The 181,615-nt window shown below is 71.2% G+C and carries 165 protein-coding genes and 5 pseudogenes (1 of these 170 running past the window's edge); 90 read left to right on the forward strand and 80 right to left on the reverse strand.

The window, feature by feature from the left end:
• The 7 genes from ACWC09_RS00840 to ACWC09_RS00870 all read left to right on the forward strand — a co-directional run.
• A protein-coding gene (locus ACWC09_RS00840) for an FAD-dependent monooxygenase (RefSeq protein WP_450847139.1) crosses the window boundary here: on the forward strand, positions 1-680 show its 3' portion. The gene continues 445 nt to the left of window position 1, outside the view; the window shows 680 of its 1,125 coding nt (coding positions 446-1,125); its start codon lies off the left edge, out of view; it ends in the stop codon at positions 678-680.
• On the forward strand, positions 677-1,681 hold the full coding sequence (locus ACWC09_RS00845) for an amidohydrolase family protein (protein ID WP_450847141.1): 1,005 nt from the start codon (positions 677-679) through the stop codon (positions 1,679-1,681). Before ACWC09_RS00840 ends, ACWC09_RS00845 begins: the two co-directional genes overlap by 4 nt.
• On the forward strand, positions 1,678-2,646 hold the full coding sequence (locus ACWC09_RS00850; RefSeq protein WP_450847143.1) for a cyclase family protein: 969 nt from the start codon (positions 1,678-1,680) through the stop codon (positions 2,644-2,646). The genes ACWC09_RS00845 and ACWC09_RS00850 overlap by 4 nt, the downstream gene beginning before the upstream one ends.
• A gap of 8 nt (positions 2,647-2,654) precedes the next feature.
• Positions 2,655-4,061 carry an FAD-binding oxidoreductase gene (locus ACWC09_RS00855; protein WP_450847145.1) on the forward strand — a complete coding sequence of 469 codons (1,407 nt, stop codon included), beginning with the start codon at positions 2,655-2,657 and terminating at the stop codon, positions 4,059-4,061.
• A 3-nt stretch (positions 4,062-4,064) separates the two neighbouring features.
• Positions 4,065-5,021 carry a fumarylacetoacetate hydrolase family protein gene (locus ACWC09_RS00860; protein WP_450847146.1) on the forward strand — a complete coding sequence of 319 codons (957 nt, stop codon included), beginning with the start codon at positions 4,065-4,067 and terminating at the stop codon, positions 5,019-5,021.
• Positions 5,022-5,178: 157 nt separating this feature from the next.
• Positions 5,179-6,171 carry a LysR family transcriptional regulator gene (locus ACWC09_RS00865; protein WP_450847148.1) on the forward strand — a complete coding sequence of 331 codons (993 nt, stop codon included), beginning with the start codon at positions 5,179-5,181 and terminating at the stop codon, positions 6,169-6,171.
• Positions 6,172-6,210: 39 nt separating this feature from the next.
• Complete coding sequence (locus ACWC09_RS00870) at positions 6,211-6,981, forward strand: SDR family NAD(P)-dependent oxidoreductase (protein WP_450847150.1); 771 nt, start codon at positions 6,211-6,213, stop codon at positions 6,979-6,981.
• Here the strand turns inward: ACWC09_RS00870 and ACWC09_RS00875 are convergent.
• The 9 genes from ACWC09_RS00875 to ACWC09_RS00915 all read right to left on the reverse strand — a co-directional run bounded on the left by ACWC09_RS00875 (position 6,956) and on the right by ACWC09_RS00915 (position 13,794).
• Complete coding sequence (locus ACWC09_RS00875) at positions 6,956-7,630, reverse strand: DUF402 domain-containing protein (protein ID WP_450847152.1); 675 nt, start codon at positions 7,628-7,630, stop codon at positions 6,956-6,958. The two genes, ACWC09_RS00870 and ACWC09_RS00875, sit on opposite strands and share 26 nt — an antisense overlap.
• Before the next feature lie 177 nt (positions 7,631-7,807).
• A complete protein-coding gene (locus ACWC09_RS00880; RefSeq protein ID WP_450847153.1) occupies positions 7,808-8,053 on the reverse strand; it encodes a hypothetical protein in 246 nt (81 codons plus the stop codon).
• A 153-nt stretch (positions 8,054-8,206) separates the two neighbouring features.
• Positions 8,207-9,466: an RNA polymerase sigma factor gene (locus ACWC09_RS00885; protein WP_450847155.1), complete on the reverse strand. Its 1,260-nt coding sequence runs from the start codon at positions 9,464-9,466 to the stop codon at positions 8,207-8,209.
• Positions 9,463-9,801, reverse strand: coding sequence for a YciI family protein (locus tag ACWC09_RS00890; protein ID WP_450847157.1), 339 nt, complete (start codon positions 9,799-9,801; stop codon positions 9,463-9,465). Before ACWC09_RS00890 ends, ACWC09_RS00885 begins: the two co-directional genes overlap by 4 nt.
• Positions 9,801-10,502 (reverse strand): YciI family protein, encoded by a 702-nt coding sequence (locus ACWC09_RS00895; RefSeq protein ID WP_450847159.1) that lies wholly within the window; start codon positions 10,500-10,502, stop codon positions 9,801-9,803. The genes ACWC09_RS00890 and ACWC09_RS00895 overlap by 1 nt, the downstream gene beginning before the upstream one ends.
• Before the next feature lie 123 nt (positions 10,503-10,625).
• On the reverse strand, positions 10,626-12,158 hold the full coding sequence (locus ACWC09_RS00900; RefSeq protein ID WP_450847160.1) for an MFS transporter: 1,533 nt from the start codon (positions 12,156-12,158) through the stop codon (positions 10,626-10,628).
• Between the two features lie 11 nt (positions 12,159-12,169).
• Positions 12,170-12,583: a VOC family protein gene (locus ACWC09_RS00905; protein ID WP_450847161.1), complete on the reverse strand. Its 414-nt coding sequence runs from the start codon at positions 12,581-12,583 to the stop codon at positions 12,170-12,172.
• A 6-nt stretch (positions 12,584-12,589) separates the two neighbouring features.
• Positions 12,590-13,360: an SDR family NAD(P)-dependent oxidoreductase gene (locus ACWC09_RS00910; protein ID WP_450847163.1), complete on the reverse strand. Its 771-nt coding sequence runs from the start codon at positions 13,358-13,360 to the stop codon at positions 12,590-12,592.
• 131 nt (positions 13,361-13,491) lie between these two features.
• Complete coding sequence (locus ACWC09_RS00915) at positions 13,492-13,794, reverse strand: zinc-binding dehydrogenase (protein WP_450847165.1); 303 nt, start codon at positions 13,792-13,794, stop codon at positions 13,492-13,494.
• 532 nt (positions 13,795-14,326) lie between these two features.
• Here ACWC09_RS00915 and rho point away from each other — a divergent pair.
• The 4 genes and pseudogenes from rho to ACWC09_RS00935 form a co-directional block, all read left to right on the forward strand.
• Positions 14,327-15,514, forward strand: coding sequence for a transcription termination factor Rho (gene rho, locus ACWC09_RS00920; RefSeq protein ID WP_450847167.1), 1,188 nt, complete (start codon positions 14,327-14,329; stop codon positions 15,512-15,514).
• A 51-nt stretch (positions 15,515-15,565) separates the two neighbouring features.
• Positions 15,566-16,129: a hypothetical protein gene (locus ACWC09_RS00925; protein ID WP_450847169.1), complete on the forward strand. Its 564-nt coding sequence runs from the start codon at positions 15,566-15,568 to the stop codon at positions 16,127-16,129.
• Positions 16,126-19,953 carry a HEAT repeat domain-containing protein gene (locus tag ACWC09_RS00930; protein ID WP_450847171.1) on the forward strand — a complete coding sequence of 1,276 codons (3,828 nt, stop codon included), beginning with the start codon at positions 16,126-16,128 and terminating at the stop codon, positions 19,951-19,953. The genes ACWC09_RS00925 and ACWC09_RS00930 overlap by 4 nt, the downstream gene beginning before the upstream one ends.
• 85 nt (positions 19,954-20,038) lie before the next feature.
• Positions 20,039-20,926: pseudogene (locus ACWC09_RS00935) on the forward strand (serine hydrolase); the annotation flags it as partial.
• 35 nt (positions 20,927-20,961) lie between these two features.
• On the opposite strand, the gene ACWC09_RS00940 reads toward ACWC09_RS00935, so the two are convergent.
• The 12 genes from ACWC09_RS00940 to ACWC09_RS00995 all read right to left on the reverse strand — a co-directional run bounded on the left by ACWC09_RS00940 (position 20,962) and on the right by ACWC09_RS00995 (position 33,132).
• Positions 20,962-22,314, reverse strand: coding sequence for a glycosyltransferase 87 family protein (locus ACWC09_RS00940; protein WP_450847173.1), 1,353 nt, complete (start codon positions 22,312-22,314; stop codon positions 20,962-20,964).
• Positions 22,311-23,705, reverse strand: coding sequence for a polyprenol phosphomannose-dependent alpha 1,6 mannosyltransferase MptB (gene mptB, locus ACWC09_RS00945; protein WP_450847174.1), 1,395 nt, complete (start codon positions 23,703-23,705; stop codon positions 22,311-22,313). The genes ACWC09_RS00940 and mptB overlap by 4 nt, the downstream gene beginning before the upstream one ends.
• Positions 23,706-23,938: 233 nt before the next feature.
• Positions 23,939-24,877, reverse strand: a complete 939-nt coding sequence (locus ACWC09_RS00950; protein WP_450847176.1) for a glutaminase — start codon at positions 24,875-24,877, stop codon at positions 23,939-23,941.
• 47 nt (positions 24,878-24,924) lie between these two features.
• Positions 24,925-26,334, reverse strand: a complete 1,410-nt coding sequence (gene aspA, locus ACWC09_RS00955; RefSeq protein ID WP_450847178.1) for an aspartate ammonia-lyase — start codon at positions 26,332-26,334, stop codon at positions 24,925-24,927.
• A gap of 169 nt (positions 26,335-26,503) precedes the next feature.
• Positions 26,504-27,520 (reverse strand): asparaginase, encoded by a 1,017-nt coding sequence (locus ACWC09_RS00960; protein ID WP_450847180.1) that lies wholly within the window; start codon positions 27,518-27,520, stop codon positions 26,504-26,506.
• A 28-nt stretch (positions 27,521-27,548) separates the two neighbouring features.
• Positions 27,549-29,006 (reverse strand): amino acid permease, encoded by a 1,458-nt coding sequence (locus ACWC09_RS00965; protein WP_450847182.1) that lies wholly within the window; start codon positions 29,004-29,006, stop codon positions 27,549-27,551.
• On the reverse strand, positions 29,003-29,680 hold the full coding sequence (locus ACWC09_RS00970) for a FadR/GntR family transcriptional regulator (RefSeq protein ID WP_450847443.1): 678 nt from the start codon (positions 29,678-29,680) through the stop codon (positions 29,003-29,005). Before ACWC09_RS00970 ends, ACWC09_RS00965 begins: the two co-directional genes overlap by 4 nt.
• A gap of 169 nt (positions 29,681-29,849) precedes the next feature.
• Positions 29,850-30,686 carry an undecaprenyl-diphosphate phosphatase gene (locus ACWC09_RS00975; protein ID WP_450847183.1) on the reverse strand — a complete coding sequence of 279 codons (837 nt, stop codon included), beginning with the start codon at positions 30,684-30,686 and terminating at the stop codon, positions 29,850-29,852.
• 71 nt (positions 30,687-30,757) lie between these two features.
• The gene (gene crcB, locus ACWC09_RS00980; protein WP_450847185.1) at positions 30,758-31,132 is read right to left on the reverse strand and encodes a fluoride efflux transporter CrcB; all 375 of its coding nucleotides are present in this window, start codon (positions 31,130-31,132) and stop codon (positions 30,758-30,760) included.
• Positions 31,129-31,509 carry a DUF190 domain-containing protein gene (locus ACWC09_RS00985; protein ID WP_450847187.1) on the reverse strand — a complete coding sequence of 127 codons (381 nt, stop codon included), beginning with the start codon at positions 31,507-31,509 and terminating at the stop codon, positions 31,129-31,131. The genes crcB (ACWC09_RS00980) and ACWC09_RS00985 overlap by 4 nt, the downstream gene beginning before the upstream one ends.
• Positions 31,506-31,967 (reverse strand): fluoride efflux transporter CrcB, encoded by a 462-nt coding sequence (gene crcB, locus ACWC09_RS00990; RefSeq protein ID WP_450847189.1) that lies wholly within the window; start codon positions 31,965-31,967, stop codon positions 31,506-31,508. The genes ACWC09_RS00985 and crcB (ACWC09_RS00990) overlap by 4 nt, the downstream gene beginning before the upstream one ends.
• 169 nt (positions 31,968-32,136) lie before the next feature.
• A complete protein-coding gene (locus ACWC09_RS00995) occupies positions 32,137-33,132 on the reverse strand; it encodes an SMP-30/gluconolactonase/LRE family protein (protein ID WP_450847191.1) in 996 nt (331 codons plus the stop codon).
• A gap of 135 nt (positions 33,133-33,267) precedes the next feature.
• Between ACWC09_RS00995 and ACWC09_RS01000 the strand changes: the two genes are divergently transcribed.
• The gene (locus ACWC09_RS01000; RefSeq protein WP_450847193.1) at positions 33,268-34,098 is read left to right on the forward strand and encodes a ribonuclease BN; all 831 of its coding nucleotides are present in this window, start codon (positions 33,268-33,270) and stop codon (positions 34,096-34,098) included.
• Positions 34,099-34,127: 29 nt separating this feature from the next.
• On the opposite strand, the gene ACWC09_RS01005 is transcribed toward ACWC09_RS01000, so the two are convergent.
• The 3 genes from ACWC09_RS01005 to ACWC09_RS01015 all read right to left on the reverse strand — a co-directional run bounded on the left by ACWC09_RS01005 (position 34,128) and on the right by ACWC09_RS01015 (position 38,342).
• Positions 34,128-34,415, reverse strand: coding sequence for an ArsR/SmtB family transcription factor (locus ACWC09_RS01005; protein ID WP_450847195.1), 288 nt, complete (start codon positions 34,413-34,415; stop codon positions 34,128-34,130).
• Positions 34,416-34,611: 196 nt separating this feature from the next.
• The gene (locus tag ACWC09_RS01010; protein ID WP_450847197.1) at positions 34,612-36,171 is read right to left on the reverse strand and encodes a glycosyl hydrolase 53 family protein; all 1,560 of its coding nucleotides are present in this window, start codon (positions 36,169-36,171) and stop codon (positions 34,612-34,614) included.
• 149 nt (positions 36,172-36,320) lie between these two features.
• The gene (locus ACWC09_RS01015; RefSeq protein WP_450847199.1) at positions 36,321-38,342 is read right to left on the reverse strand and encodes a beta-galactosidase; all 2,022 of its coding nucleotides are present in this window, start codon (positions 38,340-38,342) and stop codon (positions 36,321-36,323) included.
• Positions 38,343-38,572: 230 nt separating this feature from the next.
• Between ACWC09_RS01015 and ACWC09_RS01020 the strand changes: the two genes are divergently transcribed.
• The 7 genes from ACWC09_RS01020 to ACWC09_RS01050 all read left to right on the forward strand — a co-directional run bounded on the left by ACWC09_RS01020 (position 38,573) and on the right by ACWC09_RS01050 (position 44,511).
• On the forward strand, positions 38,573-39,892 hold the full coding sequence (locus ACWC09_RS01020) for an ABC transporter substrate-binding protein (protein WP_450847201.1): 1,320 nt from the start codon (positions 38,573-38,575) through the stop codon (positions 39,890-39,892).
• Complete coding sequence (locus ACWC09_RS01025; RefSeq protein WP_450847203.1) at positions 39,889-40,812, forward strand: carbohydrate ABC transporter permease; 924 nt, start codon at positions 39,889-39,891, stop codon at positions 40,810-40,812. Before ACWC09_RS01020 ends, ACWC09_RS01025 begins: the two co-directional genes overlap by 4 nt.
• Positions 40,809-41,714, forward strand: a complete 906-nt coding sequence (locus tag ACWC09_RS01030; RefSeq protein ID WP_450847205.1) for a carbohydrate ABC transporter permease — start codon at positions 40,809-40,811, stop codon at positions 41,712-41,714. Before ACWC09_RS01025 ends, ACWC09_RS01030 begins: the two co-directional genes overlap by 4 nt.
• Positions 41,711-42,742, forward strand: coding sequence for a LacI family DNA-binding transcriptional regulator (locus tag ACWC09_RS01035; protein WP_450847207.1), 1,032 nt, complete (start codon positions 41,711-41,713; stop codon positions 42,740-42,742). The genes ACWC09_RS01030 and ACWC09_RS01035 overlap by 4 nt, the downstream gene beginning before the upstream one ends.
• Positions 42,743-42,791: 49 nt before the next feature.
• A complete protein-coding gene (locus tag ACWC09_RS01040; protein ID WP_450847209.1) occupies positions 42,792-43,535 on the forward strand; it encodes a class I SAM-dependent methyltransferase in 744 nt (247 codons plus the stop codon).
• Positions 43,536-43,673: 138 nt separating this feature from the next.
• Positions 43,674-44,024, forward strand: a complete 351-nt coding sequence (locus ACWC09_RS01045) for a VOC family protein (RefSeq protein ID WP_450847210.1) — start codon at positions 43,674-43,676, stop codon at positions 44,022-44,024.
• Positions 44,025-44,097: 73 nt separating this feature from the next.
• Positions 44,098-44,511: a MarR family winged helix-turn-helix transcriptional regulator gene (locus tag ACWC09_RS01050; RefSeq protein ID WP_450847212.1), complete on the forward strand. Its 414-nt coding sequence runs from the start codon at positions 44,098-44,100 to the stop codon at positions 44,509-44,511.
• On the opposite strand, the gene ACWC09_RS01055 is transcribed toward ACWC09_RS01050, so the two are convergent.
• Positions 44,499-45,107 (reverse strand): TetR/AcrR family transcriptional regulator, encoded by a 609-nt coding sequence (locus ACWC09_RS01055; protein ID WP_450847213.1) that lies wholly within the window; start codon positions 45,105-45,107, stop codon positions 44,499-44,501. The genes ACWC09_RS01050 and ACWC09_RS01055 overlap by 13 nt on opposite strands.
• A gap of 99 nt (positions 45,108-45,206) precedes the next feature.
• Here ACWC09_RS01055 and ACWC09_RS01060 point away from each other — a divergent pair, with 99 nt between their 5' ends.
• Positions 45,207-46,124, forward strand: coding sequence for an oxidoreductase (locus tag ACWC09_RS01060; RefSeq protein ID WP_450847214.1), 918 nt, complete (start codon positions 45,207-45,209; stop codon positions 46,122-46,124).
• Between the two features lie 539 nt (positions 46,125-46,663).
• Here the strand turns inward: ACWC09_RS01060 and ACWC09_RS01065 are convergent.
• The 7 genes from ACWC09_RS01065 to ACWC09_RS01095 all read right to left on the reverse strand — a co-directional run bounded on the left by ACWC09_RS01065 (position 46,664) and on the right by ACWC09_RS01095 (position 53,279).
• Positions 46,664-47,785: a hypothetical protein gene (locus ACWC09_RS01065; RefSeq protein ID WP_450847215.1), complete on the reverse strand. Its 1,122-nt coding sequence runs from the start codon at positions 47,783-47,785 to the stop codon at positions 46,664-46,666.
• Between the two features lie 33 nt (positions 47,786-47,818).
• The gene (locus tag ACWC09_RS01070; RefSeq protein WP_450847217.1) at positions 47,819-48,232 is read right to left on the reverse strand and encodes a nitroreductase family deazaflavin-dependent oxidoreductase; all 414 of its coding nucleotides are present in this window, start codon (positions 48,230-48,232) and stop codon (positions 47,819-47,821) included.
• A 407-nt stretch (positions 48,233-48,639) separates the two neighbouring features.
• Positions 48,640-49,041, reverse strand: coding sequence for an SseB family protein (locus ACWC09_RS01075; RefSeq protein WP_450847218.1), 402 nt, complete (start codon positions 49,039-49,041; stop codon positions 48,640-48,642).
• A gap of 155 nt (positions 49,042-49,196) precedes the next feature.
• Positions 49,197-50,438 carry an acyl-CoA dehydrogenase family protein gene (locus ACWC09_RS01080; protein WP_450847220.1) on the reverse strand — a complete coding sequence of 414 codons (1,242 nt, stop codon included), beginning with the start codon at positions 50,436-50,438 and terminating at the stop codon, positions 49,197-49,199.
• 101 nt (positions 50,439-50,539) lie between these two features.
• Entirely contained in the window at positions 50,540-51,247 is a 708-nt protein-coding gene (locus tag ACWC09_RS01085) for a Type 1 glutamine amidotransferase-like domain-containing protein (protein WP_450847222.1), read from the reverse strand.
• Positions 51,244-51,792 carry a cysteine hydrolase family protein gene (locus ACWC09_RS01090; protein ID WP_450847223.1) on the reverse strand — a complete coding sequence of 183 codons (549 nt, stop codon included), beginning with the start codon at positions 51,790-51,792 and terminating at the stop codon, positions 51,244-51,246. Before ACWC09_RS01090 ends, ACWC09_RS01085 begins: the two co-directional genes overlap by 4 nt.
• Positions 51,789-53,279 (reverse strand): purine-cytosine permease family protein, encoded by a 1,491-nt coding sequence (locus tag ACWC09_RS01095; protein WP_450847225.1) that lies wholly within the window; start codon positions 53,277-53,279, stop codon positions 51,789-51,791. The genes ACWC09_RS01090 and ACWC09_RS01095 overlap by 4 nt, the downstream gene beginning before the upstream one ends.
• A gap of 190 nt (positions 53,280-53,469) precedes the next feature.
• On the opposite strand from ACWC09_RS01095, the gene ACWC09_RS01100 reads away from it, so the two are divergent.
• A complete protein-coding gene (locus ACWC09_RS01100) occupies positions 53,470-53,718 on the forward strand; it encodes a PLDc N-terminal domain-containing protein (protein ID WP_450847227.1) in 249 nt (82 codons plus the stop codon).
• A 194-nt stretch (positions 53,719-53,912) separates the two neighbouring features.
• Here ACWC09_RS01100 and gndA read toward each other — a convergent pair whose 3' ends face one another.
• The gene (gndA, locus tag ACWC09_RS01105) at positions 53,913-55,352 is read right to left on the reverse strand and encodes an NADP-dependent phosphogluconate dehydrogenase (RefSeq protein WP_450847229.1); all 1,440 of its coding nucleotides are present in this window, start codon (positions 55,350-55,352) and stop codon (positions 53,913-53,915) included.
• A gap of 182 nt (positions 55,353-55,534) precedes the next feature.
• Here gndA and ACWC09_RS01110 point away from each other — a divergent pair, with 182 nt between their 5' ends.
• The 8 genes from ACWC09_RS01110 (at position 55,535) to ACWC09_RS01145 (ending at position 69,043) form a co-directional block, all read left to right on the forward strand.
• Positions 55,535-56,983: a glyceraldehyde-3-phosphate dehydrogenase gene (locus tag ACWC09_RS01110; RefSeq protein ID WP_450847231.1), complete on the forward strand. Its 1,449-nt coding sequence runs from the start codon at positions 55,535-55,537 to the stop codon at positions 56,981-56,983.
• Between the two features lie 103 nt (positions 56,984-57,086).
• On the forward strand, positions 57,087-58,538 hold the full coding sequence (locus ACWC09_RS01115) for a purine-cytosine permease family protein (protein WP_450847233.1): 1,452 nt from the start codon (positions 57,087-57,089) through the stop codon (positions 58,536-58,538).
• Between the two features lie 174 nt (positions 58,539-58,712).
• On the forward strand, positions 58,713-60,239 hold the full coding sequence (locus ACWC09_RS01120; RefSeq protein ID WP_450847235.1) for an acyl-CoA carboxylase subunit beta: 1,527 nt from the start codon (positions 58,713-58,715) through the stop codon (positions 60,237-60,239).
• Between the two features lie 59 nt (positions 60,240-60,298).
• Entirely contained in the window at positions 60,299-62,014 is a 1,716-nt protein-coding gene (locus ACWC09_RS01125; RefSeq protein ID WP_450847445.1) for a fatty acyl-AMP ligase, read from the forward strand.
• Positions 62,011-65,961 (forward strand): acyltransferase domain-containing protein, encoded by a 3,951-nt coding sequence (locus ACWC09_RS01130; protein WP_450847237.1) that lies wholly within the window; start codon positions 62,011-62,013, stop codon positions 65,959-65,961. Before ACWC09_RS01125 ends, ACWC09_RS01130 begins: the two co-directional genes overlap by 4 nt.
• 21 nt (positions 65,962-65,982) lie before the next feature.
• A complete protein-coding gene (locus tag ACWC09_RS01135; protein WP_450847239.1) occupies positions 65,983-66,948 on the forward strand; it encodes an alpha/beta hydrolase in 966 nt (321 codons plus the stop codon).
• Positions 66,949-67,070: 122 nt separating this feature from the next.
• The gene (locus ACWC09_RS01140) at positions 67,071-68,321 is read left to right on the forward strand and encodes a PucR family transcriptional regulator (RefSeq protein ID WP_450847241.1); all 1,251 of its coding nucleotides are present in this window, start codon (positions 67,071-67,073) and stop codon (positions 68,319-68,321) included.
• Positions 68,322-68,401: 80 nt separating this feature from the next.
• Complete coding sequence (locus ACWC09_RS01145) at positions 68,402-69,043, forward strand: cutinase family protein (RefSeq protein WP_450847243.1); 642 nt, start codon at positions 68,402-68,404, stop codon at positions 69,041-69,043.
• A gap of 62 nt (positions 69,044-69,105) precedes the next feature.
• Here the strand turns inward: ACWC09_RS01145 and ACWC09_RS01150 are convergent, their stop codons facing one another.
• Complete coding sequence (locus ACWC09_RS01150; protein WP_450847245.1) at positions 69,106-70,824, reverse strand: hypothetical protein; 1,719 nt, start codon at positions 70,822-70,824, stop codon at positions 69,106-69,108.
• Between the two features lie 122 nt (positions 70,825-70,946).
• Positions 70,947-72,167: an acyl-CoA dehydrogenase family protein gene (locus ACWC09_RS01155; RefSeq protein ID WP_450847247.1), complete on the reverse strand. Its 1,221-nt coding sequence runs from the start codon at positions 72,165-72,167 to the stop codon at positions 70,947-70,949.
• Between the two features lie 118 nt (positions 72,168-72,285).
• Between ACWC09_RS01155 and ACWC09_RS01160 the strand changes: the two genes are divergently transcribed.
• From ACWC09_RS01160 to ACWC09_RS01190, 7 genes are all read left to right on the forward strand, one after another.
• Positions 72,286-73,122 carry an enoyl-CoA hydratase/isomerase family protein gene (locus ACWC09_RS01160; protein ID WP_450847248.1) on the forward strand — a complete coding sequence of 279 codons (837 nt, stop codon included), beginning with the start codon at positions 72,286-72,288 and terminating at the stop codon, positions 73,120-73,122.
• A gap of 71 nt (positions 73,123-73,193) precedes the next feature.
• Positions 73,194-73,826, forward strand: coding sequence for a hypothetical protein (locus ACWC09_RS01165; protein WP_450847250.1), 633 nt, complete (start codon positions 73,194-73,196; stop codon positions 73,824-73,826).
• Positions 73,823-76,420, forward strand: coding sequence for a putative PEP-binding protein (locus ACWC09_RS01170; RefSeq protein WP_450847252.1), 2,598 nt, complete (start codon positions 73,823-73,825; stop codon positions 76,418-76,420). Before ACWC09_RS01165 ends, ACWC09_RS01170 begins: the two co-directional genes overlap by 4 nt.
• Positions 76,417-77,535, forward strand: a complete 1,119-nt coding sequence (locus ACWC09_RS01175; protein WP_450847254.1) for an acyl-CoA dehydrogenase family protein — start codon at positions 76,417-76,419, stop codon at positions 77,533-77,535. Before ACWC09_RS01170 ends, ACWC09_RS01175 begins: the two co-directional genes overlap by 4 nt.
• A gap of 18 nt (positions 77,536-77,553) precedes the next feature.
• Positions 77,554-77,973 (forward strand): Zn-ribbon domain-containing OB-fold protein, encoded by a 420-nt coding sequence (locus ACWC09_RS01180; RefSeq protein ID WP_450847255.1) that lies wholly within the window; start codon positions 77,554-77,556, stop codon positions 77,971-77,973.
• On the forward strand, positions 77,970-79,124 hold the full coding sequence (locus ACWC09_RS01185) for a thiolase family protein (RefSeq protein WP_450847257.1): 1,155 nt from the start codon (positions 77,970-77,972) through the stop codon (positions 79,122-79,124). The genes ACWC09_RS01180 and ACWC09_RS01185 overlap by 4 nt, the downstream gene beginning before the upstream one ends.
• 44 nt (positions 79,125-79,168) lie before the next feature.
• Positions 79,169-79,846: an SDR family NAD(P)-dependent oxidoreductase gene (locus ACWC09_RS01190; protein WP_450847259.1), complete on the forward strand. Its 678-nt coding sequence runs from the start codon at positions 79,169-79,171 to the stop codon at positions 79,844-79,846.
• 6 nt (positions 79,847-79,852) lie between these two features.
• Here ACWC09_RS01190 and ACWC09_RS01195 read toward each other — a convergent pair whose 3' ends face one another.
• Positions 79,853-80,512: a TetR/AcrR family transcriptional regulator gene (locus ACWC09_RS01195; protein WP_450847261.1), complete on the reverse strand. Its 660-nt coding sequence runs from the start codon at positions 80,510-80,512 to the stop codon at positions 79,853-79,855.
• Between the two features lie 144 nt (positions 80,513-80,656).
• Between ACWC09_RS01195 and ACWC09_RS01200 the strand changes: the two genes are divergently transcribed.
• A complete protein-coding gene (locus ACWC09_RS01200) occupies positions 80,657-81,268 on the forward strand; it encodes a TetR/AcrR family transcriptional regulator (RefSeq protein WP_450847263.1) in 612 nt (203 codons plus the stop codon).
• 140 nt (positions 81,269-81,408) lie between these two features.
• On the opposite strand, the gene ACWC09_RS01205 is transcribed toward ACWC09_RS01200, so the two are convergent.
• The 4 genes from ACWC09_RS01205 to ACWC09_RS01220 form a co-directional block, all read right to left on the reverse strand.
• Positions 81,409-82,818 (reverse strand): 2-oxo acid dehydrogenase subunit E2, encoded by a 1,410-nt coding sequence (locus ACWC09_RS01205; protein WP_450847264.1) that lies wholly within the window; start codon positions 82,816-82,818, stop codon positions 81,409-81,411.
• Positions 82,819-82,821: 3 nt separating this feature from the next.
• Positions 82,822-83,847 (reverse strand): alpha-ketoacid dehydrogenase subunit beta, encoded by a 1,026-nt coding sequence (locus ACWC09_RS01210; protein ID WP_450847266.1) that lies wholly within the window; start codon positions 83,845-83,847, stop codon positions 82,822-82,824.
• A gap of 5 nt (positions 83,848-83,852) precedes the next feature.
• Positions 83,853-84,863, reverse strand: a complete 1,011-nt coding sequence (locus ACWC09_RS01215) for a thiamine pyrophosphate-dependent dehydrogenase E1 component subunit alpha (RefSeq protein ID WP_450847268.1) — start codon at positions 84,861-84,863, stop codon at positions 83,853-83,855.
• A gap of 118 nt (positions 84,864-84,981) precedes the next feature.
• Positions 84,982-85,428: a VOC family protein gene (locus ACWC09_RS01220; RefSeq protein WP_450847270.1), complete on the reverse strand. Its 447-nt coding sequence runs from the start codon at positions 85,426-85,428 to the stop codon at positions 84,982-84,984.
• Positions 85,429-85,720: 292 nt separating this feature from the next.
• On the opposite strand from ACWC09_RS01220, the gene ACWC09_RS01225 reads away from it, so the two are divergent.
• Genes ACWC09_RS01225 through ACWC09_RS01250 form a run of 6 tightly spaced genes read left to right on the forward strand, consistent with a single transcriptional unit; the run spans position 85,721 to position 90,979 of the window.
• Positions 85,721-86,989 carry an aromatic ring-hydroxylating oxygenase subunit alpha gene (locus ACWC09_RS01225; protein ID WP_450847272.1) on the forward strand — a complete coding sequence of 423 codons (1,269 nt, stop codon included), beginning with the start codon at positions 85,721-85,723 and terminating at the stop codon, positions 86,987-86,989.
• Positions 86,986-87,810: an SDR family NAD(P)-dependent oxidoreductase gene (locus tag ACWC09_RS01230; RefSeq protein WP_450847274.1), complete on the forward strand. Its 825-nt coding sequence runs from the start codon at positions 86,986-86,988 to the stop codon at positions 87,808-87,810. The genes ACWC09_RS01225 and ACWC09_RS01230 overlap by 4 nt, the downstream gene beginning before the upstream one ends.
• A gap of 32 nt (positions 87,811-87,842) precedes the next feature.
• Positions 87,843-89,576 (forward strand): PEP-utilizing enzyme, encoded by a 1,734-nt coding sequence (locus tag ACWC09_RS01235; RefSeq protein ID WP_450847276.1) that lies wholly within the window; start codon positions 87,843-87,845, stop codon positions 89,574-89,576.
• A 29-nt stretch (positions 89,577-89,605) separates the two neighbouring features.
• Positions 89,606-90,118, forward strand: coding sequence for a pyridoxamine 5'-phosphate oxidase family protein (locus ACWC09_RS01240; protein WP_450847278.1), 513 nt, complete (start codon positions 89,606-89,608; stop codon positions 90,116-90,118).
• A gap of 57 nt (positions 90,119-90,175) precedes the next feature.
• Positions 90,176-90,628: a nuclear transport factor 2 family protein gene (locus ACWC09_RS01245; RefSeq protein WP_450847280.1), complete on the forward strand. Its 453-nt coding sequence runs from the start codon at positions 90,176-90,178 to the stop codon at positions 90,626-90,628.
• A gap of 36 nt (positions 90,629-90,664) precedes the next feature.
• Positions 90,665-90,979, forward strand: coding sequence for a putative quinol monooxygenase (locus ACWC09_RS01250; RefSeq protein WP_450847282.1), 315 nt, complete (start codon positions 90,665-90,667; stop codon positions 90,977-90,979).
• A gap of 69 nt (positions 90,980-91,048) precedes the next feature.
• Here ACWC09_RS01250 and ACWC09_RS01255 read toward each other — a convergent pair whose 3' ends face one another.
• The 4 genes from ACWC09_RS01255 to ACWC09_RS01270 are packed head-to-tail and all read right to left on the reverse strand — an operon-like array spanning position 91,049 to position 94,043.
• Positions 91,049-92,095, reverse strand: a complete 1,047-nt coding sequence (locus ACWC09_RS01255; RefSeq protein WP_450847284.1) for an NADP-dependent oxidoreductase — start codon at positions 92,093-92,095, stop codon at positions 91,049-91,051.
• A gap of 6 nt (positions 92,096-92,101) precedes the next feature.
• On the reverse strand, positions 92,102-92,317 hold the full coding sequence (locus tag ACWC09_RS01260) for a transposase (protein WP_450847286.1): 216 nt from the start codon (positions 92,315-92,317) through the stop codon (positions 92,102-92,104).
• 8 nt (positions 92,318-92,325) lie between these two features.
• Positions 92,326-92,652: a 2Fe-2S iron-sulfur cluster-binding protein gene (locus ACWC09_RS01265; protein ID WP_450847288.1), complete on the reverse strand. Its 327-nt coding sequence runs from the start codon at positions 92,650-92,652 to the stop codon at positions 92,326-92,328.
• Complete coding sequence (locus ACWC09_RS01270; protein ID WP_450847290.1) at positions 92,637-94,043, reverse strand: aromatic ring-hydroxylating oxygenase subunit alpha; 1,407 nt, start codon at positions 94,041-94,043, stop codon at positions 92,637-92,639. Before ACWC09_RS01270 ends, ACWC09_RS01265 begins: the two co-directional genes overlap by 16 nt.
• A 374-nt stretch (positions 94,044-94,417) precedes the next feature.
• On the opposite strand from ACWC09_RS01270, the gene ACWC09_RS01275 reads away from it, so the two are divergent.
• The 4 genes from ACWC09_RS01275 to ACWC09_RS01290 all read left to right on the forward strand — a co-directional run bounded on the left by ACWC09_RS01275 (position 94,418) and on the right by ACWC09_RS01290 (position 99,399).
• Entirely contained in the window at positions 94,418-95,560 is a 1,143-nt protein-coding gene (locus ACWC09_RS01275; protein ID WP_450847292.1) for a substrate-binding domain-containing protein, read from the forward strand.
• 66 nt (positions 95,561-95,626) lie between these two features.
• Entirely contained in the window at positions 95,627-97,195 is a 1,569-nt protein-coding gene (locus ACWC09_RS01280; protein WP_450847294.1) for a sugar ABC transporter ATP-binding protein, read from the forward strand.
• Positions 97,196-97,222: 27 nt separating this feature from the next.
• Positions 97,223-98,353: an ABC transporter permease gene (locus tag ACWC09_RS01285; protein ID WP_450847296.1), complete on the forward strand. Its 1,131-nt coding sequence runs from the start codon at positions 97,223-97,225 to the stop codon at positions 98,351-98,353.
• A gap of 2 nt (positions 98,354-98,355) precedes the next feature.
• Complete coding sequence (locus ACWC09_RS01290) at positions 98,356-99,399, forward strand: NAD(P)-dependent alcohol dehydrogenase (RefSeq protein WP_450847298.1); 1,044 nt, start codon at positions 98,356-98,358, stop codon at positions 99,397-99,399.
• 36 nt (positions 99,400-99,435) lie between these two features.
• On the opposite strand, the gene ACWC09_RS01295 is transcribed toward ACWC09_RS01290, so the two are convergent.
• The 3 genes from ACWC09_RS01295 to ACWC09_RS01305 all read right to left on the reverse strand — a co-directional run bounded on the left by ACWC09_RS01295 (position 99,436) and on the right by ACWC09_RS01305 (position 102,320).
• A complete protein-coding gene (locus tag ACWC09_RS01295; RefSeq protein WP_450847300.1) occupies positions 99,436-100,233 on the reverse strand; it encodes a ThuA domain-containing protein in 798 nt (265 codons plus the stop codon).
• Positions 100,234-100,236: 3 nt separating this feature from the next.
• Positions 100,237-101,001: an SDR family NAD(P)-dependent oxidoreductase gene (locus tag ACWC09_RS01300; RefSeq protein WP_450847302.1), complete on the reverse strand. Its 765-nt coding sequence runs from the start codon at positions 100,999-101,001 to the stop codon at positions 100,237-100,239.
• Positions 101,002-101,081: 80 nt separating this feature from the next.
• The gene (locus ACWC09_RS01305) at positions 101,082-102,320 is read right to left on the reverse strand and encodes an acyl-CoA dehydrogenase family protein (RefSeq protein ID WP_450847304.1); all 1,239 of its coding nucleotides are present in this window, start codon (positions 102,318-102,320) and stop codon (positions 101,082-101,084) included.
• 193 nt (positions 102,321-102,513) lie between these two features.
• Here ACWC09_RS01305 and ACWC09_RS01310 point away from each other — a divergent pair, with 193 nt between their 5' ends.
• The 7 genes from ACWC09_RS01310 to ACWC09_RS01340 all read left to right on the forward strand — a co-directional run bounded on the left by ACWC09_RS01310 (position 102,514) and on the right by ACWC09_RS01340 (position 109,806).
• Complete coding sequence (locus tag ACWC09_RS01310; RefSeq protein ID WP_450847306.1) at positions 102,514-104,052, forward strand: AMP-binding protein; 1,539 nt, start codon at positions 102,514-102,516, stop codon at positions 104,050-104,052.
• A gap of 39 nt (positions 104,053-104,091) precedes the next feature.
• The gene (locus tag ACWC09_RS01315; RefSeq protein ID WP_450847308.1) at positions 104,092-104,697 is read left to right on the forward strand and encodes a histidine phosphatase family protein; all 606 of its coding nucleotides are present in this window, start codon (positions 104,092-104,094) and stop codon (positions 104,695-104,697) included.
• A gap of 30 nt (positions 104,698-104,727) precedes the next feature.
• Positions 104,728-105,918 carry an acetyl-CoA C-acyltransferase gene (locus ACWC09_RS01320; RefSeq protein WP_450847310.1) on the forward strand — a complete coding sequence of 397 codons (1,191 nt, stop codon included), beginning with the start codon at positions 104,728-104,730 and terminating at the stop codon, positions 105,916-105,918.
• A gap of 19 nt (positions 105,919-105,937) precedes the next feature.
• A complete protein-coding gene (locus ACWC09_RS01325) occupies positions 105,938-106,903 on the forward strand; it encodes a PDR/VanB family oxidoreductase (protein ID WP_450847312.1) in 966 nt (321 codons plus the stop codon).
• Positions 106,904-107,150: 247 nt separating this feature from the next.
• Positions 107,151-107,552 (forward strand): Crp/Fnr family transcriptional regulator, encoded by a 402-nt coding sequence (locus tag ACWC09_RS01330; RefSeq protein ID WP_450847446.1) that lies wholly within the window; start codon positions 107,151-107,153, stop codon positions 107,550-107,552.
• Positions 107,553-107,895: 343 nt separating this feature from the next.
• Positions 107,896-108,771: a universal stress protein gene (locus ACWC09_RS01335; RefSeq protein ID WP_450847313.1), complete on the forward strand. Its 876-nt coding sequence runs from the start codon at positions 107,896-107,898 to the stop codon at positions 108,769-108,771.
• A 363-nt stretch (positions 108,772-109,134) separates the two neighbouring features.
• Positions 109,135-109,806: a CBS domain-containing protein gene (locus tag ACWC09_RS01340; RefSeq protein WP_450847314.1), complete on the forward strand. Its 672-nt coding sequence runs from the start codon at positions 109,135-109,137 to the stop codon at positions 109,804-109,806.
• Between the two features lie 248 nt (positions 109,807-110,054).
• Here ACWC09_RS01340 and ACWC09_RS01345 read toward each other — a convergent pair.
• Positions 110,055-110,138, reverse strand: a pseudogene (locus ACWC09_RS01345) (universal stress protein); the annotation flags it as partial.
• 99 nt (positions 110,139-110,237) lie between these two features.
• Between ACWC09_RS01345 and ACWC09_RS01350 the strand changes: the two are divergent.
• Positions 110,238-111,110 (forward strand): universal stress protein, encoded by an 873-nt coding sequence (locus tag ACWC09_RS01350; RefSeq protein ID WP_450847315.1) that lies wholly within the window; start codon positions 110,238-110,240, stop codon positions 111,108-111,110.
• 424 nt (positions 111,111-111,534) lie between these two features.
• Here ACWC09_RS01350 and ACWC09_RS01355 read toward each other — a convergent pair whose 3' ends face one another.
• The 8 genes from ACWC09_RS01355 to ACWC09_RS01390 form a co-directional block, all read right to left on the reverse strand.
• Complete coding sequence (locus tag ACWC09_RS01355) at positions 111,535-111,786, reverse strand: acyl carrier protein (RefSeq protein ID WP_450847317.1); 252 nt, start codon at positions 111,784-111,786, stop codon at positions 111,535-111,537.
• On the reverse strand, positions 111,783-113,240 hold the full coding sequence (locus ACWC09_RS01360) for a 2-oxo acid dehydrogenase subunit E2 (protein ID WP_450847319.1): 1,458 nt from the start codon (positions 113,238-113,240) through the stop codon (positions 111,783-111,785). Before ACWC09_RS01360 ends, ACWC09_RS01355 begins: the two co-directional genes overlap by 4 nt.
• 2 nt (positions 113,241-113,242) lie before the next feature.
• A complete protein-coding gene (locus ACWC09_RS01365) occupies positions 113,243-114,241 on the reverse strand; it encodes an alpha-ketoacid dehydrogenase subunit beta (RefSeq protein ID WP_450847321.1) in 999 nt (332 codons plus the stop codon).
• Between the two features lie 2 nt (positions 114,242-114,243).
• The gene (gene pdhA, locus ACWC09_RS01370; RefSeq protein WP_450847323.1) at positions 114,244-115,314 is read right to left on the reverse strand and encodes a pyruvate dehydrogenase (acetyl-transferring) E1 component subunit alpha; all 1,071 of its coding nucleotides are present in this window, start codon (positions 115,312-115,314) and stop codon (positions 114,244-114,246) included.
• Positions 115,311-117,101: an acetate--CoA ligase gene (acsA, locus tag ACWC09_RS01375; RefSeq protein WP_450847325.1), complete on the reverse strand. Its 1,791-nt coding sequence runs from the start codon at positions 117,099-117,101 to the stop codon at positions 115,311-115,313. Before acsA ends, pdhA begins: the two co-directional genes overlap by 4 nt.
• Before the next feature lie 85 nt (positions 117,102-117,186).
• The gene (locus ACWC09_RS01380) at positions 117,187-118,215 is read right to left on the reverse strand and encodes an alcohol dehydrogenase catalytic domain-containing protein (RefSeq protein WP_450847447.1); all 1,029 of its coding nucleotides are present in this window, start codon (positions 118,213-118,215) and stop codon (positions 117,187-117,189) included.
• 89 nt (positions 118,216-118,304) lie between these two features.
• Positions 118,305-119,825: a bifunctional aminoglycoside phosphotransferase/ATP-binding protein gene (locus tag ACWC09_RS01385; protein WP_450847327.1), complete on the reverse strand. Its 1,521-nt coding sequence runs from the start codon at positions 119,823-119,825 to the stop codon at positions 118,305-118,307.
• A complete protein-coding gene (locus tag ACWC09_RS01390; protein ID WP_450847329.1) occupies positions 119,818-120,687 on the reverse strand; it encodes a universal stress protein in 870 nt (289 codons plus the stop codon). Before ACWC09_RS01390 ends, ACWC09_RS01385 begins: the two co-directional genes overlap by 8 nt.
• A gap of 221 nt (positions 120,688-120,908) precedes the next feature.
• On the opposite strand from ACWC09_RS01390, the pseudogene ACWC09_RS01395 reads away from it, so the two are divergent.
• From ACWC09_RS01395 to ACWC09_RS01445, 11 genes and pseudogenes are all read left to right on the forward strand, one after another.
• Positions 120,909-120,989 (forward strand): annotated as a pseudogene (locus ACWC09_RS01395) (universal stress protein); the annotation flags it as partial.
• Between the two features lie 195 nt (positions 120,990-121,184).
• Positions 121,185-121,384: pseudogene (locus tag ACWC09_RS01400) on the forward strand (dsRBD fold-containing protein); the annotation flags it as partial.
• 46 nt (positions 121,385-121,430) lie between these two features.
• Positions 121,431-121,889, forward strand: coding sequence for an Hsp20/alpha crystallin family protein (locus ACWC09_RS01405; protein WP_450847331.1), 459 nt, complete (start codon positions 121,431-121,433; stop codon positions 121,887-121,889).
• Between the two features lie 119 nt (positions 121,890-122,008).
• On the forward strand, positions 122,009-122,917 hold the full coding sequence (locus tag ACWC09_RS01410) for a DUF1918 domain-containing protein (RefSeq protein WP_450847333.1): 909 nt from the start codon (positions 122,009-122,011) through the stop codon (positions 122,915-122,917).
• Between the two features lie 314 nt (positions 122,918-123,231).
• Entirely contained in the window at positions 123,232-124,131 is a 900-nt protein-coding gene (locus ACWC09_RS01415; RefSeq protein WP_450847335.1) for a universal stress protein, read from the forward strand.
• Positions 124,132-124,135: 4 nt separating this feature from the next.
• The gene (locus tag ACWC09_RS01420) at positions 124,136-124,288 is read left to right on the forward strand and encodes a hypothetical protein (protein ID WP_450847336.1); all 153 of its coding nucleotides are present in this window, start codon (positions 124,136-124,138) and stop codon (positions 124,286-124,288) included.
• A 95-nt stretch (positions 124,289-124,383) separates the two neighbouring features.
• Complete coding sequence (locus tag ACWC09_RS01425; RefSeq protein WP_450847338.1) at positions 124,384-125,262, forward strand: potassium channel family protein; 879 nt, start codon at positions 124,384-124,386, stop codon at positions 125,260-125,262.
• Between the two features lie 442 nt (positions 125,263-125,704).
• A complete protein-coding gene (locus ACWC09_RS01430; protein ID WP_450847340.1) occupies positions 125,705-126,124 on the forward strand; it encodes a CBS domain-containing protein in 420 nt (139 codons plus the stop codon).
• A 522-nt stretch (positions 126,125-126,646) separates the two neighbouring features.
• Positions 126,647-127,213, forward strand: a complete 567-nt coding sequence (locus tag ACWC09_RS01435) for a hypothetical protein (RefSeq protein WP_450847342.1) — start codon at positions 126,647-126,649, stop codon at positions 127,211-127,213.
• A 3-nt stretch (positions 127,214-127,216) separates the two neighbouring features.
• Positions 127,217-128,797 (forward strand): FAD-dependent monooxygenase, encoded by a 1,581-nt coding sequence (locus ACWC09_RS01440; RefSeq protein ID WP_450847343.1) that lies wholly within the window; start codon positions 127,217-127,219, stop codon positions 128,795-128,797.
• A gap of 347 nt (positions 128,798-129,144) precedes the next feature.
• Positions 129,145-130,530: an MFS transporter gene (locus tag ACWC09_RS01445; RefSeq protein ID WP_450847345.1), complete on the forward strand. Its 1,386-nt coding sequence runs from the start codon at positions 129,145-129,147 to the stop codon at positions 130,528-130,530.
• Between the two features lie 39 nt (positions 130,531-130,569).
• Here ACWC09_RS01445 and ACWC09_RS01450 read toward each other — a convergent pair whose 3' ends face one another.
• From ACWC09_RS01450 to lnt, 4 genes are all read right to left on the reverse strand, one after another.
• A complete protein-coding gene (locus ACWC09_RS01450) occupies positions 130,570-132,513 on the reverse strand; it encodes a helix-turn-helix domain-containing protein (RefSeq protein ID WP_450847346.1) in 1,944 nt (647 codons plus the stop codon).
• 76 nt (positions 132,514-132,589) lie between these two features.
• Positions 132,590-133,390, reverse strand: coding sequence for a 3-hydroxybutyrate dehydrogenase (locus tag ACWC09_RS01455; protein ID WP_450847348.1), 801 nt, complete (start codon positions 133,388-133,390; stop codon positions 132,590-132,592).
• Positions 133,391-133,444: 54 nt separating this feature from the next.
• On the reverse strand, positions 133,445-133,924 hold the full coding sequence (locus ACWC09_RS01460) for an NUDIX hydrolase (RefSeq protein WP_450847350.1): 480 nt from the start codon (positions 133,922-133,924) through the stop codon (positions 133,445-133,447).
• Positions 133,925-133,934: 10 nt separating this feature from the next.
• Positions 133,935-135,557 carry an apolipoprotein N-acyltransferase gene (gene lnt, locus ACWC09_RS01465; protein WP_450847352.1) on the reverse strand — a complete coding sequence of 541 codons (1,623 nt, stop codon included), beginning with the start codon at positions 135,555-135,557 and terminating at the stop codon, positions 133,935-133,937.
• A 246-nt stretch (positions 135,558-135,803) separates the two neighbouring features.
• Between lnt and ACWC09_RS01470 the strand changes: the two genes are divergently transcribed.
• Positions 135,804-136,871: an O-antigen ligase family protein gene (locus ACWC09_RS01470; RefSeq protein WP_450847354.1), complete on the forward strand. Its 1,068-nt coding sequence runs from the start codon at positions 135,804-135,806 to the stop codon at positions 136,869-136,871.
• A gap of 9 nt (positions 136,872-136,880) precedes the next feature.
• Here ACWC09_RS01470 and ACWC09_RS01475 read toward each other — a convergent pair whose 3' ends face one another.
• Together ACWC09_RS01475 and ACWC09_RS01480 are read right to left on the reverse strand one after the other, a co-directional pair.
• Positions 136,881-137,414 carry a hypothetical protein gene (locus ACWC09_RS01475; protein ID WP_450847356.1) on the reverse strand — a complete coding sequence of 178 codons (534 nt, stop codon included), beginning with the start codon at positions 137,412-137,414 and terminating at the stop codon, positions 136,881-136,883.
• An 89-nt stretch (positions 137,415-137,503) separates the two neighbouring features.
• Complete coding sequence (locus tag ACWC09_RS01480) at positions 137,504-138,289, reverse strand: glutamate racemase (RefSeq protein ID WP_450847357.1); 786 nt, start codon at positions 138,287-138,289, stop codon at positions 137,504-137,506.
• Between the two features lie 39 nt (positions 138,290-138,328).
• Between ACWC09_RS01480 and ACWC09_RS01485 the strand changes: the two genes are divergently transcribed.
• Positions 138,329-139,528, forward strand: a complete 1,200-nt coding sequence (locus ACWC09_RS01485; RefSeq protein WP_450847359.1) for a glycosyltransferase — start codon at positions 138,329-138,331, stop codon at positions 139,526-139,528.
• Positions 139,529-139,532: 4 nt separating this feature from the next.
• Here the strand turns inward: ACWC09_RS01485 and ACWC09_RS01490 are convergent, their stop codons facing one another.
• Positions 139,533-140,825, reverse strand: coding sequence for a TerD family protein (locus tag ACWC09_RS01490; RefSeq protein WP_450847361.1), 1,293 nt, complete (start codon positions 140,823-140,825; stop codon positions 139,533-139,535).
• Between the two features lie 302 nt (positions 140,826-141,127).
• Here ACWC09_RS01490 and ACWC09_RS01495 point away from each other — a divergent pair, with 302 nt between their 5' ends.
• The 4 genes from ACWC09_RS01495 to ACWC09_RS01510 all read left to right on the forward strand — a co-directional run bounded on the left by ACWC09_RS01495 (position 141,128) and on the right by ACWC09_RS01510 (position 145,795).
• Positions 141,128-141,562 carry a DUF6643 family protein gene (locus tag ACWC09_RS01495; protein ID WP_450847363.1) on the forward strand — a complete coding sequence of 145 codons (435 nt, stop codon included), beginning with the start codon at positions 141,128-141,130 and terminating at the stop codon, positions 141,560-141,562.
• Between the two features lie 43 nt (positions 141,563-141,605).
• Positions 141,606-142,433 carry an MOSC domain-containing protein gene (locus tag ACWC09_RS01500; RefSeq protein WP_450847365.1) on the forward strand — a complete coding sequence of 276 codons (828 nt, stop codon included), beginning with the start codon at positions 141,606-141,608 and terminating at the stop codon, positions 142,431-142,433.
• A 202-nt stretch (positions 142,434-142,635) separates the two neighbouring features.
• A complete protein-coding gene (locus ACWC09_RS01505; RefSeq protein WP_450847367.1) occupies positions 142,636-143,241 on the forward strand; it encodes an Rv1733c family protein in 606 nt (201 codons plus the stop codon).
• Positions 143,242-143,353: 112 nt separating this feature from the next.
• Entirely contained in the window at positions 143,354-145,795 is a 2,442-nt protein-coding gene (locus tag ACWC09_RS01510) for a right-handed parallel beta-helix repeat-containing protein (RefSeq protein WP_450847369.1), read from the forward strand.
• On the opposite strand, the gene ACWC09_RS01515 is transcribed toward ACWC09_RS01510, so the two are convergent.
• A complete protein-coding gene (locus ACWC09_RS01515; RefSeq protein ID WP_450847370.1) occupies positions 145,765-148,107 on the reverse strand; it encodes a hypothetical protein in 2,343 nt (780 codons plus the stop codon). The genes ACWC09_RS01510 and ACWC09_RS01515 overlap by 31 nt on opposite strands.
• 290 nt (positions 148,108-148,397) lie before the next feature.
• Here ACWC09_RS01515 and ACWC09_RS01520 point away from each other — a divergent pair, with 290 nt between their 5' ends.
• A complete protein-coding gene (locus tag ACWC09_RS01520) occupies positions 148,398-149,216 on the forward strand; it encodes a DeoR/GlpR family DNA-binding transcription regulator (protein ID WP_450847372.1) in 819 nt (272 codons plus the stop codon).
• 98 nt (positions 149,217-149,314) lie between these two features.
• On the forward strand, positions 149,315-149,797 hold the full coding sequence (locus ACWC09_RS01525) for an SRPBCC family protein (RefSeq protein WP_450847373.1): 483 nt from the start codon (positions 149,315-149,317) through the stop codon (positions 149,795-149,797).
• 109 nt (positions 149,798-149,906) lie between these two features.
• Here ACWC09_RS01525 and ACWC09_RS01530 read toward each other — a convergent pair whose 3' ends face one another.
• Positions 149,907-151,031 (reverse strand): PLP-dependent cysteine synthase family protein, encoded by a 1,125-nt coding sequence (locus tag ACWC09_RS01530; RefSeq protein ID WP_450847375.1) that lies wholly within the window; start codon positions 151,029-151,031, stop codon positions 149,907-149,909.
• A 327-nt stretch (positions 151,032-151,358) separates the two neighbouring features.
• Here ACWC09_RS01530 and ACWC09_RS01535 point away from each other — a divergent pair, with 327 nt between their 5' ends.
• Together ACWC09_RS01535 and ACWC09_RS01540 are read left to right on the forward strand one after the other, a co-directional pair.
• The gene (locus ACWC09_RS01535; protein WP_356348449.1) at positions 151,359-151,682 is read left to right on the forward strand and encodes a hypothetical protein; all 324 of its coding nucleotides are present in this window, start codon (positions 151,359-151,361) and stop codon (positions 151,680-151,682) included.
• A 217-nt stretch (positions 151,683-151,899) separates the two neighbouring features.
• A complete protein-coding gene (locus ACWC09_RS01540; RefSeq protein ID WP_450847377.1) occupies positions 151,900-152,430 on the forward strand; it encodes an ATP-binding protein in 531 nt (176 codons plus the stop codon).
• Positions 152,431-152,533: 103 nt separating this feature from the next.
• On the opposite strand, the gene ACWC09_RS01545 is transcribed toward ACWC09_RS01540, so the two are convergent.
• The 3 genes from ACWC09_RS01545 to ACWC09_RS01555 are packed head-to-tail and all read right to left on the reverse strand — an operon-like array spanning position 152,534 to position 156,125.
• Positions 152,534-155,095: an ABC transporter permease gene (locus ACWC09_RS01545; protein ID WP_450847379.1), complete on the reverse strand. Its 2,562-nt coding sequence runs from the start codon at positions 155,093-155,095 to the stop codon at positions 152,534-152,536.
• Positions 155,092-155,841 (reverse strand): ABC transporter ATP-binding protein, encoded by a 750-nt coding sequence (locus ACWC09_RS01550; protein WP_450847381.1) that lies wholly within the window; start codon positions 155,839-155,841, stop codon positions 155,092-155,094. The genes ACWC09_RS01545 and ACWC09_RS01550 overlap by 4 nt, the downstream gene beginning before the upstream one ends.
• A complete protein-coding gene (locus tag ACWC09_RS01555) occupies positions 155,838-156,125 on the reverse strand; it encodes an SHOCT domain-containing protein (protein WP_450847383.1) in 288 nt (95 codons plus the stop codon). The genes ACWC09_RS01550 and ACWC09_RS01555 overlap by 4 nt, the downstream gene beginning before the upstream one ends.
• Before the next feature lie 204 nt (positions 156,126-156,329).
• Here ACWC09_RS01555 and ACWC09_RS01560 point away from each other — a divergent pair, with 204 nt between their 5' ends.
• From ACWC09_RS01560 to ACWC09_RS01575, 4 genes and pseudogenes are all read left to right on the forward strand, one after another.
• Positions 156,330-156,887, forward strand: a complete 558-nt coding sequence (locus ACWC09_RS01560) for a TetR/AcrR family transcriptional regulator (RefSeq protein ID WP_450847384.1) — start codon at positions 156,330-156,332, stop codon at positions 156,885-156,887.
• A 12-nt stretch (positions 156,888-156,899) separates the two neighbouring features.
• Positions 156,900-157,189 (forward strand): annotated as a pseudogene (locus ACWC09_RS01565) ((R)-mandelonitrile lyase).
• Between the two features lie 11 nt (positions 157,190-157,200).
• Positions 157,201-157,785 (forward strand): DUF4865 family protein, encoded by a 585-nt coding sequence (locus tag ACWC09_RS01570; protein WP_450847386.1) that lies wholly within the window; start codon positions 157,201-157,203, stop codon positions 157,783-157,785.
• Positions 157,782-158,690 (forward strand): phosphotriesterase family protein, encoded by a 909-nt coding sequence (locus tag ACWC09_RS01575; RefSeq protein ID WP_450847388.1) that lies wholly within the window; start codon positions 157,782-157,784, stop codon positions 158,688-158,690. Before ACWC09_RS01570 ends, ACWC09_RS01575 begins: the two co-directional genes overlap by 4 nt.
• Positions 158,691-158,763: 73 nt before the next feature.
• On the opposite strand, the gene ACWC09_RS01580 is transcribed toward ACWC09_RS01575, so the two are convergent.
• Positions 158,764-159,291, reverse strand: coding sequence for an SMI1/KNR4 family protein (locus ACWC09_RS01580; RefSeq protein ID WP_450847390.1), 528 nt, complete (start codon positions 159,289-159,291; stop codon positions 158,764-158,766).
• 34 nt (positions 159,292-159,325) lie between these two features.
• Entirely contained in the window at positions 159,326-160,804 is a 1,479-nt protein-coding gene (locus ACWC09_RS01585) for a ketol-acid reductoisomerase (RefSeq protein WP_450847392.1), read from the reverse strand.
• Between the two features lie 88 nt (positions 160,805-160,892).
• Between ACWC09_RS01585 and ilvY the strand changes: the two genes are divergently transcribed.
• Complete coding sequence (gene ilvY, locus ACWC09_RS01590; RefSeq protein WP_450847393.1) at positions 160,893-161,741, forward strand: HTH-type transcriptional activator IlvY; 849 nt, start codon at positions 160,893-160,895, stop codon at positions 161,739-161,741.
• An 18-nt stretch (positions 161,742-161,759) separates the two neighbouring features.
• Here ilvY and ACWC09_RS01595 read toward each other — a convergent pair whose 3' ends face one another.
• From ACWC09_RS01595 to ACWC09_RS01605, 3 genes are all read right to left on the reverse strand, one after another.
• A complete protein-coding gene (locus tag ACWC09_RS01595; protein WP_450847395.1) occupies positions 161,760-162,215 on the reverse strand; it encodes an RpiB/LacA/LacB family sugar-phosphate isomerase in 456 nt (151 codons plus the stop codon).
• Between the two features lie 475 nt (positions 162,216-162,690).
• Positions 162,691-163,932 (reverse strand): ROK family protein, encoded by a 1,242-nt coding sequence (locus ACWC09_RS01600; protein ID WP_450847397.1) that lies wholly within the window; start codon positions 163,930-163,932, stop codon positions 162,691-162,693.
• A 36-nt stretch (positions 163,933-163,968) separates the two neighbouring features.
• On the reverse strand, positions 163,969-164,610 hold the full coding sequence (locus ACWC09_RS01605) for an alpha-ketoglutarate-dependent dioxygenase AlkB family protein (RefSeq protein WP_450847399.1): 642 nt from the start codon (positions 164,608-164,610) through the stop codon (positions 163,969-163,971).
• 138 nt (positions 164,611-164,748) lie between these two features.
• Here ACWC09_RS01605 and ACWC09_RS01610 point away from each other — a divergent pair, with 138 nt between their 5' ends.
• On the forward strand, positions 164,749-165,882 hold the full coding sequence (locus ACWC09_RS01610; protein WP_450847401.1) for a methyltransferase: 1,134 nt from the start codon (positions 164,749-164,751) through the stop codon (positions 165,880-165,882).
• Here the strand turns inward: ACWC09_RS01610 and ACWC09_RS01615 are convergent, their stop codons facing one another.
• Together ACWC09_RS01615 and ACWC09_RS01620 are read right to left on the reverse strand one after the other, a co-directional pair.
• A complete protein-coding gene (locus ACWC09_RS01615; RefSeq protein ID WP_450847403.1) occupies positions 165,883-166,737 on the reverse strand; it encodes a class II fructose-bisphosphate aldolase in 855 nt (284 codons plus the stop codon).
• Between the two features lie 15 nt (positions 166,738-166,752).
• The gene (locus ACWC09_RS01620; protein ID WP_450847405.1) at positions 166,753-167,634 is read right to left on the reverse strand and encodes an SIS domain-containing protein; all 882 of its coding nucleotides are present in this window, start codon (positions 167,632-167,634) and stop codon (positions 166,753-166,755) included.
• A 123-nt stretch (positions 167,635-167,757) separates the two neighbouring features.
• Between ACWC09_RS01620 and ACWC09_RS01625 the strand changes: the two genes are divergently transcribed.
• The 5 genes from ACWC09_RS01625 (at position 167,758) to ACWC09_RS01645 (ending at position 172,934) form a co-directional block, all read left to right on the forward strand.
• Positions 167,758-168,537: a DeoR/GlpR family DNA-binding transcription regulator gene (locus ACWC09_RS01625; protein WP_450847406.1), complete on the forward strand. Its 780-nt coding sequence runs from the start codon at positions 167,758-167,760 to the stop codon at positions 168,535-168,537.
• Positions 168,538-168,622: 85 nt separating this feature from the next.
• The gene (locus ACWC09_RS01630) at positions 168,623-170,461 is read left to right on the forward strand and encodes a glycoside hydrolase family 15 protein (protein WP_450847408.1); all 1,839 of its coding nucleotides are present in this window, start codon (positions 168,623-168,625) and stop codon (positions 170,459-170,461) included.
• Between the two features lie 128 nt (positions 170,462-170,589).
• The gene (locus tag ACWC09_RS01635) at positions 170,590-171,243 is read left to right on the forward strand and encodes a hypothetical protein (protein ID WP_450847410.1); all 654 of its coding nucleotides are present in this window, start codon (positions 170,590-170,592) and stop codon (positions 171,241-171,243) included.
• Positions 171,244-171,533: 290 nt separating this feature from the next.
• A complete protein-coding gene (locus ACWC09_RS01640; protein WP_450847411.1) occupies positions 171,534-172,280 on the forward strand; it encodes a hypothetical protein in 747 nt (248 codons plus the stop codon).
• 87 nt (positions 172,281-172,367) lie between these two features.
• Positions 172,368-172,934, forward strand: a complete 567-nt coding sequence (locus ACWC09_RS01645; RefSeq protein WP_450847413.1) for an AMIN-like domain-containing (lipo)protein — start codon at positions 172,368-172,370, stop codon at positions 172,932-172,934.
• Positions 172,935-172,952: 18 nt separating this feature from the next.
• On the opposite strand, the gene ACWC09_RS01650 is transcribed toward ACWC09_RS01645, so the two are convergent.
• The 4 genes from ACWC09_RS01650 to ACWC09_RS01665 all read right to left on the reverse strand — a co-directional run bounded on the left by ACWC09_RS01650 (position 172,953) and on the right by ACWC09_RS01665 (position 177,081).
• Positions 172,953-173,936 (reverse strand): S1C family serine protease, encoded by a 984-nt coding sequence (locus ACWC09_RS01650; RefSeq protein WP_450847415.1) that lies wholly within the window; start codon positions 173,934-173,936, stop codon positions 172,953-172,955.
• Positions 173,937-174,039: 103 nt separating this feature from the next.
• Positions 174,040-175,143, reverse strand: coding sequence for a GNAT family N-acetyltransferase (locus ACWC09_RS01655; RefSeq protein WP_450847417.1), 1,104 nt, complete (start codon positions 175,141-175,143; stop codon positions 174,040-174,042).
• Positions 175,144-175,457: 314 nt separating this feature from the next.
• Positions 175,458-176,219 carry an ABC transporter permease gene (locus tag ACWC09_RS01660; RefSeq protein WP_450847419.1) on the reverse strand — a complete coding sequence of 254 codons (762 nt, stop codon included), beginning with the start codon at positions 176,217-176,219 and terminating at the stop codon, positions 175,458-175,460.
• A complete protein-coding gene (locus ACWC09_RS01665) occupies positions 176,206-177,081 on the reverse strand; it encodes an ABC transporter ATP-binding protein (protein ID WP_450847421.1) in 876 nt (291 codons plus the stop codon). Before ACWC09_RS01665 ends, ACWC09_RS01660 begins: the two co-directional genes overlap by 14 nt.
• Positions 177,082-177,130: 49 nt before the next feature.
• On the opposite strand from ACWC09_RS01665, the gene ACWC09_RS01670 reads away from it, so the two are divergent.
• Complete coding sequence (locus ACWC09_RS01670) at positions 177,131-177,763, forward strand: TetR/AcrR family transcriptional regulator (protein ID WP_450847423.1); 633 nt, start codon at positions 177,131-177,133, stop codon at positions 177,761-177,763.
• Positions 177,764-177,948: 185 nt separating this feature from the next.
• Positions 177,949-179,478, forward strand: a complete 1,530-nt coding sequence (locus ACWC09_RS01675; protein WP_450847424.1) for a DUF2079 domain-containing protein — start codon at positions 177,949-177,951, stop codon at positions 179,476-179,478.
• Between the two features lie 79 nt (positions 179,479-179,557).
• Here ACWC09_RS01675 and ACWC09_RS01680 read toward each other — a convergent pair whose 3' ends face one another.
• Positions 179,558-179,917, reverse strand: a complete 360-nt coding sequence (locus ACWC09_RS01680; RefSeq protein WP_450847426.1) for an ArsR/SmtB family transcription factor — start codon at positions 179,915-179,917, stop codon at positions 179,558-179,560.
• 144 nt (positions 179,918-180,061) lie between these two features.
• Here ACWC09_RS01680 and ACWC09_RS01685 point away from each other — a divergent pair, with 144 nt between their 5' ends.
• Positions 180,062-181,366, forward strand: a complete 1,305-nt coding sequence (locus ACWC09_RS01685) for an MFS transporter (RefSeq protein WP_450847428.1) — start codon at positions 180,062-180,064, stop codon at positions 181,364-181,366.
• Positions 181,367-181,615: the final 249 nt, after the last annotated feature.

A 181,615-nucleotide genomic window follows, 5' to 3' on the forward strand; every position in this document is an offset into this window, starting at 1 on the left:
GCCGCTACGACCTCGTCGTCGGCGCCGACGGAATCCACTCGGCGATGCGCGGGCTCATCGGTATATCCGCGCGACCGCGCCCCGTCGGCATGTCGATCTTCCGGGTGGTCGCCGAACGCCCCGCCGAGATGGACTGTGCCGAGGTCTACTACGGCGGCCCGCGCTTCAAGGCCGGCTACAGCCCGATCTCCGCCGACCAGTGCTACGCCTACCTCCTCGACGAGAACCTGGACGCCTCCCTGGTCGGCCCGCGCGCTCCGCTGTCGCTGATGCGCGAGCGCGGCGCCGGGTACGGCGGTACCTGGGGCAAGGTCGTCGGGGCGCTGCCCGACGACACGGCGGTCGACTACCGCTGGATCGAGGCGGTCCTGGTCGACGAGCCGTGGCACCGCGGCCGCACGATGGTCATCGGCGACGCGGCGCACGCCTGTCCGCCGCTGATCGCGCAGGGCGCCGCGATGTGCGTGGAGGACGCGGTCCTGCTGGCCGAACTGGTCACCTCCGAAGAGCCGTTGGACCGGGCACTCACCCACTTCATGTCCCGTCGGCTGCCCCGGGTGCGGATGGTCCTGCGGAACTCGCTCCAGCTGGCCGAGTGGGAGATCCACCCCGAGACACCGGGAGCCGACCCCGCCCGCATCATGTCGGAGACCCTCGAGTCGCTGACGGCGGCCGCATGAGCACCCCGGTCGTCGACTTCCACGGCCATATGGCCGTCCCGGCCGCCGACGCCCTGGTCGCCGGCACCCCGGGCTTCGCGGCCGGGCTCGCGGCCGAGCAGCGCGCCCACTCACCCGAGTCGCTGGCCGCCAATCGGCTTCAACTCCAGCGTCTGGCCGGGAAGTTGACGGATGTGAACGAGCGGCTCACCGACCTGGACGCGATGGGCGTCGACCTCCAGGTGGTCGGCCCCATGCCCATGCATCACTACTGGGCCGACCCCGACCTCGCCGTCCGCCTCGCCCACACCGTCAACCAGGCCGTGGCCGAGCACTGCGCCCAGGCGCCCGAGCGGCTGTACGGCCTCGGCACCATCCCGCTCCAGCACCCGGACCTCGCGGTGGCGCTGCTGGACAAGGCGGTCACCGAGTACGGCCTGTACGGGATCAGCGTCTCCACGACCGTCGAGGGCCGTGAGCTGGCCGATCCGCGCCATGACGAAGTCTGGCAGAAGGCCGAGGAGCTGGGCGTGGTCGTCTTCGTCCACCCCTGGGGCTGCTCGCTCGGCGAACGGCTCGCGACGCGCTATCTCGGCAACACGGTCGGCCAGCCGGTCGAGACGACGGTCGCACTCTCCCACCTGATCTTCACCGGGGTCCTGGACCGCTACCCGCGTCTGAAGCTGGTCGCCGCGCACGGCGGCGGTTATCTGCCCACCTACATCGGCCGCTCCGACCATGCCTGGCGGGTGCGCGAGGACGCGCGCGGCTGCGTCGAGCCGCCGAGCGGTTATCTGCGTCGCCTGTGGTTCGACGCGCTCGTCTACACCCCGCGCGCCCTGCGCCACCTGGTCGAGGAGGTGGGCGCCGACCGGGTCGTGCTCGGCACGGACCATCCCTTCGACATGGGCGTCGACGACCCGGTGGCCCGCCTCGACGCCGCCGGCCTCGCCCCGGCCGACCGTGCCGCCGTCGCCGGGGGCAACGCCCTCGACCTGCTGCTGAAAGGACGCACCCGATGACCCTGGGTCCCATTGAGGAAGAACTCGCCAAGGCCCGTGCCGCGTACCGGAACTGGGGCCGCTGGGGCGAGGACGACGTGCTGGGCACGCTGAACTTCATCGACGACGCGATACGGGCCCATGCCGCCGGTCTGGTCCGGCGCGGGCGTTCCTTTTCTCTGGCACTGGAGTTCAACGAGGACGGGCCGCAGCGCGGTTTCCGCGGTCGTATCAACCCCGTCCACTACATGAAGGACACCGGCTCCGACGCAGCGGCCGGCACCCAGGGCTTCCCGCACGGTTTCGGCGGTGCGGACGACCACGTCGTGATGCCGTTGCAGGCCTCCACCCAGTGGGACGGGCTCGGCCACATCTACGACAACAAGCAGGCCTGGAACGGCCGTTCGTGCACCATCGTGGACGGCAACGGCGACTCGGTCACCGGCATCGAGCACATGCGGGAGGCGTTCACCGGACGCGGAGTACTCCTCGACGTCGGCCGCGCGGTCGGCGACGAGCACAGTGAACTCCCGGACGGCTTCCCCATCCTGGAGGAGCACCTGCGCGCCACCATCGAGGCACAGGGCGCGACGTCGACGGTCCGCCGCGGTGACCTGGTCCTGGTGCGGACCGGACAGATCGGCCGGGTACGGCGGTTGGGCGAGTGGGGCACGTATGCGGCCGGTGACGCGCCGGGCCTGTCCTTCACCTCGCTGGGCTGGCTGCACCGCACGGAGATCGCGGCGATCGCCTCCGACACCTGGGGCCTCGAGGTGCGCCCGTACGAGTTCGCCGAGCCCGCGATGTCCCCGCTGCACCAGATCGCCATCCCCAACATGGGCCTCCCGCTGGGCGAGATGTGGGACCTGGAGACGCTGGCCGAGGACTGCGCTGCCGACGGCGTCTACGAGTTCCTGCTGGTCGCGGCACCACTGCCGGTCACCGGCGCGGTGGGCGCCCCCGTCAACCCGATCGCGATCAAGTGAGCACGCCCGTGACTGTCATCCATCGGGGGACGCCCCCCGAACCCCCGCGTGAGAACCGCTTCTCCGGCACCCTCCACCTCCCCTGCGACGGGGACTTCCACGAGGCCTGCTTCGGCCGCGTCTTCAACTCCCGCCGACCGACGGACCGTTCACCCGCCGCCGTACTCAAGGCCCTCACCGAGCAGGACATCGTCGAGGGCGTACGGCTGGCCCTGGAGCGCGGCTGGCAGGTCGCCGTGCGCTCCGGCGGACACAGCTGGGCCGCCTGGTCGGTGCGTTCGGACGCGCTGCTGATCGACCTCGGGGACTTCCGCGAGATGTCGTACGACGCGGAGTCCGGGATCGTGACGGCCACGCCCAGCGTCCAGGGCGGCGACGAACTCAACCCGTATCTCGGCGGGTTCGGGCGCTTCTTCAACGGCGGGCACTGCCCCTCCGTCGGCATCGGCGGCTTCCTCCTCCAGGGCGGGCAGGGCTGGAACGCGCGTGGCTGGGGCTGGGCGGCGGAGAACATCGTGGCGATCGACGTCGTCACCGCCGAGGGCGAGCTGGTGCGGGCGGACGAGACGCGCAACAGCGACCTGTTCTGGGCGGCACGCGGCGCCGGCCCCGGCTTCTTCGGCGTCGTCACCCGCTTCCACCTGCGCACCCGCCCCCTGCCGAAGCATCTCGGGCACACCGTGCACGCGTATCCGCTGGACCTCTTCGACGAGGTCATGACCTGGCTGCACGGCATGCACCACACGGTCTCGGACCTGGTGGAGATCGTCACGCTCACGCAGACACCGCCTGATCTCGACGAGCCGGTCCTGCTGGTCACCGGTGTGTCGATGACCGACACCCCGGAGCAGGCCGCCGAGGCGCTGGCGCCCCTGCACGCCAACCCGTACGCGGACCGGGCACTGTTCCGTGTCGAGGCCCAACCCACCACACTGGCCGCCCAGTTGGCGGGCCAGCGCGCCGCCAACCCCGAGGGCCACCGCTATCTCGTCGACAACGCCTGGCTGACCGGCCCTGCGGAGGAGGTCGTCCCGGCGATCCGCAAGGTGTTCACCGAGCACCCCACCCGGCAGACCTTCACCATCTGGTTCTCCATGGCGCCCCTGCGCCGACTCCCCGACATGGCCTTCTCGTTGCAGTCGGAGATCTACTGCGCCATCTACGTCGTCCACGACGAGCCCGAGCGCGACGCCGAGTTGCGTGCCTGGCTCGACGAGGCGACGGCGGCGATGCAGCCGGTGACCGTCGGGCAGTATCTCGGCGATTCCGACTTCACCGTACGGCAGTTGAGGTTCATGGGCGACGAACAGTGGCGGCGGCTCCAGGAGATCCGCGCCGCCCGCGACCCGAAGGGCCTGTTCGCGGGCTATCTGAGCACGGGGGCCGTCACCAACACCAACCACTGGGAGCAGTGAGTCATGCGTTTCGCGACATACGAGTACCAGGGCGAGGAGCGCGCCGGGGTGGTGCGGGACGGGGTGATCCATCCACTGCCCGAGGGGGTCACGGTCCTCACGCTGATCGAGCAGGAGGTCCTGTACTCCGCCGGCGTCGAAGCGCTGCAGGAAAGCAGTGACTTGACGGTGGATCAGGTGCGACTGCTGCCGCCGCTGAAGCCGCCGTCCATCCGTGACTTCGTCGGCTTCGAGGCGCACATCGAGGGTGTGTCGAAGTCCCTGGACGGGCTGGAGCACGTACCCGAGGAGTGGTACCGGGCGCCCAACTTCTACTTCACCAACCCGCACGCGGCCTACGGCGCCCACGACGACATACCGGTGCCGGCGGGCTGCTCGGTCCTGGACTTCGAGCTGGAGGTCGGCGCCGTCGTCGGGCGGGCCGGCCGCGACCTCACTCCCGAGCGGGCGCGTGAGCACATCGTCGGCTACACGGTCTTCAACGACTGGTCGGCGAGGGACCTCCAGAAGCCGGAGAAGAACCTCGGCCTCGGCTTCTCCAAGGGCAAGGACTTCGCCAACACCCTCGGCCCCTGTCTGGTCACCGCCGACGAGGTGGAGGACCGCCGGGACGGGGACGGCTTCCTCGACCTGGAGATGACGGTGACCCTCAACGGCGAGCTGATCGGCCGCGACACGCTCGCCAACATGTCCTGGACCTTCGAGGAGATGATCGCCTACGCGGCCCGGGACACCTGGGTCCGCCCCGGGGACATCCTCGGCTCGGGCACCTGCGGCTGGGGCGCCCTGGCGGAGTTCTGGGGCCGCCTCGGGGAGCGTTCGCCGGCCCCGCTGACGCCGGGCGACGAGGTGACGCTCGGCGTCGAACGGCTCGGCATTCTGTCCAACCGGATCGTGCCGGGTCGTACGGACGTATACCTTCCGAGGGCCCGCAAGCGGGGCCGCACTCCACGCCCGTAACTCCCTCACCACCCTCTGACCTGCAGGCATCCAGGGATCCGATGGTTGTTATCGGATCCCTGTGAGTTGCCTCCGGGGCCCTTCCTCGGGGCTTTGCCCGTCGTTACGCTCCGGTTTCACCGACCTTCAACGACGCGGCCGGAAGGAAACACCACCCATGGGTCTCGGAGCGATCGACCTGAATCTTCTGGTGGCGCTGGAGGCGCTTCTGGAGGAGAAGAACGTCACCCACGCCGGGGTCCGCCTCTCCACCAGCCAGTCCGCGATGAGCGGCTCGCTGGCCCGGCTGCGCCGGCACTTCAACGACGAGCTGCTGGTCAGAGTCGGCCGCGAGTACGAGCTGACGCCGCTCGCGGAGCGGCTGCTGCCTGTCGTACAGGCCTCGCTGCACAAGGCGGAGGAGGCCCTGTCGCTGACCCGTCACTTCGACCCGGCCCGCAGCAGGCAGCGCTTCTCGGTCGTGATGTCGGACTACGTCATGACGGTTTTCGTGGAGCCGCTGCTGCGGGTCATCGCCGAGGAGGCCCCCGGCGTCCGCATCGACTTCCACCCCATCGTGGAAGGACAGCTGGAGAACGAGACGCATCTGCGCTGTCACGACCTGATGATCGTGCCGCTCGGCTACCAGCTGCCGGGCGTGAGCGAGGCCGTGATGCACGACCGGTTCGTGTGCCTGGTCGACCCGAACAATCCGCGCCTGGTGGACGGACGCCTCGCCCTGCGCGACCTGGCGGAGATGTCGCACGTCGCGTGCGCCATCGGCAAGCTCACGCCCGCCGACCGGCAGCTGGAGACCCTGGGCATCACACCGAGGGTGCAGGTCAGCACGCCGGGCTTCAGCGTGATGCCGTTTCTACTCAGCGGCACCGACATGGTCGCCCTGGTGCCGGAGCGGCTCGCACGGCGCTACGAGGGCTTCGCGCACTGTGCGGTCGTACCGACACCGTTCCCGGACGTACCGCTGGTGGAGGCCATGTACTGGCACCACAACCGGCACTCCGACCCCGCGCACCGGTGGCTGCGCGAGACCGTCCGCAAGGTGGGCGCCTCGCTGGACGAGCCGTCGGGCCCGGCATCGGCCGCCGAGATCGCGAGCGCGGATGCCTGCCATGAAGAACACGCGTTTCCGGAGCTGACCGCGGCTTCCTAGCGTGGACGGGAGACTTCCCGTACCCAGCTTGGAGGAGCCGTGAGCCGTACGCGTCTGGCCGGCCGCACCGTCGTCGTCACCGGAGCCGCACAGGGCCAGGGAGCCGCCGAGGTGACGGCCGCCGCCCGAGAGGGCGCGACGGTGATCGCGACCGACGTCCTGGACGAGGCGGGCGAGAAGCTGGCCGCGTCCCTGCGCGCCGACGGCCTGGACGTCACCTACCGGCACCTGGACGTGTCGTCACCGGAGGACTGGGCGTCGCTCGCGGCCTGCCTGGAGGTGGTGCACGGGCTGGTGAACAACGCGGGCATCCCGATGCGGGCGCGCCTCGGCGACGTGGAACTCGCCGACTGGAACCGGGCGTTCGCGGTGAACACCACCGGCGCCCTGCTCGGCATCCAGGCCCTGACCCCGTTGATGCCGACCGGCTCCGCCATCGTCAACGTCGGCTCGGTGGCCGGCCTGACCGCCCATCACGCGGTGGCGTACACGACCAGCAAGTGGGCGCTGCGAGGCCTGTCGAAGGTGGCGGCGCTGGAGCTGGCGCCGCGGGGCATCCGTACGAACGTGATCCATCCCGGCTACATCGAGACCCCACTGATGGCGTCCGCCAACCCGGTCTTCGTCCAGGCCCATGTGTCGATGACGCCCCAGGGCCGCGGCGGCACGGTCGAGGAGGTGGCACCGCTGGTCGTCTACCTGCTCTCCGACGAGGCGTCCTACGTCAACGGCGCGGAGATCACGGTCGACGGCGGATATGCGGCGCACGGCGGGGTGAAGGCGATCACGAACGCTCTCGACGCCCCGTAGGCACCGCGTCGGCCGGCAGCTCCGGGACCGGCCAGCCCGGCTCGGAGCGCCATTCCCGCCACCCCGCTCCGGCGGCGAAGGGCCCGGCACGCCCCTCGATCATCGCCACGGCTTCCTCGCGGGCCTTCTCGACCGCCCTGTGGTCGGCCTGGCTCACGACGCCGAGCCGGCGCGCCTGGGCGTACTCGTCCTCGTCCTTCCAGGCCCAGTGGGCCAGGTCCGGGTCGATCACCAGGTCCAGGAGGAGGTCGAAGGTGTCGAAGCCGAGGGCCGTACGCCGCATCGGGTGCTGGAAGTTGACGTACCAGTGGGTCAGCGGGTGGTCACCGGACGGCTCGTAGAAGGCGTTCACGCTGAACCAGGTGTCCGGCGGGATCCACTGCAGATGGGCCGTGTCCCGCCAGGACCAGCGGTCGAGCCGCCAGTCGCCACCGGCGAGGTTCGGTATCGCCCGGGACCGAGCGGTCTCGTCGCCGGTCAGCAGCCACTCGATCCACGTCGTGGGGACCAGCAGCTCCGCGCCGGGGCGACAACAGAGGACCAGCGCCTCAGGCCCGTCCTCGACAACGCGGAGGGCGGCGGCGCTCCACACCCTGTCGCGGTACAGGTCACGTCGGACCGCGGTCTCTCCGAGCTCGAACCTTCGCATACGGCACCCCCGGACATCACCACGTCTCGTGCCGGCGGCGAGGTTCCCCGGCCGGCACTGGATTCCGTACGGCCGACGCGGCCTGTCGTCGTGGGCGGCGCGACAGGACGAGTGCGCAGGCGGCGCCGATCGACGCGAGGACGACGCACGCCGTGAACCCGGCCCGGTAGCCCGCCGTCAGGGCCGCGAGGGGTGTCCGACCGACCCGGCGACCGCGCAGGCGCCGAGGCCGGGGCCGAAGAGCAGCAGACCGGGGAGGAGGTCGCCGACGAAGCCGCCGTCGACGCGCACTCGGGCGAGCAGCGCGCTGCCCGCACCCACCAGCGCGAGACCGCCGACGGCGACCGCGTCCAGGATCACCATGAACCCGGCGACGCAGAGCAGTGTGAGGGCGTACCAGCGGCGGGACTCGGTGGCGGGCACGGTCAGCCTCCCAGACGGAGGGCGGCCAGCCAGACGTCCGGTGTGCCGGGGGTCCGGGGCGTGCGCAGGAGTGCGGTGATGGCCTGGCGGAGCTTGGTGGTCATGGGAGCCTCCGATGTCCTGAGGTGGTTTCACCCCACCGACGAACGGCCCCTACGCGGATCGACACTCCGCGAGCCGCTTCTCCAGAAACCTCCGTTCGGCGTCGTTCTCCACCAGCTCCAGGGCCCGCTCGTACGCCGCGGCCGCCTCGCTCGTCCGTCCGCTGCGGCGCAGCAGGTCGGCCCGGGTGGCCGGCAGCAGGTGGTAGTCGGCCAGGTCGCCCTCCTGTTCCAGCTCGCCGACCAGGGCGAGCCCGGCGTCCGGGCCCTCGGACATGCCGACGGCGACCGCACGGTTGAGGCGGACCACGGCCGAGGGCACGAAGCGGGCCAACTCGCCGTAGAGCGCGGCGATGTCTGCCCAGTCGGTGTCGTCCGCCGTGGCGGCGGTGGTGTGGCAGGCGGCGATGGCGGCCTGGATCTGGTACGGGCCGGGGCGGCCTCGGCGCAGGGTCGTCTCCAGCAGTGCGGCGCCCTCGTCGATCTCGGCCCGGTCCCAGGAGGTGCGGTCCTGGTCCTCCAGGGTGACGAGGTCGCCCGCGTCGTCCACGCGCGTGTGCCTGCGGGCGTCGTGCAGCAGCAGAAGGGCGAGCAGACCGAGCGTCTCGGGCTCGTCGGGCATCAGGCGGGCCAGCAGACGCGCGAGACGGATGGCCTCCGCGCAGAGGTCGGTGCGGACCAGGTCGGCGCCCGAGCTGGCGGCGTACCCCTCGTTGAAGAGCAGGTAGAGCACGCCGAGCACGCCCGTGGTGCGTTCGGGGAGGAGATGCGCGGGCGGCACCCGGTACGGGATGCCGGCGTTGCGGATCTTGCGTTTCGCCCGCACCAGGCGCTGCGCCATCGTCGCCTCGGGGACGAGGAAGGCGCGGGCGATCTCCGGTGTGGTCAGGCCGGCGAGGGTGCGCAGCGTCAGGGCGACCCGTGCCTCGATGGGCAGGGCGGGGTGGCAGCAGGTGAAGATCAGGCGGAGCCGGTCGTCCAGGACGCCGCTGTCGTCACCGTCGCACTCCGGGTCGTACGGTCCCTCGTCCCTCGCCGGCACCGCTGCCTCCCGGAGTTTGGCCGCCCCCACCGCCTGCCGGCGCAGTACGTCGAGGGCGCGGTTACGGGCGGTGGTGGTGAGCCAGGCGCCGGGACGGCGCGGGACGCCGTCGCGCCGCCACCGGTCCAGGGCCTGGGCGAAGGCGTCCTGTGCGCACTCCTCGGCGAGGTCCCAGTCGCCGGTCACCCGGATGAGGGTGGCGACGACCTGGCCCCATTCCTCGCGGAAGGCGGCCGCGACGGCCGTCTCGACGTCGTCCGTGGCGTTCACTCCCAGACCGGCCGTACCTCGACCGAGCCGCCGTCGAACGCGCACGGATGCCTGGCGGCAACGGCGATCGCCTCGTCGAGGTCGGCGACGTCGATGAAGGCGAGCCCGGCGAGGTACTCCTTGGTCTCCACGAACGGCCCGTCGCTGAGCAGGACCTCGTCGCCGCGGACCCGGACGGTGGTGGCGTCGGCGACCGGACGGAGGCGGGCACCGCCGGTGACCCGGCCCGCCCGTACCTCCTCGAAGTAGGCGGCGAAGCGTGGGGCGTCCGCGTGCTCCGCCGGGCTCTGCTCCTCCTCCCCGACCGGGGAGGAGAACAGCAGGGCGTACTTCATCACGCCTCCTTCACGGACACGGCGTGCTCGTGCGTGATCAGCCACCGCAGGCCGACGTCGCGGTAGCCGGTGGTCACGCGCAGTGTCCGGGTGAGCCGGGTGCCGGTCAGGCGGACGAGCGCGTGCGCGAAACCGATGCTCTCGTCGACGTGCACACCGAGGTCCAGCACCTCACGGACCACGGGGCCGGCCGTGAACAGGTCGTGCAGTGCCTTGCGGTGGGCGTCCAGGCCCTGCCGTTCGTGGCCGTCGGCCAGGTGGAAGACGTCCGCGTCGGGTGCGTAGCAGGCCAGTACGCGGTCGAGGTCCGCTTCCCGGAACCCTTCGGTCAGTTCCGCGTCGAGGGCGCGCATGGCCGTCTCGGGGTCCTCCGCCTCCCCCATCGGCCAGAAGGGCCGTACCTCCATGGCCCCGATGGTCGCCACCGGGTGCCTGGCAGCGGCCTCGACCGCCTCCTCCAGGCTGTCGCACTCCAGGACGTCGAATCCGGCGACGTACTCCTTGGTCTCCGCGAACGGCCCGTCGGTGCGCAGTACTTCGCCCTCACGCACGCGTACCGTGACCGCCTCGGAGGGCAGGGCGAGCCGGTGGCCGTGCAGCCGTACGCCGCGGTCGCCCAGCTCCTCCACCCAGGGTTCGACGGGTGCCATGCCCGTGGCGTCGGCGGTGTCGTCGCCGCAGACGAGCAGCATGTACTTCATGGGTCCTCCCGGTCGTCATGAGCTTCCTACACCCCACCGACGAACGGGACAGAGCCGAATCGACACCCGGGCGTGCCGAGAGGCCGGGGAGTGTGCCCCGGCCTCTCGGTTCTGCCCTGCTCGCTACGCCGACGCTGTCTGCACCGTCGGTTCGCCCGCGCCCACCGCAGAGCGTGCGGTGTTCTTGCGGACCAGGAGCAGGGTGACCATGGCGCCCAGCAGGGAGGCGCAGCCGCAGATGACCACGCCGACGGCCATGCCGTGGCCGAGGGCGGTCTGGGCGGCGGCCTTGGCGCTGTCGCTGCCGGCGTTGACGACGGCCAGCGGACCCGCCGCTGCCTCCATGCCGGCGTCGGCGCCGCTGAGCTTGCCGACCAGGGCCCCGGACGCGATGCTCATCGCGACGGTGCTGATCACGGCCGGACCGAGGCCCTGTCCGAACTCACGGACCAGGCTGGTGGCACCGCTCGCCATGCCGGTCATGTTGATCGGTACGGCGTTCACGGCGGCGGAGGTCAGCGAGGAGACGACGCAGATGAAGCCGACGCCGAGCAGGAGCACCGGGCCGATGAAGGCCGCGAGGGAGGTGGTGGTGATCGGCAGGGCGGCGATCCAGAACTGGCCGGCGGCCATGGGCAGCAGTCCGCCCATCAGGAGCCAGCGCGGCTCGACCTTGGTGAGCATCTTGCTCAGCACCGGGGCGAGCAGCAGAGGGATCAGCTGGAGGATCACGAACGGCATGCCGGCCCGCAGCGCGCTGAGGTGCATCACGGCGCCGAGGCGGATGGAGACGCAGTAGGCGGTGCCGATGAAGCCGAACATGCCGGCCAGGGCGACGACGGCCGCGGCGGCGAACGACGGGATCTTCAGCAGGTCCAGGTTGAACATGGGGGACGGGGACCGCTTCTCGGCGAGGAAGAAGCAGACCAGGGCGACGGCGGCCAGGGAGAGCGAGCCGACGATCGCCGGGCTGCTCCAGCCGCGGTCGCCGCCCTCGATGATGCCCCACAGCAGTGCGGTCAGACCGACGGCGATGGAGATCTGGCCGGGCCAGTCCAGGATGCGGCCCTCGGGCGCCTTGGAGTCGGTGACCAGGGCCCAGCAGGTGACGCCGACCGCGAGCCCCAGGAGGACCGGCGGCACGAAGGCCCAGCGGAAGTCGGCGATGGTGGCGAGGACGCCGGAGGACAGCGGACCGAGGGCCGAGGCGAGGGAGATGCTCAGCGCCCAGGTGGAGACGGCCTTCGCGCGGTCCTTCTCCCCCGGCGTGGCGGCGGCGATCACCGCGAGGGAGCTGGGGAAGAGCGCGGCGGCGCCGATGCCGGCGAGGGCCTGGCCGATCCAGAGCATGGTGATGTTCTGGGAGGTGGCGTTGAGGAGTTCACCGAGGGCGAGGACGAATCCGCCGAGCACCAGGAGCCGCTTTCGGCCGAACAGGTCGCCTACCACGCCGAAATTCAGCTCGAGAATGGCGGTGGGGAGAATGAAGGCGGACGTCACCCACGCCACCTGGGAACCGGAAGCGCCGAATGCGGCCTGAATGTTGCCGTTGATCGGCGAGGGCACGGTAATGCACAACTGTGCCGCGGCGACCGCGAGGCAACACGCTATGAGCGTCCCCGTGTCGAGCTTCTTCAAGGAAATCGATTGCGTCATCGCGCGTGCCCTCACTCTGTGTTTTTCTCTATGAGTTCGATGAGATTTCCCTCGGGGTCGCTGACCCAGGCCATGCGGATTCCGGGCTCGGGAGAGGGCCCGGGTTTCATGACCTCGCCCGCCCCGTGGGCCACCAGGGCCTCGTAGACGGGGTCGAGTTCGGGGGTGGTGACCGCGAAGTGCCCGTATCCCTCGGTGAGGGCGGCGGTCATCGGGTCGGGCGCCCGGAGGCCGGGCGCGGATCCGGGACGGGCCAGCAACTCGATGCGCCAACCGTGCGGGTGGGCCAGGACGACGCCGCTGAGGCCGGGGCCGTCGAGGTGGAAGTCGAAGACGGGGGTCAGCCCGAAGGCGTCCCGGTACCAGGCGGTCAGGGTGACGAGGTCGCGTACGTTGACGCCCACGTGGTCGAGTCGTCCGTGCACGGCCGCTCAGCCCGCCATCGCGCTGTCGCCGCCGTCGACCATGAGGTTGGCGCCGTTGACGAACGCCGCCTCGTCGGAGCAGAGGAAGGCCGCGGCGCGTGCGATGTCCTCGGGCTCACCGACCCGCCCGACCGGAATCCGCGCCTCCAGCTGGGCCTTCGGCCCGTTCGGGTCGTCGAGGAAGGGGGCGGTGGCCGAGGTGCGGGTCATGCCGGGGGCGATGGTGTTGACGCGGATGCGGTGCGGGGCGCCAGCCGCGCACAGATGCTTGCTCATCGCCAGCACCCCGCCCTTGGCCGCACCGTGCGGCACCATCGGCATGAACGGCGCGCCGCGTACGGCGGCCACGGAGGCGACGTTGAGGACGGCACCGCCGCCGCGGGCGATCAGGTGCGGCCAGGCGGCCTGGGTGCAGAAGTAGGGGATGTCCAGCTCGTTCTTGATGGTGAAGTACCAGTCGTCGGCCGGCATGGTCTCGAACGGGCCGTTCCGCAGCGCGGACGCGTTGTTGTAGAGGATGTCGATCCCGCCGAAGGCCTCGATCCCGGCGTCGATCCAGGCCTGCGCGCCCTCCTGTGTGGACAGGTCGACGGGTGCGAGGGAACGCATCACTCCGCCGGCCTTCTCGACCAGTTCCACGGTTTCGGCGGCACTGCTCTCATCGAGGTCACAGCCGAAAACAGTGGCGCCTTCAGCGGCGAATACCTGGGCCGCGGCCCGGCCTATTCCGGCCCCCGTTCCACTGATGAAAGCGATTTTCCCGGCCAGTCGACCCATGATTGCCCAAGTCCCTTGTTCCGTTCCCGCCCTGGTGCGGTGGTGGCAGCGTAGGTAGCGGGCCTACCCGGAACAAGAAATCGGTCAATCGGGCGTTCGTATGGCTGGTATGCGGAGCGCCTGGACGGCTCTCAGTCCACGTCGAGGACTGCCTTCCCGCGATCGCTGCGGCTTCTCAGTGCCTCCACCGCGTCCGCGATCTTGTCCCAGGGTCCGCGCCAGTCGACCGGGACGCGCAGTTTCCCGGCGGCGACCAGGGCGAGCAGGCGCTCCAACTGGCCCTGACGGTCGGTGAGTCCGCCGCCGTTGCAGACCGACACGATCGCCTTGGGCGCCTTGCTGCCCAGCGTGGAACCGACCGGCAGCACGGCCTCCCGCCCTGCGGTCAGCCGACGCTCTGCCGACAGGCCGACGCCGTCCGGGACCACGGCCACGTCGGCCGTACAGGCCCTGGACGGACGGCAGTTCGACTCGTGTACGGGTGCGCTGGGCGGTCTGCCCGAACCTGGATCGATGGGCGGACGTGGTGTCCCCGAAGCCCGCTCCGGGCGAGGGACCCGAACTGTTGTCGCCACGGACAGTTACCGGTGGACGCGCGGAATACGCGAGGTCCTCAACGCGTTGAAGCAACCAGGACCGACCGTCCGGAGCCTCCGCGAGAGCGAGGAGCTCCCCTGGGCGGGCCGGCCGCGGTGGGGGACCGCGCCGCCTGTGGTACGGTTCTGTCAGCACTCGTGTCAGCCCCGTTGAGGGCACCGGTGCCAGTTCCACTTCAGTTCGCCGACAGCCCGCCGTCTTCCGGCCGGCACACCGGCTTTTCTCTCACCACCTCGCGACCGGCCCGTCCGTGCCGTACCCCGAGGTGCTGTTCCCGCCGCCGAAGGCGCATGTCCGCCTTCCTCTCGCGGCTCCCACCCCTTCCTCCCGCATGTCACATGCCATTCGTCCTCGAAAGGACCGACCACCATGACCACCACTCTCGAACACCCCCCTGTGAAGCAGGAATCCCAGACCCAGGTCGCCCTCGGTGTCCTCGACATCGACGCGGGCGGAAAGGGTCACCTGCGCGCCGCCGACAACCTCCTCGCCACCCCCTCCGACCTGCCGGTCTCCCCCGCGCTGATCCGCCGTCACGGCCTGCGCAAGGGTGACCTCGTCGAAGGGGTGCGGGACGGCCGACGCGCCCTGACCGAGGTCGTACGGATCAATGGGCGCACGCCCGAACAGGCCCGCAACCGACGTCACTTCCGCGACCTCACGCCGCTCCACCCGAACCAGCGGCTCCGCCTGGAGCACCCGGCGGCCGGACTGACGGGGCGGGTCGCCGACCTGATCTCCCCCGTCGGCAAGGGCCAGCGCGGGCTGATCGTGGCCCCGCCCAAGACCGGCAAGACGGTGCTGCTGCAGCAGATCGCGGCGGCCGTCGCCGGAAACCATCCCGAGTGCCGTCTGATCGTGCTGCTCACCGACGAGCGACCCGAGGAGGTCACCGAGATGCGGCGCTCCGTGCGCGGCGAGGTGTACGCCTCCACGTTCGACCGGGCGCCCAAGCAGCACATCGCGCTCGCCGAGCTCGTGATCGAGCGGGCCAAGCGGCTCGTCGAGGCGGGCGAGGACGTCGTGATCCTGCTCGACTCCCTGACCCGGCTGTGCCGGGCCCACAACAACGCGGCCGCCTCGGGTGGCCGCACCCTCAGCGGCGGTGTCGACGCCGCCGCGCTGCTCGGCCCGAAGCGGTTCTTCGGCGCCGCCCGGCTCACCGAGGAGGGCGGCTCTCTCACCATCCTCGCGACCGCCCTGGTGGAGACCGGCTCCCGCGCCGACGACTACTTCTTCGAGGAGCTCAAGAGCACCGGCAACATGGAGCTCCGCCTGAGCCGCGAACTCGCCTCGCGCCGTGTCTTCCCTGCCGTCGACATCAGCCCGTCCGGCACTCGCCGCGAGGAACTCCTCCTCTCCCCCGTCGAGTTGACCGCCGTACACGGCCTGCGGCGCGCCCTGCAGACCCGGGACGGCCAGGCGAGCCTGGAAACCCTCTTGGAGCGCATGCGGGACACGCCCGACAACGCGACGTTCCTGCGGCGCATCCAGCCGACGCTGCCCTCCGAGGGAGACCACTCCCCCAAATCACCCCATTTCTCGGCGGAGTTGTGAGCGGACGGATAACTTGTCTGCGGCATGGCACCAACGCAAGGGGGGATCTCCGTGACCGGACTCGAAATCGCCGTGGGGTATGTCTTCGCCTGGGCCGTCCGCAAGGTGCGCCGAGCGGCACCGAAGGCGGACGCGGAGGTCGACCGGGCGATCGACGCGGGGATGGACCGTTTCCACGACGTCGTCAGCCGGATGCTGGGGGCCGACCCCGCGCTCGACGAGGCCGTCGAAGAAGCCCGCGGCGGGGCTGAGGAGCTCAGCGACCTGACCCGTCAGCGCCTGGTGCTGTCTCTGATGGCGGCGGTCAAACGCAACCCGCCCTTCGAGGACGAGCTCGCCGAAGCGGTCGCCGCGCTCCAGGAGGCCGGCGCCCCGGTGCCGACCCTGACGGTGACGGCGAAGGGTGTGCGCTCGGTCGCCGTGGGCGGCGACGCGAGCGTGATCGTCACCGGTGACCGTGTCACGCTGCCCACCACCACCCCAGCTGCGCCCGCGGTGAACGGCGAACGCGCCCCCCTGAACCGGCAGGTCGACGTCGAGGCCTCCGGAGACCGGGCCGTCGCCGTCGCGGAAGACGCCGGCCTGATCATCACGGGAGACGGCCCGGAGTCATGACCGAGCGGGAGCCGGTCGCCCGCACGGCGGACGAGGTACCCGGTGTCCGAGCGGGGGCGGAACGGGCGGTCGCGGTCGGAGGGAGCGCGGGGGCCGTCATCTCGGGCGACCGCAACACGACCGTGATCCACATCGGCCCGGATCACAGAGCCCCGGCCCCGCCGTCGGAGCAGGACATCACCGCGGCGGTGGCCCACTACGCACGGCAGGTCCAGCGGGCGTACGGGCGTCTGGACCTGGAAGTCCTGACCCCGCTGTCGGAGGAACACCCGACGGTGGAGCTGCGCGAGGTCTTCGTCACGCCGACCGTCCGCGCCGACCCGCCGCCCGTCGAGCTTCCGCGGGAAATCCTCAGGCGACTGGAGGAGTCCGGACAGCTCCAGGACCGGGACGCGATGCTGCCGGGCGTCGACGACCGCGCGGTCGCACGGATCCGGGACAGCTATCTCCGGCAGCCCGCCCAGGATGTGCTGGAGGTCCTGGCCTCACCAGCGAACCGGCTCCTGGTCCTGCTCGGGGATCCGGGAGCCGGTAAGTCGACCCTCGTGCGCTATCTGACACTGGCGTTGACCCACGGGGCGGTCGACGGGACGCTCGCCGCGCTGTCCGGCACGGTTCCGTTCGTGGTGGAGCTGCGACAGTACGCCGAGGAAAGCTGGCGCCACCGCCCCTTCGAGGACTTCCTCGCCCATCTGCACGATGACCTCACGCTGTCCGTACCGCGTGCCGTCATGGAACAACTCCTGCTGTTCGAGCGGGCGTTGGTGGTCTTCGACGGACTCGACGAGCTCTTCGACGCCAAGGTCCGGGACGAGGTCGCCCAACGCATCGCCGCCTTCGCCATGCGCTGGCCGACGGCCCGTGTGGTGGTGACCTCGCGAGTCATCGGCTATCGGCGCCACCCCTTCGACGGGGCGGGCTTCGCCCACTTCATGCTCCAGGAGCTGGACGAGGAACGGATCGGCGAGTTCATCACCAGTTGGTACCGAGCCTCGTGTCCGGGCGAGCCGCTGCTCGCCGAGAGGCTGACCGAGCGAATCGGATCGGCCGTTCGGGGTTCCCATCCCCTGCGGGAAATGGCGGGCAATCCGCTGCTGTTGACCGTCCTGGCCATCGTCGGCCGCCGTCAGCAGCTGCCCAACAAGCGCCATCGCCTGTACGAACACGCGGTCACCGTTCTGATCTCGGAATGGGACAGGACCGCCAAGCATCTCCAGACATCGGTGACACCGGAGGTCTCAGAGGTCCTGGACCTGCTCGGGCCCGACGAACGGCTGGAGGTGCTGCGTCTGCTGGCGCGCACCATGCAGGAGGGACACAGCGGCATCGCCGGCAACCACATCCTCCGCAAGGACCTCATCGGCGTGCTGCGCAGCTACTTGCATCCGCAGTACTCCCCATCCCCTGGGCACGCCGAAGCGGCGGCCAAGGCCATGGTCGCCCAGCTCCGCGAGCGCAATTTCATCCTCTGTCACTACGGGGACGGGGTGTACGGGTTCGTCCATCGCGTCTTCCTGGAATACCTCGCCGCTGCCGATATCGCGTACCGCTACAAGGACGACCGCGAGTGGACACCCGAGGAACTGGTCGAGCAGGTGATCGTTCCACGCGCCCGCGATGCCTCGTGGCACGAGGTTCTCCTGCTGCTGACCGGGCAGGTGGGTACGCCGACTGCGGATGCCGCCATCGGCCGCCTGCTGGAGTTGCACCGACGGTCTCAGGAGCGCGACGCATCCCTTGTGGTGCTCGCCCTGCGGGCGTTGGCCGAGGCCGGGCGGCGTCCCGGGGATCTCTCCGCACGAGGTGCGGCAGCGGTCGACGCGGCCACCCGAAGTCTCGACGCCCGGGGCAGAAAAGGGCCTCTGCTACTGGAGGAGGCGCTGCCCGCGCTGGCTTCGTTCGGCCCGCACTGGGTGGGGCACCAGCGGTACCTGCGGTGGTACGGCCTGAGCGGGCAGTTCTCACTGAGCGACGAACCCTCGGGCGTTGTGGGTACGCTCCGACTGCGCCTCGAGGAACTGGCCGCGCTGGCCCGAGGCTCGTACTACGGCGTCGACCGTATGTACTTCGCCTTTCTGTGGGGGCAACAACATCCGCACGACAACGCGGTCCACGATCTCGTCCTGCACGCCGTGTCACACGACCCCCTCGCCAATGTGCGCTCCACGGCCATGGAAGTGCTGGTGGAGCTCTGGCCCGACCGTCAGGACGTCCGGGCCTGTCTCGTGGCCCGCTCGACCGATGACCCCGACGCCGACACCCGTCGTGCCGCGCTTCGCCTGCTCGCCGCTGTGTGTCTCGACGACGCGGACGTTCGCGCTCTGATCGAGCGTGCCGCGACCGAGGAGTCGTTCGAAGGGGGTCGGGTCACCCTTCTGCAGGCACTGTCCGAGGGGACCAGCGAGCGGGACGACGTCCGCCGGTTCGTGATGCGGCGTGCCATCGACGACGACCATCCCTACGTCCGCCAGGCCGCACTCCGGATCCTGGGCGATCGCTGCTCGGACCGGCCGGACATCCTCGACTTCATGGTCCAGCGCGTCATCGACGACGCCCACCCGCAAGACTGCAGCTCGGCGATGTGGGTCCTCGGCGAACACTGGCCGGGCGACCCACGCGTGCGTGACCTGCTCCTGCGACAGGCTTGCGACGCCCACCGGGTGAGTACCCGCGTCCACGCCGCGACCGTCCTAGGACGGCACTGGCCCCACGACGAGGATGTCCGCCGAGCCCTCGTCCGAGCTGCCGGGGAGCCTCATCCGACGCTTCGAAAAGCCGCCCTCGAACGACTTGGCGAGCACTGGCCCCACGAGGAGGAGACGCACGAGACCGTGCTGCGTCTCGCCGCCGAAGATCCGGACGCCGACGTCCGACGCGCAGCCATCCGGTTGCTGGACCACGAGTCGCTCCGGGCAGACGGCAGCTGTACCGTGCTCATGGCCATCGCCGAGGAAGCGGACGCACGCGTCCGCGAAGATGCCCTGCGACAGTTGGCATGCCACTGGCCCGACTCGGCGGACGTGCGGGACTTGTTGCTCGGGACCGTCACCGCTGACCTGCCGGCGTACACGCGCGCCACGGTCCTCCAAGCACTGCAGACCACTTGGGGCGTCCGCGACGACGTCCGCGAGCTCGTTCTGCGCGCCGCCGATGATCCTGAGGAGTACGACCGAGGTGTCTTCCTGGGTGTTCTGGGAGACGACTGGCCCGATAGGGAGGACGTCCTCGAAGTACTCCTCCGCGTGGCCCAGTGCCCCGAGACCATCCATGGCGGTCGACGTGCCGGCATGCGGCTGCTCACGAGGCGTTGGTTCGATCGGGACGACGTCCGCGCCGTCGTCACCCAGGCGACAGCCGACCCCGAGGCGACCTATTCGGCGTCCGGCATCCTGTACGAGCTCGCCGAGCACTGGTTCTGGCGTGACGACGTGCGAGACATCTTCATCCACGCGGCTTCCCACCACGAAGGAGCGATCACTCGGGAGCACGCGGTGAAGACGCTCGCTCTGCGCCATGCAGATCACCCTGGCGTGCAGGCCCTCTTCCGCCGTCTCGCGACGCACGACCCGGCCCCCGATGTCCGCTTCACCGCATTGACCCGTTGGGCGCTTCAGGCCGAAGACAGCGAGGTGCGCCCGCTCGCCCTCGCCCGCGCCGCCGCGGACCCCGATGCCCAGGTCCGCTGCAAGCTCCTGCACATGCTCGCCCTGACCTGGCCCGCCCACCCCGACACCACAGCCGTGCTCCAGGACCGCGCGCACCACGACCCCGACAAGGAGACCCGCGCCGCGGCCGCGTACCTCCTGGATCAGCTCGCACTCTGACCCCCACTGCGTCATCCGGGTACTCCCACCCCCGCCCCGGCCCGGCCATCGCCCCGAACGCCGGACCGATTCCTACGTTGACAATATGACCATCGGATTCTCATTCCGGACGCCTCGGGCAGCCGTCACGACCTGCGCTCTCTGTGTCGCGGGCGTCCTCGCGCTCACGCCCGTCGCGGCGGCCGTAGGCACCGAACCCACCCCGCCCGGCGGGCCGCGGACGGCGGTGCCGCAGCCCTCGTTCCTGCACCGAGCGGGCACGCAGGTTCGGCCCCACCGCGGGGCGCCCGTTGTTCCGGACGTCTCGGCGCTGTCCTGGCTGGTGGCCGACGCCCACACCGGCGAGGTGCTGGCCGCGCACGACGCGCACCGCAGGCTGCCGCCCGCGAGCACCCTCAAGACCCTCTTCGCCGTCACCGTGCTGCCCGCCCTGCCCGGCGGCGTCCGACACAAGGTCCGGGAGGAGGAGCTGGCGGACATCGGACCCGGCAGCAGCATGGTCGGCGTCGCCGAGGGCCAGACCTACACGGTCGCCGACCTGTGGCGCGGGGTCTTCCTCAACTCCGGGAACGACGCCGTGCACGTCCTCGCCGCGCTCGACGGCGGCTGGAGTACGACGGCCGCCCGGATGCAGGCCAAGGCGCGCGCACTCGGGGCACTGGACACGCAGGTGAAGTCGCCGGACGGCTACGACACGCCGGGACAGGTGTCGTCGGCGTACGACCTCGCGGTGTTCGGCCGGGCCGGGCTGCGCAACGCCGACTTCGCCCGGTACTGCGGGACCGCCTTGGCGAGGTTCCCGGGGGGCGACGGATGGTCGTACGAGATCGTGAACACCAACCGGCTGCTGACCGGTGCGGATGGTGTGGAACCGTATCCCGGGCTGATCGGCGTCAAGAACGGCTACACCACCAACGCGGGCAACACGCTCGTCGCCGCGGCCCGGCGAGGCGGGCGCACGCTCGTCGTCACGGTGATGAACCCGCAGGCCGGTGGTGGGTTCACCGTCTACGAGGAGGCGCGGGAGCTGCTCGACTGGGGGTTCGCGGCCGCAGGGCGGGTGGAGCCGGTGGGGTCGTTGGACGGGCTGCGGATCACGCCCAGCCCGGGCCCGGCCGCCACTCCGGTGGCCGTCGCGGTCGCACCGGAGGGTGAGTCGCGGTGGCCGGAGGCGGGTGCCGTCTCGGGGGCCGCCGTCCTCGGCGCGGGCGCGGTGGCCTTCGCGCTGCGGGTCAGGAGCGCGCGGTCGGCGGGGAGTTGACCGACCGGCAGCCACAGCAGCAGACCGAGGGTGATCCACGTGTACGTGTTGCTGCCGAGGAATCCGTCGATGCCGGAGGCGTCGTGGAACCACAGCCACACCACGCTGGTGCACAGCACGGCGTACAGGGCGCCCGCGATCCGCGGGTGCCCTGCGCGGATCAGCACGGCGAGGGCCGGCAGCAGCCACACCAGATGGTGCACCCAGGTGATCGGGCTGACCAGGCAGGCGGTCAGCCCGGTGAGGGCGAACGCGGCCGGCCAGTTGCCCCGGAGGAGCGCCCCGCGGGCCCGGTGCGCCCAGACGCCGAGGACCAGCAGGACCGCCGCCGCCCAGACCGCGCGGTCCGTCTCCCCGAGGCGGGCGAGGATGCCCTGCAGGGACTGGTTGGAGACGTACTCGAGCCGGCCCACCCGGTTCGTGTCCCACAGGGCCCGGGTCCAGTAGAAGCGTGAGGCGTCCGGGGCGACCAGAGCCGCGAGCCCGGTCGCCGCGATCGTGACGGCCGTCGCCACGGCGGCGGCGCGCCAGCGGCGGGCGAGCAGAAGGAGCCCGATGAAGAGTGCGGGGGTGAGCTTGATCGCCGAGGCCAGACCGATGCCCACGCCCGCCCAGCGGCCCCGCCCGGTGCCGAGCAGCCAGGCGTCGGCGAGCACGAGGGCCAGCAGCAGGAGGTTGACCTGCCCGAAGCTGAAGGTGTCGCGGAGCGGTTCGAAGAGGGCGAGCAGACAGGCGCCCAGGGCACAGCCGTACCAGCCGTAGCGCCGCCAGGCCCCACCCGTCACGATGTGCACGATCAGCGCGAGGGCCGCCAGGTTGAGCAGCAGTGACAGGGCGATCGCGGTGCGCAGGCCGACCAGTGCCATGGGCAGCATGGCGACGGCCGCGAAGGGCGGGTAGGTGAAGCCGTACGTCGTTCCCGGCACCTGGTAGTCGTAGAGGCGCCCGCCGTGGTGGACCCAGGTGTTGACGGCGCCGTAGTAGACGCGCAGGTCGAACCAGTCGCGCAGCAGCGGCACGGTCGCGGTGAAGGCGGCGACGGCGACGGCGAGGGCGAGGACCAGCAGCAGACGGCCGCGGTCGGTGCGGGGCGGGGTCATGCGGTGTGTCCGAGCGCCGGGGCCTGGGCGGTCTGATGGGCCTGCCACAGGACTACGACGGCCAGCACGCCGCCGGATACCGCCAGCACGAGCTGGCCGCTGTCCACCGGTCCGCCGCTCGGCAGGGTGGCGAGCGCGAGGACGCCCGTCACGGCCGCCACCCGGTGTCGTACGGAGGTGGTGGGTGCGGCGGCGGCGATGAGGAACAGGCCCCACAGGGCGTACCAGGGGCGGATCGCGGGACCGAAGGCGGCGACCGTGGCGAGGCTCAGGCCGAGGGCGTACACCGGGCGGGGGCGCAGCCGCCACCAGATGGCCGCGATCACGAGCCCGGTGACCACGAGGCCGAACAGGTGCCACGCCGGCAGGGCGAGCGGGGCGAGGTCGCTGCCGAGGCGTTCGAGGAGGGCGCCGGTGGCACGGCCGAGGAGGCTGGTCAGGGCCCAATTGTGCGAGGAGACGGGGGTGTTGAGGGCCCCTATCCAGCCGTATCCGGTGCCGGCGACGGCCGTGGCCGCGACCGTGGTGGCCGCGGCGGCGAGGACGGTCGTCAGGACGGCCTTCGCGGGCCGCCGCCCGGCTCTCACCTGCAGCACGACGACCGCGGCGAGCCCCAGCACGGCGGGCGCCTTGACCAGCGCGGCGAGCGTGACGAGTACGGCGCCCAGGACCGGCCACCGGCCCAGCGCCGCGACCAGACCGACGCCGAGCAGGCCGAGCATGATGGCGTCGTTGTGGGCGCCGGCGACCAGATGGAGCAGCACCAGCGGATTGAGGGCGCCGAGCCAGAGCGCGGCGGCCGGATCGGCGCCGCTGTGCCGGGCGAGGCGGGGCAGTGCGGCGGCCATCAGCGCCACGCCGAGCAGGGCGACCAGCCGCATGCCGACGAGCCCCGCCGGAAGCTCGCCACGGGTCAGACCCGACAGGTGGGACGCGACGGCGAGGAACACCGGGCCGTACGGCGCTGCGGTGTTCCGCCACAGCGGCGCGACCTCGTCCGCGAGCGGGCCGCCGAGCTGGGCGGGCCCGTGCGCGTACACGTCGATGTGGGCGTCGACCATGGCGCCCTGGGCGAGGTAGCTGTAGACGTCCCGGCTGAACAGCGGCGGGGCCAGCAGCAGCGGAGCCGCCCAGATCGCGAGCACCAGCAGCAGGGTGCGCGGGGTGGGCGGCTCGGCGCCGCGGACCAGCCGCCCGAGCAGCACCCAGGCGGCTATCAGCAGGACGACGCCGAAGTAGACGCCGACCAGGCCCAGGGCCGCGCGGACGTTGGCGGGGGCCAGGAGCTCCTGCACGGGCAGGGCACCGGCCGTCTCACCTCCCAGGGCGAGGAAGGCGGTGCCGGCCAGGCCCAACACCTGGCAGCGGCGGAGATCGACGGGGAAAGCCATGGCCAACACTCGGTCAGCGTGTCAACGCCGGGTGGCCGGAAATTGACGCGCCGCCCTCGCGCCGGGGGCCTGCGTGTGACCGGCGTGTGATCCCGTGATCACACCGATGAGCTCTCCGGCTCCGGCCGGTCTCCCAGATGTGCGACTCGCGGCGTCCGCCGGTACTGCCGCACGGCGGGGTGCTCACCGTCCCTGCCGGTGCCGCTGCTGACCGAGTTCCTGGACTGAACCGCTCAGAACACCGACACCCCGGTCAGCGTCGTGAAGCGGTCCAGTGCCGCCATCCCCGCCACCGAGTTGCCGCGCTCGTCGAGCCCCGGGCTCCATACGCAGAGCGTGCACCGGCCGGGCACGACGGCGATGATGCCGCCGCCGACACCGCTCTTGCCGGGCAGGCCGACGCGATAGGCGAACTCGCCGGCCGCGTCGTACGTCCCGCAGGTCAGCATCACCGCGTTGACCTGTTTGGCCTGGCTGCGGGTGAGCAGCCGGGTGCCGTCGGCGCGGATGCCGTGGCGGGCCAGGAAGGTGGTGGCGAGGGCCAGGTCGGCGCAGGACGCCGTGATCGAGCACTGGCGGAAGTACTGGTCGAGCAGGGCCGGGATCGGGTTCTCGATATTGCCGTAGGACGCCATGAAGTGGGCGAGGGCGGCGTTCCGGTCACCGTGTCCGGCCTCGGAGGCGGCGACGTCCTTGTCGAAGTCCAGCGTGGGGTTGCCGCTCTCGGTGCGCAGGAAGGCCAGCAGCTCGCCGGCCGCGTCTCCGGTACGGGTCTGCAGGCGGTCGGTGACGACGAGCGCGCCCGCGTTGATGAACGGGTTGCGCGGGATGCCGCTCTCGTACTCCAGCTGGATCAGGGAGTTGAAGGGATTGCCGGAGGGCTCGCGGCCCACGTGCTCCCAGAGTTCGTCGCCCTCGCGGGCCAGGTCGAGGGCGAGGGTGAAGACCTTGGTGATGGACTGCGTGGAGAACGGATGCCGCCAGTCCCCCACGCCGTAGACCGTGCCGTCCAGCTCCGCGACCGCCATCCCGAAGCGGCGCGGATCGCAGGCCGCGAGCGCCGGGATGTAGTCGGCGGGGCGGCCTCGGCCGGGGCTGCGTTCGATCTCCTCCGCGATGCGCTCCAGGACCGGCTGGAAAGGGTGGGACGACGTCGTTGTCATGATCACCATTGTGCCTCCGCGCCGATCCTGGCGCGTTGTCGCGGGTCGGAACCGGGTCAGACCAGTGGCGCGCCGCTGCCCGCGAGGACCTCCGGCCGCAGCAGGTCGGCGAGGGTCTCGGCGGGCAACAGGCCCTTCTCCAGGACCAGTTCGGCCACGCCTCGGCCGGTGACGAGTGCCTCCTTGGCGATGTCGGTGGCGGCCGTGTACCCGATGTGCGGGTTGAGCGCCGTGACCAGGCCGATGGAGTTCTCGACACTGGCGCGCAGCGCCTCGGTGTTGGCGGTGATGCCATCCACACACCGCTCGGCCAACGTGACGCAGGCGCTCTGCAGATGCGTGACGGACTCCGACAGGGAGTGCAGGATGATCGGCTCGAAGGCGTTCAGCTGGAGCTGTCCGGCCTCGGCTGCCATGGTGATCGTGACGTCGTTGCCGATCACCTCGAAGGCGACCTGGTTGACGACCTCGGGGATGACCGGGTTCACCTTGCCGGGCATGATGCTCGAACCGGCCTGTACCGGCGGCAGGTTGATCTCACCGAGCCCCGCACGCGGCCCGGACGACAGCAGGCGCAGGTCGTTGCAGCTCTTGCTGAGCTTGACCGCGATCCGCTTGAGCACACCGGACATCTGGACGAACGCCCCGCAGTCCTGTGTGGCCTCGACCAGGTTGGCCGCGGTGACCAGCGGCAGCCCCGTGATGGCGGAGAGGTGACGGCGGGCCGCCTCGGCGTAACCGGCGGGTGCATTGAGTCCGGTGCCGATGGCCGTGGCACCGAGGTTGATCTCATGGATCAACTGGACGGCCTCGTCAAGACGGTTGCGATCCTCGTCAATCATGACGGCATAGGCCGAGAACTCTTGACCGAGCGTCATCGGCACCGCGTCCTGCAACTGTGTACGGCCCATCTTGAGCACGTCACGGAACTCGACGGCCTTCCGGGCGAACGAGTCCTGCAGTACAGACATCGCCTTGAGCAGTCCACGTACCGCGAAGACCGTCGCTACCTTCACGGCGGTCGGGTAGACGTCATTGGTCGACTGCCCCAGGTTGACGTCCTCATTGGGATGCAGGTGCTGGTACTGCCCCTTCGCGAACCCCATCAACTCCAACGCCCGGTTCGCGACGACCTCGTTGGCGTTCATGTTGGTCGAGGTCCCGGCACCACCCTGGATGACGTCGACCACGAACTGGTCGTGCAGCTTGCCGTCCCGAATCTCCCGGCAGGCCGCGACGATGGCAGCAGCCTTCGCCGGCTCCAGCAGCCCGAGCTCCTCATTGGCGAGAGCGGCGGCCTCCTTGACGGCCGCAAGAGCGTCGATCAGATGCGGGTAGGCGGAGATCGGGGTGCCGGTGATGGGGAAGTTCTCGGTGGCCCGAAGGGTGTGAACTCCCCAATAGGCATCGGCAGGAACATCACGGTCGCCGAGCAGATCGTGTTCGCTACGGGTGACGGCGTTCATGAGGAAGAGGGTCTACTTTCTGAGATACAGAGGTGACAGCGCCCCGAGAGGGGCGCGGGGAACTGCGCGACCAACCACAAACCGCCCGCAGCCGCCAATCGACGAGTCGGACCGCCCGATTAGGGCCTGCCGGGCGTCGCGGGGCAGCCGGGACTTTCGCATCAGGCCCCTAGGCGCAGGCCGAAACCACAACGGGCTCCAGCGAACGAACGGGCCGCACGCACCCGACCGCCTGCCCGCCCCCAAGAAGCGGCTCTCCCTGGAACTCGGTGAGCAGAGCAGGATCAACCCCGGCCCAGGCCAAAGCGGCCGCAGCGACCGGCACCCGCGCCCGATTGGCCCCGTCGGCGATCTTCACGGCAACGGCCCGCCCGTCCGGCAGCGCGGCAACCTCAACGCCCTCGAACCCGTCCTTGGCCAGCAGCCCCGGCACGGCCTCCATCAGCGCGGCCACGTCCCGTCCCGCCCCGGAGGCCATCTCCGCGTGCTCCCGCATCGCGTCGGCCACCCGCGCCTCCGGCGTACCGGCGACGGCGGTCGTGATCCGGGCAACAGCCCGCGCAAGCCCATGCAGGGACACGGAGAACAGCGGCGCCCCGCACCCGTCCACGGTCACCTGTGCGATCCGCTGCCCCGTGAGGTCCTCCACGATCTCGGCGATCGCCCGCTGCAGCGGATGCGAGGGGTCGAGGTACCCCTCAAGAGGCCAGTCGTTGAGCACGCACGTGTACAGCATCGCCGCGTGCTTCCCGGAGCAGTTCTGGGCGAGCCGGGAGGGGTGCCGCCCCTCCCGGACCCAGGCGTCCCGGACGGCCGGGTCGTACGGCATGTCCGGCACGTTGCGCAGATGGTCCTCGGTGAGCCCGGCGAGTTCGAGGATGCGCCGGGTCCCGGCGAGGTGGCGTTCCTCGCCGGAGTGGCTCGCCGCGGTGAGCGAGAGGAGCTCGCCGTCGAGCGGCAACCCGGCCCGCACCATGGCGACCGCCTGGACCGGCTTGAGCGCGGAGCGCGGATAGAACGCGGCCTCGATGTCGCCGAGCTGGAATCGGACCTGGCCGTCGGCGTCGAGGACGACGACGGAACCGTAGTGGATGCCCTCCACGATCCCGCCGCGTATGAGGTGGGCGACGGGAGCGTGGAGGGGCTCGCGGATCTGGGGTGCGTCCGCGACGGAACTGCTGAACATCACTGCCTCTTGTCAGGGAGCACGCGGGTCACGCGTCGGCTCCGGTCGTGGGTTTGGTCCCGGTGGACCTGCGGGCGACGCGGCCGCGGATGCCGAACCATCCGCCGACCAGGGCGCCGGCGATCAGCGGCAGGCACAGCACGGTGGTGCGGCCGGCGCCTCCGTCGGCGTACATGAGGACCAGGACGGAGGCGAGGAAGGCCAGCGTCACGAGTTCGGTCCAGGGGGAGCCCGGCAGCCGGTAGCCCGGGCGGGTCAGCTCGCCCTTCTGGGTCTTCTGCCAGAAGAGGAGGTGACAGATCATGATCATGCCCCAGGTGGAGAGGATGCCGATCGCCGCGAAGTTCAGGACGATCTCGAAGGCGTCCGCCGGGACCACGAAGTTGAGGCCGACGCCCAGGACACAGATACCGCTGGTGAGGAGGATTCCGCCGTACGGGACCTGGCTGCGGCTCATCACCGAGGTGAACTTGGGCGCGGAGCCGGACATCGCCATGGAGCGCAGAATGCGGCCGGTGGAGTACAGGCCGGAGTTGAGCGAGGACATGGCCGCGGTGAGGACGACGAGGTTCATCACGCCACCGGCGGCCGGGATGCCTATGTTGGACAGCACGGTCACGAACGGGCTCTGGCCTGCGCTGTACTTGTTCCACGGCAGCAGCATCGAGAGCAGGACGACGGAGCCGACGTAGAAGAGGCCGACGCGCCACATGATCGAGTTGATCGCCTTCGGCATGATCTTCTCGGGGTTCTCGGTCTCGCCGGCGGCGACACCGACCAGCTCGACGGAGGCGTAGGCGAAGACGACGCCCTGGATGATCAGCAGCATCGGCAGCAGGCCGTTGGGGAAGACACCGCCGTTGTCGGTGATCAGGGATGGACCGGGGATGGCGCCGTCGACCGGATGCTGGGTGACCAGCAGATAGATGCCGATACACATGAAGATGACCAGCGCGCTGACCTTGACGATCGCGAACCAGAACTCCATTTCACCGAAGATCTTGACCGAGATCAGATTGACGGTCAGGACGACGGCAAGGGCGATCAATGCGATCAACCATTGAGGGATGTCCGAGAACATGCCCCAGTAGTGCGTGTAGGTGGCCACCGCGGTGATGTCGGCGATGCCGGTGGTCGCCCAGTTGAGGAAGTACATCCAGCCCGCGGTGTACGCGCCCTTCTCGCCCAGGAACTCGCGGGCGTACGAGACGAAGGCGCCGGACGAGGGCCGGTACAGGACGAGTTCACCGAGGGCGCGCACGACCAGGAAGGCGAAGACGCCGCAGACCGCGTAGGCGACGAAGAGGGAGGGGCCGGCGTCGGCCAGTCGGCCGCCGGCGCCGAGGAAGAGGCCGGTGCCGATGGCGCCGCCGATGGCGATCATGTTGACGTGCCGGGACTTCAGGGACTTGCTGTAGCCCGCGTCTCCGGCGTCGACGTGACCGGCCGAGGGGCGTGTCTCGTCTTTGAGGAACTGCTCGCTCACGCCTCGGGTCCACCTTCCGTGGATGGGTCCGTGCGCCCGGGGCGCACGATGTCGGTGAGGGTCGTCTCGACGCGGTCGAGGTGGTGCGCCATGGCGTCCGTCGCGTCGAGTTCGGAACCGTCCATCAGCGCCTCGACGATCGCCCGGTGCTCGCGGTTGGACTGCTCGCGGCGTCCGCCCAGTTCGTTGAGGAAGGCCGACTGACGCGCCAGTGCGTCGCGGATCTCCTCGATGACCCGGCGGAAGACCGGGTTCTGGGCGGCCTGGGCGACGGCGAGGTGGAACAGCGTGTCGAGGGCGACCCAGGAGGTGGTGTCGGTCTCCCGCTCCATGCGCTCCAGCAGGTGCACCAGGTGGTCCAGGTCCTCGGGCGTACGGCGCACGGCCGCGTAGCCCGCCACCGGGATCTCGACGTGGCGGCGCACTTCCAGCAGGTCGCTGGCCGCGTAGTCGCCGAAGGTGGGGTCCTCGACGGCGCTCGCGACGACGAAGGTGCCCTTGCCCGTCTTGGAGACGGTCAGGCCCATCGTCTGCAGCGCCCTGAGGGCCTCGCGCAGCACGGGCCTGCTGACCTCGAGGGTGCGGCAGAGCTCCGCCTCGGAGGGCAGCTTGTCCCCCACCCCGTACTCGCCGTTCTCGATGGCGGCACGCAGATGGGCCAGGACCGCTTCCATGGCGCTGATGCGCCGCGGACCCTGACTGGCTGTCTTGCTGTCTGACAGGTTCACGGGAGCGATCCTCCGGGTGACGTAGGGGAGCTGTCAAGGGATGTGAAAGACGAGATTCCCGGGGTGCGAAGCCCGAAAGCGGACTTCATACCCCGGGACCGGCCGACCGGGCAGGTCAGCTGCTGATCGCGCCCCCGCTGAGCAGGCCCAGCAGCAGCACCCCGACGATGAGCCGGTAGATCACGAAGGCGTTGAAGGAGTGCTTGGCGACGTACTTCAGCAGCCAGGCGATGGAGGCGTAGGCGACGACGAAGGAGATGATCGTGCCGACGGCGAGCGGCGCGGCGCCGACACCCGTGCCCAGGGCGTCCTTCAGCTCGTAGAGACCGGCGCCGGTGAGGGCGGGAATGCCGAGGAAGAACGAGAGGCGGGTGGCGGCGACGCGGTCCAGGTCGAGGATGAGGGCCGTGGACATGGTGGCACCGGAGCGGGAGAAGCCGGGGAAGAGCAGAGCCAGGATCTGCGAACTGCCGACCAGCATCGCGTCCTTGAACGTGGTGTCGTCCTCGCTGCGCTTGTGCCGGCCCATCTGGTCCGCCGCCCACATCACGCCGCTTCCGACGATCAGCGAGGCCGCCACCACCCACAGGGAGGCGAGCGGACCCTCGATCAGCGGCTTGGCGGCGAGCCCCACGGCGACGATCGGGATCGTCGCGTAGATCACCCACCAGGCGAACTTGTAGTCGTGGTGGTACCGCTCCTCCTTGTTGACCAGACCACGGCCCCAGGCGGAGACGATCCGCACGATGTCCTTGAAGAAGTACACCAGCACGGCGGCGATCGCGCCGACCTGGATGACGGCCGAGAACCCGACGACGGCGTCGTCGTCCACAGGGATGCTCATCAGCCCCTCGGCGATCTTCAGATGGCCGGTCGAGGAGACGGGGAGGAACTCGGTCACCCCCTCGACGACTCCGAGGACGGCGGCCTGACCGACGCTAATGACGCTCATGGGATCCAGTTCTGAGGAGTTGGTCGACAGTGTTGTAGACAGTCTTACTACGTGCGGAGGCCGGCGGGTGACTACCCCCAGAGGGTCTGGGCGATCAACACTCCGACAAATGCCGCACCGAGACCCGCCGTCACGCTTCCGACGACATTGGCGGCAGCGTAGAGCCCCGCCCCGGTCTCGGTCAGCCGCAGGGTCTCGTAGGAAAAGGTCGAGTACGTGGTCAGGGCCCCGCACAGGCCGGTGCCGAGCAGCAGTTGGAGATGAGAGCCGGCGGCCCCCTCGGTCACCGCGCCGGTCAGCAGGCCCAGGATCAGGCAGCCGGCGACGTTCACGGCGAAGGTACCCCAGGGGAAGACCGAATCGTGCCGGGACTGGACCGCACGGTCGGTGAGGTACCGCAGCGGTGCGCCGACGGCGGCGCCCGCGACGACCAACAGCCAGTTCACAACGACTTCTTACCCTTCGTGCGCGTTTCGCCGGGTCCCTCTTCACGGCCGACGTACCGGATGACCTCGCAGTCGTCGAGGATCACCAACCCCTCCCCCACCAGCTCGTCGAGCTGCGGCAGGAAGGCACGGACGCGTTCCTCGGTGTCCACGATGACGATCGCGACCGGCAGGTCCTCGCTCATCGACAGCAGCCGTGAGGTGTGGATCAGGGAGGAGGCGCCGAAGCCCTCGATACCGCGGAAGACGCTGGCACCCGCGAGACCGGCGGCGTGGGCACGGTGGACGATCTCGGAGTAGAGGGGCTTGTGGTGCCAGGTGTCGTTCTCGCCGATGAAGACGGTCACGCGCAGGGCGCTGCCGGTCAGCGTGGTCATGGCTGCCTCCACTTCAGGACGCGGCGGGCCGCGGCGACCGCGAGCCACACCGCCGTGAGGGCCGCGAGCAGGGTCGCGGCGAGGTAGGCCAGCCCGGTGCGGGGGTGGCCGGAGTCGACGAGTTTCTGGATGTCGACGGCGTAGGTGGAGAAGGTGGTGAAGCCGCCGAGCACACCGGTGCCGAAGAAGGGGCGGACAAGGCGGTGGGCGGCCCACACGTCGCTGATGACGACCATGAACACGCCGATGACGGCGCAGCCGATGACATTGGTCCAGAAAGTGGCCCACGGGAAGTGGCCGGGCGGGGTGGGCCACCACAGGGAGAGCGCGTAGCGGGCGGTGGCGCCGATGGCGCCGCCGAGCGCGACCACCGCGACGACCGGTGCCTGGGTGCGCCAGGCGGGCCGCCGGGTGGTCTGCGGGCGGGCGCGGAGGCTCTCCGCTTCCGGGGCTGTCATGGTCGTACGTCTCCTACTCGCCGGGGCCCGGGCGTGCGGGCGCCGCTCCTTCGCAAGTAGGGACCGTTGGCGGCACCACTGCCGCGGTTCGGGTACGGCGGGCCCCACCGCCGCGCCGCGAGGGGTGCCCGCGGCCGGGCTACAGGGTAGCGCCCGGCCCGGACCGGGGTCATTTCGGGGCCGGTCGCTCACACACCGCCACGCCCCGCTCCCACAGGCTCCCCAGCACCAGATGGCCGGCGGCCTCGCAGACACTGGTCACCATGCGGAAGCCGGAACGGCGGCGGGCGAGGTGGTGGACGACCGTGCCCTGGTCGTCGACGGCGAGGACGCCGATGGTGCCGGTGGGGCGGTAGGGGGCGTGAACGGCGATACGCGCGGCAGCACCGCGGACGGCGGGGGCGGTGCGGTGCAGCAGGTCGAGCGGGGGGATGCGCGGTCCGGCCAGGGACACCCAGATCGGGCCGTCGGGCGCGCTGCGCCAGATGTTGTCGGGCATGCCCGGCAGGTTCTCGGCGAAGGGCTCGCCGCGGCCGGCCTTCGGTCCGGTGAGCCAGTAGCGGGTGAGGCGGCGGGCGCCGGTCTCGGCGACGACCAGGAACGATTCATCGGAGCTCAGAGCCAGTCCGTTGGCGAACTGCAGGCCCTCGAGGAGAACCTCGGGCCGCTCGCTGCCGGGCTCGAGGCGCAGCAGTCGGCCGGTCCCGGAGTGTTCGACGATGTCGCCGATCCTCCCCCACTGCTTAAAACGGCGTGGGGGGACCCCCAGGTCGAGGGGGTAGCGGCGGCTGGAGACGGTGAAGCAGACACTGCCGTCGGCGAGGGCGACGACATTGCTGCAGAACCTCAGCCGCTCCCCCGCCACCGAGTCGGCGAGGATGCGCACGATGCCCTCGCGCAGATCGACGCGCAGCAGTCCGAGTTCGGCGTCGCACACCAACAGGGCGTCGTCCGGGAGGAGTTCGAGGCCGAGGGGCCGGCCGCCCGTCTCGGCGAGCACCTCGACGCGGGCCGGTGAGGCGCCGGTGAGGCCGTCGATACGCAGGATGCGGCCGTCCTCCACTCCGGTCAGCACCCGGCCGCGAGCGTCGGCGACGACGTCCTCGGGGCCGCGGCCGCCGATGGCGACGTATCGGAGAGGGACGAGTGGGGTGACACGGTCCATGGAAACCTCCTCGTCGAGGTCGGGCAGTTCATGCTGGCATGTGTGTGGAGGTTCAACGGAGACCGCGTCACTCGATCAGGTTTACGTCGAGGCTTTCCTGGCCACTCAGGACAGCGCCCGAGAAGGGATGGTCCCATGTCACGGTCGGCCCTGTGGCACCGATCGGGGCTCGCCGAGCTGTACCGGCGCGGCTCGGAGTTGGAGTTGCTGCACAGGGCTCTCGGGTTCGCGACGCTCGCCCTGGTCACACTGGCGCCGCTGCTGATCGTGGTCGCGGCGGCGGATCCACTGGGGCACGGTGGTTTCGCGCTGTGGCTGGTGGACGGCATGGACCTGTCCGGTCGCTCCGCCCGGGCGCTCACCCGGGTCTTCGGGCCACCCAGCAAGGTGATCAGCACCACCAGCGTCTGGAGCGCCGCCCTGCTCGCGCTGTTCGGGCTGTCCTTCGCGTCGAGCGTGCAGAACGGCTACGAGCGGATCTGGAAGTCGTCCGCCGGCCCCTGGCACCGGATCTGGCGGCAGGCGGTGTGGCTGGTCGTGCTGATGACGTACGTGTACGCGCAGGTGGAGACCCGGAACGTGCTGCAGGGATCGTTCCGCATCCCGCTGAGCATGGTGTTCGGCATCCTGTTCTTCTGGTGGGGCCCGCACTACCTCCTCCACCGCGCGGTGCCGTGGCGTTATCTGCTGCCCGGCGCGGTGGCCACGATGGCGGGCCTGGTGGGGCTGCGCTGGTTCTCGTACCTGGTGTTCACCCCGCTCCTGGTCACCAACGCGATCAGCTACGGCCCGGCCGGCACCATTCTGGTGGTGGAGTCCTGGCTGGTGGGGGTGGGGTTCGTCGTCTACGGCGGGGCGCTGCTCGGGCGTCTGGTGTGCGAGCGGTTCGGGTACACGGACGAGCCCCCGGAGGAGGGCGGCGAGGAGGGGCCCTCGGCGGTGTCGTCTTCGCGGGACATCGTGTAGCACCCCGGTGTGCCGTCCCGTCGCGGCGGCTACCAGCCCTTCTCGAACATCCGCCCCACCTCGGCGATCCGCACCTCGTCCCGCCGGTAGTAGGTGCACCGCCGGACTCTGCGGGTACGCAGCAGGCCGACGGCCGCGAGCAGGTCGAGGTGGGTGTCCGCGACGGCACGGGGTACGCCGAGCTTCGCGGCGACGGCGTCCGCGGTGACGCCGTCCTCCACGAGGTCCTCGTGTGCCTGCGCCGGAAAATGCGCGGCCGGGTCCTTCAGCCACTCCAGGATGTCCAGGCGCTGCGAGCCGACGGGATTCCTCAACATCGCGTCCCCCTCTCCGGACGGACCACCGCAATGCGCGTCTTCCCACTGTCCCGCAGCGCGGGCCGCGTTGTCCGGGAGTCGAGGACCCTTGTCCGGGACCGAACGGCCCGCCCCCACCCGTTCACCCGGCTCCGCCCTTGAAAACACGGGCGAGGGCCCGGCCGCTCCCCTGCGACCGGGCCCCCTCCACACAGGTTCAGCGATGGCTGAACCAGCTCATGGCCGAGGTGGCCTTGTCGTTGTAGTCGAACAGGGCCTGGTTCTCCCAGCCGTTGCCGGAGGTGGAGTCGGTCGGGTCCCAGCCGTTGCCGGTGACCGCGGTCCAGGTCGCCTCCCAGTAGAAGACGCCGAGGCCCTTGTTGCCGGGGACGGCCTCCACGATGTTCGCGACGGCGTTCATCCACGCCAGCTGGCCCGCCTGGGTGGCCGGGTAGCCGGTGACCAGTTCGCCGGTGGTGTCGATCTGGTTCTCCAGGGAGTCGTCCTGGGCGAGGGTGAACGGGTACGCCGTCTCCGCGACGAACACGGGCTTGCCGTAGCGCGAGACCACGTCGTCCAGAGTGGTCTGGGCGGCGGCCAGCGAACCGTGCCAGTAGCCGTAGTACGACAGTCCGATCACGTCGTAGTTGATGCCGTACGTCTTGGCGTTGTCGAACCACCAGCGCACGGTCGAGTCGTCACCGGCGTTGGCCAGGTGCAGGGCGACCGTGGTGCCGGAGGAGACCGCCTTGACCGCGCTGTAGCCGGAGTTGAGCAGACCGGCCAGTTGCGACCAGTTGCTGGTGGAGCCCTCGGACCACAGGATGCCGGCATTGATCTCGTTGCCGACCTGGACCATGTCGGCGGTGGTGCCCTGGGCCTTCAACGCGTTCAACACGTCGTACGTGTGGTTGTACACGTCCGTCTTGAGTTGACTGTATGTGTGGGACGACCAGGCGGTCGGCTTGCTCTGCTTGCCCGGGTCGGCCCAGGTGTCCGAGTAGTGGAAGTCGACCAGCAGCTTCATGCCGGCGGCCTTGATGCGCTTGGCCATGGCCAGCACGCGCGTCTTGTTGTTGTAGCCGTCGGCCGGGTTGACCCAGACCTTCAGGCGCGCGTAGTTCATGCCGGCGTTCTTGAGGATGGTGACCGCGTCACCGGTGGTGCCGGAGCTGGTCTTGTAGACGCCGCCGAGGGCCTCGCTCTTGGCGAGGGACGAGATGTCGGCACCCTTGATCGACAGTCCGGTTGATCCAGATGCGAAGGTCAGATCGTCGACATTGATCCAGTTGCCGGCTTTCGCGTCACTGTTGATGCTGATGGTGCACTGGTTGTTCGTCACATTGATCGACGTGACAATGCGGACCCAACTGCTGGTGGACACCGGCAGATCGGTCTTCTGTTCCGAACTCCCGCAGTTCTTCAGGGATATGTAGGCGGAGTTCTGCCCGCCGCTGGAGCGGGTCCAGGCCGTGAGCGTGTAGGTGCCGTTGGTGAGCCCCGACAGGTACTGGTATGTCTCGACCTTGTAGGCGGAGGACGAGTAGTGGGACAGGCGGTAGCTCCCGCTGTGGCCACCGGATTCGGTGTACGAGGCCCCTGTGTCGCCGTACTCGGACCAGCCGGCCGGGCTGGCCACGCCCGCGCCGTCGGACTCGAAGCCGCCGTTGGTGAGCGTGCTCGCCGCCTGCGCGCCGGGGGCGGGCAGGGCGATCAGGGCGAGCCCGGCCACGAGCGGCAGCAGCAGGGCCCTTAGTGTGCGTCTGGGATGGAACATCGTCGTCCGTCGTCCCTTCGACGTGATGGGGATGGGGCATCCCCCTCCAGTGGGGGTTTCCCCGATGGGGGTGTCCCTCCGGTGGCACCCGGAGGAAGAGCCCCTCCGCCCGCGGCTCTCGTGGCACGCGCGGGCGGAGGGGAGTCGGCTCAGCCGTCGAGTCGTACGACCCGGACGGCGCCCGCGGGGACTTCGAGGCGACCCGCGGCCCGCTCGCCGGTCAGCAGCTCGGTGCCGTGCGCCTCCAGCGGCACCTTGGCGTCCGACGCGGTGTGGTTGACGGCGAACAGGTAGCTGCCCGACTCGCCGGTGCGGCGCACGACCTCGACGTCGCGGGGCAGGTCGGCGCGCGGGGCGACCCGCGCGTCCTCGATGGCCCAGCCCAGCAGCGCGTCCAGGCCCTCGCTGCCGAGGCGGGTGGAGACGTACCAGGCGGTGCCCTCGCCGAGGCGGTGACGGGTGACGGCCGGGTGACCCTCGGTGAGGCCGTCGGCGTACGTCCACACGGTCTCGGCGCCAAGCGGCACCACGAACTCGGTCCAGACGTCGCCGGCCAGCTCGGAGCCGTCCGGCCCGGTGATGCGCACCGACTGGCCCGGCAGCAGCGGCGAGAACTCCTCCACCGTCAGGCCGAGCACGTCCCTGAGGGCGCCCGGGTAGGCACCCGGGTGGACCGCGTCGTGCTCGTCGACGATGCCGGAGAAGTACGAGACGACGAGGGTGCCGCCGTTCTCGACGTACTCCCTGACGTTGTTCCCGGCCGCCTCCGTCATCAGGTACAGGGCGGGCACGACGACAAGGGGATACCTCGACAAATCGCTTTCGGGGTGGGCGAAGTCGACGGTGAGGTGGCGGTCGTAGAGGGCCTCGTAGAAGGCGTCGGCGCGCTCGCGCGGGTCGTGGTCCTCGCTGGGGCGCCACTCCAGGTTCTGCGCCCACCAGGAGTGCCAGTCCCACAGGACGGCCACGTCGGCCCCCGTGCGGGTGCCGCGGACCGTGCTCAAGGAGTCCAGGGACGCGCCGAGTTCCACGACCTCACGCCACACGCGCGTGTCGGTGCCGCCGTGCGGGAGCATCGCCGAGTGGAACTTCTCGGCACCCCGCCGGGACTGGCGCCACTGGAAGAACATCGCGCCGTCGGAGCCGCGCGCCACGTGCGCGAGGGAGTTGCGGGCCATCTGGCCGGGGGCCTTGGCGGGGTTGCGGGGCTGCCAGTTGACACCCGAGGTGGAGTGCTCCAGGAGCAGCCACGGGGCGCCGGCGGCGACCGAGCGGGTCAGGTCGGCGGCCATCGCGAGGTTGACGTGGGTGCGGCGGCCGTCGGTGATCAGGTAGTGGTCGTTGGTGACGAGGTCGACCTCGCGGCCCCAGGCCCAGTAGTCGACGGAGTCGCACTGGCTGAGCGCGGTCATGAAGTTCGTCGTGACCGGGACGCCCGGCGAGAGACGGTGCAGGATGTCCCGCTCCGCCACGAAGTTCTCGCGCATGGTGGCGTCGGCGAAGCGCTTGTAGTCCAGCGCCTGGGCCGGGTTGACGGCCGTCGGAGTCGCGCGCGGCGGGTTGATCTGCTCGAAGTCGGCGTAGCGCTGGCCCCAGAAGGCCGTCCCCCAGGCCTCGTTGACGCCGTCGACCGTCTCGTACGCCGACTGCAGCCAACGGCGGAAGTGGGCGGCGCAGGAGTCGCAGTAGCAGGCCGAGACGGGGACGCCGTACTCGTTGTGCACGTGCCACATCGCCAGCGCCGGGTGGTCGCCGTAGCGCTCGGCGAGCTCGGTCGAGATGGTCGCGGCGGCGGTGCGGTAGTCGGCGTTGCTGTGGCAGATGGCGGCACGGGAGCCGAACTCGTAGCGCACCCCCTCGCGGCTCACCGGGAGCGCCTCGGGGTGGGTGCGGTAGAACCAGGCCGGCGGGCAGACGGTGGGGGTGCCCAGGTCGACGCGTATGCCGTTCTCGTGCAGCAGGTCGATGATCCGGTCGAGCCAGCCGAAGTCGTACACCCCGGGTGAGGGCTCCAGCAGCGCCCAGGAGAAGATACCGACACTCACCATGGTGACGCCGGCCTCCCGCATCAGCCGGACATCGTCCTGCCAGACGCTTTCCGGCCACTGCTCGGGGTTGTAGTCCCCACCGAAGGCGAGCCTGGTGAGGCCCCTGGGACTGGTCTCCGGCATGGATCTCTCCCGTTTTATCGATCATTTGGGAACGTGCACACACTGAGGCAGCGGTGCGAGCCCAACATAACCGCACAGCAACAACCATTGACAAGTGTCCGGGATGTTTCTCTACTGTGAACGCTCACAGAGCAGCATCGCAGGTCCTCGCGACGGGCGGGGACCCGGCTCCTGTGATTCGCATGGCAGGTTTCCGCAAGAGGCGGGGACCCAGGTCAGGGGAGAGATCCATGCCCAACACGACGCGCAGTCGCCTCGTGGCATCCACCATCGCCGTTGCCCTCGGCGCCACCGCACTCGCCGCCTGCGGCTCGTCCGACAGCGACAGCAAGACCGAATCGGGGCCGGTCTCGCTGACGTACTGGACCTGGACGCCCGGTATGGACAAGGTCGTGGACCTGTGGAACAAGGGCCCGGGCAAGAAGGACCAGATCACGGTCACGGTGAAGAAGCAGGCGTCCGGCGACTCGCTGGTCACCAAGATCCTCACCGCCCACAAGGCGAACAAGGCGCCCGACCTGGTGCAGGCCGAGTACCAGGCGCTGCCGACGCTGGTCAGCAATGACGCGCTGGCCGACATATCGAAGGACGTCGGCGACGCCAAGTCCAAGTTCGCGTCCGGCGTCTGGCAGCAGACCTCGCTGGGCACGGACGCCGTCTACGCGGTGCCGCAGGACATCGGCCCGATGATGTTCTACTACCGCCAGGACCTCTTCAAGAAGTACGGCCTGACGGTCCCGACCACGTGGGAGCAGTTCGCCGAGACCGCCCGCGCGCTGAAGAAGAAGGCGCCGGACAAGGACCTGACCACCTTCTCCGCCAACGACTCCGGTCTCTTCGCCGGCCTCGCCCAGCAGGCCGGCGCCAAGTGGTGGACGACCTCCGGCGACAAGTGGAAGGTCGCCATCAACGACTCGGCCACCAAGAAGGTCGCCGACTTCTGGGGCGGCCTCGTCAAGGAGGGCGCCATCGACAACCAGCCGATGTACACGCCGGCCTGGAACAAGGCGCTCAACACCGGCAAGCAGATCGCCTGGGTCTCCGCGGTGTGGGCGCCGGGCACACTGACCACGGCCGCGCCCGAGACCAAGGGCAAGTGGGCCATGGCCCCGCTCCCCCAGTGGTCCTCCGGCGAGAACGTCACCGGCAGCTGGGGCGGCTCCTCCACCGCCGTCACCACGGACTCCGCGCACAAGGCGGCCGCCGCCAAGTTCGCCGCATGGCTGAACACCGACAACACGGCCCTGCAGGCGCTGGCCAAGGACAGCGGCATCTACCCGGCCGCCACCAACGCCCAGACCAGCGGCGCCTTCACCAGCCCGCCGGCGTACTTCTCGAACCAGTCGGACTTCTACACGAAGGCCGCAGCGATCGCGAAGACCACGGCGCCCTCGGCCTGGGGCCCGAACGTGAACGTCGCCTACACGACCTTCAACGACGCCTTCGGCGCCGCCGCGAAGAACAAGTCGGACTTCTCCGCCGCCCTGGACACCATGCAGAACGCCACGGTCGCCGACATGAAGAAGCAGGGCTTCGAGGTCTCCGAGTGACCAGCTCACGCCGGAAGTCGTACGGGGTCAAGGGGGCCCCGTACGCCTTCCTCCTTCCCGCAACCGTCCTGTTCGCGCTGTTCTTCGCGCTGCCCATCGGCTACGCGGTCTACCTGAGCTTCCGCAAGGTGCACGTCTCCGGCCTCGGCCTGGGCTCGGGCGCCCGCAAGGAGGTGTGGGCCGGCCTGGAGAACTACACCGACACCCTCACCGACAGCGAGCTGGGCCACGGCGCGCTGCGCGTCCTCGGCTACGGCTGCATCGTCGTCCCGGTGATGCTCGGCCTCGCCCTGCTGTTCGCGCTGATGCTCGACTCCGACAAGGTGCGCCTCGCCCCCTTCACCCGGCTCGCGATCTTCCTGCCGTACGCCATCCCCGGCGTGGTGGCGGCGCTGCTGTGGGGCTTCCTGTACCTGCCGGACGTCAGCCCCTTCTACTACATCCTCGAGAAGCTGCACATGCCGCAGCCGAACCTCCTGGACGGCGGCCCGCTGTATCTCGCCATGTCGAACATCGCGGTGTGGGGCGGCACCGGCTTCAACATGATCGTCATCTACACCTCGTTGCAGGCGATCCCGGCCGAGGTGTACGAGGCGGCGAAGCTGGACGGCGCCACCCCCCTGCAGGTCGCGCTCAGGATCAAGATCCCGATGGTGGCGCCCTCGCTGGTGTTGACCTTCTTCTTCTCGATCATCGCGACGCTCCAGGTGTTCAACGAACCGACCACCCTCAAACCGCTCACGAACTCCCTGCCGCTGACCTGGAGTCCGCTGATGAACGTGTACCAGGACGCGTTCCGCAAGGGTGACATCTACCAGGCGTCCTCCGAGGCCGTGATCATCGCCCTCGCCACGCTCGTCCTGTCGTTCGGCTTCCTGCGGGCCGCGAACCGTCGTCAGAAGCAGGAGGCGGCCCGATGAGTTCTCTTGCCGTACAGAAGGCGCCTTCGGCGGCCGGCACGGCCGGTACCGCCCAGGGACGGCCACCGCTGCGCCGCCGTATCGCACTGGTCCCGACGATCACCCTGGTGCTCGGCGCGATCTACACGCTGCTGCCGGTGGCGTGGGTGGTCATCGCGTCCACCAAGTCCGGCCGCGAGCTCTTCTCCACCTTCACCTTCCTGCCGGGCACGGGCTTCGCCGACAACATCAAGGAGCTCAACTCCTACCGCGACGGCGTCTACTGGAAGTGGATGGGCAACTCCGCCCTCTACGCCGGTCTCGGCGCCCTGCTGTCGTCGTGCGTGTCGGCGTTCAGCGGCTACGCGCTGGCGACGTACCGCTTCCGCGGCCGCGAGACGATCTTCAACATCCTGCTCGCGGGCGTCCTGATGCCGCCGATCATCCTGGCCATCCCGCAGTACCTGCTGCTGGCGAAGGCGGACCTCACGGACTCCTACCTGTCGGTGCTGCTGCCGCAGATCCTCTCGCCCTACGGCGTCTACCTCGCGCGGATCTACGCGGCCGCCGCCGTGCCCACCGACGTGGTGGAGGCGGGCCGGATGGACGGAGCGAGCGAGTGGCGGATCTTCACCCGGGTCGCACTGCCGATGATGGTCCCGGGACTGGTGACGGTCTTCCTGTTCCAGTTCGTGGCCGTGTGGAACAACTTCCTGCTGCCGTACATCATGCTCAGCGACGACGAGAAGTTCCCGATCACGCTGGGTCTGTACACGCTGCTGGAACAGGGTTCCAACCAGCCCGCGCTCTACACCCTGGTGATCACGGGGGCGTTTCTCGCGGTGATCCCGCTGATCGCGCTCTTCCTGGTCATCCAGCGGTTCTGGAGCCTCGATCTGCTCTCCGGAGCCGTAAAGTCATGACCATGAGCAACACGGGGGGCCGACGCAAGCCGCCGACGATCCACGACGTGGCCCGCGAGGCGGGTGTCTCACGCGGCACCGTCTCGCGGGTGCTCAACGGTGGGCACTACGTCAGCCCGTCCGCCGCCGAAGCGGTCAACGCCGCGATCCGCAAGACGGGTTACGTCGTCAACCGGCACGCGCGTTCACTGATCACCGGGCGTTCCGACTCCGTGGGCTTCCTGCTGACGGAGCCTCAGGAGCGGTTCTTCGAGGATCCCAACTTCAATGTGCTGCTGGGCGCCTGCACCCAGGCGCTGGCGGCGCACGACATCCCGCTGCTGCTGATGCTGGCGGGCAAGAAGGACGAACGGCGGCGCATAACCCGCTACATCACAGCCGGTCACGTCGACGGTGTGCTGCTGGTCTCCAGCCACTCCGGGGACCCGGTCGCCGAGGAGCTGCACAAGGCGGGGGTGCCCCTCGTCCAGTGCGGCAAGCCCATGGGGATCGGTTCCAAGGTGAGTTACGTGGCCGCGGACGACCGGGACGGCGCCCGCGACATGGTGCGCCATCTGCTGTCGCTGGGCCGCCGTCGTATCGGCATGGTGAGCGGACCGCTGGACACGCCCGGCGGTGTCGACCGTCTCGCCGGCTACAAGGAGGTGCTCACCGAGGCGGGCATCGAGATCGACGAGCGGCTCGTCGTCTCCGGCGACTACAGCCGGGCCAGCGGCGAGGCGGGCGCCGAGCGGCTGCTGGCGCAGGCGCCGGACATGGACGCCGTGTTCGTGGCCTCCGACCTGATGGCGCAGGGCGCCCTGACGGCGCTGCACCGGGCGGGCCGCCGGGTGCCCGAGGACGTGTCCGTGGGCGGCTTCGACGACTCCAGCGCGGCGACGGAGGCCACCCCCGCGCTGACGACCATCCGCCAGCCCTACGACCGCATCAGCGCCGAGATGGTGCGGGTGCTGCTGGCCCAGATCGGCGGCGAGGACCCGGCGGCAGTCATCCTGCCGACGGAGCTGGTGAAGCGGGACTCGACGTAAGGCTCACTGCCGGGGTGCCACGGCCATGCCTCTCCGCATACTGGGGGGCATGGCCATCTACGACACGCTCGGCACGACGTACGGCCTCACCCGGCGCCCCGATCCACGGCTCGCGGCACAGATCCACGCCGCGCTCGGGGACGCCGCGGACGTGGTCAACGTAGGGGCGGGGACCGGTTCCTACGAGCCGCCGCACACGGTGCTCGCCGTCGAGCCCAGCCTGGTCATGGTCGGCCAGCGGCCGCCCGGATCGGCGCCCGCCGTGTGCGCGGTCGCCGAGCGCCTTCCGCTGCGCGACGACGCGGCCGACGCCGTGATGGCCCTGCTGACCGTCCATCACTGGACCGATCCGGAGGCCGGAGTGGCCGAACTGCGTCGGGTCGCCCGCCGCCGGATCGTCGTCCTGACCTGGGATCAGCAGGTCTTCCGGGAGCGGTTCTGGCTGGTGCGCGAGTACGTCCCCGAGGCGGCCGTCCTCGACGACGTCCGGGCCGTGCCGATCGACCGGGTGGCCGAACTCCTGGGCGGGGCGCGCCGACAGGTGGTCCGCGTCCCGCACGACTGCACGGATGGCTTCGGCGCCGCGTTCTGGCGTCGGCCCCATGCCTATCTCGACCCGCGGGTGCGCGCCGGGATCTCCATGCTCGCGCAGATCGGCGACGAGGCCCTCGCGCCCGCGCTCGCGGCGCTCACGGACGACCTCGCCACGGGCCGTTGGCACACCCGCCACGCCGATCTGCTCGCCCTCGATGCCATCGACGTCGGCTACCGGCTGCTGGTGGCGGAGGTCTGAACCACCAGCGCTGAGCCACAGCAGGCGGTCGAATGAACCGCAAGCGGTCAGGATTCGAGAAGCCGTCTCCCACTCCCCCGTCCTAGCGTGAAACCACCGACGAAATCCGTCGGTCCACCGCTCCCGGAGGAGTACGTCATGACCGACGGCGTCAACACGATCATCTACCCCGTCAAGGACCTCGCTCGGGCGAAGGCCCTGTTCAGCGCACTGCTGGAGGTGGAGCCGTACGCGGACGAGCCGTACTACGTCGGCTTCAAGGCCGCCGGCCAGGACGTCGGCCTCAACCCCAACGGGCATGCGCAGGGCCTGACCGGGGCGGTGCCCTACTGGCATGTGTCCGACATCCGAGGGCGGCTCGCGGCGCTCGTCGAGGCCGGCGCCGAGGTGCTGGAGGACGTCCGGGACGTCGGCAACGGCAGGCTGATCGCCTCCCTCAAGGACGCGGACGGCAATCTGATCGGGCTGCTCCAGGACCCGGTCGCCTGACGGCCGCACAGCTCCATGCGTCCGCACTAGTTGCACATACAACAAATGGCCGATTCGGTGTTACCGTGCGGGTATGGCAGCGAAGACGGCGGACACCGGGCTCGAGGAGCAGTGGCGGACCATCCTGTCCGTGCACGCTCGCACGATGTGCGAGATCGACCGGGTGCTGCACCCGCACGGCCTGGGCGCGAGCGACTTCGAGGTGCTCGACATCCTCGCCTCCGAGGCCCCCGAGGAGGGCGACCAGTGCCGGGTGCAGAACCTGGTGGGACGGGTGCATCTCAGCCAGAGCGCGCTGTCCCGGCTCATCGGCCGGCTGGAGAAGGACGGCCTGGTGGAGCGCTCCGTCTGCGCGGAGGACCGGCGTGGCGTGTGGGTCACCCTGACACACAAGGGGCGTGACCTGCACGCCGCGGTCCTGCCGCTGCAGCGCGACGCGCTGACGCGCATGCTCGCCGAGAGCCCTTCCGGGGTTCAGGAGGGCTGATCCGGCGCGCAGCCGCGCAGGACGAACGCGATCACCTCGTCCAGGCCGTGCTCGGTGACCTCGGGGGGCAGCATGCCGGCCGCCGCGAGGTCGGCGTAGCCGTGCAGGACCGCGAACACCGGCAGACCGACACGCTCCATCGGGCCCTCCCGCACCTCACCGCGGCGCTGCCCCTCCTCGACCAGCCGCTCGATGATCTCCGACCAGCGCCCGACGGCCTGAACCAGGTCCTCCGAGGCCGTCGGATCGTGCTTGACCGAATACATCAGGTCGAGCAGGGCGGCGTTCTCCAGGGCGAAGCCCACATAGGCTCGGACGATCACGTTCACCCGCTTCGCGAACGTCTCCTCGACGCCGCCCTGTGACGCCTCCAGGGCGTCGGCCATCCGCTCGAAGCCGGTCAGGGCCAGTGCGTCCAACAGCGCCTGCTTGTCCTTGAAGTGGCGACTGGGCGCGGCATGGCTGACGCCGAGGTCGCGGGCGAGCTCGCGCAGGGACAGCGCGGCCGGGCCCTTCTCCCTGAGCGTCTCTTCGGCACGATTCAGCAGCGCGGCGCGCAGGTCTCCGTGGTGGTAGCTGCGAGAGCGGGTGTGCATGGGCACAAGTGTATCCGCCATGTTTGTGACGCCTACATTGTTGTCGCCGTCACCATTGTTGTCATTGACAGCATTGTAGGCAGCGCCTACATTCGGGGCATGAGTACTTCACCCAGCAAGTGGAACGTCACCGACATCCCCGACCAGAGCGGCCGTACGGCCGTCGTCACCGGTGCCAACAGCGGGCTCGGCATCGCCACCGTCGAGGCATTGGCCGGCGCGGGCGCGCATGTCGTGCTCGCCGTCCGGGACCCGAAGCGCGGCGAGACCGCGGCGGCGAGTGTGAGCGGCAGCGTGGAGGTGCGCCGGCTCGACCTGGCGGACCTGGCCTCCGTGCGCGAGTTCGCGGCGAGCTGGCGGGGCGACCTGGATCTGCTCGTCAACAACGCCGGCGTCATGAACATCCCGGAGAGCCGTACGAAGGACGGCTTCGAAACGCAGTTCGGCACCAATCACCTGGGGCACTTCGCCCTGACGAACCTGCTGTTGCCGCACATCACGGACCGGGTGGTGACCGTGTCCTCCGGCGCGCACAGGATGCCGGGCAACCCGTACGTCCACTTCGACAACCTCCACCTCACCGGCGAGTACGCGCCCATCACGGCGTACAGCCAGTCCAAGCTGGCCAACCTGCTGTTCACCCTCGAACTGCAGCGCAGGCTGGCCGAGTCGGGCTCCTCCGTCCGTGCACTGGCCGCGCATCCCGGGTATGCCGCCACCAACCTCCAGAGCCACGACGGCAGTTCACTGCGCCGCGCCCTCATGCGGGTCGGCAACCGCTTCATGGCACAGGACAGCAAGTCGGGCGCCCTGCCCACCCTGTACGCCGCCGTACAGGACCTGCCCGGCGCGAGCTATGTCGGCCCGGACGGCTTCAGCGAGATGCGCGGCGCCCCGACCCTCGTCGGCCGCTCGGCAGCGGCAAGTGACCCGGTGACCGCCCGCCGGCTGTGGACCGTCTCCGAGGAACTGACCGGTGTCTCCTTCCCACAGCCGACCGCGGTCACGGGGGCGTGAGCCGTGACGGCTCTACTGATCGCCGCCGTCCTCGCCTTCGCCGTCGCCTGCCTGGTCGCCGCGGTCGCACCGGGCTGAGCGACGACCGACGCGGATTCGGCTGTCCGCCGCGCCGGAACCGGCTTCCGGCCACGTCCCCGACAGCCCCTGAAGCCGACCGGGCAGGCCCACCACTCCCCGCGCCGGAAACAGCTCCGGCCGCACGCCATACACCCCATCGCCACCCGCGAGCGAGCCCAGCCCCCTCTGCACCGGCTCCAGGCCCGGCCGGTGTGCGGGCGGAATCGGACTACGGCCAGGTGGAATGCGCCCTCCGCCCCCGACACGGGAGGCAGCCAACGCTCCCCTGTACCCGCAGAGCGGGCCGACCGGCCTCCGCGCGAATCAGCCATCGCCCCGAGACCCATGGCCCATGACCCATGACCCATGACCCATGACCCGAGATCCGAGATCCGAGATCCGAGACAGCCAACCCTCCCCGCGCCCTCAATGCAGGGCGGCCGGCCCGCGCGCAGGGATCGACCTCGGCCCTGGATGAATCAGCCCGCCGCCCCCGGCGGCGGAGGCAGCTCCGTCCGGCCCTCGTCCGGCCTGCGGTCCGCCGGTCTGCGGGGTGGGATCGGGGTCGAGGTGAAATCGCGTGGGCCGGTCCACAGGGCGGGTACCGCGTCACAGCGGCGGCACAACTCATAGGCGATCGCCTCGTAGTTGACGCGCCAGCCGTGGAAGTGGGGCCAGGCCTCGGCGGTGGGGCGCTCGGCGCGGAAGCCCGTGGCCTCCAGCATGTCGACCGCGGCGTCGAACTCGGCGTACGCGAGCCGGACGGGGGCGTCCGGGGCGGGGTCGGGGTCGAAGGGAACACGCAGGGCGCGGGCGATGTCGCGCAGGGCCGTGAACCCGGCGCGCAGCACCAGGCGTGCCTGGGGCGGCGCGGTGTGCGGGGTGAGCGCGAGTTGTATGGCCGCCGCGTCCATGACGGCGATCAGGCCGACCAGCCAGTGGCGGTACGGGCGGGGCGAGCGGAAGGCCACCAGGACGGGGTACGTGGAGTGGCTCTCCCCTATGTCGGAGGCCAGCCGTTCCCAGGACGCGTACAGCTCGGGCAGCGCGGTCTCGGTGTCGACCAGCCACTGCCGCGCCAGGATCTCGGGGCCCCAGGCGGGTTCGCCGGCCCGTGACTGGAGCAGGGTGACCTCCAGCTCACGGCGGTTGTAGGCGGCGTAGAGCGTGGGCAGATAGGCGATCTGCAGCGCGATGAGGACGGGCCCGGTGGATGCGGCCAGGAAGTCGAGCGCGGACAGGCGCAACCGGTCGCCGCTGGCGAAGCCGAGGGTGAAGAGGCTGGAGCCGGCCTCCCGGAAGGCGTTGCCCCAGGCCAGCCTGGACAGGGCGTGGAAGAGCAGCCCGAAGCCGACCAGCGCTCCGCCGAGCCAGGTCGCGAGCATGCCGATCAGGATCAGCGGAGCGAGCCAGGTCTGCGCACGGTCGATGGCGCCGTAGCCTCCTCGCGGCGCCGCCAGCCGCAGCAGGCGCCGCAGCAGCCACCACAGCCGGAACACCAACGCCGAGTACAGGCCGCGGGGCACCACCAGGGTGCGCAGGACGTTGGCGCCCAGAATGGCCAGCAGCAGCCCGCCTGCCACACCGGAGATCCATGTCATGCGGTCATTGTGGACCGGGCGGGCGCGGAACGATCAGTTCCGGGCGCGGAGGCGGAAGACCGGATGGTCGGCGGGGTCCGGCAGCGCGGTCAGGACCGCGGAGACCGTCGGCATACCGCCGTACTTCTCCTGGTAGGCCGCCATCAGGGGCGGGCGCTCGGCCTCCGGGACCTCCTCGGCGGTGAGGTCCTCGGTGTGGCCGCGCACGGTGAGCCGGCACTCGGGCACCGCCCGCAGGTTGAGCGCCCAGTCGCTGAGGCCTCGGTAGGAGACGAGGTAGCGCTCGTCCTCGTGCTCCAGCACGGCGACCGGCACGGTGCGCCACTTGCCGCTGGTGCGGCCGCGCACCGAGAGCCGGGAGACGACGGACCGTCCGAACAGTGGCGCCAGACGGTTACCGACATACCGCTGCATCCAGGGCGGTTTGAGGTAGGTGCGCTCTGCCATCGCTGTCCACTCCCCTGGTTCCGGGTTCCTGGTCGGTTCCTCCGGATACTTCACCGTGAACGCGGGGTTCACCAGGCCCCTGCCGGCAAGAGGAGAAGGACGTCTCGCACGGTCCGGGAGGGCGGGAGTACGCCTGGAAATGCCGCGTTCTGCGGACGGTCACCGCGCATCGCGGAGCGACACCGGGCCCCAGCGGTCGTATCGTCGTCCACGACGACCGCAGGCACCCGAGGAGGAGCGGGGTCGGCGCCGCTCGTCCGTGTTGCCGCGGGAGCCGGGGTACGGGAGCGGGAGACCGCCTGTGCCCTGTGAGGGCCCGGCTGCTCCCCTCCGCACGTCGGCGGCCGGGCCCGCCCGGCCGAGGTGCAGGTCCCCGCGACGCCCGGCGGATCCGCGGGGGCAGCTCCCTAGGGCCGGGCCAGCAGGCTGCGTACGCCCTCGGAGGTGAGCGTCAGCGGGTGCTCGGAGCCGGCGTCGATGGTCAGCGACAGATCGTCGGCCGGCCACTGTGAGGCGAGCGCACCCAGCGGCACCAGACGGTAGCGGGAGACGAACGGCAGCAGCTCGGCCAGCTCGACCTCCGAGGTGAAGACGGGCACCACCGGGTCGCCGCCCGGCTGCTCCAGCACGGGCAGGGCGACGGCACCGGGGTCGGCGGCGTCGTCCTGGTTCGCGTCGTCGGGCACCGGGACGAGCACCTCGCTGCCGGCGAGCGTGTCGAGCGCCGCCGTGTCGTCGGTGTTCACGGCCAGCGCGTCCAACGCCTGCCGGGCCGGTGTGGTGGTGGGGTCGTGGGCAGGAGTGTCCATGGCAGATTCCCTGGTAGCGGCGGTCGTACGGTCCACCCGGGACAAGATCGCCCCCGGGCGCGGTCCTGCTCGCGTACCCGGTCCCGAGCAGGCCATTCCTGCGATCGCGCGGGAATCCGTCGCGCTCCCGTCTCAGGGCATCAGAGGATCAGGTATCAGGGGATCAGAGGTATGTGGTCCGAGGGCAGGCCCAGGCGGTCGCAGCCGACCCGGCGGGCCAGCGGCTCGGCCATGCCGGGGCCGACGTGCGTCCAGTACGTGGCCGCGTCCCGGAAGTAGCGCTGCATCCGCTCGCCGTCGCGGGCGTGCCGCGAGCCTGCCGTTCGGAAGAGGGTGCCCTGGAGCACGTCCCAGGCGGCCCGCCCGGCGTTCAGGAACATCTGCGCGAGCCGGTTGTCCTCTACGGCGGTGAACGGGGCCTCGCCGCTCACGTTGCGTCGGCAGGCCTCCATCCAGTCCTCCGCGGTCTGCCGCAGCGCCGCCTCGGCCATGTCGAGCACGCCGAGCGCCTCACCGAGGTGACGCTGGTAATCGTGCAGGTCGGCGCGGGTGCGGCCGGGCTCCAGGACGAGGGGACGGGCGGCGACGATCCTGGCGTACTCGTCGGCGGCGGCGTACGCGGTACCGATGATGATGGCGGCCAGCTCGCCGTGGAAGAAGCTCGGCGCCCGTCCCGCGTACATCGGATTGCCGTGCAGCGCGGAGCCCAGGCTGCCGCCCTCGACGGGCAGGTCCAGCAGGAAGGCCTCGCGGGTGAGGTACTCGGGGATGCGGGCGTGCTCCATGTGGATGCTGTTGGAGCCGCTGCCGCGCAGTCCGAGTACGCCGTGCCAGTCGTCGAGCACCGTCCACACCGACCGCGGCGCCACGAACAGCACGGGCGGTCCCGGCGGGTCGTCGGGGGCGGCGGGGGCGCGCAGGGTCTGGCCGACGTAGTGGGTGGAGTAGGGCGCGCCGGAGGAGTAAGGCCAGGTGCCGTCCAGGACGACATGGCCGTCGCCGTCGGGCCGGGCGACGCCGACGGGTACCACGGTGGAGGCGGCCCGGAACTCGCCGTCGGCGCCGAAGATCTCGTCCTGCGCCCTCTCGTCGAAGAGCGTCGCCACCTGGAGCACATGGGCGGCGGTGAGCGAGAGGGCCCAGCCGGTCGAGGGGCAGCCCCGAGCTGTCTCGGTGACGACACGCAGGAAGACCGGCAGGCCGAACTCGTAGCCGCCGTACCGGCGCGGTTGCAGGATCCGGTAGAAGCCGGCCCTGAGGAAGTCGTCGTGGGTGTCCTTGGGGTAGTGCGTCAACTGCTCGGTCTCCGGCTGCCGTTCGAGCAGTACGGGCCGGAGCGCAACGGCGCGCTCGATGATCTCGCGTTCGGTGAGGGCGGGTTCGGGTGCGGTGAGCACGAAGCCTCCTGACGCGTGGGGACGTCCGTTTCACGACGCGACAGGAGTGATTGAACACGGCAATCGCGCTGCGGTACCGACCGGAAAGCGCCAAGGTGTGCTCAGAGCAGCGGACGGCACTCCAGTGCCCACTCGTGGACTCCGCCCTGCCCGTCCTGTTCCACCCGGTACACACACGCGTCCGGTATCCGCGTCACCGTCTCCGTCAACTCGCCGTCCGTGAACAGGGCTCCGGCCCCGTCGTCCAGCGCCCATCCGGCGGCCAGCGATCCATCGGCGACCGCCGCCCGGTACGAGGGTCGGCGGCCCGGCTCGCTGTCGTAGTGGGGGCAGACCGAGCCGGTCAGCAGGCCCAGCCCGTCCTGGAGGTGGGTCAGCGGGCCGAAGGAGTCCGTGTGCGACCCCCGCGCCCAGCAGGTGGCGCCGGCGCTGATGCCGCAGAGCAGGGTGCCGCGGTCGTAGGCCTCGCGCAGAAGCCGGTCGAGGCCGTGCACACGCCATACGGCCAGCATGTTCGCCGTGTTGCCGCCGCCGACGTAGACGACGTCCTGCGCGAGGAGGTACGCGCGCAGGGCTTCGTCGTCCAACTTCCTCTGGAACAGCGACAGTACCGAGGGATCGCAGTCGTGGCGCGCTGTGAACACCTCGAAGAACCGCTCGCCATACGAGACGGCGTCTCCGCTGGCGGTGGGCAGGAAGCAGACACGTGGTCGAGCGGCACGGACGTGACCCAGCATCCAGTCGTCCAGCAGTCCGTCTTCGTCGTTGCTGAAGCCTCCGCCGAGGAGAGCGATGCGACGCGTGCTCATCCGGCCTCCCCCAACAGCTCGGCGACGGTGGTGACCCGGACGAGGGGCCGGTAGAGGTCCATGATGTGCAGCGCCTTGGCGTGCGAGTCGTCGTCCGCGCCCGCGCAGGCGTCGGCCGCGACCAGCACCTCGACACCGGCGTCGGCGGCGGCGAGCGCGGTGGACAGGACGCAGCAGTCGGTACTGACGCCGGCCAGGACCAAACGGCGCTCGGAGCCTACGAGTTCGGCGAGTTCCGGTGTCCACTTGCCGAAGGTCGCGGCTTCCACGACATGCCGCGCCTGAGCGGCGAACCCTTCGGTCAGGTCCCAGAGTCGGGCGTCCGGCCCCTGGAGGGCGAACGGCCACTGCTCGTAGTAGGCGCGCCAGGCGCCCTCCGGTTCGGCGGGGGCCAGGAAGCGGGTGAAGGCGACCCGGTCGCCGTAGGCCGGCAGCAGACGTCGTACCCCTGCCGCGGCCTCGGCGTAACGCGGGGTTGCCCAGGGGCTGTCGGGTTCGGCGAAGACGCGCTGCATGTCGACGACGGCGAGCAGGCCGGACGTCATACGACCGCCCCTTCGTCCGTCGGGCTGGGTGCCTGTGCCTCCTGGTCGCGGACGCGGGCGCGGCCGAGAGCGAGGGTGCCGAGGAAGCCGAGTGCGAGGGCGGCGAGGACGCCGAGGTTGGCGTAGGCCCAGGCGCCGGACTTGCCGCCGAGGCCGAAGGGGTCGAGCAGATAGCCCTGCCAAGTGAGCCAGCTGGCGGCCGAGTTGGTGACCAGGCCCCAGCCGAGGGCGGTGGCGGCGAGGGTGAGCAGGAGGGGGACGAGGAGGACGTCGCCGTAGCGGCCGTCGGGGCGGTAGAGGTCGCCCTCGTCGTAGTCGCGGCGGCGCAGCAGCAGGTCGGCGAGCATGATGCCGCACCAGGCGGCGATGGGGACGCCCAGGGTGGTGAGGAAGCCCATGAACTGGCCGAGGAAGTCGTCGGCGAAGAAGACGATGTAGATCGAGCCCGCGATCATCAGGACGCCGTCCACGAAGGCGGCCACATAGCGGGGGATGCGGATGCCCGCCGACAGCAGGGCGAGGCCGGAGGAGTAGATGTCGAGGACCGCGCCGCCGACCAGGCCGAGTACGGCGACCACGGCGAACGGGACGAGGAACCAGGTGGGCAGGATGGTCGTGAGCGCGCCGATGGGGTCGGCGGCGACGGCCGTGTTGAGCTTGCTGGAGGAGCCCGCCAGCAGCAGGCCGAAGACCAGCAGGAGCAGCGGGGCCACGGAGGCACCGAAGGTGGTCCAGCCGATCACGCCTCGGCTGGACGAACTGCGGGGCAGATAGCGGGAGTAGTCGGCGGCGGCGTTGACCCAGCCGAGGCCGAAACCGGTCATCATGAACACCAGCGCGCCGATGAACTCCTGGGCGGAGCCCGACGGAATCGCGCTGACGGTGCTCCAGTGGATGTGGTCGGCGACGAGGGCGACGTAGACGACGGTCAGGACGCCCGTGACCACGGTGATCACGGTCTGCAGCCGCATGATCAGGTCGAAGCCCATCACACCGCCGACGACGGTCAGCGCGCCGACCAGGACGAGGGCGACCACCTTGGTCTCGGTGCCGCCGCCCCAGCCGAGCCGTCCGAAGACGGTGGCGGTCGCCATGGTGGCCAGCGCGCACAGCACGGTCTCCCAGCCGACGGTGAGCACCCAGGAGATCACCGAGGGCAGACGGTTGCCCCGCACCCCGTACGCGGCCCGGCTGAGGACCATCGTCGGCGCGGAGCCGCGCTTGCCGGCGACCGCGATGAAGCCGCAGAGCAGGAACGAGAAGACGATGCCGAGGACACCGGAGATCAGCGCCTGCCGGAAGGAGATCCCGAAGCCGAGTGCGAAGGAGCCGTAACTCAGGCCGAGGATGGAGACGTTGGCCCCGAACCAGGGCCAGAACAGGGTCCGCGGAGTGCCCTTGCGCTCGGCGTCGGCGATCACGTCGAGCCCGTGCGTCTCCACCTGGAGCTGCCGGGCCGTCGCTCTGTCGTCGGGGGTGTCTGCCATCGTCGCCCTGCCTGTCCGGGGGTGTTTGCTGGAGGCTAGGTGGGGCCCGGTCGGGCGTCAATGATCACCGGTGCGGAACGTGCCGACATCCGCCGTGAACCGATCGGGCGGCCTCGTTCGATGAAGGGGTGAACAGGCAGGAGCCCGGTGCCCGTTGGAGGCACCGGGCCCGTCAGGAAGGAATCAGCCCATGTCGGCCGTTCTCGTCTGCGCCCTCTACGCCATGGTGGCCGTGCTGTACCTGCACACGCTCGTGGACTGCGTCAGGACCCCGTCCTCGCGGATGCGCTTCCTGCCGAAGACGGTCTGGCTGCTCGCCCTGCTCTGGGCCCCGATCGTGGGCGGCCTCGCCTGGCTCTACCTCGGCAAGCGGTCGGCGGCCGCCGCGTCTCAGCGGGCCCGGACCGGCAGCGGCGGGCAGACGTTGGCGCAGGTGTAGCTGAGTGCTGCCCCACCAGTCGGGCCGGGCGGCAATTTCCGCGCGGCCCGGCGCCCCCCGAATCCGACCACTCAGGCCTCCACCCGGCCCGGCACGACCACACCAGTCCCACCACGCCGGCTCCCACCCGGCCCGGGGGTCCCACCAGTCCGGCCACGTCGGCCCTCCGGCGGTTCTCGGTGCCGCGAGTCGGATCAGGCGGTCGTCTCCGCGCGGTCGGCCGTCCCCCAGAGCGTGTGGAAGTCGCCGGGGCGGTCGGTGCGGCGGTAGGTGTGGGCGCCGAAGTAGTCGCGCTGGCCCTGGAGGAGCGCGGCGGGCAGGCGGTCGGCGCGCAGGGTGTCGTAGTGCGCGAGCGCGGCGGAGAAGGCGGGCACGGGGATGCCGCGCCGGGCGGCCGAGGCGACGGTCTCCCGCCACGGCACCTGCGCGTCCGTGATCTCCATCGCGAACTCCATCTCGCCGAGCAGGCTGACCAGGTCACGGTCGAAGGCGTACGCGGCGCGGATGCGGTCGAGGAACGAGGCACGGATGATGCAGCCGCCGCGCCAGATCCGGGCGACCGTGCCGAGGTCGATCTTCCAGCCGTACTCGGCGGCCGCGTCCTGGATCATCTTCCAGCCCTGGTCGTAGGCGATGACCTTCGACGCGTACAGGGCGTGCTCGACCTGGGAGGTGAAGCGCTCGGCCTCCGTGCGGCTGAGCGGAGGCCGGGTGCCGCCGGGCAGGCCGGCGTAGGCGGCACGCAGTTCGTTCTGGCCGGAGGCGGCGCGCGCGAAGGTGGCCTGGGCGATGGCGGTGACCGGGGAGGCCAGGTCCAGGGCGGTCTGGACGGTCCAGCGTCCTGTGCCCTTCTGACCGGCCGCGTCCGCGACGATGTCGACGAACGGGGCGCCGGTCTCCGCGTCGGTGTGGGCCAGTACCTCGGCGGTGATCTCGACGAGGTAGGAGCCGAGCCGTCCCTCGTTCCAACGGCGGAAGACGTCCGCGATCTCGGCCGGGGTGTAGCCGGCGACCTGGCGCAGCAGGTCGTAGGCCTCGGCGATGAGCTGCATGTCGGCGTACTCGATGCCGTTGTGGACCATCTTCACGAAGTGCCCGGCGCCGTCGCTGCCGATATGCGCGGCGCAGGGCTCCCCGTCGACCTTGGCGCTGATCTTCTCGAACATGGGGCCGAGGACGTCGTACGACTCCGCCGAGCCGCCGACCATGATGGACGGCCCCTCCAGGGCACCCTCCTCGCCGCCGGAGACGCCGGTGCCGACGAAGTGGATGCCGCGCTCGCGCAGGGCGGCCTCGCGGCGGCGGGTGTCGGCGTAGTGGGCGTTGCCGCCGTCGATGATCATGTCGCCGGGCTCCAGGAGCGGCGCGAACTCGTCGATGACGGCGTCGGTGGCGGGGCCCGCCTGCACCATGATCATCAGGCGGCGGGGGCGCTCCAGGGCGGCCACGAACTCCTCGGGCGACTCGGCGGGGACGAACGAGCCCTCGTCGCCGTACACCTCGATCAGCGCGCGCGTGCGGCTCGCGGACCGGTTGTGGACCGCGACGGTGTAGCCGTTCCGGGCGAAGTTGCGCGCCAGGTTGCGGCCCATCACGCCCAGGCCGGTCACGCCGATGGCTGCGGTTGCGTTCATGGTGTTCGTCCTCGATCCGTCCGATGGCGGTGGCGGGGTGGGCGACCCCGTGGCCCTCTCGTACGCATGGGCGGCCGGATCGTCTCGATTCACGGCAGGAACACCACTCGACACCCCCGTTCAAACGATCGAAACACCGGGGGTTTATCATCTGAGCGCTGCCTAGCTCGAAAGATGGATCTGTGACTGCTGTCAACGACGACTCGTTCACCAACTGGAAGACCCGCGAGGAGATCGCGGAGTCGATGATCCCGATCATCGGGAAGCTGCACCGCGAGCGGGACGTGACGGTTCTGCTGCACAGCCGCTCCCTGGTGAACAAGTCGGTGGTCAGCATCCTCAAGACCCACCGGTTCGCCCGGCAGATCGCCGGCGAGGAGCTCTCGGTCACCGAGACCATGCCGTTCCTGCAGGCGCTGACCGCCCTCGACCTGGGCCCGTCCCAGATCGACATCGGCATGCTCGCAGCGACCTACAAGAGCGACGACCACGGTCTGACGGTGGAGGCGTTCACCGCCGAGGCCGTCGCGGGTGCCACGGGCGCCAACAAGATCGAGCGCGGCGAGGGCCGGGACGTGGTCCTGTACGGCTTCGGGCGCATCGGCCGCCTGGTCGCCCGTCTGCTGATCGAGAAGTCCGGCTCCGGCAACGGCCTGCGGCTGCGCGCGATCGTCGTGCGCGGCGGGGGCGAGCAGGACATCGTCAAGCGGGCCTCGCTGCTGCGCCGTGACTCGATCCACGGCCAGTTCCAGGGCACGATCACCGTGGACGAGGAGAGCAGCACGATCTTCGCCAACGGCAACGCGATCAAGGTGATCTACGCGAACGACCCCTCCGAGGTCGACTACACGGCGTACGGCATCAGCAACGCGATCCTGATCGACAACACCGGCAAGTGGCGCGACCGCCAGGGTCTCTCCGAGCACCTGCGCCCCGGCATCGACAAGGTCGTGCTGACCGCGCCGGGCAAGGGCGACGTCCCGAACATCGTGCACGGCGTCAACCACGACACGATCAAGCCGGACGAGCAGATCCTGTCCTGCGCCTCCTGCACCACCAACGCGATCGTGCCGCCGCTGAAGGCGATGGACGACGAGTACGGCGTGCTGCGCGGCCACGTGGAGACCGTCCACTCGTTCACCAACGACCAGAACCTGCTGGACAACTACCACAAGGCCGACCGCCGGGGCCGCTCCGCGCCGCTGAACATGGTCATCACCGAGACCGGCGCCGCCTCCGCCGTCGCCAAGGCGCTGCCCGACCTCAAGGCGCCGATCACCGGCAGCTCGATCCGTGTGCCGGTGCCAGACGTCTCGATCGCGATCCTCAACCTCCAGCTCGCGCGCGAGACGGACCGCGACGAGGTCCTCGACTACCTCCGCGAGGTGTCGCTGACCTCGCCGCTGCGCCGCCAGATCGACTTCACCACCGCCCCCGACGCGGTCTCCAGCGACTTCATCGGCTCGCGGCACGCGTCGATCGTCGACGCCGGTGCCACCAAGGTCGAGGGCGACAACGCGATCCTCTACCTCTGGTACGACAACGAGTTCGGCTACTCCTGCCAGGTCATCCGCGTCGTGCAGCACGTTTCCGGAGTGGAGTACCCCACCTTCCCGAGTCCGGCGGTCTGACCTGGGAGAAGTGTCTGGTCAAGGGTGGGCAATGTGACCTTTGGCCAGACAATTCCGGGGAATGAATCGGGCCACAAGGGTGGAGCGACACTCCGGAGGCGCCGTGACCACAACGTCGGAACCACGGGTGCAGGGCCTGGAGATCCGCTCCATCGACTACGTGCCCCTGGACGAGCGCCACGGCAAGCTGTGGCACCTCGGCCCGCTGTGGTTCATGTCGAACGCCCAGATCGCCACCCTCGCCGTGGGCCTGATCAGCATCACCGAGGGCGGCAACCTCATCTGGTCGCTCATAGCGATCGTCGCGGGCACCGTCCTCGGCACGTTCTTCATGGCCTTCCACTCGGCCCAGGGCCCCCAGTTGGGCCTGCCGCAGATGATCCAGTCGCGGCCGCAGTTCGGCTATGTCGGCGCGCTGCTGGTGTGGCTTTTCGCCTACGTCCAGTACGCGGGCTTCAACGTCTTCAACACCATCCTCGCCGGCGAGGCCATGCACACCACGGTGCACGGCGGCGTCAAGCTGTGGGTGGTCGTGGTCACCGTGATCGCCCTCGTGATCGCACTGGTCGGCTACGACATCATCCACAAGGCCGAGCAGTTCCTGACGTACACCTTCCTGGTCGTCTTCGGCATCTTCACCATCGGCGTCCTGGCCACGCTGCACTACCCGGCGGGCTCCTTCGACCTCGGCGCCTTCAAAGCCACGCCGTTCCTGGCCCAGTTCGGTGTGGTCGCCGGCTACCAGATCAGCTGGGCGATCTACGTCTCCGACTACTCCCGCTATCTCCCGCCGGGCGTGACGGTCCGCAAGACCTTCTACTGGACCTACTTCGGCTCGGCCCTCGGCGGCATCTGGCTGATGGTCCTCGGCGCGCTGCTCGCCGCCTGGGCGGGCAAGGACTTCGACACCATCAAGTCGATCAACGCGGCCGGCGACAAGGTGTTCAGCGGCTTCGGCGCCATCGTGCTGCTGTTCGCCGCGCTCGGCCTGGTGTCGGTCACCGCGCTCAACATGTACGGCGGCTCACTGACGTTGATCAGCGCGATCGACTCGTTCAAACGGGTCCGCCCGACGCTCGGCGTCCGCCTGGTCACCCTCGGCCTCACCGCGGCGCTCTCCCTGATCGGGGCGCTGGCCGCGACCTCCCACTTCCTCGAGAACTTCAACAACTTCCTGCTGCTGGTCCTCTATCTCTTCATCCCGTGGACCGCGGTGAACCTCATGGACTACTACGTCGTGCGCCGCGGCCACTACGCCATCGCCGAGATCTTCAACCCCCGTGGTCTGTACGGCCGTTGGGGCTGGCATGGCATCATCGCCTACTTGGTGGGCTTCGGCGTGATGATCCCGTTCTTCTCGGTGGGCACCCTCTACACCGGCCCCGTCGCCGACGCCCTCGACGGCGCCGACATCTCCCTGTTCATCGGCCTGCCGGTCTCCGCTCTCCTGTACTGGTGGCTGACCCGGTCGATCGACGTGGAGGCCGAGCAGCGCCTGGCCGAGGCGGAGGCCGCGCATCTGGAGCAGGCGGCGCACGAGCATCGGGAGCCGTGAGGCGCCTCGTTGTCACAGCCTGACTAACACCGCTCCCCCAGGACTCAACTCCCGCAAAGAGAACCCCGAACCACTCATTCCGCCGCTCAACCACTGCCATATTCGAAAGCCATTTCGGAGGTGGTTGTGACGCGAGAGGCGACAACATCCCGTCCCGAAGAGACGGTTGCGCAGGTGCCGGACCGTACCGCCGAGCGCCTGGCCGGGCTGGAGAAGCGTCGGGCGCGTGCCGTGGCTCCGGACGGCGCGAGACGACGCGGGCAGTTCGGCGCACGGGAGCGGATCGAACGGCTGCTGGACACGGGCTCGTTCACCGAGACCGGTCTGTTCGTGCGGGCCCGGCCCGTCGGGGACGGTGCCCGGCGCCCGTACGGGGACGGGGTGATCACCGGGCACGGCACCATCGACGGCCGACCGGTCTGCGTCTTCGCGCAGGACCCCACGGTGTTCGGCGGCAGCATGGGCGAGGCCTTCGGGGAGAAGACGGTCGCCCTGATGGACCTCGCCCTGAAGATCGGCTGCCCGGTCGTCGGGCTCAACGACGGCGGCGGGGCCCGCATCCAGGAGGGCGTCGCCTCGCTCGCCCTCTACGCCGAGCTGGTGCGCCGCAACGTGAGGGCGTCCGGGGTGATCCCGCAGATCTCGGTCATCCTGGGGCCGTGCGCGGGAGGCGCCGCCTACTCGCCGGCCGTCACCGACCTCACCGTGATGGTGGAGGGCGCCGCGCACATGTTCGTCACCGGGCCCGACGTCATCGAGGCGGTCACCGGCGAGCGCACCACCGCCGAGGACCTGGGTGGCGCCCGCACCAGCAACACCCTCAACGGCAACGCGCACTTCCTCGCCGTCGACGAGGAGGACGCCCTGGACACCGTGCGGGACCTGCTGTCGTACCTGCCCGCGAACAACCTCGAACGGCCGCCGGAGTACACCCCGGCCCCCGCCCGCGACGGCGCGTGGCTGGACCAGGTCGTGCCGGACCGGCTCGGGCAGGCCTACGACATGCGCGACATCCTGCACACGGTCGTCGACGACGGTGAACTCCTGGAGATCCAGGAGCTGTTCGCACCGAACATCATCTGCGCGCTGGCCCGCGTCGAGGGCCGCTCGGTGGGGGTCGTGGCCAATCAGCCCCTGTACGCGGCCGGTGTGTTGGACATCGACGCCTCCGAGAAGGCCGCGCGTTTCGTACGGTTCTGCGACGCGTTCGGCATCCCGCTGCTGACCTTCGCCGATGTACCGGGCTATCTGTCCGGCGTCCGCCAGGAGCAGGCCGGGATCATCCGGCGGGGCGCCAAACTGCTGTACGCGTACGCCGAGGCGACCGTCCCGAAGGTCACCGTCGTGGTGCGCAAGGCCTACGGCGGCGGATACGCGGTGATGGGCTCCAAGCACCTGGGCGCCGACGTCAACCTCGCCTGGCCCACCGCCCGTATCGCCGTGATGGGCGCCGAGGGGGCGGTGGGCATCCTGCACCGGCGTGAACTCGCCGCCGCCACCGACCCGGAGGCGCTGCGCGCTCAGCTGGTCGCCGCGTACGAGAGCACCCACGGCACCCCGTATCTCGCCGCCGAGCGCGGATACGTCGACGCCGTCATCGCCCCGCGCGAGACCCGTGACCAGATCTGCCGCGCGCTGCGGACGCTGCGCGGCAAGCGCGCCGCGATGCCGGAGCGCCGGCACGGCAACATCCCCCTCTGACCCGCCCCGACGCTCCAACTGCCGTGCCCCGCAAGCCGATCATGTGAGGAGCCATGCCCGTGGAGAGCCGCCGCCCCCCACTCGCGCCCACGCACCGAAGTCTGCCGGAATTCGTTCGGCACTGGGCCGGGACCACCCCCGACCGCCGGGCGTTCACCTTCGTCGACCATCCCGCGCCGGGTTCCCGAGGCGTCCACCGCACGCTGACCTGGCGGCGCCTGGACCTGCGCGTCCGGGCCCTGGCCGCCAGGCTCGCGGAGCACGCCGAACCCGAGTCGCGGGTCGCGCTGCTGTGTCCGCAGGGGACGGAGTACATCACCGGCTTCCTGGCCGCGCTCGCGGCCGGGATGGTCGCCGTACCGCTGTATCCACCGGGTCTGCCCGGACACGGCGACCGGCTCTCGGCGGTGCTGGCCGACGCGAGCCCGGCGGTCGTCGTGACGACGAGCCGGGCCGCCGAGGAGGTACGGGACTTCTGTGCGGGCGGGCCGATGCGGATCGTCGTCGCCGACGAGGTGCCCGACGCGGCCGCGGGCGACTGGCAGCCGGTCGCGCCCGCCGCTGTCGCCTATCTCCAGTACACCTCCGGCTCGACCCGCACCCCGGCGGGAGTGGAGATCAGCCACACCAACGTCGTCGCCAACGCCCGCCAGGCGCTCGCCGCCTATGGTGCCGACGCTCACCCGATCACCTGTGTGGGCTGGCTGCCGCTCTACCACGACATGGGACTGGTGCTGAGCGTCGCCGCCCCGGTGGTGCGCGGGATGCCGTCGGTGCTCATGGACCCGGTGGCGTTCCTGCACGAACCGGTGCGCTGGCTACGGCTGTTGGGGACGCACCCGCGCGCGGTGAGCGCGGCGCCCAACTTCGCCTACGACTACTGTGCCTCCGCCGTCTCCGAGGCGCAGAAGGCCGATCTGCGGCTGGGCGACATCGCCGCGCTGATCAACGGCAGCGAGCCGGTCCGTCCCGGCACGGCCGACCGCTTCCACGCCGCCTTCGCCGACCAGGGGCTCGTGCCGGAGGCGCACTGTCCGTCGTACGGGCTCGCCGAGGCCACCGTCTTCGTCAGCGCCGCCCGCCCCGGTGAGCCGCTGCACCGCTTCGCCCTCGACCGGGACGCCCTCGCCGCCGGAAAGGCGTTGCCGGCCCGCCCCGACGACCCCAGAGCCGTCCTGCTGGCGGGCTGCGGCACGCCGGCGGGCCAGCGGGTCCGCATCGCCGATCCGGTGTCCGGTGCCGTGCTGTCCGAGGGAGAGGTCGGCGAGATCCAGGTGCAGGGCCCGAACGTCGGCCGCGGCTACTGGAACCAGGAGGAGCACACCCGGCGCGTCTTCGGCCCCGACGGCTGGTTGCGGACCGGCGACCTCGGGACCGTGCTGGACGGGCAGTTGATCGTCACCGGCCGGCTGAAGGACCTGATCGTCGTCGACGGCCGCAACCACTACCCGCAGGACGTGGAGGGCACCGCCCAGGACGCGCACCCCGTGATCCGGCCGGACCGGCTGGCGGCCTTCGGGACACCGGGCGGTTCGGGCGAGCGGGTGGTGGTCGTGGCCGAGCACGTCCGCGCCACGTCCCTTGCCGAGATCGACGTACCGGCCCTGGTGCGTGCCGTGCGTGCCGCCGTCTCCGCCCGGCACGGGCTGCGGCTGGCCGACGTCGTCCTCGTGGCGCCGGGCACCGTACCCCGGACCTCCAGCGGCAAGGTGTCGCGCTCGCGGACGCGGGAGCGGTATCTGGCGGGCGCCTACGCGGCGGAGCGTGTGCGGTGAGAGCCGTCGACGAGGGAGCCATCCGCCGGCTGATCGCGGAACGGCTGGCCGACTGGGGCGGCACGGCCGCCGAACTCGCCCCGATGGACCGGCCGTTGGCGGATCTGGGGATGTCCTCGCGGGACGCGGTGGTGCTGGCCGGGGAGCTGTCCCTGCTGATCGGGCGGGAGTTGCCGGCGACGCTGGTGTGGGAGGCGCCCACCGGGGAGGCCCTGGTCACGCGCCTTTGCGGTACGAAGGAGCCGGGCCCCGCGCCGCTGACGATGCAGGTGATCTCCGGCGAGCCCGTGGCGGTCATCGGGGTCGGCTGCCGGCTGCCCGGCGGTGTGCATGACCCCGGCGGCTTCTGGCGGCTGCTGGGCGAGGGCGTCGACGCGATCCGGCGCGTCCCGGAGGACCGCTGGCGCGACTTCACCCCCTTTCCTCCCTCCGACGCGCTCCCCTACGGCGGCTACCTCGACGACATCGCCGGGTTCGACGCGGACTTCTTCCGCATCACTCCGCGCGAGGCCGTCGTGATGGACCCGCAGCAACGGATTCTGCTGGAGGTCGTCCACGAGACACTCGACCACGCCGCCGTCCCGGCCGCGTCCCTGGCCGGCAGCAACACCGGCGTCTTCGTCGGTGTCTCGGCTGCCGACTACGGTCAACTCACCGGCGCCGACGCCGAGTCGGTCGACCCATGGGCGCCTGCTGGAGCGGCCCTGAGCGTCGCCGCGGGGCGCCTGGCGTACGTCCTGGACACCCGCGGGCCGAGCATGGTCGTCGACACGGCATGCTCCTCGTCGCTGGTCGCCGTGCACCACGCGTGCGTGAGCCTGCGCACGGGTGAGAGCGACCTGGCGGTCGCCGCCGGGGTCAACCTGCTCCTCTCCCCCACCGTCACGGTCGCGTTCCGGCGGGCGGGAGCGCTTGCCGCGGACGGCCGCTGCAAGCCGTTCTCGGCAGCGGCCGACGGCATCGGACGCGGCGAAGGCTGTGCGGCCGTCCTCCTGAAGCGGCTGTCCGACGCCGAGCGGGACGGTGACCGGGTGCTGGCCGTCATCCGCTCCACGGCCGTCAACTCCGACGGCCGCTCCAACGGCCTCCTGGCCCCCAACCCCGCCGCCCAGCAAGCCCTGTTGACGACCGCGTACGCACGGGCCGGTGCCATTCCGGCGCAGGTCGACTACGTCGAGGCGCACGGCACCGGCACCCCGCTCGGCGACCCGATCGAGGCAGGCTCGCTCGGCTCGGTCCTCGGTGCGGACCGGGACCCCGACCAGCCGTTGCTGTTGGGCTCGGTCAAGGGCAACCTGGGCCATCTGGAGTCGGCCGCGGGCATCGCCGGGCTCGTCAAGACGGTCCTCGCCCTGCACCACGACCTCATTCCACCGTCCCTGCACTGCGCCGAGGGCAGCGCCCTCGACGACGTACGGCTGCGGGTGGTGACCGAGCCCGAGCCATGGCCCCGCTACGGCGGCACGGCCATGGCGGGCGTCTCCGGATTCGGTTTCGGCGGCACCAACGCCCATGCGGTACTGGAGGAATGGCGGCCCGCTCTGCTCCGGTTGCCTCAGGAGCCGACCGCCCGGCTGCACCTGTTGTCTGACCTCGACGGGGAGCGGCTCCGGGACACCGCATCCCGGCTCGCGGGCTGGCTCCGGACGCCCGAGGGCGCGGGCGCGCCCTTGGCCGACGTGGCGCGCACCCTCGCCGGGCGGGTCGGTCGGGGGACGGTACGGGCAGCGGTGGTCGCCCGCGACCGTGACGAACTCGCGGACGGGCTGGGGGCGTTGGCGGCGGGGCGCGCACATCCCGGGGTGGTGGCCGACGACCGTGATCGCCTCGGACGTGGCCCGGTGTGGGTGTTCTCCGGGTACGGCAGCCAGTGGGTCGGCATGGGACGGCACCTCCTGGCCGAGGAACCCGCCTTCGCCGCCGCCGTGGAGAAGACGGACGCCCAACTCGGCGCGGAGTGCGGGCTGTCCCTGTACGACCACCTCGCCTCCGGCGGTGACCTCGACCGGCTGGAGGTCTCCCAGCCGGTCCTGTTCGGGCTCCAGGTGGCACTCGCCGAGCTGTGGCGCTCCTACGGCGTCGAGCCCGCGGCCGTCATCGGCCACTCCATGGGCGAGGTGGCCGCCGCGGTGTGCGCGGGTGCGCTCGACCTGTCGGACGCGGCACGGATCGTCGCCGTCCGGGCGCGTCTGCTCGGTCGGTTGCGGGGTGGGGCGATGGCCGTCGTCGACGTCGACGACAGTGAACTCGAAGCTCTGGAACGGGACTTCCCCGGCGTCCAGGTCGCCGTGCACTCCTCGCCCGGCCAGAAGGTCGTCACCGGGGAGGAGGAGGCGGTGGCCCGGCTCGTGCGGCGGCTGGAACGGGAGGGGCGGGCGGCTCGGGCCATGCGGGTCGTCGGGGCCGGACACTCCCCTCAAGTCGAGCCGCTGTTGCCGGAACTGGCGGATGCGTTGGCCGATGTCCAGGGCCGCCCGCCCCGCGTCCCGGTGTACTCCACCGTCCTCGACGACCCGCGCGGCGCCTGTGTCTTCGACGCCGCCCACTGGGTCGCGAACCTTCGCCGCCCGGTACGTCTGGACCGGGCCGTCGCGGCAGCGGCGGCCGACGGTCACACCGCGTTCGTCGAGATCTCGCCCCACCCGGTGCTGCTCCGCGCCCTCGCGGACACCGCGCCGGGCGCCCTCGCCATCGGCACACTGCGCCGGGACGGTGACAACTCGGCTGCTTTCCTCGCCCAGTTGGGCGCGCTGTACGCGGCCGGTCAGCAGCTTCCGCTGCCGGCCGGCCGGGTCATCGACCTGCCTCTGCCGCGCTGGCGGCATGTGAGGCACTGGTGGACGGACGGGCGCACGGCGGCCCCGCCCACGCCCAAGGCCGCCGACGTGCCGGAGGACGACTCCGTCAGCGCGCGCCTGTGCCACCACATCGGCGCCGTCACCGGGCACCCGCCGACCCGCCTCACCCCTGCCACCGCCCTCGCCGACCTCGGCCTGGACTCCCTGATGGCCGTCCGTATCCGCACCGCCCTGGAACACGAGTTCCGGATCGAACTGCCCCTGCGCGAACTGCTCGGCGCCGCGGACATCGGCCAGGTGGCCGACCGTCTCCAACAGGAACTACGGACAAGGGAGATACCGCCCCTGCGCACCCTGCGCGCCAGCGGCTCCCGGCCCCCGCTCTTCCTCGTCCACGCCGCCGGCGGAACGACCGACGTCTATCGGGCGCTCGCCGAACGCCTCGGCGACGACCGCCCGGTGTACGGACTGGAGCGGATCGAGGAGGCCGGCTCGGTCACCGGGAAGGCGCGTCGCTACGCCGATGCCATCACCGCCGCGCACCCCAACGGCCCTTGCCTGCTGGGTGGTTGGTCCTTCGGTGGCTTCGTCGCGCAAGAGACGGCACGGCACCTGGTGGCCGCCGGACGGGAGGTGGAGCTGGTGGTACTCGTCGACTCCGTACGGCCGCTCCACGATCACGCCCCCGCCGACCGCGTCCGCGCCCACCTGACCGGCTTCGCCGCGCACGTCGCCGATGCCTACGGAGTCCGGCTGCAGCTGCCGTACGACGAACTCGTCGCGATGGACGACGACGGCGAGCGCATCGACACCGTACTGCGGGTCCTGCGCGAGGCCGCCGCCGTGCCGGTCGCGGCGCTGGAGCATCAGCGCGCCTCCTATCTGGACCTGCGGATCGGCGAGGCGCACCGGCCGCAGCGGTACGACGGGCGGGTGGTGCTGTACCGGGCCTCCGAGCCCGCTCCGCACACCGTGCGCGATCCGGCGTACGAACGGGACGACGAGACGCTCGGCTGGGACGAGGTGTGCCCGTGCCTGACCGTCGTACCGGTCGCGGGGCACCACCTCTCGCTCCTCGACCCTCCGCAGGTCGACGAACTCGCCGCCCTGCTCCGGCGGGAGTTCGCCCGCGCCGACCAGACCAGCTGAACCGGAACCCGAGGAGCCGCCATGTCCCTCCGCCGACACACCGCAGACGCGTCCCGACACTCCGCCGGACCGTCCCGGCGCACCGTCACCAAGGCCGCGGCGACCGCCGGTCTGGCCGCGCTCTTCGGAGCCGCGGCCGGCACCGCACGGGCCGCGACCCAGATCACCGCACGCACCTTCGACGTGTCCGTGACCTCCACCGCCCTGGGCCGCAGCGCGCCCCTACGGCTGATCCTGCCCTCGGACTTCGACGCACAGCCCACCAAGACCTACCCCGTCCTGTATCTCCTGCACGGCGCCCACGACGACTACACCTCCTGGACCCGGGAGACGGACATCGAGGCCTTCACGGCGGGCCGGGACCTGATCGTGGCGATGCCGGACGCGGGTCCGACCGGCATTCCCACCGCCTGGGCCGGTGGCCCGGACTACGAGACCTTCCAGGTCACGGAGGTGCCGGCGCTGCTCGCCCGCAGCTACCGGGCCTCCGGGGCAAGGGCCGTCGCCGGGGTCTCCACCGGCGGCTACGGCGCCATGGCGCACGCGGCCCGTCATCCGGGCGCCTTCGCCGCCGCGGCTTCGTACAGCGGCATCCTGGACACCACGTTCCTCGGTGTGCCGACGATCATCGACGCCATCGTGGCCCGCGAGAACCTGGCGCCCCATTCGCTGTGGGGCAATCCGGTCCTGAACCTGCTCACCTGGCAGAACTTCAACCCGCGGGCCCGTGCCGCGGGGCTGCGCGGCACACCCCTGTATGTGTCCAGCGGCAGCGGGGTGGCCGGTGGCACCGGCGACTGGCTGCCCGAGGCTCTGGAGAGCGCCCTGTGGCCGCAGGCGCACAGCTTCACCGACGCCCTCGACCGGCTCGGCATCGCGGTGACCAAGCACTTCTACTCGGGAGGAGGACACAGCTGGGCGTACTGGAAGCAGGAGTTCACCACGTCCTGGCCGATGCTCGCCGGTGCGCTGGGAGTGCCGGAGTGATGTCGGTGCCGTCGGGGCACGGAACGGAGCGCAGGGGACGAGCGTCCAACGCAGGACGTGCCCCTCGCCCCACGGACAACAGTCCGCGGGTGAGCCCGTTCCGGGTGAAAGGAGTGTCCTCGATGGCCGTCCCCACCCCCCACGGCGGATCGGCCGGCCAGGCGGCGCCGTCCGTGCCGCCCGACCTGGCCGACTTACTGCGCGCGCAGCTGGAAGCGGTCGCCGACCTGGTGGAGGCGGAGGTACGCAGACGGGTCCCCGAGTACGCGGGACCGGCCGACGGGGCCTACGCCCGGAACCTCCGCGCCGGGGTGGTGCAGGCGCTGACCCTGTTCGTCGACCGCATCGCCGACCCGCGCGGCCGGGGCGACGCGATCGCGGCGACGTACCACGCGCTCGGGCGCGGTGTGGCCCTGGAGGGCCGCAGTCTGGAGGTGCTGCAGTCGGCGCTGCGGATCGGCGGTATGCAGGCCTGGCGGCTGATGGGGCTCAAGGCCGAGGAGCTCGGGCTGGACTCGGCGGTGGTGGCTGCGCTGGGCGAGCTGGCGTTCCGGACCGTGCACGAGGTCGCGGAGGCGGCCGCCGAGGGGTACGCGGAGGCGCGGCCGCACAGCACGGAGGAGCTGGAGCGGCGGCGCCGGCGGCTGCTCGGTCTGCTGCTCGGCGAGGCGCCGGTGTCACTGGAGGCGGTGCACGATCTCGCGCACGGTGCCCGCTGGTCGGTGCCGCGTCACGTCGCTGTCGTCGCGCTCGCCGTCGGGTCCGAACAGCGTGAGGAGGAACGGCCGTTGGCGGCCGCCGGGGCGCTGGTGGACATGGAGTCGCGGCCGCCGCGGATGCTGGTGCCCGATCCGGAGGGCTCGGGCCGCTTCGCCGGACGGGCCTTCGCCCTCGCGCTGCGCGGCAGGCCGGCGGCGATCGGGCCGACGGTGCCGCTCGTCGAGGCCGCGCAGTCGCTGCGTTGGGCCTCGCGGGCGCTGGGGCTGATGGGGCGCGGAATCCTGCCCCGGCAAGGGGTCGTACGGTGCGACCAGCATCTGTCGACCCTGCTGCTGTACGGCGACGAACCCCTCCTCGCCCAGCTGGAGACGCACTCCCTGGCCCCGCTCGACCGGGCCTCCGAGGGCCAGCGCGCCCGCCTCGCGGAGACCCTGCTGGCCTGGCTGCTCAGTGGCAGCAACGTCCCCGACGTCGCCGCCCGCCTCCACATCCACCCGCAGACGGTCCGCTACCGGCTGCGTCAATTGGAGAAGCTCTTCGGCGAGGCCCTGCACGACCCCACCACGCGTCTGGAGCTGATCCTGGCGCTGCGCGCGGATGCATTGCGTATGGACGCAACAAAATCCGTGGAGTTTCTGAATTCCCGTCCATAACACCCTTTCACAGAACGCGAATACGTTCGGGACGTCCTTTTCCGTAGGCGCGCAACGCGCCCGACCCGCAAAGGATCCCCATGCGTATCCGCTTGTGCCTCGCCACGCTCTCCCTGGTCGGCGGGGCCGGACTCACCACCCTCTCGGCGCCCGCCGCATCGGCGGCGACCTGCTCGGACATCGACGTCGTCGCGGCGCGCGGCACTTTCGAACCGGGCACCCTCGGCGCGATCGTCGGCGACCCGGTGTATTCCGCGCTGCAGCAGAAACTGACGGGCCGGAATCTCTCCAGCTACAAGGTGAACTATCCGGCCGACCTCTCCCTCACCTCGGCCGCACAGGGAAACGCGGACCTGGTGAACCACGTCAACAGCCAGGCCGCCGCGTGTCCGAACCAGCGTTTCGTTCTCGTCGGCTATTCGCAGGGCGCGAATGTCGTCGACAATTCCATCGGTATCAGCAGCGACGGCGCGGTGGTGGGCAGCCCGATCGTGGCCACCATTCCCGCCGCACTCGCGCCCAGGGTCGCCGCGGTGCTCCTGTTCGGCAACCCGATCCGGGCCCTGGGCAAGAGCGTCACCGGCACCTACCAGAGCCGCACCATCGACTTCTGCGCCCAGGGCGACCCGATCTGCGAGAACGGCGGTGACGACGTCCTGGCCCACCTGAGCTACACCTCGGACGCCGGCGCGGCGGCCGACTTCGCGGCGACCAAGGTCTGACGACCGACGTCAGGGGCCCGGGAGGCGATCCTCCCGGGCCCCTGACTCATGCGCTCTGCCGATTACTGCGGTGTCCGGGCGAAGCGCGCGAGGTTGGTCGAGACGGGTTCGGGCTGCCCGTTGTTCTGCACGGGCGCGGCGGTGAGCACGTCGAGGTGCTGGTAGCCGTCGGCGACCACGGGATGCAGGTCGGCGGGGATACGGCCGGCCAGCAGTCCGTCGCCCGCGAGCACGGTGAGCGTCGGATTCGCGGTCAACCCGTCCGGATGCACGACGAGTTGCTTCACCTGGGGCGAGGTGGCCAGTTCGATGTCGGTGACCAGCTTCGTCGGGAAGTACTGCTCGGTGAAGTCCAACGGCTGCCGGGCCAGGCTGCGGGCCAACTCCTGGATGTCGGTGACCTCTTCACCGGCGTTGGTGAAGGGCGTGCCGTCGGAGGAACGGTGGCCGGGGTCGTCCGAGGCGCCGACACGGTCGTAATCGCGCCATGTGTAGAGCGGGCCGTGGGGCTGGGCCGGGATGGCTTTGTACCGGGTGCCGAACAGCGCCGGTTGCCCTGAACTGCCGTTGGCGGCGGGGAAGTTCTTGTCGATGATCGGCCCGCCGTCGAAGAACCCGACACTGCTCTGCAGGAAGGCGAGGGGTACGGAGTTGTCGTCCAACAGGGCGCCGAGGACTGCCGCGTTGGTCAGCCGGAAGTCCTTCACCGTGGGTGAGCCGGTGAGGAAGGTGGCCGCGTCCTTGGAGAACAGGAAGCGGTTGGTGGCCTCGATGTTGGTGTTGGCCGGCAGATAGCTCGGCAGATCGGACTCGCCGTTCGGATCCTGTACGGCGCCCACCCCGGCGATGGCCAGCAGGGTCATGGTCTCGGGGTTGAGCAGGACCGGTGCGGAGAGCGAACGCGGGAGCACTCCGCTGTCGAGGCCGGCCTGGACGACGCCGTAACCGAGGCCCACGTCGGGCAGGTCGGTGTCGTCCGGGATGCTGCCGCTGAGGTCGGCGAGCGAGGTGGAGACGGTGGTGTCGAGGGCGAAGTAGCCGGCGCACTGGTTGTATCCGGCGTCGGTGGTGGTGGGGTCGCCGTCGAAGTCGGCGGCCGCGAAGTACCCGGTGATCACACCGCCGAGCGAGTGCCCGCCGCACAGCACCTTCCGCTTGCGCAGGCCCTGGTCGGGCAGCTCCGCGGTGAGCAGGTCGTACTGGTCGCGCACGGTCTGCTCGATGCCGAGCTTCGCCATCCAGCCCAGCTGGTCGTTGCCGGCGAAACCGGCGAAGGTGCGGCCGTCCACCGGCTTGCCGCGGTAGTAGTAGTCGACGGCGGTGTGCTCGTCGCCGGAGTCGACGCCGGTGTGGTCCTCCAGGCAGTTGGAGCGCCGGTCCAGGGCCCAGAACTCGATGTGCCGCCCCTGTTCGGCGGCGCGGGCCACGGTGTCGCGGGCGACGCTGTCGAAGGCTCCGGCGCCCTCCAAAATGCCCGGCTGGGCGACCAGGATCCGGTCCGCTTCGGCCGAGGCGGCCGGTCCGTCGGAGGAGCGGTAGCGAAGGTACGACAGCCAGTCGCACGCCGCCGGATGCGCCCCGAAGGACGCCGGCAGCGGCGCCTTCACCCGCACCACCGACTCGGTGACCCCGGCGACCGCACTCACCGGCGTCTCCGTCCGCGCGTTCTCTCCCTGGGCGTCCGGGGCCGCCACGGTGAGCGTCCCGGTGGTCAGCAGCACCGCCAGCGCGACGGTCCGCAGGGCTTTCGGGGTTCGTCCCTTGCTGCGACTCGTGTTCATAGCCGGACGGTAGGGCCGCGTGGGCCGTGCGGTCGGACAGTGCTCACAAAGACTCAGCTCCTGGTGCCGCGTTTGTCACCAGCAGCGGACACCTGCGAGTGAGGCCAGGACAGTCGACGTGGTCAGGAGCCGTCGGCGGCACCCGTGCGCGGCTGTCGGTAGGGCCGCACCGCGCGGCGCGCGATGGCGAAGCGGTGCGTCTCCGACGGGCCGTCGTAGATCCGGAACGGCCGCACCTCCCGGTACAGACGGGCCAGCGGGGCGTCGGCGGCCGAGATGCCGAGCGCTCCGCAGATCTGCACCGCCCGGTCGACCACCCGGTTCACCGCCTCCGCCACGAAGGTCTTGGACACCGAGCTGAACTGCGAGGCGGCGGCGGAGCCGGTGTCCAACTCCCAGGCGGTACGCAGGATCAGCGCGCGGCTCGCCTCGATGTCGATCTCGGAGTCGGCCAGCATCTGCTGGACCATGCCGAGGTCTCCCAGCACCGAGCCGAACGCGGTCCGGCTGCCCGCCCGCTCCAGTGCCACGTCCTGGGCGCGGCGCGCGGCTCCCAGCCAGCGCATGCAGTGGGTCAGCCGGGCGGGACCGAGCCGGACCTGGGCGCCGTCGAAACCGCGGTCCACCGCGCCGAGCACCTGTTCCTCCCCCACCTCGCACCCCTCGAAGACGATCTCGCTGTGCCCGGCGAAGAGCGACTCGTCGAGGGTCTCGATGTTCCGGACGATGCGCATGCCAGGAGTCCCGGCGTCGACCAGGAACATGGTGGCGCCGCCCGGGTCGCCGGGGCTGCCGGAGGTGCGAGCCATGACGATCGCGAAGTCGGCTCCGTCGGCGCCGGTGATGAACCACTTGTGGCCATCGATGCGCCAGCCGCCGGGAACCCGGGTCGCGGTGGTCCGCAGGGAGCGGGGATCGGCGCCCGCTCCCGGGGCCGGTTCGGTCATGGCGAAGCAGGAGCGTGCGTCGCCCGCGGCGAGCGGACGCAGGTACTTCTGCTTCTGCTCTTCCGTGGCCACCTTCTCCAGCAGGTGCATGTTGCCCTCGTCCGGGGCCGCGCAGTTCAGCGCCAGCGGTCCGAGCAGCGAGTAACCCGCGGCTTCGAACACCAACGCCTGTCCGCGCAGGTCGAGCCCGTGGCCGCCCCACCGCGTCGGCACATGGGGAGCGAACACACCCGCCTCACGCGCACCTTTCTGCAGGGCTTCCCGCAGGGCCTCGGGAGCGTCGTGCACGGACCCGCCGCACTCGCGCTCGGCCGGGATCACCACCTCGCGTACGAACTCGGCGGTGGACGCGGCGAGTTGGGCAACAGGTGGATCGACATCGAACTGGATGGGCACGGGACCTCCCGCCGACGGGCGTACGGGCATCGGCGCCCGTCGCGTCCTAGAAACTGTACAGCGTCTTCAGTATCTTGCCGGGAGGCACCCGGTGACGGGAAGACGACAGGAGAAAGTCATGAGCCTCCCCGCGAGCACCGAGCCGGTCCGGATCGTGCGCCACCCCGACGGTGTCGTCGAGGTGAGGCTGGACGATCCCGGGCGGGGCAACGCCCTGGACCTCAGGACCGCGCAGGCACTGCGGGACACGACCGCCGAGGTGGCGGCCGACCCGGGTGGCGCGGTCCTGCTGCGGGCGGCGGGCGGCAGCTTCTGCGTGGGCGGTGACCTGCGCGCCTTCGCCGGTCGCGGCACGGAGACCGGTGCTTATGTGCACGCCGTGGCGACCGCCGCGCACGCCGCGATACAGGCTCTGCACGACCTGCCGGTACCCGTGGTGACCGCCGTGCGCGGCGCGGCCGCGGGCGGTGGGATCGGCCTCGCCCTCGTGGGTGACATCGTCCTGGCGGCCCGGTCCGCGCGCTTCCGACTGGCGTACACGGCGATCGGACTCACGCCGGACTGCGGGGCCTCATGGTTCCTGCCGCGCCTGGCGGGCCCTCGCCTGGCGACGGACCTGATCCTCACCAACCGGGTCCTGACCGGCGACGACGCCGAACGGTTGGGCCTGGTCTCCCGGGCCGTGGACGACGAGGAACTGGACGACGCGGCGCACCGGACCGCCGCCGGTCTGGCCGCCGGCGCCGGTGACGCGCTGCGCGCCGCCAAGGGGCTGCTGCGCACCGGCGCCGGGGAAGAGCTGCGCCGTCACCTCGCCGAAGAGGCGCGGCTGATCGCCTTGCTGGCGGACGGCGGGGAGGCACAGGACCGCATGGCGTCGTTCCTGGCCGCCCGGGGCCGCTCGAAGGCGGGCGACAGCGGGACCGGCGCCAGGGAATCCCAAAGTGTTTCTTGAATCCCTCTTCACTAACACCCTGCCCTGAGCGTAACCTCCGGGCAACACAGAACCGAGGAAAAGGTGTGGCGATGCAATCTGCTGCCGTGGACCTTCCGGACGCTCCCGACGAGACCCTCACCGAAGCCGTCGTCGACCTCGTTCTGCGTGGCATGTGGCGCGGCCGGCCGGAGTCCGAGCACCGCCCCCTGGTCGACGCGGGGCTGGCGATGGTGAAGGGTCCGGTGGTGCTGCCGACCGAGCGTGCCAAGGCCGCCGCCTCGCGGATCCTGCGGGTTGCCGCGGGATCCGAGCAGGAGGAGCGGATCACCGCGGCGTACGAGGCCTTCCTGCCGGTCAACCGGAAGATCCGCGACGTGTGCACGGCATGGCAGTGCCACCCCGACGGCACCGCCAACGACCACTCCGACAGCGGCTACGACGCCGAGGTGCGCGAGTCGCTGGAAGACGTGCACGAGGCCATCCAGCCCGTGCTGCGCAGGCTGGAACGGGTACTCGCGGGCAGCGGACGCTACCTCACGGCCCTCGAGGAAGCCCTCGACCACTTCGACGAGGGCGCGCTGGAGTGGCTGGCCTCGCCGCTGTGCGACTCGTACCACACCGTGTGGATGCGGCTGCACCAGGAACTGCTGCTGGTGCTCGGCATCAGCCGGGCCCAGGACGAGGCCCGCGAAGAAGAGCTGGTCACAAGGAGCCGGGGTTGAGCGTCACCGATCGCGAGGCGGGCCCGCTCGCACAGTCCGAGGCTCCCCACACACCGACCGAGACACCCGGCCGACGCCTGGTGCCCTACGGGCAGGGCCGGATCCGGGGCCTCGACGCCGGCGAACTGGGCGCGCACGGTGCGGCGATGGACCGGCTGGTGGCCCTCGGGCTGCCGGTCGTGCCGGGCCTCACCGTGCCCGCCGGCGCCTCCGCGTCGCTGTGCGAACCCGACACCGCGAGATCCGCCCTGGACCTGGTCGAACAGCTCGCGGGACGGCGCATCGGCGACGCGACCCGGCCGCTGCTGGTGCGTCTGTCGGCGAGCGCTCCGACCGAGATCGCCGGGCTGCCGCCCGACCTGGCCTGTCTCGGCGTGACGCCCGGCAATGCGGGCGACCTGTGCGCCGTCATCGGTCACGCGGAGGCGTTGCACGAGGTGTGGGCCGCCACCGTGCGGATGATCGCCGAGTACGCCCTCGACGTCCCGGGCGCGGTGCTCGACGACGCCCTCCTCGACACGCCCGAGCCGCGGGCACGGGTCGAAGCACTGCTGGCGCTGGTGGCACAGCACGGTTCCGGGCCCTTCCCCGACGACCCGGCACAACAGCTCGCGCTGGCCGCCCGCGCCCTCCTCGGCCGATGGGACTCGCCGCGTGCGAGAAGGTCCCGCCGGGCCCAGCGGCTCCCCGCCGATCTCGCCGTCGCCCTGCACGTGCAGGCACTGCGCATCGGCCCGGCGGACCACTCGGGTCACGGCACGGCGGTCAGCCGCCACCCCGAGACCGGGCGCCTCTCCCCGCAGGGCTCCTTCTTCCGTGGAGTGCGCCGCAGCGCCCCGCCGCCGCCCCACACCGGTGAACCGCTGGAGCGGCTCGCGGGGGGAACCGCGCTGCTGGAGCACTCCCTGCTCACCCTGGAGCGTCATCTGCACGCGCCGGTGTCCGTCGACTTCGAGGTACGCGACGACGAGATCTCCCTGCTCGCCGCCTCGGCGCAACTGCGCCCGCCGCTTCGGGCGTCGGTGTGTCTGGCCGCGGACCTGGCCCGGGACGGGGCGCTCGGCCGCGAGGAGGCCGTACTGCGCATCACCCCCGCGCAGGTGCAGGAACTGCTGCACCCCCAGCTCCGGCTGACCGGCGGGGAGGAACTCCTGGTGAGGGGGCTGCCCGCATCTCCAGGGGCGGCGACCGGAGCGGTCGCGCTGTCCAGCGAGCGTGCCCTCGAACTGGCCGCGGACGGTGCTCGGGTCGTGCTCGTGGCTGCCGAGACGAACCCGGCGGACGTCCCCGGGATGCTGGCCTCCGTCGCTGTGCTGACCGGCAGCGGCGGCATCGCCTCGCACGCGGCCGTGGTCGCGCGGGGCGCCGGCAAACCCGCGGTGTGCGGCGCCGAGGGGCTGCGCGTGGACCGGGCCGCCGGGACGGTGCGGATCGGGGACCGGGTGCTGCGCGAGGGCGACCCCGTCTCTCTGGACGGCCGCACCGGCGCCGTCTACGCGGGGACGCTGAGCGTCAGCGTCGCCGGACCGCCGCCCGAACTGTCCACCCTGCTGGAGTGGGCGGACGGCATGCGCCGACTGGGCGTGCGGGTCAACGCCGACACGGCCGCGGAGGTGAGCACCGCCGTCGCCCTGGGCGCGGAGGGTGTCGGGCTGTGCCGTACGGAGCACCAGTTCCTCGGCGAGCGGCTGCCGCTGATCCGCCGGGTGATCCTGGCCGCCGACCCGACGGCCCGCGACGAGGCCCTGCTGGCGCTGGAGCACGCCCAGCACGAGGACTTCAGGGCTCTGCTGGCAGCGGTCGGAAACCGGCCGGTGACCGTGCGTCTGCTGGACGCCCCGCTGCACGAGTTCCTGCCCGCCCCCGGACAGTCCCTGGACGCGGGCGAGGAGCAGCGGGCCGCCGCGCTGCGCGAGGCGAACCCGATGCTCGGGCTGCGCGGGGTGCGGCTGGCGCTGCTGCACGAGCGGCTCTATCCGGCGCAGGCCGAGGCGCTCTTCACCGCCTGGGCCGATGTCGCCGCGACCGGAGTCCGCCCGGAGCTGGAGGTGATGATCCCGCTCGTCAGCCTGCCGGAGGAACTGGCCGCCGCGGCCGCGTACGTGCGCGGTGCCGCCGACGCGGTCGCGGCCCGCACCGGAGTGGAGGTCCCGTACCGGCTCGGCACGATGATCGAGACGCCGCGGGCCGCACTGCTGGCCGGCGAACTCGCCGAGCACGCCGAGTTCTTCTCCTTCGGCACCAACGACCTCACTCAGCTCACCTACGGATTCTCCCGGGACGACGTCGAGCGCCAGGTGCTCGCCAACTACCAGGAGCGCGGGTTCCTGAGCGCCAGCCCGTTCGCCCGGCTCGACCCGCACGGGGTGGGCGCCCTGATCGACCTGGCGGCACAGCGGGCGCGGAGCGTACGGCCCGCCATCAAGCTGGGCGTGTGCGGTGAGCACGGCGGTGACGCGGAGTCGATCGCGTTCTGCGACGGCCTGGGCCTCGACTACGTCTCGTGTTCCGCGCACCGCGTGCCGGTGGCCCGGATGGCGGCCGCGCACAGTGCCCTGCGGGAGCGGCGCGACGAGAGCGGGAGCACACGATGACGAGCACCATGACGGACGGCGCCGCCCTGTCGGAGACCGAGCTGGACGACCTGCGCGAGACCGTTCGGTCGGTGTGCGCGGACGCCGGCGGGACCGCCGCGGTACGCCGGATGTCCGAGGAGGCCCCAGGCATCGACGCCGCGTTGTGGGACGCCCTCGGCCGGCAGGTCGGCCTCGCGGCCCTCGGGCTGCCCGAGTCGGCCGACGGCATCGGCGGGCTGGCCGAGATCGCCGTGGTCTGCGAGGAGTTGGGCAGGACGCTGGCGCCGGTACCGCTGCTGTCCTCCACCGTGCTGGCCGGCCAGGTGCTGGCCGGCTGCGGCACCGCCGACAGGGCGCTGGCCGAACTGGCCGGGGGCGCGGTGCACGCCCTGGCGGTGGCGGCCCCCGACGGAACGTGGCGTTCCGACGCCGTGCCGGTCGCCGTCTCCTGGCAGGGCAGCGTGCCGCTGCTCGACGGCACCGCGCCGTTCGTCCTCGACGGCGCCGACGCCGAAGCTCTGGTGGTGGCCGCGGCCGGCGCCGACGGCGTGGACCTCTTCCTCGCCGACCCGCGCGAGCCGGGGGTCACGGTGCGCCGGGTGCCGACCCTGGACCTCAGCCGGGGCCAGGCGGTGGTCACCTTCTCCGGTGCCCGGGCCCGGGCGCTGACCGCCGGCGGCGAGGGGGCGGACGTCGTCTCCCGCGCCCTGGACGTGGCCCTGGTGGCTCTGGCCGCCGAGCAGCTGGGCGGAGCACAGGCCGCGTTGGACATGACGGTGGCCCATGTGCGCGACCGTACCCAGTTCGGCAGGGCGATCGGCGGCTTCCAGGCGGTCAAGCACACCTGTGCCGACATGCTGCTCCAAGTCGAGGCCGCTCGGTCGGCCGTGGTGCGCGCGGTGCGGGCGGCCGACTCGCCCGAGGCGCTGGCCGAGGCGGCGGCGGTGGCACAGGCGTGGTGCGGCGAGGCGTTCGTCTCCGTCGCCGCCGAGTGCGTGCAACTCCACGGCGGCATGGGCTTCACCTGGGAGCACGACGCGCATCTGTACTTCCGGCGCGCCCAGTCCGACGCCGTCCTGCTGGGCGGCGCCGCACACCATCGGGAACGGCTGGCCGAGCTGCTGGGCTGGTGACATGGAAGGCGAAAGAGCATGACCACCAGACTCATCGACGAGTCCTTGTTCGACGACGGGGATCCACTGCGTCTCGCGGGGGCCCGCTGTTCCGCGTGCCACACCGTCGTCTTCCCGAGGCAGAACTCGTGCCCCAAGTGTCCGGACGGAGCCATGTCCACGCAGGTGCTGCCGGTGACCGGGCGCGTCTGGTCGTGGACGCTCCAGGCGTTCCCGCCGAAGCCGCCGTACCGACCGCCGACCGGCGGCCACAAGCCGTACCACGTGGGCTATGTGGACCTCGGTGAGGTGCTGGTCGAGGCGCTGCTGGCGGTTCCCCGCGCGGAGATACGGATCGGTCTGCCGGTCCGGCTCACCACGGTGCCCGCGTACCAGGACGAGGACGGAACCGAGGTTGTGACCTTCGCGTTCCGTCCGGACCTGGGCGGGGAGCGATGAGGCGGACCGACGAGGTGTACGTGGTCGGGTGCGGGATGCATCCCTTCGGCCGCGACGAGAGCGTCACCGGCATGGACATGGCCGAGCGTGCGATACGCGAGGCGCTGGCCGACGCCGGTGTCGCCTGGGAGGACATCGGCTACGCGGCCGGCGGCTCCGACGTGTCCGGAAAGCCCGACACGCTGGTGGGCCGTCTTGGCCTGACCGGTGTGCCCTTCGTCAATGTGCAGAACGGCTGCGCGACCGGTGCCTCCACCGTGCTCGCGGTGGCCAGCGCGCTGCGCGCAGGCGAGGCCTCCCTTGGGCTGGCGGTCGGGTTCGACAAGCACGAGCGGGGCGCGTTCCACGTCTCCGCCGCCCGCTACGGTCTGGGCGACTGGTACGCCGAGACCGGCATGATGCTCACCACCCAGTTCTTCGCCCTCAAGACCCGGCGGTATCTGTACGAGCACGGGATCTCGGAGCGGGCGCTGGCGATGGTCGCCGCGCGGGCCTTCCGCAACGGCTCGCACCATCCCCTGGCCTGGCGGCGCAAGCCGCTGACCGAGCAGGAGATCCTCGACTCCGCCGAGGTCAGTCCCCCGCTCACCCAGTACATGTTCTGTTCGCCCGGACAGGGGGCGGCGGCGCTGGTGCTGGCGCGCGGCGACCGCGCCTTCGACCTGTGCGAACGGCCGGTGAAGCTGGCGTCGTTGGCCTTCCGGACGCGGCGGTTCGGTTCGTTCGAGGTGTTCTCGCCCTGGCTGCCTCCGGGACCGCACCACAGCCCCAGCGTCGACGCCGCGGAGGCGGCCTTCCGCGCGGCAGGGGTGCGGCCCGCGGACGTACAGGTCGCCCAGTTGCAGGACACCGACAGCGGCTCGGAGCTGATCCACCTGGCGGAGACCGGGCTGTGCGGTCACGGCGAGCAGGAGGAGCTGCTGTCCGCCGGGGAGACCGATCCGACGGGCCGGATACCGGTCAACACCGACGGCGGCTGTCTGGCCGGCGGAGAGCCCGTCGGCGCCTCGGGTCTTCGGCAGTTCCATGAAGTCGTACGGCAGTTGCAGGGACGGGCGCCCGGTGTGCAGGTGCCGGGTGCCCCCCGGGTGGGCTTCACCCATGTGTACGGGGCGCCCGGGATCAGCGCGTGCTCGGTTCTGACGGTGTGAGAGGCGGCGGGCGAAACATGCGGCACGGCGGGAGAACAGCGCTGGTGACGGGCGGGGCACGCGGCATCGGCCTGGAGATGTGCCGACAACTCGCCGACCAGGGGCTGCGGGTTCTGGTCGGAGCGCGAGGACGGGAGGCAGCCGAGGAGGCGTGCCGCGTCATCGGCCCGGCGGCACTGCCGCTGGCCCTGGACGTGGCGTCCGCGAAGAGCGTCACCGAAGCGGTTCGGGAGGCGACGGGGCTGACCGGCGGGATCGACGTGCTGGTGAACAACGCGGGCGTGTCCCTGGACCGGGAACTGCGGCCCCCGTACGTCGATGAGGACATCCTGCGGGCGACCCTGGACACGAACCTCACCGGCGCCTGGCGGGTGGCGGAGGCCGTCGTCCCGGGCATGGTGGAAGCCGGCTACGGGCGGGTCGTGAACGTCACCAGCTCCTACGGTTCGCTGGCGCTGATGGACTCCGGCAGGCACCCCGCCTACCGGATCTCCAAGGCGGCGCTCAACGCCCTGACCCGTATGCTCGCGGCCGAACTGGCGGGCACGGGCGTCCTGGTCAACGCCGCCGATCCCGGCTGGACCCGCAGCGGTATGGGCGGCCCGTCCGCCCCGCGCGGCCCGGAGGAAGGGGCGGACACCCCGGTCTGGCTGGCGACTCTTCCCGAGGGCGACGAGACGACGGGCGGGCTGTTCGCCGACCGCAAGCCACTGCCCTGGTGAACCGCCTCAGGTCCGGGACGGGGCCGGCTTCTCCGCGTCCGCGGCGCCGACGATGCGCAGCGCCAGCGCCCTGACGGCCTCCAGCACGGACCCGGAGGGCAGCTGGGACAGCGGTCCTCCCTCCGCCCGCAGAGCGGTGACGAGCACGGTCGTACTGATCAGTGTGCGGACGGCGAGCGCCTGCCCGGCGTGCCGGGCCTTCGCCGCGCGGGGGCTGCGGGTGGTGCCTTCGGGCAGATAGTCGTAGCCACGCTGGATGTGCCGCTGTTCGAACTCGTCCCGCAGCACCTTGACACTGCCGTTGGCGGAGGCGACCTGGACCTGGTACAGCCGCGCCTCGTCCGGGTTCTGCTCCACCCAGTCCCACACCGCGTCGATGACGCGGACCAGGCCCTCCGCGTCGCCCGGCTCGGATTCCGGACGCGCCGCCTCCACCACGGCGTTCAGCTGGTCGAAGACCCGTCGCATCGCGAGTTCGAGCAACTCCTCTTTGCCATCGAAGTGGTAGTAGACGGCGGTGGGCACCACCTGTGCCTCGTCCGCGATGTCCTGGATGCTGGTCTCCGTGAATCCGTTGCGGCCGAACACCCGCACGGCGGCGGAGATGATGTGCTGCCGCCGCGAGGGCCGGTGGGCGGGCTGCTTGCCGTTCTTCGTGGTGGCCATCATGCTCCCTGCCGGCTGCCGTGAAGGCGTGTCTGTGGGCCCTGCGTACTGACCATCCTATCCAGTAACTCCGATCGCCCGTCAGCATAATTCCCTGCTGTGTATGTGCCTCTGGAACGTCGAGGTCCCGGCATACTTGACACCATGACGACTTCCGGAACTCGCGCCGCTCACCGTCCGTCGCGCAAGCAGTGGGTGATCGACGCGGCCACGGAACTGTTCGCCACGCAGCCGCCGGACGAGGTGACGGTAGCCGACATCGCCGCTCGTGCGGAGATGACCTCGGCAGCGGTGTACTACCACTTCTCCTCCAAGGACCAGGTCCTGGCGGAAGGTATGCGGATGTTCGCCGCCGCGCTGCGCGAGCAGTTGCAGGCACTCACCGAGGCCTACGAACCCGGCTCGGACATCGGAGCGGCCGTCACCACGCTGCTGGCCTGGCTGGGCGAACACCGGTCCGCCGCCACCGTCTTCTTCGTGTCGTCGGCCGGCATGAGCCAGGACGCGGAGGCACTGCGCCAGGAGAGCCGTGAGGAACTGCTGGACGAACTGGTGCGGCTGATCCACAAGGCCCGCGGATCGGTCTCCGACGCCGAGGCGGTGGTGATCGGCCTGGGCCTGCTGGCGCTGCTGGAGAACGCGGCGATCTCACAGGTCCGGGGCGACGACGTCTACCGGTCGCTGGGGCACCGCGCCTTCGTCCGCGAGGTCGGCAGCCTCGCGGGGCGGATCGCGGAACTGGTGGCGGCCGAATAGGTCCTCCGGCCGGAAGAGTGCCTCCGACCGGAACAGGACCCTCGGCCGGAAGAGTGCCCCCGACCGGAACAGAACCCTCGGCCGGAAGTCGTCCTCCGGCCGGAACAAGCCTTCCGGCCGGACGCGGGCCGGCACCGGGCTCAGACCAGCAGTCTGAGCGGCTTGTGCAGCAGCTCACCGACGGTGCGCAGATACTCGGCGGCGGGTGCCCCGTCGACGGCACGGTGGTCGAAGGTGAGGCTGAGGGTGAGCACCCGCGTCCGCAGCGGCCGGTCGTCCACCCACTCGACGCCGTCCCTGAGCCTGCCCACCCCAAGGATCGCGACGTTGCCGGGGTTGATCACGGGGGTGAAGAAGTCGACGCCGTATCCGCCGAGTGAGGTGACGGTGAACGTGGCCCCTTCCAGCTGTGCGGGGGAGATCCGCCCCTCGCGTGCAGCCTGCGCCAGGGACCTCGACCGGCGGGCGATCTCGGGCAGCGGCAGTGCCACCGCGTCCTCGATCACGGGGACCATCAGGCCGCCCGGAACGGCGACCGCGAAGCCGACGTGGACGTCGGCGAGCAGGTGGATGCCGTTCTCCCGCACCGTCGCGTTGAGCAGCGGGTGCTCGCGCAGGGCCAGCACTGCGGCCTTCATCAGGAAGTCGTTGATGCTGGGCACCGGCAGATCGCTGTCGGCCCACTCCTCCTTGAGCCGGTCCCGCAGGGACACCACGGAGTCCATCCGCACCTCGTAGCCGTGCGTCAGCTGCGCCATCTCCTGGAGGCTGGCGTGCATCCTTCGGGCGATGGTGCCGCGCATCCCGGTGAGCGGGAGGACGTCTCCCGGCCGGGGTGCGGAACCGCCACGGAGGGGCCCCGGCGCGGCGGCCGGGGCGGCAGCGTCGAGGTCGAGGTCGGACCTGCGGATCCGGCCGCCGGGGCCCGTGCCGTTCACCTCGGAGAGATCGATGCCCCGCTCCCTCGCCAGCTTGCGAACCAGCGGTGAGGCAGGAGTGACGGATCCGTTCGCCACGGTCACGGTGGGCGCCGGGGACGCGGCGGCAGCAGCCAGGAACTCCTCCACGTCCTCGGAGACGATCCGACCGCCGGGTCCGGTGCCGTGGACGCCGGTGAGATCGACGTCGGCCCCGGCCGCCACGCGCCGCGCGTTCGGTGAGGCCAGGAGCCGGCCCGAGGCACCGGGTGAGGCAACGGTGCCGTTGCTCGCGGGCATCGGCGGGGCGGCGCCCGCGGCTGCCGGCGACGCGGCGTCGTCACTGGTCCCGGGACCGGCGGCCGTCGGCGCTCCATCCGGCTCCGGTGGCTGCTCGCCCTCGGCCAGCAGCCAGCCGATGAGTGCTCCGGTCGGCACGGTGGTCCCGGCCGGGACCACGGGGTGGAACAGTCCCCCGGCTTCCGCCTCGACGTCCACATCGACCTTGTCGGTGGCCAGCCTCAGCAGCGCTTCGCCCTCCGCGACGGGGGCGCCGGTGGGCACGAGCCATTCGTCGATCGTGCCTTCCTGCATGGTCAGGCCGATCTTCGGCAGCAGAACCTCGACCGCCATCGGTCACGACCTTTCGAGGAGACGCCGGCAGCCCTGGGCGATCCGGGTGCGATCGGGCACGTAGGCCTTCTCAAGGACCGGGGAGAAGGGAACGGGTGAGAACGGGGCGCCGATGCGCAGGACCGGCGCGTCCAGGTAGTCGAAGGCGGCGTCCTGGATCTGGGCGGCTATCTCCGCGCCGAGCCCGCCGAAGGTGACGGCCTCATGCACCACGAGCACCCTGTTGGTGCGGCGGACGGAGGCGAACATCGTCTCGGTGTCGAGGGGCTGCACGGTGCGCGGGTCGATCACCTCGATCTCCACGCCCTCGGCGGCGAGTTCGTCGGCCGCCGCGAGGGCCTCCACCACCATGCGGCCCAGGGCGATCACGGTGACGTCGCCGCCCTGCCGCGCGGTGTGCGCCTGGCCCAGCGGGATGCCGTAGATCTCCTCGGGCACCTCGCTGCTGCTGCCGAGCAGGACCTTGTTGAGCATGACGACGACCGGGTTGTTGTCCCGGATGGCCGAGACGGTCAGGCCCTTGGCGGTGTACGCGTCGCTCGGCATCACCACCTTGAGGCCGGGCACGTGAGCCAGCCAGGCCTCCAGGCTCTGGCTGTGCTGGGCCGCGGCGCCGAGGCCCGCGCCGGAGGCGGTGGTGATGGTGAGCGGCACGGACAGCGCGCCGCCGAACATGTACTTCATCTTGGCTGCCTGGTTGACGATCTGGTCGAGGCAGACGCCGATGAAGTCCATGAACATGAGGTCGACGACGGGGCGCAGGCCCCGGGCCGCGGCTCCCACACCGAGGCCGACGAGGGCGGCTTCGGAGATCGGGGTGTCGATCATGCGGCGGGGGCCGAACTCGTCGAGGAGGTTGTCGAACATGCGGAAGACGCCGCCGTATCCGGCCACGTCCTCGCCGGCGACGAAGACGTTCTCGTCCTCGCGCATGGCCTGTGCCAGGCCCTCGTTGAAGGCCTTGACGTAGGTGAGCTTGCGGGACGTGGTGTCGGGAGCGGCGGCGGGCGCTTCGGAGATGGTGGTCATGGCGGTCATCCCGAGTAGACGTTGAGGAGCAGGTCGGCTGGGTCGGGCAGGGGGCTGGCCTCGGCGTAGGCGATGGCCTCGGCGATCTCGTCGCGGGTGCGCTGCCAGGTCTCGTCCAACTCGACGCGGGTGGCGGTGCCGTCGGCGAGGGCACGGGCTTCCAGCAGGTCGATCGCGTCGCGGGCCTTCCACTCCTCGACCTCCTCCTGCGAGCGGTACGGGTGACGCAGTCCCTTGACGCCCTGGTGGTCGTAGTAGCGGTAGGTCTTGGCCTCGATGAACATGGGGCCCTCGCCGGCCCGGGCGCGTGCGACGGCCTCGACGGTGGCCTGGTGGACGGCGATCGCGTCCATGCCGTCGACGATCACGCTCGGCATGCCGTAGGCGGCGGCCCGGTCGGCGACGTCGGTGATCAGCATGTGCTTCGACTGCGGGGTGAACTCGGCGTAGCCGTTGTTCTCGCAGATGAAGAGGACCGGCAGGCGCAGGATCGCGGCCATGTTGGCGCCCTCGTGGAAGGCGCCGATGTTGGTGGCGCCGTCACCGAAGAAGGTCACGGCGACGCTGTCCTCGCCCTTGTACCGGGCGGCGAAGGCGGCACCCACGGCGATCGGGACGCCCGCCCCGACGATGCCGTTGGCGCCGAGCATGCCGCGGGTGAGGTCGTTGATGTGCATGCTCCCGCCGCGGCCGAGGCAGGCGCCGGTCACGCGCCCGTACAGCTCGGCGTACATCTCGCGCAGGCCGACACCCTTGGCCACGGCGTGCCCGTGGCCACGGTGGGTGGAAGTGATCTGGTCGTCGTCGCGCAAGGCCGTCATGACGCCGGCGGCCACGGCTTCCTGACCGACGTAGAGGTGCAGGAAGCCGGGCAGCTTGCCCGCCTCCATGAGTTTGCCCGCCTCGGTCTCGAACAACCGGATGCGCACCATGCGCTCGTGCAGATCCCTGATGACCTGCGCGGATACCTGGTGCGCGGCCGGGTCGGCCGACTTCTTCGATGCCCTCTGAGCCATCGTCCGTCCCTTCGCCCCGAGCGAGGTGTAACCAGCGATCGGACTTTGTTGTGTCTGTCTACAGTAACTAGCAGGGGGCACCTTACTGAAGAGCTTCTCTAATTACTACGGGCAGGGCTCAACCGACTTCGAGGCCGCCGCCACGCCGGTCCACAAGCTCCATGGCATTACCCTCCGGATCAGCCCAAAAGCTGATCCGCCGGCCGCGCGCCGACACCACGACCGGCGACGACAGCGGCCTGGCACCGGCAGTCGGCAGCACGGCGACAAGGGGCGCGATATCGTCGACATGGAAGGTGAGGTAGGCCAGACCGCAGCGCTCGGCCAGCGGTACGACCGACGGGAACGACGCCGCACTCACCCGAGGGTGGATCAGCTTGATCCGGCCCCCGGACGGCACCTCGAGCCAGACGACGAGGAGCTGTCCGCCCAGTCCGGCCGGGCCGGCGATCGCCTGCGGGATGTGCGAGCGGTGCACGGGGACACAGCCGAGCACCTCACCGTAGAAGGACTCCATCACTTCCAGGTCCCGCACCACGACTCCCGCCTCGAAGGGCTGGGTCATCCGCGCCCCCCCGGGCATCTCGGCCGGACCGGCCGCCTCATCGACCACTGGGCCGCCTCTCCGTCAGCCAGCCACCATCTCATCCCGGTAGCTGGAGCCATTCAATAGAAAGATCCAGTCGAACTGAGCGTGACCCTGCCACAGAAGGCGGTTTGACCTGTGGAATGCCGCCGGGCGAAGTTCGGCACTTTCTATTGACACACAACACTAACTCCTGTTGTTGTGGCGGTCGCAGCGCAGCTGTAGCACCAGGACCCTTCACCAGCTCGCGGCTGGGAGGATTGAGGACATCGTGGTCCAGATCAATTCACCGGAGACGCAGGCGGCGGACGACGAACGTCCCCTGCCGCCCCCCACTCCGGAATACACCTCATGGATCGGCCAGGACCGCTCCACGGACGCCGCGGGCGTGGCGACGCGGCAGGACGCGGCCGAGCTCGCCGAGCGTGTCGTCGAGCACTACATCAACAACACCACGCACGAGGCCGAGGAGCAGTGGACGGAACCCGTCGACAACTACCTCGACGCCGACCGCTGGCTGCGGGAGATGGACGCCGTCCACCGGAGTGTTCCGCTGCCCCTGGCCATGTCGTCCGAGCTCCCCGGACCGGGCACCTACAAGGCGCTGGACGTACTCGGCGTACCCATCCTGATCACCCGGGACCGCAAGGGCGTCGTCCACGCGATGATCAACGCCTGTCGGCACCGCGGCGCCGAGCTCGTCGAGCCGGGCTGCGGCGTGGCGAAGCGGATCACCTGCCCTTATCACGCCTGGTCGTACGACCTGGCGGGCGAACTGCGGGGCGTGTACGCCGAGAAGACCTTCGGCGAGGTACCGCGCGAGAAGCGCAGCCTGATCCAGCTTCCCGTCGGCGAGCGCGCCGGCATCGTCTTCGTATCGCTGGATCCGGCCGCCGAGCACGACCTGGACGCCTGGCTGGGAGACCTGCAGCCGCTCCTGGAGGGGCTCCGCTTCGCGGACTGCCACCACTACGCGACCCGTGAGCTGACCAGCCCGAACTGGAAGGTCACCCTCGACGGGTACCTGGAGACCTACCACTTCGCCTCGCTGCACACGAAGACGGTCTTCGAGACGAACTTCTCCAACATGATGGCTCATGACACCTGGGGCCCTCATCAGCGCCTCGCTGCGGCCCTGCGGCCCATCGCCGACCTGGCGGAGCTGCCCGCGGAGCAGCGCGATCCGGGCGACGTCGTGGGAGCCATCTACTGGCTCTTCCCCGGTCTGGCCATCGCCGGCACCTGGCGCAACAAGATCGCCGTCTCCATCGTGATCCCCCGTACGGCCACCGAGTCGGTGACCCAGCAGATCATCCTGCTGCGCGAGCCGGCCGTCACCGAGGAGGAGCGCCACGCCGCCGACCAGTTCGGCGAGTGGTTCTACGAGGTGGTCCGCGACGAGGACTACGCGACCACCTACGGAGTGCAGCGGGGGCTGAAGGCCCTCGCCGGGACCGACTTCGTCTTCGGACGCAACGAACCCGGGCTCCAGCACTTCCACCGCACCATCCACCGCCTCCTGGACGAAGCGTCCAGATGACCAACCAACAACCCTCGCAGGAGAACAGCATGGTGGCTACGGGCAGCCTCGACGGACGTGTCGCAGTGATCACGGGCAGCACGCGCAGTATCGGCCGCGCCATCGCCGAGGCCTTCCTGGCCGACGGGGCAACGGTCGTGCTCAGCGGCCGCTCGGAGATCAAGGGCAAGCAGGCGCTGGAGGAACTCCAGGCCGGCGACAAAGCCGTCTTCCACGCCTGCGACTCGAGCAGCCAGGCGGACATCGAAGCACTCGTCGACTGGACGGTCGAGCGTTTCGGCCGACTGGACATCATGGTCAACAACGTCGGAGGCACCGAGGGCTTCGCGCCCGTCCACGAACTGAGCGACGAGGCCTGGCACAAGGCGCTCGACCTGAACCTCAACGCCTACTTCTACGGCACGCGCCGCGCGCTGAAGCCCATGCTGGAAGGCGGCTGGGGCCGGGTCATCAACATCTCCTCGGTCGAGGGCAAGCAGGCCAACAAGCCCGCGATCAGCCACTACATCACCAACAAGCACGCCATCCACGGTCTGACCAAGGCGACCGCCTTCGAGTACGGCACCCTGGGCATCACCTGCAACGCGATCTGCCCCGGCGCCGTCGACACCGACCTGATGCGTGCCGCGGGACCGGCAGCGGCCGAGGCCGAGGGCATCAGTTACGAGGAGTGGCTGGGCCGGTTCGCCGAGCACGCCGCCACCAAGAAGATCACGACCGTCGAGCAGATCGCGGGAGTCGCCAGGCTGCTGGCGAGCGACGCGGGCGCGGGCATCACCGGCACGCTGATCAGCGTCGACGGCGGAACGGCGCAGTGGTGAGCGGCGCAACGGACGGCGGGAGCCCCATCACCATGAAGCACTGGATCACCGACTGGCAGCGCAACGAACGACTGCCCCACTACACCCGGGCCAACGCGGGCGAGACCCTGCCGGAGCCGGCCAGCCCGCTGGGCTGGAGCCTGGTGTGGGGGCGCGGCCTGCAGGGCTGGCGCCGCGGCTTCCTCGACTTCAGCATCTACCGCGAGGAGGAGGTCGCCGGCCCCCGGCCTCCGTTCGTCGGGATCTTCGGCGGTTACTTCTACCTCAACCTCTCGCACCTGCGGCTGTTCGGCATCCGTATGGGCCAGACCGCGGCCGATATCGACGCGGCCTTCGTCGGCCAGCGCTCCGACACCCCGGTGTACGTGGCACATCCCGACGACCAGGACGCGGAGCTGACGGCCAAGGCCGGCGGGATCCTCCAGCAGATGCTCGGCCAGAGCGGCTACCCGGAGGGCGACGCCGACCATGAGCGGCTGCGCCGGATCCGCCGCGAGCGGCCCGACCTGACGCAGCTGTCCGCCGCCGAACTGGTGGCGCGTGCCCGCGGTCTGCTCGACGACGTCGAGACGACCTTCCAACGGCATGTCGAGTCGACGCTGCCCGCGTCGGTCGGACCGGCGATCCTCGGCCCCCTGTGCGCGAGCATTGATCGTCCCGGTGCGATGCTCGACCTCATCAGCGGGCTGGGGGACGTCGACTCGGCAGGCCCCTCGGCGGGCCTGTGGACGCTGTCCCGGCAGGTGGCGGCCTCCGCCGAACTGACGGCGCTGTTCGACCAGGGTCCGTCCGCTGTGGAGCAGGCACTCGAGGGAGCAACCGGGGACGTGAAGGCGTTCCGGGACTCGTTCGACGAGTTCCTCGCCGAGTCCGGCGACCGCGGCCCCAACGAGTGGGACATCCACGCGCTGTCCTGGGAGGCCGCCCCGATCCAGGCACTGTCCCTGGTGGACCGGATCCGGCACAGCTCCGACGGTGATTCTCCCGCCGCCCGGCACGAGCGGCTCACGGCACACCGTCAGGCGACGGCCGCGGAGGTGCGTGCCGCGCTTCCCGAGGACGCGCAGCCGATGTTCGACGCCGGAATGCACGCGTCCAACGTGTGGATCCCGGCGCGCGAGCGGACCAAGGCCAACTGCGTCACCGTCATCAACGAGATCCGGATGGCGATCCGCGAGCTCGGCCGCCGCGGTGTCGAGGCAGGACGCCTCGCGCAGCCCGAAGACGTGATGATGCTGCTGGACACCGAGCTCGACGACTATGTCGCCGATCCGGACCGCTTCGGCTCCGTCATCACCCAGCGGCTTCAGGAATACGACGAACTCCGGGAACTGGAACCGCCGTTCTTCGTCGCGGACGACGCCCGGACCGAGATCGACAGCTGGCCGCGACGCAGCGAGGAGCGCACCGCGGCCGCTGTCGGGGGCGACGTCCTCAAGGGCGTGGGCGGCAGCCACGGCACGTACACCGGCAGGGTGCGGGTGGTCACCGACCCGGCGTCGTGCGAGGCACTGGAGCCGGGCGAGGTACTGGTGGCGCCGATCACGGACGCTGCCTGGACTCCACTGTTCCTGGTCGCCGGAGCGGCCGTCGTGGATGTGGGCGCGCTCAACAGCCACGCCGTCGTGGTCTGCCGTGAGCTCGGCATCCCGGCCGTCATCTCCGTTGAAGACGGTACGCAGCGGCTGCGGGACGGCATGGTGATCACGGTCGACGGCACCAAGGGCACGGTCACCGTGGACAGCGTCCCCGCGGCGGTCCTCTAACCGCACCCGCGGAGGCCATGATGCGGCGGGTGACAGGATGGGAAGAGCTCGGCGGCTACCGCCTCGACGACGAGGACGCCGCCGAGCTCCTGGCCCGGCAGACGGAGTGCACCTTCGTATGGGCGGGCAGCGGCGGACACCCGATCGGGGCGGTCGTGAACTACCTCTTCCGGGACGGACGCTTCTGGGTGACCTCGACCGACCGGCGCCCTCGCGTCGCCGCCGTGCGTGTTGATCCGAGGGTCAGCCTCGTGGTCAGCAGCAAAGGGTCCGGCATCACCGAACGCCGATCGCTCACCTGCCGGGGTCTCGCGGTCGTGCACCAGGACCGGAAGACCAAGGACTGGTTCCTGACGGCTCTGGCGGCGGCCGTGCGTCCCGGGGATCCGGTCCGGCAGGCGGAGTTCGCCCGGCTGCTGGACTCCGAGGGGCGAGTGGTCATCGAGATCGTGCCGCAGCGGGTGACCGCCTTCGACGGTGCGAAGATGTGGGCGGCGGCCCCGCAGGCCCAGCCGGAGGCGTTCCCGACGACGCAGACCTGAGCCGGGGCCCGGACTCCGGGCCCCGGCCGGACGCGTCGCGACAGTTACGGAGAGGACATGCAGGATTCCGCCGGGCAGGTCCGCGCTCTGGCCGACCGAGTGGCGGTGCTCGACACCGTCCTCGCCTACGCCCACGCCCTGGACACCAAGGACTGGGCCGCCCTGCCCGCCCTCTTCACCGACGACGCCCAGGTGGACTTCGGCGGTCGAGCCGGCACGTCACGAGGCCCGGAGGAGATCGCCGAAGCGCTGCGGCGCCCGCTGCGGGAGCTCGACGGCTCGCTCCACATGGTGACCAACTCCGTGGTGCGCGTCAGCGGCGACACCACGACGCACCGGGCCTGCGTCTTCGCCCGGCACCTCCGCCGGGGCACACCGGGCGGGGATCTCTACGTCATCGTCGGCCGCTACGACGACCGGCTGCGCCGCACCGCGGACGGCTGGCGCTTCAGCCATCGGACGCTGACACGCACGTGGAGCGACGGCAACCCCGCCGTTCTCGTCGGCTGACGGCAACGACCCCTCACACCCATGGGAAGGACTGCTGTGTCCGAGGAAATCATCGTCGCAGGCTGGATGGACTACGAGCCCGCGGATCGCGACACGCTGCTGAAGCACCTCGTCGACGTCGGGAGGCGCACCCGGGAAGAGGAACCCGGCTGCCTGGACTACGCCATGACCGCGGACCCCGCCGACGAACGCCGGATCCGGGTGTTCGAGCGGTGGGTGTCCCAGCAGGCCCTGGACGACCACTTCACCACGGCGCACATCAAGGACTTCCGCGCGGCCGTGGCCGGGCTGAACCGGGTGGGTGTCTCCCTGGCGACGTATCGCGTCGCGGCGGCCAGTTCCATGCGATAGGCGTACACACAAAAAAGGGCGCCCGCCGCGGATGTCGCGGTGGGCGCCCCCTTTGTGTGTACCGGTGAGCTACGCGCGGGCGTACGCGCTGTCGTCAGCCAGGCGGACCAGCATCTTGCCGATGTTGCCGCCGTCGAGCAGGGACAGTAGTGCCCCCGCGGCGTTCTCCAGGCCGTCCACGACCGTCTCCCGCGCGGTGATCCGGTCCTCGGCGAGCCACCCCGCGACCCGCTGCTCGAACTCCGGCCGCAGGTCGTCGTGGTCGCGGACGATGAAACCGCACAACGTCAGCCGCTTGAGGACCGCCTGGATCAAGTGGTTGATGTCCACGGTCCGCCGGTCGCCGCCGAACTGCGACATCATCCCGCACAGGGCGACCCGGCCACCGGTCCGCAGCGCGTGCAGAGCCGCGGCGAGCTGCTCACCGCCGACGTTGTCGAAGTACACGTCGATGCCGTCGGGTGCCAGCCGGGCCAGCGCGTCGCGCACCGGCCCGGCACGGTAGTCCGCGGCGGCGTCGTAGCCGAACTCCTTGACCAGTAGGGCGCACTTGTCCGGCCCTCCGGCGGTGCCGATCACCCGGTCCGCGCCCAGCAGGCGCGCGAACTGGCCGGCGGCGGTGCCGACGGCCCCGGCCGCCGCCGACACGAAGACGGTGTCGCCGGGGCGCACCGCCGCGATCCTGGTCAGGCCCACGTACGCGGTGAATCCGGTCTGGCCGAGCAGCCCCAACCAGGTGGGCAGCGGGGCGAGTTGCGGGTCGATGCGATCCGCCCCGTCGGTGTCCGCCCCGTCGAGTACGACCCGCTCCCGCCAGCCCAGCTGGTGACGTACGAAGGCGCCGGGCGGTACGGAGGAACAGCGGCTCTCCTCCACGACACCGAGGGCCCGGCCGTCGAGCGGTGATCCGGGGGTGAAGTTGTGCGTGTAGTGCTTCTCGGTGCTCTCCAGCCGCCCGCGCATGGACGGGTCGACGCTCATGTACAGATTGCGGACGAGGAGTTGCCCCTCACCCAGGGACGGCAGGGGGCGTTCCTCGACGGTGAAGTCATCGAGGGCCGGCGCCTGGGCGGGGCGGCGTACCAGACAGACCACCCGTGTGGTGCGAAAGGACACGGAGACTCATCCTTCCGGCTGGGGCGCGGTGCGCCGCTGTGCGAGGCGGCCGACCCAGCCGGCCATCTGAAGGTCGGCGTGGCGCAGTTCGCCCGACTGCCACCGGGCCTGGAAGTCGAAGACGCCCTGCGCCCCGGTCCTGGGGTCGGTCACCTCGACCAGTCCGTCCTCGGTGAGCCGGTACACATGCCCGGTCAGCGGGTGGATCACTTGCTTGGACATGTGGGGTCTCACTCCTGCACTCGGCGGCGCACGCCGCGCTTGGTCACGGTCACCGGGCCCTCGACCCTGAGCCGGCAGGCGAGCCGGGTCAGGCCGTCCACCGGCCTGCGCAGGGCCTCGATGCCCTCGCGCTCCAGCGGGCCCACGGGCGAACAGTTCTCGGTGCCCTCCTCCACCCGGACGAAGCAGGTACGGCAGGTGGCCTTGCCGCCACAGATGGTGGGCCAGCGGTAGCCGAGGCGCTGGGCGGCGGTGAACAGATCCTCGCCGTCGAGCACGTCGAGCTCGATGCCGGAGGGTCTGACCGCCACCCGGTGGGTCACTTGTTCATCCACTGGTCGAGCGTCTGGTTGAAGTGGCGGATGCGGCTCTCCTGGTAGTTGGCCAGGGTGATGCCCGGCTTGCGCATCGCCTTGAGGCCCTGCTGGACGTAGGGGAGGTTTTCGCAGTCCTGGTCGAAGACGGGGCCGAGTACGCCCAGTTCGGGGATGTCGGCGAAGAGCATGTCCTCCGGCACCCAGCGGATCTTCACCGGGGACGGCATCTCGCCGGGCTGCTTCGGGGACGACATGAAGATGATCTCCGCGGTGCAGGAGTCCGGGTCGAGGCCGTTGGGCCGGAACCGGTAGATGATGTTGGACTTGGCGCCGCCCCAGGGGTTGAAGTTGGGGAACAGCAAGTAGTTGATGGCGTCCAGCAGTTCGGTGTCCGCGGTCTCCGAGAAGTCCTGCTGCGAGGTGGCCGCCAGTTGCTCGCGCATCCGCTCGGCGAGGACCTGGCGCGCGGTGCCGCCGGGCGGGATCGCCGGCAGTTCGTCACCCTCCTGCATCACCAGGTCGCGGCCCTGGGCCGCGGCATAGAACGCACGCGAGTCGTAGAAGGTCTCCAGGACGTCCTCCTCCGTGACGGAGTCCGCCACGTGCGGGCTGGGCGCGCCCTGAATGTTGATCATCCGGTTCCAGTTGGGCTGGTCCGCCATGACGTCGTACTGGGAATTGGCGTCGGCCAGCCACGGCAGCATCTGCGGGTGCGTGGCGATCACGTGGAAGGACTCGATGAACGCGTCCTGTGCGACCTTCCAGTTGCAGGGCAGCACCTTGGCGATGTGCAGCGACTTGTAGCGGTTCTCCAGTGGCCAGATGTAGTACTCGTCGAAGGTGCCGCGGTAGGAGTCGAAGGACTCCGCGTACGGGTCCATGTTGATGAAGACGAAGCCGCGCCAGGTGGCCACCCGGGCCTCGGGGAGGGCGAACTTCTCCGGGGTGACGTGCGGGAAGTCCCAGGCGCAGGGCGGGGTCTGCATCGTGCCGTCGAGGTTCCAGGCGAAGCCGTGGAACGAGCAGCGGAACTCGCTGACGTTGCCACCGCCGGTGCGCAGTTTGCGTCCGCGGTGCAGGCAGACGTTGACGAAGGCGCGGATCTCGTCGGGGGCAGTGCGCACGACGATGAGCGAGTCGTCGCCGATCTCGTAGACCTCGTGGTCGCCGACCTCGGGAATCTCGCTCTCCAGGCAGGCGAACTGCCAGACGCGCCGCCACACCTGCCGCATCTCGCGTTCGGCCCATTCGCGGGAGGTGAAGCGGTCGGTGTCGATGTCCTCGCTGCCGAGGTGGTCGTTCCGCTCGTACCTCAGGGCGGGGGGAACCGGGCGGCTGTCCTGGTCGAGGTAGTCCTGGACGCTGGGCCCGGGGCACCGCGCCGTGGCCGGCTCCGATGTTTCGTCCATCATCTCTCCTCAGGCAGAAACTTTAGAGTGAGTGTAGTTACCGGTCACGGTCAGGAGCAACACTCACGACGATGAATGAAGCCGGCATCTTCCGAGGTCAAGACGGAATCTGCCGATGAATCGCGAATTTGTTGCCGCGCACCTCTCCCCAAGCCCGCCGAGGCGTGTCACACTCCGACCCACTTGAGGCTGTAGTGCCTCATAAGTTTCTCCGCTCCGGGACGGTCTCTGTCCATCCCGGTAAGCACCACTTGCGTGCCGTCCCGCCCCGGGGCGACACGGAATCGTTCCGCCTGACCGGAGCCGAGCGCCGCGGAAGCGCGAGCGACGCGGGTCGCGGCAGCCCAGGCGCCACACCACGGGAGTACTCAACGATGAGTTCCAGACCCGGTCGCGCGGTCCACCGCGCCCTCACCGCGATCGTCCCCGTCACCGCACTGCTCACCCTGACGGCGTGCGGCGGCAGCACCACTCCGGCCGCCGGCTCGTCGCAGGCGGCGGCGCCGGGCTCCCCCGGCCTGACCGCCGCGCGCGCGGCCCTGAAGAAGTACGTGGAGCGCCCGGCCGCGATCTCCGTCACCAAGCCCGTCGGCAAGAAGATCCCCAAGGGCAAGGAGATCGACTTCATCCTCTGCGGCGTCCAGTCCTGCAAGGACCTCGCCGACTTCTTCACCGTCGCCGCGGGAGAACTGGGCTGGAAGGTGAAGCAGATCGCCACCCAGGGCACGCCGGAGTCCGTCCAGGCCGCCTATGCACAAGCCGTACGCGACAAGCCGGACGCCGTCATCTCCTCCGGTTTCCCTCGCGCCGTCTACACGAAGCAGCTGGCACAGCTGAAGGCGGCCGGCATCCCTGTCATCCAGTCGAACGCCGACGACGTGGCGGGCGACGGAATCTCCCTGCTGACCAACGGTCCGAAGGCCGTCGGCACCCAGGGCAAGATGCTCGCCTCGTGGGTGGTGTCGAACAGCGGCGCCAAGGCGAACACCGTGTACTTCGATCTGCCGGCGTACACGATTCTCAAGCCCGTCAAGGACTCCTTCACGGCCAACTACAAGAAATGGTGCGCCGATTGCGCGCTGGACAACGTCGACGTGCCGATCACCGCGGTGGGCAAGGACATGCCGGACCGCGTGGTGTCGTACCTCCGGTCACACCCGAAGGTGACCCATGTCGTCTTCTCCCTGGGCCTGCTCAACGTGGGAGTACCGAGCGCGCTCAAGACCGCCGGCATCACCGGTAAGCACATCCTCGTCAACGTCGGTGACGCGCAGAACTACCAGTACATCCAGAGCGGTCTCACCGACGGCGCGATGGCGCTGAACTCCCACGAGACGGCCTGGCTCCAGGCCGACGCGCTGGCCCGGCACTTCACCGGTCAGTCCATGGCCGTGGACCAGAAGGCGGTGCTGCCCAGCATGCTCGTCACCAAGGACAACCTGCCCTCCGCCGACGGCGACTTCCCGATCGTCGAGAGCTACCAGGAGCAGTTCAAGGCGCTCTGGGGCCTGAATTGACCTGGTTGACCGCCGCCGGCTCGCAGCCGGCGGCGGCACCCTTCCGCACCCACGGACGGAGGACCAGTGCACACTGACACATCGTCAGGAACACGGCAGGACAGGGACGGTGCGTCGCGGCAGGCGGACCGGCCGGCGTTGCGGGTGGCCGCACTGTCGAAGAGATTCGGCGGCACCCAGGCACTCAAAGACGTCGATCTCGAGGTCTCACCCGGCGAGATCCACGCCCTCATCGGGCCCAACGGCTCCGGCAAGTCCACCCTCATCAAGATCCTCGCCGGCTTCCACCACGCGGAGCCGGGTGCGGTGGCCGAACTCGACGGCGAGCCCTTCGACCTCGGCCATGCCACCGATTCCCGCCACGACCGGCTCCGCTTCGTCCACCAGGAGCTGGGGCTGGTGGGCGAGTTGAGCGCCATCGACAACCTCGCGCTCCGCCACGGCTTCGCCCGCACGGCCTTGGGCAACATCCGCTGGCCGGAGATGGAGAGGCGGACGATCGCCCTCGTCGAACGGTTCGGTCTCGGCATCGACGTGCGCCGTCCCCTGGCGACGGCGACCCCCGTTCAGCGCGCGGTGGTGGCCATCGCCGCCGCGCTGCAGGGCTGGGACGGCGGCCGCGGTGTCCTGGTGCTCGACGAGCCCACCGCCGTGCTGCCGCCCGGCGAGGTGGCCCGCCTCTTCGACATCGTGCGGGAGGTCCGCGACGCCGGCGCGAGCGTCCTGTACGTCTCGCACCGGATGGACGAGATCTTCGCGCTCGCCGACCGGGTCACCGTCATCCGCGGCGGACGCCGGATCGCCACGCGCCCGGTCGCCGAGCTCACTCCTCGCTCGTTGGCGGAACTCATGGCGGGCGAGGAGGCGCAGAGCGACCACCGTCCGGCGCGCTCTTCCAGCCCCACCGACCCCGTACTGGAGGTCCGCGACCTGTCGGCCGGGCCACTGCGGGGAATCGACTTCGACCTGGCCAGGGGCGAGCGCCTGGGCATCACCGGTCTGGTCGGCTCCGGCCACGAGATCGTGCCGTACGTGGTGTGCGGGGCCCATGGCGGGCAGGTGAGCGGCCGACTGCGGCTGCCGGAACGCTCCGAGCGGTGGACCGAGGCGCGTGACGCCGACACCCTGGGCCTTCCCCTGGTCCCCGCGGACCGGGCGGTCGAGGGAGTGATCGGCGATTTCTCGGTCGGCGAGAACCTCACCCTCCCGCTCCTGGACCGACTGCGCGCCCGGGCCGGGCGACTGCACCGGCGCCGCGAGTCCGCCCTGGCGGAGGACTGGATCCAACGGGTCGGAGTACGTACGGCCGGACCCGGGGCGCGGATCACCACCCTGAGCGGCGGCAACCAGCAGAAGGTCGTCATGGCCCGCTGTCTGGCCCAACGCCCGCCCGTGCTGGCGCTGTGCGAACCCACGGCGGGCGTGGACGTCGCCACCCGCCTGCAGCTGTACGACCTGATAGAGCGTCAGGCGGACGAGGGCATGGGCGTCATCGTGTGCTCCTCCGACACGCAGGACCTGCTCGCGCTGTGCACCCGCGTCCTGGTGGTGCGCGACGGCCGGATCGCACGGGAGATCAGCGGCCGGGACATCACCGAGCCCGCGCTCGTGCACGCCATGGAAGGAACCGAGTGACATGAGGCTTGGAAGGGACCGTCTGACATGACATCCACACCGACCCGGGCGGCGGAGCTGCCGCCGTCCGCACCGCAAAGGTCCGCGGTGTTCGTCCCCGGGGCACTGGGCCGGCGGGCGGTGACCGCCCTGTCGTTCCGGAACATCGGCGCCGTATACGTGTGGCTGGTCATCGTCGTGCTCTTCTCCGTGTGGGCGCCGGACACGTTCCCGACCATCATCACGGTCAAGCAGGTACTGAACGGCAACGCCGTGGCCGGCCTGGTGGCACTCAGCGTCGTACCGCCACTGGCCGCACGCGTCTTCGACCTCTCGGTCGCCTACACCATGTCGCTCACCAGTGTGCTGACCGCTCACTTCCTGGTCTCCGCCGGACTCGGTCCCGGCGCGGCGATCACCCTGGCGATGACCGCCGCGCTGCTGATCGGAGTCGTCAACGGGATCGTGGTGGTGGTCCTGCGCGTCGACTCGTTCATCGCCACGCTGGCCACCGGCGCGCTGATCCAGTCACTGATCACCATGGTCACCAACGACAGCTCCATCACCGGTGTGCAGCTCCTCGCCAAGCCGTTCGCGAGCATCGCCCAGCTGGACGCGGGCGGCATCACCCTGCCGGTGCTGTATCTGCTGATCGCCGCGGTCACCATCTGGTTCCTGCTGGAACACACCGCCACCGGGCGCCGGTTGTACGCGACCGGCTTCAACGCCGACGCGGCCCGGCTGCAGGGCGTGCGCACCAACCGGCTGCGCTTTCTGACCCTGGTGGCCTCCGCGCTGCTCTCCGGTTTCGCCGGAATCGTCTTCGCGTCCTCGGTCGGATCCGGCTCGCCGACCGCGGGCACCCCGTATCTGCTGTCGGCCTACGCCGCCGCCTTCGTCGGGGCGACCCAGTTGCGCGCGGGCCGCTTCAACGCCTGGGGCACGGTGCTCGCGGTCCTCCTCCTCGGCACGGGCATCACCGGACTCGGGCTCGCCACCAGCGCGCAGTGGGCCGCGAGCCTGTTCACCGGCTCGGTCCTCATCGTGGCGCTGGTCCTCACGGGTGGCCGGATCACCCTGCCTGCTGTGCTGCGCCACCGGAAGGGAATCCCTTCGAATGCCGGCGCCGAGACTCCCACGGAGAGCGGCACCCCGCCTGCCACCAGCAAGGAGATCTGACCATGAAGGCTGTGCAGTACCGGAGGGTGGGACACGCTCCCGAGGTCGTCGAGGTTCCCGTGCCCGAACCGGGCCCGGGCCAGGTGCTGTTGCAGGTGACGGCGGCGGGGCTGTGCCACTCCGACCTGGCGGTCATGGGCTGGCCCGAGGAGCAGTTCCCCTACCCGCTGCCGATGACGCTCGGCCACGAGGGAGTCGGCACGGTCGCGGCCGTGGGCAGCGGCGTCACGGCGGTGGTGGAAGGCGACGACGTGGCGGTGTACGGCCCGTGGGGCTGCGGACACTGCCACCACTGCGCCCAGGGCAAGGAGAACTGCTGCCCGCGCGCCGCCGGGCTCGGCATCCTGCCGCCGGGACTCGGCTCCCCCGGTGCGCTCGCCGAGTACCTGCTGGTGGACTCGCCCCGCCACCTGGTGCCACTGAACGGACTGGACCCGGTGCAGGCCGCCCCGCTCACCGACGCGGGGCTGACGCCCTATCACGCGATCAGGAAGTCACTGCCCAAGCTGGTCCCGGGCAGCACGGCGGTGGTGATCGGGGTCGGCGGCCTGGGTCACCTCGCCGTACAGCTGCTCCGCGCCCTGACACCGGCCAGAGTGGTCGCCCTCGACGTGAGCAAGGAGAAACTCGAGCTGGCACACACCGTCGGCGCCCACGAGACGCTCCTCTCCGACGGCGCGGCGGCCGCAGGGGTGCGGGAGCTCACCGGCGGAAGGGGAGCGGAAGTGGTGCTGGACTTCGTGGGAGCCGAGGCGACGCTCGCGGTGGCCGCGGCGTCGGTGGCGGTGGCGGGCGACGTGACGATCGTCGGCATCGGCGGCGGCACCCTGGCGGTCGGCTTCGGCGGCGGGCTGCCGTTCGAGGTGTCCGCCTCGTTCCCCTACTGGGGCAGTCGCCCGGAACTCATGGAGGTCGTCGAACTGGCGCGACAGGGGCTGGTCTCCTCCCACGTCGAGACCTTCACCCTCGACGAGGCACCGACGGCCTACGAGCGTCTGCACGCCGGCGACATCAACGGCCGCGCGGTGGTACTGCCGCACGGATGAGCCGCGACCCGTGCAGGGCCGGCGCCCGAGCCTCGCTCAGGTGCCGGCCCGCTCCTCTGCCGGGTTCCGCCCGCTCACCGTCCGTTCCACGCACCGCCGCAGCACCGTCATGAACTCCGGCGTCTCCCACGGCCCCCGGTCCACCCGGCCGGTGTCGTCCACGCCCAGGTCCTGTACGTCGTAACGGCCCCTGCAGTGCCCGAGGGTGAAGTAGCAGACCTCGCCGAGACCGTGCCGTTTGAGATACAGCACCGGTCGGGGCGCGGCGTCGAGGGCCGCCGTGTCACCCTCGGCGAATCCGCGGCACGGCCCCGTGTACTCGGCGTGCAGCAGCACCTCCGATTCCCCGTGCAGCTCGCACACGTACAGCTCGTCGGTGACCGTGAACGGGCCGACCCCGGCGACCAGCGGATGCTCGGGCCGGGTCACCCGCACCTCGTACGGCTCGATCGGCGGATGGGCCAGGAACTGGCTGCCGAGCACCGACGCCACCTCCCCCAGGAGCCGCGGGGTCGTGAACACCCGAGGCCCGTCACTCGCCGACGGCTCGATCACCGCGTTGGTGCCGTGCAGGGCGAGCCAGCGCCCGCCCCGCCCGACGAACCGTGCGAGCGCGGCCCGCTGTGCCGGGCGGGGCCGGACGTCACAGGTGTAGGTGACCAGCAGGTCGGCCTGCTCGAGCGCGGCCACGCAGTCGTAGTCCTGATACACGGTGGTGCGCACCCGTGGATGCTCACCGAGCAGCTCCAGCAGCCGGAGCCGCGCGTAGTCGAAGTCGTGCCAGCGGCCGCCGCAGACCAGTACGGCGTCCAGGCGGCCGGCCGGGCCCGCCACGGCTCAGTACTGGACGCGGGTGAGCAGCCCGCCGTCCACCACGAGGTTGACCCCGACACAGAAGGAGCCGGTCCGCCCGAGCAGGAACGCCACCGCCGCGGCCACGTCCTGCGCGGTGCCGTAACGGCCGATCGGGAGCTTGGCGAGCACCTCCTCGTACACCTCCGGGCGGCTGGTGCGGATGGTCTCCCAGGCGCCGCCGGGAAAGTCGATCGGGCCGGGCGAGACGGTGTTGACGCGGATGCCCTTCGGCGCGAGGGCGTGCGCGAGGGCCGAGGCGTGCTGGACCACGGCTGCCTTGAGCGCGGAGTACGAGTTGGCGCCGGCCGGGCGCGCGGTGTCGGAGGCGTTGGTGGTGCCGATGGCGACGACGGCGGCCCGGTCGGAGGCCTCCAGGTGGGGCAGGGCCGCCTCGACGAGTCCCGCGAACGGGATCAGGTCGCCGCGCAGGCTGGCCTCCCAGGACTCGGGGCCCTTCACGTTGCCCGCCGACACGTTGGACACCAGCAGGTCCAGGCCGCCGAGTTCACCGGCCGCGCGCTGCACGAAGCCCGCGAGCGCGGCCGGGTCGGTGACGTCGACCGGTTCCGCGAACACCGTGGCGCCCTCGCCGCGCAGTTCGGCGGCGGCCTTGGCCAGGCCTTCCTCGCCGCGGGCGCACAGGGCCAACTCGCAGCCCTCGGCCGCCAGGGTGGTGGCGATCGCCCGGCCGATGCCCCGGCTCGCGCCGGTCACCAGCGCCTTCGCGCCTGTCAGTCCCAGATCCATCGAGGTCACTCCTTTGTGATTGCCGAATGCGATTGCCGAATGTGACGACCGAATGCTGCTGCTGAAGAGGACCCGGTCCCTCAGTTGCCGGGAAGCCGCGAGAACGGCATGCGGTCCACCCGCGGCTCCGGCGGCAGCTTCAGCACCCGTTCGCCGATCAGGTTGCGCTGGATCTGGTCGGTGCCTCCGGCCAGCCGGTAGCCGGGGGCACCGAGCAGGTGCTGTGCCCAGGCGAAGGTGCCCGCCTCCCCGGTGTCGGCGCTGATCCGCGCCCCCATCAGCTCGGCGGCGACCTGTCCTGTGCGGGTGAGCAGGTCGGAGGCCATGAGTTTGGTCAGCGACGCCTCCGGGCCCGGCCGGCCGCCGGCGGCGCTCGTCCTGGCGACGCGGTCCACGGTGGCCGCGCGCAGGGCGGCGCGTACGTACAGGTCGGCGAGGCGCTGGCGGACCAGCGGATCTCCGGTGCGGCCGAGGGAGCGGGCGAGCGCGAGGACGTCCGCGAACGTGCCGCCCTTGCGACGGTTGCCGCCGCCGGAGGCGGTCCGCTCGAAGGCGAGGGTGGTGGTGGCGACCTCCCAGCCCTGGCCCGGTCGCCCGATCCGCAGCCGGTCCGGAACACGGACGCCGCTGAGGAAGACCTCGTTGAAGGAGGCGCCGCCGCTCATCTGACGGATGGGGCGCACCTCCACGCCGGTGGCGTCCATCGGGACCAGGAAGGCGGTGATGCCGGCCTGTTTGACCACGTCCGGGTCGGTGCGGGCGAGCAGCAGACCGTAGTCGGCGAACTGGGCGCCCGAGGTCCACACCTTCTGACCGTCGATCACCCACGCGTCGCCCTCCTGGCGGGCACGGGTGCGCAGGGCCGCGAGGTCGGATCCCGCACCGGGTTCGCTGAAGAGCTGGCAGGCCAGCAGGTCGGTGCGCAGGAACGCGCGCGCGTATGTGTCACGCTGCTCGGCCGTCCCGAACAGGGAGACCGCCATGCCGACAAGGCGCACCGTGACGCTGATCAGCTCGGTCGACGGGGGCACCTCGAAAGCGGACTCCTCCTCGGCGAAGGCCGCCACATGGGCGGCGGTCAGGCCCGCGCCGCCCTTGTCCTCGGGGAGGGTCAGCGCCTGGTACCCGGCGTCGAAGCGGGCGCGCTGGTAGACGCGGCAGCGCTCCAGGAGCAGGCGTTCCTCGTCCTCCGGGAGGTTGTGGAACACGGCGAGGTCGGCGGCCCCTCCGCCGGACTGCGGAGCCCGCGCCGGTTCGAGCACGCCGGTCAGCCACTGCCGGACCTGTGTGCGCCATGCGTCCGGATCGGGCTGGGACATGGCTCCTCCTCGGATACTTACCAGACGGAAGTTTCAGTAACGATGATCGGGAGTGCACCACCCCAACCCGTGAACCATGGGGTAATGACTTCGTCTGGGACCAGAGTGTTCCTTACTTTCTTGATAAACGCTACAGTCTCCGCATCCCCTCTCCCCTCGAATCGGGAGAGGCCCAGTAGCCGCCGGAGGAGCCATGTCGCTGCTGCCACTCGACCGTCGCGCCCAGGAGACACCCGACGAGCCCGCCCTCGCGGACGACCTGGGCGTGCTGTCCTGGTCGGGCCTTGCCGACCAGGTGGCGCGGGCGACGGCACGGCTGCTGGAGCTCGCGCCCGGCCCCGACGACCGGATCGCCGTCCTCGGCGACAACGCGATCCCGACGCTGGTGGCCCATCTGGCGGGCCTGCGCGCCGGAGTGGGGACCGTGGCCACGTCCCGGAACCTCACGTCGGGCGAACTCGTCGACCAGATCATCGACGCGGGCGCGACCGGAATCATCGCCGGACCGGTCGGCGCGGGCGCCGCCCTCGACGCGGCCCGGGAACTGGGCCTGCCGGTCGTGATGCACGGAACCCCGGCAGTGGGGCACGCCTTCGACTGGGACCTGTGGCTCGCGGCCGCGCCCACCGGGCGCACCGTCCCCACGGACCGGCCCGCCCGGCCTCCGCTCGTCTACACCTCGGGAACCACCGGACGGGCGCGCGGCACCGAGGTGCGCTGGGTGAGCGGCCCGGTCGCCGACAGCTCCGCCTACCTCGCCGCGATGGCCGCCCGGCCCGGGTTCCCGCCGGGGCCGCACCTGGTGTGCGGCCCGCTGCAGCACAACGCGCCGCTGACCTCACTGCGGCACCTGGTGGCCGGTCAGCCGGTGGTCGTCCTCGGCAGGTACGACGCGGAGACGTTCCTCAGCCGTGTGCAGAAGTGGCGGGTCTCCTCGACGGTGATGGTGCCCACCCACTTCCAACGGCTGCTCGCCCTCCCGGAAGACGTCCGCGCCCGCTACGACGTCTCCAGCCTGCGGCAGGTCTCCCACACCGGCTCCGCGTGTCCGCCGGACGTGAAGCGATCCATGATCGACTGGTTCGGCCCGGTGCTGACCGAGTCGTACGGCGCCAGCGAAGCGGGAACCGTCGCCCGCATCAGCAGCGCCGAGTGGCTGGCGCACCCGGGCTCGGTCGGGCGTGTCCGGCCCCCGTTCGAGGTCCTGGTCACCGACGACGACGGCCGGCAACTGCCGCCCGGCGAACGCGGACTGCTGGCCTTCCGGGCTCCGAAGGACCAGGGCGTCCGCTACCACGCGGACCCGGACAAGACCAGGTCCGCCTATCTCTCCCCCGGCGTCTTCACGCTCGGCGACATCGGCTACGTCGACGCGAACGGCTACATCTTCATCACCGACCGGGCCGCGGACGTCGTGGTCTCCGGCGGCGTGAACCTGTACCCGGCCGAGAGCGAGGCGGTCCTGCGGCAGCACCCGGCGGTCGCCGAGATCGCGGTCATCGGCGTGCCCGACCCGGACTTCGGCGAGTCGCTGCGGGCCCTGGTCGTGGCCGCGGCGGACGCGCCGCCGGCCGAAGAGCTGGACCGGTTCTGCCACGACCGCCTCGCCGCCTACAAGTGCCCGAAGTCGTACGAGTTCGTCCCCGAGCTGCTGCGCAACGCGATGGGCAAGCTCGACAAGCGTGCGATGCGCCGCCCCTATTGGCGCTCGGAACGGACCATCGCCGGCTGAGCCGACCCGCCCGCCCCTCACACGTACGAAGGATCACCCATGACCGAACTCCTCCTCGTCCGGCACGGCCTCCCCCTGGCGGGCGTGTTCGACCCGGGGCTGTCGCCGGAGGGCAGCGCCCAGGCCGAGCGCCTGGCCGCCTGGCTCGTGCACGAGGACATGGACGCCCTGTACACCAGCCCGTTCCAGCGCGCCCGGGAGACGGTGGCTCCCCTGGAACGGCTCACCGGCATGACCGCCACCGTCCTCGACGACCTGCGCGAGTGGGACACCGACGTCTCCCACCCCTACATGCCACCGGAGCAGATCGGCGCGGAGGATCCCCGCGCGGTGGCACTCGCCGAGGGACGCTACGAGGACTTCGTGCCCGATCTGGACTGGGACGCCTTCCGCGCGCGTGCCGTACGGGCCATGGACACCGTCTTCGACGCCCATCCCGGCGGCCGGGTCGCGGTCGTGTGCCACGGCGGGATCACCAACACCTACCTGGCGACGGTGCTCGGCCTGCCCACGATGTTCTGGTTCCACCCCGGCTACACGTCCGTCAGCCGGGTGCGGCGCATGCCCGGCGGCCGGATCGTTCTGCACTCGGTGAACGAGACGGCCCACATGATCGCCCGACGTGCCGTAGACGCGGCCGCCTGACCCCGCCCCACACCCCAGGAGGTCCCAGCCATGCCCGGATCCGTCATCGTCGCCGGAGCAAGGACGCCCATCGGCAGACTCATGGGCGCCCTGAGCGCGGTGCCCGCGGTCGACCTCGGCGCCCACGCCATCGGCGCGGCGCTGGCCGCCGTGCAGCTGGACCCGGCAGCCGTGGAAGCCGTCATCATGGGCCATGTCGTGCAGGCCGGGGCCGGCCCCAACCCGGCACGGCAGGCCGCGATCCGCGCCGGCATTCCGTTCTCCGTCCCCGCGAGCACCGTCAACAAGCTCTGCCCGTCCGGTCTGCACGCCATCGCCCTGGCCGACCTCATGATCGCCTCCGGCCGTCACGAGGTGGTCGTCGCCGGTGGCATGGAGTCCATGTCGGGCGCCCCGCACCTGCTGCGCGGATCACGCGCCGGATGGAAGTACGGTGCCACCGCCGTCGAGGACGCCCTCGACCGCGACGCCCTCGTCTGCGCCTTCGACGGCGTCTCCATGGGCGCGGCCACCGAGCGGTACCAGCAGCCGTACGCCCTGACGCGCGAGGAGCAGGACGAGTACAGCGCGCTGTCCCATCAACGGGCCGCCCGGGCGCAGGAGTCGGGTGCGCTGGCCGAGGAGATCGTCCCGGTCACCGTGGGCGGGCGCCGGGGCGAGACGGTGGTCGACACCGACGAGGGCGTACGGCCGGGGAGCACCGCAGAGAGCCTGGGTCGGCTCAAGCCGGCCTTCTCGGGGGCGGGCACGATCACCGCGGGCAACTCGTCGCAGCTGTCCGACGGCGCCGCGGCCGTCGTCGTGATGAGCGCGGAGCGCGCCCTGCGGGAGGGCCTGACCCCGCTCGCCGAGATCGGCGCCTATGGCACGGTCGCGGGTCCCGACCCGTCGTTGCTCGTCCAGCCGGCCGGCGCGGTCCGCGACGCCCTGTCCCGGGACGGCCGGCTGAAGTGCGCCGATCTGGACCTGTTCGAGATCAACGAGGCGTTCGCCGGTGTGGCCCTGACCTCCGTACGGGAGCTGGACATCCCCCTGGACAAGGTGAACGTCAACGGCGGCGCGATCGCGCTCGGACACCCGGTCGGCATGACCGGAGCCCGGCTGGTGCTGACCCTCGCGACGCAACTGCGACGGCGCGGAGGCGGCAGCGGAGCGGCGGCCCTGTGCGGGGGCGGCGGCCAGGGCGACGCGCTGCTGCTTCATGTGCCGACGCAGGACTGAACCCCGGAGCTGAACCACGATGAACGACCAACTGCCCGCCTGGACGACCCTCACCGTGGCGACCCGCACCCCCGCCGCCGACGGCGTCGTCTCCCTCACCCTGCGCCGCCCCGACGGCGGTGCACTCCCCGCCTGGGCGCCGGGCGCCCACATCGACGTACTCCTGGACGGCGACGACGGCGACCTGATCCGGCAGTACTCCCTGTGCGGGCACCCGGCCGAACCTGCGGCCTGGCAGATCGCCGTGCTGCGCGAGCCACGGGGCCGTGGCGGCTCCGCGTACGTCCACGACCACCTGTACGAAGGCTCCACCGTGCGGGTCCGCGGACCGCGCAACAACTTCCCGTTGCGGCCCGCCGCACGCCATCTGTTCATCGCCGGCGGCGTCGGTATCACGCCCCTTCTTCCCATGGCGGAGGCCGCCGAGGCCGCGGGAGCCGACTGGCTTCTCCTGTACGGCGGCCGTACCCGCACCTCCATGGCGTTCCTCGACCGTCTCGCCCCGCACGGGGACCGCGTGCTCATCCGCCCGCAGGACGAGTACGGGCTGCTGGACCTCGCCGCCCATCTCGGCGTGCCCGAGGAGGGCACCCTGGTGCACGCCTGCGGTCCCGAACCCCTGCTGCGAGCGGTGCAGGAGCAGTGCGCGGGCTGGCCCCCCGGCACGCTGGGCGTCGAGCGGTTCGCCCCCGCGCAGACAGCCGGGTCCGGACCGGCCGAGGCCTTCGAGCTGGAGCTCGCCCGCTCCGGGCTCACCCTCACCGTGCCGCCGGACCGCTCGGTACTCGAAACCGTCGAGGCGGCCGGTGTCGCGGTGGACTTCTCCTGCCGGGAAGGCACGTGCGGCACCTGCGAGACGGACGTACTGGACGGCAAGCCCGACCATCGCGACTCGCTGCTGACCGGGGACGAGCGGGCCGCCGGCGACACCATGCTCATCTGCGTCTCGCGCTCGTGCGGGCCGCGCCTGGTCCTCGACCTGTGACGGCGATCACCTGCCTCCGCCCGGGTTGCGCCGCGCCGGTTTGCAGCGATGGTGGAGTCATGCGGCCGGGCCGCAGACGCCGCTGGGTCCGACCCCCCGTCATGGCTTTCGCGTCGGCCGCGTGCTGAGACGTCCGTGACCGGACAGGAGCCCGTCTCCACTTCGGGGTCGCGGAGAAGGGACGGTGATCGTGGTTGCGAGGACCGGCGTTTTCGGCGCCCTGACCAAGGAGCATCGCGAGCAGCTCATGTCGCTCGCTCGCGAGGTGTCGTTCGCGGCAGGCGAGCGCATCTTCAACGAGGGTGGCAAGGCCGACCGCTTCTGGATCATCCACACGGGCACGGTGGCTCTCGACCTTCACGTGCCGGGGAGACAGCCAGTGGTCGTCGAGACCCTCGGTGCCGGAAGACTGCTGGGCTGGTCCTGGTTGGTCCCTCCCCATCAATGGCATCTGGGGGCCGAGGCCGGCAGCCCGGTGCGTGCCTACGAGTTCGACGCGGCGGCGGTTCGTGAGATGTGCGCGAAGGACGCGGGGCTGGATCACGAGCTGTGTACCTATGTCTCCGGCGTGCTCGCGCGCCGGCTCAGGTCCGCCCGGGTGCGGTTGCTCGACCTGTACGCGCCCTACGGTGCGGGCGAGGTTCCCTGACGAGGCGAAATGACGCAGACGGTCGTGGCTGCCGGACGCGACGCGCCCTCCAAAGAGATCGTCCGGACCATGCAGCAGTGGAAAGTCATCTGCCCACGGAGCAGTTCCGCGACAGCGACCTGAGCCTCTTCGAGCAACGCCGGAAGGACACCTGCTGAAGGTCTTCCTGCGGTCGGACGACGACATCGCGGAGGAAGTCCGCCGCACCGTGGTGTCCCACCTCTTCCCGGCCTTCAGCCACGCCATCCACGTAAACGTGCACCAGCTCACGGAGACAGCAGCAGTCCGGACAGCGGCCACACTCACCGTCCTTCCGGCTTCGTACGAGACGGAGGCAGTCGCCATGGAACGAGCCCTCACCGTTGGCCTCGACGGCTCACCCGAGAGCCTCGCCGCTGCCCATTGGGCCGCCGACGAAGCCCAGCGGCGCAGGCTCACCCTGCGCCTCCTGCACGCGTGGCCCCTGCTGGCGCCTGAACCGACCCACGTCCCCTCGGAAATCGACCAGAACTACTGGGCGAAGCGGCTCGTGCGCAACACCCAGGCGGAACTCCAGTCGCACCACCCGGGTCTCACCGTCGTCGGCAACCTGGTCGCCGACGACGCCCAGGACGCACTGATCCAAGCGGCGTCCGAGTCGGAGATGCTCGTGCTCGGCTCGCGCGGCCTGACTCCCGTGGAGAGCTACTTCCTCGGTGACATCAGCATGTCCGTCGTGGCAAGCGCCGAGCGGCCCGTGGTCCTCGTACGCGCCGACAAGCGTGCGGAAGAGCCCTCGTCGCCTGAGTCAGGTGCGGCAGGCGACGTGGTGGTGGGGCTGAAACTGCGCGGCCTCTGCGACGACCTGCTCGAATTCGCCTTCACCACCGCAGCGGCTCGGGGCGTGCCCCTCCGTGCCGTTCATGGCCGCGGCATCCCGATCCACGCGTACGCCCCGTGGGGCGTGGACCACACCGTGACCCAGGAGATCATCCACGACGCGCAGAAGCACCTGATCCAGGCCGTCCGCCCCTGGCGCGAGAAGTTCCCGGGCGTGGCCGTGACGGACGACATCCGCCTCGAAAGCCCCGCCAGAGTCGTCGTAGCAGCCGCCGAACGCGCCGAACTCCTGATCGTGGGCCGACGCGCCCACCACGCCCCGGCACCACACCTGGGTCCCGTGGCCCAGGCCGCCGTCCACCACGCACGCTGCCCAGTCGCCGTCATCCCTCATGACTGAGCCGAGCAGCTGCAGGGCGCCGGTGATGTCGGACCCGCTCGGCGACACGGACGCGCCGCTGCCGGCCGCCGTCTGGGCAATTGCCACGCGGGACCTGCGGCGCTCGACGGCGCCACGCCCTGCTCACGTCCGACTCTGCTGCCGGTGGCTCCCGCCGGGTGCACTGACCGGCGAGACGACGGGCACCCCGGACGAAGGCGAAGGGCCGCAACCCGGTCCTGTGCCGCTCGGTGGAGGCAACTGGGGTGCGCTCCTCGTTGGCCCGGCCCGTGCGCCCACGACGCCTGAAGTGCAGGCGTTCGCCAAGGGACGGACAGTGGAGAGAGGACCTGCGCCACGAGCGTCCGAGGAGGGAGCGGTGACATGCTGCATCGACTGGTCGGAGACCTCATGACCACGGCCGTGGTGAGTGTGCGGCGAGACATGGGCTTCAAGGACATTGCCCAGCACCTCGCGGAGTACGACATCACCGCGGTACCCGTCGTCGACGACCAGGGCCGCCCGGTCGGCGTGGTGTCGGAGGCGGACCTGCTACGCAAACAGGAAAGCCAGGCGGATCCGGGCGGACACCTGACCGCCGCGCATCTGCTGCCCAAGGAAAGCGCCAAGGCTCACGCTCTGACCGCCGAGGGACTGATGACAAGCCCCGCCGTCACGGCGCGGCCGCAGTGGTCGGTGGTGGAGGCGGCCCGTGCCATGGCCCGCCACCACGTCAAGCGGCTGCCCGTCGTGGACGATGCCGGCCGGCTGGTGGGCATCGTCAGCCGACATGACCTGCTGCACGTCTTCCTGCGGCGAGACGTAGCCATCCAGGAGGAGATCACGACGGATGTGCTGACCCGGACCCTCGGCCTGCGACCCGGCGAGGTCACGGCCCAGGTCACCGAAGGACGGGCGACGCTCAGCGGCACCGTGCCGCAGGAGAGCCTCATCCCCATCGCGGTACGCCTGTCGGAGAGCGTCGACGGTGTCGTCGACGTCACGAATCACCTCCGCGCCGCGAGCGAGACCACAGCCGGTGCACCGGGGCGGTGACCCTCATCCGCCGTGGACGAGGTGCGATCACCGCCTCCGGGCGGCGGACTCGGCTCCGTCAGTGGCGTGGCTCGACGTACCCACGAGGGGACTTCAGGCCCCACGACACAGGGCGACGGCGCGCCGAGCGTGGAGAAGCCGAGGGCACACGAGGAGGAGGCAGTCATGACCAAGTCACCGTACGCAATCGTGGCCGAAGAGCCGCCGCGCACAGCAGCGACCGGAATCCGTCACGCACCGCCCGGCGGTCATGGCCGCTCCCTTGCTCGTACGACGGCGACCGGGCAGTGCGTGTGGTGCAGCAGTGCCTGGCTGACCGAGCCGAGCAGCAGGCGACGGCGGGCCGTCCACTCCCACGACGACCGGGTCCATCACGGCACCTCCCGAACCCGCCGCGGGCCGAGCCGGCACGGGAATCTGCTGGAGGTGCCATGAGCGGTGCGCACGGGCGTGAGCCGATCGTCGTGGGCGTCGACCCCGATCCCTCGAGGCGGCTGGCACTCGCCTGGGCCGCCGACGAGGCGGATCGCCGTGGCCTGCCGGTGCGGCTCGTCCACGCCCAGGGCGTACCGACGGGTGGATACCGCTCTGGCGAGGCACTGCCGTCCTGGGAGGAGTGGAACCAGACGCTTCACGAAGCGGGCGCCGAGGTACTCAAGGAGGCGGTGGCCTTCGTCGAGTCCCGGCGGCCGACGGTGGAGGTGTCGACGGTGCTGGCGGAAGGAGAGCCCGCGTGGGTGCTGCGCGAGGAGGCGCGGAGTGCCTCGCTGGTCGTGGTGGGTTCCTGGCATCTGAGTACCCGGCGCGAAATGTTCACCTCCGCCTCCGTGGCGCTGCCTGTCTCCGCTCACGTTGCCTGCCCGGTCGTCGTCGTTCCGGAGCCCGAGCACATCACCCAGGAGCCCGCGTACTTCGTCGTCGGCGTGGACGGCAGTCCGCACGCGGCCGCGGCGGTGGATGTGGCGTTCGAGGAGGCGGCCCTGCGCGGAGCGACTCTCAGGGCCCTGTACGTGTGGCATCCGCCGCTCCTCGGCGTCCTGGACGAGGACGCCGCTGTGCGGGAGTGCCGCCGGGTGCTGTCCGAGACGGTCGCGGGCCGGACCGCGACGCACCCGGAAGTGGAACTGCACCACGAGGTCGTCCTCGGCCACCCGGTGCGGGTCCTGGCGGAAGCCTCGGAGCACGCCCTGGGCCTGGTCGTGGGAACCCGCGGGCACGGAGGGTTCACGGGCATGCTCCTGGGCTCGGTGAGCCAGGGAGTGCTGCACCACGCCCACTGCCCCGTCATCATGGTCCCGGTGTGAGGCGCCGATCGGGCCGGTTCCCTGCCCTGTACCGCCCTCGTGGGGCCGGCCGACCCGTCCCACGATGAGAGGGCGCGGCCGATCGGGGGCGGCACACCGGCGGGACGGCCGCCGAACTCAAGCGCCTGCCCGTGGCCGACCATCACGGTCGGCTCGTCGGTGTGGTGGGCCGGCACGATCTGCTGTTGCCCTGATCCGCGACGACGCCGAGATCCTCGGCGAGGTCGAGTCCCTGGTCGGCCGGCACCTGCTGGATCCGCACGCGGTCGAAGTCACCGTGGATCACTGCGTGGTGAGCCCGTCGGGGAATGTGGACAAGGCACTCGTCCCCGAACTGCTCGCCTCGGTAGGGGACATCGACGACGTGGTGGGTGTCATCGACAACACCGAAGCGGTTTGATCCGTTCACGTCCGCAGAGGGCACTCAGCCCGAGCGGGCGACGAGAAAGTCGGCACTGCCGGACAGGGTGGTCAGCCGGGGCGTGTCCTCGTCCTCGATGCGGACGCCGGACCGTTCGCTGAGGACCTCGACGAAACTCAGGAAGTCCAGGGAGTCCATCTCCAGCACGTCACGGAACGCGTCGTCGGGCCCCACGGCGGCGAAGTCGGCGTCCGGGATGACCCGGGAGATCGATTCCCTCACCATTTCCAGTGCGTCGGTTCGGTTGATGTTCACAGCTGCTCCGGGTTCTGCAGGAGGCGGGTGACCGCCGTGAGGTAGCGTGCGCCGACGGCGCCGTCCGTCGCTCGGTGGTCGGCCGAGAGGGTCGCAGTGACGACGGGCCGCACGCCCAGCAGGCCATCGACGGCGCACGGCCGGTCGACCACGCGCCCGAAACCGACGAGGGCCACCTGCGGCGGGGAGATCACTCCGAACACGGCCTCGACACCCTGATCTCCGAGATTGGTGACCGTGATCGTGGCGTCCGACACCTCGGAGCCCCGCAGTCTGCCCGTACGGGCCCGGGTGACCAGGTCCTTCAGGGCCGTCATCAACTGCGGGAGTGTCAGAGTGTCGGCGTGCTGCAGCGCGGGGGCGACAAGCCCTCCACCGCGCAGCGACACGGCCACGCCGAGGTGTACGCCCTCGCCGGCCGTGAAGTGGTCGTCGGTCCAGGAACCATTGAGCTCGGGGACGTCCCGTGCCGCCAGGGCCGCCGCCTTGAGCAGCAGGGCAGCGGGAAGCAGCCGTTCACCGACCGGGCTGCGCCGATTGTGCTCGTGCAGCCAGTCCATCGCGGCGGCCATGTCCACGGTCGTGGAAAGGTAGTAGTGGGGGATGTCCCGGTTGGCGCGGCTCATCAGACCCGCGATCGCCTGCCGCATGGCCGCACCCCGGTCCACCGAGGGACGCTCGCCGGACGGACGGACCGTGGGGGTGCCGATCTTCGCGGAGGGGGCCTCGGTCGCAGGGCCATGGGCCGCCCGGCGTACATCCGCCGCACGGACGGCCAAGTCCTTGCCCGTCCCCTTCACCGTGGCCAGATCGACGCCCGTTTCGGCCGCGAGTCGCCGGGCGAGAGGGGTTACCCGCAGGCGCGGTGGCCGGGCGGCCGCCGCTTCCTCGACGTCGGTTCGAGTGACGCGTCCTCCGGGTCCGGAACCGTGCAGTGTCTCCAGGTCGACGCCGCTTTGCTCCGCCAGATGCCGGACCAGGGGACCTGCCTCGGTGTGGACGCCCTGTCGAACGGTGGTCAGTACCGGGACCGGGACCGTGGCGGGTTCGGGAGGCGGGGACGGGGGCTTGGCAGGCTCGCCCTTCCTCGGCGCGCGACGGGCCGCTCGTCGCTTCGCCGCCCTCTCTGTCTCTCCAGGACCCTCGGGTTGCCCGGCCTTGCGCGGCTCTCGGGTCGTGTGCGGCTTCTCCCCTCCTTCCGGGGGCTCGGGTTTCTTCGCCGGCACCCCGATCAGCGCGAGCGGTGTGCCCACCGGCACCGTCGTGCCGGGCTCGACCAGCAGCTCGGTCATGGTTCCGGTCTCGAAGCACTCCACCTCGATGGTCGACTTCGCGGTCTCGACGACCGCGACCGGATCGCCCCTGTGGACGAGGTCGCCGGGTCCCACCAGCCACTCCAGGAGCGTTCCCTCGTCCATGTCGGCGCCGAGGGACGGCATGGTGAACTCAGCCATGGTCAGTCCACCGCCCGGTGGGCGGCCGCGACGATGTCGGCGGTCTGCGGCAGGGCGGCCTCCTCCAGCTGACGGGCGTACGGGATGGGCACCTCCGCGCTGCACACCCGCTCCACGGGCGCGTCCAATTCGTAGAAGGACTCCTCGGCGATACGGGCGGACACCTCGGCGGCGAAGCTTCCCGTCCGCCACGCCTCGTCGACGACCGCCGCACGGTGGGTACGGGCCACGGAAGCGGCGACGGTCCGGGCGTCGAAGGGCCGGAGCGTACGCAGGTCGATCACCTCGGCGCTGATGCCCGCGGCGGCCAGCTCGTCCGCCGCCGCGAGGGTCTTGGGCAGCGAACCTCCGTACGTGATCAGGGAGATGTCCGTGCCGGGTCTGCGGATCGCGGCGTGGTCCAAGTCCAAGGGTGCGCCGGCCGGAAGGAGTTCGCCGGAGGCGTTGTAGAGGCTGCCGTGCTCGAAGATCAGTACGGGATCGGGGTCCGCGAGTGCGGGGGCGAGCATGTGGCGCGCGTCCTCAAGGGTGGCGGGGGCGAGGACCCGGATGCCGGGGATGTGCGCGTACCAACCCTCCAGGCTGTGCGAGTGCTGCGCGGCGAGCTGCCGTCCCGCGCCCGTCGTCATGCGGATGACCAGCGGTACGGCCAGTTGGCCGCCCGACATGTGCAGCAGGGTGGCGGCGTTGTTGAGGATCTGGTCGAGGGCGAGCAGGCTGAAGTTGACGGTCATGATCTCGACGACGGGCCGCAGCCCTGCCAGGGCGGCGCCGATGCCGGCGCCCACGAACGCGGACTCCGACAGCGGGGTGTCGCGGACGCGTTCGGGGCCGAACTCCTCCAGCAGACCGAGGCTGACACCGAAGCATCCGCCGTAGCGGCCCACGTCCTCGCCCATGAGAAAGACGCGGTCGTCGGAGCGCAGGGCGTCCCGGAGCGCTTCGCGCATCGCCTCCCGGTAGGTCGTCTTCGCCGCCTCCGGCCGCTCACCGTCCCCCATGGTCAACTCACCTCCGACGGAGTACTGGTGACATGGTGCAGGAGATGCTCCACCGGTTCCTCGGGCGCCTGCTCGGCCGCCTCCACGGCGTGGTCGACCTCTGCGGCGACCCGGCGCTCGATCCCGGCGAGCGTCTCGTCGACCGGGTCGCCGTCCTCGCGCATGCGGTCGAGGAGCCGGTTGATCGGGTCCCGGTCCTTCCAGCGCTCGACCTCCGCCTTGTCGCGGTACCGGTCCGGGTCGTACATGGAGTGGGCGCGGAAGCGGTAGGTGCGCAGTTCGAGGAAGTGCGGCCCGGCACCGGCCCTGACGGCCTCGGCGGCCCGGCGGGCGGTCTGTTCCACGGCCTCGACATCCATGCCGTCGACGGCCCAGGCGACCATGCCGTACGAGGCGGCCCGCATGGCCAGGTCGGTCTGCGCCTCGTGCCGCTCCAGGGCCGTGCCCATGGCGTAGAGGTTGTTCTCGCAGACGAGGAGCAGGGGAAGCCGCCACAGGGCCGCGAGGTTCGCCGTTTCGTGGAACTCGCCCTCGGCGAAGGCTCCGTCACCGAAGAAGCAGCAGGTGACGCGATCCTGTCCGCGCATGCGGTCGGCGAGTGCGAGGCCGGCGGCCAGGGGAAGTCCGCCGGCGACGATCGCGTTGCCGCCGTAGAATCGCCGGCTCGCGTCGAAGAGGTGCATGGATCCGCCCCGGCCGCCACTGCAGCCGGTCGTCCTGCCGTACATCTCGGCCATGACGGCTTCGGCCGTGATCCCGCGGGCCAGGGCGTGGCCGTGTTCGCGGTAGGTGGCGACGACCGCGTCCTCGTGCGTCAGGGCCTCATTGACGCCGACGGCGACGGCCTCCTCGCCGATGTACAGGTGGACGAAGCCGCGGATCTTCGTGGCGCTGTACAGCTCGACGCACCGCTCCTCGAAGCGCCGGATGCGCAGCATGGACTCCAGCAGATCCGCCCGGTGCCCGATGCTCGTCTTCTTCTTGTTGGTCGTCTTCTTGGACGTCGCGGACTTCTTTCCGGCCTTCCGGGGCGCCGGGTCCTTCCGCATGCGGGTGGGGCGGGCCAGGCTCATGAGGATCCCTCCAGGGTGGACAGGTCGCCCGTGGGCAGGCCGAGTTCACGCGCGCGCAGCAGACGGCGCATCACCTTCCCGCTGCGGGTCTTGGGCAGGTTCTGGTCGAACGCGATCTCCCTGGGTGCGACGGCGGGCCCCAGCTTGCGGCGGCCGAAGGCCAGCAGTTCTCGCTCCAGCTCCGGAGTCGGCAGGACACCGGGGCGCAGCGACACGAATGCCTTGACGACGTTCCCGGCGACCGGGTCCGGCCGTCCGATCACCCCGGCCTCGGCCACCGACGGGTGCTCCATCAGCACGCTCTCCACCTCGAACGGGCCGATCAGATGGCCGGCCGACTTGATGACGTCATCGGCGCGCCCCACGAACCAGTACCACCCGTCCGCGTCCCGGCGCACCAGGTCACCGGTCAGATACCAGCCGTCGGCGAAAGCGGCGTCGTAACGCTCCTTGTCGTGGAGATAGCCGCGGAACATCGACGGCCAGCCCGGCCGCAGCGCCAACTCGCCCTCGGTATCGGGGCTTCGCACCTGAGTGATCCTGCCGTCGATGACCAGTGCCCGGCCGTCCTCGCCCTGCTCCAGCACGGTCGCCTCGACGCCGGGCAGTGGCCGCCCCATCGAGCCGGGCCGGATCTCACAGGCGGCGAAGTTCGCGATCATGATGCAGCCGGTCTCCGTCTGCCACCAGTTGTCGTGCACCGGCAGGCCCAGCACGTCCCGGCCCCACAGGACGGCCTCCGGGTTGAGGGGCTCGCCGACGGAGGCGATGAAGCGCAGCGCCGACAGGTCGTGGGAGCGCGGCAGGTCGTACGGGCCCTCGCGCGGTGTGGCGCGCATCAGCATCCGCAGGGCCGTGGGAGCGGTGTACCAGACACTGACCCGCTGTTCGCCGAGGATCCGGTACCAGCGCCGGGCGTCGTAGTCCCCCTCGTCGACGACCACCGTCACGCCGTGGACGAGGGGGGCGACGATCCCGTACGACATGCCGGTGACCCAGCCGGGATCGGCGGTGCACCAGTACACGTCCTCCGGGTGCAGGTCGAGGGCGTACGCGGCCGTGGCGTAGTGGGCGACCACCGCCTCGTGGACGTGGACCGCGCCTTTGGGGGCGCCGGTGGTGCCGCTGGTGAAGTGCAGCAGGGCCATGTCGTCGGGCGAGGTCGGTGGGATGGTGAAGGTGTCCGGGGCGGCGGTCATCAGGTCGTCGAAGGAGACGGTGCCGGGCAGTTCCGCGGTGCCGGGCCCGACGATCAGGAGGTGTTCCAGTCCGGGAACCGAGGTCCGGCGTTCGGCGACCTTGCGCCGGTAGAGGGCCGCGGTGGTGACCAGGACCCGTGCGTCCCCGAGGCGCAGCCGCTGCTCCACCGGATCGGGGCCGAAGGCGGAGAAGAGCGGGCAGAGCACGCTGGTGTTCTTCAGCGTGCCCAGCACCGTGGTGTACAGCTCGGGGCAGCGGCCGAGCAGGGTGAACACCCGGTCGCCGCGGCCGACGCCGAGTGACCTCAGGACGTTCGCGAAGCGGGCTGTGTCTCGGGCCAGTTCGGCGTACGTGACGCTGGAGGCGGAGTCGTCCCGGGCGACGCACCGCAGGGCGACCTTGTCCGCGTGGTCGGACGCCGCGTGCCGGTCGACCGCCTCGTGGGCCATGTTGAGCCCGCCCCCGGGCAGCCCGGCCAACTCGGTACGCGCCTGTGACCAGGTGAAGGCCGAGCGGGCCCGGTCGTAGTCGGCGAGACGGGGTGGGACGCTCGATGTCGTGTCCTTGCTGACGGTTTCCCAGCGCATCGGTGCTCCTCCCGGCACTGCGCCCCGGCCCGCTTCTTGACCGGGGGACCGGCCGGCCCGTTCGGGTTCCTGCTTCCTGTCCCTCTCACTGCCGGTGCAGCACGACCTTGAGGGCACCCGTGGTGGCGCCCTGCGAGAACACCTCGTAGGCGTGTTCCATCCGGTCGAGGCCGAAGGAGTGGGTGACCAGCTGGGAGACGGGCAGGTGTCCGAACCTCAGCAGCTCCAGCAGCCACGGCGTGGAGGACGTGTCCACCTGGCCGGTGCTGATCGTCACGTTCTTGCGCCACAGGGACTCGAGGTGCAGCGTGGCCGGTCTGCCATGCGTCCCGATGTTGGCGATATGCCCTCCCGCCCGGACGGCCTGGGTGCACAGGACGAAGCCGTCCGGTTCGCCCGATGCCTCGATGGCGACGTCGGCACCCGGTCCCTCGGACAGCTCGGCGATCATCTTTCCCGGCACTTCGGCGGCATCGGCCCCCATGCGGGCGGCGGCTTCCAGCCGGGCCTCGGACAAGTCCACCACGATGACCTGGCGGGGTGAGTACAGCCGTGCGACCGCGACCGTGGCGAGACCGACGGGACCCGCGCCCACCACGACCACAGTGTCCCCAGGGCCGACATGTCCGTTCCGTACTCCGACCTCGTAGGCGGTGGGGAGGACCTCGGCGAGCAGAAGCGCGTCGTCGAGCGGGATGGCGGGAGGCCGACGGTGGGTGGAGTACTCCGCGAAGGGGACCCGTACGAACTCGGCCTGTGTTCCGTTGATCTGGTTTCCCAGGATCCAGCCACCGCCCCCGCGGCATTGCCCGCGCCTGGTGTCCCGGCACGCCTGACAGCGGCCACAGGCCGAGACGGACGACACGATCACCTGGTGGCCGGGGCTCAGTCCGCGGACGGCGCGGCCGACCTCCATGACCTCGCCCACGGCCTCGTGGCCAAGGACCGTTCCCGGCTTCACCTCGGGGAGGTCTCCTCGCAGGATGTGCAGATCGCTGCCGCAGACGGTGGCGGCGTCGACGCGCACGATCGCGTCGGTCGTCTCCTCCATCGCGGGGTCGGGGACGGTGTCCCAGGAGATGTGTCCCGGGCCGTGATAGACGAGCGCTCGCACGGTACTCACTCCCTCGCTCCCCCACCTCCACGGTCGCCCCGGCGGAGGACCCCGGCAACACGGACCGCCGCGCCGTGGTGCATCTCCCGTCAGTCCGGCTCCATGCGGGGGCGGCGGAAGACCGGGGCCTGACCCGTGCCCCAGGGGCGTACGGCTGCCAGCGCCCGGGTGACCACGGACTCCAACGGGCCACGGGTGTCGAGGGCGATCGCCTCGGGCCACGCGGGTTCCCTCGCCGCCATGGCGGCGGCGATGTCGAGGTCGGCATCGGACGGGCCGGAGGCACGCGTCCTCAGGCGGTCCGCCGACACGTCGTCCGGAACGTGGCAGCGCAGGGCCACCAGGTCGGCGCTGGTGCGTTCGGCAACGCGCCGTGCCGCCTCACGCTGTGTCGTGTCGGACCAGGTGGCGTCCAGGACGACCGATTCGCCGGCGGACAGCAGGGCGGCCGCGCGGTCGAGGAGGGTGGCGTAGGTTCTGGCGGTCCACTCGGGTGTGTACAGGCCCTCGCCGTAGCCGGCCGCCGCGGACTGCTCCGCGGGAATGCCCGCCAGTTCCTTGCGGACGCGATCGCTGCTGAGCAGAGTGACCCCCAGCCGGTCGGCCAGCGCACCGGAGAGCGTGGACTTCCCGCTGCCCGGCGGCCCGCCGACGACGGTCAGGCCGACAGCGGAGGTGCGCAGGTGGCGCAGCGTCGTCGAGACCAGCCGTCGTGCCGCGGTCTCCGCGCCCGGTGCGCCCTGGCGGGCCTGGATCAGGGAGACCTTGGCGCGGACGAACGCGCGGTAGGCGACATAGTGGTGCCACAGTGACGCGGGAGCGGGATCTCCGGAGTATTCGCCGTAGCACGCGAGGAAGTGGGCGGCGGCCTCCGGGGCGCCGAGCTGTTCCAGGTCCATGGCGAGGAAGGCGGCGTCGTCCAGGCCGTCGACGTAGCGAAGCCGGTCGTCGAACTCCAGGCAGTCCAGGACGCGGGGGCCGTCGTCGAGGCAGAAGACGTCCTCGGCGAGGAGGTCTCCGTGGCCGTCGACCACCCGCCCTTGCTCGATACGGGACGCGAACAACCGCTCGCGTCCTGCGAGATAGCGGCGCACCAGTTGTTCCGTCTCCGTCATTCCCTGCGGCACGGAGCCGTCGTGGGCCAGGGCGTGGACCTGCGCGAAGCCGGCTTCCCACCGCGACGACAGGGCGTCCCGCGTGCCCTGCTCGTCCACGTCCGGGCCGCGGGGCGCATCCGCGTGCCATGCGGCGAGGTGCCGGGCGATGTGCCGCAGGACGTCGTCCAGGGCGGCCCCTTCTCGTACCAGGTGGGAGAGACGCCGGTCCGCGGGCATGCGTCGCATCACCACGAGGGGCTCGGGACCTTCGGCGTCCGGGCCGCTGAACTCGCCCAGGCCCAGATAGACGTCGGGGGCGAAGCGGCGGTTGAGAGCGACTTCGCGTTCGCACGCTGTGCGGCGCGCCGCTTGCGTGGTGTAGTCCAGGAATCCCAGGTCCACCGGTTTCTTCATCTTGTAGGCGCGGTCCCCGGCGAAGAACACGATCGCGGCATGGGTCTCGCACACCTCCGCACGCCGGGGCGGTGGCCCGTGGTGGCCGGACTCAGTCATGGGGGACAACGGCGACGGGGCAACGCCCGTGATGAATGGCGGCGTGGGCGACCGGACCCAGGTGGGGTGCCAAGCCGTGCCGGTGTGTCCGGCGTCCGACGACCAGCAGCGCGGCACCTTCGGCGGCCCGCAGAACGGCCTTGGCGGGGCTGGCGAGACGGATGCTGTCGGCCACGTCCACCTGCGGGTACTTCTCGCGCCAGGGACGCAGCGCCTTGCTCAGCTCCCTCTGCGCGTCCCGCGTCATCTCTTCGGTGACCTCGTGGTCCACCCCCCAGGGAACGCGCGCGTGAAGCGGCACACTCCGGCCGTGCACCGCCACCAGCGGAACCTCCCTGGCCGCGGCGGTGTGGAAGGCGAAGTCGAGCAGGTCGTCGGAGGATCCGTTCAGTCTCAGGGCCGCGACCACACGGCCCGCGGGTGCCGGATGTGCTCCCGCCACGGGGGTTTCGGCGCGGACGAGTACCACCGGCCGCTGCGCCCGGGCCACGACCGGCATGCTGACGTCGCCCAGGAAGTAGCTCTCGATCGGCTCCAGCCCCCGTGAGCCGAGCACGATCATCTCGGATTCCGACGCCGCCTGGAGCAGGGCGTTCTGGGCGTCGTCGGCCACCAGGCTCCCGACAATGGTCAGGCCCGGGTGGCGGGCTTGCAGTTCGGCCCTGGCGGTGTGCACAAGGCGTTTCGCCCAGTAGTTCTGATCGACCTCGGAGGAAGCGTGGGCGGGCTCCGGCGCGAGCAGGGGCCACGCGTGCAGCAGACGCAGCGTGAGCCTGCGCTTCTCGGCCTCGTCAGCGGCCCAGTGAGCGGCTGCGAGGCTGTCCGGTGAGCCGTCGAGGCCCACGGTGACGGCTTGCTGCATGGCGGCGGCCTCCGTCTCGTACGAAGCTGAATGCGGCGGTGGATGACGGTGAACGAGTCCGATGAAGTGCATGCTCCGGACGTCGCTGACATGCCGGGCGCGGTGCTGCTGTCCTTCGAGAAGTACCCCAATCCCCTCCCCGGCGCATGTGGAGCCGAGGAGGAGGCCGGGCACGTGGCACCCGCCACGAGAGGAGACAGACGCCGTGGTGATTCCCCCCGGTGGTCGGCGTCGACGGGTCCGAAGCCAGTCTGGAGGCGGTGGACTGGGCCGCTGACGAGGCGGTCCGGCACAGCGTGCCGCCACCTCCTGCATGCGGCGGCCGGTGACCGCGAGCCGTCCGACGTGATCGGTGCCGCTTCGGAACGCGTCGAGGACCAGATGCCGGCCGCCTCCGTGCGGCAAGCCCCAGAACCAGCCCCATCAGGATCGCATCGGTCCGTACCGAGGTGAGGAGGAGAGCGATGCCGCATACGTTGGAATAGACGGTTCGTCTTCTGTTCGAGGACGACGCCGGGACGACGAAGGCACCTGTGACCCTGGATACCGGCACCACAGAAATCACAGGTCACGGGAGCGCGCACTGCCATCCGGCGGACTCGAACGTGCCGGAGATCGGTGACGAACTGGCCGCGGAGGCCGGGCCATGAACGACCCGGCCCGACAGTTGCTGAAGACCGCCGAGCGCGACATCGAGGACATACACAGCGACCCCCAAGGCAGAAGTCAAGGAGGGATCAGCCATGACGCATCCCGCACGACACAGCAGAGGTGGGCTTCCGGCAGCCCTGCGGGAGCTGGAGGACCTGCGTACCAGGGTGGACCAGCTCATGCACGCCGCCTTTCCCGGTGCCGGCTTCCCCGGGTTCGGCGTGGCCGAGCCATGGGCACCCCTCGCTGACATCGAGGACACCGAGGACGCCTACCTGGTGGAACTGGAGCTGCCCGGAGTGGACAAGGACCAGATCACCGTGGAGGTCGCCGAGGGCGAACTCGATGTCCACGGTGAGATCAGGGAGAAGGAACACACCGGGGCGGTCCGTCGGCAGACCCGTCACATCGGCCAGTTCGACTACCGCACGATTCTGCCGTCGAACTCCGACACCGAGCACATCAGCGCGGATCTGAACAACGGAGTCCTCACGGTGACGGTCCCCAAGACCGAGAAGGGCAAGGCTCAGCGCATCGAGATCACCGACTGAGCCGGTCGACGGCCGTGCGGGAGCGAGGCGGGGCAGCCTCCCAGGCTGGTCGGTCCCGTGCGGCCGCCCGTCGCGCGTGGCACGTTGGACACAGCAATTCCGCGGAGAGGGCGGAAGTCATGCGAGCTCACCTCGGCGACCAACTCGTCATCGAACGCACGACGACCGGCGCCGTCAAGCGCGACGGCGAGATCGTCCGACTCCATCACGAGGACGGAACGCCTCCTTACGACGTGCGCTGGTCGGACACCGACGAAGTGACGCTCGTGTTCCCCGGGCCCGACGCGCACATCCGCCATCTCGAACACGGACAGCCCGGGAGCACCTACGCGCCCTCCGGCCCCGACACGGCCGAGGCGGAGGCCATGCCGCCCAGGGCATCCGCCCCCGGTGACATCGGCCGACGTGTGGCCCTCGAACGCCGGAGACAGAACCTCAGCCGAGAGGAAACGGCCCGCCGCGCCGGCATGGCCTCCGGCTATCTGGAGTACCTGGAGGAGCGGCCCGCCGACCCGAGTGCGGCGACCCTCATCAGGCTGGCCGACGCGCTGGGCACCACCGTCGCCACCCTGCGCGGAGGAGGAATGGATCTGCCACCCGGCCAAGGACGGGCACTGCTGCGTCCCCAGCTGCGGGACATCGGCCCGGAGGAATGCCGCACCTTGCTCTCCACCCACGGCGTGGGGCGCATCGCGGTGTCGGCGTCCGACGGCCGCCCGGCGGTCGTGCCGGTCAACTACGACGTCGTCGATGACGCGATCGTCTTCCGGACCGCGGCGGACCTCACACCCGCGGCAGCTGTCGGAACCGAGGTCGCCTTCGAGATCGATCATATGGACGAGGCCCTGAGTCAGGGCTGGAGCGTCCTCGCCGTGGGCCGCGCGAGCGTCGTGACGGAGCCCGACGCCGTGCGCAGGCTCACCGAACACGCCCACACCACGCCATGGCCGGGCGGTGAACGCGAGATGTGGGTGTCGATCCGCCCCGCGCACCTCACCGGCCGCCGCATCACTCCAGCCGATGAATAGTCCAGATGCGGGCCACGGAGGAGCGACTCCCGCCCAACGAGTCCGCCCTGGTACACGGCGCGGGGGCCGCGACGTCGACGCACAACGGGTAGCCCCGGCCGTGGCGCGCCGGACGGCTCCCGCCGGGAAGGTCACCGCATCGCTCACGATGTTCGGGGTCTCAGGCATGTAAGTCTCCAGCGCCGTCGCGACCCGGCGCGCCGCAACCCCGCTGCCCGATCCGAGTGCCGGCCCGTATGTCGCGTCGGCGCGCGGGCGGTGCGACGGTATTCACAGGGGGTCTGTCAGCAACGGGACAAAAGGCGGTGGGCACGATGGAACTCCCGCTGGTCGTGGGCGTCGACGGATCGGAATCCAGTCTGCTGGCGGTGGACTGGGCCGTGGACGAAGCGGCCCGCCACGGCCTGCCGCTGCGGCTCGTCCATGCCTCCCTCTGGGAACGTTACGAAAGAGCCCGGCCCCTCTTCAGCACCGATCGCCCCGCCGGAGAGGTCATGGCGCAGAACATCGTCGCCTCCTGCGCGGAACGCGCCCGGCTTCGCGACCCCGAGGTGAAGGTGTCGAGCGACGTGCTGGCCGCGGATGCGGTGTCCACGCTGCTTCGGGCGGGGTCCGAAGCGTTCGCCCTGGTCACGGGCGTTCATGGGCGCGGCGAGGTCGCCGGGCTGCTGCTGGGGTCGGTCAGCCTCACGGTGGCGGCTCGCGCCATGTGCCCGGTCATCGTCGTCCGAGGCGAGCAGCGCAACCTTCGAGGGTCCCTCGGCCGGGTCGTGGTGGGAGTCGGCGATGCGACCGGCGGCTCGGGCGCCGTACGGTTCGCCGCCCGAGAGGCCGAGGCACGGGGCTGCGCCCTGACCGCGGTGCGGGCCTGGCGCAGCCCGGTTCAGGAGCCGGGCTCCCCTCCCGCAAAGTCCGCCCCGGAGGACCCGCGGCTCGCGGCGCACACCCCGGTGGCGCCCGAGGAGCAGGTCTCGGCCACGCTCGACGACGCGCTGCGCGAGGTCGTACGGGAACACCCCCGCGTCGATGTCAGCCGCCGCGCGGTCGAGGGCCCCGCCCACCGTGTCCTGCTGGAGGCATCGGCCGATGCCGACCTGATCGTCGTCGGTGCTCTGCGCCGGCACGGGCACTTCGGTCTGCAACTCGGCAGTGTCGCCCACGCCCTGCTGCACCACTCCGCCTGCCCGGTCGCCGTCGTCCCGCACCGGGTCTGACACCGTGCAGGCCCCGCCGCCGGAGCGGCGGCCGGAGATCGGCGTGCCCGACTCGGAGGAGTCGGCGACCCACACGGTGGCGGCGGACCGGGCCGTGACCGTGGCGCCGGGGGAGACCTGCCCGCTCGTCCTGAAGGCGGACGATCCGAGCGCATGAGCGTGGCGTACCCGCGTCCGGGCCGTCACGCGCCGCCCAAGGCCTAGGCTCCAAGCGGGTTTCCGTTTCATGCCAAAGGGCCGTGGGAGACGCGGATGAAATGGTTGGTCTCGCTGGTCGGCGCCGGGCTCGTCATGATCACCCTGCGAGACCTGTTCCACACGCTCTGGCACCCCACCCGCCACGGTGGCCTGAGCCGCCTCGTGATGACGGCCCTGTGGCGCCTCGCCCGGCGTCTCCGCGCGCCCGGCCGCGTGGTCGGGCTCGTCGGACCGCTCGCCATGGTCACGGTCGTGAGCATGTGGGCCGTCACCGTCGTACTCGGCTGGGCGATCGTCTACTGGCCCCACATGCCCGGGGCGTTCACCTTCTCCCCCGGTTCCCAGGCGGCACAGCAGCCGGCGCTGCTCGACTCCGTATACCTGTCGCTCGTCACGGTGGCCACCCTGGGACTGGGCGACATCGCACCGGACGAGGCCTGGCTCCGTCTGGTCTCACCACTCGAAGCCCTCATCGGTTTCGCCCTCCTGACGGCCACCGTCTCCTGGGTGCTGGAGATCTATCCGGCGCTGACCCGCAGGAGGGTCCTCGCCATCCGACTGGCTCTGCTGCGCGACGCGGAACCGACGACGGGGCAGATCGACTGCACCGCGGGCGCGCTGCTGCTGGACAGCCTGGCCACCGAAGTCGCCCGCGTCCGCATCGACTTCACCCAGTACGCCGAGGCGTACTACTTCCATGACGGGGAGGACCACTCCTCGCTGGCGGCCATGGTCGGCTACGCCGCCGTGCTCGCCCGGCGCGGCCAGGCGGCGGAACGACCTGAGGTACGGCTCGCGGGTGCCCTGCTCGCAGGCGCGTTGAAAGACCTCGCCGACATCCTCGACCAGCGCTTCCTCCACACGGGCGGCCCGCCGACGGAAGTGTTCGCCGCATACGCCGCCGACCACGGCCGCGACGACACGCAGCCGTGAACAAGCAAGGGTGGCACTCCGAGAGACGGGGTTCCGTCCTCAAGGGGCGGCCGGTCACAGGACGGGAGCGGTTATCACCCAGCACGCAGAGCCGTCCGGACACACCTCAGCGACGGTCGTCGTCCTGCTCGTGGCGGCCGCCCTGACGATCGCCACCCGCGATCTCTCCGACGCCTCCGTGATCCTGCTCGTTGATCACCGTGAACACCGTGGTCGGCTCGTGCAGGAGGTGCGGGCGGAAGAGGCCGTCCCGTTCCTGCTGATCGCGGTGGGAACGCCCTCGGTCTCCATATCGCCGTCGAGCGCACCGCCACGCGGTGGTTCCCCGGCATGCGCACGGGAGGTAAGGAGCCGACACTGGTCATGAGGAAGAGACCGGCCGGGGCGGGTCAGACTCCACGAGTTCCGCCCGCGCCGACAGCGACGCCGGAAGGACACGACCATGACGACCGCCCAGGAGATCATGCACGCCGGTGCCACCTGCGTACAGGAAAGCGAAACGCTTCAGGACGCGGCACGCAGGATGAAGGAACTGGACGTGGGGGCCCTGCCGATCTGCGGGCCGGACGACCGACTCCATGGAATCATCACGGACCGCGACATAGTGGTGAAGTGTCTCGCAAGGGGCAAGGACCCCAGGACCATGACCGCCGGCCAGCTGGAGCAGGGCAAACCGATCACGATCGATGCCAAGGCCGATGCCGGCCAGGTCCTGCACACCATGGAGGAGCACAGGATCCGTCGACTGCCGGTGGTCGACGACCATCGCCTCGTCGGCATGATCAGCGAGGCGGACCTCGCACGTCACCTTCCCGAGGACCAGGTGGGCCACTTCGTCGAGGTCGTCTGCGCGACCTCCTGACCGACCTGTCATTCCCGGGCGAGTCGTCGTCGAACATCGGTCGCCGATGTCCTCGACACCGAAGGAGCGAAACTGACGGCCGAACTCGGTGGCCCCACCCGGTATGCGCACCTGGACGTCAGCGTCGAGGACGACTGGCATCCTCGAATGGGGAACCATCGAGGGACAGCCCCCCTTCCGCCGTGGCATCGACGTCGACCTTCAGGGCTCCTGGCTGGGCATGCGTACGGCTGCCCCTTCCCTTCGTCGGGCGGGTGGAGGCGTGATCGTGAACATCTCGGCTCCGATGCCTGCGTAGCCGGTGATGCCGCAGAGTGAGGAGCTACGCAGCAGCAAGGCGAAGCTCCTGGGGCCTCTCCCACTCGTCCACGGGTGTGCTTGTGGTGGTGTGGTCGGTGGCGTACAGGTGGTGGACGTCGTGGCACGCTGTGCCCGGGAGTCGCCGACGTCGACACGAGCGGCGCCCTGGAGGCAGCGGCTGTCCCGGCGCTGGCGGCCGTCCGCTTCGGGAGGAGGCCCATCATGGGTGAACAGAGACCCCTCGCCCCTGGCGAGGCGTGGCGGGCAGTGGCCGCATGCTTCCTCGCCACCGTCCCGCTGCTCGCGCGGCGCCGGGTGCGTCTGTCGAGAGAACGGCTGGGAATGAGGCTGTGCTTCGCCGACGGCACCTCTGCCCGCGTGTACCGGGAGACCCGTCTGGGCAGCGGCTTGGCGAAGGACCCGTGCACGATGGTGGTCGAATTCCGGCTGCGCCTGGTCCGCGGGCCGGCGCACGCCCTGTTCCGCGCGGAGAGCCTGCTGAACACCCCGCTGTTCGTCGGCTTCCCCGGGTTCACCTCGAAGCTGTGGCTGACCCACGACGAACGCAACCGTTACCGCGGTGTGTACGAGTGGGACGGCCAGGAGCGCGCCGAACACTATGCGCGTTCGCTGTGGCGGGTTCTGGAGCTGGTCAGCGTGCCGGGCTCGATCCACTATGCCGCCCTGCCCGGGCTGCGCCGCGACGAGGTCCTCGCAGATCCCGGGCTGGCCGAGGGCCTGGCGCCGGACGCCACCGCGGCATGGTGGCGCATCAAGAGCACGGCATGAAACATGGCATCGGCGACAGCGGTGGACGTCCTTGTGGTCGGGGCCGGTCCGACCGGACTCACCCTGGCACTGCAGGCCCATGACCACGGAGCGCGGGTCCGGGTCATCGAGCGGCGTCCCGGCGCGTTCCGGCCCTCTCGCGCGCTCATTCTGCACCCACGCACCCTGGAGGTCCTGCGCCCGCTCGGCGTCACGGACGCGCTGCTGGAGCTGGCGGACACCGCCCCGGCGGTCGGGCTTCATCTCGGCTCCCGCGTCGTCGAAGCCAGTCTCGCCGACCTCGCCCTGCCCGACACTGCGTTTCCGCATCTGTCACTGATGCGGCAGACCGACGTCGAGAGAGTGCTGGCCCAGGCGCTGGCCGACCGCGGGGTGGCGGTGGAACGGGGCACCGAACTGGTCGCCGCCCGCGATGACCAGCACAGCGCGTGGGCCGTGCTGCGCTCGCAGCAGGGTGCGGAGGAGATCCGCTGCCCCTTTGTCGTCGGCTGTGACGGCCCGGCCAGTACCGTGCGGGTCTGCGCCGGCATCGGGTGGCACGGCCGGCCCTACGCCGAAGAGGTGGTCCTCGCCGACCTCGATCTCAGCGGCGACTCCGGCTGTTCCGGTGCCCAGGTGTTCGCGGGGCGTCAAGGACTGCTGTTCCTCTTCCCGCTCGGAGAGCAGGCCGCCTGGCGGCTGCTGGCCACACGAGCGTCCGCCGGCGGGTCCGGACTGGACTTCGGCCAGCCCGGACCCGCCGTCCCGTTTGCCGATCTGCAGCGGCTTCTGAGCGACGCCGGGCTGGACGCCCGGATCGAGCGCCTCGCGTGGTCCGCGCGGGTACCCCTGCAGTGCAGCCTCGCCGCACGATTCCGTCGCGGGCGGCTCTTCCTCGCAGGGGACGCGGCTCACAACTACTCTCCGGCCACCGGCCAGGGCATGAACGCCGGCATCCAGGACGCGGTGAATCTCGGCTGGAAGCTCGGCTTTGCGGCGAACCGCTCCGGGGGCGAGGCCGCGGGCGGGCTCGGTGGCGAAGTGCTGCTCGACTCCTACGACGCGGAGCGCCGGCCGGCCGCCCACCGACGGCTGATCCTCACGCATACGGTGTTCTGGGCAGAGGCGTCGACCGGCCGGATCCCCTCGTGGCTGCGCGCGGTGGCAGCTCCGCGCGCGGCCCCGGCTGTGCCGATCCTCCTGGACCGGCGACGGCTGGTCGCCGAAGGCATCCGCTTCATCTCCCAGCTGCGGGTGAACTACAGGCACAGCGCCCTCTCGGTGGAGGGAAGACCGCGCCTGCGTGGTGCACCTCGCCCGGGAGACCGCCTTCCCGACGCGACCGTCAGCGTCGGAGGGCCTCGGCAACGGTTGCACGGGCTGCTCGCCGGTCCGGGCGTGCACGTGCTGCTGCAGCGCGACGCCACCCCGCTGCCGGACGCGGTGCTCGGTCCGCGCGTCACCGTCCTCCGGCTGAGGAACAGCCCCGGCCGCGGCCTGATCACGGTCCGCCCGGACGGGCATGTCGGCTTCCGGTGCGGGACCGCCGACGCGGCCGGGCTGAGCGACTGGCTCTCACTGATCGGCGCCGTCGCATCGCCATGAGGCCGGCCGTGACCGCCGCGGGAGTCCGAGGCTACGACGTGTCGGCTATTGGCCCGATGGGAGAGCCCGCTCGGCGCTACCAGCAGGGCTCTCCGCCACCGACGCGGCCTGTGCCGCTACCCGGAGTCAGCACCCCACCTCCACATCAGGCCTGACCAGTGCAACTCGGGCAGCACGCTCGCGGGCTCGATAGCGGCTCCACCGAGGCTCCGGCGGCACTCTCATGGAGGCCGCACGCACCTCCGTACGCAGAACTATGGTGTCCCACCACATGTGCCACTGACCTGCGGATTCCTACGGTATGGCGACACGAACCCGTCCCCGCCAACCGCTTGGAAGTGGTGCCGATGTCCTCCCCCGCGACCGCTCCGCCAACCCCCGCCGGCCTCAAGCGCATCGTCGCCGCGTCCCTCATCGGCACGACCATCGAGTGGTACGACTTCTTCCTCTACGGTTCCGCGGCCGCCCTGGTCTTCAACAAGCTGTTCTTCCCGGACTCCGACCCGCTCGTCGGCACGCTCCTCTCCTTCCTGACGTACGCCGTCGGATTCGCCGCCCGCCCGCTCGGTGCGCTCGTCTTCGGGCACTACGGCGACCGGATCGGGCGCAAGAAGCTGCTGGTGCTGAGTCTGCTGCTGATGGGCGGGGCGACGTTCTCGATCGGGCTGCTGCCCACGCACGCGACGGTCGGAGCCGCCGCTCCCGTGCTGCTCACCACCCTGCGCCTGATCCAGGGCTTCGCGCTGGGCGGCGAGTGGGGCGGCGCCGTACTGCTCGTGTCCGAGCACGGGGATGCGCGGCGGCGCGGTTTCTGGGCGTCGTGGCCGCAGACCGGGGCGCCCGCAGGGCAGTTGCTCGCTACCGGCGTGCTGTCGCTGCTGACGGCCGTGCTCTCGGACGACGCCTTCGGGACGTGGGGCTGGCGGATCCCGTTCCTGCTCTCCGGCGTGCTGGTGGTCGTCGGTTTGTGGATTCGTCTTTCTGTCGATGAATCGCCGGTCTTCAAGCAGGCGTCGGCGCAGGCCGAGGCCCGTAAGGCCGACCGGACCGCGCAGGCCGAGAAGCTGCCGCTCGTGTCCGTGCTGCGCCACCACTGGCGCGACGTGCTGGTCGCGATGGGCGCGCGGATGGCGGAGAACATCAGCTACTACGTCATCACCGCGTTCATCCTCGTCTACGCCACCACGTCCGCAGGTGTCTCCAAGCAGACCGCTCTCAACGCCGTGCTGATCGCGTCGGCCGTGCACTTCGCGGTCATCCCGGCGTGGGGCGCGCTGTCCGACCGCGTCGGGCGGCGTCCGGTGTACCTGTTCGGCGCGGTCGGCATCGGCCTGTGGATGTTCCCGTTCTTCTCCCTCGTCGACACCGGCGGCTTCGGCAGTCTGATCCTCGCCGTCACCGTGGGGCTCGTCCTGCACGGCGCGATGTACGCACCCCAGGCCGCCTTCTTCGCCGAGATGTTCGCGACCCGGATGCGCTACTCCGGTGCCTCCATCGGCGCCCAGTTCGCCTCGGTGGCCGCCGGTGCACCGGCCCCGCTGATCGCCACCGCGCTGCTGGCCGACTACGACAGCTCCACCCCGATCGCGCTGTACGTCATCGCCGCGGCCGTCCTGACAGTCGTCGCCGTCGCGGCGGCCAAGGAGACGCGCCGTCGCGACCTGGCCGACATCGAGTCGTCCGCGGGAGTGGAGCCCGCGAGGGCCGAAGCTGCGGACGCCCCGACCCGCTGAGCGAGCCCACCGGCCCTCGCGCGCCCTCGCGTGCGAGGGTCAGGGCTTTGCCGACAACTTGTGCAGGCGCAGGGCGAGTTGGATCTCCAGGGCTCGGGCGGGGTCCTGCCAGTCGTCGCCGAGTAGCCTGCCGACGCGTTCCAGGCGCTGGGCGACCGTGTTGACGTGGACGTGGAGTTCGTCCTTGGTGCGGGCCGGGCTCATGCCACAGGTGAAGTAGGCCTCGAGGGTCCGCACCAGGTCGGTGCCACGGCGTTCGTCGTAGGCGACGACCTGGCCGATCGTGCGGTCGACGAAGCCCGCGATGTCCCGGTCGCCGGCCAGCAGCAGGCCGAGGAAGCCGAAGTCCTCGGCGGCGGCACCATCACCGACGCGGCCGAGCAGGCGTAGGGCGTCCAGGCAGCGCCGGCCCTCGGCATAGGCGGCGGCCACGGCATCGGGACAGGTGGCGAGGTCCTCGACCGGGGCGGAGGCGCCGACGGTGACCGGCTCGTGGACGGCGGTGCCCAGGTGGCGGGCGGTGCGGCGGGCCACGTCGGCCGCGCTGTCGCCGGGGGCGAGCGGCAGCAGCAGGACGGTGCCGCCGTCGCGCGCGGCGGCCAGGCCGTGCCGGGTCGCGGCCAGATGGGAGGCTGCGGACCAGAGACGTCTACGGGCGGCCGTCTCGTGGTCGGCGTCGGCGGCGGGGCCATCGAGGCGGGCGGCGAGCACGACATGGGTGGCGTCGAGATCGGCGTCCAGCCGGGAGGCACGCCGGCGCAGCAGGCGCGGGTCGCGGTCGCGGGCGTCGAGGAGGTCGTCCAACAGCTCGCCACGGACGCGCTGTTCGGCCTCGGCGGCGGAGCGCTTGGCGAGGAGCAGCAGCGAGGTGACCATCGCGGCGCGCTCCAGGGTGCGCTGGTCGACGGGGTCGAGGCCGGGGTGGCCGCGCAGGACGAGCGCGCCGAGCAGTTCGCCGCCGGCGGCCACGGCGGCGATCCAGTCGTCCTCGTGCCGCACGGCGTGTCCTTCGGCGCGGGAGGTCTCCAAGGCCGCGGTCGGGGTGGCGGCGGCTTCCGTGAACTCGACCGTGCCGTCGAGGACTTGGGAGACGGCGGCTGCCACGTCGTGCACTCCGCCGCCGCGCAGCACCAGCTCCGCGAGCCGGTCGTGGACGTCCGAGGCCCGCTCGATGACGGCGCTGCGGTCCCGGATGATCTCGTTGGCGCGCTCCAGGCCGGCGAGGGCCGCTCGGGTCTCCGTCAGCAGGTTCGCGGTGTCGATGGCGGCCGCGGCGAGCGCTGCGAACGAGCCGAGCAGGGCGATCTGCTCCCGCTCGAAGACCCGGGCCCGGCGGTCGGCGGCGAAGAGGACACCGATGACGTGGTGTCCCAGCATCAGGGGCACGCCGAGGATGGCGACCAGTCCCTCATCCCGCACTCCGGCGTCGATGGTGTGCGTGTGCTGGAAGCGGTCGTCCTTGAAGTAGTCGTCGGTGACATAGGGGCGGGCCGTCTGCGCCACCAGACCGCCGAGCCCCTCCCCCATTCCGAGCCGCAGCTGCTGGAAACGGGCGGCGACCGAGCCCTCGGTCACCCGCATATAGGTGTCGCCGCGCACCGGGTCGTTCAGGCTGAGGTAGGCGATGTCCGTGCCCAGCAGCGAGCGGGCGCGCTGCACGATCGCCCGCAGTACGGCGTCCAGGTCGCGCAGTCCGGCCAGGTCGTGGGCCGTCTCGAAGAGCGCGGACAGCTCGGCCTCCCGCCGGCGCCGCCCCTCCAGCTCCGCGCGCACCCGCAGCGCGACCGCCTTGGCCTGCTCCAGTGCGCCGATCGCCTCGGCGGACCGTCCCTCGGCACGGGCCAGCAACACCGGCTGCTCGTAGGCGTCGACCGACGCGCCCCTGGCCAGCAGCTCCAGGAACGGCGTCTCGGCGCCGGTGGGCGCGGCAGACGGCGCCACGGCGTCGGGGCGCTCGGCGGACTGCACGTGATCGCGAGACATGCTCACAGGATTCCCCATCGTCCGGCCACCCCGTCGGCCCTGTGGACAACTCACTCTTCCTCGAACACGCGGCCGATCAGTGCGCGGTCCAGCCGCCGTCCAGGACGAGCGAGGTACCGGTCACGAAGGAGGCCTGCGGGCTGCACAGATAGGCCACGGCCTCGGCGACCTCCTCCGGTTCGACGAGCCGCTTGACGGCGCTGTCCTGCAGCAGCACCTCCGTCAGCACGCGCTCCTCGGGAATGCCGTGCGCCCGCGCCTGGTCGGCGAGCTGCCGCTCGACGAGAGGGGTGCGCACATAGCCGGGGTTCACACAGTTCGAGGTGACTCCGTGGGGGGCGCCTTCGAGAGCGGCCGTCTTGGACAGGCCCTCCAGACCGTGCTTGGCGGCCACATACGCCGACTTGTAGGCCGAGGCGCGCAGCCCGTGGACGGAGGAGATGTTGACGATCCGGCCCCACTCCTGGCCGTACATGTGCGGCAGGGCCCCGCGGATGAGCCGGAAGGGCGCCTCCAGCATCACCGTGAGCACGGTGTGGAAGACGTCGGGCGGGAACTCCTCGATGGGGCGCACCAGTTGGACCCCGGCGTTGTTGACCAGGACGTCGGTGCCGGCCGCGGCCTGCTCGGCCGCGTCGAGATCGGTGAGGTCCAGGATGTGCGACTCGACGCCACCCGCCAGGCCCCGGGCCTGTCCGACCACTGTCTCCAGGCCGGCGGCGTCCCGGTCCACTGCTCTCACCTTGGCGCCGGCGGCCGCCAGGCGCAGCGCACAGGCACGGCCGATGCCGCCGGCGGCGCCGGTGACGAGGGCGGTGCGACCGCCGAGGTCGAGGGGGGTCGGGTGCGGAGCCGGAGTGGGGCTGAGCGGGGTCATGGCACGACCCTAGGCAGCACTGTCTCCTCACCACATGTGGTCACAACCCACACTTCACTCCGCAGTCGTGGGCTGGAACCATGTGGGTTCGTGGGACAGTGCCTGCTTGATCCGGAAATGGTGGTAGTCCGTCATCTCGGGCAGGTCATCCAACGAGAACCAGCCGACGGCGAGGGACTCGTCGTCGTTCACCCGGGCCTCACCCCCGAGGACATGGCAGCGGAAGCACAGATCCATGAACTGGCAGACGTCATCGTTGGGATACGTGACCTGCCGTCCCGACCGCACGGCGACCAGTCGCTCGACCGCGACCCGGACGCCCGTCTCCTCCTCCACCTCGCGCACGATGGCTGCCGCGGGTTGCTCGCCCGGGTCGGGGATGCCGGAGATCAAGGCCCACTTGTGGTTGTCGGCGCGCTGGCCCAGCAGCACTCTGCCCTCGTCGTCGAGGACGACGGCGCTGACGCCCGGGAGCCACAGCAGCTGATGGCCGATGGAGGACCGCAGGTCACGGATGAAGTCAGGGGTAGCCATGATCCCGACCCTAGCGGGCTGTCTCGGCTCCCTCCGCGCGCCGCCCGCGCACTCCGGCGCCGATCGCCCAGCCGAGTCCGCCCGCGGCGACCAGCACCAGGGCGATCTCCGGCAGGATGCCCAGCTTGGTGGCGGGCGTCTCGGAGGACCGCAGCGGCACCTTCTGGACCAGGTAGGCGGGCACGAACATGCCGGTCCTCTGGGTGATCTTCCCGTCCGGCATGATGATCGCGCTGACGCCGCTGGTGACCGGCACGGTGACGGTCCGGCTGTGCTCGACGGCGCGGACACGGGACATGGCGAGCTGCTGGTAGGTCATCTCGCTGCGGTCGAAGGTCGCGTTGTTGCTCGGCACGGAGATGATCTGGGCCCCGTCGGTGACCTCGGAGCGCACGGCCCAGTCGAAGGCGGCCTCGTAGCAGGTGACGAGTCCGACCTTGGCGTGGTCCATGCTGAACACGCCGGGCTTGGTGCCCCGGCTGAAGTCCTGGCGGACCATCGAGGTCCAGTTGCTGTTGATCGCGCCGATGAGCGAGCGCAGCGGCAGGTACTCGCCGAACGGCTGGATCTGCCGCTTGTCGTAGGTGTCCGTGGGGCCCTTCTCGGGGTCCCAGAGGATCTGCTCGTTCCACAGCTTGCCGTCCCGCCCGACGACACCGCCGACCGAGATGGGCACGCCGATCGCCTTGGCCGCGCCGTCGATGACGGCGTACGCGTCGGCGTTGGCGAAGGGGTCGACGTCGGAGGAGTTCTCCGGCCACAGCACGAAGTCGGGCTTGGCGGTCTTGCCCGCCTTGACGTCGGCGGCGAGGCGCTTTGTCTCGCGGGCGTGGTAGTCGAGAACGGCCCGCCGCTGCTCGTTGAACTCCAGCCCGGAGCGGGGCACGTTGCCCTGGATGGCCGCGACGGTGGCATAGCCGTCCTCGGCCTTGTCGCTGACCAGCGGCTGCGCGGCCACCGCGCCGACCACCGGCACGGCCACGCTCAGCAGCGCCACCGCGGCGGCCGACCGCTGGACGGCCCGGGTACGCCTGCCCTCGACGACCAGTCGTACGACCTCGCACAACCCGAAGCCGCACAGGACGACCGCGAAGCCCAGCACCGGTGTACCGCCCACCGCGGCGAGCGGCAGGAACACACCGTCGGCCTGGCCGAAGGCGATCTTGCCCCAGGGGAAGCCGTTGAACGGCGCACGCGCGCGTGCGGCCTCGCCCGCGATCCACACCGCGGCCGCCCAGACCGGCCAGGCGGGCAGCCTGGACACCGCGGCGACGCCCGCGCCGACCAGGGCGACGAAGATCGCCTCGATGGCCACCAGGGCGATCCACGGCACGGGCCCGACCTCCACGCCGGTCCACACCAGCAGCGGCAGCAGGAAGCCGAGGCCGAAGAGGTAGCCGAGGCCGAGGCCCGCCTTCCAGCTGCGGCCGCGCAGCAGCCAGCCGAAGCCGGCGAAGGCGGGCAGGGCCAGCCACCACACGGTGCGCGGCGGGAAACTGACGTAGAGGAGCACTCCGCAGAGCGCGGCGGCGAGGGCCGGAACGAGGCGTACGAGGCGCGCCGCCCGCGCTGCGGGCGCGGTCTGCGGCTGTCGCGGGGCCGACTCGTCCACGGAGGTTGCGGTGACGGTCACTCCGGGAGTGTACGGCGGGTGACCTTGGCGCGGACAGCGCGGTCCGCATGGCGGCACGGGGTGCCCGTACGGCCCGGCTGCCGCATCGTTCCTGCGCAACTCGGTCCAACTCATCCACAAAACGTCCATCAGCAGTTACGGTGTGCCCAGCCACAGTCGTCGGGGCCGGTCACGGCCTCGGCGACACGGTCGTACGAGGTCGGGGGGCTTCGGTCGGGTTCGGGGGGCGGGGTGGGTTCCACGGGGATGACGTCCGACGCGGGTCCTGGGGAGGACAGCGAAAGACGAAACGTTTCGGACGCGGCGGGCGTGGTGGTGCTGGGCGCCTGCGCCACCTGGTCGCTGATCACGGCGACCCTGCAGGAGGGCCGTCCGGAGGGCGTGCTGCTCGCGGTGCTGGCCGTGGCCGCCGGCTATTCCGCCGGGCGGATCTGCGGGGCGCTGCTGCCGGTCGCCGCGCCATGTGCGGGGGCACTGGCCGGGCTGGGCCTGGCGGTGGCCGTGCCGCGGCTGGCTCCGGGTCCGCAGACCGACGCACCGCTCGGGCACGCGGGGGCCACGGCCGCCCTGCTCACGCTCTGCGTCGGCGCCGCGTGCTGCGCCGCCTGGGCCACCGGGTCACCGGCCGTGCGGTTCGCCCTCGGCACGCTGGCGGTCGGGATCACGGTGGCCTCGGCGGTCCTCGGATCGACCAGCGGGTTCGTCACCTGCACCGCCGTGCTGCTGTGTTCGCTGGCCGCCGGCCGGATGCACAGCCGGGGTCCGGGCCTGGCCGGCCTGGCCCTGAGCGCGGTCGTGGTGACCGGCCTGACCTGGGCGATCGCCGGGAACGCGCTGCCCGACGGGCTCACCGAGTCGCTGGAGGGCCAGCTCACCCAGCACCGCGTCCAGCTGTGGCAGGACGCCCTGCGCATGGCGCACCACCATGCCGCGACGGGCGTGGGCCCGGGGCGTTTCGGCGAGCTGAGCACGACGACCGCCCACACGCTGCTCTCCGACGGCAAGCCGCACTCGGCGCTGCTGCAGCAGGCGGCCGAGCAGGGCGTGATGGGTGTGGCGCTGCTGGGGACGACCTTCTGCTGGGTGCTGTACACACTGTGGCGCTCACCGCGCCCCACCCCGGTGGTGCTGACCGCCGGAGCGGCCCTGACGGCACTCGCGGCCATCGCCTCGGTCGGCGACGCGCTGAGCTTCACCGCGGTGTCCGTCGGCGCGGGGCTCCTGGCCGGCCTGGCCACCGCTCGGCCGCTCGCCGTGGAGTCGCCCGAGCAGGAGACGCGCGCACGACCGCGCGGCGACCGGCTGACCCCGTGACGCGGCGGGTCAGTGCGCGCTCGGCCGCAGACGGTCCCTGATGACCCGTACGGCGGCTTCCGCGTTGTCCACCGTGATCGTGAACGTATGGCCGTCCCACAGCCGCAGCACGACGCCCTCGCCACGGCGTACGACGACCGCGGTGCCCTTCTCGGGCCGCCACCGGTAACCCCAGCCGCCCCACTGGCGCGGGGTGACGTACGGGGCGAACTCGGCGCCGGCCACGTGGTCGAGGGGGATGCGGCGACGCGGCACTCCGATGTGGCCGCAGCGCACCTCGAGGGACTCCTTGTCGAGCTTGAGGTCCACGTGCACGAAGGCGAGGGTGCCGAAGATCACCAGCAGCCCGGCGGCGATGCAGCCCACGACGGACATCACCAGCGGGGCGATGCCCGAGGTCCAGGCCGAGTCGACGGCCAGCTCGATACCGAGCGCCAGGAAGGCCGCACCGCCGAGCGCCAGCAGCCACTGGGCCCGGTTGGTGGCGCGGCCGGTCCAGATGTCGGGCTGTTTGGCGCTCTCGCCGTGGGGGTGGTCCCTCATACCCATGAGATTACTCAGGTTTCGCAGCGGGGGTACCCAGTCGCGGAGAGTGACTCCGCCGTTCCAGGGGCCTTCGTCGTGACCACCGGTCACCGGGCGGCGCTGACCGCCTTGAGGAAACGTCCCTCTTCATACGTCAGCGCCGTCTCGGGCAGCTCGGCCGCGCGACCGCTGAGCAGCACCGTGAGGCCGCCGTCGGCGGGGGCCTCGGGGGCGGGCTGCGCGCCGATCCTGCGCAGCCCCTGCGCGACCACCGCGCCGGCGGTGCCGTGCAGGATGAGCGGCGGCCGGCCCGGCTGCTGTACGGCGGACCGGATGCGCTCGGCGACCAGTTCGTAGTTGGTGCAGCCGAGGACGAGGGTGGTGATGTCGCCCGGGGTGCGTGCGGCGGCCGCGGCGACGGCGGCCTCGATCGCCGCCTCGTCGGCGTGGTGCACGGCGTCCGCGAGGCCGGGGCAGGGCACCTCGGTGACATCCACGCCCGCGGCGAACTCGGCGATGAGACCGCGCTGGTAGGGGCTGCCCGTGGTGGCGGGGGTCGCCCAGATGGCCACGGGGCCGCCGCCCGCGGCGGCGGGCTTGATCGCGGGCACGGTGCCGATGATCGGCAGCTCCGGCTCGAAACGGGCGCGCAGCGCGGGCAGGGAGTGCACGGACGCGGTGTTGCAGGCGACGATCAGGACGTCGGGGTGGTGCGCGGCGGCCGCGGCGGCGACGTCCAGGGCGCGCTGTGTGATGTCCTCCGGTGTGCGCGGTCCCCAGGGCATCCCGTCAGGGTCCCAGGACAGGACGAGATCCGCGTCGGGCCGCAGACGGCGCGCCACGGCGGCGGCGGGAAGCAGACCGATTCCGGAGTCCATGAGCGCGATCTTCACCCGGCCACGATAGACGATGGGCCCTTCCGGGCCGGTCGCGTGGGGCACACTGCGCGAGTGAGCGCCATCGCGTGGACCGCCGCCGTATCCCTCGCCGCCTGGCTGTGGCTGCTGCTCTGCCAGGGCTTCTTCTGGCGCACGGACGTCAGACTCCCGCGCCGCCAGGACCCCGACACCTGGCCGCCGGTGTGCGTCGTGGTCCCCGCGCGCGACGAGGCCGCCGTGCTCTCCGCGAGCCTGCCTTCCCTGCTCGCCCAGGAGTACCCGGGACGCGCGGAGATCTTCCTGGTCGACGACGGCAGTTCGGACGGCACCGGCGAACTGGCCCGCGAACTGGCCCGCACCCATGGCGGACTGCCCCTCACCGTCGACTCCCCCGGCGAACCGCCGGCCGGCTGGACCGGCAAGCTGTGGGCCGTACGGCACGGCATCGCTCTGGCACGCGCGCGTGGACCCGAATTCCTGCTGCTGACGGACGCCGACATCGCGCACGAGCCGGACAGCCTGCGGGAGTTGGTCGCGGCGGCGCGCACGGGCGGCTTCGACGTCGTCTCGCAGATGGCCCGGCTACGGGTGGAGAGTCTGTGGGAGCGGCTCGTCGTGCCGGCCTTCGTCTATTTCTTCGCGCAGCTCTATCCCTTCCGGCGGATCGGCAAGAAGGGTGCGCGTACGGCTGCCGCGGCGGGCGGTTGCGTCCTGCTGCGGGCGGAGACGGCCGAGCGGGCCAGGATCCCGGACACCATCCGGCACGCCGTCATCGACGACGTGGCGCTCGCACGGACGGTGAAGGGCGGCGGCGGGCACATCTGGCTGGGGCTGGCGGAGAAGGTGGACAGCGTGCGGCCGTATCCGCGGCTGCGCGACCTGTGGCGGATGGTGTCGCGCAGCGCCTACGCGCAGCTGCGCCACAACCCCTTGCTGCTGCTCGGCACGGTCCTCGGCCTGGCGCTCGTGTACCTGGTGCCGCCCGCGGCCCTGATCGCCGGTCCGGCCACGGCGAGCACGGCGGAGGCAGTCCTCGGCGGACTGGCATGGCTGGTGATGACAGGCACGTACGTCCCTATGCTCCGCTACTACCGGCAGCCCCTCTGGCTCGCGCCCCTGCTGCCGTTCACCGCGTTCCTCTATCTCCTCATGACGGTCGACTCGGCGGTCCAGCACTACCGCGGGCGCGGCGCGGCCTGGAAGGGCCGCACCTACACGCGCCCGGACACGGTCGTGGACGAGCAGCCTCTCTAGGCGCTCACTTGCGTCCCGGAGTCCAGTTCATGCCCCACCCGTACGCGTGATCGACGGTCCGCTGCGGGCTGACTCCGCGCTCGGGCACCAGGTAGCGGGCCTCGCGCTGGACGACCAGGTCGTCGCCGGTGTTGGTGATCAGGGCGAGGGCGCACACGGTGGAGGGGACCGTGCACTCGTCGAGGGAGAAGTCGATCGCCGCCCCGAACTGCGGCTGGAGGGTGACCGTGGCATGCAGGTCGGCGAAGGAGCGGGCGCCTTCGTAGATGGTCACGAAGACGAGGATGCGCCGGAAGCTCTTCTTGTGGTCGAGGTTGACGGTGAGGTTCTCGCCACTCGACAGGGCGCCGGTGCGGTCGTCGCCGTCGAGGTGGATGTACGGCGGGCGGTGCAGGGAGCCGAACGCGTTGCCGAGGGCCTGTACGACTCCCTTGCTGCCGTCGGTGAGTTCGAACAGGGCGCACAGGTCCAGGTCGAGGTCGGCGTGCTTGGCGACGGCACGGCCGCTCTTGCTGCCCCAACCGGAGAACTGCTTGCGAACCTGCCAGTTGAGGTTCACGCGCATCGCGCCGGAGGTGCCGCCCTGTTTGGTGAGAGAGACCGCCGGGGCCGCCTTGGTGAGCGTGACCTTGGACAGGCGGACGGGGGCCGTCGGAGGCGGCGGGGGCTGAACAGGGGCGGGAGGTCCGGCCGGTGGCGGCATCGTGACGGGCGGTGCGACGGGCGGAGGCATCGTCACCGGGGGCGCCGTGGACGGGGGCGGAGGCGCGGTGTGCTGCGGTTCGTCCACCGTGATGCCGAAGTCCGCGGCGAGGCCCTCGAGTCCGCTGCTGTAGCCCTGGCCGACGGCGCGGAATTTCCAGGCGCCCTGTCGACGGTAGAACTCGCCGAGTACGAAAGCGGTTTCCACGCTCGCACCGGTGCTGTCGAAACGGGCGGCCACGGTGTTCTGCGCGGCGTCGCGCACCTCGACATAGAGATCCGCGACCTGTCCGAACGTGCCGCCGTCGGCCGACGCGGCAAGGACGATCGTCTCGATCGCGGGCTCCACGCGCGCGAGGTCGACGATCAGTGTGTCGGTGATCCGGCCGCCGGCGTCCCGCTTGCCCTCGTGCCGGACCGCGCCGGAGGAGTGCACCGGCTGGTTGTAGAAGACGAAGTCGCCGTCGGAGCGGACCTTGCCGCCCACCAGCAGGAGCGCCGAGGCGTCCGCGTCGGGCACGCCAGGTCCGGAACGCCAGCCCAATTCCACCCGCAGCGCCGTTGTCGGCACCGGAGTATTCGATCCTTTCGGCATTGACATGTCCGCCCCCATCACGTGTCGGCGAGCCTGCCAGTGCCCCGGCAACCGCCCTTGGAGTTCTCCACTCCCACAACCTATTCCTCAGGACAGCGAACTCCCATGCGAGGCACAGCCGAGCGACGGCCCAACCCGCCGGTAACCCTCCCGGAACTCGGGCTTTACAGGATCACAACCTGGCGCGCCGCCCTATTTTGCCGAGTTCGCTCGCATTGGGGATCCCGCGTCACTGCCGACACGGAAAACAACCCTCTTATCGGTCTCCCCAACCAGCACATCGTGGGCTTAACTTATGTGCCATGACCTCCCCCCGCTCCACTTATGGCGGTGGCTACTACTCCGCCTTCCCGGACACCCCGATCTACGACAGGCTCGTCGCCGAGCGGGGTACCCCTCAGATCGCTCCGATCCGAGTCCCCGCCGCCTACGACATGCCGGTCAGCAACCTGCCCGCGCTGCCATCGGCTCTGCCCGCCCTTCCGGCCGGCCCGTCCCAGTCCTCCTACGGCTATCCGCAGGCGCAGCAGCCCTCACCGCTGCAGCAGGCGCCCGCGGCGTACATCCCGCAGCAAGCCACCGCGCCGCGGGGCTACCCGGGTCCGCAGCAGCCTCAGCCGCAGCGCCCGATGGCGGGCGGCACCGGTTACGAGGCGATGCGTCCGGCGGCTCCCCGCCCCGCTCCGGCTCCGTACCAGGATCCGTACAACAACCAGCAGCAGTACCGCGGCTACTGAGCCCTCCTCCCCCGCTGTCGGTGCCACCTGGCACGATGACTCCATGGGGAAAGCGCTGCTGCGGTCGATTCACGTCCATCCGGTCAAGGCGTTCCGGAGCGTCGCGCTTCGGGAGGCCGTCGTGGAGCCCTGGGGGCTGGCCGGAGACCGGCGTTGGGTGCTGATCGACGACGGGGGAAAGGTCGTCACACAGCGTCAGCAACCGCGCCTCGCGCTGGCCGCCGCCGAGCTCCTGCCCGGCGGCGGCATTCGTCTGTCCGCGCCGGGCATGGGCTCCCTGAGCGTGCCGGTTCCGCGGCCGGTCGGCACGGTGCCGGTGGAGATCTTCCGCGACAAGGTCGAGGGCGTGCTCGCGGAGAGCCCGGCCGCGCACGCATGGTGCAGCGAGTTCCTCGGCGCCAGGACGCGGCTCGTGCACATGGACGATCCGTCCACGCGTCGACCCGTCGATCCCGAGTTCGCGCGGCCGGGCGAGACGGTGACGTTCGCGGACGGCTATCCGCTGCTGGTCACCACGGTCGGTTCGCTCGACGCCCTCAACTCCCTGATCGCCCAAGGCGCCCATCCGGCCGAGGGTCCCTTGCCGATGAACCGTTTCCGGCCGAACGTGGTCGTGGCCGGCACCGCCGCCTGGGCCGAGGACGGCTGGTCCCGCATCGCCGTCGGGGAGGTCACCTTCCGGGTCGCGAAGATGTGCGGGCGCTGCGTCGTGACGACCACCGACCAGTTCTCGGCCGCGCGGGGCAAGGAGCCCCTGCAGACGCTGGGGCGCCACCGCCGCATCGACGGCAAGCTGGTCTTCGGCCAGAACCTGGTGCCTCTCGGCCCCGGCACGATCCGGGTCGGCGATCCGGTGACGGTCCTCGAGTAGCCGGTCCGGCCACCGGCTTCGCAGAAAGATCCGGTCAAGGCCCGCGGGACGGGAACCAGGGCCGGGGGCCTGCGCGTTGGGTTTTCGTGAGAAGTCCATGAGAGGCCCCGGTCGCAGGTGATTTCGCTCTCTCTTTGACCCGGCCCGCGCGTGGACGACTCGACCAGGGGTTATCACGGAGCGGGAAGGGGGGTGCGGGACAGTGCGAGCAATCAGCGGACTCTGGCGCTGGCGGCACAATCCGCTGCGCCGCACGAGCGATCTGGTCGAGGCCTGGGTGGCACTGGTCGCCCTGCTGCTGATCCTGATCGCCGCGCCCGTCGTCGGCTCCCTCGTCGGCCGGGTCGCCCAGGGCGCCCTGCAGCAGTCGGTCCAGGAACAGCGCACGGCCCGCCATCTGGTGACGGCCACCGTGGTGCGCAAGCTGGACCGCTCCCCGCTCGACACCGACCCCGAGACGTCCTCCTCGCGGGATCTGCGCAGCCGCGTGCTCGCCGACTGGACCGCACCGGACGGCACGGCACACCACGCCACAGCTCTCGCGGCCCTCAAGTCCCCTCATCACGGCGACCACTTCAAGATATGGACCGACACCCACGGCCGCCCGGTGGCCCGTCCGCTGGACTCCGCGACGGCGACGACGCACGCGGTGCTCGCCGGGTTCGGTGCCGCCCTGCTCACCACGGGCGCTGTGGAGGGCGCCCGGAGAATGATCGTCTGGCGCATGGTCCGTCGCCGGTACGCCCGTTGGGACCAGGCCTGGGACCGTGCGGGCCCGGACTGGGGCCGCACCGGCACCGGCAGCTGACGGCCTTCCGGCTCTGGTCAACCCACCCCCCGCGCGCACGCTACGGTGGACCGACCGAGGTTCCTCGGCAAGCACAAACCCGCGTACTACGAGGTGGGGGCACAGCAACGCCATGGCACAGGGCACGGTCCAGGTGACGCACACCGGCACATCGCGCTGGCGGCGCCGCACAGGTGAGTACGCGTCGCTCGCCGCCGCCCTGGAGGCCGCGGCCGACGGTGACGTCCTCACCGTCGCACCCGGCACCTACCGGGAGAACCTCGTCGTGCAGCGGGCGGTGACCCTGCGGGGCCCGGAGGGCTCCCCCGGCTCGGTGCGGATCGCGCCCGTGGACGGGGTGCCGCTGACCGTGCGCGCTTCGGCGGTGGTCCAGGACCTGCATGTGGAGGGCCAGGACGCCGCGGCGCCCGCGCTGCTGGTGGAGGAGGGCACGCCGGAGCTCCTGGACGTGCGGATCGTGACGCGGTCCGCCGCGGGGATCGAGGTGCGCGGCGGTGCGCGTCCGACCGTGCGGCGCTGCACCGTCGACAATCCGGCGGGCATCGGCATCGCCGTACTCGACGGCGGGAGCGGGGTGTTCGAGGAGTGCGAGGTGGTCGCGGCCGGCCAGGCGGGTGTCGCGGTCCGCGGCGGCGCGCACCCGCGCCTGGAGCGCTGCCGCATCCACCACGCCTCGGGCTCGGGTCTGACGGCCACGGGTGAGAACTCCGCGCTGGAGGCGGTGGGTTGTGAGGTGTACGAGGTCCGCGGCAGCGGCGTCCAGGTCACCGGCCGCGCCACCGCCCACCTCACCGACTGCGATGTGCACCGCACCACGGCCGACGGCATCACACTCGACACGGACGCGGTGCTGACGCTCGCGGACTGCCGTATCCACGACATCCCGGAGAACGCGGTCGACCTGCGCTCGCGTTCGGTGCTGACGCTGACGCGGACGACGGTGCGTCAGTTCGGGCGCAACGGCCTGTCGGTGTGGGACCCGGGCACCCGCGTGGACGCCAACCAGTGCGAGATCTTCGACAGCACCGGCGACTACCCGGCGGTGTGGGTCAGCGACGGCGCCACCGCGGTGCTGGAGTCCTGCCGGGTGCACGACGTGCCGGACGCGCTGTTCGTCCTGGACCGCGGCTCGCGCGCGGACGTCGTCGACAGCGACCTCTCCCAGGTGCGCAACACGGCCGTGTCGGTGAGCGACGGCGCCACCGCCCAGCTCGACGACTGCCGCATCCGGGACGCCGCGACGGGCGCGTGGTTCCGCGACCACGGCAGCGGCGGCACCCTCAACAACTGCAGCGTGGACGGCACCCAGACCGGAGTGATCGTCACCAAGGGCGCCGATCCGACCATCGAGCGGTGCACGGTCGACTCGCCCGCCGAGGCCGGCTTCTACGTGTCCGCGGGCGGCCGGGGCAGCTTCCTGAACTGCCGGGTGACCGGCAGCGGCGGCTACGGCTTCCATGTGATCGACGGCTGCCGTACGACGCTGAAGAAGTGCCGTACGGAGCGGTGCGCACGGGGCGGATACGAGTTCGCCGAGGTCGGTCCGGACGCGGCGCCCGGCACCGGGCCCGTCGTGGAGGACTGCACCAGCGACGAGAGCGGCGGAGGTGTCCGCCCGCCCGCGGAGCGGGAGGCCGCCGTACAGACGGCGCACCAGTCGCCCGGCCTGCTGGGCGCCATTCCGGGGCAGCGCACCACCGAGCAGGAGCCGCTCGTCCCCGCCGCCGAGCCGGAGCAGCCGGCGCGGACCTCGACGGCCGTGCTCGGTGAACTCGACGCGCTGGTCGGCCTGGAGAGTGTCAAGCGCGAGGTGCGTGCGCTGACCGACATGATCGAGGTGGGCCGGCGCAGGCAGCAGGCCGGCCTGAAGGCGGCCTCGGTCAAGCGGCACCTGGTCTTCACGGGCTCCCCGGGCACCGGCAAGACGACGGTCGCCCGACTCTACGGCGAGATCCTCGCCTCTCTCGGTGTGCTGGAGAAGGGTCATCTCGTCGAGGTGTCCCGCGTCGATCTGGTCGGCGAGCACATCGGCTCGACCGCGATCCGCACCCAGGAGGCCTTCGACAAGGCGCGCGGCGGGGTGCTGTTCGTCGACGAGGCGTACGCGCTGTCGCCGGAGGACTCGGGCCGGGACTTCGGCAAGGAGGCCATCGACACGCTGGTCAAGCTGATGGAGGACCACCGGGACGCCGTGGTGGTGATCGTCGCGGGTTACACGGCCGAGATGGAACGGTTCCTTTCGGTCAACCCCGGTGTGGCGTCCCGCTTCTCACGGACCATCACCTTCAGCGACTACAACTCGGAGGAACTGCTGCGAATCGTCGAGCAGCAGGCCGAGGAGCACGAGTACAGCCTGGCGGACGGTACCGCGGAGGCGCTGCTGAAGTACTTCACGGCGCTCCCGAAGGGCCCGGCGTTCGGCAACGGCCGTACCGCCCGCCAGACCTTCGAGGCGATGGTCGAGCGGCACGCCGGCCGGGTCGCCCAGGTCGCCGAGCCGAGCACGGACGACCTGACGCTGCTCTACGCGGAGGACCTGCCCGACTCGCCCTGAGGGCGGGGTGCCGGGACCTCCGGGCGCAGCCGCGCGAGCAGCCGTTCCCGCTCCTCGGCGAAGGCCGGGTCGGCCTGGTAGTCGCCGTGGCCCAGGATCGGCGCGGGCAGCGGGTGCTGTGGGGTGCGGCCGTAGGCGAGGGGGTCCTTCAGCGGGCCCCGGTCCACCTCCGGGCCGCATTCGCCGGACAGCCGCACCGGGCCGCCGATGGGGTCGGTGAGCCGGTACAGGTTGCGCCAGCAGTCGACCTCGTGGTGCAGGGAGCTGAGCGCGGCCGGGCCGAAGTGGGCCGGGAACCAGCGGCCGTAGAGGCGCTCGAGCGGGGAGCCGTAGGTCAGCAGGGCGACCCGCTTGCGGACCGACGGCCGCAGCTGCCAGGCCGCCGCGGCGGCGAGGACGCTGCCCTGGGAGTGTCCCGAGATGACGAGGCGGCCGCCGGTGGCACGGGTCCAGGTGGCCATCCGCCAGGTCAGGTCGGGCACCGCGCGCTCGGCGTAGCAGGGCGGGGCGAAGGGGTGGGCGGCGCGCGGCCAGAAGGTGCCGACGTCCCACAGGATGCCGATGGTGCGCCGGGCGGAGGCGTCCTTGTAGGCGCGCCGGCCCCAGGTGACGAAGAGAAGGAAGCCCACGCCGATCAGCCAGGACCCCAGCGCCTGTGCGGTCTGCGCGGCGCCGTGCAGTAAGGCCTGGGCGTGCCGGGCGGCCGGTCCCGGGGCCTGTTCGGTGAACTTCGCGCCGACGACGGCACCCGCGCCCAGGAGCAGAGTCGTCACGGAGGTCACGGCGACGACGAGGGGCGCGCGGTCGGTCAGGGTGGCCAGCGCGCGCGTGGTGGCGATGGCGCGGGTACGGGCGATGTCCTTGGGCTCGCCGGGATGGCCGAGGTCCACCTCGCCCAGTTCGGCGCGGCGCAGTCGCCAGGCGCTACGGCCGAGCCCGGCGCACAGCACCAGCAGGACGAGGAGGAGTACCGGGATCACGGACGACTGCCAGGTCAGCAGGACGGGCGGACCGGCGATGGAGGTGCCGGTGCCGTCGAGCCAGTCGGAGACCCGCTGGGAGACGCCGCCGGACATCACGCCACCCAGCGCGCAGGCCAGCATCGCGACGGCCGGGCCGGACAGGCCCCGCATCGCCGCGCGTGGGTCGGGGTGGGTGCGGTACAGGACGCGGGCGACGACGGCGAGGGCGATCACGAGGGCGCCCTGGGCCAGGGCGATGCTGCCGAAGGTGGTGCCCCCGCCGAGCAGCCGGCCGTCCGACTGCCATCCGGGGCGCGCCCAGCCCGCGTACCCGGCGGCGAGCAGCAGCAGGATCAGGGCGGCCAGCGGCAGGCGTCGTACGAGATGCTCGTCGAGCTCCTGGTCCAGGCGGTTCTCGCTGCGTCCGCGGCGGCAGACCACCCACACCGCGACGGCGGCCGTGACGGCGAGCGAGGCGAAGAGGAGCCGGCCCAGGGTGTCGAGGAGGGCAGGGCCGCCGGGAGCCCGGTCGAAGCGGGCCGCTGCCGAGGTGAGGGCGGCGGCGACCGTCAGCAGGCCGGCCGCGGTGTGGGCGGCGCGCAGGCGGGCGACCAGTCGGCGGCCGTACCAGAAGCCGGGGCGGCCGAGCGAGGTGCGGCCGGTGTCCTCGTCGGGCTCGGGCCGGTGCGAGAGCGGCTGGGCGGACTCGTACGCGCTCCAGGTGCGTCGGGAGAGGTACCAGAGCAGCGTGGTCAGGGCGGTGGGGACGACGGCCGCGACGGCGAGGCGGCGGCCGGGGCGGCTCCACCAGCCGTCCCGCGAGACGTCGGGCGACAGGAAGCCCAGCCAGGAGTGACGCTCCGCGCACGCGCGCGTGCCCGCGCACTGCCAGGCCGCCAGGTCCAGGGCGACCTCGCAGGCCGCGGCGACCAGCAGCACGGTGAGGGTCAGGCCGGCGAGCCGCACCAGCAGCCCGTAGAAACGCACCGTGCGCTCATGGCCACGCGCGGTGGGGCGCATCCAGTGGGCGAGGTTGACGACCATGAACGGCAGCAGCAGGAGCCACAGCGCGCGGGCGCTGTTGCCGGAGGTGAGGTTGCACCAGACATACGCCTCCTGCACCGGGCGGCTGCGGTATTCCTGCGGTCTGTTCTCGGCGTCGACGTCGTCGGCGCGCCGGAAGACGGCCGCGGTGTCGTCGCCGGTGATCCGCACCGTGCGCGGATCATTGAGCATCTCCTGCGGCGTGGTGCCGCCCACCCCGTGGACCAGCAGTTCCAGGGCGATTCCGGATTCCTCGGTCCGCTGGTCGGGACCGTCGGTAGAGGCACGTTCCTGCGCGCGTTCCACTGTTCGCACTTCCCCCGTGACGAGCCGTCGGCTTGTGTCTGTGCGGCCTCCAGGATCTCCGCCCGCGCGGTGGTGTACACCTGTTCTCACGGAATCTCCCCGATACGTGTGACAAGCGGGGAGGGCATGGGGCACGGGTGGCATGACCGCGTCGTGACGGTCGGTGGCGCCACCGGCACAAAGCCGTGCGAGGATGGGACGTCCGCGCACCGGGGCCGGGAAGAATGTCCTTGTCGGAGAGGGTGCGCAGGGCGTGTCGGACTGCACGTGGCGAAAGGACCGGAGCGTACGTGAGTGAGAATCAGAACCTCCTCGCGGAGCAGCGGCGCGCCCTGATCCTGGACGAGGTACGGCGCCGGGGCGGGGTCCGCGTCAACGAGCTGACGCGCAAGCTCGGCGTGTCGGACATGACCGTGCGACGCGATCTGGACGCACTGGCCCGGCAGGGTGTGCTGGAAAAGGTGCACGGCGGTGCGGTGCCGGTGGTCGAGGCGAGCACGCACGAGCCCGGGTTCGAGGCCAAGTCGGGTCTGGAGCTCACGGCCAAGGAGGACATCGCGCGCTCGGCGGCCGACCTGGTCGCGCCGGGTACGGCGATCGCGCTGTCGGGCGGTACGACGACGTACGCGCTGGCGCACCATCTCCTCGATGTGCCGGACCTGACGGTCGTGACCAATTCGGTGCGGGTGGCCGATGTCTTCCACGCGGCGCAGCGCACCTCGGGTCCCCGGCAGGGTGCGGCCACGGTGGTGCTGACCGGTGGGGTGCGCACGCCGTCCGACTCGCTGGTGGGACCGGTGGCCGACCAGGCGATCGGGGCGCTCCACTTCGACGTGCTGTTCCTCGGAGTGCACGGGATATCGGTCGAGGCCGGCCTGTCCACGCCGAACCTCGCCGAGGCCGAGACCAACCGACGCCTGGTGCAGTCGGCGCGGCGGGTCGTGGTGGTCGCCGACCACACCAAGTGGGGTGTGGTGGGGCTGAGCTCGTTCGCGGCACTGGAGCAGGTCGACACGTTGGTGACGGATGCCGGGTTGCCGGGCGAGGCCCGTGAGGAGATCTCCGAGCATCTGCGGCGGCTGGTGGTGGCGGGCGGGGCAGAGGACTGATCCGCTCGGGCGGAGGCGGTGCTGACATCTGACGGGCCGCCAGCTATCGTGACGTTGCCCCGGTCAACCACCCTTCTCCGCCAAGGGGGTTCACGTCCATGGCCCACCGTCTGCGTCCCGTCGGGCTCGACTTCGTCGACACCGCTCCCGTACGTCTGGTCTTCGCCCAGGAGCTCTCCGCGTCGCCCGAGGCGGTCTTTCACGCCCTCAACGACGACGTGCCGGGCTGGGCGGAGTGGTTCGCGGCCGTGAAGCACGCACGGCCGATCGACGACGGAGCCGGACGCGACATCCGGCTCGTCGGCGGCGGGCGCTTCCGGGAGACCGTCATCGCGGCGAAGGAGGCGGAGGTCTACGCCTACCGGGTCGACGTCACCAACGCGCCGGGCGCCCGCGCGCTCGCCGAGGAGTGGCGGCTGGTCCCGGCCGGGACCGGCACGCGCGTGCAGTGGACCTTCGGCGCGGACGGGACGGCGCTGTTCCGGCTCGCGGTGAAGGCGGGGCGCGCGGGACTGGGGCGGGCCTTCAGGGACGCGGTGACCGAGTTGGACCGGCGGCTGGCGCGGCAGGGGCAGGCGTAGGGCCGACGTGGGCGTCAACGCGGCTTCATGAAGCCAGGCGCGGTCGGCCCGGTGGGACGAAGCCCGGCCGGATCAGCCCGGTGACATGCGGCCGGCCGACTCACGCCGCTCAGCCCGGCCAGACGCCCGTCTCCAGCAGCGTGTCGATCGCCGCCGCGTACGGCGCGATGTCCAGGCCCTGCTCGGCCAGCCACGCGTCCGAATAGTACTTGTCGAGATAACGGTCGCCCGGGTCGCACAGCAGCGTCACCACGCTCCCCCGCCGCCCCTCGGCCACCATCTCGGCGACGATCTTCAGCGCGCTCCACAGACCGGTGCCCGTCGAACCGCCCGCCTTGCGGCCGATGGCCCGCTCCAGGGCCCGTACGGCGGCGACGCTCGCCGCGTCGGGGACCTTCATCATGCGGTCGATCGCGCCGGGCACGAAGCTCGGTTCCATACGGGGACGCCCGATGCCCTCGATGCGGGAGCCGCAGTCGTAGGTGACGTCCGGATCGCCGGTGGTCCAGCCCTCGAAGAAACAGGAGTTGTCCGGATCGGCGACACAGATACGGGTGTCGCGCTGGGTGTAGTGGACGTAGCGGGCGAGGGTCGCGGAGGTGCCGCCGGTGCCGGCCGTCGCGACGATCCACGCGGGCTCCGGGAACCGCTCCAATTCCAGCTGACGGAAGATGGACTCGGCGATGTTGTTGTTCCCACGCCAGTCAGTGGCCCGTTCGGCGTAGGTGAACTGGTCCATGTAGTGGCCGCCGGTCTCCGCCGCGAGGCGGGCCGACTCCTCGTACATCTTCCGCGAGTCGTCCACGAAATGGCACTGCCCGCCGTGGAACTCGATGAGACGGCACTTCTCGGCGCTCGTCGTGCGCGGCATGACGGCGATGAACGGCACCCCGATCAGCTTCGCGAAGTACGCCTCGGAGACGGCCGTCGAGCCACTGGACGCCTCGATCACCGGGCGGCCCGGCCGAATCCAGCCGTTGCACAGACCGTAGAGGAAGAGCGAGCGGGCGAGCCGGTGCTTCAGGCTGCCGGTCGGGTGGGTCGACTCGTCCTTGAGGTACAGGTCGATGCCCCATTTCTCGGGCAGCGGGAAGCGGAGCAGGTGCGTGTCGGCCGAGCGGTTGGCGTCGGCCTGGACCTTGCGGACGGCTTCTTTCAGCCAGCCGCGATAGGCGGTGTCACTGTGATCGACGTCGAGGGTCTCGCCGGTCCGGGGCTGCTGGGTGGTACGCACGTCGATGCTCCTCAGTCTTCGCGCCGACGGCGTGTCGCGCTGCCGACGCACCGATCATAGACACCTTCCGCACACTCCTCACCTGCATAAACACCACTTTGAGCACCTCAAAGCACAGCCTGGGGCCGAAGTGCGGGCGAACATGGGGGCGCATTCGTGCGAGTGCTCCGGGCGCCCGGTGACAGCGCGCCGTGCGTACTGGTGCTCGACGTCGGCTGCGGGCAGACTGCACCGAACGGGGGCGCACACTGGATCATGACATGTGCCGACTCTGGATCCACGCAGGAGCGGGCCGGCGCACGGGACGCGTACGAGGGGGCGGGCGGCATGGCGGAGCCTGAGTTCAAGGCGACGGGCGTGCGGATCGGGAAACGACTGCGTTCACTCACCCGGGCCGGGCAGGTCCGCATCAGCGACGGCAGACTGCAACTGCTCACCAGCTACGGCAGCGAGATCGACAGCGCGCCGGTGCAGGCGGTGCGTGCCTCCAAGCCGTGGTTCGCGGCCGAGGACCGGGCGCTCGCGGACCTCAACGGCAAGCGGTACACGCTGACGTTGGGCGAGCACGACCCGGCGCCGGGCGAGCCGGGGCCACCCGCGGCACGGCGGTTCATCGAGGCCGTGCGGAGGGCGGCTGGGCGCGGGGGCTGATGAGCGCGACCGGATGACGCAGGGCTACTACCCGTTCACCGCGAGTTGCGGGATGCTGTCCCCTGCGCCACGCTGGTCTCACGTCACTCTGGGTTTACCGGCGACAACGCTGCGAACCAGCCCGCCGGGCACGACGGCAGCCGATCGAATTCTCACCGGTCCACTGCCGGATCCGAACTCCGTGTTCTTCCGGACCTCAAGTCGGGGAGTCGCAGCCGTGATCAGTCACCCAATCAGGCACTGCACGGTGGAGCTCCAAGCCCTGCCGTCGCGGATCGGCCAGGTCCGCAGAATCCTTTCAGCGCAGTTGCGCTACTGGCATCTGGATCCCCTGATAGACCGGGCCGCACTCGGCGTGACCGAGTTGCTCACCAACGTCCACCGGCATGCCCAGCCGGACAAACAGTGCACCGTGGAGATCGAGGTCCTGCTGGACCGGCTCACGGTCTCCGTGCACGACCACGACCCCCGCCTCCCCGAGGTGCGGGACGTGGAACCCTCCGCCACCAGCGGGCGCGGGCTCGCCATGGTGGCCGCGGTCAGCGAGAGCTGGGGGGTGCGGGCGGAGGGGGATTCGGGGAAGGTCGTGTGGTTCACCCTGCCGACCTCCGTGACATCGGTCGCGACGCCCGGCCGGACACCGCGTCACGCGGCCGAGAAACCGGTGCGTCGGTTCATCGACGCCGAGCACGTTGTCGACGTCCATCGGTCCGGACATGCTCCCGCCCGGTCGGCCGTCGCTGGTTGACCGGGCGGTGACGAGATGTTGTCGCGGGGTGGTCGGCTGTCGTCGCGGTGATGGACTGTGATGCCCTCACCCTTCGGGCGGGTCGATCGCCTCAGCGGGCGCCTCAGTCGGTGGCTATGGCGCGCAGGACGTCCAGGCGGGCCGCTCGGCGTGCCGGGCGCAGGCCCGCCAGGGCGCCTGCCGTGAGGCCCACCAGGGTCACGATGACGAGTTGCAGGGGCGGGAGCGCGAAGGCGAAGGTGCTCTCGCCGGCGCCGTCCGAGGCCTTGACCAGGACCCAGCCGAGGAAGGTGCCCAGGGCGAGGCCGCCGACCGTGCCGAAGGCGGCCACCAGGATCGACTCCCAGCGGACCATCGCCCGCAGTTGGGAGCGCGTCTGGCCGACGGCGCGCAACAGGCCCAGTTCACGGGTGCGTTCGTGGATCGCCAGGGAGAGGGTGTTGGCGATGCCGAGGAGGGCGATGAGCACCGCCAGCGCGAGGAGCGCGTAGACCAGCGTCAGCATCATGTCGATGCCTCCGGCGGATGACTGTGCGTATTCGGCTCGGGTCTGGACCGCTGGGTTGCCGTAGTGGGCCGCGACCTTCTTCACCGCCGACTTGCCCGCGGCCGTGCTCACACCGTCCTTGAAGGTGACGGCGACCAGGGTGTCGGAGTCCTGGGTGCGGTGGGGGGCCCAGGCCGCTCGGGTGATCACGTAGTCGCCGGCGAGTTCGGACCGGCCATAGACCGCACGGACCGTGAACGTCTGCTTCCTGCCGTCGGCGAAGGTGAGTTGGGCCGTGTCGTGGGTGGTGAGATGTTGTTTCGCGGCTTCCGACCTGGTGATGGCCATGCCGTCGCTGCCGAGGTCGCGGAGGGACCCTTGGACCTTGCCCAGGTCGAAGGTGCGGGCGAGGGCTGTGGGATCGGTGACCGTCAACGCCCTTCCCCTGCCGTTCACTTCGGCCACTCCACGGCCGAGGCCCACGGCCGTGTCGACCTCGGGGAGCTTCTGGACCGCACCTGCGAGGCGGGGGCTGAGGCCGCTGCCGCCCGCGCCGAAGGACGGGGTGCTGATGGCCACGTCGCCCGCGAAGGACCGGGAGACCGTCTGGTCCATGGTCGCCTTGAGGGAGGCCGCGAACACCGTGAACAGGGATACGACGGCAACGCCTATCATCAGGGCGCTCGCGGTGGCCGCAGTGCGCTTGGGGCTGCGGAGGGCGTTGCGACGGGCCAGAGAGCCGGTGACTCCGCGGAGTTTGTCGAGGGGGCCGCCGAGGATGCGTACGGCGGTGGACGAGGCGACCGGGCCGAGGACGACGAAGGCCGCCAGGGCGAGTACCGCGCCAAGTCCCGCCATCCACAGGGAAGGTGAGACCAGGACGCCGCCGAGCGTTGACGCCACGGCGAGGGCTGCCAGACCCATGCCGGTGACCGCGCGGGTGCGGGAGGCGCCGGAGGTGTCGACGGCGGTTTCACGCAGGGCGGCCAGGGGGGCGGTGCGCCCTGCGCGTACCGCGGGGAGGAGGGCGGAGCCCAGGCAGACCAGGATGCCGACGGCGAGCGGGAGGACCATGGAGAGGGTGCTCACGACCAAGTCGCCGTCGGGGAAGGGGAATCCGATCGCCGGGAAGAGTGCCTGAAGGCCGGCCGCCATACCGATGCCGCCTGCCAGGCCGGCCGCGGAGGCCGTGACGGCCACGGCCGTGGCCTCGGTGAGGGTGGTCGCGGTGACCTGGCGGCGGGAGGCGCCCAGAGCTCGCAACAGGGCGTTCTCACGGGTGCGTTGGGCGACGACGATCGCGAACGTGTTGTGGATGGAGAAGGTTGCGACGAGGAGGGCTATGCCGGAGAAGACAAGGAGGAAGGTGGTGAAGAGGGTCAGGAACTGGCTGGAGATCATGTCCGTGTTCTCCTGGGCCGACTTCTGACCGGTGATGGCCTCGACTCCCTTGGGGAGGGCGGGAGTCAGACGGTCCACGAGTTCCTTCTCGCTGATGCCGGGGCCTGCCCGTACCTTGATGCTCGCCGCCTCGCCGGGGCGGGCGGTGAGGTACTTCTCGGCGTCGGCGCGGGTCATGCCGGTGAAGGTCACCTGCGCCATGCCGTCCTCGCCGCCGAAGGTCGCGAGGCCGACGATCGTCACCCTGACGGGGTCGGGGGTACGGAGAGTGGTGGTGTCGCCGATCTTGAGATGGCCCTTATCGGCGGTGCCTCGGTTGATGACCACCTCGCCGGACTTCTCCGGGGCGCGGCCTTCGGCGAGTCGGTACGGATTGAGCTCGGGATCGGTGATCCAGTTGCCGGCGAGGGTGGGCGGTCCCTGGCCGCCGATGGCCTTGCCGTTCTTGCCGACGAGTTGACCGGCGCCCTCGATGTCGGGCTCGGCGGCCGCGACGCCCGGCACCTTGTCGAGGGTGCCGACCAGGGTCGTGGGCACCGGTTGACGTACGCCCTGGCTCTCGCCCGGTGTGGTGATCGTGTCGGTGCTGCGGACGACGGCGTCCGTGCCGCTCGTCGCGTTGCCGAACATCGTGGCGAAGCCGGCGCGCAGTGTGTCGCCCATGACGAGGGTGCCGGCCAGGAACGCGACGCCCAGGAAGACGGCGAGGAACGTCCCGGCGAAGCGGCGTTTGTGGGCGCGCAGCGCGGACACGCTCAGACGTACGGCGGCGGTCATGACGGCACCTCGAAGGCTTTCATGCGGTCCAGGACCTTGTCGGCGGTCGGGGATTCCATACGGTCGACCAGGCGCCCGTCGGCGAGGAAGACGACCTCGTCGGCGTGGGCGGCGGCCACCGGGTCATGGGTGACCATGACGACCGTGCGGGCGGTCCGGCGAACGGCACGGCCGAGGAGGCCGAGGACCTCCTCGCCGGCGCGGGAGTCGAGATTGCCGGTGGGTTCGTCGGCGAAGACCACGTCGGGCTGCCCCGCGAACGCCCTTGCCACGGCGACGCGTTGCTGCTGACCGCCGGAGAGTTCGGAGGGGCGGTGGTGGAGGCGGTCGCGCAGGCCCACGACGTCGATCAGTGCGTCGATCCAGCCTGTGTAGCCCCTGCCGCCCGCGAGGTCCAGGGGCAAGGTGATGTTCTCGGCGACGGTGAGCGTCGGGACCAGGTTGAAGGCCTGGAAGACGAAGCCGACGTGGTCGCGGCGCAGCAGGGTGAGGCGGCGGTCGTCGAGGCCGCCGAGGTCGGTGTCGCCGATGTGGGCGGCGCCGGAGGTGAGGGTGTCGAGGCCGGCCGCGCAGTGCATCAGGGTGGACTTGCCGGAGCCCGAGGGCCCCATGATCGCGGTGAAGCGGCCGGCCGGGAAGTCGACGCTCACCCCGTCCAGGGCCCTCACCTCGGTGTCGCCGCGGCCGTAGACCTTGACCGCGTCGACGACCCGGGCGGCCGTGCGGGTGGTGGTCGCGGTCGTCACGCCGCACCGCCCTTCGTGCGGCCGAACTGCTCGTCCAGGACCGACAGCCGGCGCCAGTACTCGTCCTCGTCGATCTCGCCGGAGGCGAAGCGGCGGCCGAGCACGGCGAGGGGCGAGTCGCCGGACGGGCGGGGGTCGTCCATGGCCCGCCACGGTCCGCGCCGGCCGCGCCAGGCGGTGCGGCGCAGAACGGTGACGACGCCGAGCACGACGGCCGCCCAGATCAGCGGGAAGAAGAGGATCCACGGGCCGGGGCCGCCGTGCCAGTCTGCGAGGGTCTGCATGTCGGTTCATCTCCCTGAGGTGGTCTGTCCGGGGTGGGGCTTGTTCCGATGACTCGAGACTGGCTCCGGGGAGGGGTCCGGGTCGTCGTACGGCCAGCGGCAGTACGTGTACCTCCCGGGGAGTACAAGAGCCGTTCTGTGCTGCTCCGCCCAGGGTTCCGAAACACCTCGACTTCTGTAACTACTAGTATGTACAGTTCGTGCATGAGCACTTCGGACCGACTGATCGAGTCCACCCGTGAGCTGCTGTGGGAGCGCGGGTACGTGGGCACCAGCCCCAAGGCGATCCTGGAGCGCGCGGGCGCCGGGCAGGGCAGCATGTACCACCACTTCAAGGGGAAGCCGGACCTCGCGCTGGCCGCGATCCGGCGGACGGCCGAGGAGTTGCGGGCCACCGCCGAGGGAGTACTCGGCGGGCCGGGGACGCCGTACGAGCGCATCGAGGCGTATCTGCTGCGTGAGCGCGATGTGCTGCGCGGCTGTCCGGTGGGGCGGTTGACGATGGATCCGGACGTGATCGCCAGTGACGAACTGCGTGCGCCGGTCGCCGAGACGCTGGACGCGATCTGCGAGCGGATCGCCGGGATCGTCGAGGAGGGCAAGGAGCTAGGCCAGTTCGCGTCCACGCTGGACGGCGAGGAGATCGCGGCGACCGTCCTCGCGACCGTGCAGGGCGGCTATGTGCTGGCGCGCGCCTCCGGCTCCCCCGCCGCCTTCGACGTCGGCGTCCGAGGACTGCTCTCCCTGCTCGCCCCGCGATAGGAGTACGCGCACGTGCACCTCACCAGGAAGCGTCCCGACACCCGGCAGGGGCCTACGGAGAACTTCACCGGTTCGGTGCGGCTGGACGAGACAGCCGCGCCCGCGGCCCCGTCCCGGCTGCGTGGGTTCAACGTCCACTTCGCACCCGGCGCGCACACCGCCTGGCACCGGCATCCGCACGGCCAGGTGCTGCACGTCCTGGAGGGCGGTTCATGACGCGTCTCGCGGTCGTGGAGGCCGCGGCGGACGGCACCACCACGGAGTGGGGCACACCCGTCGGTCCGGACACCCACCTCACCTGAGGAGTCATCAGATGCACGCCATGCAGTACGAGTTGACCCTCCCGGCCGACTACGACACGGGCGTCGTCCGCGCCCGCGTCGCTCGCATCGGTCATCTGCTGGACGACTGGGAGGGGCTGGGAATCAAGACGTATCTGCTGCGTGAGCGCGGGGTGAACGGCTCGCCGGTCAACCAGTACGCGCCGTTCTACCTGTGGAACACCGTGGAGGCCATGAACCGCTTCCTGTGGGGAGGCGCCTTCCAGGGGCTCAGCGACGACTTCGGGCGGCCGGCGGTGCGGCAGTGGACCGGTCTGGCGTACGAGGACGGTGACGCCGTCGGCTCCCCGGCGCGGGTGGCGGTGCGCAGGCGTCAACTCGTGCCGGAGGGAGTCGAGTTGGCCGACGTCATGGCGGAGGCCGCGGGTGAGGTCAGGCGGCTGGCCGGGGCGGACGGGGCCGTGCTCGCGGCGGCCGCGGTGGATTCGAGCCGTTGGGAGCTGGTCCACTTCTCGCTCTGGGAGCACACGGAGCCGAAGGCGGAGGGTGACGTGTTCGAGGTGCTGCACATGTCGGCGCCGGGGCGGGGTGCGCTGCCGCGGGGGCGGCAGTGGTGAGTTCGGTCCGTACGGTGCTGGGCGATGTGCGTCCGGAGGAGCTGGGGGTGTGCGACGCGCACGATCATCTCTTCCTCCGTAGCGCCCGGTTGCCCGGTCAGGAGCTGAACGACGGGGCGGCCGCGCGGGCGGAGCTGGCCGCGTTCCGTGCGGTGGGCGGCGGGAGTGTCGTGCAGTGGACGCCGTACGGCATGGGCCGGCGGGCCGCCGACCTGCCCGACCTGTCCCGGTCCTGTGGGGTGCATCTGGTCTGTGCGACGGGGCTGCACCAAGCGGCGCACTACGACGCGGAGTTGGTGGAGAGGCTGCGGGGCAGGCTCGCCGAGGTGTTCGTCTCGGAGCTGACGGAGAGCATCGGCACGTCCGGCGTCCGGGCCGGGCTCATCAAGGTGGCGGGCGGCTTCCACGCCCTGGACGCGCACGCCCGCTGGACCATGACCGCGGCGGCCGAGGCCCATCACGCAACGGGCGCGGCCATCGCCGTCCACCTGGAGATGGGCACCGGTGCGCTGGACGTGCTCGACCTGCTGTGCGGCCGGCTGGGAGTGGAGCCGCACCGGGTGATCCTCGGCCACCTCAACCGCTCCCCGGACCTGGTGGTCCAGCGCCAGGCCGCCCGATCCGGCGCCTACCTCGCCTTCGACGGCCCCTCACTCGCCCACCACGCCACCGACTGGCGCATGCCGGACGCCGTACGCGCGCTGGCCGAGGCCGGATTCGGGCATCGGCTGCTGCTGGGCGGGGACACGGTGGTCGCCGGGTCCCGGTCGGTCGACGGCGGGCCCGGCATGCCGTATCTGCTGCGCAAGATGCGGCCCCGACTGGCGCAGGAGCTGGGCGAGGACCTGATCGACCGCATCCTCACGGAGAACCCCGGCCGGGCGTTCGCCGTGGAGTGGCGCTGAGCGGGAGGGAGAGCCGTCGGTATGCCCTCTGTCGCGGGATCGTGTACGTCGAGTCCCGGTCCGTCCGACGCGCTCAGCGGCAGAGTGCGTCGATGTCGTCGGAGAAGGTCGGGAACTCGGCCTGTGCCTCGTCGATGATCTCTTCGGCGGGTCGGCGGGGGGTGGTGGCGTGGCGCTCGGCGAGTTCGGTGAGGGCCGGGTTCGGGTGGGCCTCGCGCTGCCCGAACTCCACGACCTCCAGCGGGCCCAGCCCGGCGGCCAGTACCCAGAGGAAGTCCGACAGGTTCGCCGCCACCACTCCGCGCTCGCCCTCCGAGCCCAGGAACACCACGGGCTGGTCGGCGAGCGGCCGCCCCGGCCGCACGCGCCAGAGGGCGACGAGACCGCCGGTGCCGTCCTGGCCGAAGACCCGGTAGGCGTCACCGTCGAGGTCGTGGTTGCCGGTCCAGTGGCGCAGCCAGTCGGTGGTCTCCTCGGCCGAGTCGAAGGCGTCGTACGGCTCGAAGTCGACGCCCTCGCCGTCGTCGTAGTCGAACTCCACCCGGGCCACGTCCGCCAGGGCGGGCGGAAAGCTGCGGTCGTCGTCTTTCGTCTCGATCATGCGCGCAGGCTATCCGCCGCCACTGACAACGGGCCTAGGCCACCGAGATGTCCACGGACGGGCGCAGTTTCGCGGCCGCCGACAGGGCCTCGTGCACGGGGTGCGTGTCGAAGGCCGTCAACAGGGCTTCGTCCGCGGGGCGTTCGGCGGCCGGGTAGGCGATCTGCTCGTACGCCGCCTGGAAGCGCGGGCCCCAGCGGCGGGCACCCAGGCGGGCCGTACGGGAGCAGTTGTCGACCATGTGGGCGACGTTGCGCGCGTGCATGTAGGGAAGCAGCGAGTCGACCGCTTCGATGACCGATTCGTTGACGATCTCCGACCAGGGGTGGCCGCGCTCGGTGAACTCGTCGATCTGGGCGGTCATGGTGGCGACGAACACGCCGGCCGTGAACGGGTCGACAGGCACGTCGTGTTCGCCGCGGCGCGCGTGCGCCCGGGCGCTCACCTCCCACATCGGCGAGCCCCCGATCCCGCTCATCGGGCGGCTGCCCAGGCGCCGTTCGGCGAGGATCACGCTGCGCAGTTCGGTGCCGTCGGCGACCTCGTCGTAGATCTCGGCGACGATTTCGCGGGCGGGCGCGTAGGTGGCCGTGTAGGCGCGGTCGAAGATCTCCCGACCGGCCGTGTCCAGGCTCTCCCGCACCGCGCGCAGGCCGGTGTGCGAGACGGTGCGGGCGATCGGGCCGGTGATGGTCTCGCAGGACCGCTCGTAGGCCGTCACCTCGTCGTCCCCGGCGAGGCGGAAGCGGGTGTACAGGCTCTCGACGATGCCGTGGACCGCGCCGAGCAGGATGGCGCGTTCGCCGACGATGTCGGAGAGGTACTCGCTGTCGAGGGTGGTGCGGAAGGTGTACGGCGACCCGAGCGCGACCGACCAGCCGAGCGCGAGGTCGGTCGCGCGGCCGTCGGGGTCGGCGTGGACGGCGTAACTGCTGTTGATCCCGGCGCCGTTGATCTCCTCGCCCTGCTGGTACAGGCGGCGCACGGAGTCGCCCATGCCCTTGGGACAGACGGCGATCACTCCGTGTCCGGGCGGGAACCCGCCGCCGGTCTCCCGGAGATGGCCGAGCAGGAAGCCGTGCGACAGGCCGATGACCGCGCCGGGCTTGAGGACGGCGAAGATCTCCTGGTGGTGGGCGGCGAGGGCGGCGTCCGCGATCAGCAGGATCAGCAGGTCGCTGTCGGCGGCGACGGCGAGCCAGTCGCCGAGCGTGCCGTCCTCCTCGGTGAAGCCGTGGGCCCGGGCGTCGGGCACCGACGTGGACCCGGGGCGGAGGCCGACGGTCACCCTGATGTCCGTGCCGGCCAGGGAGTCCCGCAGGTTGAGGGCCTGGGCGCGGCCCTGCGGGCCCCAGCCGAGCACGCCGATGCGGCGCACGCCGTCGAAGGCCTGCGGCAGCAGCGGGAAGAGGTGCCGACCACCGCGCAGGATGGTCTCCGTGCCGCCGGGCACGTCCATGGTCTCGAGGGAGAAGACACGGGAGGTATACGTGGTGCTCGTCGTCGAGGTCATGGTCGAGTTGTAGGCTCCGACAGAGCGTTGCGGCAAGCGCAACATATGCAGCGGTGTGTTGCGTGAAATGAAAGGTCCAGGTGAAAGGGTGCGCGACGATCATCGGGAGCTGCGGCTCTTTCTCCATCTGGCGCAGACCCTGAACTTCGGGCGGACGAGTCTCGACTGTCATGTCAGCCCGGCGACGCTCACGCGCACGGTGCAGCGGCTGGAGGCGGATCTCGGGCACCGCCTGTTCGAGCGCGGTCCGCGCGGGGTGTCGCTGACGGCGGAGGGACACCGGTACCGTGAATACGCCGTCCAGGCGCTGGAGTTGTGGCGCTCCTATCGGGAGGAGCATCCTGACCCCGCCCAACTGGCCGGCCGTCTGGCGCTGTTCGCGACGGTGACCGCCTGCCAGGCGCTGCTGCCCGACCTGTTGGCCCCCTTCCGTACCGCCCACCCTCAAGTCCGCCTCGACCTGCGCACCGGTGACGCGGCGGCCGCGCTGGCCCGGCTGGACGAGGGGGAGGTCGACGCGGCGGTGGCGGGCATCCCGGCGCGGCTGCCGGAGCCGCTGGTCAGCCGTACGGTGGCGGTGACCGAGCTGGTCCTGGTCACGGCACGGGAGCGCCCGGACCCCGGGCTCGACGGACCGTTCGTCCTCCCCCACCGGGGCCTGGTCCGCGAGGCCGCCGACCGCTGGTTCCGGGCCCGGGGTACGACACCCGAGGTGGTCTGCGAACCGGACGGCCACGAAGCGCTGTCGACTCTGGTCGCCCTGGGCTGTGGCACGGGCGTGGTTCCCCGCCTCGTACTGGAACACAGCGCGGTGCGGGACCGGCTGGCGGTGGTTCCCGCCGATCCGGCGCCGGAGCCCTTCACGATCGGGCTGTGTGTGCGGCGCGCGGATCTGCGGCGGCCCCTGATGGCGGCGTTGTGGAGCCTGTGCCGGTGAGTCGGGCAGGCCGGCGGGTCAGGTGGCGGTCCTGCCGAGGTCGAGGCCCTCGACGCGGGCCACGTTGCCCCGGTCCTCGGCGTCCTCGCTGGCCTCGGCGGCGAACCAGGCGTCGAGGATCTCCTTCAGCAGCGGCTCGGAGGTCAGACGGAGGCTGAGCGCCAGCACGTTGGCGTCGTTCCAGCGGCGGGCGCCGTCCGCCGTGTAGGAGTCCGTGCACAGGGCGGCCCGTACGCCCGGCACCTTGTTCGCGGCGATGGACGCGCCCGTGCCGGTCCAGCAGCACACGACCGCCTGGTCCGCCGATCCGGCGGCGACCTCGCGGGCCGCGGCCTCCGAGCAGACGGCCCACTGGGGGTCGTCGCCGGGGCGCAGGGCGCCGTGGGGTGCGACCTCGTGGCCGCGGGCGCGCAGCTCGGCGACGAGCGAGCGGGCCACGGGTTCGTCCATGTCGGAGGAGACGGAGATCCGCATGCGGCGAGCCTAACGCAGCGGCGCACAGGCTCTCCCGAACGAGATACCGATGGTTCGCGGTCCGCTGTCGGATCACCGGAAGGAAAACGTGCGGCGGCCTCGGCGGGTGTGACCCCCTGTCGGCGTCCGGGGACGTCGTGGACGGCTGCTGCGCCCTCTGCCGTCCCGCATCATGATCTCGGCGTAGGCACGGACCTCGGCCGCCGTGACGTCCGAGCGCCCGCGTTCGCCGTGCCGGCGCAGGAGGTCGCCGATCTCGCGGGGGAAGCGCAGCACGGTCACCGGGGCGTCGAAACGCCTTGTCAGGGTGACAACCGTGCGCGCGCCAGTGGGGTGACGTTCGTCGACTCGGCGACCGCGCTGCGGCCCGCGGCGAGTGTGACGAGCTGCGCACGACGAGCCCCACCGGCCCATGGATCAGGTGATGCAACGGCTCGGGTGGGTTCTTGGCCACGGGTCCCTCCGGCGGGCCTGCTCACCGGGTGAGCGCCCCCAAGGGATCGTCCAGTACCGGCTGCCAGGCCAGTTCCGCCGCTCCTACCAGGCTGTTGTGGTCGAGGGTGCAGGCCAGGATGGGCACTCCCCCGCTCTGGCCCCACAGACTGCGATCGGCGACGACGGCGCGCAGGCGCTCGGGGTCGGCGTCGAGGAGGGTGCGGTGCAGGCCGCCGAGGATGATGCGGTCGGGGTTGAGGATGTTGACCAGGCCCGCGAGGCCGAGGCCGAGGCGGTCGATCAGGGCCTCGGTGGCCGTGCGGATGGACGGGTCGTCGTAGTGGTTGCGGATCAGGTCGATGGCCTGCTGGAGGAGTGAGACCTCGGGGCCGGGGTCGCGTCCGGCGGCCGTGAGGAAGGCGAGCGGGTCGGCCTCGACGTCGAGGCAGCCGCGGCTGCCGCAGTGGCAGGGGCGGCCCTCGGGGTTGACGGTGAGGTGGCCGACTTCGAGGGCGAGTCCCGCACTGCCCGTGTGCAGGCGGCCGTCGAGGACCAGCGCGCCGCCGACTCCCCGGTGCCCGGTCGCCACGCACAGCAGATCCCGGGCACCGCGGCCCGCGCCATGCCGGTGCTCGGCGAGGGCGGCGAGATTGACGTCGTTGCCCGCGAAGGCGGGTCCGGTGATCCCGGCCGCGCGTACGCACTCCGCGAAGATACGGCGGACGGGCGCGCCGGCGGGCCAGGCCAGGTGCAGGGGGTTGAGGGCGAGGCCGTCGGGTTCGGCGACCGCGGACGGTACGGCGAGCCCGGCGCCGACGCAGCGCCGTCCCGTCGAGCGCAGCAGTTCGGCGCCCGCCTCGACGACCGAGCCGAGGACCTTGGCCGGGTCGGCGTCGACGGTCTCGCAACCGGGTGCGGTGGCGACGATCCGGCCGCCCAGGCCGACCAGCGCGGCCCGGAACCCGTCGGCGTGCACCTGCGCGGCCAGGACCACGGGGCCGTCGTCGGCGACCGCCAGCCGGTGCGAGGGTCTGCCCTGCGAACCGGCCGCCGCGCCCGGCCGGGCGTCGACCCGGATCAGCCCCAGTGCCTCCAGCTCGGCGGCGACCGCACCGGCCGTCGCCCGGGTGACCCCCAGCTCGGCGGTGAGCACGGCGCGGGTGGGCGCCCGTCCGGTGTGGACGAGCTCCAACGCGGGCCCGAGCGCGCCGCGCCCCCGGTCCAACCGCGTCCTCGAGGTGGTCCCTTCCCCCGCCGGCCGGGGGTCCGCGTTGCCGCTCATGAGGGCGAGTCTCCCATGATCCGCTGTCCCGTCGAGCTACAGCCCACTGATCCGAAGCGTGATGTTCAGACGTCCGGACAGCCCCAACTCCGGTGGGGCGGTGCCCGGGTACACCCGCGGCACCCCGTGGTAGGCGAGCCGGGACGGCCCACCGAACACGAACAGATCACCACTGCGCAGTTCCACGTCCGTGTAGGGCTTGGCACGGCTCTCGGTGTTCCCGAAACGGAAGACACAGCTGTCCCCGAGACTCAGCGACACCACCGGCGCGTCCGCCTTCTCGTCGCCGTCACGATGCATGCCCATGCGGGCGTCGCCGTCATAGAAATTGATCAGTGCGATGTCGTACGAGGATGCAGGCGCCCCCAGCGCCTCACCGACCGCCCGCCGCCCCAGCTCGTCCAGCCACCCCGGGAACGGCTTCACCGGCGCCCCGTCGCCGTCGACGACCGTGCGGGCGTAGGCATACGGATACCAGTGCCACCCCAGACACACCTGCCGAGCGGTCATCGTGCCACCGCCGGGTGTACGGACGGTGCGCAGACCGGCCGGGGGTCGGGCCCAGTCGCGGCAGGCTTCCACGAGCGCGCGCTGCCGGTCCATGTCGAGCCAGTCCGCCACGTGCACCGCGCCGGGAGAGACTTCCGTCCGGGTCCTCGGGAACAGCTCGGCGTCCATACACGCCATCCTGATCCATGCATCGTCGATGCGGTCGCCGGGTGGCCTCCCGAACTCGGCGATGTCCGCGAAGGTCCCGGGCCGCCGACCGGCCCTGAGCTGGCGCTCCGCTAGCCTTGACGCACGATGGACGACCGTATGACGACGCCGTGGGGTGAGCTGGAGCTCGCCCGTTTCCCCGAGGACCCGCGTGAGCGGCTGCGTGCCTGGGACGCCTCCGACGCGTATCTGCTCGGGCATCTGGCCGAGGAGAAGGTGCCGTTGTCGGGTTCGGTCGTGGTCGTCGGGGACCGGTGGGGCGCCCTGGTCACCGCGTTGGCCGAGCACCGGCCCGTGCAGATCACCGACTCGTTCCTGGCGCAGGAGGCCACCAAGGGCAACCTTGGGCGCAACGGCGTCGAGACCGGTGCCGTGAGGCTGCTGACCACGCAGGACGCGCCGCCGGAGCGGGTCGACGTGCTGTTGGTGCGGGTGCCGAAGAGCCTCGCGTTGCTGGAGGACCAGCTGTCGCGGCTGGCGCCGGCGGTGCATGAGGGGACCGTCGTCGTCGGGGCGGGGATGGTGAAGGAGATCCATACCTCGACGCTGGAGCTGTTCGAGCGGATTCTCGGGCCGACCCGCACCTCGCTCGCGGTGAAGAAGGCGCGGCTGATCTTCTGCACGCCGGATCCGGCGCTGGAGCGGCCCGCCAATCCATGGCCGTACAGCTATGCGCTGCCCGAGGGCATCGGGCCGGTCTCGGGGCGCACGGTCGTCAATCACGCGGGCGTGTTCTGCGCCGACCGGCTCGACATCGGCACACGGTTCTTCCTGCGGCATCTGCCGGGCGGGCGTGGAGCTCGGCGGGTGGTGGACCTGGGGTGCGGCAACGGGGTCGTCGGTACGGCGGTGGCGGTTGCCGATCCCGCCGCCGAGGTGCTGTTCGTGGACGAGTCGTTCCAGGCCGTGGCCTCGGCTGAGGCCACGTACAAGGCCAACGGGGTACCGGGGCATGCCGAGTTCCGGGTGGGGGACGGGCTGGCCGGAGTGCCGGCCGGGAGTGTCGACCTCGTGCTCACCAATCCGCCGTTCCATGCGCACCAGGCGATGACGGATGAGACGGCGTGGCGGATGTTCACCGGGGCGAAGCGGGTGCTGCGGCCCGGCGGTGAGCTGTGGGTCGTCGGCAACCGGCACCTCGGCTACCACGTGAAGCTGCGGCGGCTGTTCGGCAACAGTCAACTGGTCGCGAGCGACCCGAAGTTCGTGGTGCTGAAGGCCGTCAAGAGGTGATCAGGGGCGGGTGAGCGTCCGGATGATTCCGGTCACCGCCCGCACCATCGCTTCCCGCCCCACGCTCAGGTACGCGCGGGAGTCGACCGCTTCGGGATGGGCCGCCAGGAACTCGCGGATCGCGCCCGTCATGGCGATGTTGAGGGCGGTGCCGACGTTCACCTTGGCGATGCCGCCCGCGACCGCCGCGACCAGTTCGTCGTCCGGTACGCCCGAGGAGCCGTGCAGGACGAGAGGGACGTCCAGGGTGGCGGCCAGGCGTTTGAGGAGGCCGTGGTCGAGGGTCGCGGTGCGGGTCGTCATGGCGTGCGTGCTGCCGATGGCGACGGCCAGGGCGTCCACGCCGGAGTCCGTGACGAAGGCACGGGCCTGGGCGGGATCGGTGCGGGCTCCGGGGGCGTGGGCGTCGAGCGGGGGCTGCCCCGCCTTGCCGCCGACCTGGCCCAACTCGGCCTCGATCCAGAGGCCTTGGGCATGCGCCCAGTCCGCGGCCGCCCGGGTCGCGGCGAGGTTCTCCCGGTAGGGCAGCCGGGCCGCGTCGTACATGACGGAGCTGAAACCGGCGTCCGAGGCCTGCCGCAGCAGGTCGTCGCTCTGGACGTGGTCGAGGTGCAACGCGACGGGGACGGCGGCGCGTTCGGCGGCGGCGACGGCGGCGCGGGCGAGCGGGAGGAGGCGTCCGTAGCGGAACTTGACGGCGTTCTCGCTGACTTGGAGGACCACGGGGGCCTGAACTGTCTCGGCGCCGGCGATGACGGCCTCGACGTGTTCCAGCGTGATGATGTTGAAGGACGGGACGGCGGAGTGGGTGGCGGCGGCGTGGGTGACGAGCTCGGCGGTCGTGACGAGAGACACGGCTTCTCCTGAGGTTCAGGGGGCGAGGATCACCGAGCGGGTGAGGTGGCGGGGCCGGTCCGGGTCGAGGTCGCGGGCCGCTGCGACGGCGACCGCGAGGCACTGGGCGCGGACCAGTTCGGCGAGCGGATCGAGGTCGCCCGCGATCCACAACCCGCCCGTGGCGCGGACCTGTTCGGCCAGTCCCTCGGGTGCCTCGCCGAGCATCCAGGTGGCGGTGCCGTGGGTAGTGATGCTGATGGGGCCGTGCCGGTACTCCATCGCCGGGTAGGCCTCGGTCCAGGCGAGCGAGGCCTCGCGCATCTTCAGTCCGGCCTCGTTGGCCAGACCCACCGTCCAGCCCCGGCCGAGGAAGGTGAACTGCGTGCAGTCGACGAGCCCTTCGGGCAGCGCAGTGGCGAGCGCGGTGCGGGCGTCGGCGACCACGGCTTCGGTGTGCAGGCCCAGATGGGCGCGGAGCAGGGTGAGCGCGGTGGTGGCGAACCGGGTCTGGACGACGGACTGTTCGTCCGCGAAGTCGAGCACGATGACGTCGTCCGTCGCCTCCATGACGGGGGTGCGGGGGTCCGCGGTGATGGCGGTCGTCCGCGTGCTGCCCCTCAACTCACCGAGGAGTTCCAGGACTTCGGTGGTGGTGCCGGAGCGGGTGAGGGCGAGGACACGGTCGTACGAGCGGCCGTACGGGAACTCTGATGCGGCGAAGGCGTCCGTCTCACCCCGGCCCGCACCCTCGCGCAGCGCGGCGGCGGCCTGCGCCATGAAGTACGAGGTGCCGCATCCCACGATCGCGATCCGCTCCCCCGGCGCCGGCAGGAACTCGCGGTGCCGCGGTGCCTCGGCGGCGGCTCGTATCCAGCACTCGGGCTGACTGGTCAGCTCGTCCTCGACGTGCGTCATGACGCACCCCTCCCCTGTCGTGATTGTTCTTGCAAGATATAGCGAGTTTTCGAGCACAATCAAGCATTCGAGCTCAGGTGAGGTGCGCTAAGGTCGCCGGAGATCGAGGAACGGAGGCCGGGCATGTCGCGGGACGCACGCTGGAAGGCGCTGCTGGAGCTGCTCGTCGAGCGCGGCCGGCTGGATGTCGAGGAGGCGGCCGCCGATCTGGAGGTTTCGTCCGCCACGATCCGGCGCGACTTCGACCAGCTCGCCGAGCAGCAGATGCTGGTGCGCACCCGGGGCGGCGCGGTCGTGCACGGGGTGTCGTACGAGCTGCCGTTGCGCTACAAGACGGCTCGGCACGCCTCCGAGAAGCAGCGGATCGCGAAGGCGGTCGCGGATCTGATCGTGCCCGGCGAGGCGGTCGGCCTGACCGGCGGTACGACCACCACCGAGGTGGCCCGCGCCCTCGCCGTCCGCAGCGACCTCGCCGCCGGCTCCCCGGCGCTGACCGTCGTGACGAACGCGCTCAACATCGCCAACGAACTCGCCGTACGCCCCCAGTTCAAGATCGTGGTGACCGGCGGGGTCGCGCGCCCGCAGTCGTACGAGCTGATCGGACCGCTCGCGGACGGGGTGCTCGGTCAGATCACCATCGACGTCGCGGTCCTCGGCGTGGTCGCCTTCGATGTCACCCACGGCGCCGCCGCCCATGACGAGGCCGAGGCCGCGATCAACCGGCTGCTGTGCGAGCGGGCCGAGCGGGTGGTGGTCGCGGCCGACTCCAGCAAGCTGGGGCAGCGGGCGTTCGCGCGGATCTGCGCGGCCGAGGCGGTGGGCACATTGGTGACGGACACGGCGGCGAGCCCGGAGACGGTGGCGCGGTTCGAGGAGGCGGGGATCGAGGTCCTCGCGGTCTGACACCGCCTGGTCCGATCCCCGCGCTCCCGACATCGAATCGGCCTAGGCTGAGACCGGGATGCGTCTCGGGGTGCGGGAGGCTGCGATGGGCGCACGAGCGAGCGACGAGGCGGTGTCCGGGGGCGCCGCGCGCTATCTGCCGATCGCCGAGCACGGCCTGATCGGCGATCTGCGCAGCGTGGCCCTGGTCGGAACCGACGGCACCATCGACTGGTACTGCTGCCCGGCCTTCGACGCGCCGAGCGTCTTCGCGGCGATCCTGGACGCGGAGCGCGGCGGGTCCTTCGAGCTGGCGGCGGCGGTGCCGGCCAAGACGAAGCAGTTCTACTTCCCGGACACCAACGTCCTGATCACCCGCTTCTTCACCGAGGACGGCGTCGGTGAGGTGCAGGACTTCATGCCGGTCAACGGCGGGGACGTGGAGGCCGAGCGGCATCGGCTGATCCGGCGGGTGGTGTGCGTGCGCGGCTCCATCCCGTTCCGTACCCGGGTCGCGCCCCGTTTCGACTACGGCACCCGGCCGCACACCGTGCGCATGGCCGGTGAGGCGGCGGTCTTCGAGTCCGACGCGCTGTCGCTGGCGCTCACCGCGACCGTGCCGCTGGAGGCCGAAGGGCTGGACGCGCGGGCCGACTTCAAGCTGTCCGAGGGCGAGACCGCGGTGTTCGCACTGGACCAGGTCGGCGGCGACCTGGAGCCGCGGCGGTGCGCGAAGCTGGAGGCGGAGGAGCAGTTCGCCACGACGGTGGCGTACTGGCGGCACTGGCTGTCCGCCTCCAAGTACCGTGGCCGCTGGCGGGAGATGGTGCACCGCTCCGCCCTCACCCTGAAGCTGCTCACCTACGCGCCCACCGGCGCGATAGTCGCCGCGCCGACCACGAGTCTGCCCGAACAGCTCGGCGGCGAGCGCAACTGGGACTACCGGTACGTGTGGGTGCGCGACGCCGCCTTCTGCGTCTACGCGCTGCTGCGGCTCGGCTTCACCGAAGAGGCCGAGGCGTTCATGAGGTTCGTGACCCGGCACGTCAGTCCGGGCGACGGCAAGCCTTCCGGCCCGCTGCAGATCATGTACGGCATCGACGGCCGCACCGACCTCACCGAGACCGAACTCGACCACCTGGAAGGACATCAGGGCTCGGCGCCGGTGCGCATCGGCAACGCCGCCGCCGATCAGCTCCAACTCGACATCTACGGCGCCCTGATCGACTCGATCTACCTCTACGACAAGTGGGCCAAGCCGATCTCCAGCGACCAGTGGGACGACGTCTGCGCGCTGGTGGACTGGGTGTGCGAGAACTGGGACCAGCCGGACGAGGGCATCTGGGAGACGCGGGGCGGCCGCAAGAACTTCCTCTACTCCCGCCTGATGTGCTGGGTGGCCATCGAGCGGGCCATCCGCATGGCGGGCCGTCGCGGCCTGCCCGCCGATCTGCCGCGCTGGCAGGCGAGCCGGGACACCATCTACCGCCGGATCATGAAGCGGGGCTGGTCTCGGACCCGGCAGGCCTTCGTCCAGCACGAGGACAGCGACGTACTGGACGCGGCGGTCCTGATGATGCCGCTGACGAAGTTCATCGCCCCGACCGACCCCAAGTGGCTGTCCACCCTCGACGCCCTGACCCAGGAGCTCGTCTCCGATTCCCTGGTCTACCGCTACGACCCGATGGCCAGCCCCGACGGTCTGCACGGAGACGAAGGCACCTTCTCCATCTGCTCGTTCTGGTACGTCGAGGCCATGGTCCGCGCCGGCCGCATCGACGAGGCCCGCCTTGCCTTCGAGAAGATGCTCACCTACGCCAACCATCTGGGCCTGTACGCCGAGGAGATCAGCCGCACCGGCGAGCAACAGGGCAACTTCCCGCAGGCGTTCACGCATCTCGCGCTGATCAGCGCGGCGTTCAACCTGGACAAGGCGCTCGGCTGAGGGTGTTGCCGGCACCACCGCGTATCCGGGGCCCAGGCCCAGGGACGGCGGGCCGCGTGGTCGGCAGGATGCATGACGTCGGCGAAAGGGCCGACATCCATCCACGACCGAACCTCGGGGGAACACCCATGAACGAAAGCTTCGCCAGGCGCCTGACGGGTGTCGCGGGCATCGTCACCGCCGCCGCGCTCATCGTCGAAGTACCGCTGTACTTCGTCTACTCGGACGCGCCGCCGGACTCGAACGTACTGTCCAGGCTGCTGCTCGGCATCATCGCCCTGGTCTCACTCGTCGTCTTCGTGACGGCCTTCCGCGAACTGGTCAGGCGCATCCGCCCCGACTACGAGTGGGCCGGCTCGATCGCCTTCGCCACGGGAATGGTCTACGCGTCGGTCGCGCTGGTCTCCTCCGGTCTGGAGGCCGGCGCGGTCATCGCCGCCGACCGTCCGATCGACCCGACCATCACGGTCAGCGGCACCTACATCCTCTACGGATCGATCTCCCGCCTGCTGCTGGCGCTCTTCCTGACCACGCTGGGCTACGTCGTCACCCGCACGGAGCTGCTGCCGCGCTGGGTCGGCCGGTCCGCCTACGTCCTGGGCGCGATCAACCTGGCGTTCGTGCCGTCCCTGTTCTTCGGCAACACGCCGGCCCACTTCTACGCGGCGAACGGCTGGGGCACCACCGCCCTGATGGGCGCGATCCTCAGCTACTGGCTGCTGGCCGTGGGCATCACCACGTATCGCAGTGCCACGCGCGTCCGCCCGATGGTCGACGCGTAGCCTGCGGGTGGATCATCCGGGGATGACGATGGTGAGGCACCGGTCGATCAGCGCGGTCGCGTGTGCGTCCGATCGTCCTGCGGCCCCGGCGACGGGAATCCCCATGGACACCACGACCACCCTGCACGCGGTCCGCGGCCACCGCCGCGGCGGGTCGGAGCAGCTCGTGTACGAGGTCGCGCTGAAGTCGCCGACTGCGCGGCCTGCTTGCCGAGCCGGTCCAGGCGGACGTCGGCGACCTCCCGCCACCCGCGGTCGGGGAACTCGAGCGGTTCGGTCACCGCACTCGAGTGCCGATACTGCTTGAGCGTGGCCTCGGTGACCGCTTCGGGGACTTCGGCGAGAAGTCGGTCACGGCGGCCTCGAACAGGGGCTCGCCCGGTGCCGGGATGGTCCAGCGCTCGTACAGCTCGTCGGACCCCGCCGCCTCGACCGCGTTGCCGAAGGCGAACCGGACCGGCTCGGCCGTCAGCGACATCGCGCGGTGCCTGTCGGCCGGGTTCCGCGCGGGTCGGTGGCGGCGCCGGGGAGCGCTTCCCGCGGCCCGCCCCGGCCGCACCGCAAGCGGCGCAGGGCGGCGCAGGGCGGCGCAGGGCGGCGCCGAGCAGCAGGTTCAGGGCGAGATCGTGGTCACCGGCCGTCACGGACCGCTCGGCGACGGCGCACAGTACCAGGACGCGGGCGGCATCCCCGGGGCGGCCGTCCTCGAAGATCTCCCGGAGCCGCTCCTCGCGGGCCCGGTCCAGGTCCGAGAGGTCGGTCCGCTCCGGGGCAGCAGGCGGCGGCTGCGGGCGGCGGAGTCGATGGTGAGCGGGGGCGAGCAGTCCAGTGCCCAGATGGCCGAGGCGACCGAGCCCGCCGCAGGGACACCGCGTGACCGGCCTCCCGTTCGCGACGGGCCGCAGGAGCTGGTGCAGGCGCCCGCCACAGGGCGGCCGCACCGCAGCCCGCAGCCCGCAGCCCGCAGCCCGCAGCAGCGAGGACTTCCCGATGCCGGACTCACCGGCGATCACCTGTGCCCCCAGGTGTTTGCCTGAACACTCCCGTGATTCAGAAAACGCAACCATTGCGCGATCCTGGATGTCTCATCCCATATCAGCTCCAAACTTGCTTCGGGGGACGTGATGAGACGAAGCAGAACAGCATGGGCAGCACTCACGGTCCTGGTCACCGCACTGGGAGCCACCGCACTGCCGGCCGACGCCGCGCAGGCCACCGCCTGCCCGACCGGCTGGGGCAGCAACGCCAAGACGAAGACGGCGAGCACGACGACATCCGTGAGGAACGTCAGGACCGGCCGTCACACGTGCTACGACCGGATGGTGATCGACATTCCCGGGGCGGGCAGGAGCCACCTCGGGTACTCGGTCCGGTACGTCGGCCACCTCTATCAGGACGGCTCGGGTCGGCTCATACCCGTCGGCGGCGGAGCGGTCCTCGAAGTCCGGGTCACCGCGCCCAGCTATGACTCCAAGACGGGTAAGTCCACGTATCCGGCACGGGCGGGCCACCCCCTGCCGGGCGTCGACCTCACCGGGTACCGCACCTTCCGGGACACCCGGTTCGGCGCCAGTTTCGAGGGCGACACCCAGCTGGGGCTCGGCGTCCGGGCGCGGTTGCCGTTCCGGGTCCTGCGGGTGGACGGCCAGGTGATCGTGGACGTGGCCCACACCTGGACCGGCGCACGCTGACGCCACGAGCGGCCGCTCTCAGTCGTCCGCGACCAGTTCCACCGGTACGGCGATGACATCCACCAGCGCGTCGCCGCGCAGGGCGGTCAGGGCGAGGGGGCGGCCGATCGCGTCCTCCAGCATCAGGCGTTGCAGCGCCTGGGCGCTCTCCACCGGCTCGCCGCCGGCGGTGAGCAGCAGGTCGCCGTCGTGCACGCCCGCGCGGGCGGCGGGGGACGCGGGGACGACCTCGACGATCCGCAGACCGCTGCGGTGGCCCGTGCGGGTCCGGAGCGGGGGTGGCAGCGAGGCGGGAACGCCGGCGAGCCCCAGGTAGGCGCGGCGGACCCGGCCCACCGAGAGCAGGGCGGCGATGATCTTCCGGCTGGTGTCGTTGACGGGGACGGCGAGCCCGAGGCCGACGTCGGCGATGGCGGTGTTGATGCCGACGACCCTGCCGTCGGCGGTGGCGAGCGCACCGCCCGAGCTGCCGGGGTGAAGCGTGGCGTCGGTCTGGACGACGTCGTCGATGACCCGGGTCGCCCGGCCCGCGCTGGCCGGCAGTGACCGGCCCAGGGCGCTCACGACTCCGGCGGTGACGCTGCCGGCGAGGCCGAGGGGGTTGCCGACCGCGACGACGAGCTGGCCGACCTTGAGCGCGTCGGCCTCGCCGAGCCGGGCCGGGGGCGGGGTCGGTCCGTCGGCGCGGACCACGGCGAGGTCGGACAGCGGGTCGGCGCCGATGACGTGGAAGGGCGTGGTGGTGCCGTCGGCGAAGGCCGCCGTACCGGCGTCGGAGTGCCCGACGACATGGGCGTTGGTGAGCAGGAAACCGTCGTCGGTGAAGACGACCGCGGAGCCGGTGCCGACCACGAAGCGGCCGCGTGCGCGGCGGTGTGCGACGTTCAGGGCCGCCACCTTCGGAGTGAGCTCGGCGGCGACGGACGTGATGATCCGCGAGTAGGAGTCGAGCGCGGCCTGCTCCTCACGGGAGCGGTCGGGCCCGGAAAGTGTCTCGGCCACGAGTCGACCTTTCCGCTTGCCCAAAGGCTTGGATTACATGCTTACACCCATGCCTCGACAAGGGGACCGGACTTCGCTGCGGGCTGACTCCGGCCCGGTGCGGTCAGTGTGCGCGGGGTCCCGAGGCGCCGGACCCCGTGCGCAGGGTGCCGACCGTCCTGAGGAGCCGGTCGGCGGGGGCGCGCAGCTCCGGGTGGGCGTTGACAGTGTTTCTGAGGCCCCGCACCGGTCTGCGCCACAGCCGGTGGGCCGCCGCCACCGGGTGCGGGCGGCTGGCGAACCCTTCCGCCACGCGCAGCTCGCGGGTCTTGAGCCAGTCCTTGTACTCCTTGTCGCCGCGTCCCAGGTCCATGAGCGTCACCCCGTTGCGGGCGGCCGCCTCGGCGGTGCGCAGATGCATCATCAACCCCGGTGAGTAGTAGTGGAGTTCGGGGTCGTAGGCGGTGAACCAGGCCGCGAGCACGGTGCGCGAGCGCGGACCGAAGTGCGCGGCCACGGGCCGCTCTCCGGCGTAGAGGACGGACAGCACGCCGGTGAAATGGTCCTCGCGGACCTGGAAGAGGTGGTTGACGAGGTCCACGATCCAGGGCCGGGCGAACCGGTCCATGCGGCCGGTTCTGCGGTACTGGGCGGACTTCCACTGCATGAGCCGGCGCAGCATCCGCGGGTCGCGCTCGTCGAACTCGAACCGCACCTCGCCGATGTCGCGGCCCAGGCGCCGTTCCTTCTTCAGCGTGGTCTTGGCGAGCCCCGGGTAGGCGCCGCGCAGCCACTGCGCATAGCCGCTCTCGTCGGGCTTGAGGTCGACGACCGGGGAGGCGAAGGTGCCGGTGATGTGTCTGCCGAACGGTTTCTGTTCGGCGACGAGATGGTCGAACTCGAAGATGGACAGGCCACAGGCCTTCAGCAGCGCCTGGGCGTCCCAGGTGACGCCGGGGCGGTGGACGAGCGCCTGGCAGTCCGACAGGCCGAGTCCGATGGCCTTGCCGACGCCGAACGCGTTGCGCTCGTACGGGAAGAAGCCGACCGGCGTCCCGCCCTCACGCAGGACCGCGATGCGGGCGCCGGCGCGGTACCTGCCGATGCCGAGCGCGAACTCCGGTGCCAGGAAAGGGTTGGAGTACTCCGGCGACTCGTCCATCGCGCGGTGCCAGGCCTCACGGAGCGAGGCGTTCAGTTCGTCGACTCTGTGGATCGTGACATCCACTTCAGATCAACCGCCCTTCCACAGGCTCCGCGAGGAACGCACCGGCCGCAGTGCAGGCCGGAAGGGCGTGTGACCCCCTGCTCATGGATCGCATCGGCGACCGCTCCCCCGTGACGTCCCCCCATGACGCGCTGTCCGCGTCCTACCACTTCTTTGAGTATCAGCCGATTCGGCGCTGTGTACACGGTCGTTCCGCGATTGACCCCTCAGGTTCCGAACTGTCCGGCAGGGATCAAACGTCGCGAAACAGTACGCATGTTGTCAAGAGTGCCAGCCGGAACGGAAGTCCGCGACGAGCCATCTCTCCTGGGCGATCAGAGAGCCACCAGCCGCCCGTCCCGCCCCTGGAGGCGGAGCGAGGCCAGGCCGCCGCACAGCAGGGCCGCTCCGAGGAGGGTGCCGACGGCGGTCGTCGCGGTGTGCGTGTCGCCGTCGAGGGCGGCGTGCAGACCGCGCACGGCCCAGTAGCCGGGCGAGGCGGGGGCCACGTCCGAGACCCAGGCCGGCAGCACGGCGAGCGGGACGAGGGCACCGCCGACGCTGCTGAGCAGCATGCCACCGATGTCGAAGGACGCGGAGAGCTCCCCCATGCTGCGGACCAGTACGCCGATCAGCGCGCCGAGGGCGAGCAGGGTGGAGGTCCAGGCCAGCAGCACGCCGAACAGCAGGAACGGGTGGGGCACGGTCAGTCCGCAGACGGCCATGCCGAAGCCGACGATCAGCAGTTGCTGGGCGAGCAGGGCCGCGAAGACGGGGATCGCCTTGCCGAGGAGCAGCTCGGCGGGGTGCAGGGGCGTGCCGCGCAGCCGGTCCCAGGTGCGGCCGAGCCGTTCGGTGAGGATGGCGCCGCCGGAGATGCTGAGGGCGAGCAGCGAGAAGGTGACCAGGGTGCCGACGACGGCCTGTTCGGTGCCTGTCAGGGGGCCCTGGGCGGCCAGATACAGCGGACGCAGCAGGGTGATGAAGACGAGCGGCAGGATCATCCGGCTCAGCAGCGGGCCGGGCTCACGCAGCATCAGCAGGGCGTTGTGGCGCACCAGGACGCCGATACGGGCGAGGGAGTCACGCGGCGACATCGCTGTCCCCCTTGTCGGCCACGGTGGTCTCCAGGTCGCGGTAGAGGTCGTCCAGGCTCGGACGGCGGACGTCCACGGAGGCGGGCGTACGGCCGGCGGCGAGCAGGGCGGCCAGGTCGGCGCCGGGGTCCGCGGTCGGCATGCGCAGTTCGGGTTCGGCGGGGTCGGCGAAGGTGAGCCGGAGTTCGCCCGGCAGATGGCGGGTGAGCTCCTCCTGGGTGCCGCGCGCGATGACGCGTCCGGCGCGGGCGAGCGCCAACGTGGCGTCGAGGTCGACGAGTTCGGGCAGGTAGTGGGTGGTGTAGACGACGGCCGCGCCCGCTGCGGCGCGGGCCTTGACGGTCGCCAGGAGGGCCGCGCGGGTCTCCGGGTCGGCGCCGGCGGTCGGCTCGTCGAGCAGCAGGAGCGGCGGTGAGCCGATCAGGGCGGTGGCCGCCTGGACCCGGCGCCGCTGGCCGCCGGACAGGACGCCGGCCCGCCGGTCCCCCACCTCCGTGAGCTGCAGCTCCTCCAGCACACGGGCGATCTCCGCGTCCCGGCGCCGCCCGCTCAGCCCGGCCAGTCCGGCGAACACCCGCAGGTTCTCCCGCACGGTGGCGCCGCCGTACAGGGCCAGCTCCTGCGGGGCCACGCCGAGCAGCCGCCGCGCCGAGCGGCCGTCCCGCAGCGCGTCGTGCGGGCCGATGCGGACGCGTCCCATGTCAGGACGGACCAGACCGGTGACGACCTCGACGAAGGTGGTCTTGCCGGCGCCGTTGTGCCCGATCAGTCCGACGATCTCGCCGGGCGCCACCGCCAGTTCGAAGCCGTCCAGCGCCCGGCGCCTGCCGTAGCTCTTCACCAGTTCCTCTGCGACGAGCATGTCCTTCCCCCTCCTATGTATACGCCGTACACGTATACACTGTAGACCCATGGGTGGGAGACGGGAAGAGATTCTGGACGCGGCGCTGGCGATCGCCGACGAGCGCGGCCTGGAAGCGGTGTCGATGCGCGCGCTGGCCGACCAGGTGGGTGTGACGCCGATGGCGCTGTACCGGCACGTCAAGGACAAGGCGGCGCTGCTGGACGGCATGGTCGGGCGACTGCTCTCCGCGCTGCTGCCGTCGGACGGGGCCGAGGACCAGGCCTGGTACGAGCGCCTCAACGCCCTCGCACACGCCTGCCGCGCCGTGACCCAGCGCCACCCCTGGGCCGCGCACCTGCTGTTCTCACGGCCGGCCGTCACACCGGACGCCGTGCGCGCGGTCGACATCATCTTCACCGCGCTGATCGAGGCCGGGGTCCCCGAGTCCGAAGTCCCCAGGCTGGAGCGGCTGATCAGCACCTTCGTGATCGGATTCGCCGCGTCCGAGGCCTCGGGCCGTTTCGCCCCCGGCGCGCTCGACCCTCGCGCGCGCCGCGGCCGGCTCCCGGACAGTGAACTCCCCGGGCACAGCAGGCTCGCCCCCTGGCTGGACCTGCCGCCCGACCTCACCGCCGAGTTCGAGGCCGACCTGGCGGACATCCGACGCATGGTGCAGGCGGCCGCCGCCCGCGAGGACTGACGGCCGACTTCAAAGGCACCCGCGGTCGGTCCCACCGCAGGCGGCCGCCGCCTCGGCCCCGTCCGACGGCAGTGCGCGAACAGGGCAGGTGACCTTCGTCTCAAACTTCGACCACAGGCGGTGTCAACCGACGCCCCACTTCCAGGCGTACAGATCATGCAATGTGATCACCGCCGGGGAGTCCCATGACCGTAGAGGAGTTCGAGGAGCAGCGCGGAGCAGTCCGCCTCCCTGGTCGTATCGTCTCCCGGCCCGTAAGGAACCACCCCGTGCCCCACGCCCAGCAGGACTCCCCCGCTTCGCTGTTCCCCGGGCCCTCCATACCGGCGCCGGTCACGCCTCCCCCGCGTGACCGGCGTCCCAGCCTTCCAGGCCGACGCGACCCCCACCTCCTGGCGACCATCCTCTTCACGGCCTACGCGGCCCTGTCCCTCATCCGGTACCGGCATCTGGCCACCCGCTCCTGGGACCTCGGCATCTTCGAGCAGGCGGTGCGCGCGTACGCCCATCTGCGGGCGCCGGTCGTCGATCTGAAGGGGCCCGGGTTCAACGTCCTGGGCGACCACTTCAGCCCGGTCCTCGCCCTCCTCGCCCCCGTCTACCGGCTCCTCCCCTCCCCCGTCACGCTGCTCGTCGCCCAGGCCGCGCTCTTCGCGGTGTCGGCCGTGCCGGTGGCCCGTGCCGCCGCCGGGCTGCTGGGACGCGGGCGGGGGCTCGCGGTCGGGGTCGCGTACGGGCTGTCCTGGGGGCTGCAGCAGGCCGTGGACTTCGACTTCCACGAGATCTGCTTCGCCGTACCGCTGATCGCCCTCAGCCTGGAGGCGGTGGTGGCCCGGCGATGGCGGGCCGCGCTGCTGTGGGCGTTGCCGCTGGTCCTGGTCAAGGAGGACCTGGGGGTGACGGTGGCGGCCGTCGGCCTGGTCGTCGCCCTGCGCTGCCGCCGCTCCTCCCCGCGCACGGTCGTGTACGCCCTCGCCGTGGCAGCGTTGGGCATCGCGGCCACCCTCGTCACGCTCACCGTGGTCATCCCGGCCTTCAACTCGGGCGGTGACTACGCGTACTGGACCAAGGTCGACAGCGGCTTCGCCCCGCTCGACGGCATGGACACCAAGATCCGCACACTGCTGTGGCTGCTGCTGCCGACCAGCGGTCTGCTGGCGCCGCGGTCGCCGCTGTTCGTCGTGGCCCTGCCCACCCTGGGCTGGCGTTTCCTCTCCTCCGACGACCACTACTGGGGCACCGGCTGGCACTACAGCGCGGTCCTGATGCCGGTCGTCACCCTGGCCCTCGTCGACGCGCTGGCCCAGGTGCGCCAGAGCCCCCGGCCGTGGCTGCGTTCGTACGCCCAGCAGTTGCCCGCGGCCGTCGCGGCCGCCTCTGTGGCGCTCACGACCACGCTGCCGCTGTCCTCGCTGACCCAGTCCGCCGCCTATACGACACCGGAGGGCGTCCCCCGTATCGAGCGCGCCCTGGCCCGCATCCCGGACGGCGCGACCGTCGAGGCCGACATCGGCCCCATCAGCCTCCTCACCTCCCGGTGCCGTGTCTTCTGGCTCGGCGACACCCGGGAGATCACGCCCGACTACATCGCCCTGAACAACACCACCAAGTGGGTCGGAGACGTCGTGGCCTACGCCCGCCAACTCCACCCGAAGGCCCGGTACACGATCGACGACGCGGCGTACGGGTACGTCGTCCTCAAGCGCAAGTCCTGACCGGCGAGCGGCGTGCCCGATGCCCGCTCGGCGAAGCCCCGGCCCGCCGTCGGAAGCGGGGCCCGGTCGAGGGGCTGCCTCAGTCGTGCGGGGCCTGACCGCTCACCCGGTGGTCCGCGTGGCTGAGCGCCTCCAGGACGAGGCGGCGCAGGTGTCCGTCGCTGAGGCGGTAGTGGATGTGGCGGCCCTCCCGGCGCGTGTCCACGAGGCCGGCCAGCCGTAGCTTGGCCAGGTGCTGGCTGACCGCCGTGCGCGAGGCGTCGGTGCGCTCGGTGAGCGAGCCGACGTCCGACTCGCCCTGCGCCAGCAGCCACAGCAGATGGAGCCGGGTGACGTCGGAGAGCATCGCGAACACACCGGTCGCCTCGGCCAGTCGGGCGCTGTCCGGGGCACGTAGATGCGCACTCGGTGCAGGTGACATGGGGTCGCGTCCGGACATGGGAACAGCGTAGAGGCAGCGGGGCCCGGCGGACGCACAGGCATGAGGCCGAGCTCCGGCCATCATGTGCGCAGATGCGCACATGATGGCTACACTGGTCGCACCGAACCGCCGGCACACGCCCCCGCGCCCAGGAGCCGCCGTATGCTCGCCGTCCTGCGCAACCGCACCTACCGCCACCTCTTCGCCGCCCAGGTCATCGCCCTCGTCGGCACCGGCCTTGCGACGGTGGCCCTGGGACTGCTGGCGTACGACATCGCGGGCGCCGACGCCGGTTCGGTGCTCGGCACCGCGCTCGCGATCAAGATGGCGGCCTATGTCCTGATCGCCCCGGCGATCGGCGCGCTCGCCGGTCGGCTGCCGCGCCGGACCCTGATGGTGGCCGCCGATCTGACCCGGGCCGGGGTCGCGCTGATGCTGCCCTTCGTGGACCAGGTGTGGCAGGTGTACGTGCTGGTCTTCCTGCTCCAGTCCGCCTCGGCCGCGTTCACCCCGACCTTCCAGGCCGTCATCCCCGATGCGCTGCCCGACGAGCGCGACTACACCCGGGCCCTGTCCATGTCGCGGCTCGCCTACGACCTGGAGAGCCTGTTCTCCCCCGCCCTGGCCGCGGCCCTGCTGTCCGTCATCACCTACAACTGGCTGTTCACCGGCACGGTGGTGGGCTTCCTCGCCTCTGCGGCACTGGTCGTCTCCGTCCTGCTGCCGAACCCGACCGCCTCGCCCGCCCCGCGCACCAGGGCCACGGCCGGCACCCGCCTCTTCTTCACCGTCCCGCGACTGCGCGCTCTGCTCGCCCTCAACCTCGCGGTCGCCGCCGCGAGCGCGATGGTGACGGTCAACTCCGTCGTCTACGTACGCCACTTCCTGGGCCTGTCGGCGGACGCGGTTCCCCTCGCGCTCGGCGCGTACGGCGCCGGCTCGATGACCGTGGCCCTCGTCCTGCCCCGGGTGCTGGACAAGGTTTCCGACCGAACCGTGATGCTCTGCGGCGCCCTCCCTCTCGGCGCCGTCTTCGCCTGCCTCGGCGCCATCACGGCCGCGCAGCAAGGGAGTTGGCGCTGGCCCGCCCTCCTCGTGGTCTGGGCGGCCTTCGGCGCCGCATGCTCCATGGTGCTCACCCCCACCGGCCGGCTGATCCGCCGATCGGCGCCTCCCGAGGAACGCACGGCGGCGTTCGCGGCCCAGTTCTCGCTCTCGCACGGCTGCTGGCTGCTGACGTACCCGCTGGCGGGGTGGCTCGGCGCGGAGGCCGGACTGCAGACGGCCGTCGCGGCACTCGGCGCGATCGCACTGGGCGCGGGGGCGGGGGCGGTGCGGCTGTGGCCGGCCCGGGAGGCGGTGCCCGTCGAGGACGGACAGACGCGCACCGAAGCGCCGCGCCCGGCCTCCGCGCGACTGGGCCGCCCGCTCAGCGCACCGTCCCGCGACCTCACGACACCCGCCTGAAGCCCGGCAGCCGAGGCGGCCCTGCGGCCGAGTAGGCCCAACAGCCGGGGCAGTCAGCGGCCCAGGGGGTGTCCGGCGGATCAGCTCGGCGTCGCGGGGCCTGGCACGCGCTCCCCCACTGCCTTGATGGCGTGGGGGGACCCCCAGCCGCGTTGTCGTCGGTTGCCGATGCTCCGCATCGCCGCCCTCCTCCGCCTTGCAGCTGCACGCTCCCCCACTCTCGGCTTCGCTCGAGCGGGGGGACCCCCA

The sequence above is a fragment of the Streptomyces sp. NPDC001617 genome (assembly GCF_053596855.1).

What these genes read in the sequence shown, in the direction of transcription:
- ACWC09_RS00845 (WP_450847141.1), top strand. Translation starts at nt 677, where the DNA reads ATGAGCACCCCGGTCGTCGACTTCCACGGCCATATGGCCGTCCCGGCC.
- ACWC09_RS00850 (WP_450847143.1), top strand. Translation starts at nt 1,678, where the DNA reads ATGACCCTGGGTCCCATTGAGGAAGAACTCGCCAAGGCCCGTGCCGCG.
- ACWC09_RS00860 (WP_450847146.1), top strand. Translation starts at nt 4,065, where the DNA reads ATGCGTTTCGCGACATACGAGTACCAGGGCGAGGAGCGCGCCGGGGTG.
- ACWC09_RS00865 (WP_450847148.1), top strand. Translation starts at nt 5,179, where the DNA reads ATGGGTCTCGGAGCGATCGACCTGAATCTTCTGGTGGCGCTGGAGGCG.
- ACWC09_RS00875 (WP_450847152.1), bottom strand. Translation starts at nt 7,630, where the DNA reads ATGCGAAGGTTCGAGCTCGGAGAGACCGCGGTCCGACGTGACCTGTAC.
- ACWC09_RS00890 (WP_450847157.1), bottom strand. Translation starts at nt 9,801, where the DNA reads ATGAAGTACGCCCTGCTGTTCTCCTCCCCGGTCGGGGAGGAGGAGCAG.
- ACWC09_RS00895 (WP_450847159.1), bottom strand. Translation starts at nt 10,502, where the DNA reads ATGAAGTACATGCTGCTCGTCTGCGGCGACGACACCGCCGACGCCACG.
- ACWC09_RS00900 (WP_450847160.1), bottom strand. Translation starts at nt 12,158, where the DNA reads ATGACGCAATCGATTTCCTTGAAGAAGCTCGACACGGGGACGCTCATA.
- ACWC09_RS00910 (WP_450847163.1), bottom strand. Translation starts at nt 13,360, where the DNA reads ATGGGTCGACTGGCCGGGAAAATCGCTTTCATCAGTGGAACGGGGGCC.
- rho (WP_450847167.1), top strand. Translation starts at nt 14,327, where the DNA reads ATGACCACCACTCTCGAACACCCCCCTGTGAAGCAGGAATCCCAGACC.
- ACWC09_RS00930 (WP_450847171.1), top strand. Translation starts at nt 16,126, where the DNA reads ATGACCGAGCGGGAGCCGGTCGCCCGCACGGCGGACGAGGTACCCGGT.
- ACWC09_RS00940 (WP_450847173.1), bottom strand. Translation starts at nt 22,314, where the DNA reads ATGACCCCGCCCCGCACCGACCGCGGCCGTCTGCTGCTGGTCCTCGCC.
- mptB (WP_450847174.1), bottom strand. Translation starts at nt 23,705, where the DNA reads ATGGCTTTCCCCGTCGATCTCCGCCGCTGCCAGGTGTTGGGCCTGGCC.
- ACWC09_RS00950 (WP_450847176.1), bottom strand. Translation starts at nt 24,877, where the DNA reads ATGGTGATCATGACAACGACGTCGTCCCACCCTTTCCAGCCGGTCCTG.
- aspA (WP_450847178.1), bottom strand. Translation starts at nt 26,334, where the DNA reads ATGAACGCCGTCACCCGTAGCGAACACGATCTGCTCGGCGACCGTGAT.
- ACWC09_RS00960 (WP_450847180.1), bottom strand. Translation starts at nt 27,520, where the DNA reads ATGTTCAGCAGTTCCGTCGCGGACGCACCCCAGATCCGCGAGCCCCTC.
- ACWC09_RS00970 (WP_450847443.1), bottom strand. Translation starts at nt 29,680, where the DNA reads ATGGAAGCGGTCCTGGCCCATCTGCGTGCCGCCATCGAGAACGGCGAG.
- ACWC09_RS00975 (WP_450847183.1), bottom strand. Translation starts at nt 30,686, where the DNA reads ATGAGCGTCATTAGCGTCGGTCAGGCCGCCGTCCTCGGAGTCGTCGAG.
- ACWC09_RS00985 (WP_450847187.1), bottom strand. Translation starts at nt 31,509, where the DNA reads ATGACCACGCTGACCGGCAGCGCCCTGCGCGTGACCGTCTTCATCGGC.
- crcB (WP_450847189.1), bottom strand. Translation starts at nt 31,967, where the DNA reads ATGACAGCCCCGGAAGCGGAGAGCCTCCGCGCCCGCCCGCAGACCACC.
- ACWC09_RS00995 (WP_450847191.1), bottom strand. Translation starts at nt 33,132, where the DNA reads ATGGACCGTGTCACCCCACTCGTCCCTCTCCGATACGTCGCCATCGGC.
- ACWC09_RS01000 (WP_450847193.1), top strand. Translation starts at nt 33,268, where the DNA reads ATGTCACGGTCGGCCCTGTGGCACCGATCGGGGCTCGCCGAGCTGTAC.
- ACWC09_RS01005 (WP_450847195.1), bottom strand. Translation starts at nt 34,415, where the DNA reads ATGTTGAGGAATCCCGTCGGCTCGCAGCGCCTGGACATCCTGGAGTGG.
- ACWC09_RS01010 (WP_450847197.1), bottom strand. Translation starts at nt 36,171, where the DNA reads ATGTTCCATCCCAGACGCACACTAAGGGCCCTGCTGCTGCCGCTCGTG.
- ACWC09_RS01015 (WP_450847199.1), bottom strand. Translation starts at nt 38,342, where the DNA reads ATGCCGGAGACCAGTCCCAGGGGCCTCACCAGGCTCGCCTTCGGTGGG.
- ACWC09_RS01020 (WP_450847201.1), top strand. Translation starts at nt 38,573, where the DNA reads ATGCCCAACACGACGCGCAGTCGCCTCGTGGCATCCACCATCGCCGTT.
- ACWC09_RS01030 (WP_450847205.1), top strand. Translation starts at nt 40,809, where the DNA reads ATGAGTTCTCTTGCCGTACAGAAGGCGCCTTCGGCGGCCGGCACGGCC.
- ACWC09_RS01035 (WP_450847207.1), top strand. Translation starts at nt 41,711, where the DNA reads ATGACCATGAGCAACACGGGGGGCCGACGCAAGCCGCCGACGATCCAC.
- ACWC09_RS01040 (WP_450847209.1), top strand. Translation starts at nt 42,792, where the DNA reads ATGGCCATCTACGACACGCTCGGCACGACGTACGGCCTCACCCGGCGC.
- ACWC09_RS01045 (WP_450847210.1), top strand. Translation starts at nt 43,674, where the DNA reads ATGACCGACGGCGTCAACACGATCATCTACCCCGTCAAGGACCTCGCT.
- ACWC09_RS01050 (WP_450847212.1), top strand. Translation starts at nt 44,098, where the DNA reads ATGGCAGCGAAGACGGCGGACACCGGGCTCGAGGAGCAGTGGCGGACC.
- ACWC09_RS01055 (WP_450847213.1), bottom strand. Translation starts at nt 45,107, where the DNA reads ATGCACACCCGCTCTCGCAGCTACCACCACGGAGACCTGCGCGCCGCG.
- ACWC09_RS01060 (WP_450847214.1), top strand. Translation starts at nt 45,207, where the DNA reads ATGAGTACTTCACCCAGCAAGTGGAACGTCACCGACATCCCCGACCAG.
- ACWC09_RS01065 (WP_450847215.1), bottom strand. Translation starts at nt 47,785, where the DNA reads ATGACATGGATCTCCGGTGTGGCAGGCGGGCTGCTGCTGGCCATTCTG.
- ACWC09_RS01070 (WP_450847217.1), bottom strand. Translation starts at nt 48,232, where the DNA reads ATGGCAGAGCGCACCTACCTCAAACCGCCCTGGATGCAGCGGTATGTC.
- ACWC09_RS01075 (WP_450847218.1), bottom strand. Translation starts at nt 49,041, where the DNA reads ATGGACACTCCTGCCCACGACCCCACCACCACACCGGCCCGGCAGGCG.
- ACWC09_RS01085 (WP_450847222.1), bottom strand. Translation starts at nt 51,247, where the DNA reads ATGAGCACGCGTCGCATCGCTCTCCTCGGCGGAGGCTTCAGCAACGAC.
- ACWC09_RS01090 (WP_450847223.1), bottom strand. Translation starts at nt 51,792, where the DNA reads ATGACGTCCGGCCTGCTCGCCGTCGTCGACATGCAGCGCGTCTTCGCC.
- ACWC09_RS01095 (WP_450847225.1), bottom strand. Translation starts at nt 53,279, where the DNA reads ATGGCAGACACCCCCGACGACAGAGCGACGGCCCGGCAGCTCCAGGTG.
- ACWC09_RS01100 (WP_450847227.1), top strand. Translation starts at nt 53,470, where the DNA reads ATGTCGGCCGTTCTCGTCTGCGCCCTCTACGCCATGGTGGCCGTGCTG.
- gndA (WP_450847229.1), bottom strand. Translation starts at nt 55,352, where the DNA reads ATGAACGCAACCGCAGCCATCGGCGTGACCGGCCTGGGCGTGATGGGC.
- ACWC09_RS01135 (WP_450847239.1), top strand. Translation starts at nt 65,983, where the DNA reads ATGTCCCTCCGCCGACACACCGCAGACGCGTCCCGACACTCCGCCGGA.
- ACWC09_RS01140 (WP_450847241.1), top strand. Translation starts at nt 67,071, where the DNA reads ATGGCCGTCCCCACCCCCCACGGCGGATCGGCCGGCCAGGCGGCGCCG.
- ACWC09_RS01145 (WP_450847243.1), top strand. Translation starts at nt 68,402, where the DNA reads ATGCGTATCCGCTTGTGCCTCGCCACGCTCTCCCTGGTCGGCGGGGCC.
- ACWC09_RS01150 (WP_450847245.1), bottom strand. Translation starts at nt 70,824, where the DNA reads ATGAACACGAGTCGCAGCAAGGGACGAACCCCGAAAGCCCTGCGGACC.
- ACWC09_RS01160 (WP_450847248.1), top strand. Translation starts at nt 72,286, where the DNA reads ATGAGCCTCCCCGCGAGCACCGAGCCGGTCCGGATCGTGCGCCACCCC.
- ACWC09_RS01165 (WP_450847250.1), top strand. Translation starts at nt 73,194, where the DNA reads ATGCAATCTGCTGCCGTGGACCTTCCGGACGCTCCCGACGAGACCCTC.
- ACWC09_RS01175 (WP_450847254.1), top strand. Translation starts at nt 76,417, where the DNA reads ATGACGAGCACCATGACGGACGGCGCCGCCCTGTCGGAGACCGAGCTG.
- ACWC09_RS01180 (WP_450847255.1), top strand. Translation starts at nt 77,554, where the DNA reads ATGACCACCAGACTCATCGACGAGTCCTTGTTCGACGACGGGGATCCA.
- ACWC09_RS01185 (WP_450847257.1), top strand. Translation starts at nt 77,970, where the DNA reads ATGAGGCGGACCGACGAGGTGTACGTGGTCGGGTGCGGGATGCATCCC.
- ACWC09_RS01195 (WP_450847261.1), bottom strand. Translation starts at nt 80,512, where the DNA reads ATGGCCACCACGAAGAACGGCAAGCAGCCCGCCCACCGGCCCTCGCGG.
- ACWC09_RS01200 (WP_450847263.1), top strand. Translation starts at nt 80,657, where the DNA reads ATGACGACTTCCGGAACTCGCGCCGCTCACCGTCCGTCGCGCAAGCAG.
- ACWC09_RS01205 (WP_450847264.1), bottom strand. Translation starts at nt 82,818, where the DNA reads ATGGCGGTCGAGGTTCTGCTGCCGAAGATCGGCCTGACCATGCAGGAA.
- ACWC09_RS01210 (WP_450847266.1), bottom strand. Translation starts at nt 83,847, where the DNA reads ATGACCACCATCTCCGAAGCGCCCGCCGCCGCTCCCGACACCACGTCC.
- ACWC09_RS01215 (WP_450847268.1), bottom strand. Translation starts at nt 84,863, where the DNA reads ATGGCTCAGAGGGCATCGAAGAAGTCGGCCGACCCGGCCGCGCACCAG.
- ACWC09_RS01220 (WP_450847270.1), bottom strand. Translation starts at nt 85,428, where the DNA reads ATGACCCAGCCCTTCGAGGCGGGAGTCGTGGTGCGGGACCTGGAAGTG.
- ACWC09_RS01230 (WP_450847274.1), top strand. Translation starts at nt 86,986, where the DNA reads ATGACCAACCAACAACCCTCGCAGGAGAACAGCATGGTGGCTACGGGC.
- ACWC09_RS01235 (WP_450847276.1), top strand. Translation starts at nt 87,843, where the DNA reads ATGAAGCACTGGATCACCGACTGGCAGCGCAACGAACGACTGCCCCAC.
- ACWC09_RS01245 (WP_450847280.1), top strand. Translation starts at nt 90,176, where the DNA reads ATGCAGGATTCCGCCGGGCAGGTCCGCGCTCTGGCCGACCGAGTGGCG.
- ACWC09_RS01260 (WP_450847286.1), bottom strand. Translation starts at nt 92,317, where the DNA reads ATGTCCAAGCAAGTGATCCACCCGCTGACCGGGCATGTGTACCGGCTC.
- ACWC09_RS01270 (WP_450847290.1), bottom strand. Translation starts at nt 94,043, where the DNA reads ATGGACGAAACATCGGAGCCGGCCACGGCGCGGTGCCCCGGGCCCAGC.
- ACWC09_RS01275 (WP_450847292.1), top strand. Translation starts at nt 94,418, where the DNA reads ATGAGTTCCAGACCCGGTCGCGCGGTCCACCGCGCCCTCACCGCGATC.
- ACWC09_RS01285 (WP_450847296.1), top strand. Translation starts at nt 97,223, where the DNA reads ATGACATCCACACCGACCCGGGCGGCGGAGCTGCCGCCGTCCGCACCG.
- ACWC09_RS01290 (WP_450847298.1), top strand. Translation starts at nt 98,356, where the DNA reads ATGAAGGCTGTGCAGTACCGGAGGGTGGGACACGCTCCCGAGGTCGTC.
- ACWC09_RS01300 (WP_450847302.1), bottom strand. Translation starts at nt 101,001, where the DNA reads ATGGATCTGGGACTGACAGGCGCGAAGGCGCTGGTGACCGGCGCGAGC.
- ACWC09_RS01305 (WP_450847304.1), bottom strand. Translation starts at nt 102,320, where the DNA reads ATGTCCCAGCCCGATCCGGACGCATGGCGCACACAGGTCCGGCAGTGG.
- ACWC09_RS01310 (WP_450847306.1), top strand. Translation starts at nt 102,514, where the DNA reads ATGTCGCTGCTGCCACTCGACCGTCGCGCCCAGGAGACACCCGACGAG.
- ACWC09_RS01315 (WP_450847308.1), top strand. Translation starts at nt 104,092, where the DNA reads ATGACCGAACTCCTCCTCGTCCGGCACGGCCTCCCCCTGGCGGGCGTG.
- ACWC09_RS01320 (WP_450847310.1), top strand. Translation starts at nt 104,728, where the DNA reads ATGCCCGGATCCGTCATCGTCGCCGGAGCAAGGACGCCCATCGGCAGA.
- ACWC09_RS01325 (WP_450847312.1), top strand. Translation starts at nt 105,938, where the DNA reads ATGAACGACCAACTGCCCGCCTGGACGACCCTCACCGTGGCGACCCGC.
- ACWC09_RS01330 (WP_450847446.1), top strand. Translation starts at nt 107,151, where the DNA reads ATGTCGCTCGCTCGCGAGGTGTCGTTCGCGGCAGGCGAGCGCATCTTC.
- ACWC09_RS01335 (WP_450847313.1), top strand. Translation starts at nt 107,896, where the DNA reads ATGGAACGAGCCCTCACCGTTGGCCTCGACGGCTCACCCGAGAGCCTC.
- ACWC09_RS01340 (WP_450847314.1), top strand. Translation starts at nt 109,135, where the DNA reads ATGCTGCATCGACTGGTCGGAGACCTCATGACCACGGCCGTGGTGAGT.
- ACWC09_RS01350 (WP_450847315.1), top strand. Translation starts at nt 110,238, where the DNA reads ATGAGCGGTGCGCACGGGCGTGAGCCGATCGTCGTGGGCGTCGACCCC.
- ACWC09_RS01360 (WP_450847319.1), bottom strand. Translation starts at nt 113,240, where the DNA reads ATGGCTGAGTTCACCATGCCGTCCCTCGGCGCCGACATGGACGAGGGA.
- ACWC09_RS01365 (WP_450847321.1), bottom strand. Translation starts at nt 114,241, where the DNA reads ATGGGGGACGGTGAGCGGCCGGAGGCGGCGAAGACGACCTACCGGGAG.
- pdhA (WP_450847323.1), bottom strand. Translation starts at nt 115,314, where the DNA reads ATGAGCCTGGCCCGCCCCACCCGCATGCGGAAGGACCCGGCGCCCCGG.
- acsA (WP_450847325.1), bottom strand. Translation starts at nt 117,101, where the DNA reads ATGCGCTGGGAAACCGTCAGCAAGGACACGACATCGAGCGTCCCACCC.
- ACWC09_RS01385 (WP_450847327.1), bottom strand. Translation starts at nt 119,825, where the DNA reads ATGACTGAGTCCGGCCACCACGGGCCACCGCCCCGGCGTGCGGAGGTG.
- ACWC09_RS01390 (WP_450847329.1), bottom strand. Translation starts at nt 120,687, where the DNA reads ATGCAGCAAGCCGTCACCGTGGGCCTCGACGGCTCACCGGACAGCCTC.
- ACWC09_RS01405 (WP_450847331.1), top strand. Translation starts at nt 121,431, where the DNA reads ATGACGCATCCCGCACGACACAGCAGAGGTGGGCTTCCGGCAGCCCTG.
- ACWC09_RS01410 (WP_450847333.1), top strand. Translation starts at nt 122,009, where the DNA reads ATGCGAGCTCACCTCGGCGACCAACTCGTCATCGAACGCACGACGACC.
- ACWC09_RS01415 (WP_450847335.1), top strand. Translation starts at nt 123,232, where the DNA reads ATGGAACTCCCGCTGGTCGTGGGCGTCGACGGATCGGAATCCAGTCTG.
- ACWC09_RS01425 (WP_450847338.1), top strand. Translation starts at nt 124,384, where the DNA reads ATGAAATGGTTGGTCTCGCTGGTCGGCGCCGGGCTCGTCATGATCACC.
- ACWC09_RS01430 (WP_450847340.1), top strand. Translation starts at nt 125,705, where the DNA reads ATGACGACCGCCCAGGAGATCATGCACGCCGGTGCCACCTGCGTACAG.
- ACWC09_RS01435 (WP_450847342.1), top strand. Translation starts at nt 126,647, where the DNA reads ATGGGTGAACAGAGACCCCTCGCCCCTGGCGAGGCGTGGCGGGCAGTG.
- ACWC09_RS01440 (WP_450847343.1), top strand. Translation starts at nt 127,217, where the DNA reads ATGGCATCGGCGACAGCGGTGGACGTCCTTGTGGTCGGGGCCGGTCCG.
- ACWC09_RS01445 (WP_450847345.1), top strand. Translation starts at nt 129,145, where the DNA reads ATGTCCTCCCCCGCGACCGCTCCGCCAACCCCCGCCGGCCTCAAGCGC.
- ACWC09_RS01450 (WP_450847346.1), bottom strand. Translation starts at nt 132,513, where the DNA reads ATGTCTCGCGATCACGTGCAGTCCGCCGAGCGCCCCGACGCCGTGGCG.
- ACWC09_RS01455 (WP_450847348.1), bottom strand. Translation starts at nt 133,390, where the DNA reads ATGACCCCGCTCAGCCCCACTCCGGCTCCGCACCCGACCCCCCTCGAC.
- ACWC09_RS01460 (WP_450847350.1), bottom strand. Translation starts at nt 133,924, where the DNA reads ATGGCTACCCCTGACTTCATCCGTGACCTGCGGTCCTCCATCGGCCAT.
- ACWC09_RS01470 (WP_450847354.1), top strand. Translation starts at nt 135,804, where the DNA reads ATGACGTCCGACGCGGGTCCTGGGGAGGACAGCGAAAGACGAAACGTT.
- ACWC09_RS01475 (WP_450847356.1), bottom strand. Translation starts at nt 137,414, where the DNA reads ATGAGGGACCACCCCCACGGCGAGAGCGCCAAACAGCCCGACATCTGG.
- ACWC09_RS01490 (WP_450847361.1), bottom strand. Translation starts at nt 140,825, where the DNA reads ATGCCGAAAGGATCGAATACTCCGGTGCCGACAACGGCGCTGCGGGTG.
- ACWC09_RS01495 (WP_450847363.1), top strand. Translation starts at nt 141,128, where the DNA reads ATGACCTCCCCCCGCTCCACTTATGGCGGTGGCTACTACTCCGCCTTC.
- ACWC09_RS01500 (WP_450847365.1), top strand. Translation starts at nt 141,606, where the DNA reads ATGGGGAAAGCGCTGCTGCGGTCGATTCACGTCCATCCGGTCAAGGCG.
- ACWC09_RS01510 (WP_450847369.1), top strand. Translation starts at nt 143,354, where the DNA reads ATGGCACAGGGCACGGTCCAGGTGACGCACACCGGCACATCGCGCTGG.
- ACWC09_RS01525 (WP_450847373.1), top strand. Translation starts at nt 149,315, where the DNA reads ATGGCCCACCGTCTGCGTCCCGTCGGGCTCGACTTCGTCGACACCGCT.
- ACWC09_RS01535 (WP_356348449.1), top strand. Translation starts at nt 151,359, where the DNA reads ATGGCGGAGCCTGAGTTCAAGGCGACGGGCGTGCGGATCGGGAAACGA.
- ACWC09_RS01545 (WP_450847379.1), bottom strand. Translation starts at nt 155,095, where the DNA reads ATGACCGCCGCCGTACGTCTGAGCGTGTCCGCGCTGCGCGCCCACAAA.
- ACWC09_RS01555 (WP_450847383.1), bottom strand. Translation starts at nt 156,125, where the DNA reads ATGCAGACCCTCGCAGACTGGCACGGCGGCCCCGGCCCGTGGATCCTC.
- ACWC09_RS01560 (WP_450847384.1), top strand. Translation starts at nt 156,330, where the DNA reads ATGAGCACTTCGGACCGACTGATCGAGTCCACCCGTGAGCTGCTGTGG.
- ACWC09_RS01570 (WP_450847386.1), top strand. Translation starts at nt 157,201, where the DNA reads ATGCACGCCATGCAGTACGAGTTGACCCTCCCGGCCGACTACGACACG.
- ACWC09_RS01580 (WP_450847390.1), bottom strand. Translation starts at nt 159,291, where the DNA reads ATGATCGAGACGAAAGACGACGACCGCAGCTTTCCGCCCGCCCTGGCG.
- ACWC09_RS01585 (WP_450847392.1), bottom strand. Translation starts at nt 160,804, where the DNA reads ATGACCTCGACGACGAGCACCACGTATACCTCCCGTGTCTTCTCCCTC.
- ACWC09_RS01595 (WP_450847395.1), bottom strand. Translation starts at nt 162,215, where the DNA reads ATGCGGATCTCCGTCTCCTCCGACATGGACGAACCCGTGGCCCGCTCG.
- ACWC09_RS01600 (WP_450847397.1), bottom strand. Translation starts at nt 163,932, where the DNA reads ATGAGCGGCAACGCGGACCCCCGGCCGGCGGGGGAAGGGACCACCTCG.
- ACWC09_RS01605 (WP_450847399.1), bottom strand. Translation starts at nt 164,610, where the DNA reads ATGGACGCCGAGCTGTTCCCGAGGACCCGGACGGAAGTCTCTCCCGGC.
- ACWC09_RS01610 (WP_450847401.1), top strand. Translation starts at nt 164,749, where the DNA reads ATGACGACGCCGTGGGGTGAGCTGGAGCTCGCCCGTTTCCCCGAGGAC.
- ACWC09_RS01620 (WP_450847405.1), bottom strand. Translation starts at nt 167,634, where the DNA reads ATGACGCACGTCGAGGACGAGCTGACCAGTCAGCCCGAGTGCTGGATA.
- ACWC09_RS01625 (WP_450847406.1), top strand. Translation starts at nt 167,758, where the DNA reads ATGTCGCGGGACGCACGCTGGAAGGCGCTGCTGGAGCTGCTCGTCGAG.
- ACWC09_RS01630 (WP_450847408.1), top strand. Translation starts at nt 168,623, where the DNA reads ATGGGCGCACGAGCGAGCGACGAGGCGGTGTCCGGGGGCGCCGCGCGC.
- ACWC09_RS01635 (WP_450847410.1), top strand. Translation starts at nt 170,590, where the DNA reads ATGAACGAAAGCTTCGCCAGGCGCCTGACGGGTGTCGCGGGCATCGTC.
- ACWC09_RS01645 (WP_450847413.1), top strand. Translation starts at nt 172,368, where the DNA reads ATGAGACGAAGCAGAACAGCATGGGCAGCACTCACGGTCCTGGTCACC.
- ACWC09_RS01660 (WP_450847419.1), bottom strand. Translation starts at nt 176,219, where the DNA reads ATGTCGCCGCGTGACTCCCTCGCCCGTATCGGCGTCCTGGTGCGCCAC.
- ACWC09_RS01665 (WP_450847421.1), bottom strand. Translation starts at nt 177,081, where the DNA reads ATGCTCGTCGCAGAGGAACTGGTGAAGAGCTACGGCAGGCGCCGGGCG.
- ACWC09_RS01670 (WP_450847423.1), top strand. Translation starts at nt 177,131, where the DNA reads ATGGGTGGGAGACGGGAAGAGATTCTGGACGCGGCGCTGGCGATCGCC.
- ACWC09_RS01675 (WP_450847424.1), top strand. Translation starts at nt 177,949, where the DNA reads ATGACCGTAGAGGAGTTCGAGGAGCAGCGCGGAGCAGTCCGCCTCCCT.
- ACWC09_RS01680 (WP_450847426.1), bottom strand. Translation starts at nt 179,917, where the DNA reads ATGTCCGGACGCGACCCCATGTCACCTGCACCGAGTGCGCATCTACGT.
- ACWC09_RS01685 (WP_450847428.1), top strand. Translation starts at nt 180,062, where the DNA reads ATGCTCGCCGTCCTGCGCAACCGCACCTACCGCCACCTCTTCGCCGCC.